This is a genomic window from Bacteroides sp. AF34-31BH (genome assembly GCF_003602795.1).
GTDB lineage: Bacteria > Bacteroidota > Bacteroidia > Bacteroidales > Bacteroidaceae > Bacteroides > Bacteroides uniformis.
The window spans coordinates 291405-465063 of the sequence record NZ_QTLV01000003.1 but is presented as its reverse complement, the minus strand read 5'-3'; the positions used below and the strand labels follow the sequence as shown (position 1 = coordinate 465063).

General features: G+C 46.8%; 130 protein-coding genes and 3 tRNA genes (1 of these 133 running past the window's edge). 71 read left to right on the top strand and 62 right to left on the bottom strand.

Translation table 11 applies throughout. From position 1 onward, the window contains the following. Positions 1-43: 43 nt before the first annotated feature. The 8 genes from DWZ67_RS07975 to DWZ67_RS07940 form a co-directional block, all read right to left on the bottom strand. A complete protein-coding gene (locus tag DWZ67_RS07975; protein WP_120138538.1) occupies positions 44-871 on the bottom strand; it encodes a hypothetical protein in 828 nt (275 codons plus the stop codon). 2 nt (positions 872-873) lie between these two features. Beyond that, the gene (locus DWZ67_RS07970; protein WP_120138558.1) at positions 874-2139 is read right to left on the bottom strand and encodes a site-specific integrase; all 1266 of its coding nucleotides are present in this window, start codon (positions 2137-2139) and stop codon (positions 874-876) included. A 262-nt stretch (positions 2140-2401) separates the two neighbouring features. Then, positions 2402-3319, bottom strand: a complete 918-nt coding sequence (locus DWZ67_RS07965; RefSeq protein ID WP_120028758.1) for an AraC family transcriptional regulator — start codon at positions 3317-3319, stop codon at positions 2402-2404. A 122-nt stretch (positions 3320-3441) separates the two neighbouring features. Continuing rightward, complete coding sequence (fucO, locus tag DWZ67_RS07960) at positions 3442-4596, bottom strand: lactaldehyde reductase (protein ID WP_120138536.1); 1155 nt, start codon at positions 4594-4596, stop codon at positions 3442-3444. A 25-nt stretch (positions 4597-4621) separates the two neighbouring features. After that, positions 4622-5431, bottom strand: coding sequence for a rhamnulose-1-phosphate aldolase (gene rhaD, locus DWZ67_RS07955; RefSeq protein WP_005825102.1), 810 nt, complete (start codon positions 5429-5431; stop codon positions 4622-4624). A gap of 47 nt (positions 5432-5478) precedes the next feature. Next, entirely contained in the window at positions 5479-6489 is a 1011-nt protein-coding gene (locus DWZ67_RS07950) for an L-rhamnose/proton symporter RhaT (RefSeq protein WP_120138535.1), read from the bottom strand. A gap of 22 nt (positions 6490-6511) precedes the next feature. Further along, positions 6512-7765 (bottom strand): L-rhamnose isomerase, encoded by a 1254-nt coding sequence (locus DWZ67_RS07945; protein WP_120138534.1) that lies wholly within the window; start codon positions 7763-7765, stop codon positions 6512-6514. Positions 7766-7806: 41 nt separating this feature from the next. Continuing rightward, positions 7807-9279 carry a rhamnulokinase gene (locus tag DWZ67_RS07940; RefSeq protein ID WP_120138532.1) on the bottom strand — a complete coding sequence of 491 codons (1473 nt, stop codon included), beginning with the start codon at positions 9277-9279 and terminating at the stop codon, positions 7807-7809. A 317-nt stretch (positions 9280-9596) separates the two neighbouring features. Here DWZ67_RS07940 and argR point away from each other — a divergent pair, with 317 nt between their 5' ends. The 10 genes from argR to DWZ67_RS07890 all read left to right on the top strand — a co-directional run bounded on the left by argR (position 9597) and on the right by DWZ67_RS07890 (position 18899). Then, the gene (gene argR, locus DWZ67_RS07935) at positions 9597-10070 is read left to right on the top strand and encodes an arginine repressor (protein WP_005825113.1); all 474 of its coding nucleotides are present in this window, start codon (positions 9597-9599) and stop codon (positions 10068-10070) included. A gap of 35 nt (positions 10071-10105) precedes the next feature. Continuing rightward, on the top strand, positions 10106-10663 hold the full coding sequence (locus DWZ67_RS07930; RefSeq protein ID WP_005825115.1) for a GNAT family N-acetyltransferase: 558 nt from the start codon (positions 10106-10108) through the stop codon (positions 10661-10663). 12 nt (positions 10664-10675) lie between these two features. Next, positions 10676-11881 (top strand): argininosuccinate synthase, encoded by a 1206-nt coding sequence (locus DWZ67_RS07925; protein ID WP_035449833.1) that lies wholly within the window; start codon positions 10676-10678, stop codon positions 11879-11881. Next, complete coding sequence (locus tag DWZ67_RS07920) at positions 11882-12100, top strand: PspC domain-containing protein (protein ID WP_005834779.1); 219 nt, start codon at positions 11882-11884, stop codon at positions 12098-12100. After that, the gene (gene argC / locus DWZ67_RS07915; protein WP_005834778.1) at positions 12093-13061 is read left to right on the top strand and encodes an N-acetyl-gamma-glutamyl-phosphate reductase; all 969 of its coding nucleotides are present in this window, start codon (positions 12093-12095) and stop codon (positions 13059-13061) included. The genes DWZ67_RS07920 and argC overlap by 8 nt, the downstream gene beginning before the upstream one ends. A gap of 5 nt (positions 13062-13066) precedes the next feature. After that, a complete protein-coding gene (locus DWZ67_RS07910; protein ID WP_057097735.1) occupies positions 13067-14188 on the top strand; it encodes an aspartate aminotransferase family protein in 1122 nt (373 codons plus the stop codon). A gap of 129 nt (positions 14189-14317) precedes the next feature. Beyond that, entirely contained in the window at positions 14318-15091 is a 774-nt protein-coding gene (proC, locus tag DWZ67_RS07905) for a pyrroline-5-carboxylate reductase (protein WP_005825128.1), read from the top strand. A gap of 120 nt (positions 15092-15211) precedes the next feature. Beyond that, positions 15212-15766, top strand: a complete 555-nt coding sequence (locus DWZ67_RS07900; RefSeq protein ID WP_016272528.1) for a helix-turn-helix domain-containing protein — start codon at positions 15212-15214, stop codon at positions 15764-15766. Between the two features lie 7 nt (positions 15767-15773). Next, positions 15774-17429: an AMP-binding protein gene (locus DWZ67_RS07895; RefSeq protein ID WP_120138530.1), complete on the top strand. Its 1656-nt coding sequence runs from the start codon at positions 15774-15776 to the stop codon at positions 17427-17429. A gap of 219 nt (positions 17430-17648) precedes the next feature. Continuing rightward, positions 17649-18899 (top strand): acyloxyacyl hydrolase, encoded by a 1251-nt coding sequence (locus tag DWZ67_RS07890; RefSeq protein ID WP_035457578.1) that lies wholly within the window; start codon positions 17649-17651, stop codon positions 18897-18899. Between the two features lie 349 nt (positions 18900-19248). Here DWZ67_RS07890 and DWZ67_RS07885 read toward each other — a convergent pair. The 18 genes from DWZ67_RS07885 to prmC form a co-directional block, all read right to left on the bottom strand. After that, positions 19249-19328, bottom strand: a tRNA-OTHER gene (locus tag DWZ67_RS07885). 727 nt (positions 19329-20055) lie between these two features. Then, entirely contained in the window at positions 20056-20517 is a 462-nt protein-coding gene (locus DWZ67_RS07870) for a lipocalin family protein (RefSeq protein ID WP_120138528.1), read from the bottom strand. Between the two features lie 31 nt (positions 20518-20548). Then, positions 20549-21361: a glycosyltransferase family 2 protein gene (locus DWZ67_RS07865; RefSeq protein ID WP_120138526.1), complete on the bottom strand. Its 813-nt coding sequence runs from the start codon at positions 21359-21361 to the stop codon at positions 20549-20551. A 686-nt stretch (positions 21362-22047) separates the two neighbouring features. Continuing rightward, positions 22048-22635: a tyrosine-type recombinase/integrase gene (locus DWZ67_RS07860; protein WP_120138524.1), complete on the bottom strand. Its 588-nt coding sequence runs from the start codon at positions 22633-22635 to the stop codon at positions 22048-22050. 259 nt (positions 22636-22894) lie between these two features. Then, positions 22895-23017 (bottom strand): hypothetical protein, encoded by a 123-nt coding sequence (locus tag DWZ67_RS20585; RefSeq protein ID WP_262697300.1) that lies wholly within the window; start codon positions 23015-23017, stop codon positions 22895-22897. 48 nt (positions 23018-23065) lie between these two features. Further along, positions 23066-24082, bottom strand: a complete 1017-nt coding sequence (locus DWZ67_RS07855) for a DUF3871 family protein (RefSeq protein WP_120138522.1) — start codon at positions 24080-24082, stop codon at positions 23066-23068. 585 nt (positions 24083-24667) lie between these two features. Further along, positions 24668-25690 carry a hypothetical protein gene (locus DWZ67_RS07850; RefSeq protein WP_133302938.1) on the bottom strand — a complete coding sequence of 341 codons (1023 nt, stop codon included), beginning with the start codon at positions 25688-25690 and terminating at the stop codon, positions 24668-24670. A gap of 439 nt (positions 25691-26129) precedes the next feature. Further along, a complete protein-coding gene (locus tag DWZ67_RS20070) occupies positions 26130-26303 on the bottom strand; it encodes a hypothetical protein (RefSeq protein WP_165852462.1) in 174 nt (57 codons plus the stop codon). A 279-nt stretch (positions 26304-26582) separates the two neighbouring features. Next, on the bottom strand, positions 26583-28406 hold the full coding sequence (locus DWZ67_RS07845; protein ID WP_309401840.1) for a DEAD/DEAH box helicase family protein: 1824 nt from the start codon (positions 28404-28406) through the stop codon (positions 26583-26585). Beyond that, positions 28403-28870: a hypothetical protein gene (locus DWZ67_RS07840; protein WP_057256158.1), complete on the bottom strand. Its 468-nt coding sequence runs from the start codon at positions 28868-28870 to the stop codon at positions 28403-28405. The genes DWZ67_RS07845 and DWZ67_RS07840 overlap by 4 nt, the downstream gene beginning before the upstream one ends. A 68-nt stretch (positions 28871-28938) precedes the next feature. Continuing rightward, a complete protein-coding gene (locus tag DWZ67_RS07835; RefSeq protein ID WP_117866032.1) occupies positions 28939-30144 on the bottom strand; it encodes a site-specific integrase in 1206 nt (401 codons plus the stop codon). 160 nt (positions 30145-30304) lie between these two features. After that, positions 30305-30388: transfer RNA gene (locus tag DWZ67_RS07830), tRNA-Leu, on the bottom strand. Positions 30389-30408: 20 nt separating this feature from the next. After that, positions 30409-30481, bottom strand: a tRNA-Gly gene (locus DWZ67_RS07825). Positions 30482-30583: 102 nt separating this feature from the next. Next, positions 30584-31924, bottom strand: coding sequence for an argininosuccinate lyase (gene argH / locus DWZ67_RS07820; RefSeq protein ID WP_009037779.1), 1341 nt, complete (start codon positions 31922-31924; stop codon positions 30584-30586). A 28-nt stretch (positions 31925-31952) separates the two neighbouring features. Then, entirely contained in the window at positions 31953-32363 is a 411-nt protein-coding gene (locus DWZ67_RS07815; RefSeq protein ID WP_117958816.1) for an SRPBCC family protein, read from the bottom strand. Positions 32364-32456: 93 nt separating this feature from the next. Continuing rightward, on the bottom strand, positions 32457-33095 hold the full coding sequence (pyrE, locus tag DWZ67_RS07810) for an orotate phosphoribosyltransferase (RefSeq protein WP_005825142.1): 639 nt from the start codon (positions 33093-33095) through the stop codon (positions 32457-32459). Between the two features lie 82 nt (positions 33096-33177). Then, the gene (locus tag DWZ67_RS07805; RefSeq protein ID WP_005825143.1) at positions 33178-33657 is read right to left on the bottom strand and encodes a regulatory protein RecX; all 480 of its coding nucleotides are present in this window, start codon (positions 33655-33657) and stop codon (positions 33178-33180) included. Beyond that, a complete protein-coding gene (gene prmC, locus DWZ67_RS07800) occupies positions 33654-34490 on the bottom strand; it encodes a peptide chain release factor N(5)-glutamine methyltransferase (protein ID WP_120138517.1) in 837 nt (278 codons plus the stop codon). The genes DWZ67_RS07805 and prmC overlap by 4 nt, the downstream gene beginning before the upstream one ends. A 74-nt stretch (positions 34491-34564) precedes the next feature. On the opposite strand from prmC, the gene ribD reads away from it, so the two are divergent. From ribD to DWZ67_RS07745, 11 genes are all read left to right on the top strand, one after another. Then, positions 34565-35620, top strand: a complete 1056-nt coding sequence (ribD, locus tag DWZ67_RS07795; protein ID WP_120138515.1) for a bifunctional diaminohydroxyphosphoribosylaminopyrimidine deaminase/5-amino-6-(5-phosphoribosylamino)uracil reductase RibD — start codon at positions 34565-34567, stop codon at positions 35618-35620. A 134-nt stretch (positions 35621-35754) separates the two neighbouring features. Further along, on the top strand, positions 35755-37119 hold the full coding sequence (locus tag DWZ67_RS07790) for a DUF6242 domain-containing protein (protein WP_005834755.1): 1365 nt from the start codon (positions 35755-35757) through the stop codon (positions 37117-37119). 5 nt (positions 37120-37124) lie between these two features. Beyond that, positions 37125-37859, top strand: a complete 735-nt coding sequence (locus DWZ67_RS07785; RefSeq protein ID WP_005834753.1) for an isoprenyl transferase — start codon at positions 37125-37127, stop codon at positions 37857-37859. Between the two features lie 52 nt (positions 37860-37911). Next, positions 37912-40551, top strand: coding sequence for an outer membrane protein assembly factor BamA (gene bamA / locus DWZ67_RS07780; RefSeq protein ID WP_005825149.1), 2640 nt, complete (start codon positions 37912-37914; stop codon positions 40549-40551). 41 nt (positions 40552-40592) lie between these two features. Continuing rightward, the gene (locus tag DWZ67_RS07775; protein ID WP_044468779.1) at positions 40593-41108 is read left to right on the top strand and encodes an OmpH family outer membrane protein; all 516 of its coding nucleotides are present in this window, start codon (positions 40593-40595) and stop codon (positions 41106-41108) included. 128 nt (positions 41109-41236) lie between these two features. After that, complete coding sequence (locus DWZ67_RS07770; protein WP_005825151.1) at positions 41237-41743, top strand: OmpH family outer membrane protein; 507 nt, start codon at positions 41237-41239, stop codon at positions 41741-41743. 109 nt (positions 41744-41852) lie between these two features. Next, a complete protein-coding gene (gene murI / locus DWZ67_RS07765; RefSeq protein ID WP_005825152.1) occupies positions 41853-42692 on the top strand; it encodes a glutamate racemase in 840 nt (279 codons plus the stop codon). 75 nt (positions 42693-42767) lie between these two features. Next, positions 42768-43007 carry a DUF2007-related protein gene (locus DWZ67_RS07760; protein ID WP_005825154.1) on the top strand — a complete coding sequence of 80 codons (240 nt, stop codon included), beginning with the start codon at positions 42768-42770 and terminating at the stop codon, positions 43005-43007. Then, a complete protein-coding gene (gene proB / locus DWZ67_RS07755) occupies positions 42997-44076 on the top strand; it encodes a glutamate 5-kinase (protein ID WP_035449862.1) in 1080 nt (359 codons plus the stop codon). The genes DWZ67_RS07760 and proB overlap by 11 nt, the downstream gene beginning before the upstream one ends. A 66-nt stretch (positions 44077-44142) precedes the next feature. Continuing rightward, positions 44143-45390 carry a glutamate-5-semialdehyde dehydrogenase gene (locus DWZ67_RS07750; RefSeq protein ID WP_120138513.1) on the top strand — a complete coding sequence of 416 codons (1248 nt, stop codon included), beginning with the start codon at positions 44143-44145 and terminating at the stop codon, positions 45388-45390. 44 nt (positions 45391-45434) lie between these two features. Continuing rightward, positions 45435-46388, top strand: coding sequence for an acetylornithine carbamoyltransferase (locus DWZ67_RS07745; RefSeq protein ID WP_120138511.1), 954 nt, complete (start codon positions 45435-45437; stop codon positions 46386-46388). A 140-nt stretch (positions 46389-46528) separates the two neighbouring features. Here DWZ67_RS07745 and DWZ67_RS07740 read toward each other — a convergent pair whose 3' ends face one another. The 7 genes from DWZ67_RS07740 to rpmH all read right to left on the bottom strand — a co-directional run bounded on the left by DWZ67_RS07740 (position 46529) and on the right by rpmH (position 51851). Beyond that, complete coding sequence (locus DWZ67_RS07740; RefSeq protein ID WP_008662859.1) at positions 46529-46915, bottom strand: rhodanese-like domain-containing protein; 387 nt, start codon at positions 46913-46915, stop codon at positions 46529-46531. Between the two features lie 13 nt (positions 46916-46928). Further along, positions 46929-47597 carry a hypothetical protein gene (locus DWZ67_RS07735; protein WP_005834744.1) on the bottom strand — a complete coding sequence of 223 codons (669 nt, stop codon included), beginning with the start codon at positions 47595-47597 and terminating at the stop codon, positions 46929-46931. Positions 47598-47601: 4 nt separating this feature from the next. Then, positions 47602-48759, bottom strand: coding sequence for a hypothetical protein (locus DWZ67_RS07730; protein WP_005825164.1), 1158 nt, complete (start codon positions 48757-48759; stop codon positions 47602-47604). Positions 48760-48771: 12 nt separating this feature from the next. Beyond that, the gene (locus tag DWZ67_RS07725) at positions 48772-49752 is read right to left on the bottom strand and encodes a D-alanine--D-alanine ligase (RefSeq protein ID WP_117749648.1); all 981 of its coding nucleotides are present in this window, start codon (positions 49750-49752) and stop codon (positions 48772-48774) included. Further along, complete coding sequence (locus tag DWZ67_RS07720) at positions 49749-50819, bottom strand: RluA family pseudouridine synthase (protein ID WP_120138509.1); 1071 nt, start codon at positions 50817-50819, stop codon at positions 49749-49751. The genes DWZ67_RS07725 and DWZ67_RS07720 overlap by 4 nt, the downstream gene beginning before the upstream one ends. A gap of 53 nt (positions 50820-50872) precedes the next feature. After that, entirely contained in the window at positions 50873-51520 is a 648-nt protein-coding gene (locus tag DWZ67_RS07715; RefSeq protein ID WP_034532686.1) for a PASTA domain-containing protein, read from the bottom strand. Positions 51521-51689: 169 nt separating this feature from the next. Beyond that, positions 51690-51851, bottom strand: coding sequence for a 50S ribosomal protein L34 (gene rpmH, locus DWZ67_RS07710; protein WP_004292199.1), 162 nt, complete (start codon positions 51849-51851; stop codon positions 51690-51692). 194 nt (positions 51852-52045) lie between these two features. On the opposite strand from rpmH, the gene efp reads away from it, so the two are divergent. The 7 genes from efp to DWZ67_RS07675 all read left to right on the top strand — a co-directional run bounded on the left by efp (position 52046) and on the right by DWZ67_RS07675 (position 58140). Further along, on the top strand, positions 52046-52612 hold the full coding sequence (gene efp / locus DWZ67_RS07705; protein WP_005825176.1) for an elongation factor P: 567 nt from the start codon (positions 52046-52048) through the stop codon (positions 52610-52612). Between the two features lie 145 nt (positions 52613-52757). Further along, a complete protein-coding gene (locus DWZ67_RS07700) occupies positions 52758-53747 on the top strand; it encodes a glycosyltransferase (RefSeq protein ID WP_120138507.1) in 990 nt (329 codons plus the stop codon). A gap of 31 nt (positions 53748-53778) precedes the next feature. Then, positions 53779-54465, top strand: a complete 687-nt coding sequence (radC, locus tag DWZ67_RS07695) for a RadC family protein (protein WP_005825180.1) — start codon at positions 53779-53781, stop codon at positions 54463-54465. 349 nt (positions 54466-54814) lie between these two features. Beyond that, complete coding sequence (locus DWZ67_RS07690) at positions 54815-55126, top strand: metal-sulfur cluster assembly factor (RefSeq protein ID WP_005824875.1); 312 nt, start codon at positions 54815-54817, stop codon at positions 55124-55126. Between the two features lie 39 nt (positions 55127-55165). Next, positions 55166-55930, top strand: a complete 765-nt coding sequence (locus DWZ67_RS07685; RefSeq protein WP_005824878.1) for a UDP-2,3-diacylglucosamine diphosphatase — start codon at positions 55166-55168, stop codon at positions 55928-55930. Between the two features lie 41 nt (positions 55931-55971). Then, on the top strand, positions 55972-57828 hold the full coding sequence (locus DWZ67_RS07680; RefSeq protein WP_120138505.1) for a ChbG/HpnK family deacetylase: 1857 nt from the start codon (positions 55972-55974) through the stop codon (positions 57826-57828). A gap of 99 nt (positions 57829-57927) precedes the next feature. After that, complete coding sequence (locus tag DWZ67_RS07675) at positions 57928-58140, top strand: hypothetical protein (RefSeq protein WP_005824882.1); 213 nt, start codon at positions 57928-57930, stop codon at positions 58138-58140. A 98-nt stretch (positions 58141-58238) separates the two neighbouring features. Here DWZ67_RS07675 and DWZ67_RS07670 read toward each other — a convergent pair whose 3' ends face one another. The 3 genes from DWZ67_RS07670 to pta all read right to left on the bottom strand — a co-directional run bounded on the left by DWZ67_RS07670 (position 58239) and on the right by pta (position 62057). After that, entirely contained in the window at positions 58239-59639 is a 1401-nt protein-coding gene (locus DWZ67_RS07670) for an alkaline phosphatase (RefSeq protein ID WP_057086992.1), read from the bottom strand. A gap of 180 nt (positions 59640-59819) precedes the next feature. Further along, complete coding sequence (locus DWZ67_RS07665) at positions 59820-61016, bottom strand: acetate/propionate family kinase (RefSeq protein WP_022401075.1); 1197 nt, start codon at positions 61014-61016, stop codon at positions 59820-59822. Between the two features lie 21 nt (positions 61017-61037). Further along, the gene (pta, locus tag DWZ67_RS07660) at positions 61038-62057 is read right to left on the bottom strand and encodes a phosphate acetyltransferase (RefSeq protein ID WP_005824889.1); all 1020 of its coding nucleotides are present in this window, start codon (positions 62055-62057) and stop codon (positions 61038-61040) included. Between the two features lie 322 nt (positions 62058-62379). Here pta and DWZ67_RS07650 point away from each other — a divergent pair, with 322 nt between their 5' ends. From DWZ67_RS07650 to eis, 4 genes are read left to right on the top strand one after another with little or no spacing between them, the layout of a single operon-like run. Further along, positions 62380-62718, top strand: coding sequence for a CidA/LrgA family protein (locus tag DWZ67_RS07650; protein WP_005824896.1), 339 nt, complete (start codon positions 62380-62382; stop codon positions 62716-62718). Then, positions 62715-63410, top strand: coding sequence for an LrgB family protein (locus tag DWZ67_RS07645; RefSeq protein WP_005824898.1), 696 nt, complete (start codon positions 62715-62717; stop codon positions 63408-63410). The genes DWZ67_RS07650 and DWZ67_RS07645 overlap by 4 nt, the downstream gene beginning before the upstream one ends. 52 nt (positions 63411-63462) lie before the next feature. Further along, positions 63463-64377: a DUF2156 domain-containing protein gene (locus DWZ67_RS07640; RefSeq protein WP_005824900.1), complete on the top strand. Its 915-nt coding sequence runs from the start codon at positions 63463-63465 to the stop codon at positions 64375-64377. A gap of 42 nt (positions 64378-64419) precedes the next feature. Further along, a complete protein-coding gene (gene eis, locus DWZ67_RS07635; protein WP_120138503.1) occupies positions 64420-65436 on the top strand; it encodes an enhanced intracellular survival protein Eis in 1017 nt (338 codons plus the stop codon). Between the two features lie 2 nt (positions 65437-65438). Here the strand turns inward: eis and DWZ67_RS07630 are convergent, their stop codons facing one another. From DWZ67_RS07630 to folP, 4 genes are all read right to left on the bottom strand, one after another. Then, positions 65439-66758 carry a TldD/PmbA family protein gene (locus DWZ67_RS07630; protein WP_005834721.1) on the bottom strand — a complete coding sequence of 440 codons (1320 nt, stop codon included), beginning with the start codon at positions 66756-66758 and terminating at the stop codon, positions 65439-65441. A gap of 22 nt (positions 66759-66780) precedes the next feature. After that, a complete protein-coding gene (locus DWZ67_RS07625) occupies positions 66781-68319 on the bottom strand; it encodes a TldD/PmbA family protein (RefSeq protein WP_005824906.1) in 1539 nt (512 codons plus the stop codon). Positions 68320-68398: 79 nt separating this feature from the next. Then, positions 68399-69163 (bottom strand): diadenylate cyclase CdaA, encoded by a 765-nt coding sequence (cdaA, locus tag DWZ67_RS07620; protein ID WP_005824908.1) that lies wholly within the window; start codon positions 69161-69163, stop codon positions 68399-68401. Between the two features lie 26 nt (positions 69164-69189). Further along, on the bottom strand, positions 69190-70041 hold the full coding sequence (gene folP, locus DWZ67_RS07615) for a dihydropteroate synthase (protein WP_120138501.1): 852 nt from the start codon (positions 70039-70041) through the stop codon (positions 69190-69192). Between the two features lie 184 nt (positions 70042-70225). Between folP and DWZ67_RS07610 the strand changes: the two genes are divergently transcribed. Further along, on the top strand, positions 70226-71524 hold the full coding sequence (locus DWZ67_RS07610) for a UDP-N-acetylmuramoyl-tripeptide--D-alanyl-D-alanine ligase (RefSeq protein ID WP_005834715.1): 1299 nt from the start codon (positions 70226-70228) through the stop codon (positions 71522-71524). A 2-nt stretch (positions 71525-71526) separates the two neighbouring features. On the opposite strand, the gene DWZ67_RS07605 is transcribed toward DWZ67_RS07610, so the two are convergent. Continuing rightward, the gene (locus DWZ67_RS07605) at positions 71527-71910 is read right to left on the bottom strand and encodes a VanZ family protein (protein WP_005824913.1); all 384 of its coding nucleotides are present in this window, start codon (positions 71908-71910) and stop codon (positions 71527-71529) included. A gap of 103 nt (positions 71911-72013) precedes the next feature. On the opposite strand from DWZ67_RS07605, the gene DWZ67_RS07600 reads away from it, so the two are divergent. From DWZ67_RS07600 to DWZ67_RS07590, 3 genes are all read left to right on the top strand, one after another. Further along, positions 72014-73381, top strand: coding sequence for a sodium-dependent transporter (locus tag DWZ67_RS07600; RefSeq protein WP_120138499.1), 1368 nt, complete (start codon positions 72014-72016; stop codon positions 73379-73381). Positions 73382-73387: 6 nt separating this feature from the next. Further along, positions 73388-74338 (top strand): helix-hairpin-helix domain-containing protein, encoded by a 951-nt coding sequence (locus tag DWZ67_RS07595; protein WP_120138498.1) that lies wholly within the window; start codon positions 73388-73390, stop codon positions 74336-74338. A 124-nt stretch (positions 74339-74462) separates the two neighbouring features. Then, positions 74463-76787, top strand: coding sequence for a TonB-dependent receptor (locus DWZ67_RS07590; RefSeq protein ID WP_120138496.1), 2325 nt, complete (start codon positions 74463-74465; stop codon positions 76785-76787). Positions 76788-76789: 2 nt separating this feature from the next. On the opposite strand, the gene DWZ67_RS07585 is transcribed toward DWZ67_RS07590, so the two are convergent. From DWZ67_RS07585 to DWZ67_RS07575, 3 genes are all read right to left on the bottom strand, one after another. Next, complete coding sequence (locus DWZ67_RS07585; protein WP_008662818.1) at positions 76790-77449, bottom strand: ABC transporter ATP-binding protein; 660 nt, start codon at positions 77447-77449, stop codon at positions 76790-76792. Between the two features lie 64 nt (positions 77450-77513). Beyond that, positions 77514-78224: a ThiF family adenylyltransferase gene (locus DWZ67_RS07580; protein WP_044468255.1), complete on the bottom strand. Its 711-nt coding sequence runs from the start codon at positions 78222-78224 to the stop codon at positions 77514-77516. A gap of 1 nt (position 78225) precedes the next feature. Further along, positions 78226-80355, bottom strand: coding sequence for a cation:proton antiporter (locus DWZ67_RS07575; RefSeq protein ID WP_120138494.1), 2130 nt, complete (start codon positions 80353-80355; stop codon positions 78226-78228). A gap of 154 nt (positions 80356-80509) precedes the next feature. Here DWZ67_RS07575 and DWZ67_RS07570 point away from each other — a divergent pair, with 154 nt between their 5' ends. Continuing rightward, entirely contained in the window at positions 80510-81517 is a 1008-nt protein-coding gene (locus DWZ67_RS07570; RefSeq protein ID WP_009037764.1) for an aspartate-semialdehyde dehydrogenase, read from the top strand. Positions 81518-81589: 72 nt separating this feature from the next. On the opposite strand, the gene DWZ67_RS07565 is transcribed toward DWZ67_RS07570, so the two are convergent. From DWZ67_RS07565 to DWZ67_RS07555, 3 genes are all read right to left on the bottom strand, one after another. After that, positions 81590-83488 carry a RagB/SusD family nutrient uptake outer membrane protein gene (locus DWZ67_RS07565; RefSeq protein ID WP_120138492.1) on the bottom strand — a complete coding sequence of 633 codons (1899 nt, stop codon included), beginning with the start codon at positions 83486-83488 and terminating at the stop codon, positions 81590-81592. Positions 83489-83507: 19 nt separating this feature from the next. After that, positions 83508-86849, bottom strand: coding sequence for a SusC/RagA family TonB-linked outer membrane protein (locus DWZ67_RS07560; RefSeq protein WP_120138490.1), 3342 nt, complete (start codon positions 86847-86849; stop codon positions 83508-83510). A gap of 414 nt (positions 86850-87263) precedes the next feature. Beyond that, the gene (locus tag DWZ67_RS07555; RefSeq protein WP_120138488.1) at positions 87264-88112 is read right to left on the bottom strand and encodes a hypothetical protein; all 849 of its coding nucleotides are present in this window, start codon (positions 88110-88112) and stop codon (positions 87264-87266) included. Positions 88113-88515: 403 nt separating this feature from the next. Here DWZ67_RS07555 and DWZ67_RS07550 point away from each other — a divergent pair, with 403 nt between their 5' ends. From DWZ67_RS07550 to DWZ67_RS07530, 5 genes are all read left to right on the top strand, one after another. Continuing rightward, entirely contained in the window at positions 88516-91911 is a 3396-nt protein-coding gene (locus DWZ67_RS07550) for a SusC/RagA family TonB-linked outer membrane protein (protein ID WP_120138486.1), read from the top strand. Between the two features lie 22 nt (positions 91912-91933). Continuing rightward, positions 91934-93619, top strand: coding sequence for a RagB/SusD family nutrient uptake outer membrane protein (locus DWZ67_RS07545; protein ID WP_117866046.1), 1686 nt, complete (start codon positions 91934-91936; stop codon positions 93617-93619). 229 nt (positions 93620-93848) lie between these two features. Continuing rightward, positions 93849-95363, top strand: coding sequence for a hypothetical protein (locus DWZ67_RS20255; protein ID WP_207888807.1), 1515 nt, complete (start codon positions 93849-93851; stop codon positions 95361-95363). Between the two features lie 106 nt (positions 95364-95469). After that, complete coding sequence (locus DWZ67_RS07535; RefSeq protein ID WP_120138484.1) at positions 95470-95910, top strand: nucleotidyltransferase substrate binding protein; 441 nt, start codon at positions 95470-95472, stop codon at positions 95908-95910. A gap of 3 nt (positions 95911-95913) precedes the next feature. Then, positions 95914-96222, top strand: a complete 309-nt coding sequence (locus tag DWZ67_RS07530; protein WP_005824948.1) for a nucleotidyltransferase domain-containing protein — start codon at positions 95914-95916, stop codon at positions 96220-96222. Between the two features lie 148 nt (positions 96223-96370). Here the strand turns inward: DWZ67_RS07530 and DWZ67_RS07525 are convergent, their stop codons facing one another. Further along, complete coding sequence (locus DWZ67_RS07525) at positions 96371-96994, bottom strand: HU family DNA-binding protein (protein WP_016272489.1); 624 nt, start codon at positions 96992-96994, stop codon at positions 96371-96373. Between the two features lie 371 nt (positions 96995-97365). Here DWZ67_RS07525 and DWZ67_RS07520 point away from each other — a divergent pair, with 371 nt between their 5' ends. From DWZ67_RS07520 to DWZ67_RS07445, 15 genes are all read left to right on the top strand, one after another. Further along, a complete protein-coding gene (locus tag DWZ67_RS07520) occupies positions 97366-99459 on the top strand; it encodes a BT4734/BF3469 family protein (RefSeq protein ID WP_120138482.1) in 2094 nt (697 codons plus the stop codon). A gap of 230 nt (positions 99460-99689) precedes the next feature. Beyond that, positions 99690-100856: an exo-beta-N-acetylmuramidase NamZ domain-containing protein gene (locus DWZ67_RS07510; protein ID WP_034532683.1), complete on the top strand. Its 1167-nt coding sequence runs from the start codon at positions 99690-99692 to the stop codon at positions 100854-100856. Between the two features lie 158 nt (positions 100857-101014). After that, positions 101015-102469: a sodium:solute symporter gene (locus DWZ67_RS07505; RefSeq protein ID WP_120138480.1), complete on the top strand. Its 1455-nt coding sequence runs from the start codon at positions 101015-101017 to the stop codon at positions 102467-102469. A gap of 15 nt (positions 102470-102484) precedes the next feature. Further along, positions 102485-105607 carry a xanthan lyase gene (locus DWZ67_RS07500; RefSeq protein WP_120138478.1) on the top strand — a complete coding sequence of 1041 codons (3123 nt, stop codon included), beginning with the start codon at positions 102485-102487 and terminating at the stop codon, positions 105605-105607. Between the two features lie 19 nt (positions 105608-105626). Beyond that, entirely contained in the window at positions 105627-107486 is a 1860-nt protein-coding gene (locus DWZ67_RS07495; protein WP_120138476.1) for a PQQ-binding-like beta-propeller repeat protein, read from the top strand. Positions 107487-107510: 24 nt separating this feature from the next. Next, positions 107511-108971 carry a glycosyltransferase family 2 protein gene (locus tag DWZ67_RS07490; RefSeq protein ID WP_120138474.1) on the top strand — a complete coding sequence of 487 codons (1461 nt, stop codon included), beginning with the start codon at positions 107511-107513 and terminating at the stop codon, positions 108969-108971. Positions 108972-109007: 36 nt separating this feature from the next. After that, a complete protein-coding gene (locus tag DWZ67_RS07485; protein ID WP_120138554.1) occupies positions 109008-109940 on the top strand; it encodes a DUF4922 domain-containing protein in 933 nt (310 codons plus the stop codon). 41 nt (positions 109941-109981) lie between these two features. Next, positions 109982-111301 (top strand): SpoIID/LytB domain-containing protein, encoded by a 1320-nt coding sequence (locus DWZ67_RS07480; RefSeq protein WP_005834675.1) that lies wholly within the window; start codon positions 109982-109984, stop codon positions 111299-111301. A 27-nt stretch (positions 111302-111328) separates the two neighbouring features. After that, positions 111329-112651, top strand: coding sequence for an MFS transporter (locus DWZ67_RS07475; protein ID WP_120138472.1), 1323 nt, complete (start codon positions 111329-111331; stop codon positions 112649-112651). A 48-nt stretch (positions 112652-112699) separates the two neighbouring features. Next, positions 112700-113941: an exo-beta-N-acetylmuramidase NamZ domain-containing protein gene (locus DWZ67_RS07470; protein WP_005834674.1), complete on the top strand. Its 1242-nt coding sequence runs from the start codon at positions 112700-112702 to the stop codon at positions 113939-113941. Positions 113942-114117: 176 nt separating this feature from the next. After that, complete coding sequence (locus tag DWZ67_RS07465) at positions 114118-117078, top strand: FAD-binding and (Fe-S)-binding domain-containing protein (RefSeq protein WP_009037751.1); 2961 nt, start codon at positions 114118-114120, stop codon at positions 117076-117078. A 33-nt stretch (positions 117079-117111) separates the two neighbouring features. Further along, entirely contained in the window at positions 117112-118296 is a 1185-nt protein-coding gene (locus DWZ67_RS07460; protein WP_005824978.1) for an acyltransferase family protein, read from the top strand. 143 nt (positions 118297-118439) lie between these two features. Then, a complete protein-coding gene (locus DWZ67_RS07455; RefSeq protein ID WP_005824980.1) occupies positions 118440-119279 on the top strand; it encodes a BadF/BadG/BcrA/BcrD ATPase family protein in 840 nt (279 codons plus the stop codon). Between the two features lie 46 nt (positions 119280-119325). Next, positions 119326-120135, top strand: coding sequence for an N-acetylmuramic acid 6-phosphate etherase (gene murQ / locus DWZ67_RS07450; protein WP_005824981.1), 810 nt, complete (start codon positions 119326-119328; stop codon positions 120133-120135). Positions 120136-120163: 28 nt separating this feature from the next. Next, positions 120164-122059: a serine hydrolase gene (locus tag DWZ67_RS07445; protein WP_005824982.1), complete on the top strand. Its 1896-nt coding sequence runs from the start codon at positions 120164-120166 to the stop codon at positions 122057-122059. 144 nt (positions 122060-122203) lie between these two features. On the opposite strand, the gene DWZ67_RS07440 is transcribed toward DWZ67_RS07445, so the two are convergent. From DWZ67_RS07440 to DWZ67_RS07385, 12 genes are all read right to left on the bottom strand, one after another. After that, positions 122204-122848: an FKBP-type peptidyl-prolyl cis-trans isomerase gene (locus DWZ67_RS07440; RefSeq protein ID WP_005824983.1), complete on the bottom strand. Its 645-nt coding sequence runs from the start codon at positions 122846-122848 to the stop codon at positions 122204-122206. A 68-nt stretch (positions 122849-122916) separates the two neighbouring features. Beyond that, on the bottom strand, positions 122917-124458 hold the full coding sequence (locus DWZ67_RS07435) for a glycine--tRNA ligase (protein WP_005824984.1): 1542 nt from the start codon (positions 124456-124458) through the stop codon (positions 122917-122919). Positions 124459-124696: 238 nt separating this feature from the next. Then, complete coding sequence (locus DWZ67_RS07430; RefSeq protein ID WP_120138470.1) at positions 124697-127033, bottom strand: beta-glucosidase; 2337 nt, start codon at positions 127031-127033, stop codon at positions 124697-124699. A gap of 13 nt (positions 127034-127046) precedes the next feature. Further along, positions 127047-128243 carry an esterase gene (locus DWZ67_RS07425; protein WP_005824987.1) on the bottom strand — a complete coding sequence of 399 codons (1197 nt, stop codon included), beginning with the start codon at positions 128241-128243 and terminating at the stop codon, positions 127047-127049. A 35-nt stretch (positions 128244-128278) separates the two neighbouring features. Next, positions 128279-129820, bottom strand: coding sequence for a DUF1593 domain-containing protein (locus tag DWZ67_RS07420; RefSeq protein ID WP_005824988.1), 1542 nt, complete (start codon positions 129818-129820; stop codon positions 128279-128281). A 21-nt stretch (positions 129821-129841) separates the two neighbouring features. Then, positions 129842-131389, bottom strand: coding sequence for a RagB/SusD family nutrient uptake outer membrane protein (locus tag DWZ67_RS07415; protein WP_009037748.1), 1548 nt, complete (start codon positions 131387-131389; stop codon positions 129842-129844). 20 nt (positions 131390-131409) lie between these two features. After that, a complete protein-coding gene (locus tag DWZ67_RS07410) occupies positions 131410-134466 on the bottom strand; it encodes a SusC/RagA family TonB-linked outer membrane protein (protein ID WP_120138468.1) in 3057 nt (1018 codons plus the stop codon). A gap of 75 nt (positions 134467-134541) precedes the next feature. Beyond that, entirely contained in the window at positions 134542-135558 is a 1017-nt protein-coding gene (locus tag DWZ67_RS07405; protein WP_117990792.1) for a GRP family sugar transporter, read from the bottom strand. Between the two features lie 36 nt (positions 135559-135594). Continuing rightward, positions 135595-137019, bottom strand: coding sequence for an L-fucose/L-arabinose isomerase family protein (locus DWZ67_RS07400; protein WP_098031830.1), 1425 nt, complete (start codon positions 137017-137019; stop codon positions 135595-135597). Positions 137020-137057: 38 nt separating this feature from the next. Further along, on the bottom strand, positions 137058-138536 hold the full coding sequence (locus DWZ67_RS07395) for an FGGY-family carbohydrate kinase (RefSeq protein ID WP_009037744.1): 1479 nt from the start codon (positions 138534-138536) through the stop codon (positions 137058-137060). A gap of 29 nt (positions 138537-138565) precedes the next feature. Further along, entirely contained in the window at positions 138566-139489 is a 924-nt protein-coding gene (locus tag DWZ67_RS07390; RefSeq protein WP_009037743.1) for a transketolase family protein, read from the bottom strand. A 1-nt stretch (position 139490) separates the two neighbouring features. Then, positions 139491-140324, bottom strand: a complete 834-nt coding sequence (locus DWZ67_RS07385; RefSeq protein WP_025836388.1) for a transketolase — start codon at positions 140322-140324, stop codon at positions 139491-139493. Between the two features lie 255 nt (positions 140325-140579). On the opposite strand from DWZ67_RS07385, the gene ribB reads away from it, so the two are divergent. Then, complete coding sequence (ribB, locus tag DWZ67_RS07380) at positions 140580-141194, top strand: 3,4-dihydroxy-2-butanone-4-phosphate synthase (RefSeq protein WP_009037741.1); 615 nt, start codon at positions 140580-140582, stop codon at positions 141192-141194. Positions 141195-141211: 17 nt separating this feature from the next. After that, on the top strand, positions 141212-141973 hold the full coding sequence (locus DWZ67_RS07375; protein ID WP_009037740.1) for a DeoR/GlpR family DNA-binding transcription regulator: 762 nt from the start codon (positions 141212-141214) through the stop codon (positions 141971-141973). 246 nt (positions 141974-142219) lie between these two features. Here DWZ67_RS07375 and DWZ67_RS07370 read toward each other — a convergent pair whose 3' ends face one another. Further along, on the bottom strand, positions 142220-143746 hold the full coding sequence (locus DWZ67_RS07370; RefSeq protein WP_009037739.1) for a MutS-related protein: 1527 nt from the start codon (positions 143744-143746) through the stop codon (positions 142220-142222). A 138-nt stretch (positions 143747-143884) separates the two neighbouring features. Between DWZ67_RS07370 and DWZ67_RS07365 the strand changes: the two genes are divergently transcribed. Next, positions 143885-144985 (top strand): glycoside hydrolase family 43 protein, encoded by a 1101-nt coding sequence (locus DWZ67_RS07365; RefSeq protein ID WP_098031828.1) that lies wholly within the window; start codon positions 143885-143887, stop codon positions 144983-144985. An 81-nt stretch (positions 144986-145066) separates the two neighbouring features. On the opposite strand, the gene DWZ67_RS07360 is transcribed toward DWZ67_RS07365, so the two are convergent. Then, the gene (locus tag DWZ67_RS07360) at positions 145067-147064 is read right to left on the bottom strand and encodes a glycoside hydrolase family 2 protein (protein WP_005830268.1); all 1998 of its coding nucleotides are present in this window, start codon (positions 147062-147064) and stop codon (positions 145067-145069) included. Between the two features lie 244 nt (positions 147065-147308). On the opposite strand from DWZ67_RS07360, the gene DWZ67_RS07355 reads away from it, so the two are divergent. From DWZ67_RS07355 to DWZ67_RS07305, 11 genes are all read left to right on the top strand, one after another. Next, the gene (locus DWZ67_RS07355; RefSeq protein ID WP_120138466.1) at positions 147309-151319 is read left to right on the top strand and encodes a hybrid sensor histidine kinase/response regulator transcription factor; all 4011 of its coding nucleotides are present in this window, start codon (positions 147309-147311) and stop codon (positions 151317-151319) included. Positions 151320-151438: 119 nt separating this feature from the next. Further along, positions 151439-154615: a SusC/RagA family TonB-linked outer membrane protein gene (locus tag DWZ67_RS07350; protein WP_005834643.1), complete on the top strand. Its 3177-nt coding sequence runs from the start codon at positions 151439-151441 to the stop codon at positions 154613-154615. A gap of 43 nt (positions 154616-154658) precedes the next feature. Beyond that, positions 154659-156281, top strand: coding sequence for a RagB/SusD family nutrient uptake outer membrane protein (locus DWZ67_RS07345; protein ID WP_005830278.1), 1623 nt, complete (start codon positions 154659-154661; stop codon positions 156279-156281). A gap of 40 nt (positions 156282-156321) precedes the next feature. Beyond that, positions 156322-157779, top strand: a complete 1458-nt coding sequence (locus DWZ67_RS07340; RefSeq protein ID WP_005834641.1) for a glycan-binding surface protein — start codon at positions 156322-156324, stop codon at positions 157777-157779. Positions 157780-157909: 130 nt separating this feature from the next. Beyond that, positions 157910-159340 carry a cellulase family glycosylhydrolase gene (locus DWZ67_RS07335; protein WP_120138464.1) on the top strand — a complete coding sequence of 477 codons (1431 nt, stop codon included), beginning with the start codon at positions 157910-157912 and terminating at the stop codon, positions 159338-159340. A 31-nt stretch (positions 159341-159371) separates the two neighbouring features. After that, positions 159372-161444, top strand: coding sequence for a glycoside hydrolase family 97 protein (locus DWZ67_RS07330; RefSeq protein ID WP_005834638.1), 2073 nt, complete (start codon positions 159372-159374; stop codon positions 161442-161444). Further along, positions 161441-165172: a glycoside hydrolase family 2 TIM barrel-domain containing protein gene (locus DWZ67_RS07325; RefSeq protein ID WP_243635140.1), complete on the top strand. Its 3732-nt coding sequence runs from the start codon at positions 161441-161443 to the stop codon at positions 165170-165172. Before DWZ67_RS07330 ends, DWZ67_RS07325 begins: the two co-directional genes overlap by 4 nt. Positions 165173-165198: 26 nt before the next feature. Then, on the top strand, positions 165199-167259 hold the full coding sequence (locus DWZ67_RS07320; protein ID WP_057281388.1) for a beta-galactosidase: 2061 nt from the start codon (positions 165199-165201) through the stop codon (positions 167257-167259). A 22-nt stretch (positions 167260-167281) separates the two neighbouring features. Continuing rightward, on the top strand, positions 167282-170389 hold the full coding sequence (locus DWZ67_RS07315; protein WP_057086968.1) for a glycoside hydrolase family 2 TIM barrel-domain containing protein: 3108 nt from the start codon (positions 167282-167284) through the stop codon (positions 170387-170389). A 57-nt stretch (positions 170390-170446) separates the two neighbouring features. Continuing rightward, positions 170447-172063: an alpha-L-fucosidase gene (locus DWZ67_RS07310; RefSeq protein WP_009037731.1), complete on the top strand. Its 1617-nt coding sequence runs from the start codon at positions 170447-170449 to the stop codon at positions 172061-172063. A gap of 14 nt (positions 172064-172077) precedes the next feature. Next, positions 172078-173659, top strand: partial view of a TIM-barrel domain-containing protein gene (locus tag DWZ67_RS07305; RefSeq protein ID WP_120138460.1) — the 5' portion only. It continues 809 nt past the right edge of the window; only the first 1582 of its 2391 coding nucleotides appear in the window; its start codon is at positions 172078-172080; its stop codon lies off the right edge, out of view.

Sequence of the window (173659 nt, the reverse complement as noted above, 5' to 3'; positions counted from 1 at the left end):
GGTGGTACACGTTTCAAATGCTACCCGGGTCCCTTTTCAAGTGTTAGCTACAAATAGAGTTTACTAAATATCCCCTATTCTTAGCCTGCCTAAGCATGTCGGTCAATACATTGCTTTGCCCTTCCCATTTCAAGATTATTTTCTCTTCTTTCTTATGCAGGTACTCATTATTCTTTTCAGATTTTATACTATCTCCAAAGATATCGAGCCGTAATGGCATAGCGGTAGAGGTAGAATGAAATACGGCCTCTACAACACTTTGCAAATCTATGTTATAATCAGAACAAAGTGTACCTACACCATATAGGAATTTACAACATTCATCAATTATCCATGCAACAATAGGGAAAGCCTTATGCATTCCCATTTCGTCCTTTTGTTCGTAATCTTCTATTTCTTCATCAGACATAAAATTACGGTAGGCAAATATACCGTACGTATTATCAGATTGAATAGCTTCGTACAAGGGATAACTGTTAGGCATAAGAAAGTTAAAAGAGGAACGAATAATTTTTTTGATTAAGGCTATTCGTTGTATTTCATCAATATTTAAAAACTGTGATTCTAACAGTGAGACAAAATAGTCTCCATCATGCCCATTTTCTTCACTAAATATATCGGGAGATTCTTCATATTTATCAGTCAAAAACTCGCAAGCATCATTAAAAGTATATCTGCTTCCATCCTCTTTTGCGACCATGCCATAAATATCTCCATCCACCCACCCCAGTTCCTCCGTCATACCATCGCCAATCATTAATCCATCTTCTGAATAAACCTCTTTTGATTTATCGTAGGAAATTCTATAATATCTTGACAATAAATCAAGTGCGCTACAAGCATCTTCTATAAAATCAAATATCTCTTTCATATTTACATCACTTTTAATAAATTACCATTCTTTTGCCAGTGCATCATTAGCATCTTCGCATGTTCTTCTTTAGTCACTTTGATATATTTCAGAAAGCTACTTTCTGTTTTATGTCCGGTTATCTGCATGATTGAAATTGAAGGGAATCCAGATTTGTACAGATTAGTCGCAAAACTTCTCCGGGCTGTATGAGATGAAACGAGTTGCCACTTTTCATAAACAGTAGTTTGCTTCTTCCCTCCTTTGGTTATTGATTTCATCACATGCTCCGTTAACCCAGCTTCCCGACATACATCTTTCAAATTATCGTTGAATTTCTGATTGCTTATATTACCCGGAAGATTACCGTTATACTTTTCCCAAATACGAAGGAATACCGGATGCAAGGGGATAGTTACAAACTCATTCGTTTTCTGTTGCTGAATAGTTATCATTCCATCTTTGATATTTTCCTCTCTTATACGGGTGAAGTCAGAGAACCGCAACCCGGTCCAGCAACCAACAAGAAATAAATCTCGTGTTCGCTCCAATCGGGCAGAATGTGAAAAGTCAAAACGAGCGAGTATATCCAATTCATCTTCACTCAATGCAATCGCCTGACTTTCTTCTGATACATTTTTAAATAGCTGGTATTTTGTGTTATCAGTCAGTTCCTGTTCATTAGCAGCTTTCATCACAGCTTTAAGGCTTACTGTTTTGTGCCAAATTGTATTGGTACTCAAACCAAGTTCCTGCAGGAAAGCAACGAAATCATTGAAGAACGACTGGGTAATACTCCGAAATTCCAATCTAATCTTTCTTCTCTTCTCGTATTCTTGGATATAGTAGTAAGTACGAGCATACTCACGCTTTGTCTTATAGTCAATAGTCTGACCGCCTCTTCGTGGGCTTACCCTTGTATCACATAACCGAATGAACTCCTCAAAGAAAGAATGAAAGTCGTATGCAGCAGCAATTCGCTTCCCAAAATGAATATCAAGAAGGTTTTTAAGACTATCTTTTGTAACCGGTTCACCTTTTGTTGTTGATTCCGCAATAAAAGTATTTACTTTTGCATCTATGCTTTTAAGGGCTGCATTAACTTCATCCTTGTTTGCACAGTATTTAGAGTTTTTTACGCACTCCTTCTTTTCATCCCAAAACAAAGGTTCTATTTTCAAGGGGGTAGCATACATGAGCTTCTCATTCCTGCCAAACCGGGAAGTTATGTATATGGTCTGCTCATTATCTGCATCCATATCACGAATGATGAATTTTATACTTGCCATATTCTTCGCCTTTAAATCCAAAAGCAAAGATACACGATTAGCGGAACAATTCCTATCATTGTTCCGTTTTTGTTCCGCTAAATCTTTGTTTTATTTGTTTTATCTTTATCATTCTTTGTTAAGAACTTCATAATAAAACACTGATAAACAACAACTTTATACATCTTAAAGTAAAACGAAAGAAAATACAATAAAATAGGGTGCAAGTCGCCTCATTCCGACAGAAAAGACTTAACTTTTAGAAGTTAAGTCTTTTTTTGTTTTATACCTCCTCTCCTCCGGTTTCCCGACCATAAGAGCGATACTCCAATGGAGTGAACCCCGTACGTTTCTTAAACGAGGAGAAGAAATGCTCGGTAGACTTATAGTCGAGCATAAAAGAGATTTCTTTCACCGATAAAGAAGTACCCACCAGCAATTGCTTAGCCTTACGCAACTTTAGCTCTTGGAAATATTTTGCAGGAGCATAGCCGGTATAATCCTTAAATACTTTGCGAAACCAAGAATAACTGATATTCAACTTCATTGCCAGTTCTTCCGGGTCAACATCCTTGAATACATTCTCGTTCATGATGATTTTAGCCTGCTCTATTTTCTGATCGACATCACCCACTTCGAAAATCTTGTTTTTAGAGATGGACAATATCATCCCTATCATATGTAGCACAATACCGGCAAGATATTGCTGGGAAGAAATCTTATCAGCTTCCGCAATTTCCAAAGCGCGAGAGAAAAGTGAAACGAGCTCTTCATTCAACCCCACCTCCAACACTTGATTCTCTTTCGATAGAAAACCACCTTTCACCATATCATCAATCACAGCTCCCTCGAAACCAATATAATATTCATTCCAACCCGTCTGCACATAAGGATAATATGTATGCCACTGACCGGGAAACAGCACCATCAGTCGTCCTTTGCACACTTGCTTCTCTGGCGTGGTCTCCGAGGAGAACAACCCCCTCCCTTTAGTAATATAGACCAACTGGTACTCGCGCAGAATCCGTCCTTTCTGCGCATTGAAAAAATAACCGGTAGGATGATCCTTCAACGGATAAGGAGAATTAGGCTGGATAGACTGAAAGCCCACAGTATTTACCCAAAGACCATATCTCTGGTCCATGTCATTTACAATAAGGTACTTAAACTCTACTCCTAAATCATTATAATTTTTAGTCATAACACGTGCCTTCCATAATAGCTCCGGAACAAAAATAGAGATTATTTATGAAAAATCCCGTCCGCAGCGAATATTATTCATCACGGACGGGAATAGACATGTAACCTAAAATAGCGCTTGCCTTAAAAAGCTTTATGATACAGAGCTTCTATATCTTCCACAGATGTAGGTCTCGGATTGCCACCGGTGCAGACATCATTGAAAGCATCGATAGCCAATTGATGCAAATCCTCTTCCCTAACATTGATTTCACGCAACCGCTGTGGAATGCCAATACTTAAAGACAATTTCCGGACAGCATCAATAGCAGCACATATACCTTCTTCCACGCTCATACCTTCCGTATTGACTCCCATCGCCTTCGCAATATGGACATATTTGGAAGCTGCCAGAGACGCTGCATTATACTCCATTACGTAAGGAAGAAGCAATGCGTTGGCCACCCCATGCGGAGTGTCATAATGGGCACCCAAAGGATGGGCCATGGAATGAACGATGCCCAGACCGACATTGCTGAACCCCATACCGGCAATGTATTGCGCTTGAGACATGGCCTCGCGGGCAACCGAATCGCTGCCATTGTCTACGGCAGCTTTCAAATGGACAGCAATCATTTCAATGGCTTTCAGTTCGAACATATCCGACATAGCCCATGCACCCGGCGTTATATAGCTTTCTATGGCATGAGTCAGTGCATCCATACCGGTTGCAGCAGTCAATCCTTTCGGCATGGAATACATCAGCTCCGGGTCAACAATAGCTACTGCCGGAATATCATTAGGGTCTACACAAACCATCTTTTTTTTGACCTCTTCGTCAATGATAACATAATTGATGGTCACCTCAGCAGCAGTTCCCGCCGTAGTAGGTAAAGCAAAAGTAGGGACAGCCTTTTGACGAGTATCCACCACACCTTCCAGAGACTTCACATCTGCAAAATCCGGATTATTCACAACAATACCAATACCTTTTGCCGTATCAATGGAAGAGCCGCCACCCAAAGCCACGATAAAATCGGCACCGGATGCCTTGAAAGCAGCCACACCATTCTGTACATTGGTAATGGTAGGATTGGCCTTCACATCACTGAAGAGCTCATAAGGTATACTGTTCTTCTCAAAAACTTCAATCACTTTATCAGCCACCTTGAAACGGATCAAATCTCTGTCCGTTACAAAGAAAGCCTTTTTGAAACCTCTGCGGGCAGCCTCCACAGCAATCGTTTCGCGACAGCCGGCACCGAAATAAGAGGTCTCATTCAATATCATTCTATACATAATTACACACTATCTGTTAAAACAATTATTTGGGCAAATTAAACGCTACGGACATTTCCTTCATTTGAAGCTGGCTCATACCATCCGGTTCAAAACCCATATTTTTGGCAGCGATATAAATAAGGGCGGATTTATTGAGTACATCCACCTGGTCGAAAGCAGCCATCACATCCACATCCACAGCAAACACACCATGTTTCTCCCACATCACTACATCATAGTCATCCAGTTCGCGGATGGTAGCCTCAGCCAATTCTACCGAACTGGGAAGTTGATAAGGGATGATGCCCAAACCGCGGGGACAGAAAGCCTTTGTTTCCGGTATCATACTCCAAAGCAGGTTCGAAGCTACATCTTTTTCCAGAAACTTCTTGTTGTGAGTCATGGCTACCAGCTCAATAGGATGCGTATGCACCGAAGCTTTATAGGGAGAACCTTTCGCTATCAGATTGTTGTGTACACTAAGATGGGAAGGAAGTTCCGATGTAGGCTGTACAGACTGGTCGGCTATAATGACATAGCTGGCACAGTCATCCAAAATGCGGATGACCGAACCGTTCTCCATCGGCCAACGGGCCAAATCGCGCATACGCTTGTTGGTGCCTTTGCAATAAAAATAGCAGTCTTTCAAATAAGGTAAAGTAGCACCGATTGATTTCACCTCACTAATGGCGGGCATAGCCTTGATTTCATCGTCTACAAACTCAGTGATGTTGACCGTAATATTGCCCCCATTACGTTCTGCCCAACCTTTCTGCCAGAGATAACCAGCCACCTCAGCCACCTTATTAACTTCCGCAGCCAGCGCCGGACGATTTTCTAGAATTGATTTCATATATGCAGATATATTTTAGTTTTATATTCAAAGATAGGTATTTAAACTTACCCCAGCAACTGTGGCAGGAAAGAAGAAATTATCAAGACTGCCAAGCCTATGACAAGCACTGTAATTGTCTTGGGTGTACACCCTTTCCATTCCTTCAAAAGGATCCCCCAAACATTGGAGAACGTTACGTTCAACGACATCAGGATGCACCACGAGAATGTGAGCAATACCGGAGAGACAGCAAGGAATCCCTTACCCAAGCTAAGACCAAAGAACTGGCTGTACCACAACACACCGGCCAAAGCACAAAACAAGACATTGTTTACATAAAGGGATTTCTTGCCATAATCGCCCCAACTTTTGTTCCTGGAATTCTGATAGAAACAATAGACGGCATTCGTAATGAAACCACCCAGTGTCACCATCAATGTAGCAGGCAGTGTCTTGAATATATCCGCACTTTCAGCAAAACAGAGTTTCTCTCCAAAACCCAATCCTATGCTGAAACACGCACTCATAAATCCGGCAAGAAGGGCTACAATAATACCTTTAGTAAAATTGAAATCCTTTACGGCCTTCTTCTTCTCTTCTTCGCTCAGGCTGGCAGACTTCATGCTACCGGCCAGACCGATAATGCCAATACCTACCAACGTGACCACTACACCAACAATAACCGATGTTGTCAAATCTACTGCCTTACCAGTAAATACCGGAGTCAATATCGTTCCCAATCCGGCACAAGTACCCAAAGCGATAGACTGCCCAAGAGCTACGCCCAAATAGCGCATAGACAAACCAAACGTCAGTCCCCCCACTCCCCATAAAGCTCCGAAGAACATAGTCCAAAGCGTATCCGCAGGATTGTTTGCATAAATCTCGAACAGCGAATTGCCGGCAGGTACTGCCAGCAACGCGCCCAAGAACGGAAAAACCAGCCAAGCGAAAACACCTTGTACAATCCAATACGACTCCCAGTTCCACTCCTTGATGCGGTTAATGGGTACATAGCAACTGGATTGGCAGAATGCTCCGATGGCAATAATCAATAACCCTAATATTATTTCCATTTCTGTCAGTTACAAGGGTTTCCTATCCTCTTTTAGAGGTTACATTAGCTTCATACTTCTCTATTTCAGCGATGAACTCCTCACCTACCGGAACATTGTTTTTCAGACAGAACATGTCCCAAACAGCGTTCCAAGGCAAAGCCTTAGCCTCTTCGAGCAGAGCAAGGCGCTGGAAACCTTGACCGGTGGCCTCATATTCGCGAAGCTTTGCCAATGGTTCTAGTAACGCACGCAACATGCATTTCTGCGCCGCACGGGTACCGATTACATAAGCACCGATACGGTTGATGGAAGCATCAAAATAATCAAGACCAATGTGTACACGGTCCAGTGCATCGCAACGGACAATTTCTTGGAAAAGTTCAAGAGTGGGGTCATCCATGATAGTTACATGGTCAGAATCCCAACGTACCGGACGGCTTACGTGGAGCATCAGCTCAGGGACAAAGAGCAACATGGAAGACACCTTGTCTGCAGCACTTTCCGTAGGATGGAAGTGCCCGGTATCAATGGTAATAAGTTTCTGATGCTGTACACTATAGCCCATACAGAATTCATTGGAGCCTACTGTATAACTCTCTAAACCTATGCCAAACACCTTCGATTCAAGGCAGTCCTTCATATGCTTGTATTCCGTAGCAAAAATACGGTCGAGAGAATCTTTGAAAAGCACACGATACTTCATACGGTTTACAGTGATATCCTTGCTACCATCATGCACCCAAAGATTCATGATGCAGGGATCTCCCTGGCGGCGCCCCATTTCTTCGGCAATGGCACGACAACGTTTAGTATGTTCGACCCAAAAGTCACGGATACCTTGGTCCGGATGAGCCAGAGAAAGATTACCGCTCTTCGGATGAGAGAAAGAAGTGGAATTAAAATCCAATTTTATACCATTCTCGGCTGCCCATTGCATCCAGCTTTCGAAATGTTTCACCTCTACCTGATCGCGATCTACGAAGGTACCGCCAAAGTCACCGTAAATCTCATGCAAATTCAAACGGTGCTTACCGGGGATATAAGAAGCAGCTTTCAAAATATCGGAACGCAGTTCTTCCATATTACGGGCTTTACCGGGATAGTTTCCTGTTGTCTGGATACCACCGGTCAATGAGCCGGCAGATTCGAATCCCTGAACATCATCGGCCTGCCAACAATGCATGGAGATAGACACTTTCTGAAGTTGCTCCATTACTTTTTCTACATCCAATCCGAGAGCTGCGTAACGCTCTTTAGCAACTTCATACGCTTTGTTTATCAATTCTTCTTTCATGATACGTGATTTGATTATGAGTTATAAGTTATTGGTAATCATTATCCATTATAATTAGTCATCGTCAATTGCTTGAAGTGCAGGTAAGCGGTATTCCAATCCTCCATATCCTGAGGATAGAAAGTCTTTAATGATATGGAACGGTTGATAAGCTGTCTCATGGAAGCAATGTCTCTAGCTGCTCCGGCAGCCAATGCCTGAACCATAACGTTACCGATAGCAGTAGCTTCGGAAGGTCCGGCAATCACGGGAATACCGACAGCATTGGCTGTCCACTGGTTAAGCAGTTCGTTACGGCTACCGCCACCGATAACATGTAAAGCCTCCACCGGACGTGGTGAAAGATTTCGCAGGCTATCCAGCACCTGACGGTATCTCAAAGCAAGACTCTCAAAGATACAGCGTACTATCTGTCCATGTGTCATGGGAATAGGCTGACGATAATCGGAACAATAGGTCTTGATGGCTTGCTCCATATTCGCCGGATTGGTAAACAAAGCATCATCCGGATTAATTAGACTACGGAATGGTTCACAAGTACCAGCCTCAACGATGAGTTCGGAATAAGGGATTTCCCCCCATTCGGTACGGCAACGTTCAAGCAGCCACATACCACAAATATTTTTTAACAAACGAATGGTTCCTTCCACACCGCCTTCATTCGTAAAATTCAAGGATTCTGTTTCAGCAGTAATGACTGGAGCATCCGTCTCCACTCCCATCAGAGACCAAGTACCACTACTTAGATAAGCAAAATTACGGTCCATGGCAGGTACGGCAGCAACAGCAGAAGCCGTATCATGCCCGGCAACAGCTATCACGGGGACAGCGCCAAGTCCGGTTATTCGTTGTACTTCCTCCGTCAAGCCCCCTATTTTTTCACCAGAATAGACAAAACGCCCGAAATGAGCTTGTGTCAGTCCAATCTCCAGCAGCAAGGCATCCTCCAGCCTGCGGGTATTGGCATTTACCAACTGTGCCGTACTGGCAATAGTATACTCCGTTACCATCTGACCGGTCAACATATAGCTCAAAGCATCAGGCATAAACAGCAATTTATCTGCAGCTGCCAATGCACTGTCATGATTACGGCGTAATGTATCAAGTTGGAACAAGGAGTTGAAATTCATCACCTGAATCCCCGTCCATCCATACACATGGCTACGAGGTATACGTGTGAAGAACGCTTCCGGAGCACCCACCGTATGAGGGTCACGATAGGAATACGGCTGGCGAAGAAATCCCCCATCCTTACCTACACAGACAAAATCTACTCCCCAAGTGTCGATACCGATGGAAGTTATTTCTACACCTTTACGGGCGGCAATCCTCAGCCCTTCAATAATATGACGGTAAAGTTCATAAATATCCCAGTAAAAATGTCTGCCAGCTTCAATCAGATGATTTGGGAAACGGTTTACTTCTTCCATTTCCAAACCATTCGAAGTAAAAGTTCCCAGAATTGTGCGACCACTGGTAGCCCCCAAGTCGACCGCAAAAAAGCATTGTTTCATGGTAATTAGTTTTAGTTGCTATTCAACGATACAAAAATAGGAGATTATCCCCCTACTTTTTGTACAGTTTTTGATTGAAAGGGTGTCAGATTTGGCAATTGCATATCTATTCTATATTATATCAACATTTATCAAATGCATACAGAAACAATCCCCAATAACGTGAAAGAACAGATAAACAAGGCTGCTACAAAGAGAAGAAGAACAACATATATAATATACCTATGTATAAAAAGAATAAAAAAACTCTCCTTTTTGCATATTATTTCCAAAATAATCCCTAATTTTGCGCCACCCTTAGAATAATTATACAGAAAATGAAGAAAAAAGCCAATCGGTTAGACGCCATCAAGATGATTATCTCAAGCAAAGACGTCAGTTCTCAGGAAGAACTGTTGCAAGCTTTGAGCAAGGAAGGCTTTGAACTGACACAAGCCACCTTGTCACGCGACTTGAAACAGCTGAAAGTAGCGAAAGCAGCGAACATGAACGGTAAATACGTATATGTGCTGCCCAACAACATCATGTATAAACGTTCGAACGACCAGAGTGCAAGTGAGATGTTGATGACAAGCGGATTCGTTTCACTTCAATTTTCGGGCAATATTGCCGTCATCCGTACCCGGCCCGGATATGCCAGCAGCATGGCCTACGACATCGACAACCGGGAGTGTCCCGCCATTCTGGGTACCATTGCCGGAGATGACACCATCATGCTGGTGGTGCACGAAGCGGCGTCACATGACGAGGTACGCAGCTTCCTATCGCAAATCATCCCGAACATTAAATGATAGATAACAACAAAAAACAAGAAATTAAATAAGAAATGGATTCGAAACAAATTGATGTGATGGTGGCTGACGCCTCACATGAAGTTTACGTAGACAAGATTTTGGATACCATCCGGGAAGCTGCCAAGGTACGCGGAACGGGCATCGCAGAACGCACACACGAATACGTAGCTACTAAGATGAAAGAAGGAAAGGCCATCATAGCCTTGTGTGGAGACGATTTTGCCGGTTTCACCTACATAGAGAGCTGGGGCAACAAGCAATATGTAGCGACCTCCGGTCTGATAGTACACCCCAAATACCGGGGACTGGGACTGGCAAAACGTATCAAGACCGCCTCTTTCCGCCTGGCACGCCTACGTTGGCCCAATGCCAAAGTTTTCAGTCTCACCAGTGGAGCTGCCGTCATGAAAATGAATACCGAGCTAGGATATGTGCCCGTCACCTTCAACGAACTAACCGATGACGAATCCTTCTGGAAAGGTTGCGAAGGCTGTATCAACCATGATATATTGGTAGCCAAGAACCGTAAATTCTGCATCTGCACAGCAATGCTTTACGACCCGAAGCTGCACGAAGAAGATAAAATATAAAAATATAAGGATATGGAAAAGAAGAAAAAAGTGGTAGTCGCATTCAGCGGCGGTTTGGATACCTCATTCACGGTCATGTATCTTGCCAAAGAAAAAGGATACGAAGTATATGCAGCTTGTGCCAATACTGGCGGTTTCAGCCCCGAACAGTTGAAGACTAACGAGGAGAATGCCTACAAGCTGGGTGCCAAAGAATACGTCACCATTGACGTGACGCAAGAGTACTACGAAAAAAGCCTAAGATACATGGTATTCGGAAACGTACTGCGTAACGGCACCTACCCCATCTCCGTAAGTTCCGAACGTATCTTCCAGGCACTGGCCATTGCACGCTATGCCAACGAAATCGGCGCCGATGCCATCGCTCATGGTTCTACGGGTGCGGGTAACGACCAGATTCGCTTCGACATGACTTTCCTCGTCATGGCTCCGGGCGTGGAAATCATTACGCTGACACGCGACATGGCACTGAGCCGTCAGGAAGAGATTGACTACCTGAACCAACACGGTTTTGCCGCCGACTTCACCAAACTGAAATACTCCTATAACGTGGGTCTGTGGGGCACCTCCATCTGTGGTGGTGAGATTCTAGATTCTGCACAAGGATTGCCCGAAAGCGCCTACCTGAAACACTGCACCAAAGAGGGCAGCGAGCAGTTGCGCCTCACTTTTGAGAAGGGGGAACTAAAAGCCGTGAACGACGAGACATTCGACGATCCCATCAAAGCCATCCAGAAAGTGGAAGAGATCGGTGCAGCATACGGCATCGGCCGCGACATGCACGTAGGCGACACGATTATCGGTATCAAAGGCCGTGTAGGCTTCGAAGCTGCCGCACCCATGCTGATTATCGGCGCACACAAGTTCCTGGAGAAATATACCTTGAGCAAATGGCAGCAATACTGGAAGGACCAGGTAGCCAACTGGTACGGCATGTTCCTGCACGAAAGCCAATATCTGGAACCGGTAATGCGCGACATCGAAGCCATGCTGGAATCCTCGCAACGCAACGTAAACGGTACGGCTATCCTCGAGCTTCACCCACTCTGCTTCTCTACCGTAGGTGTAGAAAGCAAGGACGACCTTGTGAAAAACAAGTTCGGCGAATACGGCGAAATGCAGAAAGGCTGGACGGCAGAAGATGCCAAGGGATTCATCAAAGTAACCTCCACGGCACTGCGTGCATATTATTCAAATCACAAAGACGAGAAAATCTAAATGACGGACAAGAAACGGAAACTGACACGTCCCCGAACCGGAAGAATACTTTCCGGTGTATGTGCAGGACTGGCAATTTTTTTCGGACTTGACGTATCTTTAGTACGCATCGTTTATACGTTCGCTACCGTCTTTACTGCTTTTGCAGGTGTAATTATATACATTATATTATTGATTATCATACCAGAAGAATCCAATAGATATTATAGAAATGATTAAAGTAGGAATCATCGGCGGAGCCGGATACACGGCAGGCGAACTGATACGTTTACTGCTCAACCATCCGGAAGCGGAAATCGTATTCATAAACAGTTCAAGCAACGCCGGCAACAAAATTACTGATGTACACGAAGGACTGTACGGTGAAACAGATTTGGTATTTACCGACCAGCTTCCGTTGGAAGAAATCGACGTGCTGTTTTTCTGTACGGCACATGGCGACACGAGAAAATTCCTCGAAAGCCACAACGTGCCCGAGGAGTTGAGAATCATCGACCTCTCCATGGACTACCGCATAGCCTCTCCTGACCACGACTTCATTTACGGCTTGCCGGAACTGAACCGCCGCGCCACCTGCAAGGCAAAGCATGTAGCCAATCCGGGCTGCTTTGCCACCTGCATACAATTGGGGCTGCTGCCGCTCGCCAAGCACCTGATGCTGAATGATGACATCATGGTGAATGCCATCACCGGAAGTACGGGTGCCGGAGTGAAACCGGGTGCCACGAGCCACTTCAGCTGGCGCAACAACAACATGAGTGTTTACAAAGCTTTCGAGCACCAGCACGTGCCCGAAATCAAGCAATCACTCCGCCAGCTGCAAAACAGTTTCGATGCAGAAATAGATTTTATCCCCTACCGGGGTGACTTCCCGCGCGGTATCTTCACTACCATCGTAGTAAAGACCAAAGTGGCTCTGGAAGAAATCATCCGTATGTACGAAGAATACTACGCCAAAGATTCCTTTACATTTGTCGTGGAAAAGAACATTGACCTGAAACAAGTGGTGAATACCAATAAATGCCTCATCCACCTGGAGAAGCACGGTGACAAGCTGCTTATCATTTCCTGCATCGACAACCTCCTGAAAGGTGCCAGCGGACAAGCAGTCCACAACATGAATTTAATGTTTAACCTGGAAGAGACCGTAGGATTACGGTTGAAACCTTCTGCATTCTAAAAAAAATGAATTTATTCGACGTATACCCTCTCTTTGACATCAACATCGTCAAAGGAAAAGGCTGCCATGTATGGGACGAGAACGGTACCGAATACCTCGACCTCTACGGTGGCCATGCAGTCATCTCAATCGGACATGCACATCCACATTATGTAGAGATGGTGAGTAACCAAGTTGCTACGTTAGGATTCTACTCAAACTCAGTAATTAACAAGCTGCAACAGCAAGTGGCAGAACGCTTGGGAAAAGTCTGTGGCTATGACGACTACTCATTCTTCCTCATCAACAGCGGTGCCGAAGCCAATGAAAACGCCTTGAAACTCGCCTCCTTCTACAATGGCCGTACCCGTGTGATATCCTTCTCAAAAGCATTCCACGGACGTACCTCACTGGCGGTGGAAGTAACGAACAATCCTAAAATCATCGCTCCCATCAACAACTGCGGGCACGTCACCTACCTCCCGTTGAACGACATCGAAGCCATGAAGGCCGAATTGTCCAAAGGAGATGTCTGCGCAGTGATTATCGAAGGCATACAAGGTGTAGGCGGCATCCAACTGCCGACAGACGAATTCATGCAGGCTCTCCGCCAGACTTGTACGGAATACAACACGGTCTTGATTCTCGATGAAATCCAAAGCGGCTACGGACGCAGCGGCAAGTTCTTCGCCCATCAGTACAACGGCATCAAAGCCGACATCATCACCGTGGCAAAAGGCATCGGCAATGGTTTCCCGATGGCAGGCGTACTCATCAGCCCAATGTTTACACCAGTATACGGGCAACTTGGAACCACTTTCGGTGGAAACCACCTAGCTTGCAGTGCCGCCCTTGCCGTGCTGGATGTGATAGAGCAGGAAAACCTGATAGAGAATGCAGCCCAAGTCGGCAACTTCCTGATAACGGAACTAAAGAAATTCCCTCAAATCAAGGACGTTCGCGGACGCGGACTCATGATAGGGCTGGAATTTGAAGAACCCATCAAGGAACTGCGCCTAAGACTACTGAAAGAGCAGCATGTATTCACCGGTGTAAGCGGTACGAATGTACTTCGCCTGCTGCCGCCTCTGTGCCTCGGCATGGATGAAGCAAAGGAATTCTTGGAACGCTTCAAGAAAGTACTTTAATATTTGACACAAATAATCAGCCAGCAAAAGAAACGACCGAAAAGCAGAATACCTTTCTCTCTCGGTCGTTTTTTGTAGAAAATTTATCTACCTTTGCCAGCAAAACAACTCTTTTAACAACAAAAAGATATGAAAGCAGCAATTATCGGTGCAGGAAATATGGGGGGAGCCATTGCCCGAGGGCTGGCAAAAGGAACAATCATCCCTGCCGGTAACATCATTGTCTCCAACCCCACCCAGGGCAAGCTGGACAAGCTGAAGGCAGAATTCCCCGCATTGCAAGTGACCAATGACAACCAGGAAGCGGCAGCCGGTGCAGATATGATAATCTTTGCCGTGAAGCCATGGCTGATGGAGCCAGTGATAAAGGAACTGGAACTAAAAGGCACAGAGATTCTTATATCCGTTGCAGCCGGCATTCCTTTTGAAAAGCTGACACACTATGTAGCAGACAAAGAAATGACCATGTTCCGTCTTATTCCCAATACCGCCATCAGCGAGATGGAAAGCATGACACTCATCGCCAGCCGCAATGCCACCAAGGAGCAGGAGCAACTGATGCTGGACATTTTCAACCAGATGGGACTCGCCATGCTCATTCCCGAAGAAAAGATTGCGGCAACCACTGCCATGACTTCCTGCGGCATCGCCTACGTGCTTAAGTATATCCAGGCAGCCATGCAGGCCGGCGTTGAAATGGGTATCTATCCCAAAGACGGCATGCGCATGGTGGCACAATCCGTGAAAGGGGCAGCCGAGCTGATTCTGAACAACGACACGCACCCCAGTGTTGAGATTGACAAGGTGTGTACCCCCGGAGGAATTACCATCAAGGGAATCAACGAGCTGGAACATGAAGGATTCACCTCCACTGTGATTAAAGCCATCAAAGCGAGTAAATGATATTTAATGTGCTAATGTAACGATGTCCCGATATGCCTATGAGCTACGGTATAATTAAACATTGTGCAGCCTATTGGCACATTGCCACACTTTAATAACAACCCATTAAAAAATATAATTATGGACGAACAAATCAGACAAATAGCCGAACGCCTGCGCGGACTGCGTGACGTATTGGAACTGACTGCCGACGATATCGCCCGTGACTGCGACATTTCTGCAGAAGAGTACCGCCTGGCCGAAACCGGAGAATTCGACATCTCGGTCAGCATGCTGCAGAAGATAGCACGGCACTACGGCATATCACTGGACGCACTGATGTTTGGGCAAGAGCCCAAAATGAGCTCCTACTTCCTGACACGTGCCGGAAAAGGAACCAGTATAGAACGTACCAAGGCATATAAATACCAATCACTGGCAGCCGGTTTCATCAACCGCACGGCAGACCCGTTCATTGTGACCGTAGAACCGAAACCGGACAGCGAGCCGATACATTACAACAGCCATGCCGGTCAGGAGTTCAACCTCGTACTGGAAGGCCGTATGATGGTCAGCATCGACGGCAAAGACTTAATCTTAAACGAAGGAGACAGTCTATACTTCAACTCCAAACTGCCGCACGGCATGAAGGCGCTTGACGGAAAGACTGTAAAATTCCTGGCAGTAATTATGTAATAAAGTTATGGTAGAAAGATTTTTATCTCAAACATCCTTCACCTCACAGGAGGACTTCATCAAGAACCTGAAGATAAACGTACCGGAGAATTTCAACTTCGGCTACGACGTAGTGGATGCCTGGGCCGCCGAGCAACCCGACAAACCCGCACTGTTGTGGACCAATGACCAGGGCGAATGCCGGCAGTTTACCTTTGCCGACATGAAACGGTACACAGACATGACGGCTTCCTATTTCCAAAGCCTCGGCATCGGCCACGGAGACATGGTGATGCTGATACTGAAGCGCCGTTACGAATTCTGGTTCAGCATTGTGGCACTACACAAACTCGGTGCAGTGGTGATTCCCGCCACCCACCTGCTGACGAAGAAAGACATCGTATACCGTTGCAACGCCGCAGACATCAAGATGATAGTCTGCGCCGGCGAAAGCGTCATCACCGACCATATCACGGCAGCCATGCCGGAGTCTCCTTCTGTGAAACGCCTCGTAAGCGTCGGGCCGGAAGTTCCCGAAGGATTCGAAGACTTTCACAAAGGTATCGAGGCTGCCGCTCCTTTCGTGAAACCTGAACATCCGAATACGAACGATGACATCTCCCTGATGTACTTCACCAGCGGCACTACCGGAGAGCCCAAAATGGTGGCCCACGACTTCACCTATCCGTTGGGACACATCGTCACCGGCAGCTTCTGGCACAACCTGAAAGAGAGCAGCCTACACCTCACCATTGCCGACACCGGTTGGGGAAAAGCCGTGTGGGGCAAGCTCTACGGACAATGGATTGCCGGTGCCAACGTATTTGTATACGACCACGAGAAGTTCACTCCCGCAGCCATACTGGAGAAGATACAGGATTATCACGTCACGTCGCTTTGTGCACCGCCCACCATCTTCCGATTCCTCATTCACGAAGACCTCACGAAGTACGACCTATCCAGTCTGGAATACTGCACCATCGCCGGAGAAGCATTGAACCCCGCTGTATTCGAGACCTTCAAGAAGTTAACGGGCATCAAGCTGATGGAGGGCTTCGGACAGACCGAAACGACCCTTACCGTTGCCACCATGCCGTGGATGGAACCGAAACCCGGCAGCATGGGATTGCCCAATCCGCAATACGATGTAGACCTGATAGACCACGAAGGACGTTCCGTGGAAGCCGGTGAACAGGGACAGATTGTAATCCGTACCGACAAAGGCAAACCGCTGGGATTGTTCAAGGAATACTACCGCGATGCCAACCGTACCCACGAGGCATGGAACAACGGCATTTACTACACGGGAGATGTAGCCTGGAAGGACGAAGACGGCTACCTCTGGTTCGTGGGCCGCGCCGACGACGTCATCAAAAGTAGCGGCTACCGCATCGGCCCGTTCGAAGTGGAAAGTGCATTGATGACCCACCCAGCCGTAGTGGAATGTGCCATTACCGGTGTGCCTGATGAAATCCGCGGCCAAGTGGTAAAAGCTACGATTGTGTTGGCAAAAGAGTACAAGGCACGCGCCGGAGAAGAGCTTGTCAAGGAGTTGCAGAACCATGTGAAGAAAGTGACGGCTCCCTACAAATACCCGCGTGTCATCGAATTTGTTGATGAGCTCCCCAAAACCATCAGCGGGAAAATCCGCCGTGTGGAAATCCGGGAGAACGACCGGAAATAACACTCGCCACCCAGCATCTGAATCATAAGACAACATCCGGGTAAATGAATAAGGAAGGGGTAAAACCGAAGTCTGCCATTCTATTGACGATTTCAGTTTTACCCCCTCTTTTTACAAATAGTTGTCTCATTGTGAATACCAAAAGGAGAAAAAAACTATATTTGCACGAAATTAAACTTCACTTGGAACATTTATAAACAAGAAAGACCGACACGGCATATGAAAAATAGAATGCAGATATGGAAAATACTGGCTTTCTTAGGAGCGGTACTTTTCTTGTCTGATACAATATACGCCCAACAATGGACATCCGATAGTCATTCGGAATACAAACGGGATACACTCCCTTTCTCACAGCGCTTCATCCACAGATTAGGCGTAGAAGGGCGTGCTGGCTATATTTTTCAGACCAACCCTTTTCTGGAGTACTCCAACCACCAATACAAGGCCATGAAAAATGCCTATGCCGGCCATCTGAAATACTCCTTCCAGCTCCGTCCCCACACCGTTGCCGACCAGGCTTATATAGGAGCCTATCAAGGGATTGGAGTCGGCTATTTCAACTTCGGCAATCCGGAAGAGCTGGGCAACCCGCTGGCGGTCTATCTGTTTCAAGGGGGACGCATCGCCCAATTCAGCCCCCGCATATCCTTGAACTATGAATGGAACTTCGGCGCATCGTTCGGCTGGAAACCCTACGATGAATATGACAACCCGGAGAACCAGATTATCGGCTCGAAAGTGAATGCCTATCTCAATGTGAACCTCTACTTAAAGTGGGCACTCTCCCCCAAGTTCGACTTGATGATAGGAGCTACCGGAAGCCACTTTTCCAACGGAAACACCCAATATCCCAACTCCGGTCTGAACACGGTGGACTGCAAAGTGGGACTGGTATATAACTTTAACCGCAGAGCGGATGAACTCGCCCAATCATGGCAACGCCCTATTGTTCCTCCATTCCCCCGCCACGTCAGCTACGACTTGACTTTGTTCGGCTCCTGGCGAAAGAAAGCAGTGGCCCATGAGGGCAGTAGTGGCCAGGTACCCGCACCCGGCACTTACAACGTGTTCGGTTTCAGCTTTGCACCCATGTACAACTTCGGCTATAAATTCCGCGCCGGTGTGGCGTTGGACGGCGTATACGACCACAGTGCGAACATGAAAGAATCGTACGAGGAAGAGAACGGCTTCTATACTCCGCCCGCCAAGAAGCAGATGGCATTGGGCTTATCCGCCCGCGGAGAATTTGTCATGCCTTACTTCACGGTAGGTATCGGTCTGGGAGCCAATGTTCTGCACGGCGGCGGTGACATGAAGTCTTTCTATCAGATTCTTGCCCTGAAAATAGACGTAACACGCAATTCGTATCTCCATATAGGATATAACCTCCGGGAATTTCATGAGCCCAATTATCTGATGTTGGGTATCGGCTATCGGTTCAATAACAAACGCCCCAAGCTGTTCTGAACAATAAAGAGGAGGCTATTTATATAGATTCTTTTATTTCATCTGCAAGCACATATTAGTAAGTGCCACGCGCATATCATCTACTATAGTATTATAGTTAGTTTGTTAGTTCACAGCGATGAACACTTTGTTCAAGTATAGAGAAACAGTTTGTTCCAATAAGGAAAAACAGTTTGTCTTCATATGATGAAACGAAATGTTTTGTTAAGGGAAACAAAGTGTTCACCATAATGAAACAACTTGTTCTATTAAGGGAAACACTTTGTTCGCTATAGAGAAACGGTCTTTCATATCAAGAGCTTATAAAGAAAAAGCTCTGCAAATCAATGATTCACAGAGCTTAATCGAGTACTCGAAGCGGGACTTGAACCCGCACAGCCGCAATGGCCAAAGGATTTTAAGTCCTTCTCGCCGGGCCACCATTCGAGCTTATATTAATCTATAAATCAACAATTTATCTAATACTACTTACTAATACTTAATATTTGGTTTAACTATTGGTTTAACTAAAGTATTAAATCAAGATTAGTTAATAAATAAGTTTACAATCTCATTATGTATTTAATAATATTATCACTTCACTTCTCAACTTTGGTAAATGATTAATAACCATGCTCCAAAATATATCAGCAGACAAGCTGTCATTATAACGGAAATAACAGTAAAGTTTAATTCAACATTTCTGTAATAGGGGGCTTATAATTGAAATATCCTCTCTAAAAGGTTGTATTAGTCCATACATGGAGTTAAATGGGTCTCTCCATTAATCTCTTTATCTTTTATAATGGCTAAGTAGTGTATAGTTGAAATACAGCCATCTCTCCATTCCAGTATTTAATAATGAGATATTAACATTAGTTTCCCCTCTGTAATATGGTTAACTTCGTATCAGATTAATTCAATTATCAATTATCAAATTAATACAATTATGAGACTTACCAAGAAGAACTCTCCTAAGAGTTACACTATCTACTACCTACCACAAGAGATTAAAGAAACTATGGTTACAGAGGTCAGTTACCTGCCTATTACCAGAGAGAGACTGGAACAGTTCTTTAAAGATGCAGCAAGTAAGCGAAAGCCTAAATTAGTCAAGAAGCGGAAACAGTCAAGGCAGCAAGGGAGTTAATTCCATGCTGCCTTTATACTTCAATACTTATTTCCTTTTATAAGTCATTTTAGCATATTCTACCCCTCCATCATCCTCTTTCTCCATATATTCAAGAACTAACTTGCTGTTGGATATTTCAAGAACATTCAAATCAAGAGCATAAGTGGCATCAATAGGTCTAAGTGTCAGCAGCTTATTACTCAATGCCCATTTCCCTTCATCTAATTCCGAATTATCCAAATCACATTCAGTATATGTACCGTCAGCTCTGAATGTAAGATTACCAAAATATTCGCATTCATCTTTAGGTGCATGACTCCATTCTCTGTTTTCTTCAGGATATTCTGGCTCTATTTCATACCCTTCTTCGTAAGTTAGTACCCATTGACCTACAATGTTCTCTGTAGTAGGTGTACTTTCTTCTTCGTCATCATCACTACATGCTGCGAAGTTAACACTCATAATTACGGCTACGATAGCCATTCCAATAAATCTTAATGTTCTCATTTTAATTAATAAATTAAGTTAGTAATATAGTTTATAAATATTTATCCACTCCATTTGTACAGCGTACCGCCTTCCGTTCATCCAGCATTCTCATGTACTGCAAGTTCTTTGTCTTATTGTACATGAACTTATCCTCATGCCAAAGGTGGTAAACAATACCTGCGAACTTCAAATACCGTTTCCGGCAACCACTGTTCAGCAGACGCTTGCCCAAATCAATATCCTCACTTCCCCAACCCTCATAGAATTCATCATAACCGTTTACCTTGATAAAATCCTCACGGAAGAAGGACATGTTACAGCCCAATGCAGCCGAACGCTTTCTACGGTATCTCGGAGCCAAGAAGCGAGCCAGCCATATACAATGGATTGCATTCTCCGGCTTGCTTTCAATTCCTTTCGTCCAGACATGAATCGGGCGTACCATACCGGACTTACATATTTCCTCTGTCAGCTCTTTGCCCAAGTTTACCCTTCCACCTTTCACGTAAATGCCACGGCCGGCTTCACGGAGATGGTCGGCTATCAGCTTTGGATGCAGGAACACATCACCGTCTATCTCTATGATATAGTTTCCCGTACTACGGGCTACACACTTGTTGCGCATCATAGCCAATCGGAAACCTTTATCCTCATGCCACACATGTATGATTGGAAACGGTGCCTGCTCTTGCAGCCTTGCTATCAACGAGGCGGTCTCTTCCGTAGAGCCATCGTCTCCTATAATGACCTCATCGGGCAGGACTGTCTGCTTGAACAAGCTGAGTAAACATACTTGCAGAGCATCGCAACGGTTGTAAGTAGAGACTATTACGGAAATCTTCCCCAAGTCCTTTCTATTCATTACTACCAGATTTAAATAAGTTAATCAGATTAATTATTACCACTCTATACACTCTTGCCTTCTTTTATATGGATATATGGATGAAGTGGCTTGAATAAGTGCACAGAGTACACAGCATAAAGCTGCACGCAATTTGATTGATTGCCACGTTAGAAATAGAACTGTCTGTTTTGTGAATATCTGTATCGTTGCCAGTGTTCCCTAACTGACCGTTATACAATAAAGAAGCGTGGGAACATTGAATATTACTACTGTGAGGCTCTGGACTGCCTAAGGTGAATAATAAACAATGCCCACGCCAGATATGTATATAGTTCACCCTACAGAGGTGAATATATAACACTGACGTGAGCGTCCTTGCCTATTATCTTCACCTTTTGAAATTGTCCAGATTTCACAGTAAGATAATATCTTAAACGCTCTTCGTTAACTAATATGTCCTTCCAACTTCCCAACGCATTAGGCTGTTAGAATTGCTGCAAAGTTACGAATTTACGTTTGATTGGCAAGAACTTATTGTTTATTAAATGCAGAAAGGCATTCCTACTCCATAAATCAAGGTTAGGAGCAAATTTGTAAAAGGTCTATATAAGTAGAATTTTATAAATTTACTCCCAACTTGAATTGTAGGCTTAAAAGGCAGTTCCGCTCCATTCTTAATAATTGGTGAGCGCAACCGCCAGTAATCAAAAGCTAAGGCAGTCATAGGTATTAAGTAGTTCTTCCTGCCTTAATCCCAAGTATCTCTTAGTAATGGCTACAGAACTGTGATTGAACAGTTCCATAAGTTTTACTAATGCCAACTCCGAACTCTCGCTGTTCATGTTATAGACCTGCCTGCCGAAAGTCTTTCTAAGGCTGTGGCATGAGAAGTTGCCTATATGCAGCCTATACTTCCTTTTAACCTCTTTGAGGATTACATTTATCCTCTGTATGGAATAGACCGTACCTTTCCGGCTTACCAATATAGGCGCGTCTATGCCTATAGGACTGATATGCTTGTAGCAGTCACAGATATGCTTCTGTAGCTGCATGTTAATTCTCACAGTCCTTTGCTTTCCCGTCTTGATTTCGATAACGGTAAATTCCTCCGCATTTAATATCTGCTTCCAGCGTAAAGCCAGAATGTCAGATATTCTTAAGCCAGTAAAACAGCCCAGAGCTACAAGAAGGGAAATTCTGTAATTTCCATCTTTAGCCAGTTTTCTTATCAAGTTCATTGCTTCGCTCCATTGCAGATAATCTGCTGTAGTGCTTGAATATTTTAAACTCATAACGTTCAGTCTTATAATGAAATGAATAAAAGTGAATATCATTTTTAAGTTGGAATATCCAACTTACTGATAACCAAAGGAACATTCACTTATTATCAAAGTGAATATAATAAGACAAGGACCGGATTGCACAATTGAATGATTCCCGTCTTATGAGTTCCTGCGGCTGTCCAGTGTTTCGGAGATTTCAACTCCTTGTATAAGGGAGCTGTGGAATAAAAAATGGACACCCCAACTATAGGATGCCCATTTCATCATATTACCCCTTAGTAATGGCGTAGCCCAGCAGCAGGATATATCCCACTGCTATAAGTGGGAATAATGTCATTGCAATGAAGAATACCAAAGTCGCCAGTAACACGTAGAATAAATTCCGTAGCATAATCTCCAGTTTTGAGAAATCAGTAATAGAGTATAATTCCAGATACAGCTAAGAAAGAAACCAACTGTATCTTTCATCACCATGCAGAGCGGATGCAATACCCGTTGCAAGTTCTGTAGCGTTGTAGGCTCTATCCAGAAAGCTGTCTATGTAGCTGCTCTTGTTGCTGCCAGTAAGCAGGTTGTAGAACTTCCACATGGATAGGTCACTGCCAAAACTGCCAAAGTTATCGTCATTGATATATGCTTTGGCTACACTGTTTATCTGTGTGTCAGTAAGCAGCATTCTGGGGATAGCTTTCTGATAGCCTTGCGGTAACAGTGGGTAAAGCCTCATTCTCCCAAGTAACTGGCAGAATTGATGTTCTGTCATACTGGTATTGCCAAGTGTCTGCATCAGATGTATGTGCTTGGCAGGGTCGTACTTGTTGAACATTTCCAATACGGCACGATATAATTCGTTGGTATTGGTTACTTCCAAACAAGTAAGATAACCGTCTGTTGATACACATAAATTGGTGCAGACATTACAAATGAAGCCTATGAATACCTTAAACCGTTCTGCACCCTTTTTACTGTACAGATTGGTATGGTTATAAGCCCTAACCCCACCTACAGTAAGGGTCAGCCTATTACCGTTCACCGTCTCGTAGATGGTAGGTATTTCAATCACGAAAGCGCAACGCTCGTAATAAATGGTCTTGTCACTCTCTAATAATTGATTGGCAGGCTTATGTATTGCTTCTGGAATACGACCTTTGATAACGTGTGACACCCTTATATCCGGCTGCCCTATCCGTTCACCGTTAAAGAATGTATTAGCTGCATCCTGCACCGTTTCAATGAACGAGACGTGCGACAGTGTAGCCTCGTTGTCTTTGGCGAATACTGGAATTATACAGTCGTCCCTCAAATGCTGTAAGGTCGCTTCAACTGTATTAGCCTCTATGAACAGAGGTCGTTTCCCCTTTGTATCGTCCGTTACAACCGTTGCATCCTCTGCAAATTCGCCTAAATTGCTGTTCCTTCTCTGTGCCATGACTGGCATAATCTGTAATGCTTCCATAATCTGTAAATTATTAAGTTGATAATTAGAAATTCCTCCATCTGAACGCCATATAAACGATAATGTACAGCACTATGGCAAACATTGCCTGCGGTGCTGCAATGAACGGTACAACGAGTATTGCACCAACCGTCAGAATTGCCTTTAAATCTTCCATAAGCGATAATTTATTGGTTAGTAATGATTGAATTGAAAGGGAATGATAGCCAGAAACAAAAAGCCTCCCAGCCTTGCACGCATGTGTATTTCTGTAATAAATCTGTATTTGCCCGTAATGGCTGTTACAGAATTTCAAGCGTTCGGGGCTGGAAGGTGATTTCGCATCTGGTGTTCATTTCCCCTAAAGATACGGTGAGGGTAGTTAGGAGTAACAGTAAAGAAGCGCTTGAGACATACACCAGATATGGATATACATGCCAGCCATTTTTCTCTACTGCCAGTAATTCCACTCTATATGGCTCTGTACCTTATATGGAAACACTTCCCGTATCTGGAAGGGAGGGGGTGTTGTTTGGAAACTACCTAATTTGAGTTGGGGTATATAATGGAAATATATCCTATTAAAAGGTCGTATTGTGACAATACTTATAACATGATTATGGGGTTATCTTCATCCTCACTGTCAACTGGCGGTATATTCAATGTACTTGCTATATATTCCAACGTCATGTATTCCGGTTTGGTAACAAGTCTCCGGCTTAGCACATAAGGGAGGTAACAATGAATGAGGGGCTGTTCGGTCTCTATTGCATTCTGTAGATACACATTGACACTTACATGATTGGCATCTGCCAACTTTACAATATCCTCATTGGTCACATTAAATTTGGCGGCTATTCTGGATAGTATCTCATTGCTCCTTTTCACTTTATTGCCCACTTTATGTATTGTGTCATTCCTATCCGGAGGAATAATCCCATTATCAAGACACCAGTTATAGATTGTATGATATACCGATGTCAATAGAGGCTTGCCTTGCCTATTATTATGTGCCACTATATAATCCGGTATGATATGCCTGTTGGTAATCAGTATGCCTTTGGGTATATACTTCACTTGTTTAAGTTCTACAGCAAGTTTCAGTAACCTGGTCAGAGTATCTCTGTCGGTTTTAAGCAGTCTTGACAGTTCACTGATATTTACTCCACCTTTATAAGGTTGTCTGCTGATATATTTATTGGTCTCATTTATACATACGGCTTTTAATTGGAGTAACAGACCTTTGACCTTGTTGGCTTCCTTGATGCTTGCAATGCCACTGCTTATGTCTTCACTAAAAAAGGCATTATTGATGTAGAAGTAATTGGGATAGCTTGAGGCAAAGTAGTATGTATTATGCGTATGTATCTCTCCTTTCTCATCTGGCATAGTCCTCCCATCTACTTTAGTGAATAGCGCCCCCTTGGAGATTAATGCAGGTACAATATTCTCGACTGTTCCTTCTGCCACCTTTATATTCTTGGCAATATTAGGATAAGTGAGCCTGCTGGTAACATTTAATTCATAGTTCTCTCTTGATTTTATATAGGCATATACTAATGTAGCCGTAAATTTATTATTACCGTCTATCTCCGTTATTCCCTTTGTCAGTACTGTATATTGTTCCATTGAAAGCAATGTGTGCGTCATTAATGAATAGAATATCTTTACCTTCTCTCAGCATCTTACAGAAGTATGCCGCTCCAAAGAACTCCTTTGCTTCACGTCTGTTATTAAAAGCTGTCTTTGTTGGTACATGTATTATCATACCGTTATTTGGATTTATTAATTAGTAATGGTTGTATCTGCTTGCCTGCATAGGATAACACGACTTGTCAGCAGCCCTATTACTCGCTATCGCCATTCCATCATTTGTAAAGCAATGCGAAGCGTTGCGTACTAACATAAGTAGTGTAATTAAGGTAGTGAGTTAGGTAGTGAATAGGTCTCCAGTTTACCGCAAGTCATCCCTCCAGTTTCCCACAACTTTATACCTCCAGTTTACCGCAGATATAGGTCGGCAATTAAATTCTGGTTGGTCAATGTCCTTGTTATAATTCTGTAGTGTTCAGTAAGCCAACCTCCGCAACGCCACATATATGGTGTAAACCTTGCCCTTCCTTCTACGCTTACATTTCATGTAACCGTTGAATTGCGCCCACATGCCGACTTGGAATATATTATCTTTAACTCCTTGCTTCAAAGCCTTAGCTCTGATTTCTTCATACGTGAATTCTTCCATTGTAATTATTGGAATTTGGATAGATTGATTTTATTAAGTAATCTGGATTGGTGTAGGGGTATCTGGATATATTTCCATTGAAGTAGCACAAAGGTAGTAAACTATTCAGATAGTAACTAACCATAATGCCGCACATTGAAAGAACTGTTTACAATGTAGAATAAAGCCCAATATTCCAAACGTCGGTATCTGGATTATCGGGCAATGGCGTATATTCAACCTTTTAGCATTCCGGGCATATAATACAAATATCCAGCCTAAAAAGGTTGAATGGTCCAGCTATATCTTCTCACTTACAAGCAATAGGGCTTTCTCTTTCTTAATCCAGGCGTTCTGGGTATTGAAGTATTGATTGATAGTCTGTGCCGTAATCTTATTGGGTGGGGTTACTCTTAACAAATCAAAGATACGTATAAGTTCCTTCTTTATATAATCAAGCCTATACTTCCTTCCAACCTTGAAAGAGTTCTTAATCAACTGGATGACTTCCGTACCTTTAGCCTCTGCAAGATATTGCACAATAACCATACGTTCCTTAATTTTGGTATAGGAATAGTCAAGCTCCTCAATTCCGTCCGCACCCAACATTTCATAAGCTTTCACTATGAAGGGGTCTGCCTTCCTCAGTTCAGCTTTGAACTCACGCTCCTGCTCAGAGTAACAATTTCCTAAAAGTTGCAACTCCTTTACGATAGCCTTCCTCTTGTCCTTGACGCTCATAGCCTTCAATTCCCGTCGGACTTTAAAGCTTTCATCATCCACGAAGTGATAATTAGTAACCCACATGAGGGCATTCAGTATATCATCATGTTGGAGATAGGCTGCATGCAGAGACTTGTTATCATGGTAATATCCGATAACGAGCGCATCATTTACATAATTATCAATGGCGAACCAGTTCTTATGTCCGTTCCTATCAAGCATCCTATTAAACGGTAGACTTTCCATTGCAGCCCTATAGGCTTCCCTTGCCCCTTTATTGGGGGCTGCATCATAGAACTTACGCAGTGTCTCATACACATTCTCACTCGTATCCATAAAGCTGCAAAGCTCTTCCTCACTCCGTTGGGGCAGGTCATAGTTCACATTGGTGATATGCTCGATTGAAGTGACCCCATTTCTGAACCGACCTATAATCTGGATTACATCGGAGAAAGGGTCAAGTGCGGTCTGCTCTGCAAAATACACATCAGTAACCATCATAAGATAGGGCTTAACATCCAATTCTATATCAAAGGCATTGAAGAAGCGGCTCGTGAAGAAGTTGTATTGCCTCATATTGTCCTTATCCCATTCGTCATAACACCGGATAAACTTGTTCTGCCTCAATTTATCCATACTCTTGGGAGCACAGAAGACGGAAGACCTATCCAATACTTTCAGCCGGGTCATTATAGAATAGATAAGGTCTATGGAGTTTGTAAATATGAAATAGGATTTGTCCTCGCTCCAATCAGTCAGTGCTGGGAACAGACTAATCACATCCCTTAATTCCATTATCACGTTATTGCATGGCTTTATATTCACCAGTTTGGAGCAATCGTATGTCGGCTCTATCTTCAAGGTCTTGAAACCGTACTCTTCAAAACGTGGGTCACTGAACTTTAGGGGAGTGGCAGATACCAGTGCCTTGCCTTTGAACTGGAAGAAGTCATCCATAGGCAGAACTATATTAGTTCTGTAATCCACATCCTTAACTGCCTTGTGCGCTTCATCTATTAGACAAAAGCATGTATCGTACATGCTTATACCTACTTCCAGAAATGCGTCCTTGACCTTAGGGAAACTTTCGGGAGTTGTGAGTATCTTAAGCCATTTCCCTTTACTGGATTGGATGTACTTAATGACATTCTCCAGAGTTATCCCTTCATATATTCCAAATAAATTATCGTTCTTATGTTTGGGCGATTTGCACTTACCCTTAATTACCGGGACATTCGGCTCTATGACGATGGAATGTCTGGCAGCCTTCAACTCACTATAGGTCGCACCAAGTCCGGTTATGGTCTTATATAGGATAATATCAGTGGGTATCTGTTCCAACACATCGGTAAGATACTGGTCGGGAGAACTGACTTGAATAGGAGGCAGGCTTTCCATCATATCGTTATACCATGTTCTCTTAAATAGTCTATAAGTTCCTGCTTCCTATAGAACTTGAAGAGTACCTTACCATAATCAAATGGAGCAATACCGGTAATATAACTACTTCTATCAAGGAACAGAGGTGTGAATTGAAGTGAAATCTCACTCCGTATGAACATCTCCAATACATGAAATTGGAAGTCTTGTATATGTTCGGCTTCCTCAACTGTCATTATGGGCTTTGCGTCTATATCCTCCATATAGGACTTGCCGCACATAAGATAGCCCATCAACCAATCAAAACTGTTTTGGTATATTACATACTTGAATGCCTTGACATTATCCGTTCCAACCAATGCACATGGGAGATATTGGGTATTCTCGCTGAAGAACCTCACAACCAACCTTTCACCTCTAAGCATCAGTTGCTTAATTGCATTGTGGGCATCAACATTACTATATCTTGTTATCTTCTCCTTCATATTATATCCATTTAACGCCGTAAAGATAAACAATGCCACTCCATTATGCAACAGAGCGGCATTATAAATTAGAGTAAATGCTTCATTGCATCATCTAATTGAGCATTCTCAAAACTATCAAGATATATCTGTGTCACTCGTTCTGAACTATGCCCTAAAGACTCACAGATAACAGACGTTGATACTCCTGCACGCTTCAATACAGTAGCATAAGAATGACGAGCGACGTAACTGGAAATCTTCAACTCAATACCCAACTCCTTCCCAATATCCTCTAAATACCCATTCACATTGGCCAACACATCATAAATTCGATTCCTTATCTGACGTGGAGAACGCTCTCTATTATCCAATATAGGGAATATATATCTACGCTGTGGGGAACGATAACGGTTCATTATTTCTATAGCTTTCTCTTGCAATGGTAACATTATCAACTTCTTTGTCTTCTGACGGACATAAACCAAACGTTCCCCTTCAATATTCTTACCTGTTAAACATGCCATATCAGTAAAGTTTATACCACCCATTAGGTAAGAGAACGTAAACATATCAACTGCCAATCTTTTATAGAAACGTCCCCCTGATGTATCATATTCTATTACCTGCTTCATCTGTTCTTTGGTTATCGCCCGTTTAGCCGTCTCTTTATGCAATTTAGACACCTTATACTTCTTAAACGGATAGCAGTCTGGCTTTACCAATCCCTCAGTCAAAGCCAAATTATAAACCGCTCGTAGCGTTCTGAAACGAATACCAATGGTATTATCTGCCAACTTAGAACATCTCAACCATACTTCATACGATTTTAGCCAATTCACATCTATCTCAGAGAAGTAAATATCCAGATGCCCCTTATACTTGTATAGTGAATTATATACCTGCTGTACAGAAAGTGCATACCCCAACCTGCCTTCCAGCTTCAATTGTGCTATATACTCATTAAACAAATCACCAACAGTCTTAACTTTCTGAGTGGTAGTAGTAGCCTCAATTAGTGTAGCAAGCGAATACTCTCGCTGCTCTGTACTAAATTCAAGTATCTGTTCTGAATACCTCTGTTCCTGCTCATTAATAACCTTTAATATCCGCTCACGATTAGGGCAATTACGCTTAGGTTTGTTCTTCTCAAAGTCCCAATACTGAGATTTTACAGAGATGCCAAGGCTTACATACTTCTTCTTACCACTCATACAAACACGAAGCATGAGAGGATGCTCACCATTACTAAGAACTTTAGACTTGTAACACAATACGTTAGCTGTAGCTTTCATTACAATTTCGGTTTAACTCTTGGTTTAACTCTTGGTTTAACTCTTGGTTTAACTCAATAGTATAATTCCCGTTTAAATCCGTATTAATGCAAGCATAAACCAGAATAATTCCTATAAAGAAAAAGCTCTGCAAATCAATGATTCACAGAGCTTAATCGAGTACTCTAAGCGGGACTTGAACCCGCACAGCCGCAATGGCCAAAGGATTTTAAGTCCTTCGTGTCTACCATTCCACCATTCGAGCATCCTAAAAAGGGAAAAGAGAGCGGAAAACGAGACTCGAACTCGCGACCCTAACCTTGGCAAGGTTATGCTCTACCAACTGAGCTATTTCCGCATTTGGAGAACGGGTGCAAAGATAAACAGTTTTCCCGTTTCTGCCAAATTTTTTTTTATAAAAGTACAGTACTCGCAGCGGGACTTGAACCCGCAGAACCTTTTACCTGCCCAGCAACTCTTTCTCTGCAGCTTGCATGGTCTCAAAATTGAAACCATCTACCACTTTCTGCATCAGGGCAGAGACTTCATCGTTACAAAGGTTTCCGATACTGCCTTCATGGGTATGATGTACCTCTTTGCTGTGCGAGAAGTTTCCGGCTTCAATATCCAGTCCCACCTTCTTGTAGGCATCGCGGAAAGGCATCCCTTCACGTGCCAAGCGGTTGACTTCCTCCACACTGAAAATAAGCAGATACTTGTCATCATCAAGAATATGTTCGTTCACCTTGATTTCGTTCATAATGTAAGTCGTCATCTGCAGACAGTCTTTCAGTTCCTGAAAAGCAGGCAGGAAGACCTCTTTGATAATCTGCAAGTCACGGAAATAGCCGGAAGGAAGATTGTTGGCTATCATCATAATCTGCTGGGGAAGGGATTGCAGTTTGTTGCACTTGGCACGCGTCAGTTCAAAGACGTCCGGGTTCTTCTTGTGAGGCATGATGCTGGAGCCGGTAGTGCAATCGTCCGGCAGCTTCACAAAACCGAAGTTCTGACTGTTGAACATACATGCGTCAAAAGCCAATTTCGATATGGTTCCGGCCACACTGGCAAGGGCGAAAGCTACATTACGCTCCATCTTGCCACGCCCCATCTGGGCATACACTACGTTGTAGTTGAGGGAATCAAATCCCAAAAGACGGGTAGTCATCGTACGGTTCAGCGGGAACGAGGAACCGTATCCCGCAGCAGAACCCAAAGGATTGCGGTTGCACATCTTGAAAGCTGCCTGAAGGAACATCATATCGTCCACCAGGCTCTCGGCGTATGCCCCAAACCAAAGTCCGAAAGAAGACGGCATGGCTATCTGCAAGTGTGTATAACCCGGCATCAGTACATCCTTGTAGCGTTCGCTCTGCATAACCAGCACATGGAACAATTGTTCCACAGCCTCCGCCACTTCCTTTATCTCTGCACGGGTAAAGAGCTTCAAATCGAGCAACACCTGGTCGTTGCGCGAACGTCCGCTGTGTATTTTCTTACCTATATCACCCAAGTTGCGCGTCAGCATAAGTTCCACTTGTGAGTGAACGTCTTCCACTCCCTCTTCTATCACAAATTCTCCACGCTCGGCCATCGCATAGATTTCCTTCAATTCGGCCAGCAATTGCCGCAGTTCTTCCTTCGTCAACAAGCCAATGCTTTCGAGCATCGTGATGTGCGCCATGGAACCCAGCACATCGTGCTTTGCTAAATAAAGGTCCATTTCACGGTCACGGCCTACCGTGAAGCGTTCGATATCCTTATTTACCTGAACGGATTTTTCCCAAAGTTTCTGAGCCACGTTGTTTCTAATGATTAATGGTTAGTGATTAATATTGTATCATCGCCAACATATCTGCCATCTTCTCCAATCCTTCCTGCAAGGGTTTCTGCACCATGGCCTTCATAAACGGATTTATATCCATGCCGATGGTCAGTTTCATTTTACATTCGGTTTCGGTGACGGGTACAATCTGTATCCACAGATTGAAGGGCAGCGGTGAAGTGGTTGTTGCAAACTTGATACACTTGCAAGGTTCCTTCTCCACAATCTGCAACGTAATCTTTCCTACGGGAGCCACCTCTATCGTCATGCTCTCCGCATCAAAACTCAAGTTCTTCACTTTGTCTTCAGGCAAACGGTCTTTCACCTTCTCCAGATTGCTCAGGTCGGAAAGCTTTTCATAAACAGCTTCTTGTGAAGCCGGTACAACTTTCACTCCACTCTCAAATTTCGTCATAATCAATCGTATTCAAAAAGAAAAAAGAACTATCCGGACAGAATCTATCCGAATGGCTCTTTTATCCATATTAACATTTTTACAAATAAGTTCTTATTTTCCAGATTCCCAATGTGCAGGGTCTTTACGCCATTCATTCAGAGTCTCCACATCTTCTTCCTCGATATAGCCCGTACGCAGTGCCACTTCCATCACAGCCTCGTAATTGGTCAGCGTCACCAAAGGCACCTTGGCATCCTTGAAAGCCTTTTCGGCAACCGGGAAACCATAAGTATAGGCAGCCACCATACCGATGACCTCACATCCGTCACGGCGGATAGCTTCTACAGCCTTTAAACTGCTTCCACCCGTAGAAATCAAATCTTCCACGACTACCACCTTCATACCGGGACGAAGTTCACCTTCAATCAAATTCTCCAGTCCATGGTCTTTCGGAGTGGAGCGTACATATACAAACGGCAAGTTCAATGCATCGGCCACCAAGGCACCTTGCGGGATAGCTCCCGTTGCCACACCGGCAATGGCATCCACCTGTCCGAAACGTTCCAAAATCAGACGCGTAATTTCAATCTTTACGAAATTACGGAGAGAAGGATAAGAAAGGGTTTTGCGGTTATCACAATAAAACGGAGACTTCCATCCGGATGCCCAAGTGAACGGGTTAGCCGGTTGTAGTTTAATCGCTTTTATCTTCAGCAACTTCTCTGCAAACAATCTTTCTAAAGTTTTCATAGCAAAACTAATCTATATATGATAAATATGGCACAAAAATACGGAAACAGAATGAGAATAAAAAAGAGAAAGCCGATAATTTTCATTCGGAGTAGTCATTTTCCTCAGAAACCTCTATGCAACGACATATATCCTTCATTTCGAACCCCCTGCTCAAGGCAAAACGCACCAGTTTGCCATTCAACTCATACTCACTTTCGGCACGGACGCTTTTACGCTTTGCCGCCAGCAGTTTCTGCAAGACGGCGTGGTATTCCTCCTCATCAATCTCGTTCAAATAGGGCCAATAGACAGATGAAGATATCTTTTTCAACTGGAGCGCCTGCCCTATCTTCATCTTGCCCCATTTGGCAAAACGGTATTTGTCGTTGATGAAAGCACGGCAGAAGCGCTCTTCATCAATGTACTTCTCTTGTTCCAGACGGTTGATGATACGGTCTATGGCATCATAGGCAATGCCCCAGCGTTGCAGTTTCTCCGCAATCTCCGCCCGGCAATGCTCGGCAGTGGAGCAATATGCCGCCACTCTGTTCAAAGCTTCAGTTTCAGTTATTTCTATCATCGTTCTGCAATTACGTACCGGTCGTTGCCGGAAATATCTTTTCGGATACGGACATTCGTATAGCCTTGCTTGCGAAGCATCGAAGCGACAGCCTCTCCAAATGCCCGGTTGATTTCAAAATAGAGTCGGCCGCCGGCCGTCAGCATGCTCCGTCCCAGTTCACCTATGCGCCGATAGAAACGGAGCGGGTCGCTGTCTGGAACAAACAAAGCTCCCGAAGGTTCCCAGTTCAAGACATTTGGCTCCATGTCCTTCTTTTCTGTTTCCGTAACATAAGGCGGATTACTGACGATTACATCAAAGTACTCATCCTCAGTCGGTTGATACGTCAGGACATCACGCTGTACAAATTGTACGGAGGTCTGCAAAAGGCGGTTATTGTCGCCGGCTATGGCAAGAGCTTCTCCGGAAATGTCCCAAGCAGTTACTTCCGCTTCCGGCAACTCTTTAGACAAAGTGACGGCAATACACCCACTTCCAGTGCCAATGTCGAGAATACGGGAAGCCGGAGCGACTTCCTCCAGCATCCTCTCCACCAGTTCTTCCGTTTCGGGACGGGGAATAAGCACCCCCGGAGCCACCCGAAAAGTACGTCCCAGGAAACGGGCAGTACCCTGCACATACTGTATGGGCTCAAAATTGCACAGACGGAAAAGAATGCTTTCCAATTCCTTTTCATCCTTTGGAGATAAAATCATATCTTTGCCCAGGTAATAGTCAATATGACTCTGACCTAACATTTCACAGCAGACAATACGGGAAAGATTGGCTGCCTCCCGGGGAGGATAGCACTCCTGCAAAGCACTGCGGATATGTGAAACGGTTACATTCATTCGGAGTCCGGTTTTATTCGGGCTGCAAAAGTAATCATTAATTTTGATTATTCAACCAAAAGACAAGCAAGGATATGAATTCAGAAGAAGAGAAATATATGCTGCGATGTATCCAACTGGCACAAAACGGGCTATGCAATACAGCACCCAACCCGATGGTGGGAGCGGTAATAGTATGTGACGGGAAAATCATAGGCGAGGGATACCATGTGCGCTGTGGAGAAGCCCACGCCGAGGTCAACGCCATCCGTTCCGTGAAAGACACGTCCCTGCTGGAACGTTCCACCATCTATGTCAGCCTGGAACCGTGTTCGCACTATGGCAAAACTCCTCCTTGTGCAGACCTCATCATCGAGAAGCAGATTCCACGCATCGTCATCGGGTGCCGGGACCCTTTTTCTAAGGTTGCGGGCCGAGGCATACAGAAACTGAAGGATGCCGGACGTGAAGTTATTGTCGGAGTGCTGGAAACAGAATGTCGGCAGCTCATCCGCAGGTTCATCACTTTCCATACTTTGCGACGCCCCTACATCACCCTAAAATGGGCGGAATCTTCTGACAGATATATCGATTACTCCCGCACGGACGGTAAACCGGTTATCCTCTCCAGCCCGCTGACTTCGATGCTGGTACACAAGAAACGGGCAGAGCACAGTGCCATATTAGTAGGTACCCGTACGGCTGAACTGGACAATCCCGGCCTGAATGTCCGCCATTGGTATGGTCGTTCACCGGTACGTATCGTGCTGGACCGGCAACAAAAGCTATCCCCCAGCCTTCACCTATTTGACGGTAGCGTGCCGACCCTCGTTTTTACAGAAATCCCGCACGCTCCGCTACCGAATGTAGAATATCTGCCAGTCAGCGACTACCGGCAGAATATACTCCCCGAAATCATGGAAATGCTGTATACACGCGGATTACAATCCCTTTTGGTAGAGGGTGGCAGCCAAACGCTCCAATCCTTCATTGATGCCGGATTGTGGGACGAAATCTTTGTGGAAGAAGCTCCGCACCTTCTTCATTCCGGCGTCAAAGCACCCGAAATCAGTGACGGATATCCATTTGCAACAGAGTATTCTTTCGGCAGGAGTTTTCGCCATTATACGGCCTCAAGAAACAGTCAATAGCCTCATTTCAGGGCTTTTTTATCGAGAAAAAGGGGGATATTATCTATAATTTTATATAAAACTTCCCCGTAAAGCTGTTTATAGAAAAAAATGTTCCTATTTTTGCAACTTGTAAATAAACACTAACTTTCAAAATGAGAATAAAGTTTCTATCAGTAATTGTGAGTTTTCTTATTGTGTCATTTGCTCTAAGTTCATGCCTTGACTCTGACGACAATTATGAATTCAGCTCCGATGCTACTATACATGCTTTTGGTATCGATACCATACATGGCAAACATTACAAATTTACAATTGACCAGCTCAATAGGCTCATCTATAACAGAGATTCATTGCCCGTAGGTTCAGATACCATCATTGACCGTATTCTGATTGATACTATGACCGTTACCGGTTGGATAACTTCAGGCTCGCCTACCGACACGGTATTCGTCATGTCGGACTCCGTGGATTTGAGACCCGCCATGAACAACGATGCCGGCATGCTGTTCAAAGCACATGCCGCCGACGGTGTTACAGTCCGCGAATATAAATTGAAAGTTAATGTACACCTGCAAGACCCGGACTCACTCGTATGGACAGACATGCAGAAAAGGGGGAATATATTCTCCAATACCATCAATTTAGGTCAGCAAAAAGCGGTTGTACTGGGAGACGAACTATTTGTCTACACTTCCAACAGTACTGCTTACAAGACATCGACTGCGCCCGATAAATACAACTGGAGTAAAGTCAATGTCAGCAACCTCCCCTCAGACGTAAAGCTGACATCTGCCGTAGAGTATAACAATGCGCTCTATATGGTTACAGAAAGCAAAAGAGTATTCAGCTCTACCAACGGCGGCGCCTGGACAGAAGTCACTACATTGGGAGACAATGTCATAGTCCTCATCAATGGTTTCTCCGACCGGCTCTCGGGTATTGTGGAAATCAACGGAAAGCAATATTTCAACATCTGTAAAGACGGAAAGAATTGGGAAGCGGAAAACACGGCTGACAACCTTACCCTTGAGGAAGTCCCGGCAGGATTCCCTACCGAAAACATATCCACCACCCAGACCAACACCGGCAATGGTGTAGAGAAGGTGGTTCTGGCAGGAATGCCGCTGGCCAACGAACAAGAGACAATACCCTGGTTCTCATTGGACGGCAAAGGCTGGGCAAGCCTGGCTAACACGGTGTACGACACATCTTGTCCCGGCATGGTCAACCCTGCCATTATGTACTATGGCGACATGTTCTATTGCTTTGGAGGAGAACTTGACGCCATCTACAACTCCATCACAGGCATTGCGTGGAGCAAGACAGAAACCAAGTTCCTGCTACCCCAGGAATTCAAAGGGAAAGGCGCGTACTCCATTATAGTGGAACCGACGAAAGACAAAACTGTGGCCCCGGCAGACAAACGGGACTTCATTTGGGTGATATTCGGCGGCAACGGCACCAAAAATGAAGTATGGCGCGGACGTCTTAACAGATTGGGCTTCGAAATACAATAATAATGATGTCATATAAGGAAGAAATCGATCTAAACCGGATACCCCAGCACGTGGCGATTATCATGGACGGTAACGGACGGTGGGCCAAGCAGCGTGGACACGAACGCAGCTATGGACATCAGGCCGGCGCAGAGACTGTGCACGTCATTGCAGAGGAAGCCGCTAAATTAGGAGTCAGATACCTTACTTTATATACGTTCTCTACCGAGAACTGGAATCGTCCGTCGGACGAGGTAGCCGCCTTGATGGGACTGCTCTTCGACTCCATAGAGGAAGAGACGTTCATGAAGAACAATATCAGTTTCCGGGTAATAGGAGATATTGAAAAACTGCCTGCCAACGTACAGCAACGGCTCAACACTTGCGTGGCACACACCTCCCACAACACGGGAATGTGCCTGGTACTGGCATTGAGCTACTCTTCCCGCTGGGAAATAACGGAAGCTGCCCGGCAAATAGCCGACCTGGTACAGAAAGGTGAGCTGAAACCCGAACAAATCGACAGTGAGCTCATATCCCGTCATCTGACAACCCACTTCATGCCCGACCCCGACCTGCTGATACGTACCGGAGGAGAGCTCCGCCTCAGTAACTACATGCTCTGGCAATGCGCCTATTCGGAACTTTATTTCTGTGATACCTATTGGCCCGACTTCCGTGAAGAGGAGCTACGCAAAGCCATATGTGACTATCAGAAACGCGAACGCAGGTTCGGCAAGACCAGCGAGCAAATCAATTAATCACCGGACACACAAATAGTAAATAGTAAATTGTAAAATAGTAAATAAAAAGATGCACTATCGTATTTTCTCCATACTCGTAACGTTTGTCTGCCTTTTCGGCTGCGCACTGACAACAGCAGCACAGGACGTAAACAACACCGATGAAACCGAAAAGCCGGTTATACTCTATTCGGGAACACCCAAGAAGTATGAAATAGCCGACATTAAGGTCGAAGGAGCCCAGAACTATGAGGATTATGTAATTGTCGGATTGTCCGGACTATCCAAAGGGCAGACTATCACCGTGCCGGGTGACGAGATTACACAAGCTTGTAAGCGCTACTGGCGCCACGGTCTGTTCTCTGACGTGGAAATTACAGCAGACAAGATTGAAGGCGACCAAATTTGGCTGACCATTCATCTGACCATGCGTCCGCGTGTTTCCGACATACGCTACAACGGTGTGAAGAAGTCAGAGCGTGAAGACCTGGAAAGCAGAATCGGCATGATAAAGGGCGGTCAGATTACACCTAATCTGGTGGACCGCGCCAAGACCTTGATAAAGCGCTATTTTGACGACAAGGGCTTCAAGAATGCAGATGTAATCATCACCCAACGTGATGATCCGGAAAAGAAGAATGAAGTGATTGTCAACATCGACATCGACAAGAAGGAGAAAGTGAAAGTACATCAAATCACCATTGTAGGCAACGAGGCCCTCACGACCAAGAAGCTGAAGCGTGTGATGAAGAAAACAAACGAAAAGGGCAAGTTGCTCAATCTGTTCCGCACCAAGAAATTCATTGAGGACAACTACGAAGCGGACAAACAGCTGATTATCGACAAATACAACGAACTGGGTTATCGTGACGCCATCATCGTGACAGACAGTATCAAGCCCTACGATGACCGCACGGTAGACATCTTCATGCAGATTGAGGAAGGACAGAAATACTATCTCCGCAATGTAACCTGGGTAGGTAACACACTGTATCCTTCCGAACAACTGAACTTCCTCCTCCAGATGAAGAAGGGTGATGTCTACAACCAAAAGTTACTTGAAGAGCGTACAATGACCGATGACGATGCCATCGGTAACCTTTACTACAACAACGGTTATCTGTTCTACAGCCTCGAACCGGTGGAAGTAAACATCGTGGGCGACTCCATCGACCTGGAAATGCGTATCTACGAAGGCCGCCAGGCTACCATCAATAAAGTCAGCATCAACGGTAACGACCGTTTGTATGAAAACGTAGTACGCCGTGAACTCCGTACCCGTCCGGGCGAACTCTTCAGCCGTGAAGACCTGATGCGTTCCATGCGTGAAATCCAGCAGATGGGACACTTCGACCCCGAACAAATCCAGCCCGACATCCAGCCGAGACCGGAAGACGGCACGGTAGACATCGGTTATGACCTTGTATCCAAAGCCAACGACCAGGTAGAGTTCTCCGCCGGTTGGGGACAAACGGGTATTATCGGTAAGTTAAGTCTGAAGTTCACCAATTTCTCTCTGTCCAACCTGCTGCATCCGGGTGAGAACTACCGCGGTATCCTCCCGCAAGGTGACGGTCAGACATTGACCATCAGCGGACAGACCAATGCCAAATACTATCAGTCATACAGCGTTTCATTCTACGACCCGTGGTTTGGCGGTAAACGCCCGAATGCGTTCTCCGTATCGGCTTTCTATTCCCGCCAGACCGACATCAGTAGCCGTTATTACAATTCGGCCTACATGAACAGCTATTACAACAGCTATTATAGTGGTATGTATGGCTACGGTATGTACAACTACGGCAATTACAACAACTACGAGAATTATTACGACCCGGACAAATCTATCCAGATGTATGGTCTTGCTGTGATGTTCGGTAAGCGCTTGAAGTGGCCGGATGACTACTTCCAGTTCACAGCCGAGTTGTCTTACCAACGTTATGTTCTGAGTGACTGGCAGTACTTCCCGGTTACCAACGGTAAGTGTAATAACCTCAGCCTCAACCTGACCTTGTCCCGTAGCTCTATCGACAACCCGATTTATCCGCGCCAAGGTTCCGAGTTCTCGTTGTCTGCACAAATCACACCGCCTTTCTCTCTGTTCGACGGTACCGATTACAGCAAGTACAGCACCAGCAGCCAGGAAGACATGAACAAGATGCACAAGTGGATTGAATACCACAAGTGGAAATTCAAATCCAAAGTCTACATCCCGTTGATGGACCCGATTACCGTCAAACGTACTCCGGTGCTGATGGGACGTGTAGAATTCGGTTTGCTGGGACACTACAACAAATACAAAAAGTCTCCGTTCGAAACGTTTGACGTGGGTGGTGACGGTATGACCGGCTACTCCAGCTATGCTACAGAAAGTATCGCCCTCCGTGGTTATGAGAACAGCTCATTGACTCCATACGGTTCTGAAGGTTATGCCTATACACGTCTCGGACTGGAATTAAGATATCCTTTGATGCTCGAAACAAGTACCAGTATTTATGCGTTAACGTTTGTGGAAGCCGGTAATGCATGGCATGATGTCAATAAGTTCAACCCGTTCGAATTGAAACGTTCAGCCGGTGTCGGTGTCCGCATCTTCCTCCCGATGATTGGTATGATGGGTATCGACTGGGCTTACGGTTTCGACAAAATAATGGGTTCCTCGCAATATGGCGGTAGCCAGTTCCACTTCATCCTGGGACAGGAATTCTAAGCAATGGACAATTGATAATTGACAATTAATGCAGTATCGTTATGAAGAAGAGTTTATTGATCCTTTTTACGCTGTTTGCAGTAAGTATAACAGCCAATGCACAGAAGTTCGCCTTGATTGACATGGAATATATCCTGGAAAATATTCCTGCCTACGAACGTGCCAATGAACAACTGGAGCAAGCCTCCAGACAATGGCAGAGTGAAGTCGAAAAGATTTCCGAAGAAGCCAAGACTCTGTACAAGAACTATCAGTCTCAGATTGCTTCCCTTTCTGAAACACAGAGAGGTAAAAAGGAAGAAGAGATTGTCGCTAAAGAGAAATCAGCAGCCGAACTGCGCCGCAAATACTTCGGTCCGGAAGGCGAACTGTATAAAAAACGTGAAAGTCTGATGCAACCCATTCAAGATGAAATATACAATGCTGTAAAGGAAATTGCGACACAGAACGGATATGCGGTAGTTGTAGACCGTGCTTCCGCATCAAGTATCATTTTTGCCTCGCCGAGTATTGACGTCAGCAATGAAGTACTTGCAAAACTGGGATATTCAAATTAATTTCATACATTTGTTTCAGAATATAGACTGCATTCAAGATTAAAAATAAGCTTGCTTATTTTGTATTGCGTTCAGTTTGCGCTATATTTGCCCCCGACGAATAATCATTCAAATAAATAATAAACATTATGCTTAAAAAAATCGCACTACTCGTAGTTATGTTCGCCCTCCCACTGGGAGCTATGGCGCAAGCTAAATTCGCTCACATGAATTCTCAAGATGTAATCGCTGTTATGCCTGAATTTACCAAAGCCCAAGCTGACTTGGACGCCATGTCTAAAAAATACCAGGATGAAATGCAGCGTACCAACGAAGAATTCCAGAAGAAGTATCAGGAATTCCTGGCACAAGCCGACTCTCTGCCGAAAAACATTGCAGAAAGACGTCAGAAAGAGCTGCAGGATATGGCTCAACGCCAAGAGCAGTTCCAACAAGAAGCTTATCAAAGTATGCAGAAAGCACAGCAAGATGCTATGGCTCCCATCTATCAGAAACTGGACGAAGCCATCCAGGCTGTCGGCAAGGCTGAAGGCGTGGTCTATATCTTCGACTTGGCCCGTACCCCGATACCATTCGTAGGAGCACAGAGCGTTGATGTAACTGCCAAAGTTAAAACGCAATTGGGCATTAAATAATAGAATTATCTATGATAGAGCAAGCGCGGATAGTTTTATCCGCGCTTATTTTTTATACATTACTGAGAAATTTGCATTATCTTTGCATGGTACATAGTCTTTAGAAAGCATGAAACAGACATTACCTTCTGCAGCCGGTCCCATCGGAATATTCGATTCCGGATATGGCGGACTGACCATCCTGAGCAAGATACGGGAAGCCCTTCCCCAATATGATTACATTTATCTGGGCGACAACGCGCGCGCGCCTTACGGAACCCGCTCGTTCGAGATTGTCTATGAGTTCACCTTGCAGGCAGTCACCAAACTGTTCGAGATGGGTTGTCACCTCGTCATTCTGGCATGCAATACAGCTTCGGCAAAAGCTCTGCGCAACATACAAATGAATGATTTGCCTCGCCTCGACCCTATGCGCCGTGTGTTGGGAGTAATTCGCCCAACCGTAGAATGCATAGGGAACATTACCCAAAGCCGCCATGTGGGAGTGCTTGCCACGGCAGGAACCATCAAGTCTGAATCCTATCCGCTGGAAGTGCATAAACTCTTCCCCGACATCAAAGTGAGCGGTGAAGCCTGCCCTCTATGGGTATCCCTCGTAGAAAACAATGAGGCACAAGGTGAGGGTACTGACTACTTCATACGCAAAAACATCGGCAACCTGCTGGCCAAAGACACGCAGATAGACACCGTCATTCTGGGCTGCACGCACTTCCCGTTGCTGCTGCCCAAGATACAGCAATACATGCCCGACGGCATCACGACCGTCACCCAAGGGGAACTGGTGGCAGACAGCCTGAAAGACTATCTTCACCGCCATCCGGAAATGGACAAAAAATGTACCAAAGGTGGAAGATGCGTCTACCGCACCACGGAATCGGAGGAGAAATTCACAGAATCGGCTTCTACTTTCCTGAATGAATCGATAAGAGTTGAGAGGATTGAACTATAAATTCGTCAGCATTAAACATTAAAACAAAAACATTTGTTATATTTGTAAGACAGAAACCTCTAAATTCATACCATCATGAAAGAAGAAGACAAAAGCAAACTCGTTGAGGTGTTCACCGGTTCACCGTGGGAAGCAGAACTCGTAAAGAGCCTGCTGGGAAATAGTGATATTGAAGCTGTAACAAAAGACGGAATGGTAGTAAACGTTGTACTGCCTGCCACTGCGGTAGATGTTTCCGTTCTCGTCAATGAGAAGGACTACGAAGCCGCCATGGAAGTAGTCCGTGAATACGAAAAGAGAGAAAATGGAGATTGATTTCAATAGAATTGCTGTCAAGGTAGGCAGCAATGTTTTGACACGTCGTGACGGCACTCTCGACGTCACCCGCATGTCCGCTTTGGTGGACCAGATAGCCGAGCTGCACAAGGCCGGCATAGAAATAATACTTGTTTCTTCCGGAGCCGTTGCTTCGGGACGTAGTGAAGTGCGCCCCACCAAGAAGTTGGACAGCGTAGACCAGCGCCAGCTCTTTTCCGCTGTAGGGCAGGCCAAACTCATCAACCGCTACTACGAGCTGTTCCGGGAGCATGGCATCCCCGTGGGACAAGTGCTCACAATGAAAGAGAACTTTTCCACCCGCCGCCATTACCTCAACCAGAAAAACTGTATGACCGTAATGCTGGAGAACGGCGTCATTCCTATTGTCAATGAGAACGACACCATCTCCGTGAGCGAACTGATGTTCACCGACAACGATGAGCTGTCCGGCCTGATAGCCTCCATGATGGATGCCCAGGCACTAATCATTCTCAGCAATATAGACGGCATCTACAACGGTTCACCCGCCGACCCGGAGTCTCAAGTCATCCGTGAAATAGAACAAGGCAAAGACCTCTCCTCCTACATACAAACTTCCAAGTCCAGCTTCGGACGCGGCGGCATGCTGACAAAAACCAACATTGCCCGCAAAGTGGCGGATGAGGGCATCACAGTAATCATAGCCAACGGGAAGCGGGACAACATCCTCGTGAAAATAATGAATAATGAAGAATTAAACTATACCCGTTTCATTCCGTCTCCGGAACCGGTATCGAGCATCAAGAAATGGATTGCGCACAGCGAAGGGTTTGCCAAAGGCGAACTGCACATCAATCATTGTGCCACCGAACTGCTCTTCTCGGACAAAGCAGTAAGCATCCTACCGGTAGGCATCACTGACGTTATAGGCGAGTTCGAGAAGGACGACATCGTACGGATTATCGACTTCGGCGGTAAACCCATCGGTGTGGGAAAAGCCAACTGTGACTCCAGCCAGGCACGGGAAACAATGGGAAAACATGGAAAGAAACCCGTAGTGCACTACGACTACCTATATATAGAATAGGCCACAGACGGATACTATCCACGATATTCATACTTGCATATTTATCACTCTATACTCAGTAAGAAAATGAACTTAAACAAAACTTTTGTCGCCGTACAAGATGCCAGCCGTAACATGCTAGCGTTGAGCGACAAAGAAATCAACCAAATATTACTGGCTGTTGCAGACGCTGCCATAAACAAAACAGCCTTCATTCTGAGTGAAAACCAGAAGGATTTGGAACGTATGCCTTCTACCGACCCTAAATACGACCGCCTGAAACTGACAAAAAGCCGTTTGCAGGACATCGCTGCGGACATCCGCAACGTAGCCGCCCTCCCTTCTCCTTTGGGAAAAGTCCTTAAAGAGAACGTATTACCCAACGGATTGAAGATAAAAAGGGTCAGTGTACCTTTCGGTGTCATAGGCATTATCTACGAAGCCCGTCCCAACGTCAGTTTCGATGTATTCTCACTCTGCCTTAAAAGCGGCAATGCCTGTATTCTGAAAGGCGGAAGCGATGCAGACTATTCCAACCGTGCCATAATCAGCGTGATACACGAGGTACTGGAGCATTTCAACGTAGATACACATATCGTGGAACTGCTTCCTGCCGACAGAGAGGCGACTGCCGAACTACTGCATGCCAACGATTATGTAGATTTGATAATTCCGCGCGGCAGCAGCAGCCTGATAAACTTCGTACGCCAGAATGCCACAGTACCGGTTATAGAGACAGGTGCCGGCGTATGCCATACGTTCTTCGACCGCTATGGCGATATAAGCATAGCTCCATCTATCATTGCCAATGCAAAGACACGCCGGGTCAGTGTATGCAACGCTTTGGATTGCCTAATTATCGAAGCCGACAGCCTGGCTAATTTGCCCGACCTATGCCTGCCGCTGCAATCAAGCAATGTAGAGATATTTGCCGATGAACCCGCCTACCACAGTCTGCGTGACAAATATCCCGTCGAGCTGTTGAGACTTGCCACTGAAGACTGCTACGGCAGAGAGTTCCTGGACTACAAGATGGCCATTAAAACCGTGAATTCTTTCCAGGAAGCATTGGCACATATCCGGAAGTACGGTTCCAAACATAGCGAATGCATCATTACGGACGACAAGACACGTGCCGAATGGTTCTGCCGGGAAGTGGACGCCGCTTGCGTATACGTCAATGCACCGACCTCTTTCACCGACGGCGCACAATTCGGACTCGGTGCCGAGATCGGCATCAGCACACAGAAGCTGCACGCCCGCGGTCCGATGGCTCTGGAAGAAATCACCACATACAAATGGATTGTCGAAGGTTCCGGACAGACCAGACCTTGACAGCCGAATAACAAAGATATAGATACACTAAAAAGACTGTAAATATGAAGAACTTTACTTGCGTGCAGGACATCGGTAACCTGAAGTCTGCACTGGACGAAGCATTCGAGATTAAAAAAGACCGTTTCAAATATGTGGAACTGGGACGTAACAAAACGCTGATGATGATTTTCTTCAACTCCAGCCTGCGTACCCGCCTCAGTACACAGAAGGCTGCATTGAATCTGGGCATGAACGTAATTGTACTGGACATCAACCAGGGAGCCTGGAAACTGGAGACAGAGCGTGGTGTCATCATGGACGGTGACAAACCGGAACACTTACTGGAAGCCATTCCCGTGATGGGCTGCTATTGCGACGTCATCGGCGTACGTTCTTTTGCACGCTTCGAAAATAAGGAAGACGATTACAACGAAGTGATACTGGAGCAGTTCATCAAGCATTCCGGCCGGCCGGTATTCTCCATGGAGGCTGCCACACGCCATCCGCTGCAGAGTTTTGCCGACCTGATAACCATTGAGGAATATAAGAAGACGGCACGCCCCAAAGTAGTGATGACATGGGCTCCACATCCGCGTCCATTGCCCCAGGCTGTCCCCAACTCCTTTGCCGAATGGATGAATGCAACTGATTATGACTTTGTGATTACACATCCTGAAGGTTATGAACTCGACCCCAAGTTCGTAGGAAATGCCCGCGTAGAATATGACCAGATGAAAGCTTTTGAAGGAGCCGATTTTGTCTATGCCAAGAACTGGGCGGCCTATACGGGCGACAACTACGGACAAATATTGAGCAAAGACCGCACCTGGACAGTAGGCGAGCGCCAGATGGCCGTTACCAACAATGCCTACTTCATGCACTGCCTGCCGGTTCGACGCAACATGATTGTGACGGATGATGTGATAGAAAGCTCGCAGTCCATCGTAATCCCCGAAGCGGCCAACCGGGAGATTTCAGCAACAGTGGTGCTGAAGAGACTGCTTGAAAGCCTCTAACCAGAGAACAAGACTACTTTATTCTTTTTAGGCGCGGATTACGCGGAAAACGCGGATTCTTTTCTTAAATTTTTCCGTGAAATCCGCGTAATCCGCGCCTAAAAAGAAGTTATAGCAAATGCATTTCAGCTGCACCGCTATTACTTTTCCACTTCCTTGCCCGCTTCTTCCCAACCGATGAAACCTTTGTCAAGGTCATAGATTATATATCCTTTTTTGCTCAGTATGGCAGCGGCCTTTTTACTACGCTTACCACTACGACAATATACAGCAACCGGTTTGTCCTTCTGCAAAGTGGAGTCGGCCATCGTTTCAAACGACTCATCCAGCACATTGATATTGATACTATGGGGCACGTGTCCTTCCGAGTATTCGGCAACAGTACGCACATCCAGAAGCTGCACCTCCGGATTGGCTATCAATGTGGAAAAGTCATCTACCGAAACAGACTTGAACTGTCCCTCCTTCTGCTGGCAGGAAAAGAGGGTGGTAAAAACGAGGCAAAGGCCCGCGAACAATGTCTTCATCGAATATTTCATTTTAGTCAGGGTTATAAACAAAATCGTAAGTCTTGATGTCACCGGAATAAGTGTGCACACTGAAATGAACCATAACCTTCTGTATACCCTCTGCCGCATACTGCCGCAAAGGTACGGAAGCGTAGGCACGCCTGGTATAAGACACCACCTCCTCCTTTGCGTCATGATACAGCGTCAGATATACTTCACTACACCCGGTAGCAGTATCCACAATCACTTCATCCTCAATAAAATGGAACTTATGTTCACCATTCTCCTTGACTATCAGTGTCATATTGAGATAGTCGAGTCCCATCCAGATACCCAGTACATCAGTAGGGTCTGTCTTGACGCCCTCCTCGAACTTGTCGACCGTTTGGGGAACGACAGAAAGAACACCGCTCAAGGCATACAGCACCGCACCGGCAGTTCCATCGGCAGTTACCTCCGAAGCATAATTACTGATGACACGTACCGAGGCGTTTGCCTCTATGTTCGTCTTTGTCTTGTCCTCCACTACCGGCAAGGTTTCCCCTTCATCCGTCACAACAGACCGCAGATAGCCGTCAGCCCCCGAAAAGGCAGTCAAGAATTCCAACTTCACGGAAGGATAATGATAATCATCATCGCCACAACCAGCCAACAGACAGGCCAACAAAGGCAAAAGCCACCAATCACAGTACTTCTTCATGTATTCATTCTTTTATAGCCGCCAGATAATTCTTCAACGGGTTGGCATACATCAGCAGCATTTTTCCGCGCAGAAAGTCCACGTCCTTATTAGGAATGGAGATACGCTCCAACTGTTGTTCTATATAGGCCGTGAAGCGCTGCTTATCCTCGGCAGTGTAATGGTCGGAAAAATCCTCCTTCCCCTCGAGAAGGTCGTGTGCCACATAATTATTGGGATACATCCGGTAGCTGGCATGAATGCGTTTGTCTATCAGTGCAGACATGCGTGCAAAGAGTTCGGGCTTCGGAAGTGAACGGTCCATCTTCGCCAATTCATCATTCATGCAGGCACCCGTCTGGAAATGTACCCGCCCTTTATAGCCGAACAGTCCGGTCTGCATATTCAGCAAGTCGTCAGCCGTCGTTTTCTTATAGCCTTCAATGTCCCGTTTCAGTTGGAACTCCTGCGCTTTCAGGAAGTCGCAAGGGTCGTATTCATAGGAAATGGCAAGCGGAGCTATATTCATTTCCATTAAGCGGTCAATGACGTCGCCTTCACCGCCTATTGCCAGCATCTTCAGCACACTGTCCTGCGTGCGGTCGTTGGAATCCTTGGCACGCCCTTCACGTTGTGCAATCCAGATAGACTGTTTCTTCTCACTGATGGTATAATGCATATAGCGGGACATGCGTGCGGAAGCCTCCAGCATCTGGCGCATGGTCAACGCACGCAGCACGATGAAGGACTTGTTGACACGCACGAATTTCTTAATCCACGGATAGACAAGCAGGTTGTCGCCAATGGCTATCTCTACCGTATCCATACCCTGGTCTACCAAAAGAATGGACAAGAAACCGGAATCGAGAATAATGTCGCGATGATTGGAGATATAGGTATACGCCGCCGACTTGTCTGCCGGCAACGCGGTATGGTCCAAAGTCAATCCATCCGTAGCCTCCTTCGCCAATTTCCACAGAAGCCCATAGCAGAAGGTCTTCTGAAATTCCAGCTTGGTTTTACACGCGCGCATTTTCTGCGACCAGACTTCAAAAGGTACACCAGGCATCACAGTATCCACTGCCTGCCGGAACGCCGCATCGGCAATCAGTTCCTCATAGACTTGAGGAAGTTCCTCATCATGATAAGGACGGATTTCATCAAATTCCACGTTCGCATTCATAATGAATAATGATTAATCCTTAAACTTGTTTTCTATAATATCTGTCATTACATCCTTCATCTCCATTCCGGCAGCACGAACCTGCTGGGGAATAAAGCTGGTGGCAGTCATTCCGGGGGTGGTATTCACCTCCAGCAGATTGATTTTTTCCCCTTCGGTAATGATATAGTCCACACGGATAATGCCGTAGGCCCCGAGTATATCATAAATGGCAGAAGTCAGCGTCTGCACCCGGCGGGTCAAATCGTCCGAGATACGGGCGGGAGTAATCTCGTCAGACGCACCATTATACTTAGCTTCATAATCGAAGTACTCGTTGTAGCTCACCACCTCCGTAATGGGGAACACTACGGACTTGTCTTTTGTTTTGTAACAGCCGCAGGTAATCTCGGTTCCGTCCATAAAGGCCTCCACCACTACTTCCTGCGCTTCCGCAAATGCCTTGGTTATGGCAGGCTGTATCTGCTCTTTCGCCGTCACCTTGGTCACGCCGAAGCTGGAACCTCCCAAGCTGGGCTTAATGAAACAAGGCAGGCCGATTTTCTCCATCACATCTTCATCCGTTACCGACTGTCCGCCGCGCAGCAACAACGATTCGGCAATGCGCACACCGAAACCTTTCAGATACTGGTTGCAGGCAAACTTATCGTACGTGAGCGACGCTGCCAGTACTCCGCAACACGAATAAGGGATGTGGAGCATATCAAAATAGCCCTGCAGACGGCCGTCCTCACCCGGAGTTCCGTGGATGGTGATATAGGCAAAGTCGAATGTCACTTTCTCGCCATCCAGCACGAAGCTGAAGTCATTGCGGTCTACCGGAGCCTTAGCGCCGTCGGGCAGCTGTACATGCCAGTCCAGTCCGTGCATTTCTACAATATATAAGGTATACTTCTCCTTGTCGATGAAGGAGTAAATCCCCTGTGCACTACGCAGGGAGACGTGGAATTCGGAGGTATCTCCTCCGGCTACAATAGCAATCGTGCGTTTCATTCTAATTCTCTGTTACTGATATAGCCTCTCCATTTGTCTATCAGCCGGGTCATGTCATCGGGCAATTCCGAAGTGAAGTACATTTCTTCTCCGGTGACGGGATGCACAAACCCCAGCGTCATGGCATGCAATGCCTGCCGCGGACAAGTGTCGAAGCAGTTGTTTACAAATTGTTTGTATTTGGCAAAATGGGTTCCTTTCAGGATTTCGTGTCCGCCGTAACGTTCGTCGTTGAAAAGTATGTGTCCGATGTGCTTCATGTGCACACGGATTTGATGGGTGCGTCCCGTTTCAAGGATACATTCCACGAGTGTGACGTATCCCAAACGTTCGAGCACCCGGTAATGGGTGACGGCATGCTTTCCCTGGTCGTCGGGGAGGACGGTCATCTGCATGCGGTCTCTGGGATTACGACCGATATTGCCGACAACGGTCCCTTCATCCTGTTCCACATTTCCCCAGACCAGCGCCTGGTAACGGCGTTTTGTCGTCTTGTTGAAGAACTGGTTGCCGAGATTCGTCTTGGCATCCGGAGTCTTGGCTATCACCAGCAGGCCGGAGGTGTCCTTGTCGATGCGGTGCACCAGTCCCACATGCGGGTCATTGGCATCATAATCGGGATTATCCTTCATATGCCAGGCTATGGCGTTGACAAGCGTACCGTGATAGTTGCCATGACCGGGGTGCACCACCAGACCGGCAGGTTTGTTCACTACCATCAGATACTTGTCCTCATATACTATATCAAGGGGGATGTCTTCGGGGATGACTTCATTCTCATAGCGTGGACGGTCCATCATCACAGTGATTACATCCATCGGCTTCACCTTATAGCTGCTTTTCACAGCCTTGCCGTTCGCCATCACGAAGCCTGCATCGGCAGCCTTCTGGATGCGATTACGCGAGGAGTTCGTCAAGCGGTCGAACAGATACTTGTCCACCCGCATCATCTCCTGCCCCTTGTCCACCACCACACGGAAGTGTTCATAGAGTTGCGCCTCGTCACCCACCGGCTCTACGTCGTCCAGCTCATCATTATCTATATCATCCGGCAATTCTTCTATCATCACGGCATTTACAATTTGACTATTTACAATTTACGATTGGAGTCAGATGTTTATCAGAACCAGGACTCATCTGCCGCGGAGTCTTCGGACAACACGGGTTCAACGGTACCTCCCACAGAATCCACTCCCAGGGAGTCTGCCTGCAAGGCGCCTCCATCTCCCACCATCAGCGTCAGCACTGCACCGGCGGGCACTTTCTCGCCGATGGAAAGCTGACGGCCCTTATACTTCACGCCATACACCCAGTCCTTCTCTCCCGGAATATACTGTATCTCGGCCAGCTTGAAGCCCGAAGCCAGAATACGCGCTTCCGCCTGCCGCAGCGAACTGTTGTCCGCCACATCGGGTACTATGTGCAGAGGGACTTCAATCGTATTGATTGTAAGATAGATGGTACGTCCTTCCTTTACCTTTTGTCCGGCTGCCGGATTATATTCGAGGATGCAGCCGGCAGGAAGAGTCTTGACATAACTGGAATCCGAAACGATGCAGACCAAGCCGCGGTTACGGAACATTTTCTCGGCTTCCTCCACTCCCATGCCCTTCACATCGGGCACTATCACAGCCTCGCCGTGGCGGGTATATATATCCAGTCCTTTCAGCACTCCGAACAGCAATCCCACTACCACAACGGCCATCGCAAGTATGTTCGCCCAGAAGAACCGGTTCTGCCGGAAAGAGAAAAAATCTTTTATTGTCATAATCGATAATGCATTATTTGGGACAAAGATACAATTTTCACCACATAGTACACGGAGTTGGCAATAGTTTTTTCCGGAGAAGCGGGCACAATACATAAGAAAAGCTGCAAAAGACCAGAATCAGTCTTTTGCAGCTCCCTTATTTCTTTAATACGAACGAGAACGACTATTATGCCTTTACTCCGTTGTATTCGTCAGAAACAGTCAGTTTCTTTCTGCCTTTAGCACGACGTGCTGCCAATACTCTGCGGCCGTTTGCTGTAGCCATTCTCTCACGGAAACCGTGTTTGTTCTTTCTCTTTCTGTTCGAGGGTTGAAATGTTCTTTTCATTACTGTATCTTGTTTTATGTTATTATTCTCACGAATTCGGGCTGCAAAAATAGATACTTTTTTCAAATAAACCAAGAGATAACTCATTTTCTCTCAAAAGTTTTTGTGTTTTTTACCGAATTCCATTACTTTTGCACCCGCAAACCAGCACTAACGAAGTAAATACCAATATAATAATATTAAAGACTATAAGTATGATTAATGCCCAAGACATTAAAATCGGAACTTGCATCCGTATGGACGGCAAGCTGTATTTCTGTATCGACTTCCTGCATGTAAAGCCGGGAAAAGGTAATACTTTCATGCGCACCAAGCTGAAAGACGTGGTGAACGGTTACGTTCTGGAACGCCGTTTCAACATCGGTGAGAAACTGGAAGACGTACGTGTAGAACGTCGTCCCCACCAATACCTCTATCATGACGGTGACAACTACCAATTCATGAACCAGGAGACTTTTGACCAAATTCCCATCGCCCACGACCTCATCAACGGTGTTGACTTCTTGCTCGAAGGAATGATAGTAGACGTGGTATCAGACGCTTCCACAGAAACCGTGCTCTATGCCGACGTGCCCATCAAGGTTCAGCAGAAGATTACCTATACGGAACCGGGACTGAAAGGCGACACAGCCACCAACACGCTGAAGCCCGCCACAGTAGAATCCGGCGCCACAGTCCGCGTCCCCTTGTTCATCAACGAAGGCGAGACTATCGAAATCGATACGCGCGACGGTTCTTACGTAAGCCGCGTAAAAGCATAAGCCCTTTTGGAAATCAGGCAAATGCCCTTTTCATATCATCCCCGGTGCTCCACTTGGCATCCGGGGATTTTTCTTTCCATTTATTCATCTGCAAAGCTTAAATGATATATCTTTGCGGAGATAACCAAAACATAGAGCCATACCCATGAGATACTCCGTCATCATCCCCGTATACAACCGCCCCGATGAGGTAGACGAACTGCTGCAAAGCCTGACGCGGCAAAGTTTCAAGGATTTTGAAGTGATTGTGGTGGAGGACGGCTCCTCCATCCCCTGCAAGCCGGTCACAGAGAAGTATCAGGAACTATTGGACGTGCATTACTATGACAAGCCCAACTCCGGCCCCGGGCAGACCCGTAACTACGGGGTGGAACGAAGCAAGGGCGAATACCTGATAATACTGGATTCGGACTGCATCCTGCCCGAAGGTTATTTCCTTGCTGTGGAAGAAGAGCTGCAGCACGAAGCCGCCGATGCCTTCGGAGGCCCCGACCGCGCGCACGAATCATTCACAAACATACAGAAAGCCATCAACTACTCCATGACCTCCTTCTTCACCACCGGCGGTATCCGTGGGGGGAAGAAGAAGATGGACAAGTTCTATCCGCGCAGCTTCAACATGGGTGTGCGGCGGGAAGTGTACCAAGCCCTGGGCGGATTCTCGCGGATGCGCTTCGGGGAGGACATCGACTTCAGCATCCGAATCTTCAAGGGAGGATATACATGCCGGCTGTTCCCCGGTGCCTGGGTATACCACAAGCGACGGACAGACTTCCGAAAATTCTTCAAGCAGGTACACAATTCCGGGATTGCCCGCATCAATCTGTACAAGAAGTATCCGGAATCACTGAAGCTCGTCCACCTGCTGCCGGCCGCATTTACCCTGGGAGTGGCCATATTCCTGCTGGGAACGCTCTTCTGTCCGTACAGCCTGCTGCCCATCGCTCTTTATGCGCTTCTGGTATGCATCGATTCCACTATCCGGAACCGTAGCCTCAGCATCGGGCTCTACTCCGTTGCCGCCTCCTTCATCCAGCTCATCGGATACGGGACGGGGTTCCTGCGCGCCTGGTGGAACCGCTGCATACTTGGCAAGGACGAGTTCGAGGCGTTCAAAAAGAACTTTTACAAATAAGGAGGATTAGGGGTTAAGGATTAGGGATGATATGGAGAAACTGAATATCAACCAGTGGGCTGCAGAGGACCGCCCGCGGGAAAAGATGATGCAGAAAGGAGCGGAAGCCTTGAGCGATGCCGAACTGCTAGCCATCCTCATCGGCTCCGGCAATACGGAAGAAACCGCCGTGACACTGATGCAGCGCATACTCGCCGCCTGCGGCAACGACCTCAACCGCCTGGGCAAATGGGAGGTGCGGGATTTCTCCCGATTCAAAGGCATGGGCCCCGCCAAAAGCATCACCGTCATGGCATCCCTGGAACTGGGCAAACGCCGCAAGCTGCAGGAACGCTCCGGACGTACCGCCATCCGCTCTTCCGCCGACATCTACGAGCTGTTCCATCCCCTGCTCTGCGACCTTGCCACAGAAGAATTCTGGGTACTGCTTATGAACCACGCCGCCAAAGTGATAGACAAGGTACGCATCAGCCGCGGCGGCATCGACCAGACCACCGCCGACGTGCGCAGCATCCTGCGCGAAGCCCTGCTGCAACGCGCCACACAGATAGCCCTTATCCACAACCATCCCTCCGGCAACCCGCACCCCAGTAACGACGACCAGCGGCTGACGGAACTCGTGAGGAAAGCCGCCCAAACCATGAACATACACCTGACCGACCACGTCATCGTCACGGACGGAAGCCATTACAGCTTCAACGACGAAGGATTGCTATAAATAATCCAAGTTACGGACATACTATACGAAAGACAAAAGCGGTCATAACACTAACTATCAGCACATTGTATTTACCTGCTATTTACCAGCCAATGTAAAAGCCGTTACCGCGGTATGTAAAAGCCGTTACCCTATATTGTAACGCCCTTTACCCCATATTGTAAAGACCTTTACCGCCTATTGTAAAAGGAGTTTCCCCAGGGGTAAAGGGAGTTCCCCCAGCGGGTGAAGCGTGTTTCCCCACCGTCAAACCCTTTCTGAAGTAATGAAAAGGAGGGCGTTCCTTTGCATTTTCAATTAAATTCCATAGCTTTGTTCTTTGAAAACCTATATATAAAACCCTACGAATATGACCAAATTTGAAATAGAAGAGAAAATAGTCTCCATGCTCAAGACCGTATTCGACCCGGAAATACCGGTAAATGTATACGACCTGGGACTGATTTACAAAATAGACGTCTCCGACCAGGGAGAAGCCTCCATCGACATGACGCTGACTGCCCCCAACTGTCCGGCAGCCGACTTCATCATGGAAGATGTGCGCCAGAAGGTGGAATCCATCGACGGCGTAACCTCCGCCACCATCAATCTCGTTTTCGAACCCGAGTGGGACAAGGACATGATGAGCGAAGAAGCGAAACTGGAGCTGGGATTCCTTTAAATCAGTTGAAAGTTCAAAGTTGAAAATGGAAAGTTGAAAATGAAGAATGTATATTTCCTCTCGGATGCTCACCTGGGCTCACGAGCCATCGAACACGGACGAACCCAAGAACGGAGGCTGGTCAACTTCTTGGACAGCATCAAGCACAAGGCATCGGCCGTATACCTGCTGGGAGACATGTTCGACTTCTGGTACGAATTCCGTACCGTAGTGCCCAAAGGATACACCCGCTTTCTGGGCAAGCTGTCCGAACTGACCGACCTGGGAGTAGAAGTCCACTTTTTCACGGGAAACCATGACCTTTGGTGCGGCGACTATCTGACCAAGGAGTGCGGCGTCATGATACACCGCGAACCGCTGACCACCGAAATCTTCGGAAAAGAGTTCTACCTTGCCCACGGTGACGGGCTGGGCGACCCGGACAAGAAGTTCAAGATGCTGCGCGCCATGTTCCGCAGCCGTACCCTACAGACGCTGTTCTCTGCCCTGCACCCCCGCTGGAGCATGGAGCTGGGACTGAACTGGGCCAAGCACAGCCGCTTGAAACGCATAGACGGGAAAGAGCCCGCATACATGGGAGAAAACAACGAATACCTGGTGCTCTACACCAAGGAATACCTGAAAAGCCATCCCAACATCAACTACTTCATCTACGGTCACCGCCACATCGAACTGGACCTGATGCTGAGCAGTACCGCCCGCATCCTCATCCTCGGCGACTGGATAAACTACTTCTCGTACGCCGTCTTTGACGGCGAGAACCTCTTCCTTGAGAATTTTGTGGAGGGAGAGACGAAGCTATAACCCGCATTGCCAAACTGTTAACCATCATACCATTACCACCCATGAAACCTTTAAGACTGAAAAACATGATTGCCGGATGCCTGCTCGCAGCAGGAGCATTGCCGGTATGGGGACAATCCGGCGCCCCGACACTTGTCATCCGCATTGACGATCTCGGTGCCCTGCATTCCGTCAACGAAGCCTGCATCCAGACCTACCGCTCGGGTATTGCCCGCAGCGTGGAAGTGATGCCCGTAGCAGCCTGGTATCCGGAAGCCATCAAGATGCTGAAAGAAAATCCGGGACTGGACGTCGGCCTGCACCTCGTCATCACCAGCGAGTGGGAGAACGTGAAGTGGCGTCCGCTGACCCACTGCCCCAGCCTGACGGACGAGAACGGCTATTTCTACCCGATGATGTTCCCTAACCCCGCCTATCCGGGACAGTCCATCATGGAGCAGAAATGGGACATCAAGGAGATAGAGCAGGAGTTCCGCGCACAGATAGAGACGACGCTGAAAAGCATTCCGCAACTCAGCCATCTGTCCGGACACATGCTCTCCACCGGTTTCAGCAAAGAAGTGAACGAGCTGGTACAACGGCTCGCCAAAGAATACAACCTGCCGTCCATCGACCGCATGGACTCCTCCAAGGACTACCGGTTTACCTACATCGGGTACGACGGCCCCAAAAGAACCGCCGAAGAAAAAGAGGCCAGCTTCATCAAGGCATTGGACAAGTTGCAACCGGGCCAGCGCTACCTTTTCTTAGACCACCCGGCACTGGACAACGATGAAATGAAAACCGTCTTCCACATCGGATATGAGGACGTGGCGCTGGACCGCCAGGGAGTGACCGACCTGCTGACAAGCCCCCGCGTCCGGAAAGCCATTGAGGACAAAGGCATAAAGCTGATTTCCATCAACCAACTGACCAAGGGCCTGCCCCGCGCCGCCGCTACTCCGAAGCTGGACAAGGCCATGAACAGATATCTGGATGCCGTAAAGAAAGCCGGACAAGACCTGCACAGTATCATGATTGTGCAACACGGCAATGTCATTGCCGAAGAATGGATGGGCGAAGGGAAAGAGGATGAGCCTCACATCCTGAACTCCGTCAGCAAGACATTCACCGCCACCGCCGTGGGACTTGCCGCCTCCGAAGGCAGGCTGAAGCTGACGGACAAGGTCATCTCCTTCTTCCCCGACAAGCTTCCGGCAACCGTCAGCGAAAATCTGGCAGCCATGACCGTACGCGACCTGCTGACCATGAACTGCGGGCACGACACCGACCCCACCGGAACGGTACGCAAAAAGGCGGACGCCGATTGGGTGCAGGAGTTCCTTGCCTTCCCCGTGGAGCACAAGCCCGGTACCTTCTACACCTACAACAGCCTGGGAACCTACATGCTCTCAGCCATCGTACAGAAAGTGACGGGCGAGAAAGTGGTGGATTATCTCTATCCCCGTCTGTTCCGCCCGCTTGGCATCGTCAACGCCCGGTGGCAGGAAAGCCCGCAAGGCATCAATACCGGAGGCTGGGGATTGTACCTCAAAACGGAAGACCTTGCCAAGATGGGACAACTGTTCCTGCAGAAAGGAAACTGGAACGGACAGCAGATTCTGCCCGAAGAATGGGTAAAGGAGGCATCTGCCTGCCAAGTGCCCTCACTGCCCGCCGGCATGAAACCGGAGATGCTGAAGAAAGCGAAGATGAGCGCCAAGACAAGCGACTGGCTGCAGGGCTACGGCTACCAGATGTGGCGCTGCCGCCACAACGCCTACCGTGCCGATGGTGCCAACGGACAATACATACTGGTGTTGCCGGACAAGGATGCCGTCATTGCCGTCACCGCCAACATCCCCGACATGCAGGCAGAGCTGAATCTAATATGGAAGTACCTGCTGCCCGCGCTATAAAACGTTTATTCTTATAAATGATTACGAAAAAGTGAAGGTTACCGGAACTTTTTCCCGGCATGGTTGTAGTAACATCATAACATTAAAAACATTAGCGTTATGGATGATATGATTTACAGAAACGACCCGATTGCCGAAGAGAACATAGACCCGCACGGACGTCCGGCAACGGATGAATTCGAGGAATGGAGCGAAGAGGTCTCCGAACGGACAGATACCGGATACAAGGACCAGAAAGTAAAATCCGCCAAGGAACGGGAGAAACGTATCCGGGAGATGGATGAAATTATAAAGAAGGACCTTAAGGAATAATCACCACAGATAGCACAGATTCTCACAGATTAGTCTCTTATACTTGATTTCAGAGCTTCCAATCTGTGAGAATCCGTGTAATCTGTGGTGACTGTCTATTATTTGTATCCGCCAGCCTTGGCTATGCGTTTCGGGATTTCCGTGTTGTCCATCTTACCCACGAACAGCTTGGAGCCTGCACCTACTGCGAATACCGGCACATATCCGGCTGTATGGCCACCGCTGGTCCAGCCTACCATGGCAATCTGGCTCATTACCTTCTTGGCGGCAACGGCCAGGGGCTCAGTCTTGGCATAAAGACTTTCCTCAAACACTACATGCTTGTTCACAAATGATTCTTCGTAAGCATCACGCAGCATCTTCTCCTGCTCCCAGCTCACCGGCAGCTCTTTCCAGAAACCCATCTTTTCTGCCAGGAATTCCTTCATTTCCGGCCAGTTGATAACCTTGCGCATCTTGCGTAAATCCGTGATGGAACGTGAAAGGATATCCTGAGACTGCTTCTGCTTGGCAAGGGCTTTCAGTTGAAGCTCGTACTTACCGGTACCCAGCCCCAGACCGCCGGTTTCATGGTCGGCAGTTACCACAATCAGCGTTTCTTTGGGATGCTTCTTATAGAAGTCGTAAGCCACCTTGATGGCGTTGTCCATATCCACCACTTCCTCAAAGACTGTGGCGGGGTCGTTTCCGTGGCAGGCCCAGTCAATCTTTCCACCTTCAACCATCAGGAAGAAACCCTTGTTACTGCCTTTGGTCAAGAAAGAGATGGCGCTTTCGGTAATTTCGGCCAGTGTCAGGTCGCCTTCCTGGCGGTCGATGGCATAGGGCAGACAAGAAGGCTCTGCCCCTTCTTTCTGGATAAGAATCATCTTGTCCGCCTGGGCAGACTTCGACTTGTATTCGTCAAGGCCTCTTGCAACGGTATAGCCGGCTTCTTCAAAGATAGGGAAGATGCTCGGAGCCTCTTTCTTGTCGGCAGTAGTAGTCGGTTTCAAGAAACCACCGCCTGCATAGAAGTCGAAACCGGCTTTCGGCAGGTCGAGGGCTATCTCGTAATACATACCACGGTCCGGCTGGTGGGCATAGAATGCAGCGGGAGTAGCATGGTCTACGCTGACGCTGGTAGTTACCCCAACTTTCTTACCGGACTTTTTGGCTCTCTCGGCCACACTCTGGAGCACACTCTTGTTATCGTCCATACCGATGGCGCCGTTATAGGTCTTTGCACCGGTAGCCAGGGCCGTTCCGGCAGCAGAAGAGTCAGTCACCGAGTTGGTGGCAGAAAAGGTAGTTGCCATGCTGGCAACCGGGAAAGAAGTGAACAGCAAAGGCTTTACACCGATGCGCCCTTCTTGTTCGGCCAGATACATCTCCGTACCGTTCACCTGGTTCACACCCATTCCATCACCGATGAAATAAAACACGTACTTCGCCTGCTGGGCATAGGCCATGCCGCTGGTCAGCAGTACAAAGAACAACACATACATTAATCGTTTCATAAGCAGTTCTTATTTAAAGTTATTCGGAAAATTGCCTTTATTGTTTTTAACCGAGTAACAAAGATAGGTATTTTAAAGGATTCGGAAAACATTTCGCCCCTACAAATACATTACATATTTGCAGGGGCGAAACCACATCCGGACTCCGGGAAGCCGGAACCGGGAAATATTACAGCGATATTACTTCTTCAGAATATCCATCGTGTCCGAAGCAATCATCAGTTCCTCGTCAGTGGGGATTACCACCACCTTCACCTGAGAATCTTCGGTAGAGATAACCATTTCTTCACCGCGTACTTTGTTCTTCTCGGCATCCAGCTTTATGCCCATGAATTCCAGGCCTTCACATGCACCCCAGCGGGCACTTGCCTGATTCTCGCCGACACCACCGGTAAATACCACGATATCCACACCACCCAAAGCAGCAGCATAGGCACCGATATATTTCTTGATGCGGTAGAAGTACATTTCTTCAGCCAGAACAGCCTTCGGATTGCCGGCAGCTACGGCATTTTCCAGGTCGCGCATGTCACTGGATTCACCGAAGATACCCAGCACACCGCTCTTCTTGTTCAACAGGTTGGAGATGCCGTTGGCATCCAGACCCTCTTTCTCCATGATGAAGGAAACGGCACCGGCATCAATATCACCACTGCGGGTACCCATCATCAGACCTTCCAGCGGGGTCAAGCCCATGCTGGTGTCTACACACTTACCGTCCTTGATGGCAGTAATGGAACCACCGTTGCCAATGTGGCAAGTGATGATTTTCTTTCCTTCCGGCTCTACACCCAGGAACTCGCAGACGCGCTGCGATACGTAGCGGTGTGAGGTTCCGTGGAAACCATAACGGCGTACGCCGTACTTTTCATAAAGTTCGTAAGGCACGGCATACAGATAGGCATGCTTCGGCATGGTCTGATGGAAAGCCGTATCGAACACACCAATCTGCGGAACATTAGGCAGAATGGCAGATATTGCATTTACCCCCTTCAGGTTAGCAGGATTGTGGAGCGGAGCCAGGTCGTTGCAGGCAGTGAAGGCGGCAAGCACTTCCGGCGTCAGCCGTACAGACTCGCTGAACTTTTCGCCTCCATGCACCATACGGTGACCTACGGCATTGATTTCGTCCAAAGACTTGATGGCTCCATATTCAGGGCTTGTCAAAGTGTTCAGGATAAATTCCACACCTACGGTATGCTCTGGAATGTCCCTCTCAAGAACTTTCTTCTCGCCACTGGGCAAGGTGAACTTCAGGAAAGAGTCCTTCAAACCAATTTTTTCGATACCACCCTGGGCGATAACTTCTTTCCGGTCCATATCAAACAATTTGTATTTGATGGACGAGCTACCGCAGTTCAATACTAAGATTTTCATACTATATATCAGATTTAAAAGTTATTCAGCATTCTTTTTGGCAGCAATGGCCTGGTTGGCAGTGATGGCAATCATGCGGTACACATCCTCGATGGAGCAACCGCGTGAAAGGTCGTTCACCGGACGGGCGATACCTTGCAGGATAGGTCCTACGGCATCAGCATGTCCCAGACGTTGCACCAGTTTGTAGGAGATGTTGCCCACTTCGAGGCTGGGGACAACCAATACGTTAGCATGTCCGGCGATAGAAGAACCCGGAGCCTTGCTTGCACCTACTTCCGGCACCAAAGCTGCATCGGCCTGCAACTCACCGTCGATGGCAATATCGGGAGCCATCTCCTTGGCAATCTTCAATGCCTCAACCACTTTATCCACCACTTCGTGCTTGGCAGAGCCCTTGGTAGAGAAGCTCAGCATGGCAACTTTCGGGTCGAGACCGGCAACTGCCTGGGCTGTACGCGCCGTACATACGGCAATCTGTGCCAATTGTTCTGCATCGGGCACCGGAGTCACAGCCACGTCACCCATCACCAGGATACCGTTCTTTCCATATTCAGGAGCATGTGTCAGCAGCAGCATGGCACCCGAAACGCAAGTGATGCCCGGGGAAGTCTTGATAATCTGCAAAGCAGGGCGAAGTACATTACCCGTAGTGTTGCGTGCACCTGCCAACTGGCCGTCAGCGTCGCCGTTCTTTATAATCAGGCAGCCCAGATAAAGCGGATCGACAACCAACTTGCGAGCCTCTTCGATGGTCATGCCTTTCTTTTTGCGGAGCTCGCAAAGCAGTTGGGCATATTCTTCTTTCTTAGGATGGTCTTCCGGGTCGATAATGGTAGCCTTGTTTATATTTCCCAGCCCCCACTCTTTGGCACAAGCCTCTATCTCGGCAGGTTTTCCAAGGATAATCAAGTCGGCTACTCCGTCAGTCAAGATTTGATTGGCAGCTTTCAGTGTACGCTCTTCCGTACCCTCGGGAAGAACAATTCGTTGGCGGTTTGCTTTGGCACGCTCAACAATTTCGTTAATTAATCTTTGCATGATATTTTAATTGTCTATTAAGAATCGGCAGTATGTGTTATTCACGCCGCAAAAGTACACAATTTTGCAATATCTACATTGCAAACATCGGTCTTTTTACCGTTCAGACCATAATTATTATAATATTTAACATTAGGTATTCCCAGCATTCATGTGTACGCACACGTGCCCCTCTGCAACAAACAATTACCCGTCCGGCAGGAACAACCCGCCCGACTCTACAAACGACATAAAAAAAATCAGGATACAACGATAACAAGCAATACATAGAATACCTACCTTTGCAGCGTTTTCAACGTATAACAATAGGTATTATAATAATATGATTCGTCAATGCGCCATCCTTTTCGGATGCTTAGCTTTGGGTGAACTGATTGTTTTCTTTACGGGTATCAAGTTACCTTCCAGCATCATCGGTATGCTGTTGCTCACCCTATTCTTGAAATTGGGTTGGATTAAACTGCACTGGGTGCAGGGTATGTCCGACTTCCTGGTTGCCAACCTGGGCTTCTTCTTCGTACCGCCCGGTGTAGCTCTCATGCTTTACTTCGATGTCATCGCCTCCGAGTTCTGGCCGATAGTGACCGCTTCCATAATCAGCACCCTGCTGGTGATTGTAGTCACCGGATGGGTTCATCAACTAACACGTAAAATCAAATGAACTTTTTAGAAAACGAATTTTTCCTATTGGCTGTCACCTTCGGGATTTTCTTTCTGGCCAAACTCCTGCAGAAAAAGACCGGCATCATGTTGCTGAACCCCATCCTGCTGACAATTGCCATCCTCATTGTCTTCCTGAAGATGACACATATCAGTTATGAGACCTACAATGAAGGAGGACATCTGATAGAATTCTGGCTGAAACCCGCTGTTGTGGCCCTGGGAGTCCCCCTATACCTCCAATTGGAAACGATTAAGAAACAGCTGCTCCCCATCATGCTGTCACAACTTGCCGGCTGCATTGTGGGAGTTATCTCTGTCGTGCTGATAGCTAAATTGATGGGGGCTTCCGACGAGATTATCTACTCCCTGGCGCCCAAGTCGGTCACTACGCCGATAGCCATGGAAGTAACCAAGTCGCTGGGCGGCATTCCCTCACTTACCGCCGCCGTAGTGGTCTGTGTAGGCTTGCTGGGAGGAATACTGGGCTTCAAGACCATGAAACTGACCCACATCGGCAGTCCTATGGCACAAGGCCTTTCCTTGGGAGCCGCCGCCCACGCGGTAGGAACTTCCACAGCCATGGATATCAGCCGCAAATACGGCGCATTCGCCAGCCTCGGCCTGACCCTGAACGGTATTTTCACTGCATTGCTGACCCCAACTATTCTGCGATTATTAGGGCTACTCTAACAAAATCTTCTTATTTTTGTTATCTATAATCATAACCAACTAAAAACAACGTATGATTTCATTTAAAGATATCGAATTACAAGACAAAGAACTGATTACTTCCTATACACAGAACAGTCCGCGACGGAATTGTGACCTCTCATTCTCCAACCTATGCAGCTGGCGTTTTCTATACAATACAAAGTTTGCCATCATGGACGGCTTCCTCCTGCTGAAATTCTGGGCAAACGACGAACTGGTGTACATGATGCCGATAGGTAACGGAGATTTGACAAAAGTACTGGACGCACTGGTCGAAGACGCACACCGGGAAGGGGAACCTTTCTGCCTGCTGGGAATATGTTCGGGCATGTGTTCGGAACTGGAAGCCTTCATGCCCGGAAAATTCCAGTTCACAGCAGACCGGGACTATGCCGATTACCTCTATCTGCGTACAGACCTCGCCACGCTTGCCGGAAAGAAATTCCAGTCCAAACGGAATCATGTCAACAAATTCAAACGCACCTATAATTACGAATATACTCCCATCACTCCCGACCGCATCCAGGAATGTCTGGACCTGGAAGCCGAATGGTGTAAGGCCAACAATTGCGACCAGCATGAAGGAACGGGCAACGAACGTCGCGCACTGGTCTACGCCCTCCACAATTTTGAAGAACTGGGATTGACCGGAGGCATCCTGCATGTAGACGGCAAAATTGCCGCCTTCACTTTCGGAATGCCCATCAACCAAGATACCTTCGGAGTACATGTGGAAAAGGCCGACACCAGCATAGACGGAGCGTACGCAATGATTAACTATGAATTTGCCAACCATATCCCCGAACAATATGTCTACCTCAACCGTGAAGAGGATTTGGGTATTGAAGGATTGCGCAAGGCCAAACTTTCGTACCAGCCTGCCATTATTCTGGAAAAATACGTGGCATGCCTGAAAGATGAACCGGTGGAAGCTATCAAATGGTGAGAGTAAGGATTAGAGATTAAGGATTAAAAGGATAAGGGATTGATGATACGGGAAAAGGTAAAGAACTTATGGAAGCTCTGTTTCAATGATAGCGAGGAATTTACTGAACTGTATTTTCGGCTCCGCTACAACAATGATATCAATATTGCCATCCAAAGCGGCGAAGAAGTGATTGCCGCCCTACAGATGTTGCCTTATCCTATGACGTTCGAAGGAGAAGATATTCATACGGCCTATATATCCGGTGCCTGCACACACCCTGATTACCGTAACCGGGGCGTAATGCACGAGCTGTTATCACAAGCCTTTGCACGGATGCTACACAATAATGTCGCCTTATCCACCCTGATACCGGCAGAACCGTGGCTGTTCGACTACTATGGCCGCAGCGGTTATGCCCCCGTATTCCGCTATGCCGAAGAGACCTTTATCGCTTCCGGTACACCGACAGCCGATACGGGCCTTACTTTGGAAATGTCTGCCGAATATACTGAAAAAAGATATGAATATCTCGACCGGAAATTGCGGGAGCGCCCTTGCTGCATCCAGCATACGGAAGAGGATTTCCAGGTTATTATTGCCGATTTACAACTGGGACAGGGCTTCGTTTGCACATTGAGCAATGGGGAGGAAATCACGGCTTTGGCCATTACCTATCCGATAGGGAAAGCCAACTGGCGCATTGGAGAAATCGTGTCGGATACTCCCGCAACAAAAACTTTACTGCTTCAACATATCTGCCAAAGCTTGAATCTCCCGTCCATCCGGGTTCTCACTCCTCCCGCTACCGGTGAAAGCCAACTTTTGGGCATGGCACGCATCATCAATGCCAAAACCATGCTGCAACTCTATGCTACGGCCCATCCGGAACTGGAACTCAGCATTCATCTTACCGATGAGCAGGTCAGTGCCAATAACGGCTACTACTACCTGAACAATGGTAAATATATGACTAGTGCCAAGCGTCTGCCGGGCAGCCACTTGGCACTTACAATCGGTGAGCTCACCGAAAAAATATTTGCAACATCAAGCCCATATATGAGCCTGATGTTGAACTAGCATTATAATCCGCTGAAGTCGACTCCCTCAAATACCAGCGAAGGAATCTGCCATGAACGGTTCGGTTGAGGGTCATTGCCCACAGCAACCAAGGAATTCCATAAAGTAACCATGTTACCCGTCACATTCATTTCGTTGACGGGCTGTGTCAGCTTGCCGTCTTCAATAAGGAAACCCTCTATACCATAAGAGAAGTCACCGGTACTGCTATTGCTGTTACCGCCATTGAAGCCCGTAACCAAGATGCCTTGTTTAATATCTGCAACCAATCCGTTCAGGTCCTTATCGCCCGGTGTCAGAATTAGACGTGAAGGTGCACTGATAGTAGGAGCTATATCCATCTTCTTACCATTGTAGGTATCGATGAAATAAGTTTTCAGCACGCCTTTGTCAAAAACAGTGCGGGGTTCGGTAGCCACACCCTCATTATCGAAATAGCGTGAACCGTTTGCACCGATAGCATGCGGCTCGTCACGCAACGTGAAGAGGTCGGAAGCCACTTTCGTATCCAGCTTATCCATCAGGAAGGAGTTCTTTTGTTGCAAAGCACTGCCATACAATGCACTTAGCATCGGACTGAGCAGGTTTCCCACATTCATAGGGTCAACCACCATTGTATATTTACCCGACTTTGCTTTCTTCTGTCCCAGCTTGCGCAATACGCGTTCCAATGCCTTGGCACCGATTCCCGTCTTCGTCAATTTATCATAGAACAGAGCCGAGTCGTACCAGTAATCCTGAGGGCGAGCTTCGCCCTCTCCCTTAATGGATACACTGGCTGAGACAGAGAACCAGGTACTCTTCGACTCGCCTTCAAATCCGTTGCTTATCAAACGATAGGAAGAACCCTCGCCATCACTATAAGAAGAATCAACCGAAATGATACGCTCATCCTTGCCCAATACCTCCTCTGCAGCAGCACGTGCAATCGCCACTTTATCATCCGGGTTGACTTCATAGAGTTTCTTGTCAAAAAGCTGCAAGTCAGGCTTGCCTCCTTTATAGTAGCGTGCAGGGTCGGCCAGCATACGCGACTCATCCACCGCCAGATAGCGGGTAGACTCTATACCATTCGTGATAAGAGTTTCCAATTCTTTCTTATCCAGCCGATTGGTGGAAAAAGAGCCGAAACGTCCGTCCACATAAAGATTCAATCCCAAACCATTCTCCGTAGACTGCTGCAAACGGTCCATTTTGCCGTCACGCAGTTCAAAAGAAGAATTAGAATTTGTATATAGCACCAGTTTGGCTGCCTGGCAACCGTTCTTCAAGGCATATTCCATTGCCCATTGTGCCAATTTCTTATTGTCGTCTGTAATCATGTCTTTAATTGATAGTTGATAATTAACTTTCTCCTCCTACAGTCAGCTTGCTGACTAGTGCCGATGGCATACCGCAGGTAACGGGACAAGACTGACCGTCTTTACCACAGGTCCAAGTACCGTTGTCAATCTTATCGTTATTTGCCACCATCGTGATGTCAGCCAATGCTTTCGGACCATTACCGATGATATTTATATCCTTGACGGGCTGCGTCAACTTGCCATCCTCAATCAAGTAACCCGACTTCACAAAGAAGGTAAAGTCTCCGGCACCGATTTGCACCTGGCCATTGGTAAACTGGTCACAATAGATACCTTTCTTCACGGTGGAGATAATGTCCGCTTCCTTCATATTGCCGGCTTCCATATAAGTGGCACGCATACGGGGGATAGGAGTATTACGGAAAGTATCGCGACGTCCGTTTCCAGTAGGAGCCACCCCATAATGCTTGGCACTGATGCGGTCGTGCAGATAACTGGTCAGGATACCTTCCTTCACGATATAGGTTTTCTGGCCTTCCACACCCTCATCGTCGAAATTCACGGCTCCACGATTGAAAGCGATGGTACCGTCATCCACCACGTTGATATGCTCATCGCACACCTTCTTTCCCAAAAGGTCGCAGAAAATGGAAGTACGTTTACGGTTGAAGTCAGCCTCAAAAGCATGTCCTATGGCTTCGTGCAACAAGATACCCGAACCGCCAGCCCCCATCACGACGGGCATTTCGCCACCTTTGGGTTTCACAGCCTTGAACAAGATAGCAGTCTTATCCACCGCCTCACGTGCAATAATATCCACGATGTCATCCGTCATGAATTCAAAACCCTTGCGGTAAGAACGACCGGCATAACCGTTCTCCATCTTTCCATTCTCTTCCATGATACAGACTGCCATAAAAGAAACCATCGGACGGTAGTCGTAGTAGCTCACGCCCTCGGAATTACAGAACAGCACGTGCGATGTACTGTCAGAAAGAGAAGCCTGCACCTTACGTACACGATTGTCCAAAGAGAAAATCTTTTCGTTCAGCTTTTCTAAATAAGGTATTTTTGCCTTGACACTCACGTCCTCCCAAGGTTCAGTGACGGCATAGCGGCTTTTGGTAATTGTCTTTTCCGTCAGTCCTACAGATTTTCCGGCCTTGCCCGAAGAGGCGATACGGGCAGCAGTACGTGCAGCACGCAGCATTTCTTCCATAGTTACCCCTTCCACATAAGCATACCCCGTCTGGTCGCCTGCCAATACGCGTACGCCCATACCGAAGTCAATGTTAGCTCCACAGTTGTTTACTTTGCCGTCCATCAGAACCACACTGTTGTTGAATGTGTGTTCAAAATAAAGGTCGGCATAATCGCCGCCTTTTTCCAGAGCGGCAGCCATCACTTTCTTCAAGTCAGCCTCCGTCACACCGAAGTGAACCATTGCCGAAGCTACGGCAGACTGATTATCTGCTCCTCCTAAAGCTCCGCGTACTGACGCAGGCATAGCCAACGAGGGTACTGCCAGCGAACCTAACATCGCCAGACTTCCCGTCCGTAAGAAATTTCGTCTATCCATCCTTTTCAGTTATTAGTTATAAGATATTGTTTTTTATATCATAGTTATATGACGTAAAAATAGGAGATTTTGTCACACCTTAGCTTTCCTTTGTTAACAAACTTTCCAATTCCTCTGCATTCAGACGCAGATAGAATTGTCCTTTGTAAGCCACTGAAATACCTCCGGTCTCCTCCGATACAATGATGGCATGCGCATCAGACACCTGGGAAATCCCCATGGCAGCACGATGCCTCAGCCCCAGTTCCTTAGGAATGTCCAGATTATGGGAAACAGGCAGGATACATCCCGCCGCTTTGATACGTTTCTTACTGATAACCATCGCTCCATCGTGCAACGGACTGTTCTTAAAGAAAATATTCTCAATCAGACGCTGGTTTATATCGGCATTGATAATCTCTCCCGTACGCACCACGTCATCCAAAGGCAAATTATGTTCAATGACAATCAAGGCACCAACCTTCTGCTTCCCCATGCTGATACATGCCATTACCACCGGCATGATGTCGTCATGTTCCAACTTCTCTTTCTTATTGCCGGTGAAGAAGCGTACCAGCGCACTGGCATGCTGATGCGAACCGAGTGTCAGCAAGAAGCGCCGTATCTCGTCCTGAAACAAAATGATAAGCGCCAACACGCCCACACTGACCAGCTTGTCGAAGATGGAGCCGAGCAATTTCATCTCCAGCACCTGCGACACCACCAGCCATATCAAGATAAACACCAGGATACCCGTAAACACATTGATAGAGCCGGAGGCTTTCATCAGCTTATACGTATAGTACAGCAAAAAAGCCACTAACAGAATATCTATAAAATCTTTTATTCCAAATTCAAAAAACACGATATTGAATGATTAGGGGTTAGGGACTAGGAATTATTTCGCATGGCTTGCACAATCCGTACGGTTTCCACGGCTTCTTTCACGTCGTGTACGCGGAGGATGTCAGCACCTTTCAGCAAACAGATGGTATCGAGCACCGTAGTACCATTCAGCGCCTCCTGAGGAGTAATGTCCAACAAGCGGTATATCATCGATTTACGTGAAACGCCTACCAGCAAAGGCAACTCAAAAATACGGAACTCTTCCAGATGGGACAGCAATTCATAGTTATGCTCCATTGTCTTTCCAAAGCCGAAACCGGGGTCCAGAATGATGTCTTTCACACCTAAATCACGTAATTGCTGCACCTTGCGCGCAAAATACAAGAAGACCTCTTTCAGAAGATTGTCGTAATGAGGATGCTGCTGCATACTTTGCGGAGTGCCTTGCATGTGCATCATAATATAAGGTACGTTCAATGCCGCAACGGTATGGAACATATTCGCATCCATCTCACCGGCCGCAATATCATTGATGATGGCAACACCATACTCTTCCACACACATTCTTGCCACATCCGCCCTAAAAGTGTCTACCGACACCACAGCATCCGGCTGTATCTCAAAAAGTATTTTCAGGCCCATACGCAACCGTTCCATCTCCTCCCTGGCAGAGACATTGTCGGCATTGGGACGGGAAGAGTAAGCGCCTATGTCAATAATGGCCGCTCCCTCCGAAACTATCTGTTTCACCCGGCGTGCTATTTCCGCCTCTGTCTGTGTACGGCTACCGGCATAAAAGGAATCGGGAGTAACGTTCAGTATGCCCATGACACGGGGTTGAGAGAGGTCGAGCAGCGAACCGTTGACATTTATATATCGGGCAGTTGTAATTTCCATAGGCAGTCTGTTCTATATAGTACCTGCAAATGTAAACAAAAAAGTGGTTTCAAAATACATAAACTCATAAAACTGATAAGTTTTTTGCCTGTACCCGGGAAGGGAGAGGATTAAAACTATATCTTTGCACGATGGTTTACCACAGATTACACAGATTCACACAGATTGATTTAATTATAAAGTCATGGATATAACAGCTATACATCAGATATTCCTAACATGCACCAGTGTCACTACTGACAGCCGTAACTGCCCCCAAGGCTCTTTATTCATTGCGCTGAAAGGCGAGTCGTTCAACGGAAATGCCTTTGCCGCCCGGGCGCTGGAAAGCGGAAGTGCTTATGCCATAGTGGACGAAGAAGCCTATGCCCCTGAAGGCGATACACGATACATCGTGGTGGAAAACAGCTTGAAAACCTTGCAACAACTTGCCAATTACCACCGTCGGCAGATGCGTACACCCATCATCGGCATTACGGGTACAAACGGAAAGACTACTACCAAGGAACTGATGTCCACCGTACTTTCGCAAACTCACAACGTGCTCTATACCTTGGGAAATTTGAACAATCACATCGGTGTTCCCCTCACCTTGCTCCGCCTGCGCCCTGAACACGACCTTGCCGTGGTGGAAATGGGTGCCAGCCACCCGGGAGACATCAAGGAGCTGGTAGAGATAGCCGAACCTGACTACGGGATCATTACCAACGTAGGAAAAGCCCATCTGGAGGGATTCGGCTCTTTTGAAGGAATCATCAAGACCAAAGGAGAGATGTACGACTATCTGCGGACGCGGAAAGAAGCTACCATCTTTATCCATAACGACAACCCCTACTTGAAAAAGATAGCCTACGGACTCCACCAGATTGCCTACGGCAGTGAGGACGGGCTGTACATCAACGGACACGTCACCGGCAATTCTCCTTACCTCACCTTCGAGTGGAAAACGGACAACGAAAGCAAATATCACGAAGTACAAACCCGGCTTATCGGTGAATATAACTTCCCCAATGCTCTGGCAGCTGTCACCATCGGACATTTTTTTGGTGTGGAACCGGAGAAAATAGACAAGGCACTGGCCGGATATACCCCGCAAAACAACCGTTCACAACTGAAAAAAACAGCGGACAACACTCTGATTATCGATGCCTATAATGCCAATCCCACAAGCATGATGGCTTCCATTAGTAACTTCCGGAACATGCAGGCCGAAAACAAAATGTTGATATTGGGAGATATGCGGGAGTTGGGTAAAGACAGTGCCGACGAGCACCAGAAGATTGCAGACTATCTGGAAGAATGCGGATTCAAGGATGTAGTTCTTGTAGGGGAATTGTTTGCCGCCACACGCCACTCTTATCAGAGTTATCCCGATGTAACCGCACTCATCGCAGAGCTGCAAAGAGAGAAACCTTGCGGGAAAACAATTCTGATAAAAGGGTCGAACGGCATCAAGCTAAGTTCCGTAGTTGAATACTTATAATCCTATTTCATCCTTGGCCTTAAAATGAAATAGCCGACCATTGATGCAAGCACCGCTCCCGTGGTATTGGCCGCAAAATCCAGCCAGTCTCCACCACGGTATGTCGTGCAGTATTCTTGCAGCAACTCCACCATTCCGCTGAACAAAACGGGACAGACAAACGCCCCTGCCCATGCATGCCATAAAGGGGCGTTGTCTCTCCGGTGAGCGCGAAGAAACTCCAGCCACAGCATTCCTGACATGCCGAAATACATACAGATATGCACCACCTTGTCTATATTGGGAATCTTGCTTATTTCTGTAGAAGGCGGTTTAAAGAATGAAAGATAAATCACCGTCAGAATAATAAAAAGCGACACCGGATATTTCTTAATATAATATAGCATATACCAAATTATCAACGAACTGTGCGCAAAAGTACAGAACATTTTCTATATTTGCATGTTTTAGCTGGTATTAATAACGAATTGAAAGAAAAATCTACGTTTTATGACAAAAAGTGACAGAGCCAACTTCGGAAGCAAATTAGGTGTCATACTTGCCTCGGCAGGCTCCGCAGTCGGTTTAGGTAACATCTGGCGTTTCCCGTTTGAGACCGGGAATCACGGAGGTGCGGCATTTATCCTTATATACCTGGTTTGCGTGCTCATTCTCGGCATCCCCATCATGATTGCAGAATTCCTTATCGGCAGGCGCTCGCGTGCCAATACGGCAAGGGCTTATCAGAAATTGGCACCCGGCACGCATTGGCGCTGGGTAGGACGTATGGGCGTACTGGCCGGATTCCTTATTCTGGGATATTACTCCGTTGTGGCAGGATGGACGCTTGAGTTCATCGGCGAAGCGGCTACCAACAGTTTTGCCGGGAAGTCGGCAGCCGATTTCATCGCATCCTTCAACAGCTTTGTCAGCAACCCCTGGCGTCCGGCCATCTGGCTGGTGCTGTTCCTACTTGCCACTCATCTCATCATTGTCAAAGGAGTGGAAAAAGGTATTGAAAAATCAGCCAAAATCATGATGCCGATGCTGTTTGTCCTATTGATAATCCTTGCCATCTGCTCCATATCCCTGCCCGGAGCAGGAGCAGGCATTGAATTCCTGTTGAAACCGGACTTCAGCAAAGTGGACGGCAATGTGTTCCTTGGAGCCATGGGCCAGGCATTTTTCTCCTTGAGCTTGGGGATGGGATGTCTCTGTACATACGCTTCTTACTTCCGCAATGATACGAACCTGCCCAAAACGGCACTCAACGTGGCCGCTATCGACACTATGGTAGCTATTTTGGCAGGATTCATCATCTTCCCTGCCGCCTTCTCTGTGGGTATCCAACCGGATGCAGGTCCCAGTCTGCTATTCATCACCCTACCTAATGTCTTTCAGCAAGCATTCGGCAATATTCCCTGGCTGGCGATACTGCTGTCTCTGATGTTCTATATCCTACTGGCATTGGCAGCACTTACTTCCACCATTTCCCTGCACGAAGTGGTAACCGCCTATCTGCATGAAGAGTTCAAGTTCTCACGCAGCAAGGCAGCCAGATACGTGACAGCGGGCTGTATTTTCTTAGGAGTATTCTGCTCACTGTCTCTCGGTATCGGCAAAAGCTATACCGTATTCGGGCTAAACCTATTCGATTTGTTCGACTTTGTAACGGCCAAGCTAATGCTACCGTTAGGCGGTTTCTTCATTTCCATCTTCATAGGCTGGTATCTAGACAAGAAAATCGTATGGGAAGAAGTCAGCAACAATGGCACTCTGAAAGTATCCGTCTACAAGCTATTGATATTCATCCTGAAATATATTGCTCCGATAGGAATTGCACTGATTTTTATCAATGAACTGGGTTTTCTGAAATAGGCCATCATGCAGAACCCCTTTAAAGAATTCCTTTATTTCTCCCGGGGAGAAAGGCGCGGAATACTGGTTTTGATTACCGGCATTATTCTCGTCTTTCTCTCCGGGTATATTTATATATACCAAAGAGAGAACCGCCCCCTCTCCGATGAAGTAATCCGGCGGCAGGCCACTGCCATGGCAGAATACGAATCGTTCATCGCATCCATACAAGAAAAGGAACAAAAATGGGACAACAGACTTAAACCTTCCTCCCAAAAACAACCGACAACCGTCTCCTTGGCCCGTTTCAATCCCAATATCGCCGACTCCGTCATTTTTTGCCGACTGGGACTGCCCGGATGGATGGCGCGGAACATACTCCGCTACCGTAGCAAAGGGGGGAAGTTCCGTGAGGCAGAAGATTTCCGGAAAATATATGGAATGACAGAAAAACAATATCAAGCACTCCTACCCTATATCCACATCACTCCGGAAGACACAGAAACAAGAACCGTCCAGTTATACAGCTCTCCTGCAAGCAATGACAGCACTGCTACTTCCCGAATTGCACCGGAAAAATATCCGTCTGGGACCCTTGTCGACCTGAACCGCGCCGACACCACAGAACTGAAGAAAATACCAGGCATCGGTAGTGGCATTGCCCGTCTAATCATCGGTTATCGGCAACGCTTGGGAGGATTCTACAACATCACGCAATTACAAGAAATCCATTTGGACACCACCCAATTGCAGTCCTGGTTTTCCATCGACACCCGGGCCATCCACCTCATCAACCTGAACCGTAGTAGCATAGAGAGGCTGCGCCACCATCCTTACATCAACTTCTACCAGGCAAAGGCCTTTGTAGAATACCGGAAGAAGAAAGGCGACCTTCATAGTCTGAAACCTTTTGCACTTTACGAGGAATTCTCCGATACCGATTTGGAGAAAATCAGTCACTACGTTTGCTTTGAATAACAGCATCATGCAACATTTTTCAATGTCTGATGCAACCTTTTCACCAGTCATTTCGTCTAACAAGCAGAAACACCCTAAAAACAGGAAGGCCTACTGCAATAAGGATTAGAACCATCGTATCAATATGAAAAAATTAATGATTATAACCATGCTGCTGGGCAGTATGGCACAGAATGCTTTTGCTCAAAAAATAGAAATAAAAGGAACCGTCCGCGATGCTTCCGACAAGAGTATAGAGTATGTCAATGTGGTATTACAGACCATCGACTCTACTTTTGTCGCCGGTGTGACCACAAGTCCAGAAGGAGAATTCATCTTCAAGAACACGGCTACCGGAGATTACAGACTTGTTCTTTCCAGCATCGGGTATAATACCGGATACATCACCCTCAATGGAGTAAAGCGCCATACCGACCTTGGACCAATCGTATTAGACAGTGCTTCTATCGCACTGGAAGGAGTGACTATCACCGGCTCCAGCCAAATCAGCCGTGCAGACCGCAAACTGGTTTTCCCATCCGAAAGACAAATGAAAACTTCCACAAACGGAGTGAATCTGTTGCAGGAACTGATGCTGCCACGTATTCTGGTCAACCCCATGAACAATGAGATTGGATTGTCCGGCGGTGGAGAACTGCAATTACGCATCAATGGAGTCAAAGCCGAAATAGACGAGATAAAAGCCATTCGCCCTGCCGACATTATACGTATAGAGTACCATGACAATCCGGGACTGCGCTACGGTAATGCCGAAGTCGTTTTGGACTACATAGTGCGCCGACCTGAAACGGGCGGAAACTTCGGTGCCGACATTTCCCAAGGGTTGAACACGATGTGGGGAAACTATAATCTGTACGGCAAAGTAAACCACAAAAAATCAGAATTCGGCTTCTCCTATTACATGGGACCGCGGGATTTTAACGGCATGTACCGCGACAATGAAGAAGAATTCCACCTGGCAGACGGCACCACACTCAGACGCCTGGAGAAAGGAGAGCCCAGCAAGGCAACCATGTACCAGCACAACCTAAACGTAAATTACAGTTTGCAGGCTTCTGAAAATTCCCTTTTCAGCGCCACCTTCCGCCTTCGAGGAAACAATCAGCCGCACTGGGATTATAAAGGAACTCTCTATAACGCCAATGACGAAGCGGACGTGGTAGACATGACCGACCGTACCGACCAGAGCTGGACACGTCCCTCACTCGATTTGTACTACCAACAAGACCTGAAAAACAAACAAACCCTGGTATTCAATGTAGTAGGAACCTACAATCGGGAAAAATCGCAGCGGCTCTACCAAGAAAGCACCCTGGGAAACATATTGACCGATATTGACAACAATATCCGAGGAAACAAATACTCCCTGATTGCCGAGGTCATTTACGAGAAGCAATATTCCAAGGGGAACGCATTGAGCTTTGGATTGAACCATACACAGTCCTACTCCAACAATGAATACAGAAACGGGCATTATTATGAAACCAATATGCACCAAGGAAACACATACATATTCGGAGAATACCGTGGAAAGATAGACAAACTAAACTACCGGCTGGGAGTGGCCATGACTCGTTTCTACTATAATCAGAGCGGCAAGAACAAATCTACCGAGAGCTACAGTTTCAACCCGAGTATCGTTCTGCACTATGCCATGTCAGACAACTCCTACCTCCGCTGGAAGGGAAACATCTATAACGCTTCTCCTTCATTGGGCGACCTCAGCGATGTGGAACAAGCAGTGGATTCATTCCAGATACGTCGTGGTAACCCGAATCTGAAGTCGTACATGTGCTATCATACGGAGCTGACTTACGAGTGGAAAAAAGGCATCTTTTACACCAACTTATGGGGAGCCTATGACTATCGTCCCAATGCCATTATGGACGAGAAGATTCAAGAAGGCAACAAAATAGTGCAGACTTGGGACAATCAGAAGGATTGGCAGAAACTCTCCGGACGTGCCATGCTCCGCGTAGGACCCATCCGCGACATTCTGCAATTTTCTTTTACGGGCGGTGTCAACCATTACATGAGCCATGGCAATCACTACTCGCATACCTACACCAACTGGTTTTGTGAGGCAGAAGCCTCATTAAACTACAAACAGTTCTCTCTGTTCTGGCAGATAAACACCAATTGGAACAATTTCTGGGGAGAAACCCTCTCGGGAGGAGAAAACATTCAAATGTTAGCTGTATATTACAAGCATAAGAATCTTCGGGTAGGAGTCGGTGCATTCAATCCTTTCACCGACAACTATAAAGTACAAAGCGAAAACTGGAATAAATTCGCATCCTACAAGACAAATAATTATATAAAAGAAAGCTCCCGCATGTTCCTGGTGAACTTTTCCTACAACTTCTCGTTCGGCCGCAGTTTCAAGACAGCACAGCGGAAGGTAAACAACAGTGACAATGACTCGGGAGTAATGGGCACGGGGAAATAGGCTCAGACCATTTTATTAATTTCCCCGTCAATCAGATGTATCGTCCGGTCGGTGAGCTGCGCCAGTCCTTCATCATGGGTTACGATAACAAACGTTTGTCCGAAACGGTTACGTAAATCAAAAAAGAGCTGGTGCAGTTCTTCCTTATTATGGGTATCCAAGCTGCCGGAAGGTTCATCTGCCAGCACCACTGCTGGATGATTGATGAGAGCACGGGCCACCGCCACACGCTGCTTCTCACCTCCCGACAACTCATTCGGCTTGTGGGAGGCCCGTTCGGCAAGCCCCATGAATTCAAGAATTTCCGTAGCCGCCTCCTTGGCTTCCTGCTGTCCTCTTCCGGCAATGAAGGCTGGTATCATTACATTCTCCAAAGCCGTAAACTCCGGCAGCAGTTGATGGAACTGGAACACAAAGCCGATATGGCGGTTGCGGAATGCGGAAAGTTCCTTCTCCCTCATACGGTTGACTTGTGTACCGTCAATAACCACCGAACCGCCATCCGGCATATCCAACGTACCCATGATTTGCAGCAAGGTAGTTTTACCCGCTCCACTGGGGCCTACAATGCTGACAATCTCCCCTTTCTCTATCTCCAGGTCAATACCCCGCAACACTTGCAGGTTACCGAAACTCTTCGTTATATTCTCTAAATGAATCACTAGGCTATTTACAATTTGACAATTTACTATTTACTATTTGATAGTTTTCTTTCAAGTGCTATTACTATAGTCTTTTAATTACATATTCGGCCAAATAGCAGCCAAAAACTGCAGGCATGTAGCTCACTGTTCCACAGGTGGACTTCTTGTTCATCTCGTCGTCCGTCAGCAAAACGGCATTCGGATCAGCCTGTTCGGTGCTGAAAACAACTGGAAGTTTCCGCTTTATGCCCATTTTTTGCAGACGCTTACGCACAGCCTTGCTCAACCCGCAATGATAGGTATCCCAGATATCGGCAAAGCGCACTTGCGAAATGTCACTCTTTGCTCCTGCCCCCATGCTGGACACTATCTTGATATGCCGCTTCATGCTTTCCGCTATCAAGTGGCATTTTGGAGCAAGCGTATCGATGGCATCCACCACAAAGTCATAAGCCGCATCATCCAGCAGTTCCGGTATGTTCTCATCTTTCAAGAATACGGGCAACACTCTCAGTTCCAGAGCCGGATTAATGTCCCTGAAACGTGATGCCAATATCTCCGCCTTCTTTTGCCCCAGGGTAGAATGCAGAGCCGGCAACTGGCGATTTATATTCGTAGGCTGCACGGTATCGGCATCGACTATCGTCATCCGCCCCACTCCGGCACGGCATATCATCTCGGCCGCATAAGCACCTACACCACCCAGTCCTACTATAAGTACATGCGCCTTGCATAACCGTTCCATCTTTTCATCTCCCAGTAGGAGTTGCGTTCGCTGTTTCCAATCTTCCATTCTAGCTTTTCTTAAACCACTTATAGAACCATTTGCCTACCTTCTCGTAATGCTGCGACTCATTGTTGCCACGCGGATTTGAGAAGGATACCGCATCCTGCGGTTCACCCAGTTGGTCTGGATACAACACAATCAGACTATTGTTTGCAAAATATTTACTGATTTGTGCTGGCAACTTCTCGAAGGAGCTGTCATAGGAGATGGAGCCCCGGCGGGCACTGATAATCACTAACAGATGGTCAAAGTTCACTTGTCCGGTCAATATCAGTAAGTCCCCCCAATCGTCCAGGCGGGAAAAGTCTGTCAATGTCTGTCCATATTTGGCTTTCACCAGCCCTTGAAGATGGGCGGTAGTCTCTTCATTGGCATAAAAATGCACCCGACAGCCCAAAGTACTCCCCAACCGGCAGAAATGTTCCACCCACTTCAGGAATCCCGCCTCATACTCGGCTTTCGGAGGTACCGCCACAATCACCCGCCTAATTGTGTTAATGGGCATCAGGAACTTGGAAACCATCACCTCGCGATGCAAGCCCTTCAGCAGATTCTCCGTCAGCATACCGAAGAATGAATCCACAATATTGACTTTACGGTGCAGACCTATAATGACATCCGTTGCCGCATATTCTTTTGCTGTATGGATAATGCCCGAAGCGATATTCAAGTCGTAACGCGTGATTTGCCTCAACGGCACATCTGCCGAGGCCGTTATCATGGCAGCCTTTTCCAGATAGCGTTTCCCACGCAATTCGGCACTTTCAGAACTGCTATCGTCGTTGATGACATTCAGTGCCAACAGATTATCCCGTTGCTTCGGGTCGCGTATCACCAAAGAAAGATTTATCAAGTCTTCAATCGTATCGGGGTTGGCTATCGGAATCAATATCTTCTCCGCTTCCACGGAGCGGTTTTCTTCCAGATGCACCTCCTCCATGGCAATCTTCCGTGCGGCACGCTCCGTAATGAACGAGCTCACAATGCAAGTTACAAGAATCAGCAGGACGGTACCATTCAAAACATCATCGTTCAGCAAGCGTTCCCCATCGGGCAGAATGATGTTGTACCCCACCAACACAGCCGCCAGCGTTGCCGCTGCTTGTGCATTGCTCAATCCGTACATCAGCTCCCGTTCAATCCCTCCCATCTTATATATTTTCTGCGTCAGCCAGCAGGCAATCCATTTACCTGCCAATGCCACCACAATCATTACAGCCGCTACTTTCAGAGCATCGCCATGACCGAAAATCACATGCACATCAATCAACATACCCACGCCTATCAGGAAATAAGGAATAAACAAGGCGTTGCCCACAAACTCCAGATGGTTCATCAGCGGAGAGACATGCGGAATCAGCCGGTTCAATACCAAACCTGCAAGGAAAGCACCCAGGATGCCTTCCATCCCCACAAACTCCATCAATCCGGCTCCGAGGAAAACCATGGCAAGCACAAATATGAACTGCATCACATTGTCATCGTACCTCCGGAAGAACCAACGGCCTATGCGTGGAAACAGATATACAATCAAAATACCCAGGAAGATAACCTTTATGACAAGCCATACCCAGAAGAAGCCGTCCGACTCCCCCTTGAACATACCACCCACAACGGCCAGAACCAGCAAAGTGAGTGTATCCGTAACCGCCGTTCCTCCCACTGCAATACTCACACTGCGATGCCGCGACACACCGTAACGAATCACGATGGGATAGGCCACCAGTGTATGCGATGCATACATACTTGCCAGTAGGACAGAGGTCAGTACCCCGTACTTCAACAAAGCTATATTCGTTACCAAGCCTATGCCTATGGGCACAATAAAAGCCAAGAGCCCCAGAACAAGCGCTTTGCCCCGGTTCTGTTTGAAGTCCCCCATATTCATTTCCAGACCGGCAAGGAACATGATGTAATACAAGCCTACTTTGCCGAAAAGCTCAAAACTGCTATCACGCACCAAGATATTGAAACCATGCTCCCCAATGACAAGCCCCGCCAGTATCATTCCGATAATGTGCGGAATACGAAGCTTATTCAACAATATGGGAGCAAACAATATAATGAGGAGTACAAGGAGGAATATCCATGTAGGGTCGGTGATGGGAAGTTTCAAGCTGAAGTCAAACCAATCCATAGGCTGTAAGTTTTAGGTTTTGAATGCAAAATAACGAAAAACTTTTCACTTTATGCGGTGTTATACAGCATTTTGTTATAAATTTGCGACCAATTCTATCTTTTTAGAGATAGTATTTCACTTTTTTATAAACTTAATTTAAAACAAAAGAAAAATGAAAGTAGCTATTGTTGGAGCAAGCGGAGCCGTGGGACAAGAGTTCCTGCGAGTGCTCGATGAAAGAAATTTCCCGTTGGACGAGTTAGTATTGTTCGGTTCTAAACGCAGTGCCGGAACCAAATATACCTTCCGCGGTAAACAGATCGAGGTGAAACTCTTGCAACACAATGATGACTTTAAAGGGGTTGATATCGCTTTCACTTCCGCAGGCGCAGGCACCTCCAAAGAATTTGCCGAAACCATTACCAAGTACGGAGCAGTGATGATTGACAATTCCAGCGCTTACCGTATGGACGACAATGTACCTTTGGTAGTGCCCGAAGTGAATGCCGCCGACGCCAAAGAACGTCCTCTCGGTATCATTGCCAACCCTAACTGTACGACTATCCAAATGGTAGTGGCACTGAAAGCCATCGAACAGCTTTCCCATATAAAGACCGTACACGTTTCTACCTATCAGGCTGCCAGTGGTGCCGGCGCCGCTGCCATGGATGAGTTGTACGAGCAGTACCGCCAGGTATTGGCAGGCGAACCCGTAACCGTTGAAAAATTCGCTTACCAGCTGGCATTCAACCTCATTCCGCAAATCGACGTATTCACCGAAAACGGCTATACCAAAGAGGAGATGAAGATGTTCAACGAGACCCGTAAGATTATGCACTCTGACGTAAAGGTCAGTGCTACTTGCGTACGTGTTCCCGCTCTCCGCTCCCACTCCGAAAGTATCTGGGTAGAGACCGAGCGTCCCATCTCCATAGAAGAAGCCCGCGAAGCATTTGCCAAAGGCGACGGACTGGTGTTGATGGACAACCCGGCAGAAAAGGAATACCCCATGCCGTTGTTCCTCGCGGGCAAAGACCCGGTTTACGTAGGTCGTATCCGCAAGGACCTCAGCAACGAAAACGGATTGACGTTCTGGATTGTGGGCGACCAGATTAAGAAAGGCGCTGCACTGAATGCGGTGCAGATTGCAGAATACCTGATTAAGGAAAAGGCACTGTAAGAGAACAATGAATAAAAAATAAGGGATGTCCTAGAAATGACATCCCTTATTTTTATAATCCACTTTATGGTATTACCAGCCTGGATTCTGAGTCAATACCTGACCTTTATTCTCATAAATAGTCAACTGTGCAGCCGGTATGGCACGCAAATAGTAGCGTTCCGAATTCAATTCACCAGCCTTGAATATACGAAGTTCCTTTTCACGAAGATAATAAATATACCCTTTTTCAGTATCCTCATTACCCGGATTCTCTGGGTCGAACAGATAGAGCACTCTCTTGCCGGAATCATCTTTTGAAGATATTTCCGGATAATCGGCCATATTGACATAAGCACCTAGGAAAGACATGGTAGGATAACCATTTGCATCTTCTGAGTTTAAGTATTCAAACTTGGCCCAACGACGGAGGTCTTCACCACGACGGCCTTCCATAATCAACTCAATACGACGCTCACGACGGATTTCCCACAAAACCGGATTGACATCAGGGTCACGGGCAGGGTCATTAATAACAACCCCATTCACACTCAAGTTGCTGCCATTCAGTTGAACTTTCGGCATAGTCTTGGCTTCAGTATCTCCCCACTTCGTCAGCTGACGGTCACGGAGTTCATTGATAGACTTGTCAAGGTCGCTCTGCGAGAAAGCGTTACCCCCCACTTGGGCAATCTCATAACGCGCCTCTACATAATTCAGCAGCACTTCCGCATAGCGGATGCACGGCGCATCAGCCGGACTTAATCTACCGGTACAATAATCCAGACCAGCCACCCACCACTCGTCGTTCAAGAACTTTTTGGTAGGATATCCCGTTGGTGATGTACCTTCGGTATAATTTGTCCCCATGGCGCTCATGATACGAAGACTGTCGGCAACTGTTTGATACAAACGCGGGTCACGGTCTTGAAATGACTTCTGAATACTCGGGTCTTCCTTACCTTGATACAGCGGAGACTGACCTATCGGCAAACCGTCACTGCAAAGATAAGTGTTGATTACATCTTGCGTAACACCACCCTGAGTCTGATCTTCCGGACCATTGTAGGACATCAAAGCATTACACTGCAAACCGCTTGTATATTCACGATACCAGATGACTTCCGGATTGTTAGCCAAATCGTCCGTAGTAAACAAAGCATTATAAGTATTGCCTATTGAATAGATACCGGAGTTCATTACTGCCTCCGCACCATTAATGGCACCTTGCAGCAAGTTCTTAATATCACCATCCACCACTTTCTCTGAAGTAGGACCTACAGTAGTACCGTGATATTTCAGCCATGTGGCATGATACAGCATTTCGCGTGACATATACGCACCAACCACATATTTGTTGACTTGGCGCTTTGTGTCATTCGTACGTACATTATCCAATGCATATTGAAAATCCTCTTGTATCTTCTGCGCTACATACAAATAAGAATCACGGTCTTTATAAAGAGCCGGGTCTGCCGGGTCTGTCACCTTATCGTAGTAAGGAACACCGCCATAATACTTTGCCAGCGTACTATAGGCCATTGCACGGAAATAGCGTGCAACACCTTCCCAGTGTTTCTTGGCTTCGTCCGAAATATTCATTCCGGGAATCTTCTTAAGCATGACATTGGCTTTATAAATAACACTATAATTGTCCGACCAAGTTCCCGTCCGGCTATTCCAGTCTGTAGTGGCAGAAGTGGAGAAATAAATATATCCTGAACCGTTTGTATTTGCATTATTCAGATTGATAAAATCATCCGTATAGTCATCTCCAGAGAAATAACCGGCAAAAACAGTATAGTCGGTACCATATCCTGCAAAGTAGGAAGAATAGAAGTCTTGCGCATAAGTACGCAAAGAAGTTTCAGTCTGCCAATAAGTGTCATTGGTCTGCTTGTCCTGCGGGTCTTTATCCAAAAAATCGTCGCAACCGCAGAGCGAGCTCATTGCCAACGCACAAACGATGTATAATAAATTTTTCTTTTTCATAACTGCAATTACTATTAGATTATAAACTAAGCTGAATACCGAACGACACTGTCTTCTGATATGGATAGCTACGGCCAAAGTTACGCTGGTCGCTCCTTGTACCAGCAGTACGTATACCGATTTCCGGATCGATAGCAGGCTTCACACCGTCGATGGTGAAAAGGTTTTCACCGGTGAAATAAACACGCAAGCCTTGCACCTTGAATTTACTTAACCAAACCTTAGGAAGAGAATAGCCCACAGTAAATGTCTTCAGACGCAGATAAGCCATATTCAGCAAATAGCGGTCATTCACGCTATAGTTACCCGAAGCAGACTGCCTGTAATCCATCGGACGGGGATAGAAAGCATCTGTGTTTTCGGGAGTCCAATAATCTTCAGCTCCTTTGTAGAAGGGTTCACCGGTAGTAAAGCCCGGCAATACCTGGTTACCTGCTGCCCAAAGTTTCCTCTTGGCTACCCCCTGGAAGAACATGCTTATATCAAAGCCTTTCCAAGCAGCATCCAGATTCAGACCAAACTGCAAACGCGGCAGGGCGTTACCAATAACACTAAGGTCGCCCACTTCATTTGTATTTGTCTGTTTTACGATTTCACCGTTGTTGTCGAGGTCTTTATAAAGTACATCACCGGGAGCAAATTGATAACCGGCAGGGAATACCTTGGTCTGGTCGGGCAAACCGGCTTTCAAAGAACCGTCAGCATTAAAGTCATCTTCCGTCAGAAAACGGTCGAACTGCAAGCCCCAGATATCACCCAAAACCATACCTTCTTTATAAGCACCCTTATCCCACCAGCCGGTAGCTCCATAAGAAGGAATCTTTGTATTATACGTCCACTTGGTTACTTCAGTTCTGTCATCGGCTACAGAAGCCGTCACGCCAAAGTGCAGACCATTCTTGAAGGTGTGGCGATAGTCAATGGCAAGTTCCCACCCTTTGGTCTGGATAGTACCCATATTTTCATATGGAGCGTCAGCACCCAATGTAGCAGGCAGGTTGGCAGTAGTCAAAATATCACTGGTAGTACGGTTATACCAATCAAACGTTACTCCCAAAGCATCATTGAAGAAACGGGCATCCAAGCCAAGGTCAAGTGTAGTAACCTTCTCCCAAGTAAGGGTTGAAGACACAATAGTCGGTTTTTGTGTTGACTGTACTTTCTTTCCATCGATAATCCAACTGTCAACAGAAGTGGACAGAGTGGAGATATAACGGTCGGTACCTACATCCTGGTTACCGATCATACCCCAAGAGCCACGAACCTTCAAAGTGCTCAAATAAGGTTTCAACGACTGCATGAAAGGTTCCTCTGAAACCCGGTAGCCTGCAGACATAGAGGGGAAGAAACCGAAGCGGTTGCCCGAAGGAAAACGGGAGGAGCCGTCATAACGGCCGTTCAACTCCAACATATATCGGTCTTTGTAAGAATAATTAAGACGTCCGAAGAAGCCTGCTACAGACCACCAGGTATGCGAGGAGCTTGTAGTCTGGTCACCTGTAGCCAGATTCAATTCCGGTTTTGCGGGATCGAGCAGACCTTTGCGTTGTGCCCAGTAATATTCATATTCGCTCTTTTCAAGGCTGGAACCTGCCATCGCCTTAAAATCATGATCTCCCCAGCGTTTGGCATAAGTTGCCACGAAGTTGGCTGTCAGATTCTCCGTGCGTCCGGTTTCCTGATATACATAATCATAAGTAGCAGCAGATAGATAACTGCCATAAGAATCACGTAATGCCTCAACAGACGGACGGGCAGTGAAGATTTCATAGCCACTGGTCAAGCTCGGTGTACCATACTTCTTATAGCGATTTTCCACGCTGCTATAAGCAACATCTATATCCAGTGTTAAATCTTTGATAGGCTTGATAGTTGCGCCACCCGTCAAACGGAGATATTCACGTTCTTTGGTTGTAGTAGGAGCACTTTTCTGTTCAGTCAAGGCGTTACGGAACTCCTTGCCTTCAAAAGTACCGTAAGGCATCATCGGTTGCCAACGATACAGATAGTACATCGGGTCGTAAAGATCAGCGTTATAATTGAATGGCTTATCGTAGTCAGAACGGGTGAACATGACACCTGTACGGATAGACACATATTTGTTCAATTCAGAGTTCAAAGAGATATTGGCATTGTAACGTTTATAGTTGTCTGAATTGACTTTCATCATACCATCCTGGCTCAGATAACCCAAAGCGATATTGTAATTAGTCTTTCCGTTGCCACCGTTGATAGAAAGGCTATGGTTCTGTTGCGGAGCCCAGTCCTTGATGTATTCATCATACCAGTCCCAAGTACGGATAAAGAACATACCGCCATCGCGGAACTCAAAGTCACGACCCAATTCCATCTCACGGCCAAACTGGTCACCATAACCATATTTGTCCCAGTAATCCTTCATTTTCTGTACATGTGTAGCATCCACACGCATATTACCCACTACGTTATAAAATGCGGTAGACCCCTTAGTCTGATTGATTACACCTTGCAAGTTAATATCAGCCTGCTGCCATCCCGGAAGTTGTTCGGGTGTCTTGGTCGGCGTACGCCATGCAAAGTTATTGGTATATTTTACAGAGAGACGTTCATGTTTACTTCTTGATTTTGTGGTAATCAGCAATACACCAAATGCACCACGGGCACCGTAAATAGAAGCAGAAGCGGCATCCTTCAATACAGAAATACTTTCAATATCGTCCGGATTCACCATAGAAATATCCGTTACTTCCACATTATCTACCAGAATCAAGGGTTTGGAGTCGCCGTTTGGAGAACCGATACTACCACGAATCTTGATAGTAGGCGCACCACCTATCTCACCGGAGTTAGTAGTGATGGTCAATCCCGGCACAGCTCCCTGCAAGGCACGGCCTATATCCGTGATAGGACGGCTATCAATTGTTTTGTTCACATCCACGGAAGCCACCGCACCGGTCAGGTTCACCTTTTTCTGTGCACCATAACCTACCACGACAACTTCATCCAACAATTCCGTATCATCTTTCAAAACAACTTTCATTACCGAAGTTGCCTTGACTTCTTGAGTAGTATATCCCACAAAAGATACTTGCAGAATAGCACCGGGCTTTACATTTAGTTTGGAAACTCCATCCAAATCCGTAATACCACCATTGGTCGTGCCTTTCTCAATGACATTGGCACCAATAATAGGTTCACCTTTTGTATCTACCACTGTTACAGTCACAGAGATAGATTGCATCTGTTCTTGTACTCCTTGCGAGTCGTTGGATGCTGTTTGGGCAGCCATCACGTTGCCACTGCCTAAAAACAGAGCACAGATTGCCACCGCCGTAAAGAACTTACCATTGGCAAGTCCTCGTTTTTTGCGATCTTCATTCATAAGTGATTGATGATTTTGTTAATTAAACCAGTTTTTCAAAATTAGGGTAAGGGAATCATATAGTTCGGAATTGTCAGACCATTTCCGAAGATTTCTTTAATTTCTCATAGGCATTTTCTTTATTTAAAGGTTCATAACTTTTATATTATCTCTCTTTTTTTCTATTTATTTACCAAGTCCAGACGGAACTTAGTTATATATTATACAAGGTTAAAATCTTGTTAATTACTTAACTCTATTGGTTGTTTTAAGAGATAAAAAACTCGTTATTAACAAAGGTGAGAAATGATTCATTCATTTCGTCCTAACAAAGATACATTATTATTTAATATCAAGAACATTCCTTTGCATTTATTTAACTTTATATTTATACATTTGCAAAAAGGAGGTTATACACCTTATTATATAAAGAATTTAAGGTTCTTCTATATTTAAAGAATGGAATTCAATCAGGCCATTCATTGGTGTTTCTTCAATGATTTCCAGTTCGATGCCAAATTCACGGGCAACTTCCCGCAAAATGGTCGCGTAGCTGTAAGCCAATGAACCCACAAAACGAATAGGATAATTTTTGTAGTCATATTGGCAGACATTACGAGTAAAGAAATTTCTCAGATTACCGGTAATCAGCTCAAATACATAGTCATCATTGGTATAATCTGCCAAAAAATAAGATATAGTAGACAAAAAGCGATTGGGGAACGGGCGGTTATACACAGATTCCATAACCTCATTCGGGCTTATACGGAACTTCTCAAAGAAATCCGCCGTTACATCTTTAGGAGCCAAACCTTTCAGTACATCAGACAAAAACATTTTGCCCAATACAGCACCACTACCCTCATCCCCCAGGATGTAACCTCCTGCCCGGACATTCTTTACAACGATTTTCCCATCATAAAAACATGAGTTTGAGCCGGTTCCCAAAATACAAGCAATGCCGGCCTCGCATTTGAACAAGCCACGTGCAGCTGCCAGCAAATCACTCTCTACCTGAATTGGAGTTTTGAATTGTGCTACCAATGAAGCTCCCAATACATTTTTCTTTTCATAAGAAGTACATCCGGCACCATAATAATAGACTTGTTCCAATTTCCTTTTGAAAAAATGCTCGGGTAATCCTAACCGCACACTTCGGCTAATCTCTCTTCTCGTTTGAAAGAAAGGATTTAAGCCCTCTGTGAAGGCTTGCTGTATCAGACGATTATCTTCAACCAGCGCCCATTCTGTTCTCGTAGAACCACTTTCTGCAATTAGTTTCATAGGTAGTTAGTTTTAGAATTGAATACAAATATATAGCTTTTTTTAATCTTTCCAAGGCTATTTCAAGAAAAAATCATTTTGCTGGCCATACATCTCCCTTTTGCTCATGTCTTCAATCATCCGACAAAGTATTCCCACTTTTCCAACGCAACCGTGTTTTAGTCAAAACAAGACGATAACAGACTAACAATAAGATACTATCTGGCTGAATTCCAAGTTCCGTCTGGACTTGGCAAACAAATAGGAAAACAAGAGATAATATAAAGTTATAAACCTTTAAAAAGAGAAAATGCCTATGGAAAAAGAAACAATCCTGCAAGTTGAATAGTCTCACTATTCGGCCCTTATTACCCTTACCCTAAATTTAAGAAGTATTTAATTAACAACAAATCATCAATCATTTATGAATGAAGATCACAAAAAACGAGGACTAACACATAGCAAACTCCTCACAGCAGTGGCAATCAGCTCACTGTTATTAAGTAGCGGCAACGTGATGGCTGCACAAGCCAATCCTGATAAATCGCTTGGCGTAACAGAACAATTACAAGCTATCACCATCAGCGGTTTAGTTGTCGATGCAGCCGGCGAACCGATTATCGGTGCCAGCGTAGTAGAAAAAGGGACTACCAACGGCGGAATTACCGACCTAGACGGTAAGTTTACATTGACCGTAACACCGGGAGCAACACTAAAAATATCATTTGTGGGCTATCAGACACAAGAAGTGAAGGCAGCCAAAACGATGAGAATAACTCTGAAAGAAGATACCGAGATGCTGGATGAAGTAGTAGTAGTAGGCTACGGTGTACAAAAGAAGGCTAACTTGACAGGAGCAGTTTCTACAGTGGACTTAAACAAGACAATGGCAGGTCGTCCACAACAAGATGTAGCCAAAGCATTGCAAGGGGCTGTTCCGGGGCTAAGCATTCTCACCACAAGTGGTGCCATCGACGAGACAGCCTCCATGCGTATACGTGGTTTGGGGACATTGAGTAATGGAGAAGTCAGCAATCCACTCATTGTAGTGGACGGCGTTCCGATGGATGACATTTCTTTCCTCGATACGCAAGACATCGAAAGTATTTCCGTACTGAAGGACGCTTCCGCTTCCTCCATTTATGGTACACGTGCCGCTTTCGGAGTGATTTTGATTAATACCAAGAGCGCAAAGCCTACCGAAAAAGTTACTATTAATTACAACAACAACTTCGCATGGGACCAAGCCACCTACTTGCCTGACTATCCCGATGTTCCTACACAATTGAAGATGGGCATTGAAGCTAGTATGAACGGTGGTGCCGGTATGCCCGAGCTCTTTGGTATGTATTTCGATAAACTGCTGCCTTATGCCGAAAAGTGGCAGCAACAGAACGGTGGCAAGACAGGTTATCGCCCCATGAACCTCTACCAGAGCGACAGCAACGTAGGTGACTACATTGTATTGGATGGCACCCCTTTCTATTATGCAGATTGGGATGTACAAGACATCTATTTCAACAAGGCCGCTCCTTCCATGAGTCACAATATATCAATCCAGGGAACATCCGGCAAAACCAATTACTATCTGTCTTTCGGCTACAATGAAAAGCAAGGACAGATGAAAATTCATCCCGACGAGCTGAAAAAATACAATGCCTCAGTCAATATCACGACCAACGTCTACGACTGGCTGCAAGTCGGCACGCGCTTCAACTATAGCCGCAGAAACTATAAACGCCCAGACACATATGCCAACACCTACCAATATTTGTGGCGTTGGGGCTCTTACTTCATTCCTTCAGGCACTATCGACGGTTATGACACACGCGTCATGGCGATGCAGAAACAAGCAGCCGACCGTGAAGTAACAACTGACTTGACTCGTATGAACGCTTTCTTGAAAGCTGAAATCATAAAAGGGCTGACCCTCAATGCAGACTTCACATACACTATTCAGAACATGAACAGTGGCTCACAGGACAATTCCATCTATGGTATCAACTGGAGTGGGAAACCAGTACCCTCTTACATCGTTAGTAAAAACAGTAGTGATATCTGGAGAGACTTTTCTAAGAAAAACACATGGACAGTTAATGCATATGCAAACTACGCCAAAACATTTGCAAAAAAACACAATCTGAACGTAATGGTAGGAGTCAATGCGGAAGAAGATGAATACAAATACCTATATGGGATACGTAAAGTAATGTACGACCAGGAAGGATATCCCGAACTGAATATGGCCGGCAAAGACGGACAAGATTTGAGTTGGAATCATACTTCCCGCGCTTCCGCCGGTTATTTCGGCCGTATTAATTATGACTACAAGGGTATCTATCTGTTGGAACTGAACGGACGTTACGACGGCTCTTCCCGTTTCCCCCATACCGACCAGTGGGCCTTCTTCCCTTCTGCATCCATCGGCTACCGTTTCTCCGAAGAAGCCTACTTCGCCCCACTGAAACATATTGTCAGCAATGGTAAGTTGCGTGCTTCTTTTGGCGAAATCGGCAACGAGGCTGTAGGCGACTACATGTTCGAACAGCTAATAAGCCAACGGTTAAACGATAAAGATACCGGTTATATCTATTGGATTGAAAACAATAATGCCAACGCTAATCTCCTAACCATGTATAACATGCCAGACCTGGTATCAAGCACCTTAACTTGGGAACGTATCCGTACTCTCAATATAGGTCTCGACCTGGGCCTCCTGAATGACGAACTGACCATAGGCTTCGACTGGTTCCAACGCGAGAACCGCGACATGTTGGCACCAGCACAAGTATTGCCAAACACACTGGGTGCTACCGCTCCATACGAAAACGCCGGCACCTTGCGTACCCGGGGATGGGAACTAAACCTGAATTGGCGTCACACCTTCGGCGACTTCGATGTGTATGCCAACTTCAACATCGGCGATTCCAAAACAAAAGTAACGAAGTGGGACAATGACTCCAAACTGCTCAGTTCCTATTATACCGGCAAGACTTACGGTGACATCTTCGGTTTTGAAACCGACCGTTACTTCGAGGAAAAAGACTTCACCAGCCAAAATGCAGACGGCTCATGGAACTATACAAACGGCATTGCAGACCAGTCAGGGCTGGAATTGGGTAACTTCCATTACGGCCCGGGCGACATCAAGTTCAAGGATTTGGACGGCAATGGCAAGATTGACGGTGGGAAAGGCACTGCAGACGACCACGGCGACTTGAAAGTCATAGGAAACTCCATGCCACGCTATGAATATAGCTTCCATTTAGGTGGAGCATGGAAAGGCATTGACCTCGACCTCTACTTCCAGGGTGTAGGCAAACGTGAGGACTGGACAACTTCTTCCCTAAATCTTCCTGCCATGGTACACGCCGACGTGGCCGTCTACTCCCACCAAACAAGTTACAACAAGACACTGTGGAATTCTGATTATACCGCTATAACCGGCTACGAGATAAACCAAGGCAACCGTTACCCACGCCTCTTCCGCGGTACAAACAATGAATCAGGCACTGTATCCGGTATAGCTAAAGGCCGCAATAACTATTATCCTCAATCCCGTTATTTGACGGACATGTCTTATCTCCGCTTAAAGAACGTAACCATAGGATATACATTCCCGAAAGAATGGACACGCAAAGCCTATATCGAGAAAGCACGTATCTACTTCAGCGGCAGCAACCTCTTCCTGCTCCATAAAGGAAATGATTTGCCGGTAGATCCCGAAATCAGTACGGGTAACGGGCTTACAGCCGGTGGATGGGGACGCATCGCTCCTATTACACGTACATTCTCATTTGGCGTTCAGGTAACATTATAACAACCTCAAAAACTTAAGAACAATGAAGAAATTATTTATATATGGGGTCACAGCGTTGGCAATGCTAACTAGTTGCAACGATTTGCTGGACAAATCCCCCTTGGATACTTTCACAAATACTCCGACCTACTGGAGCAACACTGACAATCTGGATAATCAGTGTAATACTTTCTATAACAACTTCTCTGGTTACGGTCACGGAAGTACTGGAGGATGGTTCTACTTCAAAACCTTAAGCGATGACCAGGTGGATGCAGAAAGCCATAATTGGACTAACACCAACGTAGTCGCCTCTGCTCCGGAATGGTCAGACCCTTTTACAGAAATCCGGCGTGCCAACTACATCATTGCCGGTGTACAGTCCTCCTCCCTCGATGAAGCAACAAAGGGTCACTATGAAGGTCTTGCACGAATGAACCGCGCGTGGGAATACTATCAACTGGTCCGCATGTACGGTGATGTACAGTGGATTGACAAAGTCATCGACCCATCTGATAGTGAAGCCCTCTACGGAGCACGCACCGACCGGGACGAAGTAATGGACAATGTACTGGCCGACCTTGATTATGCATGCCAGCACATTACGGCCAACAGCAATCGCCAACGTTTCAGTAGCGACATGGCATACGCCATGAAGGCAGACATCACATTATATGAAGGTACGTACTGCAAATATCGGACTCAAGCCGAAAACGGCAAAGCCGCTGATGAGAGCCGTGCCAACAAATACTTGAAAGAGTGCGTATCAGCCTGCGAATATCTTATGGCAAAGAATTACTCTCTAAGTGACAGCTACAAAGCCAACTACAATTCCGTCAGTCTGGCAAGCAATCCGGAAATGATTTTCTACAAGCCTTACGCACAAAGCTCGTTAAGACACTCCACTATTGACTTCACAGTCAATACAAGTGGCACGCACGGAATTTCAAAGGATGCATTCGACAGCTTCCTTTTCCTTGACGGCAAGCCTTTGGCAACAACTTCAGAGAACACAAATGATGCAGCCGTATTGGATACAGACGGAAATTACTCTATAAGAGAACTTCTGTCCGTACGAGACAAACGTCTGTCTGAAATTCTAGACCCAGTGCTTTCTTTCAGAGGGCATGCCTACAGCCGTGCCGGTGTAGCAGCCTTCACCACATCAACCGGTTATGGCATCGCCAAATATGATAACCCCGAAGAATTAAGTGTCAGCGACCGAAATAACATCGGCTACCAATATACAGACTGCCCGCTCTATTGGATTTCAGTCATTTATTTGAATTTTGCAGAAGCTAAAGCCGAAATGGGTTCCTTGACGCAAAGTGACCTCGACAATACCATAAATCTGCTGCAAAAACGGGCTGGCCTGCCAGCTATGACAACCACACCAGATGCCGATCCCGCCAACAATATGGGAGTAAGCAATCTGATTTGGGAGATACGCCGCTGCCGCCGTTGCGAACTGATTATGGATAACTGGTACCGATATTGGGATTTAATCCGCTGGCACCAGCTCGACAAGTTGGACTCTACAAAGTACCCGAACATCATGCTGGGAGCTAATGTAAGCAATGTTCCAAACTGTGAAGAAGCTACAAAAAATGGCTACATCGATGCTTCTGACGCCCAAATTCGCACCTATGAAGCCAGACAGTATCTCTACCCGATTCCAACAACACAGTTGACTCTGAATAAAAACATGAAGCAGAATCCGGGTTGGTAATGCTATTCCCATAATAATTCCGATAAGCGAATCGGAAAGCTCTTTTTATTTGGATTTGAAAAAGAGTGCAACGTCTGCCTCGATTGGGCAGACGTTGTTTTTTACCGAAAAAAATAGTTTCCCGCTCAAATGATTAATATATTTGCGGGGGGGAGATTTGTTCTCCTATGATTTGAAGACATGTACTTTGTTATTACATTATCAACAATCTAATTCTACATACAACACCATGATTAATAAACATATATCCCTTATAATAGTGTTCATTATTTGCAATAGTTGCAATAAGGAAGACCAATGCATATTATCAAATGAAGACATAAATTCTGAAGTAACGACTCGCACAAGTTACATTGGAGGAACCATTTCCGGCGAAAAGAGTCCATATGTAGGCGACGGAACATATAGATATACATTAAGTTTCAATAAACAAAGCAATCCTATCGGAATAAAGATATCCGCGGTTGGAGGAGGAGCCAAAATTAAAGACCCATCGACGAATAGATATGGAAACGAATACACTAAAAGTATCCCCAAAGGGACCAGTCAGTACTCATTTGACGTATTATGGACTCAGCCAGAAAGTAGCGCAGTACTAATGATACGTCCAAACAACAGCACCATCGAACTCACTGTAGATTTAAGAGACATTAATGTTAGAATGAAACCTATGTCAATCAATGCCCCCTCAACATTTGAATTAGGAGATACAATCACATTATGGTGTAATTACCCACTAAATAAAGATACATACATAAAGTGGACTTACGATAAAGAGTTATTTTCCGAAGTATCTCAAAGTGCATCTGTAACACAAAGTAAATTCCAAATAGATTTAAAATCGATCCAGTCATCTAAAGAGAGTAATATTGGGGTAGAAATCTCCGATTTCTTTATAAATGCAATAGGTGCCAGAACGTATTTCGTAGTTAGGAGGGGAAGTAGTAAATTGAGCGACATGATTGCTCCACAAATCTCCGGAAGCACATTACTGAAACAGTACAACACATATACTTATACGCTTAGTCTCTCTTCCAATCTTTCAAACATACAATGGACAGACAATGAATACATAAAATGTATACAAAATAAAAATGGATACTCAGTTAAATTAAACCCTATAAAAGCAGGGAATGGCCAAGTTTACGTATCATACAACTATAAAAACAGTACTGAACGATATTACAGTTCAATGCCTATAACGATAGACGCTGTATTCCCTGATATTATAGGCGACAAAAACATCTGCTACAACAACAGTAAAAGTTTCAGCATAAAAGACCAACCTCCCGGTTCGAGTGTACAATGGAGTACTACCGGAGGGACAAACCCACAAAACTACATAGGAGATGTTTATACTTGCAAAAATATTAGTTCTACTATAACAATGCCTAGATTATACGCAACTATAGTCTTACCCTCTGGATTCACAATAGAAAAAGAAAGCTATCTCAGACTTTTCAATCCAAATGCCTCTTTTGAAAAAGGGAATTTAGTTCCAGACCAAATCGATGCTGTCAATGCAAATATCACTGTAAGTTTAATGGGATATCCAAATTGGGCTACTAATTTTACTTGGTCCTCGACAAACGTCTCTGAAATTTGCATACAAGGGCAATCATGGACATGTATTTCTTACAACTCTTTTGAAGTATGGGATAATGAAGTAGAGATTAAAGTTGCATATCAATCACCTTGTGGGGACTGGTATGAAGTCAGTGAAATGTTCCCAATCGTTCATTAATGATAATACTATAACATATCGCCCTCACAAGCGAAAAAGCACCCGTCCATTTGCTCGTTACACAAAAGAAGCTTATATTTGCTTACCTAAAAAACAAACAGCTATCATGGTACAGCAAGACATACGATGGATACAGCGTTTTTCCAACTACCGCAAGGCTTTAGCCAAATTAAGCCAAGCCATGGCAATCATGTCCGAACAATTAGCGTTCAACGATGGAGTGGACGAATTATTGCAGGAAGGCATGATACAGCGTTTTGAATATACCCACGAACTGGCTTGGAAAGTGATGAAGGACTATGCCGAGTATCAGGGGTATACCGACATCCGCGGCTCCCGTGATGCCATACGCAAAGCCCTTGAAATGGGATTGATTGATGACAAGCAATGGATGGAGACTATAGAAGCCCGAAATCTGACATCGCACAATTATGACAACGATGTAGTCTCTGAAATCTGTGAAAACATCACAAACTTCTATTTCCCCCTATTCTGCAGATTTGAAGAGAAAATGCAATCCTTGAATACACCATCCTTATTCGATTGAGCTATGTACGGATTGACCGACAATGAACTGGAAAAGCTATGCAATCTCTTCCGGAAACATGAAGAAATAGAGCAGGCTGTTTTGTACGGCTCACGAGCCAAAGGAAATTTCAAGCCTTTTTCCGACATAGACATCACGCTGATGGGAGACAGACTTACGTATAATACTTTAAGCAGCCTTTCCGATGAAATAGACGACCTGCTTTTGCCTTACAGCGTAGACCTTTCCATCTATGGCAAATTAAAGAATGCCGACCTTTTGGAACATATACACCGTATGGGAATACCCATATTCAGCCGCCCATCAAACTAAACTAAATTTCACACATCCACCCTCACCACCCTCACCTTTCGCACGCATCGCCCTATTCATCGGCATTCAAGAGGTGGGTGAGAGCAAATTTAAAAAGTGAGGGCAAAATTTGCCCTCACCACAAGATTTCTTCGTTCAAAGTTATAAGTCACTCATTCTTACCGTAATATCCTGAAACGGGTACATAAATCGGTTGCAGCATTGTTCCCTCATTCTTCAACTTTCCTTCGGTGCGCAGCCGACGGATATGCCGCATGGCAGTAGTACGCATCATGCCGCAAACGCTTTGAAAGTCATTCCGTGTCATAAAAGGGCGAGTGGCGAAATAGTTGGTCAGCCGACGGTCTATCTCTTTATCCGTCAGTTTAGCCGAATGCTCGTTTGCCTTCAAAGCCTTTGCCTTGATGGTACCAATTTCATTTTTCAGTTTCTGGTCGGCACGAAATTTCACACCCGCCATCTTCACCTTCGTCAACTTACGCTTGGTAGCAGCCACTACCGGTTCGGTCGTGGTGAGCGACACGCGAAAGTAGCCGATGCCGTCGAGATGCACCTGCCTTCCTTCGGCAAGTTCCCTGCCCATGACGTGCGACACAGCATCGAGCACAGCCGTCACATCGGTTTCTGTCAATGAGCAACGTGCCTGGATGTCCCGCCGCAATTCATCGGTAGACCTGCTCCCATTCAGGCGGAGACGGGGATGAAGGATTTTATCTTCCGGAGATTTGTCGTACGAGTCCGGATTCTCGTACCAATCAAACAAAATAGCCATAGTTCAAACTGCGTTAAAGGGTTACATTATACGATAAAGCACTGCACGGAACACGTGCGAAGTACGTACGCAGTCTGTTGAAGTACAAAGGTTATATCACAGCCCAGCCCGTGAGCAGAACCGTTCACTGTAGTGAGCTGCTCCGTTCACTAATATGAACAAGAAAGACCACTTTAGTGGACTGTTCATAAACTCTGGTGTAAAAGTAGACAAAACTATGGGGATAAGCAAAGAAACGAACACCTTTTATAAAAGAAACATATAGACATTCCACCCCAAAAAAGAAGCCAATCGGAAAATAATCCTTGAAAAGCTTGTATTCACCCCTTTCCCGGCGTATCTTTACAAGAATATTACATACACGATAAAGAATGAAAATCACACTGATCAGAGAGGAACGCGAAAGCGGAAAAGAGGCCGTCAGCACACAAAAAACGGACATGTTGATGGAAAAGCTGAAAACAGAGAACAAGACCGGATACATTACGGAGCTGCGTAGCATCATCCCGCATTTGAAAGGGACCAACGCCCGATATGAGCATATCGACAGACTGCCGCGTCTCTATCCCGCCGTAGAAATGACCCGCACCAAAGCAGGAGAACACCGGATAAAGACCTACAACGGGCTGGTACTACTGGAAGTAAACAATCTGGCCGGGGTGGCCGAAGCCGAACTGGTGAAACAACAAGCCGCCCTGCTGCCGCAAACCTTTGCCGCCTTCTGTGGCTCCAGCGGACGAAGTGCCAAAATATGGGTACGCTTCACCCTGCCCGACGGAGGGCTTCCAAAGAATGAAGACGATATCGCCTTATTCCACGCCCACGCCTACCGCCTGGCAGTGAAGTGCTACCAACCCCTTCTCCCTTTCCCCATCACCCTCCAGGCTCCTTCACTCCTACAAAGCTGCCGGATGACCGTGGACGAACAGCCCTATTATAGCCCCACCGCCGTGGCCTTCTGCCTGGAACAGCCCTGCGCCCTGCCCTCGGAAGACAACTACCGCCAACGGAAACAGCAGGAAAGCAATCCGTTGCTGAGAATGACTCCCGGCTACGAAGTGGCGGACACATGCAACCTGCTCTTCGAGGCCGCCCTCGACCGCGCCTTCCGCGATTTGGACAACTGGCGACGGGGCGACGACCTGCGCCCGCTGCTGTCCCGCCTTGCCGAACATTGCTTCAAAGCCGGCATTCCTGAAGAAGAAGCGGTGCGCCAGACACTGATGCACTACTACCGGGAGGCAGACGAACCCCTTGTACGCCTGACGCTGCATAACCTTTACGGGGAATTGAAAGGCTTCGGCACCCGCAGCAGCCTGAACAAAGACCAGGAAACAGCTTTCCGGCTGGAGGAGTTCATGAAACGCCGCTACGAATTCCGCTACAACACCGTGCTTGGCGACTTGGAATACCGGCAGCGCGACTCCATCCACTTCTACTTCCAACCTGCCGACCAGCGCGTACGCAGCAGCATCGCCATGAAGGCACTGAAAGAGGGAGTACGTGTGTGGGACCGCGACATCACCCGCTTCCTGTCTTCGGACTACGTGCCGCTATACAACCCCATCGAAGAATATCTCTATAACACCGGACGCTGGGACGGCAAAGACCGCATCCGCGCATTGGCCGACCTCGTGCCCTGCCACAATCCCCACTGGAGGGAACTGTTCTACCGGTGGTTTCTTGGCATGGTGGCACATTGGCGGGGAATCGACAAACAGCACGGCAACAATACCTCGCCCCTGCTCGTAGGTCCGCAAGGTTACCGCAAAAGTACTTTCTGCCGTATCCTATTGCCACCGGAACTGCGTTTCGGCTACACCGACAGTATCGACTTCAAGAGCAAGCAGGAAGCGGAGCGCAGCCTTGGCCGCTTTTTTCTGATTAACATCGACGAATTCGACCAGATAAACGCCAATCAGCAAGGCTTCTTGAAGCACCTCCTGCAAAAACCGGTTGCCAACCTGCGAAAGCCCTACGGTAGTACTATTCAAGAAATGCGCCGCTATGCCTCCTTCATCGGGACCAGCAATCTGAAAGACCTGCTGACCGACCCGTCGGGAAGCCGCCGTTTCATTTGCATCGAAGTGACCGGCCCTATCCAGACAAACGTCACTATCAATTATCGCCAGCTCTATGCCCAAGCCATGCACGACATCATGAAGGGTGAACGCTACTGGCTGGACGACACTGACGAAGCAATCGTAAAGGAGTACAACCGGGAATTCGAGCGGGCAGACCCATTGGAAGAACTTTTCCTTTGCCATTTCCGTGGCGCGGAGGAGAGCGAAGAAGGCGAATGGCTCACAGCCATGCAGATTTTCAACGACCTGCAACAGAAAACGAGGGATAAGTTGGCCATCAACCGGATAGCAGCTTTCGGGCGCACGCTCCGCAAGCTGGACATCCTCAACAAGAAATCGAACCGGGGAACACTTTATCATCTGGTAAGAATAGAAGAATGAACCGGCACTCCCACCGATTGTACCAAAGTGAGGGCAAACTTGGCCCTCACTCTTTTTATAAAAAGTATTTCCGTACGCAGCTGATGCAGTTCAACCATTATTTAATAAGGTGAACAGTTGACTATTTGCAAATTATGATTGATAATACTAAAAATACCCAAATAAGTGTTTTTGATATTAAAATAAAACGTATCTTTGTTGCAAACAACGTCCTCCTTAATAATACTATTATGAAGAAACTGCTGCTTTTAGCCTTTGTGCTATGTAGTTCTTTACTGTGCCGGGCACAAGAAGAACGAGTTATTTTAGGTGATGAACAGACTTCCGAGTATTTTCCAATCCTAAAAGATAAACGAATTGCCATATTCTCCAATCATACAGGAATGATAGGAGACAAGCATCTGTTGGATATTCTGCTGGAAAACAAGTTCAATGTAGTAGCCATTTTCTCCCCTGAACACGGTTTCAGAGGAGATGCCGACGCAGGCGAACATGTGTCCAGCTCGGTAGACAAGAAGACCGGAGTACCTATCCTCTCGCTGTACGACGGGAAATCCGGGAAACCAAGCGAAGCATCCATGCGCAAGTTCGATATCCTTGTGGTAGACATCCAGGATGTAGGCCTGAGATTCTATACTTATTATGCCTCTATGTGCCGGCTGATGGACGCTTGTGCAGAATACAACCGAAAGGTGCTGATACTGGACCGCCCCAATCCGAACGGACACTACGTGGACGGCCCGATACTGGACATGAAATATAAATCCGGTGTAGGTTGGCTGCCGATTCCCGTGGTGCACGGCATGACGCTGGGCGAACTGGGCCTGATGGTAAACGGCGAACGCTGGTTGCCGGCGTCACGCACTTGCGACCTGACCGTCATTCCCTGCAAGAACTATACGCACCAGACCCTATACAAGCTGCCGATTCCCCCGTCCCCCAATCTGCCGAACATGAAGTCCATCTATCTGTACCCCTCGACCTGCTACTTCGAGGCCACTCCGGTCAGCCTGGGAAGAGGAACCGACCTCCCCTTCCAGGTCTACGGGCATCCCAACATGACGGGCTACAGCTACAGCTTCACCCCGCGCAGTGTTCCCGGAGCCAAGAATCCGCCCCAGCTGGGCAAGCTTTGCCACGGCGTGAACCTGAGCAACATGAGCGACGAGGAAATCTGGAAACGCGGCATTGACTTGAGTTACGTGATAGACGCTTACCGGAATCTGAACATGGACGACCACTTCTTCCGTTCCTTCTTCGAGCTGTTGATAGGCACCGACTACGTGCGCAAAATGATAAAGGAAGGAAAGAGCGCCGAAGAAATCAAGGCAAGATGGAAAGACGACGTGGAGAAATTCAAGGTACAGCGCAAGCCCTATCTGCTCTACGAAGAATAAAGGGATGTACGATTTGACGATTTACGATTTACGATTAAAAAATGAACGTGAATTGGAAGAGAACGTCAGAGCGTACATAGGATAATCAAAGTCGTACATATCATCAAAAGAAGTAATTTCAATCGTAAATCGTAAATCATAAAATCGTAAATAACCTCATGACTCCACTTTCCGTAATCATTACCATCGCTGCCTACTTCGTGATATTGTTCACGGTATCTTATATTGCAGGAAGAAAGGCTGACAACGCAGGATTCTTTGTCGGTAACCGTAAGTCATCCTGGTATGTCGTGGCCTTCGCGATGGTTGGTTCCGCCATTTCGGGTGTGACCTATGTATCCGTACCCGGCATGGTTGCCGCCAGTAACTTCGGCTATCTGCAAATGGTGTTGGGCTTCATTGCCGGACAGCTCATCATAGCCTATCTGCTGGTACCGCTGTTCTACAAAATGAACCTGGTATCCATCTACGAATATCTGGAGAACCGTTTCGGCATGTCTTCCTACCGCACGGGTGCCTGGTTCTTCTTCATCTCCAAAATGCTCGGTGCCGCTGTCCGTCTGTTCCTCGTATGCCTGACGCTGCAACTGCTGGTATTCGAACCTTTCGGACTGCCTTTCCTGCTGAACGTGGCCATCACGGTGGCACTGGTCTGGTTGTACACTTTCCAGGGTGGCGTAAAGTCTCTTATCTGGACAGACTCTCTGAAGACATTCTGCTTGGTGGTGTCGGTCGTACTCTGCATCTGGTATATCGCTTCCGACCTCAATCTGTCATTTACCGGTATGGTAAGCACCATTGCCGACAGTGACATGTCCCGCATCTTCTTCTTCGACGATGTGAACAGCAAGCAGTACTTTTTCAAGCAGTTCCTCGCCGGCGCTTTCACCATGATTGCCATGACCGGGCTGGACCAGGACATGATGCAGCGCAACCTGAGCTGCAAGAACTTCAAGGACTCACAGAAGAACATGATTACCAGCGTCATTTCGCAGTTCTTCGTCATCCTGCTTTTCCTGATGCTGGGTGTGTTGCTCTACATCTTTGCCGCCAACCAGCAGATTACGGTGGAGAAGAGTGACGAACTATTCCCGCTGATTGCCACCGGCAACTACTTCCCTGCCATTGTGGGCATACTGTTCATCATCGGCCTAATTTCTTCTGCCTATTCAGCCGCAGGCTCGGCACTCACCGCGCTGACCACTTCCTTCACCGTAGACATTCTGGGAACGAAAGGCAAGTCGGAAGAGACGGTTGTAAAGATGCGCAAGAAAGTGCACATCGGCATGGCGGTTGTCATGGGAATCACCATTTTCGTATTCAATCTTCTGAACAACACCAGTGTCATCGATGCTGTATATATCCTGGCAAGCTATACCTACGGTCCTATCTTGGGTCTGTTTGCTTTCGGCATCTTCATGAAACAACAAGTGCGTGACAAGTACATCCCGCTGGTTGCCATCGCCTCCCCGGTTCTCTGCTTCATTCTGCAGAAAAATTCCGAAGCCTGGTTCGGAGGTTATCAATTCAGCTACGAGTTGCTGATTTTCAATGCACTGTTCACTTTCATCGGTCTCTGTCTGTTGATTAGGAAAGATAAAAAGAACAATTAACTTAATACATCATCTATGAACGTAAGACGTCAGTTTTTACTAAGTTTGCTTGCCGCCTCCCTCTTCCCCCAATGGGGAGGTGCGCAAGAACTTCCGACGGATGTCCGCCAGGAAATCGGGAAATTCCTGGATACCACCGCACGGAAAGAAGTTTCCGTAGGACGTATCAGCATCGACTCAGTGGCCGTGGAAGGAAATACGCTGCAACTGTTTGCCAACATGAACTGTGCCTATATTCCTTTCCGCGAGGACAATGTAGCCGAAATATACCAGGGCGTAAGTGCCCTGCTACCGGCGGAGTTTACCAAATACAAGCTGCAAATCCGTACCAACAAGCGCAGCATCGAAGAACTGGTTCCCCAAGTCCTGCGTAGTAAAAAAGACAAAAAGACGAAGACATTCAATCCCGTCGCTTCCAAGCCTTTAGTTACCGACATTTCCGCCCCCTACACCCCTACCAACGGCTTGCAGAACCGGCACATCGCCCTATGGCAAAGCCACGGCTGGTACTACGAGCCGAAACTCGACCGTTGGGAATGGCAGCGTGCACGTATCTTCCAGACCGTGGAAGACCTCTACACCCAAAGCTACGTATTGCCTTTCCTCGTGCCGATGCTGGAAAATGCCGGTGCCAACGTGCTGCTTCCCCGCGAACGCGATTGCCAGACGGCAGAAGTCATCGTAGACAATGACGGTTGCCTGACCGGCCGTTCCGTCTATACAGAAAATTCCGGTGACAAGCTCTGGAGCCAGGGAGCAGGACAAGGCTTCGCCCACCTGCGCCCCCAATACATAGACTTTGAGAATCCTTTCAAGGAAGGCACCTACCGCGCCATAGAAACCATCAAGAAAGGAAACGCAAGCACCGCCGAATGGATTCCCGAAATCCCTTCGACCGGACAATACGCCGTATACGTCTCTTACCAAACCTTGCCAAACAGCGCGGACGATGCCCTTTACACCGTCTATCACAAAGGCGGCACCACGCAGTTCAAGGTAAACCAGCAAATGGGAGGCGGCACCTGGATTTACCTCGGCACCTTCGGCTTCAATGCCGGTCGGAACAATGAATGCAAAGTCGTTCTGAGCAACCTTTCCTCCAAAGTAGGAAGAATCATCACTGCCGACGCCGTGAAGATTGGCGGCGGTATGGGAAACATAGCTCGCTGCATCTCCAATGAGGGCGCTACGGAAAACCTGAAAAGCTCCGACACCCGCAACCTGCAAAACACCCATGCAGGCGATACCCCAAAACGTGCAACCCATTCTCCATTATCAACTATCCATTATCAACTATCCAACTATCCCCGTTTCTGCGAAGCCGCCCGCTACTGGCTGCAATGGGCCGGAATACCGGACAGCGTATATTCAGAAAGCAACGGCAAGAATGACTATACCGACGACTACAAATGCCGTGGCATCTGGGTGAACTACCTTTCCGGAGGTTCTGCCGTGAACCCGACGGAGAGAGGGCTGAACATCCCCGTCAACATGGCCTTCGCCTTCCACTCCGATGCAGGAACTACCCTGAACGATTCCATCATCGGGACACTCGGCATCTACTATACCAACGCCTACAATGAGAAGTTCGCCAACGGAGCATCACGCTACCTGAGCCACGACCTGACAGATTTGATTCAGTCCAACATCGTGCGTGACGTGCGTACCCTCTACGAACCTCAATGGACACGCCGTGGCAAATGGAACCAATCTTACTACGAGGCCCGTGTACCCCGCGTACCGACCATGCTGCTCGAACTGCTTTCCCATCAGAACTTTGCAGACATGCGCTACGGACTGGACCCACGTTTCCGTTTCACCGTAAGCCGCGCCATCTACAAAGGCATGCTTCAGTTTCTCTGCTCACAGTACCACATGGATTATGTAGTGCAACCGCTACCGGTAGACCACATGGCCCTGCGCATGACCGGTGAAAATGAAGTGGAACTGACCTGGCGACCCGTAGCGGATGCGTTGGAACCGACTGCCGTGGCAGAAAAATATATTGTCTATACCCGCATCGGCGACGGAGATTTCGACAACGGAGTATTGGTGGACGGCAACAGTTACCGCACCACACTCCCCACCGGCATGGTATGCAGCTACAAGGTAACCGCTGTCAACAAGGGCGGCGAGAGTTTTCCTTCCGAAATTCTTTCTGCCGGACGGGCGTTCAATTCCAAAGGTACCGTATTGGTGATAAACGGATTCGACCGTATCAGTGCCCCTGCCGACTTTGTCGCTTCCGCCCCTGCCGACACCCTCCTTGCCGGATTCCTGGATGAGCAGGACCACGGAGTCCCCTATATCCGTGACATCAGCTACATTGGCAAGATGAAGGAATACCGCCGTTCCATTCCCTGGATGGACGACGATGCCTCCGGTTTTGGCGACAGCTATGGGAACTACGAAACTCAAGTGATTGCAGGAAATACGTTCGATTATCCTGCTGTACATGGTGCAGCTATCCTGAAAGCAGGGTATTCGTTTGTATCGTGTAGTAACGAAAGCCTCTCCCCCGACCCCTCTCCCGTAGGGAGGGGAGATAAAAATACTCCGGTGGATATGAAAGAGTATAGGTATGTGGACTTGATACTTGGGAAGCAATGCCAGACCAAGATGGGACGGGGAGGCGTAAAACCGTTGGAGTTCAAGACTTTCAGCAAACCGATGCAGGAGGCTATTGCCGCTTATTGCGAGCAAGGCGGAAATATCTTTGTGTCGGGCGCTTTTGTAGGAACGGACTTGTGGGACAACCGCCTTGCAACCGCCGACGAAGCCGACAAGAAATTTGCGATGGAAGTACTGAAATATAAGTGGCGTGTGGGACAAGCGGCTACAATGGGTAAGGTGAAAAGCGTAGCTTCTCCGTTCCCCGCCCTTTCTGGGAACTATACCTATTATAATGAACCGAATGCCGGTTCGTATGTGGTGGAATCACCGGACGCCATTGAACCGGCAACCAAAGATGCGCACACTGTGATGCGGTATGCTGAGAATAACCTGAGTGCCGGTGTGGCTTATCAAGGCAATTACAAGACTTGTGTCTTGGGATTTCCCTTTGAGGCCATACGTTCTGATTCTGAAAGAGAGGCACTCATGAATGCTGTACTGACATTCTTCAACGACAACAAGTAATATCAACCAATCATCATCTATGAACAGAAGACTGTTAATAATCGTCCTGATGGCTTGCCTGCTCCCCCTGGGGATGCAGGCACAGCAAGGGACATTCCGTTTTGCCCAACTGACGGACATTCATCTGACCCCGAACAATCCGAATCCCACAGAGGACCTGCTGCGTTCCGTGGCACAGATTAATGCCACCGACAGTATCGACTTTGTCCTGGTGACGGGCGACCTGACCGAAGAAGGCGACCGTACTACCATGGAAAAAGTGAAATCGTGCCTTGACTTGCTGAAGGTCCCCTACCACGTAGTCCTAGGCAACCATGAAACGAAATGGAGCGACTCCGGCTGTACCGCTTTCGGAGAAATCTTTGGCGGAGAACGCTTCGAGTTCGAGCATAAGGGATTCCTTTTCCTCGGCTTCAACTCCGGTCCGCTGATGCGTATGGCCTACGGGCATGTAGTGCCGCAAGATATCCGTTGGATGACGGAAGAAATGGATAAAAACGGCAAAGACAAACCGGTGATACTTGTCACCCACTACCCACTAATGGAAGGTGATGTGGACAATTGGTATGAGGTGACGGATGCCGTCCGCCCCTACAACGTGCGCTTGTTTATCGGCGGACACTACCACAGCAACCGGGATTTACGTTACGACGGCATTCCGGGCGTACTGATGCGCAGCAACCTGCGCGACAAAGAAAGGAAACCGGGTTACGGCATCTATGAAGTAACCGGGGATTCCATCCGGGTATACACGCAACGTATCGGCGAACCCAAGAAGCAGTGGACAGCATTCTCGCTGACCAAGCAGTATTACGACCGCAACGGAAAGGCAGAGAAATATCCCGACTTCTCGGTCAACAAGGAATATCCGCAAGTAAAGGAGCAATGGATGGTACAGACGGGCGCAGGCATTTACTGCTCTCCCGCCGTAGAAAAAGATAAAGTGTTCGTAGGAGACGATATGGGAAGGCTGACAGCCTACACCCTGAAAAACGGCAAAAAGCTATGGAGCTTTGAAGCCGGCAAGCGCATTGTCGGTACTCCGGCCGTAAGCGAGGGTATCGTTGTATTCGGGTCTGCCGACCGCCGCATCTACGGATTGAACGCCAAAGACGGCAGCCTGCTCTGGACGGTAGAAGCCGCCGAACCGGTGCTCGGAGCCGTGACCATCGCAGACGGTACCGCCTACATCGGTGCCAGTGATGCCACTTTCCGCGCCATAGACATCCATACGGGAAAAGTAATCTGGACCTACACCGGCGTAAAGGGCTACATCGAAACCAAGCCGTTGGTGACGGAAGACAAGGTCATCTTCGGCGCATGGGACAATACACTGTATGCCTTGAACAAGACTGACGGACGTGAGTTGTGGAAATGGACGGGCGGACTGACCCGCATGCACTTCTCTCCTGCCGCCGTATGGCCGGTAGCTGCCGACGGTAAAGTATTCATTACCGACCCGCAACGCGCCATGACCGCCATAGACATCCACACGGGCAATACCGTGTGGCGCACCTTTCAGTCCATGGTGCGCGAGACCATCGGACTTTCCGAAGACGGTGAACGTATCTATAGCAAAACGATGAACGACAGCATTGTTTGCTATGCAGCTCAAGGAGATACTCCGCGGGAGTTGTGGGCAACCAATATAGGTTTCGGTTATGAGCATGCCCCCTCCATGCAAGTGGAAAAAGAGGGGGTAATGTTTGGCAGTACCAAAGAAGGACTTATCTTCGCACTGGAAGGAAAAACAGGCAAAGTACTGTGGAAACATAAAATAGGAAATTCACTTATCAGTACCGTAGTTCCGTTGAACGGCCACGAAGTTCTATTCACGGCAACCAGCGGGGAAGTGGGACTTCTGAGAATTAAAAATTGAGAATTAAAAATTAAAAGATATATCATGAATAAAATCAGTTGCTTTCTTCCCTACGCAGGAAAAGAACAAGTAGAAAAAACAGTGAATAGCCTACAGGCGACAGGACTTATAGAAGAAATCCGGTTAATCACGACCGATGCCACTCTGGAATCGCTCCCGGACTGCGAAATATTGTTTGTTGACATGCCCTACAGCAGTGCAACTCTCAAAGCTATTGCTAATGCAGCCAAGGGAGAATACACATTGCTTTATACCAAAGAGACTACGCTCGAAATGGGTATGTTTGCACTGGAACGTATGATACACATCCTTGAAGATTCAAGCGCCGGTATGGTATATGCCGACCACTACCAAATAGCAGACGGCAAGCAGAGCAACGCTCCGGTAATCGACTACCAATTCGGTTCCTTGAGGGATGACTTCAACTTTGGCTCCCTGCTCCTTTTCAACACCGAAAAACTAAAGGAAGCCGCCGGGCACATGAAGTCTGACTACAACTTCGCCGGACTTTACGACCTGCGCCTGAAATTGAGCCAACATTCAGACTTGGTACATATCAACGAATACTTATACAGCGAGGTGGAAAACGATACCCGCAAGAGCGGCGAAAAGATTTTCGACTATGTAGACCCCAAAAACCGTGACCGCCAGATTGAGATGGAGCAGGCATGTACCGAACATCTGAAAGAAATCGGGGGGTATCTGGCACCGGAGTTCAAGAAGATTGAGTTCTCTGCCGGTAACTTCGAATATGAGGCCTCCGTCATCATTCCGGTACGCAACCGTATCCGTACCATCCGTGACGCCATCAAATCTGTATTGATGCAGAAGACAGACTTTAAATATAATCTTATCATCATCGACAACCATTCCACAGACGGCACTACGGAGGCCATCGACGAATTCAAGGACGACGAACGCCTCATCCATATCGTCCCCGAACGCAACGACCTCGGTATCGGCGGTTGCTGGAATGTAGGTGTACACCACCCCAAGTGTGGCAAGTTTGCCGTGCAGCTGGACAGCGATGACGTATACAAAGACGAAAATACACTCGCCATCATGGTCCGCGCCTTCTACGAGCAGAACTGCGCCATGGTAGTAGGCACCTATATGATGACGGACTTCAATATGAACATGATTGCTCCGGGCATCATCGACCACAAGGAATGGACTCCGGCAAACGGACGCAACAACGCCCTCCGCATCAACGGTCTGGGTGCCCCGCGCGCCTTCTATACCCCGGTGCTGCGCGAAGTGAAAGTACCCAATACCAGCTATGGCGAAGACTATGCACTGGGACTGAACTTCTCCCGCCAATACCAGATAGGACGTGTGTACGACGTGGTCTACCTCTGCCGCCGTTGGGACGACAATTCCGACGCCTCACTGGACATCGTGAAGATGAACGGACACAACCTTTACAAAGACCGCATCCGTACTTGGGAACTCCAGGCACGCATAGCGATGAACAGGAAAAAGTGATTGTACACCGTAAATCATCAAATAACAGACAACCTCATGAATCAAACGATACACAATCTTCTAACCGAACAACTGGCATCCTGGGAGACGGCACGCAACAACTATGCCGCCCTCTCCGGCGTGCGGGTGAAAGAGCTGAACGTAAACGGCATACCCTATAAGGTGCAGTTCAACCCGGCACGCATCGTTTCCTCCGGTGCCAGGGTGGATGCCAAGTCCATCCAGGAACGGAAATGTTTTCTGTGCCCGGCAAACCTGCCGCCGGTACAGAAAGGCATCCCGTTCAGCGGACATTACAACATCCTGGTGAATCCGTTCCCCATCTTCCCCCGCCACCTGACAATACCGGAACTGGCGCATACGCCCCAACGCATCGCTTCCCGCTTCACCGACATGCTGGAGCTGGCCGGGGCGCTGACGGAATATACCATCTTCTACAACGGTCCCAAGTGTGGTGCCTCTGCCCCCGACCATGCCCATTTCCAGGCAGGAAACAAGGGATTCATGCCCATCGAGAAGGACTGGCGCGGACAGATTGCCGGAAAGATAGCCGATTACGGGAAAGCTGCACTGTGGTATCTCAACGACGCTCCCCGTGCCACACTTGTCATTGAATCCGCCTCCCAAAAGGACGCGGCAGACTTGTTCGACATCATCTACCATTCCTTAGACGTGAAAACCGGAGAAGACGAACCGATGATGAACGTGCTTGCCATGTACGAGGGCGACCGCTGGGTAGTCTTTGTCTTCCCGCGCGAGAAACACCGCCCCGCCTGCTATACTGCCGAAGGAGAAGCCAATCTGTTGAGCAGCCCGGCATCCGTCGACTTGGGAGGTGTCTTTATCACCCCCGTAGAAAAGGATTTCTTGAAAATCACTGCGGAAGACGTGGCGCAGATATTAAGTGAAGTATGCCTCTCTGCCACAGATTTCCACAAGGTACGGCAGCGTATCAGGGAAAAAATATGACTTCTGAAATCCAAGAACTCTAATTTTAAAGAAATACCATTATGAAAGAGCCCAAAGTACAAGTAGGCATTCTGTTTGAACCGCAGATAGAATTCGTTTTGCTGAATCCGTATCGCATGGACGGAACGGAAGTCAGCGGCAAGCAGGTAGTGACCTACGACGAAGGCAAGATTCTCTGGAATGGACGCCGGTATGACGAACTGCTGTTTGAACCGCAACACGAGCAGACCGATGCCTTCGAACTATTGGACGTTACCATCGGCATCAATTTCCATTGGGAGCGCAAGGAAGACCAGCGTTTTCTGGGTGCTCTCAAAATCATCGTTGAGAATGGAAAGCTCACCGGCATCAACGTCATCCATGTAGAAGATTATCTGACCAGCGTCATCTCCTCCGAGATGAGTGCCACCGCTTCTCTGGAGCTGCTCAAGGCACACGCTGTCATCTCCCGAAGCTGGCTACTGGCACAAATACAAAAGAATAAGGAAATCACCGAAGCCCAAGCTAACTACTCGGCCTTTACGCAGACCGACGAAGAGCTGATTCGCTGGTACGACCGAGAAGACCACACACGTTTCGATGTATGCGCCGACGACCATTGTCAACGCTACCAGGGCATTACACGTGCCTCTACCGATATTGTGAAACAAGCCATCTCCGCTACCCGCGGCCAGGTACTGACATCTGATGGTAAGATTTGCGACGCCCGTTTCTCCAAATGCTGCGGCGGTGCTTTCGAGGAGTTCCAATACTGCTGGGAAGACATCAAATACCCCTATCTTGCCCAACAGCGAGACAGCAAAACGCACGCCACACTGCCCGATTTGACGCAGGAAGTCGAAGCGGACCGCTGGATTCGTACCTCCCCCGAAGCATTCTGCAACACCACCGACAAGAAAATCCTCTCGCAGGTACTCAATAACTATGACCAGGAGACTACGGACTTCTATCGCTGGAAAGTGGAATATACCCAGGAAGAGCTTTCAGCCCTCATTCTGAAACGTTCAGGCATTGACTACGGACAAATCATCGACCTTATCCCCATAGCCCGCGGAACCAGCGGACGCCTCTGGAAACTGAAGATTGTGGGAACCAAACGCACACTCACCATCGGCAAGGAACTGGAAATCCGCCGCACGCTCTCCACTTCACACCTCTACAGCTCTGCCTTCGTGGTAGACAAAGAGGAGTTGTCCGCCGAAGGCATTCCCGGACGCTTCATCCTCACCGGCGCCGGTTGGGGGCATGGTGTGGGACTTTGCCAAATAGGTGCAGCCGTGATGGGCGAGCAAGGGTATAAGTATGATGCAATACTGCTGCACTACTATATAGGTGCCAGCATTGACAAGCTGTATGAATAATCGAATAGAACACAATAAATCAATATCATGAACCATACAAAAAACATATCGCCATGGGCATGGGTACCCACCTTGTACTTTGCACAAGGCATTCCATATTTTATCGTAAACAACATCTCCGTGATGATGTTTACCAAAATGGGCGTACCGAACGGAGAAATGGCCTTGTTCACAAGCCTGCTCTATCTGCCATGGACTATCAAACCCTTCTGGAGCCCGTTTGTCGACATCATCAAGACCAAAAGATGGTGGACCCTTTCCATGCAGATTCTGATGTCTGTGGCATTCATCCTGCTGACGCTGTCCATTCCACGGCCGGACGAGGCGACTATGGCGGCCGGAACAACCCCCATCAGCATGTTCAGCATCACGCTGATGCTGTTCATCATCACGGCTTTTGCCTCTGCCACACACGACATTGCCGCCGACGGCTTCTACATGCTGGCACTGAAACAGAGTGACCAGGCAGCCTTCGTTGGCATCCGAAGCACGTTTTACCGGCTCGCCTCTATCTTCGGACAAGGCGTGCTCGTAGCCATTGCCGGCGCCATCGAACTGAGAACCGAAAACATTCCGCTGTCATGGACCATCACGATGCTGGTTACAGCCGTTCTGTTCAGCCTGGTGACGTTCTATCACCTCTTTGCAGTCCCCAAACCCACCTCAGATAAGTCAACACTGGCTGCCGATGCCGCCACTGCAGGAGCTATATTCAGAGAATTCGGACGAACATTCGCCACCTATTTTACCAAACCGGGCGCATTGCTGGCCATCGTGTTCATGTTGCTGTACCGCCTGCCTGAAGCATTCCTCATCAAAATGTGTATGCCTTTCCTGGTTGCCTCCAAAGAATCGGGAGGTCTGGAACTATCGACAGCAGAAGTAGGTATCGTATACGGCACCATCGGAGTCATATTCCTCACCCTGGGCGGTATCCTCGGAGGATTGTTCGCATCACGCATTGGCTTGAAAAAATCCATCTGGTGGATGGCAGGATGCATGACTCTGCCATGCCTGACGTTTGTCTATCTTGCCATTGCCCAGCCCGACAATCTGTTTGCTATCTCAACCGCCATCGCCATCGAGCAATTCGGCTACGGCTTCGGTTTCACGGCCTACATGCTCTACATGATGTACTTCTCCGAAGGTGAATTCAAAACATCCCACTATGCCATCTGTACCGCATTCATGGCACTAAGCATGATGATACCAGGTATGTTTGCGGGATATATCCAGGAGGCTATCGGATATACGGACTTCTTCTGGTTGGTAATGATATGCTGTTTCGCCACGGTTGTTGTCACCATTTTTGCAGACAGAAAGATAGACCCGGAATATGGAAAAAAATGATTAATGGTTAATGATTAATGTTTTGTGAGTAATATTTAGTGATTGGTTATGAAGAGGACTATTATTATATCCTTGCTCTGCCTCCTTTGCGGAGGTGCGATGCAAGCACAGAAGATCAGAATAAAGACCGGTATCGAGGTACTGAAAGAACAGAATTTCCGATGCCTGGAAGGTAAGCGTGTAGGATTGATTACCAACCCGACGGGGGTGGACAACCGGATGAGGTCCACCATTGACATCCTGCACGAGGCGCCCAACGTGAACCTTGTGGCACTCTACGGCCCCGAACACGGTGTGCGCGGCGATGTGCACGCAGGCGACCATGTGACGGACATCAAAGACGCGACTACCGGACTGCCCGTCTATTCGCTTTACGGAAAGACCCGCAAGGCCACGCCGGACATGCTGAAAGATGTGGATGTATTAGTGTATGATATCCAAGACATCGGTTGCCGTTCCTTTACCTACATCAGCACCATGGGACTGGCCATGGAAGCCGCTGCCGAAAACGGCAAGGAATTCATTGTGCTGGACCGGCCCAATCCCGTAGGCGGATTGAAGATTGAAGGCAACTTGGTTGAAGATGATTGCATTTCTTTTGTAAGCCAGTTTAAAATTCCGTACCTTTACGCCCTCACTTGCGGTGAGCTGGCACTGATGCTCAATGGCGAGAAGATGTTGAAGGATGGGGAACAATGTAATCTCCACATAGTGAAGATGAAAGGCTGGAAACGCAAGATGGATTATACCCAAACCGGACTGCAATGGGTTCCCTCCTCTCCACACATTCCACATCCTCATTCTGCATTCTTCTACCCCGTCAGCGGCATTCTGGGTGAACTAGGATATATGTCTATCGGCGTGGGGTATACCATTCCGTTCCAGATGTTTGCCGCACCATGGATGGAAGCGGAAAAGCTGGCCGGAAACCTGAACCGTCTGAACGTACCGGGGGTCATCTTCAGACCGATGTACCTGAAGCCGTTCTATAGCGTAGGCAAAGGCGAGTTGCTGCAAGGTGTGCAAGTGCACATCATGGATTTCGGCAAAGCACCGTTGAGCGACCTGCAATTCCTGGTCATGCAGGAAGTCGCCGCCCTCTATCCTGACCGTGCCGTGTTTGACCATGCCGACAAGGGACGTTTCAACATGTTCGACAAAGTAAGCGGTTCGCGGCAGATACGCGAGCGCTTCTCGAAACGGAACCGTTGGGAGGACATACGCGACTACTGGTATAAAGATGCCGAAGACTTCCGTAAGCTGTCGAAAAAGTATTATTTATATAAATAAATTTACAGATAAATAAGGAAGGGAAAAGAGCCTGATACGGAGACTATTTCAGTCGTATACAGAACCACATTCAGTCGTATACTTAAATATATTCAGTATACGACTGAATGTACCCCCTCGTAAGACACGTTTACAGAGCACTTTGAAGCGAAGTGATGCAATAAAAAAAAGTGAACATGAAAGAGCATAGTTACATGGCTTTCCTGCAGGAAGCAAAACAATTCATTCCGCAGGAAAGGATTTACACCGACGAACTTCGCCGGCTGGCTTGGGGTACGGATGCCGGTTTTTACCGACTGATTCCCCAGATTGTAATCCGTTCGAAAGACGAAGATGAAGTTTCACAACTGTTGAAACTGGCGAGCCGCCACGGGCTGCCCGTCACCTTCCGAGCGGCAGGGACCAGTTTGTCGGGTCAAGCCATTAGCGACTCCATCCTCATCGTAGCCGGCAAGAATTGGGAAAAATACAGCATATCCGCCGACTACGAACAGATAACCCTCCAACCGGGCATCATCGGACAACGTGTGAACGAACTGTTGGCTCCCTACGGCCGTAAGTTTGCACCGGATCCCGCCTCGGTGAAAAGCGCCATGGTAGGCGGTATTGTCATGAACAATGCTTCCGGCATGAACTGCGGTACGCACGCCAATAGCGACAAGGTGCTTATTTCCGCCCGTATTATCCTGATGGATGGTACCCTGCTGGATACCGGAAATCCCGTCAGCCGCGCCTCCTTCGAAGTGAGTCACCGTGACTTCATTCGCCGCATCTGCGAACTGCGCGATGAAATACGTACCAACGAAAAACTGGCCGAACGCATCCGTTACAAATATTCCATCAAAAATGTAACCGGGCTCAATCTGTTGCCCTTCGTCCGTTTCGACGACCCATTCGAAATCATTGCCCACCTCATGGTAGGTTCCGAAGGTACACTGGCGTTCCTTTCGGAAGTGACGATGAAGACTGAATATGATTATCCCTACAAGGCCAGCGCTATGCTCTACTTCAAGACCATCAAAGAAGCGAGCCGCGCTGTGGTAGCCATGAAGAAGCTGGTCGACGAAACCGGCGAATGGACAGTAAAAGGGGCTGAAATGCTAGACTATAAGAGCCTTTCTTCCGTCAACGACCCCGTATTCCTAAAATACAAAGGCGAAGTTGCCTCCTCTGCCCTCCCCGGCGTGGAGCCCGGCGACGAAACCGGGTTGACAGCAGTGCTGACCGAAACCAAAGCCCGTACCCCGGAAGAACTGCAACAGAACATATCTGCCATTGAAGCTTGCCTGCAAGCCTTCACCACCTATATTCCGGTACGCTTCACCGACCGTCCGGAGGAATATTCCAAATACTGGGCCATCCGTTCCGGCATCTTCCCCTCTGTGGGAGGTACGCGCCAGCCGGGAACCACTTGCCTCATCGAAGACATCGCCTTCCACATTGAAGACCTTCCGGAGGCAACGGCAGAACTGCAACAGCTCATAGCCCGCCACGGATATAATGACGCCTGCATCTACGGCCATGCTCTCGAAGGCAACTACCACTTCATCATCAACCAGTCCTTCAGTACCCAAGCGGAAGTGAAACGCTACGAAGACTTGATGAATGACATTAAGACCTTGGTAGTAGATAAATATGACGGTTCCCTAAAAGCCGAGCATGGCACGGGCCGGAATATGGCTCCCTTTGTCCGCCATGAATGGGGAGATGACGCCTACAAAGCCATGAAAGCCGTCAAAGAGCTGTTTGACCCACAAGGATTGCTAAACCCCGGTGTCATTTTCAATGATGACCCGCAATGCCATATCAAGAACTTCAAGCCGCTGCCTTTATTAGTGATGAGTGACAAGAGACAAGCTACGTCACTCGTAGCTGACAAATGCATCGAGTGCGGTTTCTGCGAAGTCAACTGTCTCTCCTGCGGCTTTACCCTTTCCTCGCGCCAGCGTATCGTGTTGCAGCGCGAAATATCCCGGCTGAAACAAAGCGGCGAGGACCCGACACGCCTTGCACTGCTCGAAAAACAATACCGCTATCCCGGCAACCAGACTTGTGCCGGAGACGGCCTCTGCTCCATGTCGTGCCCGATGGGTATCAATACGGGCGACCTTACCCATATAATCCGCCAGGAAGCATTACCCAAAGGCAGTCTGGGATACAAAGCCGGAGACTTTGTCGCCAATCATTTCGCTGGTGTCAAGAGTGCACTGCGTCCCGTATTGTCCTTAGCCAACTTCGGACATTCACTATTAGGGACAAAGGCGATGAGCGGCATTACCAAGGGGCTGCACAATGCATTAGGCATACCTCTATGGACGCCGGCTATGCCGAAAAGTTATCAGTTACAAGCTACGGAGTTACAAGCTACAAGCACTATGCAGCATAATAGCGCAGCACTTGTAGCTCGTAGCTCTGTAACTCGTAACTACAAAGTCGTCTACTTCCCCAGCTGCATCAACCAGACTATGGGTCTGGCAAAGAAGTCTCCCGTAGAGCAGCCATTGGTAAATAAAATGGTGTCCTTGTTGCAAAAAGCCGGTTACGAAATCATCTTCCCGAAAGATATGGACAAGCTTTGCTGTGGCACCATTTGGGAAAGTAAAGGGATGCTGGACATTGCCGATCGCAAGACAGCCGAACTGGAGGCCGCACTTTGGGAAGCCAGCGAACAAGGCAAATACCCCGTCCTCTGTGACCAAAGCCCTTGTCTGCACCGCATGCGCGAATGTATCAAGAAGATGAAACTGTATGAACCTGCAGAATTCATCTATACATTCTTACGTGAGAAGCTGATTTTCACACCTATTAACCGCCCCGTAGCAATCCACATCACCTGCTCCATGCGGAAAATGGGACTGGCAGATACCATTATAGCCCTTGCACGCCTTTGCTCCAGTAAAGTCATCGTGCCGGAAGAAGTAGGTTGCTGCGGTTTTGCCGGAGACCGGGGATTCACCTATCCTGAGCTGAACTCGTACGCCCTACGCAAACTCCGCCCGCAAATAGAAGCGTCCGGAGTGAATATAGGCTACTCTAACAGCCGTACTTGTGAAATCGGATTGACAACAAACTCAGGTATCCCCTACGTATCCATCGCCTATCTGGTAGACGAATGTACAAAGGCAGCTGATAATTAGGATTGATAATTAACTTAACACACAAATATTACAATGAACAGTACAAAAGTAAGTAAACGCATCCTTGCACTCGACATTCTCCGTGGTGTCACCATCGCAGGTATGATTATGGTAAACAACCCCGGTTCGTGGGGACATATCTATGCCCCCTTGCGGCATGCAGAGTGGAACGGTCTGACCCCCACCGACCTCGTCTTTCCCTTCTTCATGTTTATCATGGGAATTTCCACATACATTTCCCTGAAGAAATACAACTTCGAGTTCAGCCACGCCGCCGGCATGAAGATACTGAAACGCACCATCGTCATTTTCCTTATAGGCATGGCTATCGGCTGGTTCTCGCGTTTCTGCTATTACTGGGCCTCCGCTCCGGACGACCTCAGTTTCGGAGAGAAGCTATGGGCTTCCGTCTGGACATTCGACCGTATCCGTATTCTGGGTGTCATGCAACGGCTGGCCCTTTGCTACGGAGCAGCCTCCATCATTGCACTAACCATGAAGCATAAACATATACCTTATCTGATAGCCGGCCTATTGACAGGCTACTTCATACTGTTGATGTGCGGCAACGGTTTCGCCTATAATGAAACAAACATTCTTTCCGTGGTAGACCGTGCCATCCTGACCCCTGCACACATGTACAAGGATAACGGCATAGATCCCGAAGGTTTGTTAAGCACCATTCCTGCCATTGCACATGTGTTGCTGGGCTTCTGTGTAGGGCGGCTGATGCTGGATGGCAACAAGTCGGAAGACCGTGCCTCATTTCTCAATTCGCAGCTTATCACACTGTTTCTGGTAGGTGTTATCCTTACTTTCTCCGGTTTCCTGCTAAGCTACGGTTGCCCCATCAACAAGAAAATATGGTCTCCTACCTACGTACTCGTCACTTGCGGACTGGCATCCAGTTTTCTGGCATTGCTTATCTGGATTATTGATGTGAAAGGCTATAAGAAGTGGAGCATGTTTTTCGAGGCATTCGGTGTGAATCCGCTGTTCATGTATGTATTGGGCGGCGTACTTAGCATACTTTTCGGTAGTATCAGTTTCCCGTGGGGAAACAGCAGCATCAGCATACACGGATTCTTATACAATATAGTCCTCATGCCCGTTTTCGGTGAAACCGCCGGTTCCCTTGCCTTTGCCCTGCTGTTTATCGCCATTAACTGGTGTATCGGCTACCAGTTGTACAAACGAAAAATATATATCAAAATATAAGGATTAGGGGTTAGTGATTAAGGATTAGTGATTAATACGTTGCCTATAATTAAGAAACAGTATCACCTACCATTAATCACTAATCCTTAATCACTAATCCTTAATCACTAACCCCTAATCCCTAATCATTAAACATTATTTATATGATTCTAATAGCAGACAGTGGCTCTACAAAGACCGATTGGTGTGTTGTAGAGAATGGAGTACTTCTCCAACAGATATTCACGAAAGGGACGAACCCTTTCTTTCAGTCGGAAGAGGAAATCAGTAATGAAATAGCAACAGCGCTATTACCTCAGCTGAAGACAAGTGAGCTGGATGCCGTATACTTTTATGGTGCAGGATGCGGATTTCCCGACAAGATAAGTATGGTGCACCGTGCCATAACCAAACACCTCAGTGTGAAAAATGAAGTGGAAGTCAATACCGATATGCTGGCTGCCGCACGTGGCCTCTGCGGACATGACTCAGGCATTGCCTGCATCATGGGGACCGGCTCCAACTCATGTTATTATGACGGAAAAAGCATTGTCACCAATGTATCTCCTCTGGGATTCATCTTGGGAGACGAAGGCAGCGGAGCCTGCTTGGGCAAACTGTTGGTAGGCGATATCTTGAAAAATCAGATGACACCCGAGCTGAAAGAGAAATTCCTCAAACAGTTCGACCTGACACCTGCTGATATCATCGACCGTGTCTACCGTAAACCTTTCCCCAACCGTTTCCTGGCAAGCTTGTCACCATTTCTTGCACAGAATCTGGGTGAACCTTGTGTACGCGCTCTGGTACTGAACAGCTTTAAGGCATTCCTTAAACGCAATGTCATGCAATATGAAGACTATCAGCATCAAAAAGTACATTTCATCGGTTCCGTAGCCTTCTATTACAAGGAAGTTCTGGCAGAAGCTGCCAAAGAAATGGGTATCCAACTGGGTGCAATCATCAAGAGCCCCATGGAAGGACTCATCAAATATCACAACTGAAAGTGACAAATCGTAAATAGTAAATCGTCAAATAGTAAATAGCCTTATGTTCGTAAAAATCTCAGAGCAACCATCGCTCTACAATGACTTGGAAAAGAAATCAGTCCGTGAAATTCTGGAAGACATCAATACCGAAGACCAGAAAGTGGCGCTTGCCGTACAGAGGGCAATCCCTCAAATAGAAAAGTTGGTAACCCAGATTGTGCCCCGCATGAAACAAGGCGGACGCATCTTCTACATGGGTGCGGGTACCAGTGGACGTCTGGGCGTACTCGACGCTTCGGAAATTCCACCGACTTTCGGTATGCCCCCCACGCTGGTTATCGGCTTGATTGCCGGTGGTGACACTGCATTGAGAAATCCGGTAGAGAATGCCGAAGATGACATTCACCGCGGTTGGGAAGAGTTGACGGAACGCAATATTACAGATAAGGATACGGTCATCGGTATTGCTGCATCCGGTACCACCCCCTACGTGATTGGTGCCATGCACGAGGCACGCGAACACGGCATACTGACCGGCTGTATCACCAGCAACCCGGACTCTCCAATGGCAGCAGAGGCAGATGTAGCCATCGAAATGATTGTAGGGCCTGAATATGTGACGGGAAGCTCACGCATGAAATCGGGAACAGGACAGAAAATGATACTGAATATGATTACTACTTCCGTCATGATACAGTTGGGACGCGTGAAAGGCAACAAAATGGTGAATATGCAGCTCAGTAACAAAAAGCTTGTGGACCGTGGTACCCGTATGATTGTAGAGGAACTCGGACTGGACTATGGCAAAGCCAAGGCGCTGCTGTTGATGCACGGTTCGGTGAAAAAGGCAGTGGATGCGTACCGGATTTAGCTATTACTCACTCTTAAATTCCTTTATTATGAAAGCAATATATTTTTTTCTCTTTTCTCTTTGTCTGCAAGCTGCCACCGCGCAACCCTTGCAACGCGTAGCCCCTGAACAAGTGGGAATGGACTCACGCAAGTTGATGTATGCTGACGAAGCGATTGAAACAGCCATCTCCAACAAGGATATTCCCGGTGCCGTACTTGCTGTAGTACGTAACGGCAAGATGGCCTATCTGAAAGCTTACGGCAACAAGCGTATTTATCCCAATGTGGAGCCTATGACTGCCAATACTATCTTTGATATGGCATCTTGCAGCAAATCCATGTCGACCGCCGTATGTACGATGATACTGGCAGAACGCGGCAAGCTCCGTATGCTGGACCCCGTCAGCCTCTACATACCCCATTTCAAGAATTGGGAAAGCGAAGACGGCAAAGAGAAAAAGGTAATCCGCATTGCCGATTTGATGACACACACTTCCGGTCTTCCTCCCTATGCACCGGTAGCCGAGCTAGAAAAGCAGTACGGTTCTCCCAATCCTGATGGGCTTATGGAATATATTGCTACTTGTAAACGCGACTTCAAGCCGCAGACTGATTTTCAATACAGTTGCCTCAACTTCATCACTTTGCAGCACATTATCGAGACTATAAGCGGACAGAGCCTGCGTGACTTTGCACGTGAAAACCTATTTGATGTACTCGGCATGGAGCATACCGACTATCTGCCTTGCCAACGTGATAAGGATGGTAACTGGATTACGATAGTTGACAAAGGAACGAGAAAACAAGGACACAAGGAAAACAACGTAGCCAATTCTCAATTTTCAATTCGCAATTCTCAATTGAATAACATTGCCCCCACTGAAAAGCAACCTAATGGACAAGTTCTCTGCGGACAAGTTCATGACCCGCTGGCACGTGTCATGAACGGAGGTATCAGCGGTAATGCAGGAGTATTCTCTTGTGCTGATGATATTGCCATACTCTGCGCAGCCCTGCAAAACGGAGGTGAATGGAACGGACGCCGCATCCTGAGTCCGCTGGGTGTAAAAGCCATGCGTACTGTGCCACGCACTACCGCCAGTCTGGGACGCACTCTCGGTTGGGATAATTTTACAGCCTATGCCTCCAACAATGGAGATTTGTTTGGTCCTAATACCTATGGGCATACCGGCTACACGGGTACCTCCATCATTATCGATCCGGACAATGACACTTCCGTCATACTCCTTATCAACGCCGTACATCCGGAAGACGGACACAGCGTAGTTCGCCTGCGTTCATTGGTTGCCAACGCTGTGGCGGCTTCCATCTACCCCATTCCGCGTATTTATACAGACCATTACTACAAACGTTTCCTACAGTTTATGGATGAGCCTGCCATTACAAGCAAGGACATCGTCATGCTTGGCAATAGCCTGACTGAAGGTGGCGGTGACTGGTCTGCCCGTCTTGGTAAGAAGAATGTACGTAATCGCGGCATCATCGGTGATGAAGTGATGGGTATCTATGACCGCCTGCATCAGATACTTCCCGGACATCCCGCCAAGCTGTTCCTGCTTATCGGAGTCAATGACATTTCCCATGACTTGGCACCAGACAGTATTGTAGACATGATTCGCATGACGGTGGAACGCATCCGGAAAGAATCTCCCGACACAAAACTCTACCTACAAAGCCTACTCCCTTTCAATGAAAGTTTCGGCCGATACAAAAAACTGACTGGAAAGACAGATATGGTTCCTGAAATCAACTCCCGTCTGGAGGCGTTTGCCAAAGAGGAAGGCATTGCCTATATCAATCTTTTTCCACTATTTACAGAGAAGGGAACAAATGTACTACGCAGTGAGTTGACCGGCGACGGACTGCATTTGAATGAGGATGGATACAAAATCTGGGTAAAGGCCATTAAGAAGAAAATATAAAACGAACCAGTCTCCGAACGTCTGCCACACTACCAACAGGCTAAAGAAGACATCTCTCCATTAACTAGATTCCCCCTGCCATAGACATCTATAGCAGGGGGAATTCTTATATTCGGGGCGTTTCGGCACACACCCTCTTTTATCTCATTCGGCAAAGCTAACCAGTTGCAAGTCAAACGTCAACAGAGAGCCTCCGGGGATTGTATTTGTAGAATAAGGAGCAGTATAATCATTTATACCATATCCGCTTTGATAAGGGATATACAACATCCACCGCTCACCCATCCGCATAAGCTGCAAGGCAGCTGCCCAACCGGCAACGACACCCGAAACTTCAAAATCCACGAATGAATCAAAAACCGTAGGTTCTTTTACCGGAGGAATAGGTATATCGCGGTCAATAGCACTATAACCGTCAAAGCAACCGTCGAATTCTTCGCCATTCACATAAGTCCCATAATAATAAGCATTCACCTTTGAATGATAACCCGTATACAACGGGCGTTCACCCGTCTCATTCTTCACAAGCTTCTTGCAATAGACATACTGAGCACCTTCAGAAGTGCTTGCAGTCGTCTGTATGGCATACAGTTTCCCGAGTTCCATAGCATCGGCCTGCTCTGCTGTGGCGACATAATTCTCGCCAGTCAGCCTTTTTATCGAGTCAACAAAAGCCTCGCCGCGTTCTCTCCAATTATCATACTTTCCAGCCTCTTCCACTTCTTCACAAGAGATAAAAGCACCCACCAGCAACAGCAAGAAAGGCAAAAACAAAAGGGACTTTTTCATTTACTATTTTACTATTTTACTATTTACTATTTCAGTTTGTTCACGCACCGGTCTATTCCATAACCGCTTTATTGCAAGGTTTTCAGCAACGATGTGATGCTTACACGGTCTGCAATAATATTATTCAGTTCAGAGATAGCCACGCGCTCTTGCTGCATGGTGTCACGATTACGCAGTGTCACACAGTTATCTTCCAAAGTCTGATGATCCACGGTGACACAGTACGGAGTACCAATGGCATCCTGGCGGCGGTAACGCTTACCAATAGAATCTTTCTCATCATACTGACAATGGAAGTGGAACTTCAGATTGTCAATGATTTCGCGCGCTTTTTCGGGCAGACCATCTTTCTTTACCAACGGCATTACGGCCAGTTTCACCGGTGCCAGTGCAGCAGGCAACTTCAAGACAACACGGGATTCACCGCTATCCAACGTCTCTTCACAGTAGGAAGCCGACATGATGCTAAGGAACATGCGGTCTACACCGATACTAGTCTCGATGACATACGGGGTATAGCTTTCGTTGGTTTCCGGATCGAAATACTTGATGTTCTTGCCGGAGAACTTCTCATGCTGGGACAAGTCGAAATTTGTACGGCTGTGAATACCCTCTACTTCCTTGAAACCGAAAGGCATCAAGAACTCAATGTCTGTAGCAGCATTAGCGTAGTGGGCCAGTTTGTCGTGGTCGTGATAACGGTAATGGTCATCACCGAAGCCCAGCGCCTTGTGCCATTTCAGGCGAGTAGCCTTCCAACTCTTGAACCAGTCAAGCTCTGTACCCGGCTTCACAAAGAACTGCATTTCCATCTGCTCGAACTCGCGCATACGGAAGATGAACTGGCGGGCTACAATTTCGTTACGGAAAGCCTTACCAATCTGGGCGATACCGAAAGGAATCTTCATGCGACCGGTTTTCTGTACATTAAGGTAATTTACGAAGATACCTTGTGCCGTTTCCGGGCGAAGGTATATCTTCATGGCACCATCGGCGGTAGAGCCCATTTCAGTTGAGAACATCAGATTGAACTGGCGTACCTCTGTCCAGTTCTTTGTGCCACTGATAGGGCAAACGATTTCTTCGTCAAGGATAATCTGACGGAGTTCGTCCAGATTATTATCGTTCAAAGCCTTGGAAAAACGTTCATGCAAGGCATCACGTTTGGCCTGGTGTTCCAGCACACGACCGTTGGTACTGCGGAACTGAGCCTCATCGAAAGCCTCACCAAAACGCTTGGCAGCTTTGGCCACTTCTTTGTTTATCTTGTCATCGTACTTAGCAAGCTGGTCCTCTATCAACACATCGGCACGATAACGTTTCTTGGAATCGCGGTTGTCAATCAAAGGGTCATTGAAAGCATCTACGTGTCCGCTGGCTTTCCAGATGGTGGGGTGCATAAAGATTGCTGAGTCGATACCGACAATATTTTCGTGCAGCAGCACCATACTCTGCCACCAGTATTGCTTGATGTTATTTTTCAGTTCCACACCCATCTGACCATAGTCATACACAGCTCCCAGTCCATCATAAATCTCGCTGGAAGGGAACACAAAACCATATTCCTTACAGTGTGATACGAGTTTCTTAAAAACGTCTTCTTGTGCCATTTTCTGTTGTATCTAAATTAATTTGAATCTTATTTTCAGCTAAAAAGCGCCACAAAGATAGGGATTTATATCGTAAGTAGGACACGGAGGGTATTAATTTATCTTATTACCAAATAAAAGAAGAAGCTACCTCATAACTCCGAGGCAGCTTCTTTCCCAATTTTACCCAATTACAATTAATTTACCTAAGCACTACAAATCAACCTAATCACAACCAAGAATAATATTATACTCACCTTCAGCGTTTTATCGTATTAACAGTCTCTTGTGGTTTCAATATGTCATTTGTTTTTTCCACAACTGATACCACATCAACATCAAGTACAGCCTTAATATCCTTGGAAGAGGTTCCAATCAAAAACTTATAATTTCCAGCATCCACTACCCATGAAGAAGAAGCTTCATCATAAGAAGCCAAATCCGTAGTGTTCAGTTTCAAAGTGGCAGTAACAGTCTCACCTGGCCTCAATTCCTTAGTTTTGGTAAAAGCTTTAAGTTCTTTTTCCGGTTTGTTCATCTGAAACCTATTGGGAGCGGAGACATAAAGCTGAACAACCTCTTTCCCTGCAAACTTACCAACATTCTTCACATCAATAGAAACAGAATATATACCATTATCAACTTTGACAGACGGATTGACATACTCGAATGTTGTATACGAAAGACCATAGCCGAAAGGATAAGACACTTGCTTTCCGAAACTATCGAAATAGCGATAACCGACAAAAATATCTTCTTCATAATCCGTATAGTCTACATTCTTCACTGAAGAGCTTTTGTCCTCCTTATTCCTCACATCTGTATTAGCCCTAGCATCCATAGGAAAATTGGTCGAAGAAGCAACGTCCATCAACTTGTTCGGGAAAGTCATTGTCAACTTACCCGATGGAGATACCTTACCGCTCAACACATCCGTCACACTATTTCCACCCTCCTGTCCTGCCTGCCAAGCCAGCAAAATAGCATCCGGTAGTTTTTTCCAAGAAGCTGTTTCGATTACACCTCCGATATTCAATACCACCACCACTTTCTTCCCAGCAGCATGGAAAGCTTGGCTGACGGACTTCAGCAGTTGCAATTCTTCCTCACTCAGTTCAAAATCACTGACATTACGGTCTACAAATTCACCGGAAGTACGTCCCAGCGTAACCAATGCAACATCCGCTTTAGCAACTTGTTCTGACAACACCTTTGTAGTAGGGATAAGTTCTGTCGGGCGAGGTACCGGCATAAATCTGGAGAAAGGCTGAGACGAGTCAGGAGTATTTTTCTTATTCTCGGCCTCAATATACTGTTCATAATTGGCCTTCAATGCTTCATCTATCTGGTATCCAGCATTCTTCAAACCATCCAATAATGAGACTGTATAGGCACGATTCACATTACCTGAGCCGGTACCTCCTGCTATGAAATCATAGGAAGTACACCCGAAAAGAGCTATATTTCTGACCTTCCTTTCAAATGGCAAGGTTTCGTTATTATTCTTCAACAAAACCATTCCTTCAGTCGCTGACTGGCGGGTAACTGCTGCGTGCGCCTTCAAATCAGGTTTATTGGAATATTTGTATTCTTTAAAATGAGGAGTTTGGAGAATAAGTTCAAGAACACGCTTCACATTACGATTCAGTATGGATTCATCCAATTTTCCGGATTTCACCCCTTCGATAATCATATCATACTGGTTAGCCCTTCCCGGTTGGAGCATATCATTACCTGCTATCATCTGAGCCACGGCATCCTTCCCTCCAAACCAGTCAGTTACCACCATACCCTCGAAATTCCACTCATCACGCAATAAAGTGGACAGCAAGTCTGTATTCTCAGAAGCATAGGTGCCATTAATATGATTGTAAGAGGACATTACTGTCCATGGTGCCGATTCCTTCACTGCAATTTCGAACCCCTTCAAATAGATTTCCCGTAAGGCACGAGGAGTGATACGAGCATCATTAGCATTCCGATTGGTTTCCTGGTTGTTAACAGCAAAATGTTTGATGGAAGTTCCCACTCCGTTGCTCTGTATCCCTCTAACATATGCAGCAGCTATCTTGCCAGACACCAACGGGTCTTCGGAATAATATTCAAAATTACGCCCGCACAAAGGATTCCGATGGATATTCAAAGCAGGAGCCAGTAAAACATCCGCACCATATTCCAACACTTCATTACCAATTGATTTTCCAACTTCCTCTACCAAATCCTGATTCCAAGTAGAAGCAAGTAACGTACCGATAGGAAAATGTGTACAATAATAAGTAGCAGAATCCCCTTCGCGGATAGGATCTATACGTAAACCTGCAGGTCCATCAGCCAACACAATGGCAGGAATTCCCAAACGGGGTATCGGATAAGTAGTACCTGCTGCACCGGGAACCAACTTCTTTGTAGTGCCAATCACCGTACTGTCACCCGAAGTACCCACCATTCCGGTACCGATAACCAAATGTGCCTTTTCTTCCAAAGTCATGGCACCAATAACATCCTCAACAGAATCTTTACCCAATTGAGGAGCCGCAGGGCCACAAGCGCTCAACACGCCTGCAGCCAACAGCAAATAAAACAGTTGTTTTTTCATAGCCTAGTCAGATTTATTTAAACAACTTGGGAGCAAATACAGAGAGATAAATACGCCAGCAGGTCCATACATGTCCACCAGGAGTTTCCATAAACTCATATTTATATCCTTTTTTATCCAAATCAGCGCGATAAGCTGCATTGTTTCTATAAAGAAAATCGTCTTTACCGATACCCAACCAGTAAAGTTTGGGAGCCTTATCAAACTGAACAGCTAACTTTTTATCCATATCCTGATAAACCGGACTATTTTTCTGACCTGCACTCTGGACATTAAGGGCCGCAGAGAATAAACCTACATAGTCGAACATATCAGGATAGTTCAAAGAAATATTGGCAGAATGAAAACCACCCATTGAAAGCCCCGCAATAGCACGATGAGCTTTGTCCGCTTGTACACGATAATTACTTTCTACAAACGTGATAATCTCAGGGAAATAGGCTTCAAAAGCACCGTCCATGGTTCCATTCTTCATATGGTAAGGTTTATAGTATCCCAGACTACTCTCACCAGGTGCAGCCTCCATGGCAGCATGCCCATTGGGCATCACAACAATCATCGGTTCAGCCTTGCCTTGTGCAATCAAATTATCGAGAATCTGTGCAGCACGTCCAAAAGTTGTCCACTCATCTTCATCCCCTCCCATACCATGCAATAAATAGAGTACCGGATACTTCCTATCACCGGATTGTTCATAACCTGCCGGCGTGTAGATATTGATACGGCGATCCATTTTCATACCATCAGAGTGATACCAACGATGGGCCAATGTTCCATGAGGAACTTTATTTACCTTATATAAATCTGCCTTACCATTCCCTACAATAAACACATTGCTTGTGGTAGCAAAGTCACGATAGACATAAACATTGTTAGGGTCTATAGTCGGCACACCATCTACCATGAATTCATAGCTATAAAGTTCTGAATCCAACGGCTTGGTAGTATAGGTCCAAATTCCTTCTGAATTCTTTGTCATGTCTATCAAACCTGCTCCCACCATACCTCCAATGTGTTGTCCCTCCGCCTTTTCGGCAAAGTCACCGGCAATCTGCACCTTTTGGGCATCAGGAGCCTTAAAGTTAAAAGTCACTGTGTTATCTTTGTTCACAATTGCAGACTCGAGGTCTTGCGCTACAAACAAATTCTGCTGGGCAGACATTTGCAGTCCACAGGCTGCCATAAATGCGGCCAATATAATCTTTTTCATTTCAGTTCTTCAAATTAAAGTTCATTGATTCAAGTTCATTCTGCCACTGTAATAATCAGACGATGATAGCGGTTCATCTGTGGCGTACCGTTATCCGTAGCTTCCAAAATCAAGTGGATGGTATCACCGGGGTTGGCATCAGCCGGAACAGTAAAAGTTGTATTTGCAGAAGCAGGGTCATCTACCGCTACTTTGCCCCGATATGTACCGGCTGACACATATTGCCACCATTTAATGGTAAGGGCATCCTTATCCGGATCGGTTACAGTGTATTTAAGTTTCAGCTTCTCACCCGGCTTGGCACTCATGGCAAGCGCCCCTTTTATCACCGGTTCATGATTTGCGTCGGCATAGTTTGGAGTGACCGACCATTTAAAACGGGCAGCCAATCCATTCATTACCGGAGCAGTGAAGTCGGGCAAAGGATAGTGCTCGGCTCTATACTTTATCTGTTCCATGCGCGGAAGATTCTTCACCGAATCGGGAAGGACGGTTCTTCCACCGCACCATCCCCCATAAGTGGGGTCTTCGTGACCACGCAGGCCGTTACCTATCAAATTCAGGAAACAGTAAGTGTCGCCTTCAGCCAGATAGGACCCTTTCGGCTGGATTCCGGTCCAAACCACATAGCCTTGCTTTTTCAATTCATCAACCGTATAACCCGACAAACCGAAGAAATCGAACTTATCACCTTTCACCATCTGCTTACCGTCTCCCCAGACCCGATACATCTCGCCGAAAGGACCTTTACTGCGGATGTTCTCCTGCATCCATTCCGGAGAGTAGAAAATCTGATTTTCCTTGGAGGCTCTTAACTGTGCATTATAAGCCAGGCCGACTGTCATGCCCCCCATCTCCATTTGTCTGAGTTCCGGCCAGAAAGGTCGGATATACCGTGCATACGTATCATCCTGATCACCCGAAAGGGAAAGGACCACTTTTCCTATTATCTTCTCACGGATGCCTTTCCAGGCATCGGTATGCTCATAAATATCCTGAATGGACTTCAAGGCACGGGCGATGGTGCTGCCACCTCCCCAAGCATTGATGAATACCGGATCCGTACAATCATCGAGCAATACAGCTTTAATCAGCTCCGACCCCGGAGTGTCCTTGGAAATATCACCGTCGAACTCGATATTACCGATACGCACTTTAGACTTCAGGTATTCGGGAGTCGGATAAGACGAGTCGTGCACTTTCAGATTGGGATATACTTTCTCATAAGCTTCCACAGCATCGTCAATGAAACGTTCATCCGGATCCCAACGCCAACTTTCCATCGGTCCGTAGTCTATGCCATTACGGGAATATTCACGTCCCGGCACATACCACTTCGTGCCGTGCCCGTCACCTTTCCAATGGAACTGGCTGCTGGCATAAATCAAGCCTTCCACACGGAAATCCGTACTGAAAAGCAGGAAACGTATCAAAGAGTTCAGGTCATCAAGTTCCGGGTCACAAGTAATGATGACACGCGGTTTTGACGATTTTTCACCGGGCGTCTGCTGTCCGCTCATGCAAACCGGCATCACAGCCATAAGGCCTGATAGGAATAAGCATTTTAATTTATTCATAAACTAAGTTTTATTGATTAATTACCAACCCGGGTTCTGGGTCATATTCTTATTGACATTCATTTCAGTGGCAGGGAACGGAAGCAGTTCATGCTTACCACTCTTGAAGCCGGCAGAAGCATTTTTCTGCTCATCCCAGCTTACACGGCCGTCTTTGTAAAGAGCCGGTCTTTCCTGCCCTCTCTTGGCAAGTACCGTAGCAGCATCACCCCACCGAATCAAATCCTGGTAACGGCAGCCTTCCATCCAAAGCTCCAGACGCTTCTCCTTCTTGATATCATCCATAGAAACGTTGCCCAATGCAGGCAACTGGGCACGGTCACGCACTTTATTCACATATCCGGCAGCCTTACTTGCATTTCCGGACTGAAGACTCGCTTCAGCAGCAAGCAGCAGAACCTCGGCATAACGCATGGCACGGGTATTGTTAGGACAACGCAACCACCAATAGTTAATGACATCTGCTTCATAAACACGGTATTTCCAGCTGAAGTAACCGGCATTGTCCGGCATATAAGCTATGGCATTGCTCAATGAGATACCCATATCCTCCATTTGCCGGTATGTCTTGATAGAGGCATTCAACCGATAAGTATCTCCCATTTCGACAAACGCATCGTAGCTTTCCTTCGTCGGATTAAAAAATCCCCAGCCTCCATGAGAATAGATTTGAGTAGGCTCATTGAATGCAAGCATGTCTCCACGCCAATGCACATATACCCAAATCATGTTACTCATAATGCCGGTAACATTGTTGGCGTCGTAAACATAATTACTTTCAAACAGACTTTCACAATTCGCCTCGCCTTTGGTAGTCTGGATATTCTCATAATCACTGTAAAGGTCGTACTTCCCGCTATTGATTACCTCATCCAAAACCGTAACAGCAGCACCATAATTCTTCTGGAATACGTATGCCTTGCCCAACAAGGCTTGTGCAAATTGTTTGGTGATACGATAGGTAAAGTTGTCCAAGCTTGTCTTTTCCTCCAAATTGCCACTGTTGACAGCTTCGGTCAAATCTTGGTTCACCAATGCCCACAGCGCCTCTGTATTGCCATTTGCCTGGGAATATTCGTTTGCTTTCAACGGATGGTCCACCAACGGCGGAGTTCCCCAAAGACTGATCAATTCGATGTAGGACATCGCACGGAAAACCTTTGCCTCTGCACGTGCACGAAGCTTAACCTCAGAATCATCGCCTACATACTGCAAAACAATGTTGGCGGCATAAATCACTTTATAAAGATTCGTATACAACGTTTTAATATGGGAAAAATCAGAGTCGAACGTATAGGTCGACAGCAACTGCGCACTGGCAGCCGTCCAGCTTTCCCCTGCCGAATAGCAATCGTCAGAAAGAAGATTCTTCAGCCAGAACGCAGGCTCATAGGTGTCCTTCCAATTGCTATAGCAGGCTATAATGGCTTCTTCCGCATCGGCATCCGTTTTATAGAAATTTTCGAAAGTGCTTACCCCATGCTGCGAAATATCCAGATTGTCCTCACAAGAGGAAAAGAAAGTGCAGCCGGCAAGTAACAGACTTGATAAAATATATTTTGCTTTCATATTTCGTATTGAATTAAAGATTAAAATACTACGTTAAGACCGAGCACGACTTTCTTGCTGGACGGATAAGAGCCCATATCCAAACCCATCGCATTGCCTGTACTCGTAAATTCAGGATCAAATCCGGGATATTTGGTAAATGTGAAGAAGTCGTCTAAAGAACAATACAAACGAAGGTTACTCAAACCCACCTGCTTCAACAAATTCTTAGGCAGGTTATAGCCCAACTGTATCTGCTTGATTTTAAAATATGAGCCGTCGAATACAAATTTGGAGCTCTTTAAATACTTATCATAATTGTTGGGATTGGAACGGGCATATTTTGCATTGTCTCCCACAGCAATCCACCGTCCGTCATAGAATTCCTTCAAGGTATTCGCTTTCATACGGGAAGTACGGTTATAGCCGGCAAACACATCATTGCCATGAGAACCGGAACCAAAGATTGTCAGGTCAAGGCCTTTCCAGGCAGCTGTCAAAGTAATACCATAAGTAAAGTCGGGAATGGCAGAACCGATCTCTGTCTGGTCGGCATCTCCAATAATGTCATCATCATTCTTGTCTTTGAACATTGGGTCACCCGTTTGCGGATCAATACCCGTGCACTCATAACCGCGCATGTACCAAATGGGATGTCCTTCTTCAAAATAATTCATAGTGCCGATACCTGCACTTGTTGTACTGGCAATACGCTCCAATGTTTCATGAAGATAAGTTACTTTATTCTTCAAAGTAGCGATGTTAGCTTTTACACTATAACTGAAATCTTTGATATGATCACGCCATGAGAGTTCAAACTCAAATCCGCTGTTCTTGACATTTCCCGCATTCATAGGTGAAGTAGTGTTACCCACAATCAAAGAAGGAGTAATACCGGTTACAATCAAGTCTTTGGTTTTCTTCTCATAATAGTCAAATCCGAAGCTCAAACGGTCATTCAGCATCCGGAGGTCGATACCCAAGTCTATCTGTTCGGAAGTTTCCCACTTCAAATCATAGTTACCGGTTGCAGATGGCAACGAACCTGTTTCATAAGACACATCACCTGACATCGGATAATTGATTCCAGACAAAATCGTAGCATCATACATATAGTCTGCCAAACCGGCGATACTACCATTCTGTCCCCAGCTTGCACGCAACTTCAAATGAGAGATTGACTTGAGGTTTTCCATAAATTTCTCGTTGGAAAGTACCCAGCCGACAGACACAGCCGGGAAATAGCCCCAACGTTTCTGCAAAGGAAGGATAGACAAGTCGGCTGCATCCGCACGAAGGGTGAATTGGGCAAAATACTTGCCTGCATAGTCATAAGATGCCCGGCCAAAGTAAGAAAGATTGGCATACCTCCGCTTCTCTCCACCACTTACCGTACGAGTGGCAGTACCGGTCCGAAAAGCAAAATAGGCATAATTGGGATCCAACTTGGTAATACCCAAATCAACCTTGTCGCCGGAACGGCTACCATTGATTCCTCCCGTCACTCCAAAGGAAGTATTGGAAGAATAGGACATACCAAGCATCACGTTTACATTGTGCTTATCTGCAAATGTCTTGGTATAGTTGGCAAAGTTTTCCCATTGCCAGTACGTGGTGTTGGAGCTTGTCGCACTTACCGATACATAGTCCTGATAAAGGTCAGAGCAAGTAATGTTAGGCATAACATAGCCGTAGGAATTGCTGTAAGTATAACGGTATCCCAAACGTGAAGTGATGACCAACTCTTTGATCGGAGTAAAATCCAGATAAGTGGAACCGCTGAATACAAAACCATCCCTTTTCGTTGTGCCACGGTCACGCATGATATACGGATTGATATTATTGGAGTCGCCATAAGGGGAAATGGAATAATAATCACCATTGGCATTCTGAAGCAGAGTATGTCCCTGATTCATATAGTTAATCATAGTGTCGGGCAGTTTGTCCGGTGCATAGGTGACCGGCGTCAGAGGGTCAAGCTGAATGGCAGACAGCATCAGAGAACCGGTTGCCGAACCTTCGCTTACAGACTGTACATGATAACGGGAAAATGAATTGTTTGTCGTGAACTTCAACCAATCCTTTATTTTATAATCTGCATTGACAGTGCCGGTAATGCGGTCAAAAACATCCTTATTGCCAACAATGGGACCATTATTACTTAAATAAGAGAGTGAGGCGAATAATGAGCCATTATCATTGGCACCTTGGAAATTGACATTGTGACGCTGCATCATGGATGATTCAAATGTCTCTTCTATCCAATCGGTATTTGTCTTTCCATCCCAATACCTATCTATTGTTTCTCTGGGAATAAGATTACCTTCAGTCATATAATTGACATATTCCTGAGCATTCAGAATATCAGGAGTACGACCTAAAGACTGGGAGGACAACTGGAAATCATAAGAAATACGACGAACTCCTTTTTTTGCCTTCCGGGTGGTAATCAAGACAACACCATTACCGGCCTGGGCACCATAGATAGCAGCAGAAGCAGCATCCTTCAACACCTCCATACTCTCAATATCATTCGGATCGAGGTTACTGATGTCTTTCGTACGCAAACCATCGACCACATACAAAGGATCTGAACTGGCATTACTGCTATATCCACGGATACGAATGGCGGGATTCGAACCAGGAGCCGCAGATGCAGAAATAATTTGCACACCGGCTGTTTTACCCTGCAGGGCCTGCTCAGCATTGGTTATGGTACGATTTTCAAAATCTTCTGCTTTTACGGAAGAAATCGCCCCTGTTACGGAACTTTTCTTCTGTACACCATATCCTACAACAACCACTTCATCCAAAGTCTTGCTATCTTCCTTCAGTATAATATTCATAGTACCTGCAACGGCTTTCTTTTCCTGGGTCACATACCCGATATACGAAAAGACAATAGTGGAACCCTCGCTCGCTGATAAGGTATAATTGCCATCCAAATCAGTTATAACACCATTTGTCGTTCCTTTTTCCAATACACTTACACCAATCATCGGTTCATTAAGCTCATCAGTAATTCTGCCAGATACATTTACTTGTTTCTGTGCAAAAACAGATGTCATACCTACCAAAAGGAACAGCACTAAGGCCATTAACCTTTTCTGTCTAATTTGTGTTACAATCGTTTTCATTTAATATTATTTTGGGTTAACAATGAATTTAAAATATCAGTTTGAAAGAGTAATCAGTACCAGCCCCACAACAAAGAGCACAAACATGGTTGCAATCATAGGTACAGTCCCCTTTGGAGCGCCTTTGAACTCCTTCCATACAAAGAATCCCCAAATCATGGCTACCACCGGTGCGGCATTGCTCAATGCATAGGCTATAGCCGGATTGGCAGAACCAGCTCCCATAAAGCTGACTACCATACCACTCATCCAAATAAAACCTCCCAACATACCAATCAGATGTGTACGGGTGTCACCTTTCAGATAATCCTTCATTGTCACCTTGTTTCCCTGAGCCGGATGACTCATAGCAAACGTATTAAAGACAGGAGTCGTGATAAGGACACCGGCAGCAAAACAAAATACACCGGTATAGGGAGTCAGTGTTCCCGTACCACCCGTTACATACTGAGGATTTAGTGATTTTACAACCAAGCCATAGAAGAACATAATGGCCAACCCCGCTACAATAGCCAATAAGATACCTTTTTTAGGAGTAGACGCCTGACTTGCCGACATCTTTCCATAAGCCTTGCCACAAATGCAGATGGCTATCACAATAACAGCTACTCCTATCCAAAGCAATGTCTGGTTTCCAGGGTATACTTCGCCAGCTAAAGATATCAGTAGATAATTAAAAATTATACCGCCTATCCAAGCTAAGCCCCCACCAATGGGAAAACCTACCGACATCCCAGCTACAGCAATGGCTGCTGTCAGAAAGATATTACCGAAATTCCATACAATACCGCCCAGGAGCGCATACTTCATACTATTCCAGTCCATTACTGCCAAATCCTCAAAGAAAGTACGACCTTCACTTCCCAAGTTACCCAATGTCAGGGCACCTAACAGAGCTGTGAAAAATAAACCGAAAGTCAAATCCCAGTAGAAAAGCTCAAAACTCCAGCTTTTCGATGTCACCATCTTCTGCGTATTCGCCCAAGAGCCCCAACAGAGGCAACAATAGACACAACACAGAATGGCCCCAATATAGTTGTCAACAAGTATCATAATTTATTTTCTGTTGTTTACCGTGTGTTTACCTATTTATTCATGCACATACAGATTCCACCCCAAATAACCCTCGATGGCCTCATTCAGAATATCCTTTACATCATTACGAACCATAGCCACATGATGTTCAAAACCATTCTTGCAAATATGTTTCATCAAAATCTGTAAGTTATCCACTTTGGTAACAGCTATACATCCATCCATTCCATACGGATCATCCGTGATTTCACCAGTACCCAAATAAGCCTTGATAACGCCTTTAGTATCATCAGTGGAAATACGGAAGAATGTGAAATCACCTTTAGTCACTTTGCCATATACAGCACCGAATGTATTGACCTTACCTAGCGTACGTCCCAGAACGCCAAGTGTACCAAGCTTTAAGTCATTTCTGACAAACGATTTCGGGAAATTACCGCAATGAGTACACACACATTTATTCCGGTCTTCCGCAAAATTATTGTTCCAGTCAAGTAATGCCGATTGACCTTGCGCTGCCAATGTCAAAGCATACATGGATACAGCACCGGCAATATCAACCTCACAAGCGGCAGGTAGTAGTTTTTCACCCAGCATACTCATTGTCACACAAGCTGCACAACCATAGTTCTGTTCCAAAGAGTCCCAGCACTGCACAGCCACAGCATCAATCTGATTGGCTTCAATCCACCGTTCTACAGCCACGCCAAACTTTGCCTGAAGCACTAGCTTGTCATTGTATTCTTTAGGAACTACTGCGTAGCACTTAATCTCTTCAAGTTTCTTCAGCAGTTCCACATCTGTATCCTCAATCTTACGGGCAGCACCGAGTATTTCAGAAAGATCGACAGGAACGACTGTAATACCACTCTTCTGCAACAGTTTTTCACTGGCACGTACCGTCTGAAAACCGGCTGGACGGGCACCGATAGCACCGACACGTGCATGGCGCAAACCATTGACCACACGACAGATACCGGCGAACTTATTAATATCCTTAGCCAATAGTTCAGAGTATATAGAATAGGTATGCAGCGTGGTATCTGTAAAAGGAATACCATATTGATACAAATTATTGCAAACAGAAATTTTACCACAGAAAGCATCACGGCGGCTGTCCAAGTCCACCTTGTCATTCTCGTCGTCACAGGCTTGTACCAAAATGGGAACATTCAAATCAGCCACACTGATAGCATTGATTATTCCAATCTCAAAGCCAAAGTTGGGTAGAGATACTATAATGCCGTCAATACGGTCACGATTTTGACGGAACAGTTCGGCACATTTCAATCCGTCTTCACGGGTTTCAATACTGCTACTGCCAGTAGGAGTAGCATCTTCAGGTAAAATTACATAGTCATAGCCTTCGTCTGCAAGTGTTCTCAACAGCTGTTTGCGAACATCTTTGGCCAATTCAGAATTAAAATAAGCACGAGTGCCGATAATTATACCGAAGCACATTCTTTCCTTGTTTTTCATCGTAAATAGTTGGTGTTAAAATTATACTTAGAAAATATTTATCCGATTAATTGATTTACTGCTTTCAGCCAGCCTTCACACCATTTCTCCATCAGTGGTAAGTTGCCCTGCGGTTCTATTCGGTAGCGGCTCCGGCGTAATACGGCCACTTGTTCAAAGCTCGTCCATATCTTGCGGGCCATTCCATTCATCACAACAGCTCCCAAAGCCGAGGCCTCCTCAACATCCGAACAATTGATCGGTACACGTAAACAGTCAGCCTGGAACTGCATTAAAAATTTATTTTTTGTAGGTCCTCCGTCAACCCTGATTTCTTTCAGTTTTATACCTGCCTGAGTGGTCATCGCTTTGACTAAATCATTAACTTGATAAGCTATGGATTCAAGCGCCGCCCTAAGAACATGTGGCTTCCCGGTACCTAAAGTCATCCCTAAAATGGCCGCCTTTATATCCCCTTGCCACCAAGGAGCACCCAGTCCGGCAAAAGCCGGTACAACATACACCCCTCCATTGTCTTCCACAGTAACAGCCAGTTCTTCTGCTTCATCGGGCGAACCGATCATCTGCAATCTCTGTTCCAACCACTTGATAGTACCGCCAGTACAATGAATATTCCCCTCAAAAGCATAGAACACTTTTCCAAGTGCGGCAAAACCTATGGAAGTGACCAATCCCCGAGGAGCTGTAGCAACCTTTTCGCCAATATTCACCATTACTGATGAACCGGTACCATAAGTGACCTTACCTAATCCCTCTTCAAAACACATCTGCCCAGTCAGTGCCCCATGCGAATCGCCCAATACACCGGCAATGGCAATAGGGCTCTTGAACAGCCCACCTACCGTAGTTTTTCCAAAAACAGCATCACAAGGCAACAATTCCGGCATCATGATTTTGGGTATAGTGAACAATTCCAACAAGTCATTATCCCATTGCATTGTATGAATATTCAATAAAAGGGTCCTGGAAGCATTCGTATAATCTGTCACATGGCGTTTACCATCGGTTAACTTCCAAATCAGCCACGTGTCAATGGTTCCCATCAATAAGTCTCCATTATCAGCAGCCTGACGGGCTCCCTCCACATTGTCAAGTATCCACTTCACACCACTAGCCGAGAAATAGGGGTCTAACAACAAGCCACTTCTTGCTTGTACAAACTCACTGTATCCTCTATTTTTCAAGTCATTACAGATATCAGCACCACGCATACATTGCCATACCACAGCATTGTATAGCGGTTTACCCGTATGTTTATTCCATACAACCACTGTCTCGCGTTGATTAGTGATAGCCAACGAATACATATTGTCTGCCGTTTCCTCTTCAATCAACTCAGCAATGCTTTTCAGCACATTCCGATAAATTTCTTCAACATCATGTTCCACCCATCCAGTTCGGGGATAATATTGTTCGTGAGTGACATTGACACGCTTCAGCATTTCACACCTCTCATTGAACAGCATAGCCTTGGTGGCCGAGGTGCTTTGGTCTATTGCAATTATCAAGTTTTTCATTTTAGGTATTATTAAAGGCTGATTATTTCTTACTTAAGGAAGTCAAGGGCAGTTTTCACGATACCAGGTGCATCCAACCCATAATGGGCAAAGATTTCGGAAGAACTCCCATGCACCACATTCTCGTCAGGAATCCCCAAAATTTTCACAGGTACGGGATTTTCGGAAATGATTTCAGTTACCATTGCTCCGAGGCCTCCATACTGACTATGCTCCTCAACCGTGATAATACGACCGGTTTCAGAAGCAGCTTTCAAAACAGCCTCCTCATCACAAGGTTTAATAAAGGACATATCCAGTACCCGGACTGAAATACCATATTTACGCAACTCCAAAGCCGCTTGATGTGCATGGTATACGGTTTCACCGGTTCCAATGATTGTCAAGTCGGTCCCGTCCAATAACCTATTTGCCTTACCTATGGCAAAATCAAAATCATCGTTCTCATAGACATCAGGAACTGCTGCACGTCCTACACGAACATAAACCGGTTCAGGATAGTCAATCAAAAACTCAACCAGTTTTTTTGTCTGTCGGGCATCACAAGGCAACACAATATTCATACCGGGGAAAGTACGTAACACGGCAATATCATGCAAGCTATGATGGGTAGCCCCCAAAGCTCCGTAAGCTACTCCTCCACTTACTCCCAATATCTTTACATTGTTCTGGCTATAAGCCAAGTCAACCTTTACCTGTTCCAGACTGCGAGCCACATAAAAACATGCCGGGCCACACACAAACACTTTCTTTCCGCTATGGGCCAACCCGGCTGAAATACCCACAGCATCCTGCTCCGCAATACCACACTCCACGAATTGCTGTGGCAATTCTTTGGCAAAATCATTTAACGTCACCGAACCACGTGCATCCGTTGTCACAGCAATGATATCTTTGTCCATCCGGGCCAATGACAACAAAGTGTCGGTGAAACTTTTTCTGCAAGCTATCATATCAATTATATTCTAAATTTTTTATCCTTTCTGAAATTTCCCGAATGGCCAGTTCATACTGCTCGTTGTTCGGAACCCCATGATGCCATTTGGCCACTCCCTCCATAAAAGACACTCCCTTGCCTTTTGTTGTATGGGCCACCAGCAAATGAGGATGGTGATTTGCATAATCAATGGAACGGAAAGTCCGGATAATGTCTTCCATATCGTCACCATTCATATCCTTTACCTCCCAACCAAATGCCGTCCAACGGTCACGGATATCATCAATCCCCATCACATCTTCGGTATCTCCACTAATCTGCAAATGATTACGATCTATTACAGCTACCAGATTATCCAGCTTGTACTGCCGGGCAGCCATTGCAGCCTCGTATATGGAACCTTCACCCTGCTCACCGTCTCCCATCAGCACATAGGTTTTATAATTCCTCTTATCCATTTTAGCTGCCATGGCTATACCCACCCCGACAGACAAGCCATGTCCCAAGGCTCCAGTATTCACTTCAATACCCGGAACTCCGATAGTGGGGTGCCCCGAAAGAATGGAACCATATTGCCCCAAGGTGTCCAAAATGCCTTCAGCCATGAACCCTCTGGATTCCAGCGTCACATACAAAGCCTCCACACAATGTCCCTTACTCAAAATGAAACGATCCCGCAAATTATCCTTAGGGTTACCTGCATCTACATTCATCACATCAAAGTAAAGAGCAGTAAGAACATTGAGGCAAGACAAGTCTCCACCGATATGTCCGGCTTTTGCTTTATAGATAATTTCAATTAATCTTTTTCGATTTCTTTCTGATTGAAGAATTAATTCTTTTGTTTTCATAGCTTATACACTTTCGTTTCCTTTGCAAAGGAAACAAAAGAAAAGCATAAATCGAAAGAAAACGAAAGATTTTCATTCCATATTAACATATTTTATGGCTAATAAGAAGGGAAAAGCAAATAAATAAAATATAAAACAAAAGCAAACGATAAAATAAAAGATAATTATTAGAATAAAAAAGAAGAAAAACAGTAAAAACGAACTTTCATTTGACTTTTTTTGACTACCTTTGCGAAAAAATTAAATGATTACACAATGCTCAATACTATAGACGAAGGAATCAAAGCGGTTCGGCAAGGAAAAATAGTGATAGTTGTCGACGATGAAAATAGAGAAAATGAAGGGGATTTTATCGTATCCGGCGAAAAAATCACCCCTGATATTGTCAATTTCATGATTACACATGGAAGAGGGCTTCTTTGTGTACCATTACCTCGTTCCCGTTGTGAAGAGCTTCAACTATACCCGATGTCGGAAGACAACACTTCTCTTTTGGGCACTCCGTTCACCATGTCTGTCGACCTGAAGGGCTACGGCTGTACAACGGGGGTTTCTGCCTATGACCGTTCTGCTACCATACGCGCTTTGGTTACTGGCAATATAAAACCATCGGAATTGGCACGTCCCGGACATATTTTTCCTCTCTACGGACATGAGAATGGAGTATTAGGACGCGACGGACATACAGAAGCCTTGCTAGACCTGACAAGAATGGCAGGATTGACACCCGGTGGCGCCCTCATTGAGATACTGAACCAGGATGGAACAATGGCTCGTTTGCCTCAATTACTTGAAATAGCAGAAAAGTTCCAGCTGAAAATTATAGCTATCAAAGATATCCAAGAGTATCGCAGGAACAACAAGATATAACAATATATAAAGTAGATATGGCACTAAACCAAAGAAGAGTCAAGATTTTGGACCTAATCCGCGAAGACGGACATGCAAAAGTTCAAGAATTAAGCAGGATTTTCAATGTTACGGATGTTACAATCAGACAAGACTTGGAAGCCCTTGAAAAATTAGGGTATATCCAAAGAGAACATGGTGGAGCTTTCCTAAAAGACGTAGGCTCATTTGCAAAAACCGGAAAGGTCTTCAACCAAAACCATATTGAAGAAAAAAGAGAAATAGCCCGAAAAGCGGTATCGTTTATCCGCGAAGGCGAATGCATCATTCTCGATTCAGGTTCCACCACTACAGAAATAGCCAAACTACTTACGCAATACAAAGAGCTCACTGTCATCACCAATGCACTGAACATAGCGTTGATATTGGGCGAAAATCCCGGTATCACCCTCATCGTGACGGGAGGAGAGTTCAAAGCGCCTACCCTTTCACTGACCGGAAAGATGGCAGCCGACTCACTCAAAGGTTTCCATGCCAACAAATTATTCCTCGCCACAGCAGGAATATCTCCGGACATGAGCCTGACTTATCCAAGCCTCAGCGACCTGATGGTAAAATCGGCCATGATAAAGGCTGCCGAAGAAGTCATCCTGGTAGCCGATTCTTCCAAAATCGGGATAAGCGCATTCGCAAGTTTAGGGTCGATAACTATGGTGAACTCCTTCATCACAGACAATCATATCTCGAAAGAGAATATTGAGAAAATGAAGGGGAAAAACATAAATCTCCTGATTGGATAATTGAAAGGGAAAAAGAGACCCGGCCCTCGTACCCATTTATATTATATTACAAATATAAGTACAATCTGCCTGCATTCCCATGCCTTTTCATCTCACTCACTGAACGAACCGGATTCAGTCAGGGACTGAAAGCCTTTCACTCAGGGACTGAATGCCATTCAGTCCTTGAGTCATTGCACCCCCTCTCAGAAGGTATCAGGAAGGAGGTATAGCAAACCACCCACCCCGTAAAAACAAGCAATAAAATTATAGGACATCCTCCTCTGAAAGCCGATATGCTTCCCTGACCACTTCCTGCGGATAGCCGCACATCTCGATAATCCGGATGGCATTACGTTCCGTCACCGGTCCCGGCTTCAACTTATAATCAAAAGACAATGTATTGTCGGCAACACACTCACAAAAATGAAACAATTCATATTCGTCCTCAAGTAAGGAAGCCAGTTCGACATCGTGAGTGGAAGCAAACACAATACTGTTCTTGTGCGCCAAAGCAGACAGCACAGCTTTGGCTATAGCTATCCGTTCCACCGTATTCGTCCCCTTGAACAACTCGTCCAGCAGGAAAAACCGCCAACACTCCTTTCCGGCTTCCAGCATCTCTCGAACAATTTGCACCTCCTGCAGAAAGAAACTTTTTCCCTCCATCAGACTATCCTCCAGATGGATAGCAGAATATAACGCAGTATCCATAGGAAAACGGAAACTGCGAGCAAAACAAGTATGGAGCACTTGTGCGGAAAGCAGGTTAAGTCCGATGGCACGGATAAAAGTTGTCTTACCGGACATATTGGAGCCGGTAACAAGGACAGATTTGCCACAGAGTGTAATGTCATTAGGGATACAACGTTCTATAAGCGGATGATAAAGCCCTTCTGCATGAAACGTTTCACCCTCGCTGCAAGCTTCCGGTAAAACATAATAAGGCAGCCCATTCCGGAGTTCGGAAACAGAGCAAAGCACATCCACCAATCCGAAATAGCGGAAAACCTCTTCAATCTGTTCCTGTCTACCCTGCAATAGAAAGAAAGCCTTGGAAACCGGAATAACTTCCCGCAGAAAAAACACATTCACTATCTCGGTGAAGAAATAAGCGAAAATGGCGATGTCGCTCTCCAGTCTGATACTGAAACGGAAAGTGGAAAGTTTCTTTCGCAACGGATGCAATGCCTGCAAAGTCTTTTGGATATCCCGATGCACGGATGCACACAACGGAATCTGTGCCAACTTCTCCGCTTGCCTGAGCAACTGCCATAACTGAGGAATGGAAAAGAAATAGCCCTGAATCCGCGCCTTGCTGCGATAGTGCAGTACCATGTTCACCAATACCGATGTGCACAAAATCCCCAAAACATAAAGCGAAGACGTAATGTAAACTATTCCCAACAAAACAAAAGGCGCGAATTGCAAGATAGTCAGCAAACGGTAAAAGCGGCGGGAATACACGGGATGGGAAATGGAGAATAGCGATGCAATGGTATAAGCATCCGGCGTATCCAGTTTCCGCAACTCCGACCGGATTTCTGCACGCAACTCCTTGTCAGCAGAAAGCTTACGAATCACTTCCTCTTGTTCCGAAATCTCCGAAAGACGGTTGTAATGCAACACGTCGTAGAGGTACTGTCGGCCCACACAAGAAGAGGTACGGTCAGCCCATTCGAAAAAATCATCCAGATTGAGGTCATCCCAGGTTTTCTGCGACACCAAATGTTCTGTCTCCCTCGCCGACCGGTACTCGTGGTATAGCGATATATCCGAAAATGACTGTTCCATCAAAGAATTATTTGGAATGATGCACAAAAATAATGAAAAGATTGCATTCTATCTAATTTCCTTGCTGCTTTCCCTATATTATGTTTACTTTGCGGATACAAACACTTTTCATTACTTCACCATTAAAATTATAACAAGATGAAACACACTTTTTTCACATTGACACTGTTTTTACTGGCCTTACTGTCAACATCATGCGGAAACAAGAAAGTAGCATATCAGAATCCCCTGCCCATGGCCTTCGGAGACCCGTTCCTACTGAAAGCTTCCGACGGCAAATACTATATGTACGGAACGGGCGGAGTATCGAACGGTTTTAAAGTATACTCCTCCGATGACCTGGTGACATGGACAGACGAGGGTCCCATCTATCAAGGCGGCACCTCCGACTCATGGGCCACCGACTGTTTCTGGGCACCCGAAGTGTATGAACGGGACGGCAAATACTACCTATGGTTCAGCGCCAACTGGAAGGAAAATCCCACTAAGGAGCAAGAGAACTTCCGTATCGGTGTAGCCGTAGCCGATAAGCCTACCGGCCCTTTCAAAGACCTGTTCAACCAACCGGTATTCGACCCCGGCTATCCTATCATCGACGCAAACATACTCTTTGACGATGCTTCCGGAAAGACCTACCTCTACTACTCCCGCTGCTGCTACAAACATGCCGTTGAAAGCGAAGTTTCAGCATGGGCTAAAGAAAAGGGCTGGTTTGACGAGATTGAGGAAAGTTGGATTTACGGCGTGGAACTGAAACCAGATTTCTCCGGTATCATCGGAGAACCGGTAGCACTGCTTTGCCCGCCCCAGACAATGGACGACCCTCAAGCGGAATGGGAGAACCGCTCGGTGACTTCACATGAAGTCAACAGACGCTGGACAGAAGGTTCGTATATCGTGAAGCACAAAAATCTTTACTATATGCTGTACTCTGCAAACTTTTTCGGAGGGAAAAATTATGCGGTGGGTTATGCTACCTCCCAGAACCCCTTAGGACCATTCACAAAAGCTGCCAACAATCCGGTGCTGCAAAAGAACACAGAGCAAGGCGGCATCGTGACCGGAACCGGGCATTGTATGCTCATCGACATTCACAATCGGCTCTACTGTGTCTACCATGGACGCACCGAAACCACCGGTGACGAACGAATGGTATTCATCGACCTCATAGACATCCAACCAGACGGGAAACTGGTAGTCCACGGACCGAATACGGATTTACAGAAAATCACATATTAAAGCTATCAGGCGCAGACTGTACAGCATTTCACGGTTCATTATTCCCCGTGGCTCTCCTATACATTCCGCGCCTGATGAAAATTAAAAAGGACATATCCATACACAACAATCCGCTCCATATTTGTTCCTGACTTCAATTCTATTTTCACCGGTATCCAATACAATGCCTTTCCATTCCAGTACATTTACGGAATCAGGTTTTGCAGTCCCATATGCTTTGCCATTGATATACAATTTGGCAGCTCCGCTATTGCTGAATACTTGCACATCAACGGTTTTGCGGGTTCTGTTTACCAATCGTTTTCCTGCGATATATACAAACTTATCTTCTTGATTCCAGTTTGCCTTATAAAAGTAAAAGGCATCTTTCTTTATTTTCCGGTCGTAAGTCACCAGCCCCTTATCGTTGCGTCCCATAATGGATCCCTCCCTACGGCCTGCCGCCGAAAAGTCGAACATGCACCAGATGAAGTTGCACCACAAGAATTCGCGTTCCTGAAGCTGTTTCCAATTCTCCACATGATAATAAGTCTGCCAGTTTTCGGGATGCCATTGCCCCCACGGTTCCGGATGCCTCAGCGAGTCCTCCTGCTGGAATACGCATGCCCCGGCACCATACTCGCTGATGCCCATCTTCCGCTCCGGATGTGCTGCATGCTCGCGGTCTATCCAGCGCCCCATGTCATCCATGTTGTCGCCATACCAGCCGAAATACTTGTTGAAAGCAATCAGGTCGGTGAATCCGTTGAAGTCGTCATCCTGATTACTGGCTCCCATAGTGGGACGGCTCGGGTCCAACTGACGGGCCAAAGCATGAAGCTCTGCCGCCATACGCGAAGGACGGTCCAGCCAACCGGAATTTATCTCATTGAACAGCCCCCAGAACAAAATGCAGGGGTGATTGTAGTTCTGTAAAATCAGTTCCTTCAATTGCAGGCGCAAGTTTTCATCATAAGCAGGATTATTCACATAAACATTGACAAAAGGAATCTCAGCCCATGCCACCAGTCCCCGCTTGTCCATCTGTTGATGCATGTATTTGGCTTGCGGATAGTGACAAAGACGCACGGCATTGCATCCCATTTCCTGCATCAAGTCCAAATCTTCATCATGGTCTTGCGGATAAAATGCCGAAGCGCGTTCTGCCCTATCCTGATGCCGGTTCACGCCATTCAAGCGATAAGGCTTTCCATTCAGGAAGAAACCTTTCTCCGCATCGGCATGAAAGTAGCGGAAACCTATCTCTTCTTCGCGGCGGTCTATCTCTTTTCCATCCTTACGCAATATCACCACTCCTTTATATAAATAGGGATTCTTCACTCCATCCCACAAATGAGGCCTTTCAAGCACTATGTCCATCATCACCTTTTTATCCTCACCCACCTCTGCACTGGCAACACGGCAAAGCAACTTTTCCTTGTCATATAGTCGAAACTCCACCTCGCAACCGGTCACAGTAGTTTCCCTTGCCGAAAGCAGTGCTTCAATTTTCAAATGGGCCTTTTTCTCCGATACATCGGACTGAGTGAAGAATACACCTGAAGAGGCATAATAAGCAGGTTCTATGCAGACATCCTCCGTCACCAGCAGTTCCACCCCCCGATACAACCCACCAAACATATTGAAGTCGCCGCAAATGGGAGCGACATCCATAGTCTGAGCATTGCTGACACGAATTTCCAATACACTTTCTGTTCCCGGGACCAGGAAATCAGTCAATTCTGCCACAAATGCCGTATAACCACCCTTATGTTGCATCACAAAATGATGGTCGATAAAAATGTCGGCAACCGTCTGTGCAGCCATCACTTTCAAGAAAAAACGTTTGCCCCGATAATGGGCAGGAACAGACAACTTACGACTGTAATTGCATAATCCCCTATAATAATCGGCATTGCCAAACATGCCATCGCCCGCATTCCAAGTGTGAGGCAAAGTAACCTTCACTATTTCCGAAGCAGGTGCCTGAAAACCCCGGTGGAAATTCCATCCTTCATTCAGTGGAATCACCTCTACGGCAAATACACATGTTGACAATATTCCCAAAGAGAATAAAAATAAAATGATGAATCTGTTCATTTTCGATAAAGTATTAGAAGGTTAATCATATTGGCAGGAACCAGTCCTTCCCTGCAAAGGTATGAAATAAATGTTGAATAATAAATGAGAAAAACACTTCAAGACACGCAAGACAACAAACGGATGGCATGTTTAAGACTTATACGACCGCGATGCAACATTACAGACCTATTAATGCAACATATTTACGTTTATTTAAATAAGATATTGCTATCTTTGAGAATTCAATTTCAGATTATATAGTATGTCTTTTACAAACTATTTACACAAATTAGTGTTCCCCCTCATTATTCTGTTACTGGCTTATCTGCCGTTAGCAGGACAAACTCCGTATGTATTTCGCCATCTGAAAGTAGAAAACGGGCTTTCAAACAATAACGTAAAAACCATATTGAAAGACTGTGAAGGCTTTTTATGGATAGGGACCGCCAATGGATTGAACCGATACGACGGATATAGCTTTAAAGTGTATCAACCCAAAGAAAAAGACATCCATTCTTTATTGTCTAACGACATCTGGAACTTACAGGAAGACGGTTTGGGCAATTTGTGGATTGGAAGCGAGGCAAGATATTGTATATACGACCGAGACAAAGACAACTTCATTACCGATATTCCCTCATACCTCCTTAAAATAGGCATCCAGATAAATGGTACCTACAAAGTACATGTTGACAAAAGACACAATTTATGGGTACTGCAAGGCCAAAATGCTTTTTACTTCAATTTTTCTCATAAAACCCTTAAAACATTCAAAATAGAAAACTTTCCAGAAGAAACTCCGGAACTGAGTATCAGCGATGATGGTGAAAACCTATATCTTCTTTGGAATTCGACCTTATTGAAACTAGAGAACAACGCAAAGAAATGTAAACGGGTAGATAACATCAGCTTACCCTCCAACTCTATTATCGAAAAGCACATATACACTGATTATCATGGAGGCATCTGGCTATATTCATATACCGATGAACAAATATTCTATAAGAAAAACATAAAATCGGAATGGAACCAAATCAAGCTCCATTCTAAAATAGAGACAAAAAGTAATGCGGTAAGGAGCATACTGGATGACTCGAACGGACATGTCTGGATAGGAACGGACCATAAAGGAGTATTCATTTATGACTACGTAAATGATAACCTTGTCAACCTCCTGAATACCCCTATGTCTTCCACATCCCTTGCTTCCAACAGAATAAATACAATCTACCGTGATGATTCAGGCGTCATTTGGTTAGGAAATTTCAAAAAAGGAGTTTCTTATTATCACGAAAGCTTCCATGAATTTATTGATACCCAGCATAAAGAATGCGGTGATATAGCCTCCATTTTAGAGGATAAGGCCGGAAACATTTGGCTGGGAACAGACGGGAACGGACTTTATGTAAAAGAAAAGCAAAAAGGATTTGCCATTCGCAAACTATCCATCCCCGACATAGCCATCATCAGTCTTCTCGAAGACCATAAAGGACGGATTTGGGCAGGAAGTTATCAAGACGGATTGTTCTGCTATGAGAACAACAGTATTCGCCATTTTACTCCAGAGAACAGCCAACTGCCATACAGTGGCGTATGGAGTATGAAGGAAGACCGATATGGAAACTTATGGATAGGTTATGTACTGGGAACTTTGGTTTGTTTTAATCCGGACGCAAATACTGCGACAAGTTATCTGCTGCCTGATGGGAATAATATCAATGTACTCAATATCTGTTATGACTATGGAGACAAAATGTATATCGGGACTACATACGGACTCTGTGTAATGGACATCGTGACGAGAAAACCCGAAATGATTTATGCCAATCGAAAAGAGACACAGCCATTCAAGCAACTCTTCATTTCCACTGTATTCAAGGACGACAGAGATATATTGTGGTTAGCCCATAAACAAGGATTGACTGCCTGGGACTTAAAAAATGATTCACTACACTGGTTCGACGTAAACAACGGATTGTGTGACAATCTCATTAACAGTATAACCCAAGACAATCATGGTAACATGTGGCTTGCAACAAGTAATGGATTGTCTATATTGGAAGTAACCCCGGACACCCAGGAAGGACTAGACTTTTCTTTCAAGAATCTTTCTACCAGAGACGGATTGCCAGAAAATCATTTCAACTCCCATTCCGCTTGTAAATTGTCCAGCGGAGATTTACTGCTGGGAGGCACCAGTGGCTATACATCTATAAATCCGAACAAGCTGACCGAAAAGAGCCGACCGCTGGCAAAGGTGTATTTTACAAATCTGACCATTGGCAATCAACATATAGAAGTAGACTCAATATATGAAGGGCGCAAACTATTAACAACTGTACTTGGCAGAGCCCCATCATTGTCTGTCAGATATGACGATTATTTAATCTCCATCGAATTTGCCGCAGGCGATTTGCTGAATGCTGATAAAATAAGATATACCTATAAACTGAAAGGATTAAATACCCAATGGTACTATACAAACGAAAACAAAGTGGCTTTCACCACCCTTCCTCCTGGCAATTACAAACTATTGATTAAAGCTTGTAACAGTGACGGTATATGGAATGACGAAGCTAGTGAGTTGAATATAACCGTTTCATCTCCAATATATTTAAGTAATGTTGCTATCATCTTATACATATTGTTTGCCATTGGTATGATATCCTATGTAATATACCGATTCAAAAAGCATCACTACATAAGACTGGAGCAACAACGAGCAAAACTGGAGCAAGAACAAAAGTTGCTCCTGAATGAGATGAAGCTAAAGTTCTTTACAAATATAAGTCATGACTTACGTACACCACTGACGCTTATCATTAGCCCGTTACAAATGTTATTATCAGAAACCCTGGATGACGGAATACGCAAAAAACTAAATACAATCAATAAAAATGCACAGCTATTACTTACATCAATAAATTCTCTGCTTGATTTCCGGAAACTGGATGTAGGAGCCGAGACAGCCCATTACAAATCGGGAGATATTGTCAACTTTATCCGCGAGATTTGCAGTACTTTTCAAGAGTATGCTCTTGACCATACCATCAACTTCTGTTTCATGTGCGAAGTAGAAAACCTGAACATGTCCTTCGATCCGGTTAAAATAAAAAAAGTAATGAACAACTTGTTGTCCAATGCCTTCAAATACACTCCTGATAAAGGAGAAATCAATGTACATCTTTATCGCGAAGATGACAATGTATGTATCTGTGTGGCAGACAACGGACAAGGTATCATAGACAAAGACAAGAAACATATCTTCGAACGTTTTTATCAAGTGCAACAAACTTCGGAAAAAACCGGCAGTGGAATCGGCCTGCATATTGCAAACGAGTATGTACATCTACACAAAGGAACAATCTCCGTTACAGACAATTTTCCTAAAGGTTCCGTATTTACCGTTAAATTGCCTATCGTCACATATGCCAGTGAAAAGGAGGAATTACTTCCGGAACTGCTAAACAATGACAAAGCTCCGAATGAGCTTCCCGTTCCAAATGCGGAAGAATTGCGGTATACCATCTTGTTGGTGGACGACAACAAGGATTTCTGTAGTTTCATGTCTGAATACCTGTCCGATGAATACGCCATACAGGTTGCCTACAATGGAGCAGAGGCATTGAAGATATTAGAAAAAAACAGTGTCAATATTGTAATAAGCGACATCATGATGCCAGTGATGAATGGAACAGAGCTATGTCGGCAAATCAAAACAAACATGCAATGGTCCCACATTCCCGTTATATTGCTTACAGCCCGTATGGCAGAAGAATACAAAAGTGAAGGATTTGAGCAAGGAGCCGATGACTATATCGTAAAGCCTTTTGACTTCAAATTACTAAAGCTGCGCATCAGGAAATTTATTGAATGGACAGAAAAAAGCCATCGTAAATTCAGTCAGAAAATAGAAGTGACACCTAATGAAATAACAATCACTCCACTAGACGAACAATTTATTGAAAAAGCTATCAAAATAGTAGAAGAGCGCATGAGTGATTCCGACTTCTCTGTGGAAATGTTAGGAGCAGAATTGGGGTTGAGTCGTAGCCATCTCTACAAAAAGCTGATGTGTATCACCGGTAAAGGTCCGGCAGAATTCATCCGGATTATCCGTTTGAAGCGCAGTAAGCAACTTCTAAAGGAAAGCCAGAAACAAATTGCAGAAATTGCCTATGAGGTGGGATTCAGTTCTCCAAAAAGGTTCACTGTAAACTTCAAGAATGAATTTGGAATATCACCATCTGATTACATCCGCAGTCTAAAATGATAACTTGAAACATAAAGGTATGTTATTTGAGACATGATAGACCTATGCTATTATGATAACTTTCCATATTTGCAGTAGCTTTTAATAACAGTTATTTTTAAATCTTAAATTAAAGTATTATGAAGTTACACGCAAATGTATGCTCTCAATGGGAATGGACAAAATTGAGACAATTGCTTGTTATCGTGTTACTAGGTTTGGGTATTGTTTCCACGTATGGACAAACCAAAACAGTATCCGGTATCGTTAAATCAGAATCGGGCGGTGAGCCACTTGTAGGAGCCACCGTCAAAGTGAAAGAAACCAATACGGGCGGCATTACCGACATCGACGGCCGTTACACCATCCAGGCAAATCTGGGACAAACATTGATAGTCTCTTACATCGGCTACCGCACCAAAGAGGTGAAAGTAGAGCGCACCACCCGCATCGACATACTGCTGCAAGAAGACAATGAGATGCTGGACGAAGTAGTAGTAGTGGGATACGGTACGATGAAACGCAGTGACCTGACCGGTTCCGTAGTCAGCGTGACGGGTGACGAACTGAAAAAGTCCGTAGTCACCTCGCTCGACCAAGCTTTGCAAGGACGTGCCGCCGGTGTGCAGGTGACCCAGAATTCCGGAACTCCGGGTGGCGGTATCTCGGTCAGCATCCGTGGTATCAACTCCTTGAACGGCAACGAACCGCTCTACGTTATCGACGGTGTAGCCATCTCAGGCAACAACACCAGCAACAGCAGCGTGCTCAGTTCCATCAACCCTGCAGACATCGTTTCCATGGAAGTATTGAAAGATGCATCGGCCACAGCCATCTATGGTAGCCGCGCCTCCAACGGTGTAGTACTCATCACCACCCGTCAGGGCGAAGAGGGCAAAACGAAGGTCTCCTACGAAGGTTACTATGCCTTGCAACAGCTTCCCAAGAAACTGGAAACACTGACACTCCCCGAATATGCAGTTTACCAGAACCTCCGCGCCGCCACCATCGGCTTCGGTGCACGCGAAGAGTTCAAAGACCCCTCACTCCTCAGCCGCGGTACCGACTGGCAGAATGAAATCTTCCGCACTGCCCCGATGCACAACCATCAGATAAACATCTCCGGAGGTTCGAAGAGCATGAAATACTCGCTCTCCGGCGGCTACATGCAGCAAGACGGTATTGTATTCGGTTCGGACTTTGAGCGTTTCTCTTTCCGCGTCAACATGGACAACGACATCAACAAGTGGCTCACCACCGGCTTGCGCGCCTCCGTAGCCCGTACACAGCAGACCAACAACGTAGACGGTTCGGGTGCCATCTACAATGCCCTGAACCAGCTCCCCGAAGTGCCTGCCCGCAACCCGGACGGCAGTTTCGGCATGCAGACGGAGAACATGTATGGAACTTACTTCTCCAACCCCCTCTCCGACCTTATCCAAAATGAAAACTATAGTCGCAACACACAAGTCTATGTCAACGCCTTTGCCGACATCAAGCTGTGGAAAGGACTCGTATTCCGCACGGAATATGCCGCCAACTTCAATTACAGCAACGACTATAAGTTTACCCCCTCCTACGACTACGAGCACTTCAAGCAGCAGTCGTCAGCAAGCCGTGGAGCCGGCAACGGAAGCAACTGGACATTGAAAACTTACTTTACTTATAATAATACCTTCGGCAAACACGGCCTCTCTGCCATGCTGGGACACGAAGCGCAAGAAAACAAGTACGAGTCGCTGAGCGGCAGCCGTACCAACTTCCTCTTCAACTCCGTACACGAACTGGATGCGGGTGATGCCACAACAGCAAAAGCCAACAGTTCCCGTGGTTCATCCGCCATCGAATCATACTTCGGCCGTCTGAACTACAACTACGACGACCGCTACTTGCTGACCGCTACGCTCCGTGCCGACGGTTCGTCTTCGTTTGCCAAAGAAAGTCGTTGGGGTTGGTTCCCTTCGGTAGCATTGGCTTGGAAAGTCAACAACGAAGCTTTCCTCAAAGATGTGGAAGCCATCAACTCACTGAAACTCCGCCTGGGTTGGGGTGTAGTAGGTAACCAATGGGCGGGTTCCTATGCCTACGGCGTCACCATGGCTTCGGCAGCCTCCATCTGGGGTACTGGTTTCTATGCAGGCAACTATCCTAATCGTGAACTGAAGTGGGAAGAAACAAACTCCTTCAATGTAGGACTCGACCTCGCCCTCTTCAACAACCGCATAGAGTTCATCGCCGATGCTTATTACAAGAAAACGGACAATCTGCTGATGCAAGCTTCTCTTCCTACCTACGTAAGCGGTCTGATTCGTGCACCGTGGGTCAATGCCGGTGCCATGACCAACAAAGGTGTAGAATTTACCCTGAACACGCACAACATCCAGACACGTGATTTCACCTGGACCTCAGGACTCACCTTCTCCATCAACCACAACGAAGTGACGAAGCTCTACTCCGAATCATCCGCTATTTCGGGAATCAACGGTTCGGAAACACTGACCTACACCATGGTGGGCGAACCGGTCGGGCAGTTCTACGGCTATAAAGTAATCGGTATGTTCAAGGAAGAAGGAGATTTCTACAAGAAAGGTGCCGACGGCAACTTCCTGCTCGACGAAACGGGCAACCGCATCCAAGTAGCCATCCCGAAAGACCAGACCATCGGCAAATCGGGCATCTGGGTAGGTGACTACATCTATGAAGACCGCGACAACAACGGTGTAATTGATGAGAAAGACCGCACGTTCCTCGGCAATCCGGCACCCAAATTCACGTTCGGCTTCAACAACTACCTTTCTTATAAAGGATTTGACCTCAACATCTTCCTGAACGGCTCGGTGGGCAACAAGGCTATCAACCTGATTCGCCGCACCTTCACCGATCCCATGCGTAACAGCAACCTGCTGAAAGAAGCTACCGGCATTGCCCAAATCGCCATGCACGACCCCGAAGTGGGCGACGAGGTACTTTCCAATGTTTACGTGGCCAACGCCGATGCAGCCAAAGTACAACGCATCACTACCAGTAGCGCCAACGACAACAACCGTATCTCCGACCGCTTTGTTGAAGACGCTTCCTACCTCCGCATAAAAAACATCTCGCTGGGGTACACCTTCCCACAGAAATGGTTGCGCCGTTTGCAGATAGACCATCTGCGCCTCTACGTCAACATCCAGAACCTCTGTACCATCACAGGCTACAAAGGCTACGATCCCGAAATAGGCGCTTTGAACTACAATGTATTGCTACGTGGTGTGGACGATGCGCGCTATCCTTCGCAACGTATCTATACATTTGGCCTTAACTTCAATTTCTAATGAGCCAGACAAATCATTTATCATTTAAAATCTCAATATAGTTATGAAACACAGATTTCTAACCCTTATATCATCGCTCCTTCTGCTTACGGCATGCAGCGACTCATTTTTGGAACGTGCTCCCGAAGGAAACTACGTAGATGTGACATACTACACTTCCGACGATGCACTCGAACAAGCCACTGCACCGCTTTACAACCGTGCATGGTTCGACCTCAACTCCCGCGCCATCGTGCCGCTGGGCAGTAACCGTGCCAACGATAACTTCAGTCGCTGGGGAGCTCCCGAGTTCACCAACTTCAAGGTGACAGCCCTGAGCGAAAACCTTGCCAATGCATGGACAGGTTTCTACTCGGTCATTACAATGGCCAATGCAGTTATCAGTGATGTGCAGACCAAATGTAGCAACAGCGTAAGCGAACGTGCCAAGCGCACAGCCATTGCCGAAGCCCGCCTGATGCGTGCTTGTGCCTACTTCTACATGGTTCGCCTCTGGGGACCGGTTATCATCATCGAAGACAACGACAAAGTGGTTGCCAATCCCATGCAACCGCTCCACCGCGAAGAAGATGTGCTGGAACTCGTTATTCGTGACCTCACTTATGCAGTCGAGAATCTTCCTGAAGTGGCAACCGCCAAAGGACGTGTCAACGCATGGGGTGCAAAAGGCATGCTTGCCAAAGTCTACCTCGCCCGCTCAGGCTGGAAAGGAGGCACACGCGACAACGCCGACCTGGAGAAAGCCAAGGAACTGGCCGCCGACGTGATAAACAACAGCGGCATCAGCCTTTACGAAAACTATGAAGACCTCTTCAAGTATAAGCACAACAACAATCCCGAATCGCTCATTGCCATGCAGTGGGTGCCACTGGGTGATTGGGGCGTATGCAACACTCTGCTTGCCGACCTCGCCGGCAACAGCAAGATGACCGGCGGTGTAAACGTATGGAGCAGCTATCAGGCAAGTATAGATATGCTCCAGCAATATGAGTTGGGCGACACTATCCGCCGCAACGCCACCTTTTGCACACCGGGTACATACTATTCATACATCTGCATTGCCGACGGTGGTTATACTTACGACGGCGCCACCTCTTGCATTAAAAAAGGTGTACCGGGCGGTCCGGACGACGACAACGACGGTTATATCCAGTCCATGAACTCTCCGCTCAACACCTACATCCTACGCCTTGCCGATGTTTACCTGACCTATGCCGAAGCTTGTCTGGGCAACAGCGAAGAACTGGCCGGTGGTCCCGGCCTGGAAGCATTGAACCAGGTGCGCGACCGTGCACGTATCCCCCGCAAGGAACGCGTAACCTTCGAAGACATCATTCGCGAACGCCGCGTAGAGTTCTCGATGGAGTATTGTAACTGGTATGACATGGTATCGTGGTATCACTGGAAACCCGACTACATGCTGAATTACTTCCAGAACCAACACCGCGGCTACACAGTAGACCTCATCGTGAAAGACGAAGACGGTTACCTCCACTTCGGCAAGAAAGAAGGCGACACTTTCCTCGAAGGCATAGAAAATTGGCAGGAACCGGGCGAGAACATCGAAATCCACCACGGCAACATCCTGATGCCTTATCCGGAAAGCGATGTCATCCAGAATCCGCTACTGAACGAAGAACCGGTAGCATACGAATTCAGTGAATAAACCAAGTTATACATTCATTATCTCAAATAACGACTTTAATATGAAATATATACATTTTCCTTTTGTGTTGCTCACCATCCTGTTGGCATGCAACCTTTTCACCGCCTGCAACGATGACGAGGGCGGCGGTGTTCCCGTAATCCACCACATCCGTCTTGTCGACCCAGAGAAGGCCGACAGTACGTTCACCGATGTAAATCCGGGCACCATGATTGTAGTCATCGGCGAAAATCTGAATGATGTGCGGAAAGTGTTCATCAACGAACAAGAAGTTTCGTTCAATAGCAACTACGGCACTTCCACCAGTCTCATCCTCACTATCCCCGGCGAATTGCAACTGACGGGTGCCAACCCCGAACTGAAAGGCGAACTGCGTATCGAGACCTCGCACGGCATTGCCACGTACTCCATGCATGTACTCTCGCCCGCACCCTACATCACCCGTGTAGCCACAACCTTCCCCGTGGAGACGGGCACGCCTCTGCGCATCGTGGGCGGTAACTTCTACGAAATTCAGCGCGTTTATTTCACCACTGCCGTGGACGACATCACCAATGCACCTGTTTCGGTAGAAGTAACGGACTACACGGTAAACAAGAACTTTGACGAAATATCATTCAATGCTCCCGCAGGCCTGATTGATGAAGGCAGTCTGGTAGTGGAGTGCTATACCGCATCCGCATTTACTCCCTTCCGTCGCACAGCCCTCCCACCAAGTATCAGCAAGGTAAGCTCCATGATGCCTATCACGGGTACCACAGTTACCGTACTGGGACAGAATTTTATGGATATCGCCTCCATCACAATGGGCAATCGCTCGGTAGATCTCTCTACTGTTACCGTAAGCGAAGCTAACGATATGCTTACCTTTACCATGCCGCGTGCACCGCAAGGCACTTGCTCACTCGCCATTACCACAATGGGCGGTACTGCCGAAGTTCCGGGCTTCTATCCTTTGGAGAATATAGTATTGAACTATGACAACATCGGTTGGTTCTCCTGGGGCGGGCAAGCTGTACCCGTCACTGCCGACGGTACAGCAGCTCCTTTCTTCTCGGATGGTAAATGCTACAGCATATCAGGGGAACTTTCAGCATGGAATTACTGGTGGGGCCAATTGCAGAACGGTGCCGTATGGGGCATTGACACAGCCTTCCTGCCTACCGATACACCGACTTCCGAACTGGCTTTGCAGTTCGAATGCTTCGTGGCAGTGGAATATGGCGAAGGTCCTGTATTCCGCATCTACCTCAAAGGGAATGAGGCTCACAACTACACGAACTATCGTCCGGTGAGCGACTTCACCGGAAAAACCGAAGTAGGCCAATGGATGCAGTGCAGCATTCCGCTCTCCGAACTGGTAGACGAAACCACTTGGGGCGAGTTCCAAAAACGTGACGGTGACGAGTTGGCACTCCAGATGACAAATCCCAGCGAAAACGGTCCATACAACATCGAAATGTATTTTGATAATTTCCGAGTTGTCAAGATACAATAATTTGAATTAAATTCTGGCACAGGATTACACAAAGTGACACCTTCTTTTAAACTCTTAGACGCTGATTCAATTGAATCAGCGTCTAAAAATAAATACACCGAAATTATTAAAACGAAATTTTACCGATACCATGACACAAATCTTCAAGAAAACCTTATTAACCAGCCTGGTTCTATTTCTGATGACAGCTTGCTCTGACGATAAAAAGGAGCTGAAAATCATCGTAGAGCCTACTTCTTTCCATTTTGAACAAACGGGTGGTAGCAAGAAATTCGGTATCACCCCCAATGAACCAGCCACTTTCCAAAGTTCGGAAGCATGGTGCAAAGTAACCTCGGAAAGCAGCACTCCCGTACAGGCAATCTATAACATAACCGTAGAACCCAACACTACGCCCGACGTGCGCAACGCCATCATCACCGTCAGCGTAAAGGAGCATATACAAGAAATCAACGTGGAGCAGGCGGCCTATATCCAAAGCGATGAACCGGAAAAATACACTGTACGCGAGAATCTCACAACCCACCAACTGATTAACGAAATGGGACTGGGCATCAACCTAGGCAACACGCTGGATGCCGTGGGCGACTGGATAGACCCAAGCAACATTCTCAATTACGAACAAGCATGGGGAAGCCCTATTATCACACAAGAAATCATTGAAGGATATGCCAAAGCGGGCTACTCATCTCTGCGCATACCGGTCAGCTGGGGCAATCTGCTGTCCGACGACTTCAAAGTGCATCCTGACCTGATGGACCGCGTAGAGAAAATCCTAAACTGGACCCTCGACTGTGGCATGGTGGCTATCATCAATATCCACCACGAAAACGAATGGATTAAACAAGTACCCACCGACAGCAAAGCAAAAGAAAAATTCACTTCCATCTGGAAACAGATATGTGAACGCTTCGAAAAGTACGGTGACCACTTACTGTTCGAGCCAATGAATGAAATCGGATACGATGAGATTTGGACTCCGTGGGGCGGTAGTGAAGCCGACAAGGCAAAGGCACTGGGATACGTGAACGACCTCAACCAGCTCTTTGTCGACATAGTAAGAAACAGTGGCGGCAACAACGCCAAACGTCATCTGTTGGTGGAAATCTACAACACCAACTTGGAGTATGCTTACGACCCCTTGTTCAAGATGCCGAATGATCCCGCAAACCGACTTGCTCTTACAGTGCATTACTATACTCCCGCAAACTTTGCCATACTGGGTGGAGGCGAGGTTGTCGATTGGGGTGTAGGCCGGGAAAGCTGGGGAACGGAAGCTGACTTCAAGGAACTGAACGACAATATGGACCTACTGAAGAAGAATTGCGTAGACAAAATCCCCGTCATCATAGGCGAATATTGCGCCGACTCCAGAAACAGAACAAAGGAAGTGATAAGACTCTTCTGTGTTTCCGTAACCGAAGCCATCTACTCGCGCGGCATGTGCCCAATGCTATGGGACACTCCGGGGGGACAATACAACCGACAGACTTGCCAGTTCGACGACCCTCTCTTCTTAGAAGAAATGATGGCTATTCCGGTTAAATATCCACGGAATTAAACAAATATTCATAATCAATAATCAAATAAAAATGAACAGAATCAGCACTTGTTTCGCCAGCCTATTGCTTTCTTGTGCATTGACGGCACAAGCACAGCAATATCAACTGAATTCACCGGACGGAAAACTAATTGTCAACATCGAAGCCGGACAAGCCCTCAACTGGGCGATTGCCCACGACGGTACCACCGTTCTTTTGCCTTCAGACATTGCCATGCAATGCACTGAATCTGAGGGAAAGCCCATTGCTTTCACCTTCGGCAAAGATGTGAAGGTGACCAAAGCTACCCGCACTTCCGTCGACACTTCCTTCCCCACTCCTTTCTACAAAAAGGCGAGTGTGAAGGACACTTATAACCAACTCACGCTGAAATGCCGTAACGGCTATAGCATACAGTTCCGCGCCTACGACGACGGAGCCGCCTATCGTTTTGTTTCCGAACTGCGCAAACCTTTCTGCGTGAAGGACGAGATTGCCGAGTTCAACTTCGACCGCGATTACCACGCTTTCGTGCCCTATATTAACGACAATCGCGCCGGCGAGCGTTACTGCTACTCCTTCGAGTCCTACTACGATGAGGCCCCCCTCTCTCGCATGTACAAAGACTCGCTTGCCATTACTCCGCTGATGGTAGAACTGGAGAACGGAAAGAAAGCCGTCATTATGGAAGCCGGATTGTCCAACTATCCCGGCATGTTCCTCACTGCCAACCCACAGATGCCCCACGGAGTGAAGGCAGAATTCGCCCCCTATCCACTGGAAACAGTCATCGGAGGCTATGACCGCTTGAACCTCGTCCCTACCAAACGTGCCGACGTTATCAGCAAGCCCAACAATGCCCCCTACTTCTGCCCCAACGGGCGTCCCACAGGGAAACAGACCTATCCTTGGCGTGCCGTGCTTGTTGTTACCCACGACACACAACTCGCCAACAACGACATGATGCAACGCCTCGCACCCGAATGCCGCATCGCTGACACATCCTGGATTAAACCCGGAAAAGTGGCATGGGACTGGTGGAATACTTGTAACCTGACCGGCGTGGACTTCAAGGCAGGCATGAATACGCCCACCTATAAGAAATACATCGACTTTGCCGCCGAAAACCAGCTGGAGTATATCATCATCGACGAAGGTTGGAGCGGAAAGGAATCATTAATGGAAGACATCAGTCCCGAAATCAATCTCGAAGAACTGGTGGCATACGGCAACCAAAAGGGCATAGGCATCATCCTCTGGGCAAGCTGGCGCAATCTTACGGGAGGAGGCGACATCTCCCCTGCCGTGGAACAAGTTATCAGCCACTACGCACAAATGGGAATCAAAGGTTTCAAAATTGACTTCTTCGACCGCGACGACCAACTCGCCATCTCTTCTACCGAACAACTCGCAGCATGTGCCGCCAAGCATCACATGTTGCTTGACCTACACGGACTGAAACCCTTCGGCATCCAGCGCGCCTATCCCAACATCCTCAACTTTGAAGGTGTGAAAGGACTGGAAAACAGCAAGTGGGAGCCCATCGTGAACGGTGCACCCTTGCATGACTTCCCGCGCTACGACGTTACCGCCCCCTATCTGCGCCAACTCGCCGGTCCGATGGACTATACGCCGGGAGCTATGGTAAATGCCACCCGTTCCCTGTTCCGCTCCGTCAACGACCACCCCATGAGTCAAGGTACACGTGTACACCAGATGGCTATGTACACCGTCTTCGAAGCACCCTTGCAGATGCTTGCCGACAGTCCCAGCAAATACATGAAGGAACAGGAATGCACCGACTTCATCGCCAAGGTTCCCACTACCTTTGACGAAACCATTGCTCTTGATGGTAAAATAGCCGAATACATCACGATAGCACGCCGCAAAGGAAACACTTGGTTTGTAGGCAGCATGACCAACTGGACTCCGCGTAGCTGCACCATCGACCTCTCCTTCCTCAGCGAAGGCAACTACGAAGCCGAAATCTTTGCCGACGGCATCAATGCCGACCGTGAAGCTACCGACTATAAAAAAGAAGTACGCATCGTCACTGCCAAAGACAAACTCAATGTACAACTGGCACCCGGCGGTGGATGGACAGCACGAATTACAAAAAAATGAATCTGAGAAAACTGTTTCTGCCATTGTGTTCAGTAGCCTTGTGCCTGCAATCCTATGCACAAGACAAATCCTTCCTTAAGGATATGCTCTGGTATATAGACAACCCTTCTGTATTTGAAAAAGGACAAGAGGAAGGACACGCTTGGCATATGCCCGAAAAGAGCATGCTACTGAATGGGACATGGAAGTTTTTCTGGTGCGATACACCGGAAGGGATACCTGCACACTTTTTTAACCCCGAATTCCCGGATAAGCAATGGGGCGACATCAAAGTTCCCTCAAACTGGGAAATGCAAGGTTATGGTGACAAGCTGTTCAGAAATGTATCTGCTCCCTTCGGGGTGAATCCACCACATGCTCCCAAAGAGTATAACCCTACCGGACTATACCGGCGAACATTCAAGGTACCTGCAAGTTGGGCAGCAAAAGACCAGATATTTTTAAAGTTCGAGAAAGTGGCATCCGCTTCTTTTGTATGGGTCAACGGTCATGAAGTGGGCTACAATGAAGGAGCACAAGAACCTGCCGAATACAACATCACTCCTTATTTGAAGCCGGGCGAAAACACGCTGGCTGTCTGTGTACTAAAGTATTCGGACGGCTATTACCTGGAAGGACAAGATTATTGGCGACTGGCCGGAATCTTTGACGACGTATGGTTGTACGCCACACCTGCTGTCAGGATATTCGACTGGCAAGTAATCACAGAGTTTGATAATACGTATACCGATTCGCAGTTAAGTATTCAGGTAAAAATCAAGGACTACCAAAAGAAGCCAAGCGAGAATTATGGATTGAAAGCTTACTTAAAGGATAAAAACGGCAAGATTATCTGTAACTTTTCCGCAACTCCATTTGAAATGGACGCTGCGGAAAAGACAATACAGTTGCATACCTTAGTACAAGAACCCCAGAAATGGACAGCCGAGACACCCGAGCTTTATACGCTCGGTCTGGAATTATCCAATCCGACCGGTCTGCTGAAAGACAAGATAGAAACGGTCATCGGATTCAAAAAGACAGAAATCAAAGACGGTGTTTTTTATCTTAACGGTATCCCACTGAAAGTCAATGCACAAAATTCGCACATGCAGCATCCCGAAGAGGGACATATCATGGACGAAGCCACCATACGCAAGGATTTTGAATTGCTGAAACAGTTTAATTTCAATGCCGTACGCACCTCCCACTATCCTCCGGTGAATAAGTATTTGGAACTGGCCAATGAATACGGGCTTTATATCATAGACGAGGTGGGCGACGAAGCCCATGCCTCGGAATGGATTTCAAACCTCCCGGAATACGAAGAGATGTATCGCGAGCGATGCCGCAGAATGGTGTTACGGGACAGAAACCATCCCTGCGTCTTGTTCTGGAGCGCAGGAAACGAAAGCGGTGAAGGTATCAACATTACCCACACCATTGAAGAAGGGAAATCACTAGACCCCACCCGCTTCTGGATGTATGGCGGAAATGCATTCTCCCATCCGGCAGAAGATATTATCGGACCCCGTTACCCTACTCCTATGGAACTGGAAATGCAAGTAGGCATAGGAATGGGAGAGGATTCCCGACCATCGTTTATGGATGAATACTTATCGGTTGCAGGCAATGCCGGCGGTGCCCTGGACGATTATTGGGAAGCCATCTACCGGCACCCCCGCCTGATGGGAGGGGCCATCTGGGATTTTGTCAGTCCGGGACTGACCGAACGGATAAGGCAAGTGGACGACCTTTCGCCCTTCCATACTCCCGCCCATCTGATGGGAAATGCCCGCTTGGTGAAGGAAGGAAAGAACACGGTGCTGGACTTGAACGGTCACGACCAATGGGTAGAGGTCTATCGTGCAGACAATGTAGAGATGAACAATAATGAACTGACACTCACTTGCAGAATCTACCCCCGGAAACTGGTAAGCAGTTGCGGCTCATTCATCACAAAAGGCAATTATCAGTTCGGGCTGCAACAACGCGGTAAAGACAAACTGGAATTTTATATCTATACTGATAAAAAGCATTCCGTATGCGCCTCCTTGCCTACTGACTGGGAATACAACTGGCATCAAGTGACGTGTGTCTACGACGGACAGAAAATGTCCATCTATATAGACGGAGCAGAAAAGGCCTCCACACAAGCATCGGGCAATATCCGGAACTTACCCTACCCCGTCAACATCGGTCGGAACGCAGAAACACACGGCCAAGAGACTTCGGTCTACATCTGCGATGCCCAAATGGACGAAGTCGGCATTTTCGCCAAGGCACTGACTTCTTCTTTTCACCCGGAAGAAGCCGCCCTTTGGCTGAACTTTGAGCAAGAGACGGAAAATGGTACATTCTACAGTTACGGCATTGGTGCACGTACGTACGGCAGCATCTGGCCCGACCGTAGCGTACAGCCCGAAATGTGGCAAATGAAGAAAACCGGACAGCCTCTTTCTTTTTCCATGTCGGATGTGACAGAGGGAGTCGTTGAGTTATGGAATCGCAATCACTATACGAATGCTTCCCGATATGCCATACGATGGGAATTGAAAGAAGATGACAAGGTTATTCAATCGGGCGACTTGGCACTCTCAACAGCACCGCTTAGTCGTGAACTGGTGCACATACCTTATAAGAAGCCTGCCCTGATTCCCGGCAAAGAATACCGCCTGATGCTTCATGCCGTCCTGAAAAAAGATGAATTGTGGGCAAAAGCCGGACATGAGGTGGCATGGGAAGAACTTGAACTGCCTTGGAGCCTGCCATGCTCTTCGGAAGAAAAGGTTCAAGGCATACCTTCCTATTCACTTTCGGAGAAAGAATTGATTGTCTCCGGAGAGGGCTTCAAATATGTTTTCAACCGTACTGACGGACAACTGACGTCGATGGTTGTTCAAGATATGGAACTGCTGGAGTCACCGCTCCGGCTGAATCTTTGGCGTGCCCCGCTGGCCAATGAGCTGGACAACTGGAATGCTTCCAGTGCCCGCTCCTCCAACTGGAAAGAAGGTTACGGATACACGGTAGCCACAGAAATGTATTCTGCAGGGATTGACCGCCTGACACATCAGCCCCTCTCTTTTTCGGTGTCCGAAACCACCGAAGGCGTACATATACACATCATTGATGCGGAATTGATGGGCAAAGGAGAAAAAGAGAAAAAAGACCTCTACATCGAAGGAGTACAGAACAACGGCATCATCAACCACTATGAGTATATTATCAATAGTGAAGGGACGATAGAGATACGCCATGTATTGAAGCCTGAAGGGAAAATGCCGCTTTGGTTTCCTCGTATAGGACTTACGCTGACCGTAAGCGATGCGCTCGACCAAGTGAAATGGTACGGCCGAGGACCGCAAGAGAACTATCCGGACCGGAAAACCGGCTATCCGACGGGGATATATGCCTCTACCGTACAAGCTATGTACGAGCCCTATCTAATGCCACAAGATTACGGATTGCGGACAGATGTACGCTGGTTGCAACTGACTACGGACAAAGGCATCGGCCTTCAATTCAAGATGAACGAATGGTTTAACTTCAACATTTATCCGTACAGCACGGATAACCTGACGAAAGCGATGTATACCTACCAATTGCAGAAGCAGAAAGGCATGACCCTGAATCTCGATTATGCCACTACCGGGGTCGGTTGTACAGCCCGCGGTGTATTCGGTGCTTACAAAGCGATGCCGCAGGAATATCGGAGAACCATCAGCATAAAACCTATGATGAAATAAAAACATTGTATCGGACTGGTAAGATTATGAAAAACAAAAATTACTTTATTCTATTAGTGTTGTTTTTAAGCGCTCTACAAATAAAAGCGCAGTATTCATTCGACAACGTGCTTTATGGCGCAGCCTATTATCATGAGTATATGCCCTATGAGCGACTGGATGAAGATATCCGGCTGATGAAAAGAGCCGGCCTGACAGTAGTGCGCGTTGGAGAATCTGCCTGGGGAGTATTTGAGCCGCAAGACGGAACCTTTGAATTTGAATGGATGGACCGCATTCTGGACAAGATGCATGCAGCAGGAATCAAAGTCATCTTGGGAACTCCCACCTATTCCATTCCTGCATGGCTGGCATACAAACACCCGGAAGTGCTGGCAGAACACGCTAAAGGGAACAAAGCCTATTATGGAATCAGACAGAACATGGATTTTACAAACCCGACCTACCAATTCTATTGCGAACGGATTATCCGCAAGATGCTGGAAAGATATGCACAGCATCCGGCAGTCATCGGGTATCAAGTGGACAACGAAACAGAAGCGCGCGGAGTAAACAACAGAGACTATTTCTTCGGATTCAGGAACTACATCAAACAGAAATTCAACAATGACCTGAACCTGCTTGCCAAGGAATGGGGAATGAACTACTGGGGAATGAACATCAACACCTGGGAAGAGTTCTATCCGCGCGATGGAGTGACAAGCCCTTCGTACAAGAATGAATGGGAGCGCTATAACCGGAAGGAAGTGGCCGATTTCCTGAATTGGCAGTGCGACCTTGTAAATGAATACAAGCGTAAAGACCAATTTGTTACTCACTGCTTTATGCCCGACTTCCATAATATAGACCAAGTGGAAAGTTTCAGGCAAATGCAATATCCTGCCATCAATGTCTATCACGATGTACAGGATAAACAAGACGGCCAGCGCATCGCTTATGCCGGTGACTTCGTGCGCACCGTAGCCGACAACAATTACATCGTCATGGAAACCAACGCACAAGGCATCGGCTGGGATGCCCGCACCCAGTTTCCTCCATACGACAACCAGTTGCGGCAGAATGTGTACGCACATTATGCTTCCGGAGCCAATATGGTGGAATACTGGCACTGGTCTACCCTGCACTATGGGCAGGAGACATACTGGCGCGGCGTGCTGGGCCATGACATCCAACCCAACCGCATATACAAGGAATTCACCACCACCGCCAAAGAGTTGGAAAGAATAGGCAGCCACATCGTGAACTTGAAAAAGAAAAACCGAGCAGCTATCCTCTACAGTCATGATTCTTATCATGCTCTCGGCTTCATGCCCTACACTTACAAGAGCAATTATCCCATTGATATGGTGCATAAAGCCCTCTATTTCCAAAACATAGAAACGGACATCATCCCTTGTGACAAGACAACCGATTTCAGCGGATATGACATGCTTGTCATTCCCCCTTTGTATGTGGCTACCGACCAATTACTATTAGCCATTGATGAATTCGTACAGTCCGGCGGACACGTGGTAATGATGCACAAAAGCGGTTACTGCAATGAGCACTCCGCAGTTCGGGCCACCTTGGCTCCCGGGCCGCTACGCAAAGCCTGCGGCTTCCATTACCAAGAATTCTCCACTATCGGTGACTTATCATTAAAGGATAACCCCTTTCAATTAGAGGGAAAGAACCAGATAAGCGACTGGTATGAATTCCTGATTCCCGAGACAGCCACCCCGTTGGCTTATGCAGAGCATCCATTCTTCGGCAAATGGCCCGTTGTCACCGAAAACAAGTATGGCAAAGGCAAACTGACCTACATAGGAGCCTACCCTTCGCAGGAATTGCTGAATGCCATCGTGCGAAAGGCAGCCATCCATGCCGGTATCATCTCTTCAGAGAGCGACGTGTTCCCCATCATACAGCGTTCGGGAATAAACAAAGCCGGAAAAGCCATCCGTTACTTCTTCAATTACAGCAGCGAGAGCAAAGAAATCACTCATAACTATCCGACGTCCAAAGAGCTGATTTCCGGCAAGACTGTAAAAGAAGGAGACCATGTAACATTGCCCCCCTGGGGAATTCTCATCATGGAAGTTTATTGACCATCAGAAAACATGAGAAAAAATGAGAAAAAAGATATTTGCCTTTCTATTGCTAAGTGCCCTATATGCCGGCGCCCAAGAAGTTCCGGACTGGGAGAATCCTATTGTAGTCGGCATCAACAAAGAGCCGTATCATGCCACACTGACATTGCCTTCGCAAAAAGCCGATTGCAAAGAAATCATATCCCTGAACGGCAAGTGGCGATTCCAATGGTCTGCCGACCCGGGAAAGCGCCCGGCCGACTTCTACAAGAATGATTTCAATACCGACACATGGGATACCATCACAGTGCCGGGAGCATGGCAATTGCAAGGTTATGGCAAACCTATCTATTCCAACGTAAACTATCCTTTCCAGAAGGATGCACCCAGAGTAACAAGCGAACCTCCCGCCGAATATTACAGTTACGGGCACAGAAATCCGACAGGCTCTTATGTCACCACGTTCGAGGTGACGCCCGATATGAAAGACAAGTGCCTATACCTTCACTTTGAAGGAGTAAAATCGGCCATGTATGTCTGGGTAAACGGACAGCAGGTAGGCTACAGCCAGAATTCGATGTCACCTGCCGAGTTTGACATAACCGGATTTGTGAAGAATGGAACCAATCGTCTGGCAGTGGAAGTGTATCGGTGGTCGGACGGCAGTTATCTGGAAGACCAGGACATGTGGCGGCTTAGTGGAATACTCAGACCGGTAGAGCTATGGATACGCCCCCGGACAAATATCCGGGACTATAGGTTCAGCAGCGACTTGTCGGACGACATGCGTTCAGCTACATTCGGAACCGAAATTTGGATAAGAAATCAGACCGACCGCAAAGTAAAAGACCTGACCGTAGAAATAAACCTGGTGGGGAAAGACAACAGAGGAAATAAACTCGACAAAAAAATGGTGACTCCCGTAGGTACTATTCAGGCCTTTTCTGAAACGAGCGTCACGCTGTCCGAAATGCTCCGGGAGCCTCAACTATGGTCTGCCGAGAAACCGCATCTATATGACATCCACATCAAGCTTCGCAGGAAGAATGAACTTTTGGAATCATTCGAATACCATTGGGGCATACGGAAAATAGAAATCGCGGGAGACGTCTTCAAAGTCAACGGGAAAGCCGTCAAGCTGAAAGGAGTGAACCGTCACGACTTCCATCCCCGTATGGGATTCTTTGTCGACAGCCGGACGATGGAGAGAGATATCCGGCTGATTAAACAAGCCAACATCAACATGATACGCACGTCCCACTATCCACATCTGCCATTGCTGTACGAGCTATGTGACAAGTATGGAATCTACGTAATGGACGAAGCGAACCACGAAAGTCATGCCTACGGTTTGGGGAACAAAGTATTAGGAGACAACCCTCAATGGACACTGGCCCATGTGGACCGGGCAGTAGCCGTGGTGGAAAGGGACAAGAACCATCCGTGCATCCTATTCTGGTCATTGGGCAACGAGGGTGGAAGCGGTGCCAATTTGCGAGCTATGGCAGACACAATCCGTGCCTTAGACCCCACCAGACCGATATACGACGATACAGACCGCACCGTATCCGATGTCTATGACGAAGCTTATCTGCATCCCAACGCTTTGAAGGAACTTGGCGAGAAAATAACCGACCGCCCCGTATTCATGAGAGAGTATGCCTACGCCATGGGAAATTCCATCGGCAACCTCAAGGAGTATTGGGATGTGATTGAAAAGGACGAAAGTATTATCGGAGCTGCCATTTGGTGCTGGGTAGACCAAGGCATTCCTAAAAAGCTTAACGGTGCACCGTTAAGTTTCGGCGAGAGCCCCTCGTCACTCCCATTACTGCCCGATGAATTCTGGGCGTATGGAGGAGATTTCGGGGACTATCCCAACGACGGTCCCACCGGCATTAACGGGCTGGTATCTCCCGACCGGGTGCCTCACCCCCATTACTATGAAGTACAAAAAGTATATCAATACATCAAGTTTGAAAAGAAGGGAACACAGCAAATCAAATTGACCAACGGGTATGCGTTTTCCGATTTGGATGAATTCGATTACAGCTATGAGTGGATATGCAACGGAAAGGCTGTACGCAACGGCGACCTCCACTTGTCCGAAGGGAATCTGCTGGAGGTACCTTCAAGACCGGATAAGTGTGGGGAACTTTGCCTCAATGTATATGCCACGTTGAAGGAATCCACGACGTGGGCAGAGAAGGGCTTCAAAGTTGCCAAGGAACAACTTACGTATCATGACTATGAATTCCCACAATTGAAGGATGACGGCGGGAAGGCCACGTTTAAGGAGACACCCGAAGCGGTGGAAATTATAGCCGCCGATGCCTTGTTCACCATAGAAAAAGGTACCGGTGCTTTGGTGAGTTGGCGAGTCAAGGGAGAAGAGTTGTTGCACAGTGCCTTGGAACCCTATTTTTGGAAACCGGCAAATGACATTCAGGTCCGCAACGGCTACAATGAACGTTTGAGCGCTTGGAAAAATGCAGAGCAAAAACGTATCGTAAAGGCATACCAAGCAACCGTAAACGATGGTATGGTGATAGTGGATGCCAGTCTCTCCCTCCCCCGGATAGGAGCCGGTTACCATCTCCGCTACACTGTGGACGGCAAAGGCCGCATACAAGTAGAAGCAACCTATCAGCCTGAAAAGGAAGATATTCCGCTGATGCCCAAATTCGGTATGCGCATGAGAATGCCCTCGGCGCTGAACCGGATAGCCTGGTACGGACGCGGCAAGTTCGAGAACTATCCCGACCGCAAGAGCGCCGCTTTCCTGGGAGTCTACGAGTGTGGCATACACGAATTTATCACGAACTACATCGTACCGCAAGACAATGCCAACCGGTGCGATACACGCTGGTTCATGCTGGGAGACAGTGAGCGATGGAAAATACAAGTCAAAGGCTTGCAACCCCTATGTTTCCGTATATGGCCCTACGGGGAAGAAGACCTGGAAGGGAAAGAGCATGCGCACGAACTGCCCGAACGCGACTTCATCAACCTGAATATCGACTCCAACATACACGGAGTAGGTGGAAACGACGGATGGGGCGCACAGACCATGAAGCCATACACCATTGACGGCAATCGCTCTTACCGGTATGGGTTTATCATGGAGTATATGGACAAAACAGAATAATCCGTTCATCAATGCATTCAAAAAGGGAATAAACATTTTGTAAACAACAATAAAGGTATGAAAAGAAACATCTTTAAAACAATTCTCCTATCCGCCTGCATCCTGCAAGGGGGCAGTGCATTGGCACAACAAGAGAAAGCAGAACCGGGCAAGTTCTCACCTACCTGGGAGTCATTGTCCCAATACGAAGTGCCCGAATGGTTCCGCAACGCCAAATTCGGCATATGGGCACACTGGGGTCCGCAATGCCAACCCGAAGCCGGCGACTGGTACGGTCGTGGCATGTACGAAGAGGGCGGTGCTGCCTACAAGTGGCACTTGGAGCATTACGGACATCCTTCGGAATTCGGCTTCAAGGATGTAATCAACGAATGGAAAGCCGAAAAATGGAATCCGGAGAGGCTGGTAGCCCTTTTCAAGAAAACCGGTGCCCGATATTTCTTTGCTATGGGCAACCATCACGACAACATGGACTTGTGGGACAGTAAATACCAATCATGGAACTCCGTCAACATGGGCCCCAAGCGAAACGTACTGGGCGAATGGGAGAAAGCGGCCCGCAAAAACAAACTTCCCTTCGGTGTCAGCATCCACTCCTCCCATGCTTGGACATGGTATGAAACTGCACAAGGAGCCGACAAGAAAGGCCCATACGCAGGAATCTCCTACGATGCCCGCGTAGTGACTAAGGAAGACGGCAAGGGAAAATGGTGGGAAGGCTACGACCCGCAAGAGCTATACGTACAGAATCATGCCCTGAGCGGACATGCTTGGGCTGCATGGGACTGGCCCGAAGGAACCTCTGTCCCCCCACAGAGCTACTACGACAACTTCTTCGACCGCACAGTGGACATGATAAACAAGTATCATCCCGACCTGGTCTATTTCGACGACAGCGTACTCCCCTTCTGGCCCATCAACGATACGGGGCTGAAAGTCGTGTCGCACTACTATAACCAAAACATGAAGCTTCACAAGGGCAATCTCAATGCCGTAGTCTTCGGAAAGAAGCTGGAAGCTAAACATAAAGAGGCCATCGTATGGGATGTAGAAAAAGGGGTTCCATCGGAATGCCAGGACAAGGCGTGGCAAACCTGTAGTTGCCTCGGTACTTGGCACTATAACCGCTCTGCTTACGAAGACAACTGGTATAAATCAGCCGAGACCGTCATCCACATGCTCATTGACATCGTCAGTAAAAATGGCAACCTATTACTAAGCGTACCAATGAAAGGAAACGGCACCATCGACGACAAGGAAGAAAAAATTCTGGAAGACATAGCCGCCTGGATGGAGGTGAACGGAGAAGGAATATTCGACACACGTCCCTGGTGTATTTATGGTGAAGGTCCCTCCACAGAAACAGCAATACCTTTGGACGGAGCAGGATTCAACGAAGGCAAGAACGCACCCTACACTTCTGCCGACATCCGGTTTGTGAAAAAAGGGAAATACTTGTATGCCCATATCATGAAATGGCCCTCAGACGGAAAAATACAGATAAAATCACTGGCTACCGGCAGTCCCTACTGCAAAGGAGAAATCGAAAAGGTAGAATTATTAGGAGGTGGAAAGGCAAAGTTCAGAAGAACTTCCAAAGGCTTGCTTATTGACCTTCCCAAAGACAAGACACCCAATCCTATTTCTTTGGTACTGAAAATCACTAACCGTTAAACTGCTGATATTGTATGAAAAAGGGATTTTTTTTAAGACTATTTGTCCTGCTGATGCTGACATCTTTCATAGCAGAACAAGGCAGAGCACAAACCTACCAACGCACCTCACAAGGCATAAAAAGCACTGTGCAAGGTATAAATATAGATATTAGCTTCTTCTCTCCTGTCACAGTGAGAATCTTAAAATCGCCTGACGGCTGGAAGTATACCAAAGAAAGCTTGTCGGTCATCGGGCAACCGGAAAAAGTAAAACTATCCGTCTCTTCGAAAGGGGGCATATTGACTATCAAAAGCCATCAGCTTACAGTCCATCTCAACGAAGAGACCGGACAAATAACTTTTGCCTCTTCCGATGGAAAATCGCTGTTGCAGGAACAAAATAAAGGCGCACGTTTTGATGATTTCAACGATGCCGGCACAAAAACCTTCAGCGTTTATCAATCGTTCACCTTAGAGAAAGACGAAGCTATTTATGGATTGGGACAATTGCAAAACGGCAAAATGTCGCAACGTAACCAGACCAAACGCCTTATCCAAGACAATCTTGAGGATGTGATTCCCTTCTTCCAGTCCGTCAAAGGCTACGGTCTCTTTTGGGACAACTATTCGCCAACCATCTTCAAAGACAATCAAGAAGAGACATCCTTCCTTTCTGAAGTCGGCGACTGCATTGACTACTATTTCATGTACGGCGAAAATGCCGATGGAGTAGTTGCCCAGATGCGCTACCTCACAGGACAAGTGCCCATGTTTCCATTATGGACATATGGATTCTGGCAAAGCCGTGAACGCTACAAAAGCCAAAAAGAGATTGTTGGCGTAGTGCAAAAATACCGCGAACTGGGTGTGCCCCTCGATGGAATTATCCAGGATTGGAGATACTGGGGAAGCAACTACCTGTGGAACGCAATGGATTTTTTGAACGAAGAATTCTCCGACCCAAAAAAAATGATGGAAGACATACACGGAATGAATGCCCACATTATCATCTCCATTTGGTCAGCTTTCGGACCACATACCAAACCCTATCACGAGTTGGATAAAGGGAACATGCTCTTCAACTTCCGCACATGGCCCGAATCCGGTTCCGAGAAGTGGCCTCCCAATATGGACTATCCATCCGGTGCCCGCGTGTACGATGCCTACCATCCGCAAGCACGCGACATCTATTGGAAGTACCTGAACGAGAACCTACGTTCTGTGGGTATAGACGGCTGGTGGATGGACTCTACCGAACCCGACCATTTTCACCCCATTCCTGAAGATTTTGACACGCCCACCTATTTGGGGTCATTCCGTAAAGTACGCAATGCCTACCCTTTAATGAGTGTAGGTGGAGTGTACGACCACCAGCGTGCCGTAACTTCGGATAAACGCGTATTTATCCTTACCCGCTCAGCCTTTGCCGGCCAGCAACGTTATGGTGCCAATACATGGACAGGAGATATCACAGCATCATGGGAAGTTTTGGAGAAGCAAATACCTGCGGGATTAAACTTCTCACTATGCGGCATTCCCCATTGGAACAGCGATATCGGCGGATTCTTCCTATGGCAATATCCCTTGATGCTGGATGACCCGGATTATCGCGAGC

What these genes read in the sequence shown, in the direction of transcription:
- argR (WP_005825113.1), top strand. Translation starts at nt 9,597, where the DNA reads ATGAAGAAAAAAGCCAATCGGTTAGACGCCATCAAGATGATTATCTCA.
- DWZ67_RS07785 (WP_005834753.1), top strand. Translation starts at nt 37,125, where the DNA reads ATGTCATATAAGGAAGAAATCGATCTAAACCGGATACCCCAGCACGTG.
- DWZ67_RS07920 (WP_005834779.1), top strand. Translation starts at nt 11,882, where the DNA reads ATGACGGACAAGAAACGGAAACTGACACGTCCCCGAACCGGAAGAATA.
- DWZ67_RS07950 (WP_120138535.1), bottom strand. Translation starts at nt 6,489, where the DNA reads ATGGAAATAATATTAGGGTTATTGATTATTGCCATCGGAGCATTCTGC.
- DWZ67_RS07910 (WP_057097735.1), top strand. Translation starts at nt 13,067, where the DNA reads ATGAATTTATTCGACGTATACCCTCTCTTTGACATCAACATCGTCAAA.
- DWZ67_RS07355 (WP_120138466.1), top strand. Translation starts at nt 147,309, where the DNA reads ATGTCTTTTACAAACTATTTACACAAATTAGTGTTCCCCCTCATTATT.
- prmC (WP_120138517.1), bottom strand. Translation starts at nt 34,490, where the DNA reads ATGAATGTAACCGTTTCACATATCCGCAGTGCTTTGCAGGAGTGCTAT.
- rhaD (WP_005825102.1), bottom strand. Translation starts at nt 5,431, where the DNA reads ATGAAATCAATTCTAGAAAATCGTCCGGCGCTGGCTGCGGAAGTTAAT.
- DWZ67_RS07565 (WP_120138492.1), bottom strand. Translation starts at nt 83,488, where the DNA reads ATGAAAAAGAAAAATTTATTATACATCGTTTGTGCGTTGGCAATGAGC.
- DWZ67_RS07315 (WP_057086968.1), top strand. Translation starts at nt 167,282, where the DNA reads ATGAGAAAAAAGATATTTGCCTTTCTATTGCTAAGTGCCCTATATGCC.
- DWZ67_RS07850 (WP_133302938.1), bottom strand. Translation starts at nt 25,690, where the DNA reads ATGGAACAATATACAGTACTGACAAAGGGAATAACGGAGATAGACGGT.
- radC (WP_005825180.1), top strand. Translation starts at nt 53,779, where the DNA reads ATGGAGAAACTGAATATCAACCAGTGGGCTGCAGAGGACCGCCCGCGG.
- DWZ67_RS07430 (WP_120138470.1), bottom strand. Translation starts at nt 127,033, where the DNA reads ATGAAAAAACAACTGTTTTATTTGCTGTTGGCTGCAGGCGTGTTGAGC.
- DWZ67_RS07400 (WP_098031830.1), bottom strand. Translation starts at nt 137,019, where the DNA reads ATGAAAAACAAGGAAAGAATGTGCTTCGGTATAATTATCGGCACTCGT.
- DWZ67_RS07625 (WP_005824906.1), bottom strand. Translation starts at nt 68,319, where the DNA reads ATGGATAGACGAAATTTCTTACGGACGGGAAGTCTGGCGATGTTAGGT.
- DWZ67_RS07675 (WP_005824882.1), top strand. Translation starts at nt 57,928, where the DNA reads ATGGATGATATGATTTACAGAAACGACCCGATTGCCGAAGAGAACATA.
- DWZ67_RS07690 (WP_005824875.1), top strand. Translation starts at nt 54,815, where the DNA reads ATGACCAAATTTGAAATAGAAGAGAAAATAGTCTCCATGCTCAAGACC.
- DWZ67_RS07740 (WP_008662859.1), bottom strand. Translation starts at nt 46,915, where the DNA reads ATGAAGACATTGTTCGCGGGCCTTTGCCTCGTTTTTACCACCCTCTTT.
- DWZ67_RS07930 (WP_005825115.1), top strand. Translation starts at nt 10,106, where the DNA reads ATGGATTCGAAACAAATTGATGTGATGGTGGCTGACGCCTCACATGAA.
- murQ (WP_005824981.1), top strand. Translation starts at nt 119,326, where the DNA reads ATGTTCGTAAAAATCTCAGAGCAACCATCGCTCTACAATGACTTGGAA.
- DWZ67_RS07895 (WP_120138530.1), top strand. Translation starts at nt 15,774, where the DNA reads ATGGTAGAAAGATTTTTATCTCAAACATCCTTCACCTCACAGGAGGAC.
- DWZ67_RS07555 (WP_120138488.1), bottom strand. Translation starts at nt 88,112, where the DNA reads ATGAAACTAATTGCAGAAAGTGGTTCTACGAGAACAGAATGGGCGCTG.
- DWZ67_RS07520 (WP_120138482.1), top strand. Translation starts at nt 97,366, where the DNA reads ATGAAAATCACACTGATCAGAGAGGAACGCGAAAGCGGAAAAGAGGCC.
- DWZ67_RS20255 (WP_207888807.1), top strand. Translation starts at nt 93,849, where the DNA reads ATGATTAATAAACATATATCCCTTATAATAGTGTTCATTATTTGCAAT.
- DWZ67_RS07720 (WP_120138509.1), bottom strand. Translation starts at nt 50,819, where the DNA reads ATGATAGAAGAATTGCCGGATGATATAGATAATGATGAGCTGGACGAC.
- DWZ67_RS07745 (WP_120138511.1), top strand. Translation starts at nt 45,435, where the DNA reads ATGAAGAACTTTACTTGCGTGCAGGACATCGGTAACCTGAAGTCTGCA.
- DWZ67_RS07335 (WP_120138464.1), top strand. Translation starts at nt 157,910, where the DNA reads ATGACACAAATCTTCAAGAAAACCTTATTAACCAGCCTGGTTCTATTT.
- fucO (WP_120138536.1), bottom strand. Translation starts at nt 4,596, where the DNA reads ATGTATAGAATGATATTGAATGAGACCTCTTATTTCGGTGCCGGCTGT.
- DWZ67_RS07605 (WP_005824913.1), bottom strand. Translation starts at nt 71,910, where the DNA reads ATGCTATATTATATTAAGAAATATCCGGTGTCGCTTTTTATTATTCTG.
- DWZ67_RS07360 (WP_005830268.1), bottom strand. Translation starts at nt 147,064, where the DNA reads ATGAACAGATTCATCATTTTATTTTTATTCTCTTTGGGAATATTGTCA.
- DWZ67_RS07570 (WP_009037764.1), top strand. Translation starts at nt 80,510, where the DNA reads ATGAAAGTAGCTATTGTTGGAGCAAGCGGAGCCGTGGGACAAGAGTTC.
- DWZ67_RS07440 (WP_005824983.1), bottom strand. Translation starts at nt 122,848, where the DNA reads ATGAAAAAGTCCCTTTTGTTTTTGCCTTTCTTGCTGTTGCTGGTGGGT.
- DWZ67_RS07395 (WP_009037744.1), bottom strand. Translation starts at nt 138,536, where the DNA reads ATGAAAAACTTGATAATTGCAATAGACCAAAGCACCTCGGCCACCAAG.
- DWZ67_RS07390 (WP_009037743.1), bottom strand. Translation starts at nt 139,489, where the DNA reads ATGATAGCTTGCAGAAAAAGTTTCACCGACACTTTGTTGTCATTGGCC.
- DWZ67_RS07790 (WP_005834755.1), top strand. Translation starts at nt 35,755, where the DNA reads ATGAGAATAAAGTTTCTATCAGTAATTGTGAGTTTTCTTATTGTGTCA.
- DWZ67_RS07350 (WP_005834643.1), top strand. Translation starts at nt 151,439, where the DNA reads ATGAAGTTACACGCAAATGTATGCTCTCAATGGGAATGGACAAAATTG.
- DWZ67_RS07480 (WP_005834675.1), top strand. Translation starts at nt 109,982, where the DNA reads ATGAAAGAGCCCAAAGTACAAGTAGGCATTCTGTTTGAACCGCAGATA.
- DWZ67_RS07640 (WP_005824900.1), top strand. Translation starts at nt 63,463, where the DNA reads ATGATTTCATTTAAAGATATCGAATTACAAGACAAAGAACTGATTACT.
- DWZ67_RS07835 (WP_117866032.1), bottom strand. Translation starts at nt 30,144, where the DNA reads ATGAAAGCTACAGCTAACGTATTGTGTTACAAGTCTAAAGTTCTTAGT.
- DWZ67_RS07505 (WP_120138480.1), top strand. Translation starts at nt 101,015, where the DNA reads ATGACTCCACTTTCCGTAATCATTACCATCGCTGCCTACTTCGTGATA.
- DWZ67_RS07725 (WP_117749648.1), bottom strand. Translation starts at nt 49,752, where the DNA reads ATGAAACGCACGATTGCTATTGTAGCCGGAGGAGATACCTCCGAATTC.
- DWZ67_RS07890 (WP_035457578.1), top strand. Translation starts at nt 17,649, where the DNA reads ATGAAAAATAGAATGCAGATATGGAAAATACTGGCTTTCTTAGGAGCG.
- DWZ67_RS07860 (WP_120138524.1), bottom strand. Translation starts at nt 22,635, where the DNA reads ATGAGTTTAAAATATTCAAGCACTACAGCAGATTATCTGCAATGGAGC.
- DWZ67_RS07345 (WP_005830278.1), top strand. Translation starts at nt 154,659, where the DNA reads ATGAAACACAGATTTCTAACCCTTATATCATCGCTCCTTCTGCTTACG.
- DWZ67_RS07485 (WP_120138554.1), top strand. Translation starts at nt 109,008, where the DNA reads ATGAATCAAACGATACACAATCTTCTAACCGAACAACTGGCATCCTGG.
- DWZ67_RS07550 (WP_120138486.1), top strand. Translation starts at nt 88,516, where the DNA reads ATGAATGAAGATCACAAAAAACGAGGACTAACACATAGCAAACTCCTC.
- DWZ67_RS07965 (WP_120028758.1), bottom strand. Translation starts at nt 3,319, where the DNA reads ATGACTAAAAATTATAATGATTTAGGAGTAGAGTTTAAGTACCTTATT.
- DWZ67_RS07460 (WP_005824978.1), top strand. Translation starts at nt 117,112, where the DNA reads ATGAACAGTACAAAAGTAAGTAAACGCATCCTTGCACTCGACATTCTC.
- DWZ67_RS07900 (WP_016272528.1), top strand. Translation starts at nt 15,212, where the DNA reads ATGGACGAACAAATCAGACAAATAGCCGAACGCCTGCGCGGACTGCGT.
- DWZ67_RS07665 (WP_022401075.1), bottom strand. Translation starts at nt 61,016, where the DNA reads ATGAAAATCTTAGTATTGAACTGCGGTAGCTCGTCCATCAAATACAAA.
- proC (WP_005825128.1), top strand. Translation starts at nt 14,318, where the DNA reads ATGAAAGCAGCAATTATCGGTGCAGGAAATATGGGGGGAGCCATTGCC.
- DWZ67_RS07975 (WP_120138538.1), bottom strand. Translation starts at nt 871, where the DNA reads ATGAAAGAGATATTTGATTTTATAGAAGATGCTTGTAGCGCACTTGAT.
- rpmH (WP_004292199.1), bottom strand. Translation starts at nt 51,851, where the DNA reads ATGAAAAGAACATTTCAACCCTCGAACAGAAAGAGAAAGAACAAACAC.
- DWZ67_RS07870 (WP_120138528.1), bottom strand. Translation starts at nt 20,517, where the DNA reads ATGAGAACATTAAGATTTATTGGAATGGCTATCGTAGCCGTAATTATG.
- DWZ67_RS07600 (WP_120138499.1), top strand. Translation starts at nt 72,014, where the DNA reads ATGACAAAAAGTGACAGAGCCAACTTCGGAAGCAAATTAGGTGTCATA.
- DWZ67_RS07590 (WP_120138496.1), top strand. Translation starts at nt 74,463, where the DNA reads ATGAAAAAATTAATGATTATAACCATGCTGCTGGGCAGTATGGCACAG.
- DWZ67_RS07415 (WP_009037748.1), bottom strand. Translation starts at nt 131,389, where the DNA reads ATGAAAGCAAAATATATTTTATCAAGTCTGTTACTTGCCGGCTGCACT.
- DWZ67_RS07925 (WP_035449833.1), top strand. Translation starts at nt 10,676, where the DNA reads ATGGAAAAGAAGAAAAAAGTGGTAGTCGCATTCAGCGGCGGTTTGGAT.
- pyrE (WP_005825142.1), bottom strand. Translation starts at nt 33,095, where the DNA reads ATGAAAACTTTAGAAAGATTGTTTGCAGAGAAGTTGCTGAAGATAAAA.
- DWZ67_RS07340 (WP_005834641.1), top strand. Translation starts at nt 156,322, where the DNA reads ATGAAATATATACATTTTCCTTTTGTGTTGCTCACCATCCTGTTGGCA.
- DWZ67_RS07760 (WP_005825154.1), top strand. Translation starts at nt 42,768, where the DNA reads ATGAAAGAAGAAGACAAAAGCAAACTCGTTGAGGTGTTCACCGGTTCA.
- DWZ67_RS20070 (WP_165852462.1), bottom strand. Translation starts at nt 26,303, where the DNA reads ATGGAAGAATTCACGTATGAAGAAATCAGAGCTAAGGCTTTGAAGCAA.
- DWZ67_RS07730 (WP_005825164.1), bottom strand. Translation starts at nt 48,759, where the DNA reads ATGAATGCGAACGTGGAATTTGATGAAATCCGTCCTTATCATGATGAG.
- DWZ67_RS07685 (WP_005824878.1), top strand. Translation starts at nt 55,166, where the DNA reads ATGAAGAATGTATATTTCCTCTCGGATGCTCACCTGGGCTCACGAGCC.
- DWZ67_RS07945 (WP_120138534.1), bottom strand. Translation starts at nt 7,765, where the DNA reads ATGAAAGAAGAATTGATAAACAAAGCGTATGAAGTTGCTAAAGAGCGT.
- DWZ67_RS07410 (WP_120138468.1), bottom strand. Translation starts at nt 134,466, where the DNA reads ATGGCCTTAGTGCTGTTCCTTTTGGTAGGTATGACATCTGTTTTTGCA.
- argC (WP_005834778.1), top strand. Translation starts at nt 12,093, where the DNA reads ATGATTAAAGTAGGAATCATCGGCGGAGCCGGATACACGGCAGGCGAA.
- DWZ67_RS07845 (WP_309401840.1), bottom strand. Translation starts at nt 28,406, where the DNA reads ATGATGGAAAGCCTGCCTCCTATTCAAGTCAGTTCTCCCGACCAGTAT.
- DWZ67_RS07855 (WP_120138522.1), bottom strand. Translation starts at nt 24,082, where the DNA reads ATGGAAGCATTACAGATTATGCCAGTCATGGCACAGAGAAGGAACAGC.
- DWZ67_RS07475 (WP_120138472.1), top strand. Translation starts at nt 111,329, where the DNA reads ATGAACCATACAAAAAACATATCGCCATGGGCATGGGTACCCACCTTG.
- DWZ67_RS07525 (WP_016272489.1), bottom strand. Translation starts at nt 96,994, where the DNA reads ATGGCTATTTTGTTTGATTGGTACGAGAATCCGGACTCGTACGACAAA.
- DWZ67_RS20585 (WP_262697300.1), bottom strand. Translation starts at nt 23,017, where the DNA reads ATGCTACGGAATTTATTCTACGTGTTACTGGCGACTTTGGTATTCTTC.
- DWZ67_RS07320 (WP_057281388.1), top strand. Translation starts at nt 165,199, where the DNA reads ATGAAAAACAAAAATTACTTTATTCTATTAGTGTTGTTTTTAAGCGCT.
- DWZ67_RS07970 (WP_120138558.1), bottom strand. Translation starts at nt 2,139, where the DNA reads ATGGCAAGTATAAAATTCATCATTCGTGATATGGATGCAGATAATGAG.
- DWZ67_RS07385 (WP_025836388.1), bottom strand. Translation starts at nt 140,324, where the DNA reads ATGAAAACAAAAGAATTAATTCTTCAATCAGAAAGAAATCGAAAAAGA.
- DWZ67_RS07630 (WP_005834721.1), bottom strand. Translation starts at nt 66,758, where the DNA reads ATGATTACAGACGACAATAAGAAATTGGCACAATGGGCAATGGAATAT.
- DWZ67_RS07700 (WP_120138507.1), top strand. Translation starts at nt 52,758, where the DNA reads ATGAGATACTCCGTCATCATCCCCGTATACAACCGCCCCGATGAGGTA.
- DWZ67_RS07375 (WP_009037740.1), top strand. Translation starts at nt 141,212, where the DNA reads ATGGCACTAAACCAAAGAAGAGTCAAGATTTTGGACCTAATCCGCGAA.
- ribD (WP_120138515.1), top strand. Translation starts at nt 34,565, where the DNA reads ATGAATTCAGAAGAAGAGAAATATATGCTGCGATGTATCCAACTGGCA.
- DWZ67_RS07775 (WP_044468779.1), top strand. Translation starts at nt 40,593, where the DNA reads ATGAAGAAGAGTTTATTGATCCTTTTTACGCTGTTTGCAGTAAGTATA.
- DWZ67_RS07325 (WP_243635140.1), top strand. Translation starts at nt 161,441, where the DNA reads ATGAATCTGAGAAAACTGTTTCTGCCATTGTGTTCAGTAGCCTTGTGC.
- DWZ67_RS07500 (WP_120138478.1), top strand. Translation starts at nt 102,485, where the DNA reads ATGAACGTAAGACGTCAGTTTTTACTAAGTTTGCTTGCCGCCTCCCTC.
- ribB (WP_009037741.1), top strand. Translation starts at nt 140,580, where the DNA reads ATGCTCAATACTATAGACGAAGGAATCAAAGCGGTTCGGCAAGGAAAA.
- DWZ67_RS07425 (WP_005824987.1), bottom strand. Translation starts at nt 128,243, where the DNA reads ATGAAAAAGATTATATTGGCCGCATTTATGGCAGCCTGTGGACTGCAA.
- DWZ67_RS07840 (WP_057256158.1), bottom strand. Translation starts at nt 28,870, where the DNA reads ATGAAGGAGAAGATAACAAGATATAGTAATGTTGATGCCCACAATGCA.
- DWZ67_RS07715 (WP_034532686.1), bottom strand. Translation starts at nt 51,520, where the DNA reads ATGACAATAAAAGATTTTTTCTCTTTCCGGCAGAACCGGTTCTTCTGG.
- DWZ67_RS07365 (WP_098031828.1), top strand. Translation starts at nt 143,885, where the DNA reads ATGAAACACACTTTTTTCACATTGACACTGTTTTTACTGGCCTTACTG.
- DWZ67_RS07610 (WP_005834715.1), top strand. Translation starts at nt 70,226, where the DNA reads ATGGATATAACAGCTATACATCAGATATTCCTAACATGCACCAGTGTC.
- DWZ67_RS07770 (WP_005825151.1), top strand. Translation starts at nt 41,237, where the DNA reads ATGCTTAAAAAAATCGCACTACTCGTAGTTATGTTCGCCCTCCCACTG.
- DWZ67_RS07490 (WP_120138474.1), top strand. Translation starts at nt 107,511, where the DNA reads ATGAATAAAATCAGTTGCTTTCTTCCCTACGCAGGAAAAGAACAAGTA.
- DWZ67_RS07445 (WP_005824982.1), top strand. Translation starts at nt 120,164, where the DNA reads ATGAAAGCAATATATTTTTTTCTCTTTTCTCTTTGTCTGCAAGCTGCC.
- DWZ67_RS07465 (WP_009037751.1), top strand. Translation starts at nt 114,118, where the DNA reads ATGAAAGAGCATAGTTACATGGCTTTCCTGCAGGAAGCAAAACAATTC.
- bamA (WP_005825149.1), top strand. Translation starts at nt 37,912, where the DNA reads ATGCACTATCGTATTTTCTCCATACTCGTAACGTTTGTCTGCCTTTTC.
- DWZ67_RS07735 (WP_005834744.1), bottom strand. Translation starts at nt 47,597, where the DNA reads ATGAAGAAGTACTGTGATTGGTGGCTTTTGCCTTTGTTGGCCTGTCTG.
- DWZ67_RS07560 (WP_120138490.1), bottom strand. Translation starts at nt 86,849, where the DNA reads ATGAATGAAGATCGCAAAAAACGAGGACTTGCCAATGGTAAGTTCTTT.
- DWZ67_RS07650 (WP_005824896.1), top strand. Translation starts at nt 62,380, where the DNA reads ATGATTCGTCAATGCGCCATCCTTTTCGGATGCTTAGCTTTGGGTGAA.
- DWZ67_RS07370 (WP_009037739.1), bottom strand. Translation starts at nt 143,746, where the DNA reads ATGGAACAGTCATTTTCGGATATATCGCTATACCACGAGTACCGGTCG.
- pta (WP_005824889.1), bottom strand. Translation starts at nt 62,057, where the DNA reads ATGCAAAGATTAATTAACGAAATTGTTGAGCGTGCCAAAGCAAACCGC.
- DWZ67_RS07595 (WP_120138498.1), top strand. Translation starts at nt 73,388, where the DNA reads ATGCAGAACCCCTTTAAAGAATTCCTTTATTTCTCCCGGGGAGAAAGG.
- DWZ67_RS07420 (WP_005824988.1), bottom strand. Translation starts at nt 129,820, where the DNA reads ATGAATAAATTAAAATGCTTATTCCTATCAGGCCTTATGGCTGTGATG.
- DWZ67_RS07865 (WP_120138526.1), bottom strand. Translation starts at nt 21,361, where the DNA reads ATGAATAGAAAGGACTTGGGGAAGATTTCCGTAATAGTCTCTACTTAC.
- DWZ67_RS07330 (WP_005834638.1), top strand. Translation starts at nt 159,372, where the DNA reads ATGAACAGAATCAGCACTTGTTTCGCCAGCCTATTGCTTTCTTGTGCA.
- efp (WP_005825176.1), top strand. Translation starts at nt 52,046, where the DNA reads ATGATTAATGCCCAAGACATTAAAATCGGAACTTGCATCCGTATGGAC.
- DWZ67_RS07405 (WP_117990792.1), bottom strand. Translation starts at nt 135,558, where the DNA reads ATGATACTTGTTGACAACTATATTGGGGCCATTCTGTGTTGTGTCTAT.
- eis (WP_120138503.1), top strand. Translation starts at nt 64,420, where the DNA reads ATGATACGGGAAAAGGTAAAGAACTTATGGAAGCTCTGTTTCAATGAT.
- DWZ67_RS07530 (WP_005824948.1), top strand. Translation starts at nt 95,914, where the DNA reads ATGTACGGATTGACCGACAATGAACTGGAAAAGCTATGCAATCTCTTC.
- DWZ67_RS07495 (WP_120138476.1), top strand. Translation starts at nt 105,627, where the DNA reads ATGAACAGAAGACTGTTAATAATCGTCCTGATGGCTTGCCTGCTCCCC.
- DWZ67_RS07750 (WP_120138513.1), top strand. Translation starts at nt 44,143, where the DNA reads ATGAACTTAAACAAAACTTTTGTCGCCGTACAAGATGCCAGCCGTAAC.
- DWZ67_RS07545 (WP_117866046.1), top strand. Translation starts at nt 91,934, where the DNA reads ATGAAGAAATTATTTATATATGGGGTCACAGCGTTGGCAATGCTAACT.
- DWZ67_RS07580 (WP_044468255.1), bottom strand. Translation starts at nt 78,224, where the DNA reads ATGGAAGATTGGAAACAGCGAACGCAACTCCTACTGGGAGATGAAAAG.
- DWZ67_RS07510 (WP_034532683.1), top strand. Translation starts at nt 99,690, where the DNA reads ATGAAGAAACTGCTGCTTTTAGCCTTTGTGCTATGTAGTTCTTTACTG.
- murI (WP_005825152.1), top strand. Translation starts at nt 41,853, where the DNA reads ATGAAACAGACATTACCTTCTGCAGCCGGTCCCATCGGAATATTCGAT.
- DWZ67_RS07535 (WP_120138484.1), top strand. Translation starts at nt 95,470, where the DNA reads ATGGTACAGCAAGACATACGATGGATACAGCGTTTTTCCAACTACCGC.
- DWZ67_RS07310 (WP_009037731.1), top strand. Translation starts at nt 170,447, where the DNA reads ATGAAAAGAAACATCTTTAAAACAATTCTCCTATCCGCCTGCATCCTG.
- DWZ67_RS07470 (WP_005834674.1), top strand. Translation starts at nt 112,700, where the DNA reads ATGAAGAGGACTATTATTATATCCTTGCTCTGCCTCCTTTGCGGAGGT.
- DWZ67_RS07435 (WP_005824984.1), bottom strand. Translation starts at nt 124,458, where the DNA reads ATGGCACAAGAAGACGTTTTTAAGAAACTCGTATCACACTGTAAGGAA.
- DWZ67_RS07575 (WP_120138494.1), bottom strand. Translation starts at nt 80,355, where the DNA reads ATGGATTGGTTTGACTTCAGCTTGAAACTTCCCATCACCGACCCTACA.
- DWZ67_RS07815 (WP_117958816.1), bottom strand. Translation starts at nt 32,363, where the DNA reads ATGACGAAATTTGAGAGTGGAGTGAAAGTTGTACCGGCTTCACAAGAA.
- proB (WP_035449862.1), top strand. Translation starts at nt 42,997, where the DNA reads ATGGAGATTGATTTCAATAGAATTGCTGTCAAGGTAGGCAGCAATGTT.
- DWZ67_RS07940 (WP_120138532.1), bottom strand. Translation starts at nt 9,279, where the DNA reads ATGAAACAATGCTTTTTTGCGGTCGACTTGGGGGCTACCAGTGGTCGC.
- DWZ67_RS07680 (WP_120138505.1), top strand. Translation starts at nt 55,972, where the DNA reads ATGAAACCTTTAAGACTGAAAAACATGATTGCCGGATGCCTGCTCGCA.
- DWZ67_RS07455 (WP_005824980.1), top strand. Translation starts at nt 118,440, where the DNA reads ATGATTCTAATAGCAGACAGTGGCTCTACAAAGACCGATTGGTGTGTT.
- DWZ67_RS07645 (WP_005824898.1), top strand. Translation starts at nt 62,715, where the DNA reads ATGAACTTTTTAGAAAACGAATTTTTCCTATTGGCTGTCACCTTCGGG.
- folP (WP_120138501.1), bottom strand. Translation starts at nt 70,041, where the DNA reads ATGGAAATTACAACTGCCCGATATATAAATGTCAACGGTTCGCTGCTC.
- DWZ67_RS07670 (WP_057086992.1), bottom strand. Translation starts at nt 59,639, where the DNA reads ATGAAACGATTAATGTATGTGTTGTTCTTTGTACTGCTGACCAGCGGC.
- DWZ67_RS07805 (WP_005825143.1), bottom strand. Translation starts at nt 33,657, where the DNA reads ATGATAGAAATAACTGAAACTGAAGCTTTGAACAGAGTGGCGGCATAT.